Here is a 228,057-nt window from a genome sequence, read left to right as displayed (position 1 = left end):
ATGCGTTCTCTGACCTGACGACGCAGTCCACCGCTCACAGCGCCGCCACGGCCGCCTCGGCGACGGTCTTGTCCTGCTCCCCGGTGCCGCCGCTGACGCCGACAGCGCCCACGACCTGGCCGTTGTGCCGCAGAGGCACACCGCCGGTGAAGATCATGATGCGCCCGGCGTTGGAGGCGTGTATCCCGTAGAACTGCTCGCCCGGGCCCGCGTTGGCCGCGAGGTCCTCGGTCGAGACGTCCAATGCCCGCGCGGTGAACGCCTTGTTGATCGAGATGTCGATGCTGGCGATCCAGGCACCGTCCATCCGCACGTGAGCCACGAGGTTGCCGCCGGCATCGACCACCGCAATGTTCGACGGCGACTCGATCTCGGTGGCTTTGGCCTGTCCTGCGGCGATGACCCGCTGCGCATCGTCGAGGGACACCGAGGTCTGGTTCACGGTCATGACGCACCTGCCCCGAGCTTCGCGAACTGCTCGACGATGGCCTGACGGAACGCAGGAAGGTCGTCGGGCGAGCGGCTCGAGATCAGGTTCCCGTCGATCGCGACCTGTTCGTCTACGACTTCTGCTCCTCCGGCCCCGTCGGCAGTCGATATCGCTATCTGCTTGCCCTGCAGTGGCATTGGCATCGTTGTGCTCCTCTCGGTTCTGGCCGTGTCAGGGATGCAGGACGACTTTGGTCCAGCCGTCGTCGCGAGCGTCGAAGTGCTGGTAGCCGGATTCGGCTTCGGCGAGCGGGAGTTCGTGGGAGATGATCCAGGAGGGCTTTGCCCGGTCCTCGTGGATGAGGTCGCGCAGTTGCCGGTTGTAGTGTTTGACGTTCGCTTGTCCGGTGCCGATCTTCTGGCCCTTGAACCAGAATTTGCCCATGTCGAAGGCGATCTTGCCGTTGCGCTCGAGTTCGTCGGGGCCGTTCTGGTCCTGGGGAAGGAAGATGCCGACCACCCCGATGTGGCCGGTGAAGCGCACCGAATCCACGAGCCGGTTCATCGTCATGGCGGCGTCCTCGTGGCCTTGCGGGTCGTGTGCCTGATAGCCGACGCACTCGCACCCCTTGTCTGCGCCTTTCCCGTTGGTTTGCTCGAGGACCTGCTCGACGGGGTCGCCCTTCGAGTCGTCGATGGGGACGACGCCGATCTCTTCGGCCAGGCGTAGTCGGTCGGGGTGGCGGTCGACGATCATCACCTTGCTCGCTCCCTGGATCATCGCCAAATACGCGGCCATCAAACCGACTGGGCCAGCGCCGTAGACCACCATCGAATCGCCGGGTTGCATGTCGGCCAGGCGGGTGCAATGCCATCCGGTGGGAAAGATGTCCGACAGCATCACGTAGTCGGTTTCCTTGTCCTGGGCATCCTCGGGCAGTCGCAGACAGTTGAAGTCGCCGAACGGCACTCGCAGATATTCCGCCTGTCCGCCCCAGAACGGGCCCATCCCCGCGAAACCGAATGCAGCGCCGGCCATCTTCGGATCGGGGTGCACCGTCAGGCAGAATGCGGTCAACCCTTCCTCGCAGTTTCGGCAGAAGCCGCAGCCGATGTTGAACGGCAAGCACACTCGATCCCCTGGCGATACTTTGACCACTGCATTGCCGACTTCGGCGACGATGCCCAAGTTTTCGTGACCGAGGACCATTCCGGGCTCCAGATCGGTGCGGCCTTCGTACATGTGTAGATCCGACCCGCAGATGTTGGTGCTCGTGATCTTCACCAGCACATCTGTCGGATTCTCGATCCGCGCATCGGGCACGTCCTTGACGTGGACCTCTCGAGGCCCGTCGTATACAAGCGCTTTCATCGCGGCACTCCCTTGTCTTGTAGCTGCGGCTTTCCGGTTGATCTCGCCGGCCGCAGGCGTCCACGCGTGAGCGACCGACCGAATGAATCGTGCTGTTCGGGGAAGGTCCACGGCGCGCGGAAGTGAAGACCGCACCAAAATGTCGGCGCACCAACATTTTTCCTGCCATCGACGCAACTGCGGCTGCATCCAGGCATCGCATTCCCTCACCATGGAGTCTCCTCCTTCGGCTCTACGATCGCTAGGGGTTGGGATCGGTTTCCTCGAACGGTGGGTCTGGGTACCTTCCATTAACCGATGGATGGTGTGATGCTTGACAGTGTTCACCACCTCGAAGAGGAGATCCGATATGGCCACCAAGGCGCTGCTGGTCCGACTTGAAGCGAAGCCCGGCAAGGAAGAAGCGGTCGAGGAATTCCTCCGATCGGCACTGCCGCTCGTCGAGCAGGAGCCCGGCACGAAACCCTGGTTCGCGGTGCGGTTCGGGCCCTCGTCGTTCGGCATCATCGACGCATTCCCGGACCAAGTTGCCCGCGAGACACATCTCAATGGTCCGGTCGGCAAGGCCCTCGGCGAACGCGCCGACGAACTCTTCGCCGCGCCGCCCGAAATCAGCTACCTCGACGTTCTCGCTGAAAAAGTCTGAACAACCGACTGGAAAATGTCTTGTCGATGCCGGTCACATTCGGTTGTGAATACAGTTGTGCCACAGCCATACCCGAATCACGGTAGCTTTGCCGGCGTGCGCGGCTGTGGCGTACTGTCCGTCGCTCGCTTCGGCCCAGGTATCGGTAGATCACGAGCAGGGCACTCAGTCGAGCCAACTCGCTACCCGTGTAGGAAGAGCAGTTCAAACTCGTTTTATTGCAAAGTGTTTCGAGTTTGAAGTGACCTGCCTGGAGTGAAGTAGGACTCCTTGTTCTTGGAGGAGGGCTTAGTGGAGCACCACGGATCATCGAGCAAGGACGATTGGTGCTAGTCCTGTTGGAAAAGATGGTCGTAGACGATGGCAGAGGCCCTCGTTGAGGTCCCGGATGCGGTTGACGGCGAAAATTTCTGCAGTCGCTGCGATGCCGATGGCCCGGAATCGCTTTCTTCCCAGCGTCATTCATAGGTACTGACTGCAAGCCCGATTTCGATCGGGAAGGTGAAGACTCCCCACTACACGGCCGGTCGCCAGTGAACTGTCGATCCACCCGGCGATCGGTCCGGCCAGGATGAGACCACTTGCGATCGAGTACGTCATCATACCCGGCGGCGAAACCGATGAGTTCGACCTGCCGCAGTTCGTTCGTGTTCTTGTTGAGCGCATCGAAACCCTAAGCGAAGGATTGGATTTCGGATGGCTGTTTCAGGTTTGAAAGGCGGTGATGACACGTCCATGCGGGGTTGGCGTCGGAGCGGTGTGAGCTCCGATTTCGGTGGGCTGAATATTGTTGCAGTCGTGATATTTTCGTCGTTCTCTTTGGTTGTTTACGGATTGGTGTGTTGCCGAACACATCATGATGTCGTTGTCGCAAAGCGTCAGTGTTTGTTTCGTTACATCAGCGACAGCTGAGCTTGGATACGACATGGACGATCTTTGCGGGCAAATGTGTTCGGGTGAGTGGTGCCCTCAGGGGTGCTCGGAAGGCTAGGGGAAGTCGCGGTCACATTCGTTGTAGTCGAACCATGGCGATGGTTACCTGTGGGTTCGCTGCCAGGGTTGTCGGAAGGTGCGGCGTAGCTGGCAGCTGTGGTACCCATGGTTTTCGTCCGCTCGCGGTGGAGGATTAAAGTCTGTGCCGATGTCCAGGCCCTCGTCTCTGCCCCGGATCCGGTTGACGGCGAGGATGTGCGCGGTCGTCCGATCCCGGCGGTTTGAAATCGCTTTCCTCCTTGCACCACCCGTGGGTACTACGTGAAAGGCCGATTCCGATGAGTTCGACCTGCCGTGGCACTTTCGTGTTCTTGGCGGACACTCGACACTCTGTGTGAAGGGGTTGGTTTCAGGCCGTTTTTTCGTGTTCGACGCGTCTGCTGGGCCCTGAGTCCCGAGCCGCGTTATCTCTCCTGCATGGTGGGCCGGCGCTCCACGTCGGGTAAATGTGGAGCGCCGGTCCGGGCAGAACCCTCAGAGATGGTTCGTGGGATTGGCGGAACTGCGGGAAGCGACTAAACAGCCGGTGGCAGCGATGGCCAGTAAGACTGCTGTCAGGATCAATGCGGTATGAAACGCGGCCGCCGGATTGGCGCCGCCATTGACCCGGATCGCGAAGACGGCACCGAGAACGGCCGGTCCGAGTGCCCCGCCGTACTGCCTCATGGCGGTATTCGCGGCTGCAGCCATGCCTGCGAGGTGCCAAGGCACAGCGTTGATTGCTGCCGTTGATACCGAGGTCATCATGACAGCAACGGAAAAGCCGTAAATCGCAAGGCGCCACGCGAGGTCGGCAAACCCGGTCGACTCGTCGACTACGGTCAGGAGCAGCATTCCTACCGCAGCCAAAGCCAGTCCGCCCGCAAGGAGTGTCATTGCATTGAACCGATGCATCGTCAAGCCCACAAGAGGGTTGATCAGGGCGCCGATGCCGGTGACAAACAGTAGCCGCCAGCCTATTTCGAGCGGCGAGAGCTGCTGAACGGACCCAAGGAAGAGGCTGAGAAGGAACATGCTGCCGACAATCGAGAACAGTGCGATGAACGCTGAGAAGCCCGCTGCCGAGAACGTGGGCGCACGGAACAGCGCTAAATTCATCAGCGGCGTGGTGGCACGGAGTTCGATGATCACGAATGTAGCGAAGGCAACCGCTGCAACCCCGAGGCCGATTATCGCGTGAGGTGAGGTCCACCCGCTGGCGCCACCCTCGATGATGCCGTAGATCGAGGAAGCGATCGCGATCGTCGCCGAGATCTGTCCGGGCCAGTCCAGGTGACGACCTTTGGGTGACTGGGATTCAGGCAGTTTGGCGATCGCGAACATGCCCGCTCCGGCCGCCAGAACCGCAGTCGGAGCGAAGATCCATCCCCACTCTGCGAACTCCAGGATGCCGCCGGCCACCAGTGGCCCGAGTGCGAGGCCAAGCATCATTCCGGTAGCCCAGAGTCCGATGAACTTGCCACGCTCGCGAGGGTTGGGTACAGCGTGCCCGATGAGCGCGAGCGTGGTGGGCAGCAACATACCTGCGCCCAGCCCGGATACGGCTTGCCCGGCCCACAGGAGGTGAATAGTCGAGACGTCGGCCAAGGTTCCCGCGACTCCCGCGATGGCAGCTCCGAGGATCGTCAGCAGCATACCGATGAGGTAGATGCGTCGCCGTCCGTAGAGGTCGCCGAAGACTCCGGCTGACAGGACTGCGGCGGCCATGGGAATGACGTAGGAGTCGGAGACCCATTGGAGGTCTGAGGTACTGGCACCCGTGGCGTTGCCGATAGTGGTGAGCGCAACGGCGACAGCAGTGATCGGGACGTACGTGACGAACACGCCAAGCACGGCGAGACCGATGGTCATTTCCCGGCTGCGGTGCTCGTCGATAGTCCCAGGCATGTCTTCCGCATGCTCGGTGATGGATGACGACATTGGGGTGTGACTCCTTCTCGAATGTGCACTAAATCGATATAGTAAATCGATATAGTGAAAAGGTAACAGATGGGTCGGCCGCAGACCGATACAGTGAGGGCTGCCGATAGGAGCTGGAAATGCGAAGTACGACGCGGACGACCTTGCGTGACGTCGCTGCGGCCAGTGGAGTATCTGTGACCACTGTGAGTTTCGTGCTCAACAACAATCCGAAGCAGACCATCCCGATCGCCACGCGGGAGCGCGTCCAGCAAGCCGCGCGCGACCTCGGCTACGTGCCACACGGGACCGCTCGCGCTCTCCGCGAGGGGTCGTCGCGCATCGTCGTCCTCAACATCGCAATCGGACGAGAGAGCAACTATTCACGTAGCTACATTCGCGGCCTCGACGACGAACTCGCCGCCCACCAGCACGTTCTGCTTGTCAAATTCGGGCCCTCCTCCGCGGAATCGACCCGGCAGGTTGTCGACGCGATAACACCGCGGGCCGTCCTGACATTCGGGGAGGCATATCTGAACGGCAACGAACGCGACGACGGCAGTTGGACAGGAGGTCTGGCCGCGACTTCTGCGCTACAGATCAACCACCTGGCCAGCCGCGGCCACACCAACATCGCTATGGCACTGCCCAGTCATGGCACCGACCTGCGTGACGTCCGTCTACGGTTCGCACGCGAGTCCGCTGCAGCGCTCGACTTGGCACCGCTCACATCCTTCACGATGCCGTCACCGAGGGACGCCGGAACCGATGCACTGCAGGAGTTTCGCGCGTCCAACCCCACGGTGACAGCGGTCGCGGCTTTCGACGACGACGTCGCGCTGCGAACTCTGGCAGCCATGAGAGATCTGAAACTCACAGCGCCTCGCGACCTGGCTGTCATCGGGTTCGACGCCACCGAATACGGGGCACTCGCGACCCCACCACTGACAACCGTCCACACCGACGCCGAAGCCCACGGGCGTCTCGCAGCACGCGGTGCCCTCGGGATCGATATCTCGGACGTAGATCTCATTCCCGGGCGGGTCATTGTGAGAGCGACAGCGTGAGGTTCCGGAGTCGGGTATCGCTCTGCGGCGAGCATGATCCACTGCCGTGCTCTGGCGGATACCGGCCGTGGTACCGGTGGCGCTGATCGTGGTGGTCGCTCAGGCTGGCATGCGCAAGGTCCTATCACAGCAACTGACGCCGAGCAGAAGTTTGGGTACGTCGCCAAAGTTCGTTTGTGAGCGTCCGATCGGGCTGGGCAATCAGTCACAGCGCAGATCGGCGAGCGGTAGGTCCGGACGAAGGACTGCTCGATGGACACGAGTTAGGCCGTGCGTTTCGGCCTTGACGTGGGCAAATCTGACCACCACGCTGTAGGCCTCGACAACCAAGGGGCGCGTCTGTACGACGAAGCCCTGCCCAACGACGAAACCCGATTACGGGTGTGTTCGACCAACGTGCCAGGGCACGGACCGATCTTGATCGTGGTCGATCAGCCCAACACCATCGGCGCATTGGCCGGTCGCAGTGGCCTGCGGGTGCGTTCATCAGGTGGCCTACCCACCGGGGCTGTCGACGCGCCGGATAGCCGATCTGTATCCCGGCCAGGCCAAAACCGATGCCTGTGACGCGTTCATCAGCGCCGACAGTGCCCGAACGATGCCGCACACCCTGTGCAGAGTCGACACCGGAGATGACACCCGCACCGAACTCGGCGTGCTCGCCGGTTTCGATGACGACCTGGCCGGCGAAGCCACTCGAATCAGCAACCGAATCCGAAGGCTGTTGACAGGCATTCGCCCAGCTCTCGAACGAGTGCTGGGCCCACGGATCACCCATCGGGCGGTGTTGGAGATCCTGTCTCGCTGCGGCGGCCCGGCCGGGCATATGCGCAGCGGGCACCTGCAAACTGGCCGCGATCGCCACCAAACATGCGTCGCGTATGGGCGCTCGAAACTTGCGTGTTCATTGAAAGAGGTTCTTCAGCAACGCAATTCCATCGGCGACGACGTGGAGAGGATGCTCGATGACCACTCTCTTTCCCGGGTCCTGACCTCCGTGCAGGGGGTGGGAGTCAGGACCGGCGTAAGAATCCTGCTCGAAGTAGGCAATGGATCAGCATTCGCCTCCGCTGGCCACCTGGCCGCCTACGCCGGAATCGCACCTGCGACCCACCGGTCTGGGATCTCGATCCGCGGAGAACGCCCGCCCGGTCAGGTAACCGCAAACTCAAGCGCGCGCCGTTCCTCTCGGCTTTCGCTGTACGCCACGACCCGGCCACTGCATCTATTACGACCGAAAACGCGCCGACGGCAAGAACACAATGCAGCCTTGATTTGCCTGATCAGACGCCGCTGTGACGTCGTCTGCGCCATGCTCAAGAACAAGACCCTCTACCCGCACCAGTCCGATACGAAATCGCTGGAACGCGCGCCCTTATCTCGCGAGCAACGACGCTAGGACGTCGGTCGTCGTATTAAGGTTGACGCCGATACTTTCGAGATCGGTCAGCCGCTCGGAACTCGTCTGCGACACGGCATCGGTGACCAGCACCGTCCGAAAGTCTCGTTCGCTCGCGTCGAACAGAGTCGCTCGCGGACAGTTCGGCAAATTGCATCCGGCCACGACAACAGTGTCACAATCCTGTCGGCGCAGGAGCGACTCCAGGTCGGTGCGATGAAATGCACTCCATCGTGGCTTGAACAGCACGATCTCGCACGGGCCGACGGTCTGTGTCTTTCCTGCGAGAAGCAATTCCGTGTCCAATCGGAACCCCTGCGGGAGAACACCTTCCGCGACTTGCGATCCGACCGTTTCCGGCGCGGCCACCTCGGCACCCGCTTCGATCACGTGGCGCCGCAATAGGTCGACATCCGAACTCCCTGGTGCGTACAAGCGAACTACGTGGACTACAGGACGTCCGGCACGCCGGAAGGCCTTCACCAGCGACGCGACGTTCGGCACGACGCCCGTCGTGCCCTGGATCGCTGCTTGCCCGTCGTCGAGAAAGTCGCGTTGCAGGTCGATGACGACCAGTGCAGAACGGTCCCATCTCGGCGTGATGTAGTCCGTCATGTATGCCCCTCCTGCGAGGATCTCAGCCAGGCTCATTCCGTCGATTGATCAGGCAGCCAGCGTAAACGACTGATCGCACGCACTACCGCAGCGACCCTCACCCAGCGGCGCAGCGTCCTCCGATCACCTGATCCACATCAGGATTGACCAGACATAGGGCACCCCCGGTCGGGGCAGAGAAAGGGGCAGGGGTGGCCTATGGGTTGTCGATCGCGTTCGCGTCGAGCACGTGACCCGACGGTCGCTGTCGTTGTCGAGCTGCCAGGGCTACTCGGCACGTGCACCGTAGAACCGTGCCGAGACCGATATCAAGCGGCGCGGGAAAGATCGACCGGACGGCGGCACTACACGGAGGAAATGCATACGGTCACACTACGACGACCAGGAACAAGGCCACGATGGGTGGAGGCGCGATTAATGCGTTGGCCGACTTCGATCTGTCGCTCGTTTCCGCTGAGGACGATGTAGCCGCGATTCGTGCGCGACTGGAAATGGGAGGCATTTTCCATCGTTGAAGTAATGTCGCAGCACGATGTGATGGCCGATTGGAACTGCCCAGTGCCGATAGCGGGAGAGTTGGGGGCGATGTTTGGCGGATCAGTCGGGGTCTGTCTTGCTCGGCGAGAGTGGGTGATCACCCGGGTTCCGCCGTGGGGGTGGTTCGTGATCGCGGCCGCATTTCCGGAGCGTCCGAATGCGTCACGTGCAGAACATATGTCACGACTTGTAGGGCCCTGGCTGCGAGCGAGTGGATTACAACGAGAGGCAGATGATGTTCGTCGTCAGCCTGAAGGCGTTGATGAATTCCGTTGCGACCCTTATGCGATGCCCCGAGTTGGCGATCCGATCCCTTAGGTATCGGCCCTTAGGTGTAAGCCCCGAGAGAATCTAGTGAAATTCAGCCCCGAGGGACGATGTGGGAGCGCATTGTTCTGAGGATCGTTGACGCGATGACATCGAACCAGAACAACAATTGGCAATTCGCGAAAGCCGTTCTCCGGAAGCCGTTTACCATCGGCGCGATCGCACCCAGTTCGGTGCCGGTCGCGGCGGAACTGGCAGCGGTGGTACCGAACGAGGGTGCGCCGGTGGTCGTGGAGTTGGGCCCCGGTACCGGATCGGTCTCCGATGCCATCTCCGCGCGGTTGCCCACAGGTGGTCGTCATATTGCGGTGGAGGTTGACGGCGATTTGGCGGCGCATCTGCGGCGCACGAGGCCGCGCGTCGAGACGATCTGGGGCGACGCTTGCGATCTGACCGGACTGTTGGACGCCGTCGGAGTGGATCGCGTCGACGCGATCGTCTGCGCCCTCCCGTGGTCGCTCATCGATGGAGAAAGACAGTGCGCGATTCTCGGTCAGATCGCGGAGGTCCTGATCCGTGACGGACACGTGAGTGTTCTGGCCTATCCCCACGCCCATTGGCTGCCGAGAGCCCGGGATTTTCGAATTGCGTTGCGCGGGAAGTTCACTGAGGTCGTGCGAAGCCCAGTGGTGTGGCGTAATGCGCCGCCCGCGGTGGTGTACCGATGCGGGCAGTCGATGTCTCGTGCGATTTCCCTCTGACTTTCTGACCGGCCTACCTCCGGTCTGGCTGTTGGTGATCAGTTCAGTCCTGATCACGGCGGAAGTGGGCACTCTGATCGGCGTCGTCCTTCCCGGCGTGACCGCGGTCCTAGCGCTCGGCTATCTCGGCAGTTCGGGCACCGTTCACCCGGTCGCAGCTTGTGTCGTGGCGATTGTCTGCGAGATCGGCGGAGGCCACCTTGCCTACGCCAAAGGTCGATACGCCCGCAGCACTCGAACATCCGGAAACATTCGTCGCAGTCTCAAATCTGTTGTGGACAAACATTTCAGCCGATCCAGCTCCTGGTCACGGTCGATCGAACTACGGGCGCTGGCCCTGGTGAAGCGGAGGGGTGCCTTGGCGATCGTGTTGTGTCAGTGGTTCGCCGGCGTCCGCACCGTGACACCACGATTGGTGGGATCGGCTGGGATGAGCTATCGAAGGTTTGCCCTCGCGCAGGTTCCGTCAGCGGTGCTGTGGGTGTGCACGTGGATGTCGGTCGGGGCGGTGGCCGGAGCGACCTACGAGCGCATAGCGACCAGGGTCAGTGTGGTCGGTCTGGTGGTGTTGGCGGTGGTTCTGCTCGTCGTGTCGGTGTGGGCGACCGTACTCCGGCGCCGGCCCCCAAGGGATGGAGCGGGGACGCCGCCGAAGTTGACAGCGCGGACAGGCCCGACTGACAACGGATGACCCGGTCACCGGCGGCCGATCTCGCGACTTGGAGCTAGGTGGCCCATCAGGTTGGGGTTAGGTGTCCGACCTGATGGGCCGTGCGCGCCCACGTCTGGGGAGACGGGCGAGCAGTATCGGTGGCCCACCGCATTCGACCTCACGCCGAGATGACGCTGCGCTTGGGGCAATCGTAGCGAAAGCGTTGGCCGCGTTCGGCATCCCCCAGGATGCCTCGTCTCCCGCTCGCCGTTGTCCATCCCCTCGCTCATTCGATGGGGAGAGCGCGTGCTCCGCCGCACCACCCGCGAGACAACCCGCGTAAAGGATCCGGCCACGGTCTGTTCGAGACGATAAGTGCCTGTCGTCCGCCCCTGATGCCGGCTTGGCAGCAACATCTATTAGCGCGGTGTGCAGTGCAGTTGGCACCTCATCCGTACAGGTGGGGGTTGGTTTCTCTTGGAAACTGATCTAATTCCGTGCCGCCGCTGTCGCCTACCTGTCGTGGCTCGGACTTGTGTCAGCTGCCGTGCAGTGCGGCACGGAGTGCGTCCACGGCGAGGGTCCGTGCAACATTGGCAGCGCGGGTGTTTCGGAGGCTGTCGAGCAATAGGAAATCGTGAACCATTCCGGCCACGCGCACCGATGTCACGTCGACACCTGCCTCTCGGAGCTTATTCGCGTACTGCTCTCCTTCGTCCCGAAGGACATCGGCTTCGTCGGTGATGACCAACGTGGTCGGGAGTCCGGCGAGGTCCTCGAGGGAAGCCTGTAGCGGCGAGGCGTGCACTTCTGCGCGCTTCGCGGGGTCGGAGGTGTAGGCGTCCCAGAACCATTTCATGCCGTCGCGGGTGAGGTAGTAGCCTTCGGCGAACTGCAGGTAGGACGGAGTATCGAAGTCCGCGTTGGTGACTGGGTAGAGCAACACCTGTGCCTTGAGGTCGATACCTCCACGTTCTTTGTTCATGAGTGCAAAGACCGCAGACATGCATCCGCCGACGGACTCCCCGGTCACCGCGATGCGGGTAGTGTCCAGGCCGTGCTCGGCTCCGTGCTCGAGTATCCACTGCCCAACCGCGTAGTTCTGTTCGACTTGGGTCGGGTACTGGGCTTCGGGCGCGCGGTCGTAGACGGGAAATACTCCGGCAGCGTCGGCGCCTACCGCGAGTTCGCGAAACAGTCGATCGTGTGTCTTGTCGTCTCCGAAAACCCATCCGGCGCCGTGGATGTAGAACACCACCGGCAGTGGTCCGGTAGCGCCTTTCGGTCGAATGATGCGAGTGCGGACCGTTCCCCATTGGCCTGCATCGACGTCCACCCACTCTTCGTCGACGTCGGGTCGTGCGACGCCGTCGCCACTTTGTAGGTCCCGCAGTATCTTTCGTCCTTCTTCGGGTGGCACTTCGTAGATTCGGGGGTGGGGGTCGGTGGCCTCGCACAGCTCCTTCGCTGCCGGTTCGAGGTACGGAGTGAGCGGTGGTGGTAGTTCGGACATGTCAGCTGGCCTCTCGGGTGGGGGAACGATGGGACGAAGCAGGCGATGGTTGGTCTTTCGAAAACTCGGTCAAGAAGTGCCGGTACATTCGAAGGGAGGGTACCTGGCAGAAGTACGCAAACCCGCTGCATAGCAAGTAGTTTCGTGCTCCAGTTGCATCGGGTAGTAGTCGCTACTTCGACCCCGCACTGCCGACGAGCGATCGACGTTCGGTTGAATGTGTGCACCTCTCACATGACCTAAACATATTGCCTGTCGGGTCGTCAATGGATCGATGTTCGCGCGTGTCGGAGGCGACCGTCATGGCTTCTCCCACCAGGCAACGATGCGTGCGACCACCTGTGAACTTGCCCGGACCCATCTGACGTGATCGTTGCTCGCACCGGGCAAGACGTCGTCGTGCTCGTACTGCCATCGTGTCACCGCGCGTGTTTCGAACAGTTTCTCCGCGAAGATGTCCACCGATCGTGGTGGGGCCATGGCGTCCGATGCGAAACTGATGACGAGAGCGGGCGTCGCGATCGGCCGATCGGCTTTGTACGGTGGGTTGCCTGTGATGACCGTGCGGGCCCATTGCCGCATCAACGTGCGAGCGCCGGGGCCGCCGAAAGCCGGTGTCGGTACGTAGCCGAACAGTGTGGTGAGCAGCGGGACGGCTACTGCGCCCATGAGCAAGACGTGTAGCCCGCAGAATCGGTAGGTTCGATGGTGGGGGAGCGCAGCAGCTACGGTGACCATTGCCTCGACCGCCGGGTGGTTCAGTTGGTGTCCGGCGACGAGTTGACCGCCGAGACTGTGCCCGAGCAACAGGATTGGCTGCTCGGGATGATCCCTCCGCGCACAGGTAATTGCGTCCTCGATGTCGTCGATTTCGTCCTGGTAGGACCAATCGTGTCTGCGGTCGGCGCGGGGCTCGCCGCGTTCGGATCCTCGTCGTCGAATAGCATGGGCCTCCCACCCGTGCCGTGCGAACTCTGCGACCAGCGGTTCGTAGAAGTGCGACCCTATTGCCATCGCGGGCGCGATCAGGACAAGGGGAGCGCTCGAGCTGTGCAAGCGGTGACGAATCGGAGTGCACAACGGACGAGGTGGGCCTTCGTCTTGTGCTGCGTGGTGTTCGTTTCTCACAGTTGGCAGATCACCAGTGGTATTTCGCGCTGTGTTCGTCGTTGGTAGTCGGCGTAGCCTTTATAGGCAGCAACGACTTTGGTCCACAGTGCGGCTCGTTCTTCTGCGGACGCGGTGCGTGTGTGTACCGCGAAGCGTTCTCCGTCCATGACGAGTTCGGCGTCGGGGTGGGCCTGGAGGTTTTTATACCAGTCCGGATCGCGGTCGTCGCCGCCTTTCGACGCGACGAGCACGATCCAGTCCTTTTCTCGGACAGGGGTTGTCAGGTAACACGACCGCGGGAGTCCTGACGAGCGTCCGATCGTGTGCAGCTCGACGACCGGCATTCCGAAGGGTTTGGACAGCAGTCGCCCTCCACTGACGGTGAGCACGATTTTGTGCGCACCGTTCATCAGCTTGGCGCCGAGGTCTTTGACGGTGTCGGTGTTCGACATTTCTCATCCCTTCATGAAGGTGGTGAGGGTGATTCTGTGTGCGTGCGCGGTGGGTGCCCTGTGAGGGGTCATTCGCTCCAGTCGGTTGAGATCTGTCACGAACTCTGCGGCAGGAGAAGGACTTTTCCCACCGAGTCTTTCGATTCGAGCAACGCCTGCCCCTCGTCTGCATCGGCCAGGGGTAGCTTTGCCGAAATGATCGGTCGAATAAGCCCTTGTTCGATCAACGGCCACTCGTCAGTGGCGACGGCCGCAACGATCTCCGCCTTCGAGCCGGGGCCAGTCAGCGGGCGGTTGCGCACGTTGAGGCCGATGATTCGCGCACGTTTACCGATGAGTGCACCGACGTTCGCCTCACCGGTGAAGCCTCCCTGCATGCCGATGATCACCAGCCGACCTCCGACAGCGAGGGCGTCGATGTTGCGGCTGAGGTAGCTCCCACCCATGATGTCGAGGATGACGTCTACCTGGCCCGCCAGTTCGGCTGCGAAGTCCTGATCTCGGTAGTTGAGCACGATGTCGGCACCGAGGTCTCGGCAGCGCTGCGCCTTGGCCTCTGATCCGACGGTGACCGCGACGCGCGCCCCCAGCGCCTTGGCCACCTGAATGGCATGGGTTCCGATTCCGCTGCCGCCGCCGTGGACGAGAAGCAGATCGCCGGCTTGCAGGCCTGCGTCGGTGACGATCGTGGACCAGACGGTGCTCGCCACCTCGGGCAGAGCAGCGGAATCGATCAGAGTCACGCCTGCGGGTACAGGTAGTAACTGAGATGCGGGGACTACTGCGTATTCTGCGTACCCGCCTCCGGCGATCAGGGCACACACTTCGTGGCCCAGTGCCGGACCGTCGACGCCGGGACCAAGGGCGACGACGGTGCCGGAGATTTCGAGACCCATGATGTCGCTGATACCCTGCGGTGGCGGATAGAGTCCCTGCCGCTGCATCACGTCACCGCGGTTGATACCGGCGGCGGCAACGCGAATCAGGACCTCGCCAGGTGCGGGCGTTGGGGTCGGTACTTCCTCTACGGCGAGGTTCTTCTTATCGTCGACGACGATCGCTCGCATGGTGGGGGTGACGGTGCTCATCTTGCCTCTCCTGTGGTGGTGGTCGAAATCGGTTGGCAGGCGGTGTTTGTCAGCGTGCGCCGATGGTTTTCCAGATGCGTAGCGCGGCGTTCACCACGGGTGCCCATGCGTTCCAGGGGATTGCCGCTGGTGGGTAGAAACCGAATCGCGACTGGTGGGCGATGGTTTGGGCTTCGGTGTATTTGAGGATGCCGTCGATACCGTGCCGACGCCCGAGGCCGGAATCGCCCATTCCGCCCATCGGCGAGTCGATGCTGCCCCATGCCGCGGCGAAGGCGTCGTTGATGTTCACGGTCCCCGAACGCAATCGGGCAGCGACTGAGCGGGCGCGGGTGGCGTCGCGACCCCACACGCTGCTGTTGAGTCCGTAGACGGTGTCGTTTGCCCGTGCAACTGCCTCGTCGTCATCGGCGACGGCGTAGATCGAGACGACCGGACCGAACGTCTCGTCCGTGTGCAACGTCATCTCTGGTGTGACGTCGGCGAGGATGGTCGGCTCGTAGAACAGCGGCCCCAGGTCCGGACGTGGCTTCCCTCCGGCCAGAAGGCGTGCGCCCTTCGCGACGGCGTCGTCTACATGAGCCGACACTGTCTTCAGTTGTTTGTCGGTGGTGAGGCTCCCGACGTCGACCCCGTAGTCGTAGGAGGCTCCGATGGTCAAGGCAGAGGTTCGCTGAACGAACTTGGCAACGAACTCGTCGTGTACGGACTCGGCGACATACAGGCGCTCCACCGAGACGCACAATTGTCCTGCCGACGGGAACGCAGCGCGCACGGCCCCTTCGGCTGCCCGATCGAGATCTGCGTCGTCGAGGACGAGCATCGCGTTCTTGCCGCCCAGTTCGAGTGACGCCCCGATCAGCCGCTGGCCCGCGCCGCGGGCGATGTCTCGACCGGTCGCCGTGGACCCTGTGAACATGATGTAGTCCGCGTTCGCCAAGAGTGGGTCCCCGATCGAACTGCCTCGGCCGATCACCATCTGCCACACATCGGCCGGTAGGCCCGCTTGGTACATCAGGTCCATGGCCCACAAGGCGGTCAGCGCGGTCTGGGTGTCGGGCTTCTGCACCACAGCATTTCCGGCCATCAGTGCGGCGATGGCGTCCGTCGCCGCCATCGACAGTGGATAGTTCCATGGCGAGATGATCGCCACCACCCCTTTCGGGTGGTGCAGCTCGGACGTGCGGGTGAGGAAGGGCAGAGCCCCCCGGCGACGTTCGGGTTCAAGAACTTTCGGTCCGGTGCGGCCGTAGTAGCGGGCGGCGATGGCAGCGTCGGCGATCTCGAGGTACGCATCGCGACGGGTCTTGCCGTTCTCAGCCTGCATCAGGTCGAGCCCGGTGTTCTGATTCTTCAGGACCAGATCATGGAAACGCAGTAACACGCTGGCACGCTCCGCTACGGAAGTCGCTGCCCATCTCGCCTGGGCGCGGCGGGCACGAACGAATGCTTCGTCGACGTCAGCCGGGGCCGAGACCGGGAAGTCTGCGAGTGGTGAACCGGTGTACGGGGCAGTGGTGATCGAGCGGGGAGCGTCGGGCGAGGCCGTAACTCGTTCTGTCAGCCGTTCGAGTAATCCTGTGGTCAGTGTGGCAGGCAGCGCCGCGCGGGGATCTGTGGAGGTGTCGGTCGTTGTGGTCATGTCGGTGTACTCCTGAGATGTTCGGTCGATACGAGGTGTCAGCGAACCGAGACCGGGACCGGCATGTGCAGAGCGGCCTGAGCCGAGGTGGTGGCATCGAATCTGATCGTGCGGATGGGCCGGAGTGCGCGTAGGTCGTCGGACATCCTGCCCTCGCCGAGAGTCAGATCGAATCCGCGAGGAAAGAACGACGTTCCGCTGGCGAGGACGTTGGTTTGGTTGAGGGTCGAGTGCCAGGATCCGTCTCGCTTCGTGTACGAGGTGAGGGTGGAGACGTTCGTGCCCGTTTCGAACGTCTTCTGCTCCGGGGTGGGGGCGGAGAAGGCGATGTCGGCGCCGCCGTCCGCGTTGGCGATGCGGGCCGTGGTGCGTGCGTGGTCGATGCCGACATCGAGATCGGTGACCCACTTGGGGAACCCGTACCCGTCATGGCCGCGCACCTGGGCGATGTCGGTGTTGACCGGAAGTGAGAGCACATAGGAGTGCAGGTGATCGTCACCGAGGGCGGCAACCAGATCGGCAGCGGCCGTGGTAAGTCCGCCGTGGCGCGCCGGGCGAACCGCCACACCCACAGCCGCCTCGGTGTAGAAATCGATGTCGCACACGTCGTAGCGGAACGCCATCACTGACACCAGCCCGAACCCGGGTGCGATTTCCAGCGGCGCCAGCTCCTCTGGGATCCGCTTACGGATCGCCCTGCTCGGGGCCACCATGGTCAAACGCGCGGAGGACATCGCGTAGTAGAAGTTCGGCGTCCTTGTCGTGCCGATCGGCGATTGGACCTGCGTTTTCGGAAGCGTGCGGAAGAAGTCGACACTCGGGACCCGCGGGTCGGCGGCGACCTTGTCGAGCGGCACATCCATCCGGTAGCGGTCGAACAGGCCGTCCTTCGGAATTTCGACGGTCCGGCCGCCCAGATCGACCTTGACGGTTGTCGCTGTGTTCGTCATTTTCATGCTTCCGTTCGTTCTGTCGACCATTCAATGTTTGCATTGCTTACATCAGGCTAAGGGTGAATGTAAGCACTGTCAACACTGTCTGGGTTCGCCGCCGAAATGACGGGAAACTGTCCGCATTACCCGATCGAGGGGGTGCGGTGCTGTAACCAGCGGCGATACCGCCGGAGCGCGCGGCGCTGCAGCAGCTGCTCTTTCAATAGTGCGACCACAGGGCTGGCCGTCGGCCGCGTGGACTTGCCTCGGCCTAATCGTCGAAGCTGCTGTCGCACGCGAGCCATGCTCGCCGCCGACGCCATGGCCTTGTCCTTGATGGTCACCGGGGCTAATTCGACGGAGGCTGCGGCATCGAGGCGCCACCGATTCGGCAGATCGGGATCGATCGCCAACGCACTGCCCATGCCGACCAAATCCACACCGCTCGCCAGGACCTGCTCGGCAACAGGTCGCCGAACCACACCGCCGGTCAACATCAACGGCACCGGGCTGGCCTCGGCCAGTTCCTCTGCAAGAGTCAGAAAGTAGGCCTCCCGAGCGAGGGTGCGATCGTCCGGGCCTTGGCCGGTCATGGCCGGTGCTTCGTAGCTCCCTCCGGACAGTTCGACGACGTCGACACCGAGTGGTGCGAGCATGGCGATCACTTGCGCTGCGTCGTCGGAGTCGAATCCTCCGCGCTGGAAATCCGCGGAATTGAGTTTGACGGCAACCGTGAACGTCGGGTCGACAACCCTGCGCACTGTGCGGACGATGTCGAGGAGCAATCGCGCTCGGTTCTCTAGGGTGCCGCCCCATTCGTCGGTGCGCTGATTGACCAACGGAGAGAGAAACTGCGAGAGTAGATAGCCGTGTGCGGCATGGATTTCCACGCCGTCGAAACCAGCTTCCTCTGCGCGACGTGCTGTTGTTGCGAAACGGTTGACGGTGTCGTTGATCTGGAGGGCGGTCATGGCCTGGGGATGCGCAAATCGCTTGCTGTTCTTGCCGAGTTCGACGCGAGTGGCGGACGGAGACCATGCGACACCGGGCATGTCGGCTTGAATCTGCCGACCGGGGTGATTGATCTGCATCCACACTTTCGCACCTCCGCCCTTTGCGGCATTCGCCCATTCGCGGAACGGCCCGATTGGGGATTGTGCGTCGAGAACGACGCCGGCCGGCCCGGTCAGCGCCTCCGCGTGAACCATGACGTTGCCGGTGATGATCGTTCCCACCCCTCCTCGGCTCCAGCGGTGGTACAGCTCGACCAGCTCTTTGCCGGGGAGCTGTCCAGCGACGGCCATGTTCTCCTCCATGGCTGCCTTGACCATCCGGTTGGGGAGTGTCGCCCCACTGGGAAGAGTGAATGGGGCGAAGGCCGGAGAGACTGTGCTGTCAGTCTCCAACTTGTCGGGTGCAGGGTCGGTGAATGGCATCGGCGCTCCTGAATGAGGTATGTTTACATTGCTCACATGAGCGTAGAAAGGAAAGTTAACGGTGTCAACATCTGTCAAGGGTGGCTACCATCACGGTGATCTGAAGGCCTCGCTGCTGGCGTCGGCGATGCGCATGCTCGAGGCAGGTGAGCCGTTTTCGATGCGCGCGATCGCGCGCGAGGTCGGTGTGTCGGCGACTGCGCCGTACCGACATTTCGCTGATCGTGAAGCACTCGAATCTGCTCTCGCCGCGCAAGGATTGCGCGATCTGAAGGCGGACCTGACAGACGGCCGCGAGCTACCGTCAACGTCGGCAGATCTTGCCGAATTCGCAGTCGCCTACGTCGAGTTCGCGCTGCGGCGACCGGCGCTCTTCCGGTTGATGTTCGGCAACGAGTGCGACACGGGTAACGACGAGCGCGTGCAAGCGGCTGGAGAGATTCATCTGCTGATGCAGATGGGGATGACGCTTGTCTTTCCTGATGCAGATTCCGAGGCGTTGGCATCGGCGGCATGGGCATTGGCGCACGGTTTGGCTTGTCTGCATCTCGACGGCAAAATGTCGACGGCCACGGCCGGTGAGGCTGCAGATCGGGTGCGAGCAGCTTTTGCTGCGATTCTGGCGGTACAAGGGTGAGATCCACTGACCAAAGCGATCGAGAGAAGAGTTCGATGACCAAGCGAATCTTGAACGTAGTCACCAACGTCGGCCACTACGACGATCCGTCTCATAAGACCGGGTTGTGGCTGTCCGAGCTCAGCCATGCCTGGCAGGTTTTCGACGACCACGGTTTCGAGCAGACTTTAGTCAGCCCCGAGGGCGGAGCGGTGCCCTTGGAACCGCGATCGCTCAAGTTCCCGAACTACGACAAGAGCGCAAAGGCATGGCGGTCCGACCCTGCTCGGATGGCGCTACTCGACTCCACCGCCAGCCCCGAACAGGTCGACTCCGCTGACTACGATGCGATCTTCTTCACCGGCGGGCATGCAGTCATGTACGACTTTCCCGGTAGCGAAGGTCTGCAACGTATCACCCGGGAAATCTTCGAACGCGGCGGGATCGTGTCGTCGGTGTGTCACGGTTACTGCGGACTTCTCGACACCACACTGTCCGACGGCAGCTACCTCATCGCCGGCCGCAAACTCACCGGATTCGCCTGGCGCGAGGAAAAACTCGCCCGCGTCGACAAACTCGTACCCTACAACGCCGAGGAAAAAGCCAAAGCGCGTGGCGCACTGTACGAAAAGGCGAAACTGCCCTTCGTGTCCTACGCAGTCGTCGACGGAAACCTCGTCACCGGCCAGAACCCAGGATCCGCAAAGGAAACCGCAGAGAAAATTGCAGACCTCCTGCTGAAGGCCTAGCGGAGCTCTCGATGGCGACCGTCCTGGACCGAACAGAGGGGCGTCGAGATTGTGTGCTCAACGCAGATGACGACTAGCTGCCCGGCCCGACGTGCACGGTCTCGGTTGCGCCGCTGCCAAATCGCCCTGACTGACAGGGTTGCAGACCTTGTGGGATCTTTGGGACAGTTATAACAACGGTTTCGTCGGTGGTTCGGTGGTAACCCCGACCCACCGCTAGGGAACGGGCCCAGGTACGCGCCCGCGGTCCCTGAGTCCGGACAGTCGATACCGGTCGAGCGGGAGTAAAGGGTTGTTCTTGTTGCGGGGAATCAGGTTTGGCGCCGTTCGAGAGCGAACACAGAAAGATTTCATGCCGCGCATGTCTTGTACACCGATCACGTAGGGTTGTACTCGACGAACCGTTCGAAGGCGCTCTCCGCCTCTTTCCCTGTCAACAGGGTTGTGTTCACAGAAATCTTTTCACTTCCGATGGTCACCGTCGCCTCCCGATTGGCCAACATGTTCTCGGACCACGCTGGGTGGTACTCAGTCGAAGCCAAGAAGTGTCGGCGTGGCGTGGGGAAGCTACTTCGGACCGACGGTGATGTTATGCGCGTGCTGGCCGACTCATACCGAATCTGGATGTGCACAAGAACTATTGGAACTCTGGCAACAGTGCGTTGATCGCAATGGCGCGGGTGACAACAGGGTTGGTAGCACCATGGACACAACATTGAGTAGGTCGTGCTCGGTGCCGATCGAAATCCTTGCGGTTGTCACTCTGATGACCGCAAGCAATTCGGAGTACACCTCCTTTCCTCGTCCTGGCGTCAATGATCGTCGGGATGCACCCGAAACGATCGAGCGGCGATGGCGAGCCGCGAGGCGATCTGGAAGAGCTCCCCGTCACCGCACGACGCATCGAGGACGAGGTATCGGCGGCACGCGGGTCGACGAGCGCAACGGCAGGGGCATTCGCGAAGAACTGGCCGACGGTAGCGCCCAGTGGGTTCGGACGTAGTCAGGCGCTGAGAGGATCCAGGAGGCCGGTAAGCCGTCCGGCAATCAGTGCTTCGGACTCTGCGACAATACGTTCCACCAATTCACCCACTGTGGGGATGTCGTGAATCAATCCTTGCACAGTGCCAGCCGTCCAGATGCCAGCCTCCTGGTCGCCGCTGTCGAACACCGCTCGGCCCCGCGCACCGGCCACAAGATGTCGAACGTCTTCGAATTTGCCACCACTGGAAAGGATTTCGACAACTTCTTGGCTGATGCTGTTGCGTGCTACGCGAGCGGTATTGCGCAACGACCTGAAAATCAATTCGGTGTCGACCTCGGAGGCGGCGACTATCGCATCCTTGATGTTGCGGTGAATCGGAGACTCCTCGGTACACATGAACCGAGTGCCCATGTTGATGCCGTCGGCGCCAAGCGCCAGGGCGGCCACCAATCCTCGCGCGTCGGCAAATCCACCGGACGCGATCATGGGAATGCTGATCCGCTCTGCTGCTGCAGCGATGAGGACGAGACCCGGTACGTCGTCTTCCCCTGGATGCCCGGCACATTCGAACCCGTCGATGCTGATGCCGTCGACACCGAGGGCCTGGGCTTTGACCGCGTGGCGGACGCTGGTGCACTTGTGGAGAACCTTGATGCCTGCGCCGTGAAAGTGCGGCAGATGGGGCGCGGGAGACGATCCAGCTGTCTCGACGACTTTCACTCCGCAGTCGATGATCACGTTGCGATACTCATCGTAGGGCGGAGGTGTGATCGTCGGGAGGATTGTGAGGTTGACCCCGAAAGGTTGATCGGTGAGCTCGCGCGTTCGGGATATTTCTCGGGCAAGATCGTCAGGTGTCGGCTGTGTCAGGGCAGTGAGCATGCCGAGCGCGCCGGCGTTTGCAACTGCCGCTACGAGTTCTGCTCTCCCCACCCATTGCATGCCGCCCTGCACAATTGGCTGGCGAACGCCGAATGTCTCGGTAAATGCGGTGGTCAGCACTGGACATCTCCTCGATGGTGCATGGCTATCTGTTTGTCAGTTACGTTGGTGCAAAGTCAATTTCGACCCGAACGGCGCATTCAGCGCGTCGATGTTGTCCACTCGTTCAAGGCCGGAACCTGTGAAAGTTCAGTTCGTGCCATCGGAGGTTCGGCGCGATAGGGCATGGCAGGCGTCAAATACTGTTCGCCATGTTCGTTGGTGCCGGGGATGAAGGTACGGTTCGCAACCACGTCGTCGGCGCGGATCACCTGGTCGTAGTCACGCACAAGTGCGGCAACCACTCCGGCCGCAGTGAGATGCTCAACCGCTTCCGCGGCGCTACGGTGGCACAGCTGCTTCTCGATCGTGGCGACGAGGTCAACACGGTTTTCCACGCGCAGCGCGGTGGTGGTGAACCTCGGGTCGTCGGCCAACTCGGGTAGGTCGATCGCCTTGCACAGTTCGATCCATGCGCGCGGTTGGTATCCGCTGATCACCAGCTCGCCGTCGGCGGCGCGAAAGACGTCTGCTGCCGGTGCGACGCTTGGTTGTCCGTTCCCTTTGCGACTCATGGGCTTTCCGGATACCTGCCACTCGATCCAGTTGGCGGTCTGCAAGTGGATTGCGACGTCCAGCAGGGAAACTCGGACGGACGATCCTTTGCCGGTGCGTTCGCGCCGCAGTAGCGCTGCCAGTACCGCTTGAGCGACAACGTAGCTCGTTGCATGATCTATGACCGGTGCGCCCACACGTTGTGGCGGGCTATCCGCCTCACCCGTCACCGACATCAGTCCGCTCTCTGCTTGCGCAGCGATGTCGAGCCCCGCGCGGGTAGCGGACGGGCCTTCCGCCCCGTACCCGCTCACCGAGACGGCGATGATTTCCGGTCGCAGGCGTTGGAGTTCGGCAGAGGAGAATCCCAATCGATCGAGGGTTCCCGGGCGAAGATTGTGCAGCAAGATGTCGCTCGATGCGATCAGATCCCGAGCTCGCTGCAGATCGGCGGAGTCTTTGAGGTCGAGGCAGATTGAACGTTTTCCACGGTTGTACCCGTAGAAGATGCCGCGCGCGTAGTCGGCGTCGATTTGTCGGGCCGGTTCACCACCTGGAGGCTCGAGCTTGATGACCTCGGCACCGAGGTCGGACAACTGCTGCCCGGCGCCGGGTATTGCGATCAGTTGACCGATCTCCACTACTCGGACACCTGCCAACGGCAGGTCTATTTCGTCGGTCATCGAATGATCTCCACATGAGGCGAAGTGACATCCTCAGCGGGCTCCAGGCAGCGCGCCAACAGAATGCCTTCGGTGTGGTTGCAGGGGTTCAATCGATTTCTGTCACCTTCTGCTCCCCCGATTCGGATTGTCACGGTTCCATCGTCATTGCGCTCGAAGTGCGCGTCGTTGAGGTTGACGGTGTGGTCGCGGTACTCGAAGGACTCGAACCAGTGGTTGTACAGCATCACTCCGAAGTAGGTGCAGTCGGGGATGGTGAACGTAATGTCTACGGCAGTAGCGTCTTTCAGTGACCACCAGCCGGCAACGTATTGGTTGGAGCTGGTGCCGTAGAAGTCTCCCCACCCTCGCTGCTCCGAGGTCACGCGAATCTCGTTGGGAGACTGACTGAGTGTTTCGATGAGCTGAAGACTGCGTCGAAGGCTCACGTCCATGCCACGAGCAAGTTTCGTGAGGCGCTGGGTCAGCCACGCCGTGTCGAGATCGGGGCGTGCACCAGGCGGCGGACCGAGGCGCTCGATGTGGAGAACAGGATCGATCTCCGCGTTACGCGTCTTGTGATACACACGAACTACTACGTCGAAGCAGCGCTCATCCAGCCGAATGCCGCTGCGCCCCTCCAGCTCTTGTGCGACGAAGATCTCGAAGTTGCCGTCCGCGTCACACACCTTGTCGTCGATGACGATGTTGTCGGCGACCCGGTCGGTCCCAGACGCGCCCACGCGATTGGCGAGGACGGCGACGTACGGCACTGTGCCACGGTTACCGTGAATACGGTATGTCTCGTTGGGGTCGATCATCGCAGTCCAGTAGTCGACGTCGATGCCGTCTCCCCAGAACTTTCGCATCGGTGACATCAGGGTGAAGAGTTCAGGCCGGAGCACGTCTTGGCGCTCGATGTTCATCTCGGCGAGGTATCCGAACAGACGAAGTGCGTGCCGTACACCTTCGGCGCTGTCCAGCGGCGATCCGGTAGCGGCAGCGGTCGAACCGAATGTCGCAAGACTGTCGGTGACTGCAGACCAAGCCTCGGTGAGCTGCCGGCGATCGTGCTGGGACTCGGATTGTGTTGACTGGTCAGCGAGTTGTGTCATCGTTTCTTCTCTTTCGTAGTAGACGAACTGGATTGTGTGTGGGGGCGTTGGTCAGCAGAGGGGGTCGAAGGGGACGTCTGCGTCGGACTTGCCCGAGGTCTGGTTGTTCACCCATGCGACGTTCTGGGTCCATCGGTCGGCTGAAATCTCGACCGGCCAGAGGGTCTTCTGCGAAGCCCACACCTGGTTGGCTTTGTCAGCAGGAACATTCATTCGCTCGGTGAGAAGTTGAGCTCCTGCTTGCTCGTTCGCAGGATCGGCTATCCACCCTGCTGCGGCCTCGAGCGCCGCACACACGGGGGCAGCAGCATCGGATTCAGCGAATGTGGCTGTCGTGACGAGCACCGTGCCCAGGCCGTATGAACTCACGCCGTCAGAGCCCACCGGGTCTACTTCTGTAATCGCCGTCATCGGAATTCCTTGAGCATCGAATACGGCCTGGCTGGCAGCGGTGAGAACGGCGGCATCTATGTCGCCCTTTCGTGCGAGTGGTATCTGACTCGCGGTGGGTGCCGCTGCGATGAATTGCACCGTGGAGCCGTCGATGTTTCTCTCTGCGAGAAGCTGATTGACGAATTGCTCGGCCGCGCCGCCACGTGACGGTATGGCGATCCGCTTGCCGGGCAAATCCTCGATGGTGGTGATGCCGCTGTCTTTCGTCACGGCGATGGCAAGATCGATCGACCCGTAGGGGGACAGTGGCCGCAGACTCTGCCCTTGCTCTATGGCCGGCACGACGGTTCCGGGTGCACCGACCGCGAGATCGGTTGTACCGCCGATGAGACCGCTGATGAGTTCGGGCCCGTTCTTTCCGTCGATGAGCTCGACGTGGAGGCCTTCCTTGTCGAACATTCCTTGTTGGACAGCGACGTAGACAGGCAGGGACAAAGCACTCGCAGGGTAGACCCCGATGGCGACGCTACCGTCGTTCGGCCGCCCTCCCCCTCCACACGCGGAAAGCAGTAGGGCCGCTGCAATGACTGTGCCGACAAAAGGTCGAAGTTTCATGGGATTCCTGTTCCTTGATGGCTGGGCGCATCAGAAATCAAGCTGAGTTGGCTGGGCGCATCAGTAATCAAGCTGAGTTGGCTGGGCACATCAGTGGTCGAGCTGACCACGTAGCCGGTTGAAGATTTCGATGTATCGAGGTTCGGCGGTGAGGGTTTCGAGTTCGCGGGGGCGTTCGATGTCAATGCTGACGTCGTCGATCACTCGGCCGGCCCCGAGCAGCAGAACGCGGTCGGAGAGACAGATGGCTTCACCGAGGTCGTGGGTTACGAAGATGACCGTCCGGCCGACCTCGGACTGCCAAAGCTCGAGGAATTCGCGCTGTACTTCGACGCGGGTTTGCGCATCGAGGGCGGCAAACGGCTCGTCCATCAACAAGATGTCCGGATCCAGTGCCCACGTCCGGGCCAACGCGACACGCTGGCGCATCCCTTGGGACAGCTGCCAAGTCCACAGCTGTGACGCCTCGGACATTTGAACGGCCGCAAGCCAGCGCGCTGATTGAGTTCGTCTCTCCGCCTTGGGTACTCCTCTCAACTCGAGGCCGTACTCGACGTTCTTCCGCGCTGTTCGCCACGGGAACAGGGCATCTCGGGCCATCATGAAGCCCATCCGGGAGCGAGCGTCGAATGGTGTTGTGCCGAGGACCTCGGTTTTGCCTTCCGTCGCGTCCACCAATCCAGCGAGCGCGTTGAGCAGAGTGGTCTTTCCGCAACCGCTCCTGCCGACCAAGCTCACGAACTGTCCGCGAGGGATGGTGAGGTCGAGATTGTCGACCACAGTTTTCGTCGACCCGTCGGGTGAGGGGAAGGATATCGTCAGTCCGTCGAGTTGTACGGCGGGTGTAATCACGTTGGTATCCATGATGATTCCTGTCATCGTCGAGCCGGCGGCTGCCACCGAAGGAGGTAGCGCTCGGCGAAGTTCATTACCTGGTTGAGGACGACTGCGACGATTGCGAGAAGTATGAGGATCGCGTAGACCGCTTCCATCCGGAACTGGGCCGAGTAGATCGACACAAGCTGGCCCAGCCCGTCCCGTGACGAGATCAGTTCCGAACCGACAACGCCAAGTAGCGAATAGATCAGCCCCAACCGAAGGCCGGCAAAAATGCCAGGTGTTGCGACGGGGAGGAGGATGTGCCAGAACACCTGTGTCTTACTGGCATTCAGGACAGTGGAAAGTCGGAGCCATTCGTCGTCCACCGACTTCACACCGGCTCGTGCACTCGAGCAGACGATGAAGAAGACGAGTGTGAACGCGAGAGCGACCTTCGCCGTCATCGTGATCCCGAAGATGACGATAAGCAGAGGCGCCAGCGCAAGACGTGGCATGGCATTCGCCGCATCCAGGAACGGACTCATGATGCGTTCGAGGGTCGGAAGCAGTCCGAGAGAGAGTCCGACCGCCACCCCGACTGCGCTAGCGAGGATCCACGCGATCACGACGGCAGTCATCGTGGCACGCAAGTTCGACGAAATCTCGCCCGACTGCACCGCTGCGGTGAAGTAGGCCCAGGCCTCGCCTGGCGTTTTGGCCAGAACTGGCTCGATCCAACCTTGCGATGCGACGAGCTGCCACGCTCCGAGTAGGACCAGAAGCAGCGCGACCTGGGCCAGTCGTACCCCGATGGTGAGTCGCGTACCGGATCGACGCTGTCGAGCGGGCTTCGGCTCAGAGCGCGCCCGCCTCACGGAACGGAGCGACGTAGCACCGGATGGCGAACTTGCGGTGATGGTTTCGGTCATTTCGGCGCCTCCTCCGTTGTGCTCGCAGGCGGCGATTGGTGCTCGACAAAAGCAGACGGGTGCCTCTGGTCGAAGCTCCCCGGGTTGTTGCTCACTGCGTTCATATGTGAAGCAGATCACGGGATTCTTCTTCCCGTCTACGCCACATTCGAGAGGTATGCCATAGGGTTTCCCTATGCCTGACGGGCGCAAAATCGGGCGCGCGCGATGAGTTCCACGAGAAGGGAACCCCAATGGACCGGCGTCATCTGGAATACTTTCTTGCCCTTGCTGATCGGGGCGGCATTTCCGCTGCTGCTCGCGGACTGGGGGTCAGCCAGCCGACGATCTCGGAGGCTCTGGCCAGGATGGAGAAAGAGTGCGGCCTGACGCTCGTCCGCCGTGGATCGCGGGGAGTCTCCCTGACCGACGCTGGACGCGATCTCACAGGTCCGGCGGCCCAAGTACTTCGGGCATACCGGGATTTGGATCACGCTTTGCATCCATTGAACGTCGTGCAGCGGGGTCGGCTGACGGTCGTGTGTCCGCGAACATTGGCGCGTGATCCAGCGGCCACGGCCCTGGGTGCGTTCAAAAGAAAGTTTCCGAACGTTGCGGTGACGATGCTCAGCAACGACACCGACGGAATCGGAACGGTGGTCGCCTCGGGTCAGGCTGATATTGGGCTCGGGGTGGACGAGGTGTTCGACGAGGGCGTTGAACGTATCCTTCTCGGCCGGCAACAAATCGTTGCGCTGGTGCCGGCCGCACGAAGTGAAGGCGAGGGGGCAGCGGCGTTGACGGATCTGTTGCGAATCGGATTGATCACCAGCCCGCGTGACGATGTCACTCGGCGACTGTTGGCGGAACGCCTGGGCGAAGGCACTGTGGACGAGGCGGTGGTTGCGGAGACTATCTCTGTGGCTTCGATGATCCCACTTGTACGCGCGGGAGTCGGTGTCGCTTTCCTTCCCGAATCTGTCGCCGATACAGTCGGAGAAGGTGTGGTGCTGTGTCGTACTCGGCCCCCGCTCACTCGTGATATCTGGATGTTCCACGGTTCGACGCCATCGCCTGCGGCACAAGCGTTTATCGAGACGACCAGCCGATTACGTGACGAAGGTGGAATGGGGAACGCCGGATGAGCAAGTTCGGAGAGTCCGCCACCCCGCGAATCGATCCGCGGCAGCTACAAGACTTCCTTGCCGTCGTCGAACACGGCAGTATCACGGCGGCAGCGGCAAATCAGTTCACGGGAACATCGAGCGTCTCTCAATCAATTGCGCGGCTCGAAAGACGAGTCGGAGGACGGCTTTTCAATCGAGGCCGGACCGGCGCGACGCTGACTGCGCGCGGACGGAATCTCATCGATCCAGCACGCGAAGCGCTGGCCGCGCTCGACCGATTAGTGGTCGAGCGCGAGTTCTTACTGTCAGCAGTCCCCCACCTCAGTGTTGCCACGACAGCGAGCCTTGCGGACGATCCCGCAGCGGTACTGCTCGGAGCGCTGCGCACGGAGGTGCCGAACCTGAGGATCACCATCTCGGATCCGCCTGGGTCGTCCGTGGCCGATGCGATTCACCCGGTCATGGCAGGCACCGCTGACGTGGCAATAATGGAGTCGCCGCCCACCGGTGTTCCCGGGACGCGCACGGTGCGCCTTCCGGACCACAAGTTGCGGCTCGTCTGCCCGCCCGGTACCCCGCCACCGGTGGACGGGGTATTCATCGGCGAAGATCTCATGCGCATCGGTTTGGTTGTCGCACCACGGTTCGAAACTTCCGATGTCTATCGCCATCTGCGGTCGATCGAACCGCGAATCGACCACGCATTCGTGATGAGGTCACAGCACCGCGATGCCTTCGCGGATTTCGCGTACGAAGGGATCGGTGCTGTCATCCTCGAACTCTCCAGTGCCGAGCGAGCATCCGAACGCGGGTGCACTGTGGGCGAGATATTCGAACTGCCATCACGGAAGATCGCAGCCGTGGCAAGGGACGGCCAGAACACGCAGATCGTCGAACATTTCCTACGGCTGTGTGCCGAGCAATCCGCGCGGAAGCCGTAGGCCGAGGCGAACTGGACCTTGCGCTCTGGGTATTCGCGTCGCCGGGGCATCCACCGAGAACGATGATTTTGTCCACAGACACAACACTTCTGGGATAGTCCGTTTCCTGAAACAAAGCCGACGGGTTGCCTTCCCGTGAATATGTAATACACGTCACTCCGGATCAACTTCGAAAGGTTGACTTTCATGCGAAAGTCTCTGAAACATTTCGTGAATGCTGCAGCGGCGGTTGCGTTGTGCGCGACGCTAGGACTCACGGGCGCAACCGGAACAGCGGCTGCCGATGCGCCCGGCATCCCGAGCGTCGGGCACGATTGGGCGAGTGCAGGGCCGTACACGCCGAACGTCTCGATCGGGCTGGTGCACACTCTGTACTACCCGCGCCAGCTCGGCGCGCGCGGCGAGAAGCACCCTGTTGTGATCTGGGGGAACGGGACCGGTGTGCTCCCCGGTGCGTACACCTCTTTGCTGCGCCACTACGCCAGCCACGGATTCATCGTGGTCGCCGCCAATACCCCGGCAAGCAATTTCGCCATCACCATGCGGTCGGGAATCGACCTCATCGCGGACAAAGCGGCCAGCCCGTCGAGCGTCTTCTTCGGCAAAGTCGACCTGGAACATATTGGTGCGGTGGGGCACTCGCAGGGCGGGTCTGCGGCGATCAACGCGGCGATCGACGACCGCGTCGACACCGCCGTCGCGATCCAACCAGGCCCGCTCAATGATGTCGATCTCATCGACGAGCCCGTTCTCTATCTGGCCGGCCAGGCCGACGCAATCGTTTGGCCGGCGATCGTGCGGGCGATGTACGAGGACGCAGACCACGTGCCTGCCGAGTATCTGGAACTGCGCGGCGCCACGCACTTCGGTACGGCGATCAACGGCGGCGATATGCGCGGGCCGAGCACGGCGTGGCTGCGGTACTGGCTACTCGACGATCCGAACGCTCGCACCGAGTTCTTCGGAGCGAGCTGTGGATACTGCACTGACACCCAGAAGTTCTCCGACTTCGACCGCAACGATCTGGCCCGGCAGATCCCGGGCTGACGGTAAGTCGGGAGTCGAAGACGAACGACCTGTCTGTTCAGATCGGCGGAGTTGCGAAGCTCAAATGACGACGTAGCCGTACATTCGTTCGCCCTGAGCCACAGCTCTGGTCGCTAGTTCGACGAAGGCGGTCAGGAACGGCACTGAGTCCTCCGACGGTTCACTGGTCTCGTCGATCGCCCAGGCGGCCGCAGCGGCCGCGACGCCTTCTGCGTTCAATTCCGCTAGTGCATCACGCAATTCGTCGGTAACCGTGAGCACGAGGGTGTCGCCGTCGTCGCTCATCGCGACGAGTTTCCCGCAGCGTGGACCTTTTGCAACTTCGTCGTAGGGGCGAGCGGTGAGGGCTGCTTCCAGTCGGCCGAGCGCGACAACTGGATCGACGCCTTTCGCCTGCAGAACTGGAGTCCCACTCGCAGCCAACTGGATCCGCGGGCGAGAAGCTGCGTTCGCCTCCATCACCTCTGGTTCCAAGTCGACGAGTCCCTCGAGGGCAGAGGTGGCATGCTCATCCGTGCGCGCGGTGAAGTAGTCGGTGATCGCAGACATGGCGCGATCATCTCACACACGATGCATCTCAATGCCCCGGACTCCTTCCGCGACTTACTGATCGACGTCAGGAGGGACAGGTGTGTGCTTCCTCGATCGCTTTCGCGAAAGCGCGAAGTCGTGGGCTTTCGAGATCGGTACGCCACACGAGACCCAAAGCAGATTCGGGTAATCCGTTGATCGGTACGAATGTGATGTCCGAGCGCTGGCTGTATGCAGCGGTTGCAGCGCAGAGGATGAGGCCGACCTGACTGAATGCGACCTGCGACAGGCCTTCCTGAACGGTGCTCGCCCCACCCTGTGTGGGAATCGTGGCTCCGCCCGGCGTCGTGCTCGGGGAATTCACACGCTGCCAATAGTCGGGGGCGGGGCCGGTGATGGGTACGAGACAGATCTGCGCCAACTGCTCGGCGTCGATCACGCCCAGTTCGCTGAACGGGTGATGGACTGAGACGGCGAGGGTCTGGGGCTGTCGAGAAAAGACGAGCCCGGTTGTCAGTTCCGGCTCATCTACGGGGAGAAGGGCCACTGCCGCATCGATTCGCCCGGCGAGTACATCACTGAACGGATCACCCAGGGGTAATTCTTTGATGGTCACGCATGTTTGCGGATGTTGTATTTCGAAACGAGAGACAGCAGCCGCGATCGAATCGTAAATTGCTCCTTGGAAACCCACCCGAAGCGGCGCCGGCATGTTCCGTGCTCTTGACTGAGCGTCCTCGATTACTCCGACAAGCGCACGATGCGCGGGAGCCAACGACGCAAGAAAATCGGCACCGAATTCAGTCAGGTGCACGCGGCGACTGGTGCGCGCCACCAGGCTGGTGCCGATACGACGCTCCAACGCGCTGATCAGCTGACTCACTCGGCTCTGGGAGATGAACAGCCGCTCGCCGGTGCGACCGAAGTGCAGTTCTTCAGCGAGAACGAGGAAGCACTCGATCTCACGCATCGGGGGCTCCGACATTTTCACTCCGACCCTGGACTCATTCGACCACTCCATCATGGCTCATCGATGAATTGAGCTAATGGTTGGATGAGCGATTCGCCGTTGATCCATCGGCGTGCAGGAGCTTCTCTGGTTACATGCCCCACTCCGCATCTGCACAGAACAGCCCTGCGTCCACGTCCTCAACCCACGCACACACCATTGAGAACCACTGGGCTGCGGTCGCGCTGATCGCAGCGTCCACCTTCATCGTTGTCGCGGCAGAGATGATGCCGGTCGGGCTACTCACCCCGATCGGTGCTGCTCTGGTGGAAAGTGAAGGGACCATCGGGCTCTCACTGGCCATTACCGGATTGGTGGCAGCGGCCACTGCCCCGTTTGTGCCCATCGTGACCCGGCGCTTCGATCGTCGGTCGACGCTTATCGTTCTGATGCTTGTAGTCGCCGCGGCGAACGCCCTCACGGCCCTTGCTCCGAGCTTCGTTTTCCTCGCTGTGGCTCGCGTCCTTCTAGGCGTGAGCATGGGTGGAGTCTGGGCACTCGCAGCTAGTCTGGCACCCAAATTGGTGGGTTCCAGATCCGTCGGGTTGGCGACCACGATCATCTTCAGCGGAATCGCTGTTGCCTCAGTTCTTGGTGTCCCTGCTGGGACGTATATCGGGGCAGTCGCCGGATGGAGCGTGGCGTTCTGGACTCTCAGCTGCGCGGCGACGCTGATCGCGATCGCCATGATCGCTGTCCTACCCACGATGCCAGCTGATCGGGCCTTGTCGCTCGGGAGTCTCGTGGCGGCCTTTCGGAACCCAGGAGTCCGGGTCGGATTCGCGATTACCGCGCTCATCGTCACCGCTCATTTCGCGGCGTACACCTATGTGCGTCCGGGGCTGGAGTTCTTCGCGGGGTTGAACGCTTCGCAGGTCGGCACAATGCTCCTGATCTACGGTGCATTCGGTGTCGTCGGCAACTTCATCGCCGGGCCGTCCGCTGCAAAGTCCCCGAAGGCGGTGGTCGTCAGCCTCAGCGTGGGAATAGCGGTCACACTCGCCCTGTTTCCGATCTCGGCTACCACCTTGATCGCAGCTGCTCTGCTCATGGCGGCTTGGGGCCTCTTCTACGGTGGTGCATCGGTGAGTACTCAAACATGGATTGCACAAGCAGTTCCCGTTCACCGCGAGGCCGCTTCTGCTCTGTGGGTTGCAGTCTTCAATGCAAGCATCGCGCTCGGTGCGTTCGCGGGCGGACGCATTCACGACCACTCTGGTTCCGAAACGGTCTTCTGGACAGCCGCGGGAATCGCAACTCTGGCAATGCTGCTCGCGACATTCCGCAGTCCCGTCGTGGCAAAGCGCGAACTGACAACCTAATCGCCTACACAAACCTTCATAGAGGCAGGACAACAGATATGCACCAGACACCCGCTTCGGCATTCATGGATGTGGCCGAGTTGCTCGAACGCTACCGGGACAAATCGCTGTCTCCGGTGGAAGTGCTCGAGTCCACCATCGAACGTATCGAGGCGCTCAACCCAACCTTGAACGCAGTGGGACACACTTTCTTCGCTACTGCACGAGCACAAGCGAAGTCAGCGGAACGCCACTACGCCCGCGGCTCGGATGTCAGCCTTCCGCTCGCCGGTGTTCCCGTTGTGGTGAAAGAGGATGAACCGGTACAAGGCCAACCGTGGACTCAAGGGTCCAAGGTCTATGAGGACTTGATCGCCACCCACACTTCGACTTTCGTGCAGCGGATCGTCGACGCCGGTGCCATCGTCCACGCGCGATCGACGGCACCCGAATTCTCCTCGGCCGCGTTCACACAGTCCGAGTTGTGGGGCGTCACTCGCAATCCGTGGAACACGAAATACTCCTCCGGAGGGTCTTCCGGTGGATCGGCAGTCGCACTTGCCACCGGTATGACGCACTTGGCTACCGGTTCCGATGTTGCAGGTTCGATCCGAACTCCGTCGTCACTCAACGGAATTGTCGGGTTCAAGCCACCGCACGGCCGTGTCCCCGTTGATCCGCCCTTCAATCTCGATCGCTACTGCCACTGCGGTCCGATGGCGCGCACCGTAAGTGATTGCCTCACAATGCAGTCGGTCATCGCGGGACCGACCTCCACTGACATTGCCTCGCACGTACCGGCATCGCAGTTACCTACCTTCGCAACGCGTTCGTGCGCGGGAATGCGGATTGCCGTGATTCCCGCATTGGGTGACTGGCCGGTTGATTCGGACATCGCCGAGAACACGGCGAAGTTGGTGGACACCCTCACCGCTCTGGGTGCACGCGCGGAGATCATCGAAGTCGACCTGTCCCGCGCTGCAATCATGCGTGCGGCCGCCATTCACTACGACCACGTGTTCGGTGCTTCGATCTCTGCCGAAGCGTCCGCGCACCCCGACAAGGTCACGGAGTACGCGAAGGAATTCGCGCGGTGGGCACGTCGCACTCGTGGTGATGCGACTTTCCTCGACGGGCTCGCGATCGAAGCCGAACTGTATTCATCGGTCGGATCCCTGTTCGATACCTATGACGCGTTGATCACTCCGGCAGTGGCGACGGAGGGCTTTCTTGCCGGCGACGACTACGTGGGGCACGGAATCAATGTGGCTGGAACAGAATTGGAGTTCTACCTCGAGGCTGTACCGGCCATCACCTTCAACATCCTGAGTAGCTGCCCGGTGCTGACAATCCCCACAGGTTTCGCTCGGAACGGAATCCCCACCGGTACACAGATAGTCACGCGACCGTACGACGACCAAACGGCCTTCTCGATTGGTCTCGCCCTCGAGAAGGTCCTGCCCTATCCCGGCAATCACCCGGACTGCCATGCGGCCCCGCAGGAATTGTTCGGCGTTTGAAGCTAGCTCTGGTGGCGGGTTGACCAGAATGTAGTTAGGTGCCATATTAGTTTCATGGCAGTGGACGGAACCGATCACGACTCACCCACTTTGGATCAGGCGCGGCGGCAGTTGGAGCATTACGGCCTCGGGTCCGATCCACAGGCGGTGCTGGTTGCGGTGCGGCTGATCTCGGCGGGCGCGCGGCTCGGTCGAGCGACCGAGGTTCACTTCGCGAGGTATGGACTGTCGACCGGCCGTTACCGACTGCTTGCGGATCTGGAAGATCACGACGGGGAGAAATCTCCCTCACGTCTGGCGGCTGATCTCGGCGTCTCGCGGGCCACGGTCACCGGCTTGGTCGATGGGCTCGAGCAGGAGGGTTTGGTCGCTCGACGTCCGTCCGCGGAGGACGGGCGTGGTGCGGTGGTCGTCCTGACTGCTCGTGGCGCTCAGCGGTTACGTGACATGGCGCCCGAACACTTTGCTCGTCTCGAGGAAATGGTCGACGAGCTCACTGTCGACGAGCGTGCGGTTTTTTTGGATCTGCTCTCGCGGGTCGTTCGCGGTATCGGTGCGCTGACTGCGGAGTAGTCGGCTGGGATTCCAAGTATTCGCGTAGCGATTCGAATCGTCGTCAATTCTCGACAGGGACTTCTCTTTTCATACCCAAATAGTTAGTCACCTAATTATAATCGGAAAGTTGGTCTCCTTCATGTCCGGACTCACCCCACCGATCCGTCGCGAAAACGAAAAGGAGATAACCGATTCCAATCGACTCGACCCGGTTGCCGATCGTCGCGGCGCACGACCTTTCATCCTGTGGAGAGAGGTGCTGGTCGCCTACCTTGCCCCTGCGCTGATGGCGGGTGCGGGCGGAGTCGCATCCGGCCAATCGGGCCTCACGATGGCGGCATTTACGTCCATCGCGGGCACGTCGGCAGTGGTGGCGTTGCTGATCGGCTCCTGGCTGCTGCGTCGCGGGAGGTCACGGCCGTGGACCACGGCCCTGCCTCGCATCATGGTGGCGGCAATTCTTGCCGTCGGAGCCGCTGTGATTGCTGGTCTCGTCGGGTGGTTCGCCTCCCGTTGGCTACCAGCTCACACGAGCGTGGTCGACACTGCTTGGCTTGCTCGCCTGCAACTCGATCTACCGATATCTGCCGCTGTCGCTGCCGTCATCGTGAGCTGGCGATGGCGCCGTCAGAATCCCTGACAGACAACACATGTCAACGATCCCCGGCTTCCCGGGGAAGACCGAAAGGAACACGATGATCGTCATCATGGGAGCGTCCGGAACCACAGGCGGCGCGTTGCTACACAGTCTCGCATCCTCGGGTGTGCCGAGCCGAGCGCTGTCCCGCGACCCGGACAGGCTGAGCGCCCACCTCGGCGACTTGGCCGACGGTTCGGTCGAAGTAGTGCCGGCCGATGCCGCAGACCCAACTTCGCTACGGACGGCTTTCAAAGGGGCCGAACAGCTTTTCCTCGCCATGGCCAACGGACTCGAACAGGTCGAGCTCGAAACGCGTGTGATCGACATAGCCGCCGAGAGCGGCGTCGAACACATCGTCAAGATCTCCGACCCCGCCGCCGCGGCCGACTCCCCCATCGCTCTCTCCCGCGGCCACCATGCCGTCGGCGAACACCTGCGTGCATCCGGGATCCGCCACACTCTGCTCCGCCCTTATGCGTTCATGCAGAATCTGTTGCTCCTGGCTCCGGCGGTGGCTGCGCAAGGGGTGATTCTGGGCGCGATGCGGGACGCGCCGTGCAACTGGATCGACTGCCGAGACATCGGTGACGTCGCCGCGGCCGTGCTCACACGCGCCGACCTCGCCGGCGGCACCTACGTCCTGACGGGCAGCGAGGCAGTCGGCTACGGCGGCATCGCCGATTCTCTGACCCGCATGCTCGATCGCCCCGTCCAATACATCGACCTGCCACCGCACGAACTTCGGCAAAACCTCGTCGATCATGCCCACATGCCTCCGTGGCTGGCCGAGCACATTCTGGAGATCCAGCAACTTGCCGTCTCGCGCTCGGAGTCACCCACCGACACGGTGGCACGTGTCCTGGGGCGTGAGCCACGAAGCCTGGATGCGTTCCTGCGTGAGCATCTGGACCGTTTCCGCTGATTCACGCTGCGAGAGCAGTGCCGCCAGAAGTCACGCGGTTGATCAACGAGCCCACCGAATCCTGATCGGACCTCGTACGGATTCCGGGTCGACGACTTCGCCGCCTTGGGTGATCTGCACTTCGCCGTGGGCCACCATGTGGCGGGCAGCCTCTCGGACGGGTTCCATCAGCGGACGCCAATTGTCGGGTGCTGCTGCGCGGGCCACGTCGGAGGGGCAGATGCTCGACTCGGCCGATCGGGCATTGAGTAGTTCGCGGATCTTCGCCGCCAGTTCTTTCTCTTCCACCATATGACCTCAGTTTCCGGACGTGACCGTAGGCCTTCAACAGAGTATGAACCTTCGGTTCGGCGAGTTGTGGCGAAGGAATGGTGCACATCGATAATCATTGATGGCGTGGAGAATTCGAGTGCAACGCGCCGCGACGTAGTCCGAGATTCGTATTCGGCCAGATCCCAGGAGTACACGGACCTCTTCGGCTCGATGGATTCGACGCACGTATCTGATCGGGCACTGGTGACCAGCTGGGCTGCCACTTTGACCGGCCCCGTGCTCGACGCCGGGTGCGGGCCGGGGCAGTGGACAGACTTCCTGGCCCAGGCCGGGCTGGCTGTGAGCGGGATCGATCTCGTGCCCGAGTTCGTCGAACGAGCACGCAACCAATACCCGGATCTTTCCTTCGAGGTCGGGGGCTTCGAGGCGTTGGACGCGAAAACGAATTCACTGGGCGGCGTGCTGTCCTGGTACTCGCTCATTCACCATCACCCGCAAGATATCGAGGCACCGCTCGCTGAATTCGCGCGCGTGATCCGCCCAGGTGGTGGGTTGCTGGTGGGCTTCTTCGAAGGCACAACGGTAGAGCCTTTTGATCATGCCGCGACGACTGGTTATCGATGGCCGGTGACCGAACTTGCCGAGGTGCTGGTCACAGCGGGTTTCGACGTGATCGAGACCCATACCCGGACGGGGAGCGGCTACAGGCCGCACGGCGCAATCACTGCCAGCCGGCGCGGCGTCGAATAGCGGATCGAGACAGCGGATCGAGACAGGGCGAGCAATTCTCTTTCATTCATTTCGTGTGAGTGGTGTGCTGGATGAGTCACTCCCCGGCTTTTTCAGCACCGGATCATCCACAGTTGAAAGAAGGCGCCATGACCACGATCCATCTTCACAAGACGACCACTGCGACGCCCGAACAGGTCCTTGCCGGCCTGACCGACTTCGGCCCGGGCCGTGAGGAAATCTTCGGCCGCAGTGCGGACAGCTACCTGAAAGTGCACCAACAAGGACCCCACGATGCTGATGTCACCGAGGGCTCCAGTGGTATTTGGGAGCGTCTGCACTACGACTGGACCGACCCGCGCCGCGTCGTGATGACAACCACCGACTCCAACCTGTGGGGCGGGGCGTCGAGCCATACCTACACGCTGACCCGGCAACCGACGGGTCTGACCGATGTCGACGCCGTCGTGGTCCGGGACGGCAAGAACCTCAAGGGAAAGCTCCTGGCGTCGGTACTCGGACTCGTCGGCACCCAAGTGCTGGGAAAGTCGTTCACGAAGTCCATCGATGCCATCGAAGCTCGCAACGGTGGCGCGGGCGGCGGCAACCCATAGTGACAAGAACCTGACGGACGGTCAGAGCGCTTCGAGGGCTTCCGTCATCTTCTTCACCGTCTCCGGTGCCACTTTGGCTTCGAATCCCGCCTTCAGGAGAGGCGACGCAATCTTGGCGGCACCGTTGAACTCGACGTTCGCGTGATACTCGATCTCGGTCGAGTTCGGACCCACCGAAGTCAAGGTGATGTCGTCGGTACTGGTGGCAGTCTTGTTCTTTCCTTCGAGAACAACGTGATTCAGCTCGTCGGTCACCAGCGTGTACGTCAGTTCCGTGGTGACGCCGAACAGCTTCGACACGTTGTGCCATTGGGTTCCGACGCCGACAGGACCGTCGGAGATCTGCGTGCAACTCTCGGTGCCCGGATCCCACGTCGGCGCATTGGCGAAGTCGCGGAGAAAGGCCGCAGCCTTCTCGATCGGTACCTCGGCGGTGAATTTGCGAGTGACGTCAACCATGCGGTAGGCCTTTCGGTTCATTTTTCGGCGGTAGTGCCGCGGTGAGAGTTCGTTCCGACGCCCGGGCTACCCAAACTCGACGAACGGTAACCACCTTCAGAAGACTGCGCGGTCCAGTGGACGCGGAAGCGGATCGAGTGCGCCGGTCTCGCGCAGGCGCTCGTACGCCCGAACGACCCCATCGACGGCCCCGATCTGTAGCAACACGCCGCCCGGTAACGCGGCAACGCCTGCTGCCAGGTCATCCGGGATCGCGTCAGCGCGAGCGGACGAGAGGTAGCCGACTCGGCCGATCACGGGATCACCGACGCGATAGTCGGACTCGTCTTCGAGAGCATCGAGGATGTTGTCGTCGGTGACGTCCCCGAAGTCCGGTTCCCACACCGCGGCGAGCATCCGAAGTAGTTCTGTCTCAGGAACTTCGGCGGCGTCCGGCGCGCTGACAGCGAGAATCATCGACTGTAGGACGATTTCCGGTTCGCCGCCGGCCAACCCTGAGAGTTCGAGCCCCCATTCGGGCCCTCCGCCGGATGCGAGCCTCAACCCGATTCCCAGACGATCCGACCAGTCTTCGGCGGCCTGCGCGATCTCGAGCACGTGTGCCAACTGGTCGACGGTCACGGCAGTAGCAGGTCCAGCGGAATGGATCTGTTGCCACGACCCGCCGACCACCTCGGGCAACAGGAATTCGACTTGCTCCAACGTCCGACGCCACCGGGAGGCCACGGCCTGCACCGATTCCGGCCGTCGTCCCCAGAAAACTCGAATAGCGCGTCGTGTCATCGAGTCCTCCGGTAAGGATCGTCCATGGGTAGCCATCTCCCGTCCTCGTGGATTCCGAGATCAGTGACGCCGCGGGTGAGAGCGTCGACGGCCGCGAGAACGGCAGGGCGCGTTTCGTTCTCACGACACAGGAGTGACCACGTCCAGATTGCCGCCGGGTCGATCATCGGGCGTGCCGTGAGATCGCTCGGCAGCGTGATGGTCTGCCCTTTGGGCGAGTTGACGACCGGACGGCCGACGGCACGGACGTGATCGAAGAATGCCGGGCCGGTGATACCACCGTCGTTGATGCGCATGATCTGTGCGCCGGTATCGCGAGCGAATTCTTCGGCGAAGACGTTCCACGAATACCAGGAGGTGGTGTCGTCGTCGACGAGCACGACGACGTCGCGTGCCCGCACCGGTGTGGTGTCCTCTCCGGTGGAGACGGCGTAGAGCCGATCCGCACCGAGCAGTCTGGCGTTCAAACCGTTTTGGGCGACATCGTATTTACGTACCCAGGCGATCGCCAGATCGAGGCTGCCGTCTGCCACCCGCGCGGCCTGTGCGTGTGATGGCACCACCCAGGCGTCGACGTGCAGTTGCGCGACCCCTGAAGTGCGCGCGATCAGATCCGTGGGGAGCCAATTGACGTAGCCGATCCGGACGGGCTCCGCTCCGGACAGACGCTCCGCGCGGCGTCGCAGATTCTCGGCACTCTCGAGTAGCGCACGGACATCAGGGAGCAAGGCCGCGCCGGCTGGCGTCAGAGCGACGGAACGGCGGTCGCGGACGAACAGCTTGACGCCGAGGTCGCGCTCGAGTGCCATGATCTGCTGCGACAATGACGGCCCGGCTATCAGTAGCCGCACCGCGGCTCGGCCGAAGTGCAATTCCTCGGCGACGACCTCGAAATATCTCAGCTGACGCAGCTCCACGATCCTTCATGCTACGTGCGGTGGGAGGTTGTGCCTATCAGTCAGGAGCAAAGCGGTCGTGGCGGTTCGGCGCGGCCGGGGCACACGATAAGACCATGACCACAATCCACAACGGCGTCTCCCCGCGAGCGCACGCTGTCCAAGCTGCCGCTGCGCTGGCGGCGAGCATGGGAATCGGTCGATTCGTCTACACACCGATTCTGCCGTTGATGCACACGCAGTCCGGTCTGTCCGCCTCGCTCGGCGCCACCCTGGCGACGGCCAACTACGTCGGGTACCTGATCGGCGCGCTCGCGGGAATCCTCATTCCCGGCGTGGTGCGCTCGGCAGCGGTGATGCGTACTTCGTTGGTGGTCCTCATCGCGACTTTGGCGCTCATGCCCACTACCCACGACGGATCCATCTGGTTCGCCCTGCGGCTCGTCGCAGGCATTGCCAGTGCCCTCGTCTTCATGATCGCCGTCAGCGCTTTGCACGCGCACCTTCGGGGGCAGTCCCAATTTCTGGCCGGATGGGGATTCGGCGGAGTTGGGTTGGGTATCGCCCTGTCCGGGGTCCTCGTGTTCGTCGTCCGCTTCATCGGTTCCTGGGGTACTGCCTGGCTGGCGTCTGCGAGCCTTGCAGTGGTGTGTGCGGTCGCCGCCTGGGGATTGACGCCGGAACCGCGTCCGATCATCACGCCGGACGCGCCGGGAACTCCCAGTTCCCATCGCTGGTTCACCGCCCTGGTCATCAGTTATTTCCTGGAAGGCATCGGCTACATCATCGCGGGCACGTTCCTTGTTGCCGCAATCGATCTCGCCGCTCTGCAATGGGTGGGCAGCGGCGCTTGGATAGTGGTCGGTCTGGCCGCATTTCCCTCGTGCGCCCTGTGGGCTTGGCTCAGCCTGCGTTGGTCGAGGCCGACTCTGCTTCTCGTTGCCTTGTTGATTCAGGCGGTGGGCATAGCGCTTCCTGCTGTGATCGGAGGCGTCGGCCCCGCACTGATTTCAGCTTTCCTGTTCGGTGTCACCTTCCTCGGTATCGGGTCAATTGCGTTGGCAATCGGCGCGCACCTGCAGTTCCCACGCGCCGTGGCGTTGCTGACCGCTGGATACAGCGTCGGTCAGATTCTCGGCCCACTCGTTGTCACTCCGTTGCTGCGAGACGGGTATCGCGACGCTCTGCTGTTGGGTGCGGCCGTCGTTCTGGGCGCGGCAGTGGCCGCCGCGGTTTTGCGGTTCCGATTCCCTTCCGATCTCGATGCGGACCCTCGGACAGCCACCTCGACTGAGGAGGTAGTTTTTGATGTCAGATGACGAAACGGCCGGAGCACTATCCGACGTAGGACTGGAGATGTTCGAATGAGCGCACTCACAACCGATCTCGACCTGAAGGTCCCTGTCATCGCAGCGCCCATGGCCGGCGGTGCTTCCACACCGGCACTTGTTGCTGCTGCCTCTCGCGCAGGCGGTCTCGGATTCCTCGCCGCCGGGTACAAGACGCCTCAGGCTCTGTCCGACCAGATCGACGCCGTGCGCGCCGAGGGAGTGTCGTTCGGTGTCAACGTCTTTGCACCCAACCCGGTGCCTGTCGATGTCGATGCCTACCGTGCCTATACCAGGGCGATTCAGGTCGAGGCGGATCGCTACGGCATCACACTGGCTGACGGTGAGCCGGTCGAAGACGACGACTATTTCGCGGACAAGATCGATCTGCTCCTGGCCAGCCCGGTTCCGGTGGTCAGCTTCACCTTCGGCTTTCCCGCACCGGGCGTCATCAAGGCGCTGCGCGCTGCCGGTTCACTTGTCGTCCTCACAGTGACTTCGGAGGCAGAGGCGCTCCTTGCCGTCGACGCCGGTGCCGATCTGCTTGTCGTGCAATCGTCGGCTGCCGGCGGACACTCCGGAACGCTCACTCCCCTGCAGGTTCCGGCAGAAACACCGATCACCGAACTGATCGCACAAATCCGTCATCGCACCTCTGTTCCGCTGTTGGCGGCCGGTGGACTGGCGACCTCCGCCGACGTCGCTGCAGCCTTACGTGCCGGAGCGGACGCTGCAGTGGTCGGTACCGTACTGCTGCGCACCGAGGAGAGTGGTGCCTCGGCTCCGCACAAGGCAGCTCTGGCCGACACGTCCCGCGGGAACACGGTCGTCACAAGAGCTTTCACGGGACGTCCTGCACGAGCACTTCGGAACGAGTTCATCGATCGCTACGACGCACAAGCGCCCATCGGGTACCCGGCCATCCATCACCTGACCAACCCGATGCGCAAAGCCGCTGTTGCGCAGGCAGATCCCGAGCGAATGCACCTGTGGGCCGGTACTGGCTATCGCCACGCGACGGAGGAACCAGCCGGGGTAGTGCTTTCGCGATTGGCTAACCTGTGACGGCGCGGACACCGGACATCACATTGCCCGAGGTAGTGACATACGACGGGCTGCCCAGTGGTGCACACGCGCTTCGAGTCAAGCGCCCCGACGTGGCATTTCAACGCCTGCAGACATTTCTGGAAGCCTGCATCGAACCAGTGTCGTTGCCGTCGTGGACATTAGAGATCCGCCAGGGCGGGCCACCCGCGCCGACCGCGCAATTGACAGAGCTTGCCACTGGGATCTTCGGTGGGCCCCGCTACAAAGCGCAAACCCATACCGAATGGAACGTCCCACCGGGTTCTGTCAACGAAGCGCTCGATGCCCTTGTTGGTTCCGATGCGGTCACAACCCACGGACGTTCTTTGGCGGCACTGACCTGCAGCGCGCCCGTACGCCTGATCGACCCCAACACGCGCGCGCCGTACCCCGACATCACCCCCGACGCGTTCGGCCGTTTTGCCGTGGATGGATACGGCCGAACTCTGGGTGAGTCAGGCATACGCGCAACCCTTGGCAACGCGGCATCCTCACTGTCCCTGTGGCTCAACCTGCCTGCAGACGAACGGTTGTCGTCCGGTGCTCGTCACCTACAAGACCATCTCCCGTTCCGGTTGTCCGCGAAACACTGGCGTCTCTGGCGGCCGAACCGGAGCGCAGACTCTTATCGTTCCAACAAGATTCCGTCGCCGGTTCACGACCACGTTTGAATTACGCAGCAAGCATTCCGAGTTGCGCACCACCCATACCGCGCGTGGCACGTTGTCAGAATGCGTCTTCCTCGAGTTCCATGATCTCGTTGTCGAGGGAACCTAGGATTTCTTTGGTCGACGCCAGGACGGGCAGGATGTTCTTGGCGAAGTATGACGCGATGACCACCTTGCCCCGATAGAACGACCGGTCCTTTGCCGACGCGTCACGGTCCAAGGCTGCCAACGCGACTTCCGCTTGCACCAACAGGCGCCATCCGATGAGCAGGTCGCCTACCGCGTACAGAAAGCGCACCGAGCCGAGGCCTATCTTGTACAACTCGGAGGGTTGGTCCTGGGAAGCCATCAGATACCCGGTGAGCGTCCCGGCCATCTCCTGCACGTCGGTCAAGGCGATCTCGAGTAGGACTCGCTCGGCCTTGAGTCGACCGTTCCCGGCCTCACTGTCGATGAACTCTCGTATGCGACCGGCTACGTGAGCGAGTGCAACGCCGCGGTCGCGTGCGATCTTCCGAAAGAAGAAGTCCTGCGCCTGGATTGCCGTGGTGCCCTCGTACAGGGTGTCGATCTTGGCATCGCGGATGTACTGCTCGATGGGGTAGTCCTGAAGATAACCGGAGCCGCCCAGGGTCTGCAGGCTCTCGGTGAGCAGTTCGTAGGCCTTCTCGGAGCCGACGCCCTTGACGATCGGCAGCAGCAGATCGTTGACCCGCGCCGCCAATTCGGCATCCGCCCCCGAAACCAACTCGGCGACATCGGCATTCTGGTGTGCAGCGGTATAGAGGTAGACCGCTCGGAGGCCTTCGGCGTAGGCCTTCTGCATCGCCAGGCTGCGTCGGACGTCGGGGTGATGCGTAATGGCCACACGGGGTGCGGTCTTGTTTGTCAGTTCGGTGAGGTCTGCGCCTTGAATTCGTTCTTTTGCGTACTGGAGGGCGTTGAGATAGCCGGTGGACAGTGTTCCGGTAGCCTTGGTACCCACCATCATTCGAGCGTTCTCGATGACCTGGAACATCTGGGCGATACCGTTGTGCACGTCACCTACGAGCCAGCCGACGGCAGGAACGTCCGTCGCACCGAAGGTGAGTTCGCAGGTCGGGGACGACTTGAGGCCCATCTTGTGTTCGACGCCGGTGACGTAGACGCCGTTGCGCTCTCCCAGTTCAAGTGTGTCCGAGTTGAAATGGGTCTTCGGAACGTAGAACAGGCTCAATCCTTTGGTTCCTGGACCGGCGCCTTCGGGTCGGGCAAGCACCAAGTGGAAGAGGTTCTCGGCCGTGTCTCCGACGTCACCGCCGGAGATGAACCGCTTGACGCCCTCGATGTGCCAGCTGCCGTCGTCCTGCTCGATCGCCTTCGTTCGGCCTGCGCCCACGTCTGAGCCGGCATCGGGTTCCGTCAGCACCATCGTTCCGGCCCAGCCCCGCTCGAATCCTTCTTTGGCCCAGTGCTTTTGCTGTTCGTTGCCGATGCTGTAGAGCACGCTCGCCATCAGTGGACCCATGTTGAAGAAGCTTGCGGATCCGTTTGCCGCGACCAACATTTCGCCGATCGCCCAGACCAACGGCGCCGGAGCAGGAACACCACCCATGCCTTCTGGTAGGCCGAGTCGCGACCAACCGGCCTCGTTCACCGCCTCGACCGTCTTGCGTAGAGGTTCCGGGACCACAACGGCGTGATTGGGTGCGTCGAATTCGACAGGGTTTCGATCCGCGTCGGCGAAGGACGCGGCGACCGGGCCTTCTGCCAGCCTCGATACTTCCGCAAGAATGTTGCGCACAGTGTCGGTGTCGAGGTCCCCGTAAGCGCCGGCATCCAGCAGTTCGCCGATCCCGAGTACCTCGAACAGATTGAACTCGATATCACGCACGTTGCTTTTGTAGTGACCCATTGTTCTCCGACCTTGGTTCGTCAGCAATACGGTTCGTCAGCAGATACGATTCGTCAGCAGGTACGGCTCGTCAGCAGTACACAAGAAAGCCTGCCCCACAAGGAATTCAGTACGCAACCGTAGGTAGAGACGAGTTTCGTTGCTACAAAGTAGCGCCGAGTCGCTCTCATTGAAACATTCACTCGTACAATCGGTTTCCGCTGGTGGGGGCGCATATCAGTCGCGAAGCATCCTCTTGGGTCAAAGCAGCTGCGCACCAATCGAAGTGCCCGTCCTCACCTTCGGCGTCATACGCATTCGGTGTGATCAGTGAACATGCTGATCGGTAGACCAAGAGCGCCTCTCGTTGGTAGCCGAGACGTTCCTCGACCGGCGTGTAGAGCCCAGTTCTGTCTCGTGAGCCTTTGGTATCGGTCAGAGGGTGAGTAGCACTTTGGTGGCGCGCCGCTCGTCCATCGCCCGGTAGCCTGCGGCGGCGTCCTCCAACGGGAGAGTGAGGTCGAAGACGATGCCTGGGTCGATCTGGTCGGTCATGATGAGCTCGATCAGTTCGGGTAGGAATCGCCTGACCGGCGCGGGACCGCCGAGCAGGCTCACCGTCGCGAAGAACAGGTTCATGCCGTCGAGTTCGACGCCGTGGGATACCCCGACGTAGCCGACATGTCCGCCGGGGCGGGTAGCTCCGATAGCCTGCATCATCGATTCTTGGGTACCTACGGCTTCGACGGTCGAGTGGGCGCCGTAGCCGCCGGTGAGTTCCTTGATCTTCGCGATGCCCGCGTCGCCCCGCTCTTCGACGATGTCGGTGGCGCCGAATTGTGTGGCGAGTGCCTGCCGGTCGGCGTGACGTGACATGGCAATGATCCGCTCGGCGCCGAGTTGTCTGGCAGCGAGGATCGCCAAAAGCCCGACTGCGCCGTCGCCGACGACGGCGACCGTTTTGCCAGGTCCGGCTTCCGCAGCTACGGCGGCGAACCAACCGGTGCCGAGTACGTCGGAGGCTGCAAGGAGGCTGCGGGCCTGCCGCTCGGTCGGCTCTCCGTGGACAGGGACGAGGGTGCCGTCCGCGAGCGGGATGCGAGCGTATTCGGATTGGGTGCCGACCGAGCCCATCATGACCTGGTGGATACAGCGAGACTGAAAGCCGGCCTCGCAGATTTCGCAGGTGTTGTCCGACGCGACGAACGAGCCCACGACGAAGTCCCCAACTTCGATGTCGTTGACGTCGGGGCCGACCTGTTCGACGACGCCCACGTATTCGTGTCCCATCGGCGTCGGGCCATTCAGCTCTTCGATGCCGCGGTACGGCCAGAGGTCGGAACCGCAGACGCAGGTGGCTGTAACGCGAATGATCGCGTCGGTCGGTTCGACGATCACCGGCGCTTCGATCTCTTCGACCCGGACGTCGCCGGGGGCATGCATGACGACAGCGCGCATGACGTGACTCCTCACCATCGGTTTTCTCGTGTCACTTCAACCTGATCATGATTTGGCGGCGTGCGGGAGTCCCACGCGATAGTGGTACTGCGAGGGACTCCCTCGCTACCGGTCACTGACTTAGGCTCGATGGCATGGACGATCGAGCGCAAGTACGCGAATTCCTGACCTCGCGGCGCGCCCGAGTCACGCCCGAACAAGTTGGACTTCCGGCCGGATCGAACCGCCGCGTGGACGGTCTACGTCGAAGTGAAGTGGCAACCCTCGCCGGCGTGAGCGTCGAGTACTACACGAGGCTCGAGCGCGGAGCGATCAGCGGCGCATCGCCGGGTGTACTCGACAGTATCGCGAAGGCCTTACGACTCGACGACGCCGAGCGCGCCCACCTTTTTGATCTCGCGCACGCGGCAAGCCCGGTAGCCAGGCCCCCGCGTCGGCGAAATGCGAAGGGCTGGAAGCCCCATCAGAGCCTGCAGTGGGCGCTTGATGCAGTCACCGCGGGACCCGCTTTCGTGCGGAACGGTCGCATGGATCTTCTTGCTGTCAACCCACTCGCGCGTGCGTTTTACAAGGACCTGTACGACATGCCGGGGCAGCCCCCGAACATCGCGCGCTTCACGTTCCTCGACGAAAGGGCTTTCGAGTTTTATCCGGACTGGAACGCGTTTGCCGAGGTGACCGTCTCGATTCTGCGAACCGAGGCCGGGCGAGATCCTCACAACAAGGAATTGCACGATCTGATCGGTGAACTCAGCACTCGGAGTGAGGAATTCCGGCGTCGGTGGGGCGCGCACGACGTCCGCCATCACGGCACCGGATTCAAGACATTTCACCACTCCGCCGTGGGGGAGCTGACGCTTGCCTTCGAAGGTTTGGAGATGGCCGCCGAGCCGGGGTTGACGCTCACGATCTACACCGCAGAGCCGGGATCGCCGTCCGCGGAACGGATGCAGTTACTCGCCTCGTTGGCAGCCAGTGAGAATGCGGACTCTTCGCCTCACGTGTCGGAGCGGTCGCTGACGGACGGCTGACGAACTGCGCGACGGTTGATCGGGTCGTCAGTTGACGACTTCGACGGCGGTGCGCTTCGTGCGTTCCTTGCGCAACAGGATCATCAGCGGCAGAAAGTAGAGAGCGGCAACGCCGGTGCCTACCAACACCGGCCCAGTGGCACCGAGACTCGAGGCGAACGCAAACCCGGCGATCCAGGAGCCGACCGCCGTGCCCAGATTGAACGACGAGGTGCTGAGAGCAGAAGCCATCGTCGGCGCCTGATCGGCATAACGCACAGCCATCCCGATCAGGATGGGATTGGTCGACATGCCGAATAGTCCCAGCATGACTACGAGAAACACCGTCACGATCACGTTGTGCGAGAAGAGGCAGAGCGCCCCGAGCACGAGAAACGTCATCGCTGCCGAGACGAACAAGACCCCGTACTGATGCTTCGCACCGAGTCGACCGCCGAGATTGGAGCCGACGAACGCACCGAGTCCGTAGCCGACAAGCACTAGCGGCACTGCCGACGCAGCAAGTCCCGTGTTCTCGGTCAACAGCGGAGAGATGAAGCTGTACGCCGCCAGCGACGACCCGCACACGACGGCGCAACCGGACAGAACGAGCCAGATGCGTCCGTCCCGTAGGCTCGCGATCTCCGCTCGCCAGGACGGCACCGCACCGGATTCGGTGTCGGCGGGTACCAATCGGTGGACGACGGCCGCGGCGGCGAGTGCGAGGGCGGCGAGGGCCCAGAAAGGACCACGCCACCCGATGCTCTGACCGGCCAGAGCGCCGAGCGGAACACCGATGACGTTCGCGAGCATGCCTCCGCCCAAGACGATGCCGAGCGCGCGCGAGGAAGACGCCGGGCCTGCCGCTTTTGCTCCGACCACTGCAGCGACTGCCCAGAAGGCGCCCGTCGCCACGGCTGTGAGGAAGCGGGCGCCGAGAATGAGTCCGAAGTTGGACGAGAGCGCGACGATGACGTGTCCGATCGCGAAAACAATCAGGGCCGAGCTCAAGGTCACGCGTCGGGGAACCCTGAGTGTCAAGATCGCCATCGCCGGCGTGCCGACGATCATTCCGATCGCGAAGACGGTGATCATCAGGCCGACGTTCGCGATCGACGTACCGAGGTCACCCGCGATCTCGGGAAGAATGCCGGCGACGACGAATTCGGTTGTACCCATCAAGAAAACTCCGACGGCCAGCACGTAGATCACGAGCGGCAGGCGGCCGGTTTCTTCGACGGTCGGGGCGGAAATCATGAGGTGGTCAGTTCTCTTTCTGTTGACGACGCGCATGCCGTGGCGCACCCGTCCAGGGCATCACGCCTGTCGCCTGCGAGGGAGTCCCGGTTGTTGGGGGTACTCGAAGGGACTCCCGGTGTGGCCGATTGCGCGCTACCGTCGGCGCAAAGACTGCCTGAACCCGGGAGGCGCGCCCATGACACGACGACAGATCCGAGGGCTTGGCGCCGCAGTGCTCCTTTCGGCCTTCCTGACTGCCTGCGGTAGCGAGGATCCTGAAGGGCCCGGTCCGCAGGCAAGCACGACAACACGATCGGCGCCCGCCGCGGCCTTCGGTGAACCCGAGACCGTCGCCGACGGCTTGGACGCGCCCTGGTCGATGGCATTCCACGGCGATACACCACTTGTCAGTGAGCGCGACAGCGCGCGAATCCTCGAACTCGACGCCGGCGGAAACAGCCGCGAGGTGGGAGTCGTCGACGGCGTCAGCCCCAGAGGTGAGGGTGGTTTACTAGGGATCGCAGCACGTGAAAACCGCCTGTACGCGTACTTCACCGCGAACGGGGAGAACAGGATCGAACGCTTCGACATCATCGGTGCTCCGGGGGAATTCGCGCTCGGGCCGGCCGAGACGATTCTCGACGGGCTCGCTTCGGCCAACTACCACAACGGTGGTCGCATCGCGTTCGGCCCGGACGGGATGCTGTACGTGACCGTCGGTGATGCCGGTAGTCGAGACAGAGCTCAGGACCTCGACTCGATGTCCGGGAAAATCCTTCGAATGACTCCGGATGGCGATGTGCCGCTAGATAATCCATTTCCGAACTCGTTTGTCTACAGCTACGGCCACCGCAACTCCCAGGGCATTGCCTGGACCGAGGACGGCACGATGTACGCCAGCGAGTTCGGGCAGGACACCTGGGACGAACTCAACCGGATCGAAGCAGGCGGAAACTACGGGTGGCCCGAGGTCGAAGGGATTGTGGGTGAAGACGGATTCATCGACCCGCTCCAACAATGGTCACCTGACGACGCCAGCCCCAGCGGAATCGCCATCCACGACGGCACGATCTACATCGCCAATCTTCGTGGTGAGCGACTCCGCACGGTGCCGTTGGCTGACCCCGCGACCGCCGACGAGCAGTTCGTCGACGAATACGGGCGCCTCCGTGACGTTGTAGTCGCACCGGACGGGTCGCTGTGGATACTGACGAACAACACCGACGGACGCGGCGACCCCAACCGCGGTGATGACCGCATCCTTCGCGTGCCGTTGCGCTGATGTCGATTTCCGGCGAACGCAGTACTTCCAGCCCGAGGGTCCTGGCCGAAGCCTGTGATTCACTAATATCTTTACGACAGGTGCGCCGGGTACGGATCGGAGAGACAGCATGGGGACTTGGGGTTCAGGACCTTTCGACAACGACGTAGCGGGCGACCTGCTCAGCGCAGTACAGGCGGGTGACTACGACATCGACGATTACGCTAGCCACCCCGATGGCGGTTATCTCGATGCCGATGATGCTCAAACAGCAATCGCCGTCGCCGAGATTCTTGCGGTTGCGCACGGCGTTGCGCCGAAGCCTGTGCAGCTGGATGGAATTGACGCCGCCGGGTACGTCAGCACCTTGAGCCCGGAGCAGAAGAGTTGGGTCCTCGCCGCACTCGAGCGTGCCGTTTCCGACAGTGACACTTCGGAGTTGTACGAGTTGTGGGAAGAGAACGGTCCGGAAGACCTCGCAGCTTGGCGGGCGCCGATCCTGAGCAGATTGGCCAGCCTCAAAACGGTGGGGTAAGCGTCACTCGTCTGCAGTCCCTTGCTTACTCGGAGTTCGACGAGGACAGACTCCCCTTGACGTACCGGGTGGTGTCGTCAGCGAGGATCTCGGCGAGCCCGCTTTCGATACCGTCCAGTGCTTGCGCGGCGACGTCGGCAGGATCGATCTTCTGTTCGGCGGGTACGCCAGCGGCCATGTCGGTATCCATGTATGCGACATGCAGTGCCGATACGGAGATTTTGCGCGGCGCAAGTTCTTCTCGAACGGCGTCGGTCATCGCCCAGGCCGCTGCTTTCGACGACGCGTAAGACCCGAGCGCGGCTGGATGGAACCAGGACAGCACCGACAGAACGTTGAGTATTGTTCCGCCGTCGTTGTTTTCGATGACGGGAGCAAACGCCCGGGTCACGGCGAGCGGGCCGTAGAAGTTGACGTCCATCTCTCGTCGAATGTCATCGATGTCGCCCCCGATCAAGGGCGCCGAGGTAGAGATACCTGCGTTGTTGACCAGCAAGGTCACATCCGATGCGATTTGCGCGGCGGCGGTTATCGATTCGGCGTCCGTCACGTCCAACCTCAGGGGGATGACGCCGGGTAGATCGACAGTTTCCGGATTGCGCGCAGCCGCGTACACCTTTGCGCCGCGCTCGACGAGTCCCGCAGCCAGATGGCGTCCGAGCCCGCGATTGGCTCCTGTGACGACCGCAACCGTCTTGTTCAGGTCCATGATTCTCCCAGTGTTGTGATTGCTCGTGACATTTAGATTATGAATCAAATCTAAGTGTCGGCTAGGATAGATGTCAAGTGAAATCCAAACTGGAAGGCGTTGTGATGGGCCGCGTATCGCAGCAACAAGCGGAAGAGAACCGTCGGCGCGTCGTGGAAACCGCAGCCCGACTGTTCCGAGAGAAGGGCACTCACCTCAGCGTCGCCGACCTGATGAAGGCGTCGGGGCTGACCCACGGTGGCTTCTACAAGCAGTTCGCGTCCAAGGACGCTCTCATCGACGAAGCGACCACCCACGCCTTCAAGGAACTGGCTCAGCTGCACTCTGCGGGACTCGAAGAGCATGCAGGGCAACGTGACTCCGCCCGAAAAGCTTTGATCGATACCTATCTCTCGGTGGCGCATCGCGACAACCCGGCAGACGGATGCCCCGCTGCTGCGCTCGCCGCCGACATGGCGCGCGAGCCTGCAGACAGCGAGGCCCGTCGGGTTTACACGGAGGGAGTGGGGGATTTTGCCGCAGCTCTTGCCGACGACGAAGCTGTCGGTCTCCTCCGGCTCTCCACCATGCTCGGTGCACTGGTTCTTTCGCGAGCTACCAAGGGTTCCCCGCTCTCCGAGGAAATTCTCGATTCCGCGCGCGTCGAACTGATCAGAGGGCTTCGAGAGCCGCTGTCATCTTCTTGACGGTCTCGGGTGCCCCTGGCCGCGAATCCCGTTTTCACGAGGTCCAGTGCTCGCGGTTCCGAGAGTCGGACTCTCGATATGTCGATTGAACGCTCTAGTTGATTCCGACGACTTCCTGGGCGATCGCTGCGAGTCTTGCCTGGGCAGCGGATACGACGCCGTGTCGGTTCTTGTGCGCTTCCTCGTACGCAACGATGTCCCGCACCTGTGCGGCGTCGGTCAGTTCCTTCACGGCGGAGACGGCTTGGGTGACGTTGAGTTCGTCGAAGTCTTCGATGGGAAGTTCAGTGGGGTCGAGTAGCCCACTCGACTTCCGTACCGAACGGAAGACGTCGGCGGCACCGTCAGCACCTTCTCGGCGAGTGACCTTCTCAGCCGTGGCGATGGCCGCATCCCTACTGGCCGAGAGTGTTTTCACAGTCACGTCACCGGCATATGCGCCCCAGCTGATCAGCTCACCCAGTACCGGCGGTGAGGTGCGAACAGCGTCGATGGCACGGTCGAGACTGCGGGTCGACCAGGAGACCGGAACGTTGACCAGCCGTATCGCCGCGCCGGTGGCAGCTTGCATCGGTGTGCGGCGCAAAGCTGCCGGTCCACCGAGTGCCTCTTCGGCCAAGACAGTCGTGAGCCAGTCCACGGTCGCGGAGTGTGCAGTGATGAGGCGGTCGGCCAACGCCGCGACGGTCTGATCGCCGCCGGCAGTGGCCAGGGCCTTGAGGTAGCGGGAGCGGTCGAGGAGTTGATGTTCGAGCGCAAGGTCTCCCAATACCGCTTCGTCGAAGGGCTGAGCCTGTTCGACCATCGCTTTCACTCCGGCTGTCGCGCGTCCGAGGAACGGACCGACCAATTCCGGCACGCCCCCCAGATCGCGAACAGTGGACTCTATGGAACTCGCCCTTTCACGGCCGTTCTCTGCGTTTTCCGTCAATTCGCGTCGAACAGCCTCGGTTCTGGCCTGTGCGACGCGCGTTTCGGCGACCTGGATCTCGGTGTGCGTCAGACCGAGGAGGATGCGTAACTGGGTGATCAAGGCGGACGTGGTTTCGGAGTTGCTCATATCGGGGTCGTCCCTTCGTCGGTGCGTGCTTTACGTGATGTTCAGCTTCTGCTCGACGAGTGCTCCGCGGGTCGCGGAGCCACCGCCGCTACGCGGGCTACCCCGACCTACCGCGTAGTAACCACAACGAACAAGTGGGGTCGACGCACCGAGATCGTCGGCGCCAGGACGAGTGAGATCCCGGCCACCCCGAGGTTTCGATTTCTATTCGGTGGGAAGGAGGCATGTGCAGTGCATCCATCCAGAAGCCCACGAGAAACTGCGTCACCTGAGGAGTATCGATATGCCGGACCAGTACGCAATGCAGGACCCGACCACGCGGTTCCCCGCTCCTGTGCGTGAGCGGCAGGCGGAGATCGCACACCCCGGTCTCACCGCAGACATGATTTCTCCTCCCGACCACGGTGAAAACACCTATCGAGGAAGCGGTCGACTCGAAGGAAGGCGTGCGATTGTCACCGGAGCAGATTCGGGCATCGGACGTGCGGTCGCGATTGCATTTGCCAGAGAAGGCGCGGACGTTGTCCTGAGTTATCTCGACGAGGAAGAACAGGACGCTCGGGAAACCGCTCGCTGGGTCGAGGAGGCAGGTCGCAAAGCCGTCTCGGTGCCGGGAGATCTCCGAAGCGAGGAACACTGTTCTGCTTTGGTCGAAACCGCGGTGCGTGAACTCGGCGGACTGGACATCTTGGTGAACAACGCCGCGTTTCAGATGGTGCAGATGGGCGGCATCGCCGATATCACCACCGAACAATTCGACCGTGTGATGAAAACCAACCTCTACGCACTATTCTGGCTCTCCAAAGCAGCGATCGCGCAGATGGAGCCCGGATCGACGATCGTGAATACCTCGTCCATCCAAGGTGCGTCCCCGTCGCCCGAGCTGCTCGATTACGCCACGACAAAGGCGGGCATCATCGACTTCACCAAGGGGCTGGCCGCCGATGTCGCACGGAAGGGAATCAGGGTCAATGCCGTTGCACCTGGACCGATTTGGACGCCACTGATTCCGGCGACGATGCCCAAGGAGAAGTTCGAGACGTTCGGGGACGACGTTCCGCTCGGGCGCGCAGGTCAGCCGGCCGAGCTTGCTCCCGCCTATGTATTTCTCGCCTCTGGCGAATCCAGTTACACCACTGGGGAAGTCATCGGCGTGACGGGTGGAAAACCGCTCACCTGAATGTGCGACTAGACAAGGCGTACGACGACGGCGTAACGGTCAACCGTTGTCGAGGCCGGCGGCGACCATCGCTGCGGCGGTCTCTCGTTCGGAGAATGAGCCCTTCTCCAGACCCCGGATGACGCCGGAGCGATCAGCGGGGGAACGGTTTTGGTTCAACTTCGCTTTTCCGTAGACACGGGCCACGTGCAGTTCGATCCCCACAATCCCTCGCAGCTGCGCATCGACGAACTGCGGCGGCGCGTCGGTGACCTTCCATTCGTTCTCACGGCCGGATTCATGTCGAGCTGTCAGTGCGGTGACATGAGCACGCAGCCACTGCTCGTCGTCGTGCGCAACCAGTTGGCCGTAGACGTAGAGAACTTCGTAGTTCCACGTCGGGACAACCTTCCCGTGGACGCTCTTGCTCGGGTAGAACTCGGGGCTCACGTAGGCGTCGGCGCCGGGGAGGATCACCAGAGACTCCGATGTCCCGGTGTATCGCCAATGCGGATTCGTCCGGGCGAGATGCCCCTCCAACACGTTTCCTTCGGCGTTGTACAGCAGTGGCATCGACGTGACTTCGAGGGTCTCGGGGCCCGGTGTGACCAGGTGTCCGAATCCACCGGCGCGGAGAGAGTCGGCGACCGCGTCGTCCGAGAGGCGGAATTGTCCGGGCAGTATCATGTGTCTCCTCGCAGATTTTTTGTCATGTGACAATGTGTCACAGCGTGGAGGTTTTGTCATGTGCTAATAGAGTGAGCCTGTGACCAGCACTGTGGCGGACCAGGTGAGGCTCTATGTCGTCCGCGGGACAGCGGGCGAGATTTCCGAGGGCATCCGCAATCTCATCAGTGCTGGGGTACTGGCTCCAGGGGATGCGTTGCCGCCCATACGGGCCTTGGCCGACGATCTCGAGGTTCACCGGAACACAGTTGCCGGAGCCTATCGCTTGCTCGTGGCGGCGGGAGTTGTGGAGACACAGGGCCGGCGCGGCAGCTTCGTGCGAGCTATACCGTCCCTGGAAGGAGAAGGCGGTATCGCTCTTCCTGGCAGCGTGGATCTCGCCAGCGGAAATCCTGATCCGGCATTGCTGCCTGATCTCAGAGCCTCGTTGGACCGGACCACTTACACGCCCCGGTTGTACGGCGCCGCAGCCACCGAGCCTCTACTCGATTCCTGGGCACGTTCCTCGATCGAGGACGAGGTTCCAAGGCCGTGTTCGATCACCATCACCAACGGTGCCGTTGACGCGGTCGAGCGACTGTTGACCGCTCATTTGACCCGAGGTGACGCCGTCGCGATCGAGGATCCGTGCTTCCTGGCGAGCATCGGAACGCTCAAAGCCAACAGCTTCCGAGCGGTACCGATGGACATCGACACTTCGGGTATTACCCCGCAAGGGCTGCTGCGTGCTCTCGAAAGTGGTGTGCGCGCGATTATTTGCACCCCTCGTGCGCACAACCCCACCGGGGTCAGCATGAGCGCCGACCGAGCGGCGATTCTCGGAAGCATCCTGGCCGAGTTCCCTCACGTTCTGGTAATCGAGGACGATCACTTCTCTGCCGTGTCCAGCAATCGGTACTGTCGGCTCGCTCCGATGAGCACGACGCGGTGGGCGCTTGTTCGTTCCGTGTCGAAATTTCTCGGGCCCGACCTGCGCGTGGCAGTGGTCGCCTCGGACCTCGACACCGGCATTCGGCTGAGCACTCATCTCCGGTCGGGCGCCAACTGGGTCAGTCACCTGCAGCAGCGCTTGAGTGCTGAACTGCTGAGTGATCCGACGGTGATCGACGGCCTCGCCAATGCTCGCGCTGTCTACGAGCGCCGCCGAACCCTTCTGAAATCTGCACTGTCAGAACATGATATCGAGGTTCCTGACACTTTCGACGGACTCAATGTCTGGGTTCCGCTGGATCGGGATTCCGAACCGATTGTCGAGCGACTCGCCGAGTCTGGCTGGCTCGTGCGGGACGGAAGTCAGTTCTCGGCGACGCCGGGTCAGTGCCACCGGGCACTTCGTGTGACCGCCTCCACCATCACCTCTGACCAAGCACGCGAGTTCGCCAGTGCCCTGGCTGAAATATTGGCGAGCCCGTAGTTGTCCAGCTGCACTACGGTGCGAATCTGAGTCTCTCGCTTCTCGACGAAACTACCGGCGACGGCTGGATCGATAGGATCGGTTCGAGCGACGACGAAGGGTGTAATTGTGGCGAGGGCGGTTGTTGTCGGTGCGAGCCGAGGTCTTGGTCGTGCTTTGATCGAGGGTCTGAGGAGCGATGGCGACGAAGTTCTCGGCATATCGCGTCGGCGTCCTGACGGGTTCGACGTCTCCGAGTGGATCGAAGCCGACCTGACCGACCCTGTTACGGCAGCGAATTCGATCGATCAGGAGCTTGTCGGTGGTGTAGATACCCTGATTTGCAACGTCGGGATTTGGGAAGGGGACGCCTTCACCACTGACTATGCATTCGCAGAACAATCGGACATGGAAATGCTCGAAATGATCAACGCCAACATCACGGCCACAATTCTCCTGCTCAAGCGCCTGATCCCGAGAATGATCGGCCGTCCTCGACCTCGGATCATCTTGACCGGGTCCACCTCGGGACTCCCGCGAAGCGGTAGGCCGGAGGTTGCGTTCGGTGCATCGAAGTTCGCGATCAACGGCATTGCCGACGCGTTGAGAGAGGGCTACCGGAAGGACAGACTCGCTGTGACTGTCCTTCATCTCGGATATCTCAATACAGAAGACGGACTCGACGTGCCCCGAGACGTCGCTGCCGCCAGGGGAGAGGGATCTCTGGTCCCGGTACATGACGTTGTGGATACGGTGCGCTCGATCTCGAGTTTGTCGTCTTCGACGTCAGTGCGGGAAGTAGTCCTCACTGCGATCGACGATCCGCGATTCTGATTTGCGGCTGTCGACTCAATCTGGTTGCTGAACAGACGTATTCAGAGAATCTAGACCCCGATCAAGAAGTAAGCTCCGGTCAGATACGTCAGGGTGAGGCCCGCCAAGCCCCACGCCATGTACGGCCGGATGTAGAGGCGCCGCAGGCGGTGCAATCGCAGGGAGGCTCGCAAGAACGCACCCACGGTCCCGAGCAGCAACATCAGGCTCGGGACGAAGACCGCCAGTCGGCGATCCTTCTGTGAGCACAGCAAGGTGTCGGTACCGAAGCATTCGCCCCGCCGGGAGCCCAACCACACGATCGCGATAACCAAAACCGCGGTAGCCAGAACGACTGACAAGCCGTACGTCAGGGTTCGCCTGTTGATCTTTCGCTCTCGACGCTGAATTACATCTGACGCGTCAGAACTGTCGGTCATCACACCGGCTCCTGTACATCGCACCTCACTTCGTGGATCGGCGGTGGGAGAGGGCGTACAGCACTACTCCGACGGCCAAGAGTAATGATGCGCGTAACCACGTCGCAGCGCTCTGCTGGGTGAGCAACGCAACGCACGTACCGAGAGCGAGGATCGGGAAGATGATCGGCGTTCGGAAGTGTTTGTGTTGCACTGCGTCACGGCGCAGAACCAGGACGGCGATGTTGGTGCTGATGAATACGAAAAGCAGCAGGAGTACCACCGTCTCCGCCAGGGCTGACAGTGATCCGGTGACGCAGAGAGCCATGGCAACTGCTGTGGTCGCGATAATCGCCACCCAGGGGGTCCGTCGCTGCGGCAGTACCCGAGCGAAGACGCTCGGGAGCAAGCCTTCCGATGCCATCCCGTATGTCAGCCTGCTCGCCATGATCATTGTCAGCAGTGCGCCGTTGGCGACGGCGACCAACGCGATCAGGCTGAACAGGCGAGGCGGAACGCCGACGTCGGCAGCTGACACAACTTCCAGCAGTGGCCCGGAGGATGCGGCAAGTTCGTCGGCGGGCAGGACCACCGAGACAGCCAGGCCGACAAGGACATAGGCGGCGCCGGCTGTCAGTAATGCTCCGAACAGTGCGCGTGGGTAGACCTTGCTCACGTTCTTCACTTCTTCGGCGACGTTCGCGGACGTTTCGAAGCCGACAAAAGAGTAGTACGCGAGGAGTGCCGCAGCCAGCACCGCGAGTGCAGGCGATCGGCTGTCGTCGAACTCCACGACGCGGCTCAGGGTTCCGTCGCCGCGCCCGAGAACTATGCAAGCGAGGACGACAACGAGGACGAGTCCGGTGACCTCCACGACTGTCATGACGACGTTGGCGCGCATCGACTCCTTGATGCCTCTGGCATTGAGAAGTCCCACCAGGAGCAGGAAGACGAGCGCCGCTGGAACGGTTGGGACGTCGATGAAGGCTTTGAGATAGTCGCCCGAGAAGGCGAGGGCGAGTCCCGCCGCACTGGTTACGCCGGCCGCCAGCATCGAGAAGCCGACAAGGAACGAGATCAGTGGTTTCCGATACGCCCGTTGGGCGAAGACGGCTGCGCCGCCCGCTCGCGGATATTTGGTGACCAGTTCGGCATACGACGTTGCTGTCAGCAATGCCATGACGAGCGCTACGAGCAGTGGTACCCAGACGGCTCCACCAACTTCACCGGCGATGACGCCCACCAATGCGTAGATGCCGGCACCCAGAACGTCTCCGAGGATGAACACGAAAAGGAGTGGGCCGGTTATGGCCCGAGTGAGAACGCTCTTACCGCCGTCTTCTGTCAAGGGACAGTAGGAACTGCCCAGGGGCGGTCGTGAGACCTGCCCGCTGACGGTCACGAGAACTGCCCGGTGGTGGCCATGGGATCTGCCCAGTGGGCTTGCGGCCACCACCGACCAGAGCACTCAGCTCAAGGGACTCACCCCTCGGCCGGCGAGTGCCTGGGTAAGTCGCACGGAGTCTCCGCTGGTCTGGCACACGTGGGCGTGGTGCAGTAGCCGGTCGACGGTGGCGGTCGCCAGCGTCTTGGGCATCAGCTCGTCGAACCCGGACGGGTGCAGGTTCGAGCTGATCGCGACCGACCGCTTCTCGTAGGCGGCGTCGACGAGCCGGTAGAGCCCCTCGGCGGCATCCTGGGCGACCGGCAACAGGCCGATGTCGTCGACGACAACGAGATCGGCGCGCAGCACACGGGCGATGGCCTTGGACACCGTGTCGTCGGCACGATGGCGGCGCAGCAGGACCCCGAGGTCTTCCAGGGTGAACCAGGCGACCTTCAACCCGGCCTCGACGGCTTGGTGACCGAGTGCCTCCAGTAGGAACGTCTTCCCGGTCCCCGACGGCCCGCACACGACGAGGTTTTCCCGACGGTGGACCCATTCCAGGGTGCGGAGTGCCTGCTGGGTCGGTGCCGGGATCGAGGATGCCTCGGGCTGCCACGCATCGAACGTCTTCCCGGTCGGGAACCCCGCAGCCGCCCTGCGGGTGGCCAGTGCGGAGCGTTCCCTTCCGGCGACCTCCTCGGCGAACAGAGCCTTGAGCACCTCGGCGGGCTCCCAGCGTTGGGCCTTCGCGGTCGCGACGACCTCCGGTGCGTGGCGACGGATGTGGGGCAGCCGAAGCCGCCGCAAGAGGTCCTCCAACTCGGCCGGCAACGGCGGCGCGGACGCCATCGATGGTGTGGTGGTCTTGGTCGTCATCGGGTCACCTCGTTCCCCTCGCGGCTGTCGTGCTGGCTGTCGTGCTGGCCGAGACGTGCCCATCCGGCGGTGCCCTGGGTCAGCGACCGTTCTTCGCCGGCACGGTGCTCGCCAACAGCGGGTTGCCGGGCGTGGTGGTCGAGGATCGAGGACAGATCGGCCTCGGCGAACCGGCCGTGGACGGCGGCGTGGCCGAGTGCCCAGTCGACCTCGACGGGGTCGAACAGCTTGGCCAGGCTGAGGGCTTCGGCCATCTTGACCCTCATCCGCGGCGTGCCCGCCGCAGCGGCCTCGACCAGCCACAGGCGGGCGCCCTCGCCCAGGTCGAGGAACTCGGCTTCCGCTGGGTTCTTCGCTCGCGGCTGCCGGTTCAACGGACCTTCCGGCTGCGGTGGGAAGTGCTCGTCGTTGATCCTCGGCGTGCCCGGCGTCGCGCGCGCGTGGCGGGCGACCTCGGCGGGTCCGTCCTCGCCGACGTGAACGATGACGACCTCCTCGCCGTCGCCGAGTCCTTGGGCACGAACCCACACCGTGGCGCCGAGCAGGGTGTGTGGCACCGAGTACTGGCCGGACTCGAACATCACCATCGGCGTGTTGCCCGGCACTACCCGGGTGGTGCCGAACGCGACTGTGTGCGGCTGTGTCGGGACCGGGTGTAGCCGTGTCCGCTCTTCGGCCAACATCTCGACCGGTGGCCGCTTCGTGGTCCGGTGAGCCCGGGTGTTGACCTTCTGACAGAACGCCTCACACGCCTCCTCGAGCTCGCTAAACGACGCGTACTCCTCACGCAGGTTGGTGTCCTTGGGCACCAGGTCGGCCTTGCTGATCTTCACCGACGACTCGGTGCCGCCCTTGGACGCCGGATCCGCCGGCACACAGGTGTGGACCACGACCGAGTAGTGCTCGGCGAAGGTGACGAGCTGTCCGTTGCGGACCGGGATCCCGGCGATGTGCTCGGTCGTGACGGTCTTCTCGTTGTCGGTCAGCACGTAGGTCGGCACCCCACCCAACCGGCGGAAGGTCTGGTCCAGCGCGGCGAACACGGACGGCATGGTCTTATCGCGCAGCGCGATCACGACCCGGAACCGCGACCACGCCAGCCACGCCACGAACAGAACCGTCTTGACGCCGTCGACGACAGGTCCGTCGCCGTAGTCGTACTGCAGCCACATCCCCGGCTCGGTGACCCAGGGCCGGTGGACCCGCACATGTCCTGACCGGTATGACTTCTTCACCGATGCGACCGCACGACGGGTGGTGCGCTCCGAACCCTTGTAGCCCATCGCGAGCAGCTTCTCGTGCGCTCTGTCGGCACGGACCTTGCCCTTGGACCGCTCGACCCACTCCTCGACCTTGGGCAGGTACTCATCGATCAACTGCGGCCGAGTCACGGCCTTGTCCAGCTCACCCCCGGCAGCACGGCGGTCCACGTAGTGCTTGACCGTGTGGTGCGAGCATCCGGCCAGCTCGCCGGCATCACGCAACGACCCTGTCAGGTCGTAGGCATCCAGGATTTCCATGATCTCCTCGGCAGACTTCAAGTTGTCCCTCCTCAGGGCGACGGGCGCTTCAGCACCGCCGATCGCACCTGAGGAGGGGCCTCAACCGTCGGAGCCGGTGAGGCAGACGACGTCGTGTCGGGCAGATCCCATGACCGCCACCGGGCAGGTTTCATGTCCGCCAGCGGGCAGTTTCGTGGCCGTCTCCGGGCAGAATTTCATGGCCGCCGACAGTCTTCATCTCCGCGTGCGGTTTCGTCCACGTTCTCAGCACCCGCGGCGCGTCGCATATGCAAGGTTCGTCCTGTCTTCATGGTGGCGTGCCGCCACCTCAGGAGCAGACATGTACCCAGTGGTCGAAGTTTCAAACGTGGGTCGCTCGCCTTCTCGTGCTTTGCTTGTAGGTGAATCGCAGAAGTAGTGACTGGAGGACGACGTGGCTGAAACGACGGTTGCCGCGGTGATGGACGAGCTGGCTGCGCTCGAGGATCCGAAGGCGCGCGCGGTGAACGAGAAACACGGTGACGATCACGGTGTGAACCTCACAAAACTGCGCGCTGTTGCGAAGCGATTGAAGACTCAGCAGGAACTCGCACAACAGCTTTGGGCGACGGGCGATACCGCGGCGCGATTGTTGGCCCTTTTGATCTGCCGCCCGAAGGCGTTCGAGCGTGACGAGTTGGATGTCATGTTGCGAGAGGCCCGCACTCCCAAGGTGCAGGACTGGCTCGTCAATTACGTGGTGAAGAAGAACCCGCATGCCGAGGAGTTGCGGGTGGCCTGGACCGCTGACCCTGATCCTGTGGTCGCTAGCGCCGGGTGGGCTCTGACTACCGAGCGCGTAGCGAAGAAGCCTGAGGGACTTGATCTTTCAGGATCGCTCGACGTCATTGAGGCGGAGATGAAGGATGCTCCTGACCGCCTGCAATGGGCGATGAATCACTGCCTGGCTCAGATCGGGATCGAACATGCCGAGTACCGCGCCCGGGCAATCGAGATCGGTGAGCGACTGCGGGTGCTCGAGGATTACCCGACTCCACCGAACTGCACCTCGCCGTTTGCGCCCATCTGGATCGCGGAGATGGTGCGACGACAGAGGGCAAAGTAGAGCGCACGACAACTGAGGATAGGGTTACCTTCGTGCTACGTTAGGCGCCGTCACCCGCTCGGGATGTCTGAGCAGGTAGATCGACCGGGAGGTCCTGGCGTGGCGAGAATTTTGGGACGAGGGCTGTCAGAGCGACGAAGTGGTGGCAGCCGTGTCCGCCGGATGGTAGCCGTCGTGGCGGCGTGCGGGCTGGCGGCCGGAATGGCGGCCTGCAGCAGCAACGGCGACAAAGACAGCACCGACGACAAAGACAGCACCCGGACTTCATCCGCAGTCGACGCCGCGTTCCCGGTGACGATCACGTCGGCCCTCGGCACGGCCGAGATCAAGGAGGAGCCCAGGCGGGTCGCAACCTGGGGATGGTCCAATCAGGACGCCCTCCTGGCGCTCGGTGTCGTCCCGGTCGCGATGCCCACTTTCTCCGGACCTCAGTACGGGGCCGACGCGCAGGGCATTCTGAAGTGGGACGCCGAGGCACTCGACAAGCTCGGTGGCGAGCAGCCGATCTTGTTGTCGGGTGACGGAACGGGCGAAGCACCTGTCGAGCAGTTCGCCAAGGCTGAACCAGATCTCATCTTCGCCCCGTACTCCGGGCTCACTCAGCAGGAATTCGACGCACTGTCGAAGATCGCGCCGGTGGTTTCCTTCCAGGACGAGCCGTGGACCGCGTCGTGGCAAGACCAGGTGACCATCGCCGGTCAGGCGCTGGGTAAGCAGGCCGAGGCCGGCGCACTCATCGACAAGACCAACGCCGCGATCAGCGCGACGGCTGCGAAGAACCCTGCGTTGCAAGGTAAGACCGTCACCATCGCACTCCCGAACAGCCCGAGCACGTTCGCGGTGAGTAAGAACGCCGACGTGCGTGTCGAGTTCCTCGAGCAGCTGGGTCTGAAGAACGAGCCGACGATCCAGCAGGCCGATCCCGCCAAGGATCCCGAGACCGTGTACTTCGAGCTGAGCACCGAGCAGGCGCCTCTGATTGCGTCTGACGTGCTGTTCGTGGTGGCCTACGACAAGGACTCTCTGAGCGCGTTCCTCGCCGAGCCACTGGTGGCAGCTCAGCCGGTGATCGTCGATGGGCGTACGGCATCCACCAAGGACTTCAGCGTCGACAAGAACTTCGCGTTCGGCGGACTGACGGTCCTGACCATCCCGTACATCCTCGACGACGTCGCCACAGTTCTGAACACCGCTGCCGGCAACGTCAAGGGCTGACCGGCCCGCTAGCGGGAAGTTCGAAACTGCGTCCGGTATCGCTGTGGACTGGTACCGACCAGGTCTCGGAAGCGTTCGCGGAATGTCGTGACGGCATTGAATCCGACTTGTCCCGCAACACGTTCGATCGAGTGGTCGGTAGTCTCGAGCAGAAATTGCGCTTGGCGGAGCCGCGCGTGATGGAGCCACTGCAACGGCGTCGTACCGATTTGTTCCTGGAAGCGGCGGTTGAGCGTGCGAGTGCTCATCGTTGCCTTGGCCGCGATTGTCGTGATGTCGAGTTGCTCCCCGAGGTTCTCTTCCATCCAGTTCAGTAGCGGCCTGAGGGTTGTCCCGCTGGGTACGGGAGGCTCGTGAACGATGAATTGTGCTTGCCCTCCGGCACGTTCGAGCGGCATCACACTCAGCCGCGCCGTGTCGGCGGCGACCGCGGACCCGTAGTCCTGACGAACCATGTACAGACACAGGTCGAGTGCGGCCGCGGCGCCGGCGGAAGTCAGGACGTGCCCGTTGTCTACGTAGAGAACGGCAGCGTCGACGTCGATAGCCGGGTGCCGGCGGGCCAACTCCGACGCAGCCGCCCAGTGCGTCGTCGCGCGAAGTCCGTCGAGCAGGCCTGTGTCGGCGAGGGTGAATGCGCCGACGCACAGTGAGGCGATGCGCGTGCCGCGATCCGCGGCAGTTCTGAGGGCTTCGATGATCTCGGGGTCGATCGGCACATCGAGATCGGCGGTGCCCGGGATGATGATCGTGCTGGCCTGGGCGAGACGTGACAGTCCGTGCGGTACGCGCATCGTGAACGTTCCGGTCTCCACCTCCTCGGTGAGCGCGCACACGGCGGTCCGGTAGGCCGGTGCGCCTGAGGGAAGCCTGCATCGTCCGAAGACTTCGAGGGGTGCTGCCAGGTCCATCGGCACCACTCCGGGCAACGCGAGAACTGCAACGTCATGCATGTCTGAAACGTAGCGTACGTGGCGCGAGATTCTGTGATCTCGTGTCGTGAAATATCCTCTCAACTGGTATTTCACAGAATATGTGAGGTTGGCTGAAAGCCGTCGAAGGTTGGCTTTCAGCCGTCGCCGCAGGGGTCAACTTCCTCCTACTGTCGTAGGAACAGCGACGCGCACAGGAGCGCGTCGCACAAAATCGGAGGTTGCAGTGCACGCGCAGATCGTGTTGTTCGACGGATTCGATCCCATGGATGTCGTGGGTCCGTACGAGGTGCTCTACGCCGGGGGTCTCGCCAGCGGTGGGGCGTTGAGTGTCGAACTCGTCAGTGCGGAGGGGCCTGGGACCGTCCTGAGCGGAAGTGGTGAACTCGCTATGACCGCCACTGCAACCCTCGATGTCGAACACGCGGATCTGATTATCGTTCCCGGAGCATCGGGTCTCTTCGAACCCGATGCGGACCAGCCGGGCACCAGTTTGCCGGAAAGACTCGCGGCCACAACGGAAACCGAACTGCCTGTCATGATGCGGCGTGCACTCGACGATCCTGGTGTTCTTGTTGCGACCGTCTGTGGAGGATCTTTGGCGCTGGCGATGGCGGGGCTTCTCGAAGGGCGCCGCGCCGTAACACACCATCTTGCCGTGGACGCACTGGCGGCCGGCGGCGTTATTCCGATCCAGGCGCGAATCGTCGACGACGGTGACCTGATCACCGCCGGCGGTGTGACATCCGGTCTCGACCTTGGCCTGTACCTGTTGGAACGATGCCTCGGGCCCCGGATAAGTCTCGAGGTCGAAGCGCTCTTCGACTACGAGCGTCGTGGAACGGTGTGGTCGGCCAATGGCGCCGAGCCTGTAATCACCTTCGCCCCGGACGCTGCGTGAATACGCTTGTGCGTACCGAAACGCGAGAAATCCCATGACCGGAATCCTGCTGTCCCTCCACGTGATTGCGGCCATTCTTGCCATCGGCCCCGTCGCTGTGGCGGCGAGTATGTTCCCGGTGGCGAGTCGCGCCGCGCTCGCCGATCCGGACAGCGCCAGTGTTGCGACGACGGGCATGCTGCATCGCATCGTTCGGGTGTATGCCACGATCGGCGTTGTCGTTCCGATGCTCGGTGTCGCCACCGCCGTCAATCTCGGAGTGCTCGGTGACCTGTGGATCCTCACCTCGATCGCACTCACCGTCGTTGCCGCCGTGATACTCACCGCGGTCGTGCTTCCCGCCCAACGGCTGACAATGGCGGCGATCGAAGGAACCGGGTCCGTTGTGGATGTCGCAACGCGGCTCACCCGTCGACTGGGCACAGCGACGGGGATCTTCAATCTGCTCTGGGTCGTTGTCGTCGTGTTGATGATCTTTCGGCCAGGATCGACAACCGGCGTGTGATCCGAGGCGATATTTCCCGTGTCGGAGACAGCGACGCTTGACCTTGACACAGTGACAAGGACTCCAATGGTCGACGAAGGAGGTGGTTGTCGTGAACACAACCAACCATGGTGGACAGAATGCTCACCTCGTCGACGCATTGGCCGCGGCTGATCCCTCGGTTCGGCTGCGCGCCGCGCTCGCTGTCGGCACGCGCCCGGACCCTGAGCTGACGGATGCCCTGATCGATCGGTGCGCCGTCGAGCCGGACTTCTTCGTCCGCGACATGCTGACCTGGGCATTGTGCCGCTTGCCGGCCGAAATTACGGTGCCGAGGCTGATCCGTGAGCTCGGGTCCGATGGTTCGCAAGCCCGCAGTCAGGCGCTCCACACCTTGTCCAAGATCGGCGATCCGATCGCGTGGCCCGAGGTCTCTGCGCTGGTGCACGACCAGGACGACGAGGTCGCGCGCAGTGCGTGGCGCGCCGCAGTGGCACTCGTGCCGGCAGGAGTCGAGGGTGCACTCGCAGCGGATCTGGCGACCGAACTCGGGCGGGGTGAACTGCAGATGCAGCTCAGTCTGAGCCGTGCTTTGACCGGGCTCGGCGAGGCTGTACTCCCGGTGCTCGACGCGGCCGGTATGAGCCCGAATCCGCGTGTCCGGGCGCATGCTGATGCTACAAAGCAACTCTGGCACGACCCCGACGGTGGGTTCGCACTCTCTCACGAGTTGGCGAAGCGCGTCGCGGCAATCGGCCCGGACGCGTAGGAAGGGGAGACGGATGTTGATCGGCGAGGTCTCGCGGCGTTGTGGTGTCAGCACACGGATGCTGCGTCACTACGACACCTTGGGACTGGTGAAGCCGACGGGCCGCACGTCCAGCGGTTACCGGGAGTACTCCGCCGACGACATCCGTCGACTCTTCCACGTCGAGAGCTTGAGGACGTTGGGGCTCTCGTTGAACGAGGCCAAGCGTGCACTGGACGAACCCGACTTCGCGCCGGCCGATTTGGTGGGTGAACTCATGCAACACACTCGGCAACGGATCGCGGCGGAGGAGGAATTGCTGACCAAACTCGAAAGGGTCGATGCCAGCGCCCCTTCGGAGTGGGACGACGTCCTACGCATGGTCTCACTGTTGCGTGCACTCGAATCCGAGTTCGCTGCCCATCGTCAGCAAGCGATCCTGTCGCAGGAGCTGAATGCGGCGTTGCCCGTCGACGCACTCGTCGAGGCCATCCTGTCGGAGAAGGATGCCAACGTGGCCGGAGCGTTGCAGTGGGCGTTGGCGAGGACCGAAGGTGCGGGCCTTGCAGGTCTCACGAAGGGCCTCGAATCGGAGGACGTCGAGGTTCGACGCCGCGCGACGTCGGCCATCTCCGGGATCCACACCGAGGAAGCAACTCGGGCGCTGAAGCGAGCTCTCGATGATTCGGACGCGATAGTCCGCGCTGATGCCGCTCTCACCCTCGGATCTCGCGGAGAGGCCGTCTCGATGCCCGCTCTCCTCGAGATGGTCGCCGACGGGCGACGCGACGTCGAGGCCGGAGAGGTGCTCGGTCTTCTCGCGGAGCACTCACCGACAAGCGGTGAGGTCGTCGATGCCGTGCAGGCAAGGCTCGACGGCACTGACAACGCCCCGACGAGGTTGCGAATCACGCAGGCACTCGCTGAGATTCCCGGCGCGGCGGCCCGGGAAGCGCTCGCCCGGCTGACACGCGACGACGACAAGACGGTCGCGTCCACGGCAGCGGCGATCCTCGCGATGCGGGACCGTGGACCACGCCGACGCGAACGACCGCGTATCGGGAACTGAAATCGGAGAACTAGGGCACCTCTGAAAAATGCGGGCCCGGGTGGTCAGCGCCGCAACGATTTTGCCGCGGCGTTGCCCTTCAACGCTGCACAGAGCAGGACAAGGAGCACCGCTAGAAACACGACTGTTGAGGCGACAGCCGACACCACAGATCCGAAACCTGTCACGACACCGATGGCGACCTGCATGCACAGTCCCACTACGGCTGTCCACACCGTCCGGCGTAGAAGGGGCCACGCAATCCGATGGGCCAATTGCCACGCCTCGGGGCTCGAGATCGTTGCCTTCGTTCGTATGCCGACAACGGGATTCGGTTCATCACCGACCAGTCGCGGCATGAGCCCAGCAACGAAGGCGAGGATAAGCGTCGACGACGACAGCGAGGCCGTCAGACCCAGTAAGTCAGGCGATCCCACCCGTCCAGCCCCCCTGTCGGCAGATTTGACACAGCGGACATTCCAGTCTGGGTTGCCGCTGGGACACACCCGACCGTATGCGAACGAATGCATGTACGGCTGTGCGGGTGACGCACTTTCAAGCTTTGCCGAATGAGCAGTGGACTCGATCTCGGACTGGTTGTCGGACAGACCCTAATGCGGATCACCCACGCAGAAAAGGTTTCCCGCCGGATCCGCCAACACGTCCCAAATTGATCCGCCCGACTCATGGCGCTCGATGTGGGCTGCTCCTGCCGCGACAAACGTCGCGACGACCTCGTCCCGCGGAGGATCCTGCGGTTCGAGGTCGAAGTCGAGGTGAACCGTATTCCTTTGGCTGCGAGCCTGATCGATCCGTTGGAAACCGAGAGTGAGTGGGAGGTCCGGGGCCGTCACCGTCAGGAAATCTTCGTCACCTTCGGTACTCGCCTCGCCGAATCGCTCCGACCACCAGGTGGCAAGTGATCGGGCATCCGTTGCATCGAACGTAACCATGGCCAATCGCACCATCACACACCAACCTCTTTACACGTGACTGCCTTTCGATCGATCTTAGGCAAAGCCCTGCAGCTGCTGCGCACCCGCTGCGGAGTGATCGGCGGATAGGGTTTCTTGCGTGGTAGATCAACGGCGAAAGAGTTTGCGACGCAGGTACCTGAGCCTCGGCCTCGGCGAACTGGCGGCCGCGGCCGTATTTGCCGCTGTGGCTGTCGGCGTCGTGATGCCTCGGCTCGAAGGTCCGAAAGACTCCGCTGCGTTGTGGTCGGCGCTGGCCCCACTGCTTGTGATACTCGTGCAAGCAGGTGTCTACTGGCTGCTTGCCCGAGGCTGGGTCGAGCAGGCACCGATGCCGGTCCGCCTCGCAGCGCTCTACCGCGTGTTTCGGGTCCTCGATGTTCTCTTGTTGGCGATAGCTCTTCTCGGCGTTGTCATCTGGCTACCAGATCACTCCGGCGCGGCCGTGGGCGTCGTGGCGGTGTGGGCTTTCGGCGTCGCCGAGTACGCCAACTACTTCGTGGCTCGTCTCGCCTACCCGCTGCGGCGGTGGCCTTTCGAGGTCGGCAAGTTGCGGAGGCCCCAACTTGTGCACGACCTGCATTCGGCGCGGTGATACCGGCGATGAAGCCTGCCTTTGCCGCAACGGCAAAATTTGATGCGGGATCGGAGTGCATTCGGAAGGATCGGTTCTGCCCACCCAGGAATGAAGCCTCTATGTCGTTCTTCACCGAGTAAGGAGAACCACTATGGCAACGTCGCGTCGCCGCCGCCGTGATGCCCCACCGCCCCGGTCCGGAAATAGCGAGGTCGATACGCCACGCGCGTTTCTCGACTACTTGCGTGATTCGATCGCTGCCAAGGTCGAGGGTGCTCCGGAACCTCAGGTGCGCACCACAATTGTTCCGTCTGGGACAACCTTGCTCGGGCTGGTCACTCACTTGACCTTTGTCGAAGGATCGATGTTTCTCGCAGAAAACGTGACGGATTGGAAAGCGACGTTTCAGCCGTCATCGGAAGACAGCGTGGACGGTGTCGTCAGTCGCTATCGCGAGACGGTCGAGCGTGCCAACGCAGTTCTCGACGGATGCACAGATCTTGCCGCGCCCATCCCGCGACCGGGGGCGAAACGACCCGCTCCCAGTGTCCGCTGGGCGCTCGTGCACATGATCGAAGAGACCGGACGCCATGCTGGCCACGCTGACATCCTCCGCGAACTGATCGACGGTTCGACCGGCCGGTGACGCTGTAACAAGGAATAGAGTTCCCGGTGAAGACGATAGGTCTCGCCGAAGTTGAATCTGTCTGAAGCGGAGGGTAATTGGTTTCACATCGAGAGTGACCAGCCTCTCTGGTCGCACGCGTCGACGTTGCCGCTGGGACTCAAGGCTATGGACGCCAATCCTGGAAACGAAGCACCGACCGACTACTCGCCGCAGCGGTAGAGTTTGACGACGACCACGTGGCATTCCTCGGCAGATGGGACGGTTGCTTCGATCAGCGAGGCCGGCTGCGACAGGAACTGGGTGACGACGAGGTAGCCGGGCGCGGCATGGATCTTTACTCCGTCGAACTCGGCGGTTTCGGCCACCGCCGACGCGGTAACGAACCGACCGATGATTTCGAGGATCTCCAGTTCGGTCAGGGCACGGGGCGCGACATTGCCGGAGACCCTCGCCCGCAATCGCGCTGGCCGCGACGGGCTTCGTCCAGCTGAGCCGATGAGATTGCCGAACAGGGTGATTGATCTGCATCCACGGCGCGGTGTCGGCTCAGTGTCATAGCCCGTCGAGGTTCTTGATTCGTCTCAGCAACATCCACGCACTGCGCCTCGAACAGGTGTCGAGTTGCCGTCACCGCCGACGGGTTGAGCGTTTCGGATCAGATCACTATCGACAGTGTGCAGCGCGTCTACAACGTCTCTCAGGACGAGGGTCATTTGCCGAAGTGAGGCCGGAGGGATCCGGTCGATCGTGTCTTCGATCGTGTGATACCGCGAATGCGCTGTCGTTATGTCAAAGCTCGGGACGAAATCGGGGACTCGCGCCAGAGATGACTTGATCGGGAGCGGAATGGGCGGGACGACTCCATTCTGAACGCACTCCTGAAGTACGAGGTTCAGCAACACAGGATTGAAAGAGCCGAGTACGCCCCTGATCTCGTCCAGCCCCGTGGGGATATCGACCGAGGACTGGGTCACACGAATGGTGCCCGCGGCGGCGAGGTGGTCAAGCCATGCGAACGTGATCACGCGCGGCAGCATGTCCTCTAGATGGGTTTGCATAAAGTGCGTGAGGTCGAAGTCCCCGCAGTCGTGACCTCCTGCCGCGAGAAACACCAATGTTCTCGGACGCTCGCTCCTGGCTTTCGCTGCGTAATGACGCATCAGCGCCAACATGCCCGCAACACCGGTGCCGTTATCCATTGCGCCGCCGTAGGTGCTGTCGTAATGCGCGCCAATGAGAACAATTTCGTCACTGACCCCGGGAAGTACACCCACGACGTCTTCCATGACTGCGCGCAGCTCGTGAGTTCCAGGGCCCAACGATCCCCCGGTAACGGAGCGGGTTCCACCGAAGGGGGGATTCTCGGTCCGAATCTCGAGCGACATGGTCACCGGTCCGCCACCGAGAGCGGTGCGGATTGCGTTGAAGTCATCCGATCCCAGGACAAGCCCTGGGATCGACGCTTCCTTTCTCTGTCGAAAGGTGTTCTTGTCGATACCTTTTCCGTGCGTCAGCCGCGTCAGATTGTTCGGAGCATCGGCAGTTCTGATGTAGCCGACGGCGCCGTGGGCGACGGCTGACTCGTATGCATCGAGCATTCCATCGGTGTTCATCACATTGATCAGATATACGGATTCGACCATTGCGATCTTGCCTCTGACGTCGACACGGTCGAAGTCGCGCGCAGTTCCGGCACCGACGTGGACAACCTCGGCCTCGACCTGTCCTGCACTGGTGTACCAGATCGGGTACGAGTTCGTTTCCCACGGCAACGCCGGGGCAGGGGACGCCGGGGCAGGGGACGCCGCATTGGTTACCTTCGCGTGCCACACGCTCGGGTAGTACACATCGAAATCCCATTCCTCGGTGTGGGTCTGGAGCCCGGATTGCTCGAATGACTCGCGCACCCATCGCGCCGCGTCGCGAACTGCGGGAGATCCCGGACGACGCCAGCCAAAGGACGTCATCGTCTCTACGTCACTCATCAGGGCGTTCTCAGAGAACACGTCGCCGGGCGAGGTGCCTGGAGTTGATGCTTTGGGAATCAGATCGGCCGCAGCCGAATTATGCGTGGCCAATGGTAGTCCGATACCGGCGGCTGCCGCCCCAGCCATCTGCATCATGCGGCGGCGACTGAGTGCTTTGCTATGTGTTTCGTCGTTCATCTTGGGGTCCTTACTATCTCGGGTTGACGATCGCTACTGAGTCCGCGTGACGGTCAAGGCTGGTCCCCTGCATCTCCAGCGCTGGGAGTCCTGCGAGCTCGAGCTGTCACGAGAGTCGGTATCGCACGGTCAAGGATCATGGGGTCTCCGGCTTTCGAGCTATAAAAGTTACGTGCGATTCTTTTATACAGTGTCGGGGTGGCCTGTGTCACTATCGGATGGCAGTGGAGTCGACGGCGAACAGGCGGCGAGGTGGAAATCCGATATCAAAGTTCGTTCGACTTCACGAGGAGTAAACCTCGATCAAGGGTGCTGCATCGGACCCAACGCAGAATGCCCCCTTCGGGATCGTCGAGAATATCCGAGGCCACCAGCTAATGGCGCATACGTCACGCACGTGGCGGTGCAACACAAACGTAGGCAGCACTCAGGATGCGTCAATTCTATCCTGAATTTGTTGCGCCATAATGTGTTCCGAACTCCTGGCGGCTAGGTAACCCAGCGTGATCGACGTAACTGTGTGGCCGGACTCCATCGCCACACTCAGCATGAGTTCACAGATGCGCGTGACAAAATTCCGGCACTAAGCCTGACATCATCAACTCGATCAGGGTGATGTCGTCAACCTAGGAACCTTCCCCTCAAAGATCTGAACTGGCTGTTTCACCAATCGTTGCGCTGACGTGAACGAGCACGTCAGTACGCACGGTGTGCCTGGCATCCGGTCATCCCTCATCGTTTTCCCTCATCCTTCATTGGCTACTCTCACTGGATCGGTTCGTGTCTGCGGCAGGGGAAGGTGTGGTCTTGACTTCGAGAATCACGGAGGGTGTCTTCTTCAGTGCTCCGGCGGACCTGCCGCGAGGCAGGCACGAGTTGAGTAGGGACAAGGTCCTTTCCGCTCAGCGTGAGCGGCTCATGATCGCGACAACTGAGTTGATGGCGGAGTCCGGATATCAGGGCGTGGCAGTCCGTCGGATAGCCAAGCGCGCGAAGGTCTCACCCGCGGCCTTCTACGAATGTTTCCCCGACAAAGATGCGTGCGTGTTCGCTGCCTACGGTCGGTTCATCGAAGTATTGCTCAACCGCATTCGTGATGTCCTGCCGACCGCATCCTTCGCCTGGGATCATCGAACCATCGCAGTGGTGGTCGACGGTTACTTGAGTGCTTTGAATGCAGATCCTGTGGTGGCGAGGGCATTCCAGGTGGAGATGGACACTGTTGGGCGACGCGCACGTGTACAACGCCGAGCGGCGCTGGTGGGCATGGCGCAGGCATTGAAGTCAGAGCGCGAGCGCTCTCCCGGTAACCCGCGCGCACCCCTCAGTGCATATGTGGGCGCGGTATACGCAATCCGACAGCTCGCGTCCGATGCACTGGACGAACCTGAAGAAGGATCGGTTACCGATCTGTCAGCGGAGGCCGGCGTGTGGATCGCTGCAATGCTCTCCTCTGCGCAGGATGGAACGTGACCTGGGCGTTGGGCGCGGAGTAATCGATTAGGCGGTTGATCGCCTGAGCAAGCTCTGTCTGGTCGACAGATTGCGGCAGCTGCAAGTCGAGTGCCGCAATCGGGCGTCGTATCTGGTGACATAACGGCCCACTGCGAGCCGCGCCGCATTCACCGCATGTACCCAACGTCGCTGCATGTTGACCAAATCGGAGGAATTCAAAGCCTTCTGGCCCGGTGGCACGAGAACCGCGACAGTCGACGCGATCATCCGAATCGCCGGGTACGCCCCTGTCTGAACTAACTCACAGAAGGCGGAGCACTTGCCGGTAGCGTCCATCCTCAACCCTGGAAGTACTTGTCCACCACACACCGCGCACTTGGGTATGTGGACCGGAATGCCGACGAAGCCTACCGTCCGCGTCCCAACGAGCAGTGGGGCGCGATGAACGTTGAGCGGACCTCCCCGTGCTCGGAAACTGAATCCGTACCGAATTCCTCGCGGTAGACGGATCTTACTCGGATGACGAGTCTCTCTGAATTCGACTGCAGCGGAAAAGGTTCAGTTCCGGCAGTCGGAGGCGCGGTGGGAAGGGCCCGATCAACTGTTCGAGTACTCTGCCGGCGGGTTCAGGCTGATCGCGCGTATGACAGCGAGGCGAAATGTTCTCAGCGGAACTGAGAAGTCCCGCCCCCGTCCGGAGACGGGAGCGGGACTCGGGTGTCAGCGAACTCGGCAGCGCGTCAGACTGCTTCCTTTGTCGCCTGCGCTGCGAGGGTGAGCGCGATGTCGACGATCATGTCCTCCTGACCACCCACCAGACGGCGGCGTCCAGCTTCGAGCAGCAGTGTGCGAACGTCGATTCCGTAGCGCTCCGACGCAGCTTCGGCGTGGCGCAGGAAGCTCGAGTACACGCCGGCGTAGCCGAGAGTGAGGGTTTCGCGATCGACGCGGACCGGCCGGTCCTGCAGCGGTCGGACGATGTCGTCGGCGGCATCCTGCAGGGCGAACAGGTCGCAGCCGTGCTCCCACTCTTCGATGTTGGCGACGGCGATGAAGGCCTCGAGGGGGCAGTTGCCGGCACCGGCGCCGTGACCGGCAAGCGAAGCATCGACGCGGGTGACGCCGTTCTGCACTGCGACAACGGAATTGGCAACCGAGAGCGAGAGATTCTCATGGGCGTGGATACCGATTTCGGTGCCCTCGTCGAGGATGTCGCGGTATGCACGAACACGATCCGCGACGTCGTTCATCACCAGACGTCCACCCGAGTCGGTGACGTAGACGCAGTGCGCGCCATACGATTCCATCAACTTGGCCTGCTTGGCCAGTTCCTCGGCAGGCGCCATGTGGCTCATCATCAGGAAGCCCGAGACGTCCATGCCGATCTCGCGGGCGGTTTCGATGTGCTGCGCGGAGACGTCGGCCTCGGTGCAGTGCGTGGCAACGCGAACCGAGCGCACACCGAGGTCGTAGGCATGCTTGAGTTCACTGATCGTGCCGACACCCGGAAGTAGCAGCGTGGTGAGACGAGCGTGCTCGAGTACCTCGGCCGCTGCTTCGATCCATTCCCAGTCGGTGTTCGAGCCGGGGCCGTAGTTGAGCGAGCCGCCGGCGAGGCCGTCACCGTGTGCTACTTCGATCGCGTCGACGCCGGCAGCGTCGAGAGCTGTGACGATCCGCTTGACGTCGGTGGGCGAAATGCGGTGGCGGACAGCGTGCATGCCGTCACGAAGGGTGACGTCCTGGACGAAGATCTTGCGGTTGCTCACTTGGTTGCTTCCTTCTGCTGGGCGATGCGCTCCGCGATCTGCATTCCGGCGGACGTCATGATGTCGAGATTGCCGGCGTACGCAGGCAGGTAGTGTGCCGCGCCCTCGACCTCGAGGAACACCGACACCTGGTGGGTGGGGCGATTGCCGTCGACGAGCAACGTCTCGACGGGCTGGTCGGCCGGGATCTCGGTGATCTGGACTTCCTGCTTGAGCCGGTAGCCGGGGACATACGCGGAGACGTCGCCGACCATCTTCTCGATCGACTGACGGATCTCGTCGTGAACAGCCGGGTCCGGTGCGTCGACGAGGCAGAAGACCGTGTCGCGCATGATGAGCGGCGGCTCAGCGGGGTTGAGGATGATGATGGCCTTGCCGCGACGAGCGCCGCCGACTGCCACGATCGCCTCGGACGTGGTCTCGGTGAACTCGTCGATGTTGGCGCGCGTTCCGGGACCGGCCGACTTGGAGGCGATGGACGCGACGATCTCCGCATACGCCACCGGGACGACCCGAGAAACAGCGGCAACCATCGGGATGGTGGCCTGGCCGCCACACGTCACCATGTTGACGTTGGGTGCGTCCAAGTGCTCGTCCGCGTTGACAGCCGGTACGACGTACGGTCCGATCGCGGCAGGCGTCAGGTCGATCATGCGCTTGCCGAGGGGAGCCAGCCGCGCGTTGTTGGCCACGTGAGCTTTTGCCGAGGTGGCGTCGAAGACGATCTCGATCTCGTCGAAGTTCGGCAGACCGACAAGGCCTTCGACGCCTTCTGCCGTGATTGGCACGTTCAGACGCGCGGCGCGAGCGAGGCCGTCGGACGCGGGGTCGATACCGACCATCGCGCCCATCTCCAGATGGTCGGAGTTGCGCAGCACCTTGATCATCAGATCCGTGCCGATGTTGCCCGATCCGATGATCGCGACCTTGACCTTGCTCATGCGTTGTCCTCTTCGCTGGAGAAACTGGTGGTGACGGAACCGAGCCCGGAGACGGTCACGGTGACTACGTTGCCTGCGGTGACCGGTGCCATGGGGCCAAGAGCGCCGGACAGGATCACCTGCCCTGCGGTCAGCGGCTGCCCCAACTCACGTGCAGTGCGGGCGAGCCAGACGACGGCTTCGATCGGATCGCCCAGGCAGGCGGTTCCGACGCCGGTGGACACCTCGGTGCCGTCGACGGACATCGACATGACGACGCCGGCGGGTTCCACCTCGTCGAGGGTGCGTCGTTCGGTTCCCAGGACGTACACGCCCGAGGACGCATTGTCGGCGACGGTGTCACCGAACTTGATGTCCCACGACTCGATGCGGCTGTCGCAGATCTCGATCGCGGCGACGGCGTAGTCGATCGCACCGCGCACCTGCGCACTGTCCAGCGGTCCGTCCACGAGGTCGGCACCGAGCACGAAGGCAACTTCCGCTTCGACCTTGGGCTGGATCAAACGGCTCATGGGGATGGCGCCGTCGGCGGGGAACTCCATGTCGGCGTACAGCACGCCGAGGTCGGGCTGGTCGACACCGAGCTGCTGCTGGACTGCCACCGAGGTCAGGCCGATCTTGCGGCCTACGACCACGGCCCCTGCCTGCCGACGGATTTCGTCGACGCGGCGCTGGACGGCGTAGGCGGCGACGAGGTCGTCGGCGCCGATCAGATCGCGCACGGGCGCGCAGGGAGTGCCGCTCGCGATGGCGGCTGCGAGGCGGTCCGCAGCAGCTGCGATGTCGGTCTCGCTAGCTGTACTGGTATTCGTGGGCTGGCTCATGGCCACTACTTTCGCCGCGGCACCGAGATTGCGCCAGGGAACTGTCTCACTCAGCGATACGCTGGGGAGGTGACTGGCAGCGCAAACCTCGACACCGTGCTCGGCAAGGCGGTGACGATCCTGCGCGCCTTCCGGGCCGACGACCACGTGTTGCCTCTGGCCACCCTGGTCCAGCGGACGGGCCTGCACAAGGCGACGGTGCACCGCCTGGCCAACGAACTGGTCGCGAACCGGCTACTCGACCGTATCGACGGTGGCTACCGGCTCAGCGGCGGCCTCTTCGAACTCGGCATGCTCGCCTCTCTCGAACGTAGCCTCCTGGAGATGGCGATGCCGTTCCTCCAGGACCTGTACGAGCGGACCCACGAGACAGTCCACCTGGGGGTCCGTGACGGCCACGACGTCGTATACGTCGCGAAGATCGGCGGACACCGGCAAGCCAACTCGCCGTCCCGGACCGGTGGCCGGATACCGCTGTATTGCACCGCAATCGGCAAGGCGCTCCTGGCATTCTCCGACAACGAGTTTCGCCGCGAGGTGCTGTCGGAGCCGATGACGCGCCGAACCCCGCACACAATTGTTGCGCCCGGCATTCTCAACACCCAACTGAACCGAGTGGTCGAGACCGGTATTGCGTTCGAGCGCGAGGAATCAGCGCCGGGTCTCGCATGCGTTGCGGCGCCGGTATTCGGAACCAATGACAAACCCGTCGCGGCCATCAGTGTCACCGGTCCCACCAGTCGCTTCGTCCCCGAGAGCCAGGTGTCCTACGTGCGCGCTGCTGCCGAAGGCCTACACAGCACGATCGCTCGCCGCGAACGATTGCGGTGATCTGGCCGTCCCGACCCGGACGAGCCCGGTCAATGCGTGCGGCAATGGCCTCTCGTGTAAGACGCCGAGACGTTGGGTCGCGCGGGTGAGGGCGACATAGAGTTCAGACGCACCGCGTGGGCCGTCGGCGATGATTCGCTCCGGTTCCACGACGAGCACGGCATCGAACTCCAGGCCCTTCGTTTCCGAAACCGGCACAGCGCCGGGCACACCCGCAGGTCCGATGACGACGCTCGTACCCTCGCGTCCGGCCTCGTCCTGATTGAATTCGTCGATGGCGGAGGCTAGTTCGTCGGCGGATATTTGTCTGGACCACGGTTGGACCCCGCAGGCGCGGACGGACTCGGGTGGCTGGACGTCTGGCGCGAACTCGGCGAGCAAGGCGGCGGCGACGCTCATGATCTCGGCGGGGGTGCGATAGTTCACCGTCAGGGATCGGTAGATCCAGCGGCCGGGAACGTACGGCTCCATCATCGTCGCCCACGATCGGGCACCTGCGGGTGAACGTCGTTGCGCGAGATCACCTACCACCGTGAAAGACCGGTCCGGGCAACGGCGCATCAGGACTCGCCAGTCCATCTCGGACAGCTCTTGTGCCTCGTCGACCACGATATGCCTGTACGTCCAGTCTCGGTCAGCAGCAGCGCGTTCGGCGAGCTCACGGGTATCGCGTTCGACGAAACGATCCGCCAGGTCCTCGGCGTACAGCATGTCCTGGGCGAGGAGATGATCCTCGTCGTCCATCAAGTCTTCGCGACTGATCATCATGTCCAGCACGCCCGCTGCATACGCAGCCTCGTCGCGGCGTTCACGTTCGGCACTCTGGTCGACGGGCTTGTCCCGGCCGAGCATGTCCACCAATTCGTCGAGAAGCGGAACGTCGGACACCGTCCAGGCATCGCCCTCTCGGCGCAACAGTGTCTCGTCTGCGCCTGCCTTGCGTAGGCGTTCCGGCGAAGTAAACAGCTGTGTCAGTAGCTCTTTCGGTGTCAAGATCGGCCAGAGTGCGTCGAGTGCGGCGGCAAACGCGTCATTCTCCGCCAACTCTGCGGTCAGATCTGCGCGCACTTGTTCCCAGGCTTCACGGTCACTGCGTGTCAACCATCCCTTGCCGATCCGCGCTATCGCCCGCTCGGTCAGTGCCCAGGTGACGATTTCGGTGAACACAGTGCGAGCGTCGTTGTGGGGGAGTCCGCTCGAACGAGCTTCTTCTCGGGCCCACTCCGCAGTTTCGGCGTCGATTCGCACTGTGACGTCCGCCAATTCGATCAACAACGGGTTCTCGGGCAATCGCTGATGATCGGCAATCGCTGCGCCGAGAACGTCCAGGATCTTCAGCGAGCCTTTGAGCCCAGCGGCCTCAGGAGCGTCCTCGGCGGTGACGCGTAAACCCGGAACGAGATCACCGGTGGTCATGAACACCACGTCGGACTCGCCCAGCGAGGGCAGTACGCGGCCGATGTGGTTCAGGAACGCCGGGTTCGGCCCGACCACGAGGACGCCGTGACGTTCCATTCGCTCTCGCTGCGTGTAGAGCAGGTAGGCGACGCGATGCAAGGCGACGACGGTTTTCCCGGTACCGGGGCCACCTTCGATCACCAGCACCCCGGGGTGTTCGAGTCGGACGATGTCGTCCTGTTCGGCCTGGATGGTCGCCACGATGTCCCGCATTCCCTCACCGCGGGGTGCATTGACTGCTGCGAGCAAGGCGGAATCGCTGTGGGTGTCGTGTTCTGCGCCGTCAGGGCGCCCGAGTACCTCGTCGGTGAAATCGACCACGTGTCGACTGCGTGTGTGGAACTGACGGCGTCGACGCATGTTCTCCGGGTTGGCAGCGGTGGCAACGTAGAACGGGCGAGATGCCGGCGCCCGCCAATCGAGCAGCACCGGTTCGTAGTCGTTGTCCGCATCGAGAAGGCCGATTCGGCCGATGTACGAAGTCTCACCAGTCAGCGAGTCCAACCGGCCGAAGCACAGGCCGTTGTCGGCTACGTCCAGCCTCTTCACCTCTTTGGCAAGCGCGCGCACCTCTGCATCGCGTTCCATGAGTGCTTCGCCGTTTCCGCGCAGAGCGGTGCTGTACCTGCCCTTGACTCGGGCGCGCTCCGCATCGAGGCGTGCGTAGAGCCCCTCCACATAGTTCCGCTCGGATCGCAGTTCTTCTTCGTATCCCTGGGTTGGCACGTGCCCTCACTTCCGCTGGCTGTTCCGATCCCGTAGTGGGTCGTGCGGGATCGGAAGAGCCATTTTGCGGCACTACCCGGGCCTTGCCGCAAGGCCCCCGGTGCGATATACATTGGTAGTGGAAGGGAGTGTCGATCCTCCCTCGGCTTTTTCCCACAGATCCTCTCGCGACCCCCCAGCCTGATGCACGGCTCCCAGCCTGGTCGATGTTTGGACCCCGAGTGCCACGGGTACAAATCCAGTGACCGGTGTTCCAAAATCGGTTCCCCTCATGAACTTACGTGGATCGAGGGATTGTGAAGGCGATACTGGCAACGGCCGCGAGCATCCTTCTGGTGGTTGCCTTGGCCGTCGCCGTCTTGCTTCTCCTTTCCGGATCACCGCGCGAAGGTACTTCGCACGAGCTCGCCGATACGGTTCACACGATCGGTGGGAAGCCGACAACCTGCACCGAGTTGTTCGGTGAAACATGCAGCTTTGCTTTGCAGTCGGACTACAACCAGTGGGGACAAAACCTCGAGGGTTTTGTCAATGCCGGGACCCTCGGACCTTTCGCCCGCAGTATCGGCTTCGTGGCGGAGGCGAAACTGAGCTTGCAGGCATGCGAGGTCAGCGCAACCGCCGGGCGGACGATTCTCGATTTCTACACTCTCGCCGAGATCGACCACCCCACGGCCACCACCACCGACCTCTTCCCCTTCTGGAACGAGTCTCGCCAATTCCTTTGCCCGGTAAACAGTTTCTGAGAATGCTGTTTGCTATTTGAGATGTTCGAGACGCATCGCTCGATCGGAGCCAGGTTGGGCGCAAGCGCGCGAATCGTGGACAGCGGTCCGCCCACGGGGGGATCGGTCTGTAACTGGCTCATGAGCACTGAATAACACACGAGAGTGAACGGCACTCCCCTCGGTGGCCGCTTCTTGTACGCGTTGCGGCGTGTCGGTGCACGGATGTTTATGCGAATTTCGACGGGGTAGGGCCTTCTGTGGGGGATTCCTACCTGTGTGGGATCCCGGAGCAACAATCCGAAACGTATTGGAGGGTCAACGTGCCAGATGACAAGAGCGGTCCCAGCGAGGGAATCAAAGGCGTCGTAGAGGACGTCAAGGGTAAGGCCAAGGAAGCCGTGGGTGCGGTTTCCGGAAACGACAGTTTGACCCGAGAGGGCCGCGCCCAGCAGGACAAGGCCGAAAGCCAGCGAGAAGTCGCGAAGAAAGAGGCAGAAGCCGAGAAGGCTCGCGCAGAAGCGGCCGCGGACGAAGCGCGACAGAAGTCCGAGCAATAGCCCTGACGCACTCGTCACCCTCGGCCTGGGATTGATCCCAGCCGGGGGTGAGTCGTGGCTCCGCGTTCAGTTTGAAATCTCTACTTACATAAGGCGCAACAAGATTCTTGCGCCCAGCATGACGATCAAGAGGAGCTGTTCGATGCCTTCATCTCAGTCCGTCCCAGGTGCACCGGCCCCGAAAGCGCCGGACCTGAAAGAGCCGGTCAAGCCTCGACAGCCGTTGCCGCCCAAGGATGACCAGCGGCAGCCGGAGGTGCGTACCGTCGCGGGTGCCGAGGAGAAGGTGAAGGGAAATGGTCGCGGCCAGCGGGGGGAGTACCTCACCACCGCAACCGGTACACGTCTCTACGAGACCGACCACTCACTCACTGCCGGCGAGCGTGGCCCGACTCTTCTTCAAGACCACCACCTGCGTGAGAAGATCACACACTTCGATCACGAGCGAATTCCGGAGCGCGTCGTCCACGCCCGCGGGGCGGCTGCACACGGAACGTTCCTGGCGAATGGCGCGGCCGAAAACATCTGTAAAGCATCGGTGTTCGCTTCCGGTGCTCGAACCCCGGTGTTCGTGCGGTTCTCGACGGTGCTGGGTTCACGAGGTTCGGCGGACACCGTACGCGACACACGCGGTTTCGCCACCAAGTTCTACACCGACGAAGGTGTCTTCGACCTGGTGGGCAACAACATCCCGGTGTTCTTCATCCAGGACGGCATCAAATTCCCGGACATCATCCATGCCGCGAAGCCCCACCCGGACCGCGAGATCCCGCAGGCGCAGAGCGCGCACGACACATTCTGGGATTTCGTGTCGCTGCACACCGAGGCCACGGCGCACACATTGTGGAACATGTCCGATCGCGGCATCCCGCGCTCCTATCGCATGATGGAGGGCTTCGGTATTCACACGTTCAGGCTCGTGAATGCCGACGGCGAGACGAATCTGGTGAAATTCCACTGGAAGCCGGCCGCCGGAGTGCATTCACTCGTGTGGGAGGAAGCGCAGATCGCCGGCGGTGTGGATCCGGATTTCCATCGACGCGATCTTGCCGACGCCATCGAGGCGGGTGCGTATCCGTCCTGGGATCTGGGCGTGCAGGTGTTCCCTGATACCGAAGACGAAATGTTCGAAGGCATAGATCTATTGGATCCCACCAAGATCGTGCCCGAAGAACTCGCGCCGGTTCAGGTCATCGGAACGATGACACTCGACGCCAATCCGACGAACTTCTTCGCCGAGACCGAGCAGGTTGCATTCCATCCGGGCCACTTGGTTCCGGGTGTCGACATCACCAACGATCGTCTCCTGCAGGCACGTTTGTTCTCGTACCTCGACACCCAGATCACGCGACTCGGTGGCCCCAATTTCGATCAGATCCCGATCAACCGTCCTCACGCGCCTGTCAACGACATGCTTCGCGACGGCTTTCATCAGGACGGTGTACATACCGGAGTTGCGCCGTACCATCCCAATTCGTTGGACGGTGGGTGCCCGTTCTTGGCCTCGGCGGAGAGCGCGGCCTATATCGAGGTGCCCGAAGAAGTTTCAGGGCGAAAGGTGAGGCAGGCGCCGGCATCGTTCGACGATCACTTCTCGCAAGCTCGACTCTTCTATCGCAGTCTCTCCCCTGTCGAGCAGGAGCACGTCGCGCAGGCGTATACCTTCGAATTGGGTAAGTGCTACGAGGAGAACATCAAGACCCGGAATCTGGGCATCTTGGCAAATATCGACGCGGGTCTCGTGTCGATCGTCGCAGGGGGGCTTGGCCTTCCGGTTCCCGAACCGACCGAGCCGTTGAGTGATCCGGAGCTCAGCCCTGCACTGTCCCAGGTTGGTGCGGAATGGCCGGTAGACGGAAGGATCATCGCACTACTGGTCGATGAGAACTCCGATCTCGAAACGGTTGTCGCCGTTCGAGACAAGATCTTCGACGCCGGCATGGTGCCGCTGATCCTCGGCCCGCACGGCGGAACCATCGGGGACGGTGACGACGCGGTGACGGTGCAGCGAACGTACCTCACAGCTCGTTCGATCGAATTCGATGCAATCCTGCTGAGCGGCGACGTTTCTCGGATCGGCGAGGGCAAGTTGGATCCACGGGTGGAGACTCTGCTGAACGAAATGTATCGTCACAGCAAGGCAATTGGTGGTTGGGGAGAGAGCATGAGTGCGCTGGCTGCGGCCGGTATCGACGAGTCTGCATTGGGAGTCGTCGTCGATGCAGACGCGGAAGGAGCGCTCGCCTCGCTGGCTCAGCTACTGAAGACGCACCGCGTGTGGGGGCGTTTCGAGGTGCCGCCTACATCCTGAGTGCCGACGTACGTTCGAACCTGCGGTGTGGCCGAATTGCCAGTTCGGCCACACCGTCGGAGTGAAGACGAGTGAAGGGACGAAACAGTGGCTCGCAAGGACTCACAACCTCAACTCAAGGATCAAGAACTCTACGAAGAGCTACGTGAGAAGGGCGATTCCAAGGAGAAGGCGGCTCGAATCTCCAATGCGGCCGCCAATCGAGGGCGGTCGACTGTCGCCAAGTCCGGCGGACAATCTTCGCCGTACGAGGAGTGGACGGTCGACGATCTGAAGAAACGCGCCAAGGAACTCGATCTGCACGGGTACTCGAAACTGAACAAGGGTGAGCTGATCGAGAAACTCCGCACTCACTGAGCCGGATTCTGCTCGAGTTGTATTCTGCTTGAGCAGAATACAACTCGAGCGGTCGGTTCAGTGCCCTTCTTGATCGAAGAGTTCCTGACCTTCCAGTCGTTTGACCCGTCGGTGTTCCATCAAGATGGCCAGTGTTCCGACGATGAAGGACACCACGCACACGACGCCGGCAATGGCTGCCCAACCACGAAATCCGTAACCTGCTGCCACCAAGGTCAATCCGAGTGTTGCCAGACCCAGCCCGATCAGCAGGTATCCGGGATAGTTGCGACCGTCGCTGATTGCCTCCCCTACGTGCGATCGATTTGTGTGTTCGTCATCTACCGGTGAACTTTCGCTCGCGTTTGTCACGGCACACTCCATCCTGAGCTCATGAAGACTTGCGATTCTTCGCTCGTCGTCGGTCCACAGGGCAACTACCCGATCGGTGACTGGATGAAACGGTTGGAGTAGTGCCGAAAGGGGTAGAAGGTCGTACGCTCGAAGTATCGGAAGTGGATGAAAACCGGTGCGAGGAAGGCCTATGAACGCGAAGCCGACTCCCGACATATTCTCGGTAGGTACACCGACTCTCGGTGTCGAAGAGGAGTTCTTGCTCTGCGATCCGCAGACTGGGCATCCCACTCTGCGCAACTCCGAGGTTGCTGCCGCCGGGCGGGAACTCGGTATCTCGCTGCAACTCGAACTCACGCGCTGTCAGGTGGAGACGTCCACGTCTATCGGAAACCATATTCGTGATCTTCGTGATCAACTCTGTGAGTCGCGTGCCGTCACCGCCGACGCCGCTGCCCGTGTGGGTTGTCAACTCATCGCAGTCGGGACGCCGTTCTACGATCCGCCGGTAGACGAGATCACTCAAACGTCGCGATACCAGCGAATGGCCGGTCAATTCGGAGCGATCACCGAAGGTGTGATGTGTGGTTGCCACATTCATGTCGGTGTGGAAGATCGAGAACGATCGGTCCAGATCATCAACCATCTGCGCCCTTGGTTACCGACCTTGTTGGCACTGACGGCGAACTCTCCGATCAGCGCCGGTCGCGATACCGGTTATGCGAGTTGGCGTTACGTTCTGTTCGGCCGATGGCCCAGTTCGGGTCCGCCGCCCTACTTCGAGTCCGTGGCGCACTACGAAGATGCTGTTGCAGCAATGCTGGAGACAGGGGTCATTCTCGATCCACACATGGTCTATTGGGATGTGCGCATGTCGGATCACCTTCCCACCGTGGAGATTCGGATCAGCGACGTGCCCGCCACCGTGGAGGAGACGATGACTCTGGCCACACTGGTGCAGGCACTCGTCGGTACCGCATCCGCCGCGATCACGAAAGGTGAAGCAGCGCCTGCCGTCGATCACGAGCTACTCCGCGCGGCTTGCTGGCGGGCGGCGCGTGACGGACTCGACGGGAGGTCGCTGGACGTGGAATCCGTGCGCTTGCTGACTGCACACCAGGCGGTTCGGCAATTGGTGGATCACGTCGAACCTGCGTTGACTGCATTCGGAGAATTCGAGCAGGTCACGGCCTCCTTGGACAAGGTGTTCAGCAACGGAAACGGGGCGATCGTGCAGCGTCGTCAACTCACGCGTCGGTCACGTGTAGCTGATGTGATCGACGAGTGCGCTCGACGCACTTTCGAAGGGTGCAGTTCGCAAGGGGGCAGTGAACTGTAAGGCACGGTTGGAATGGGCATTCAAGAACTTTCAATGTCTTGTCGAAGTCACCGATCGGACTGCAGGAGGAGGAACATATGAATGGCGATCCACGACCCGAGCTTCCGTCGGGCAAGGATCTCGACGATATGTGCAGGCAATTGGCTGCGGCAGTAGAGGAACACGGTCTGTCGGTGGCGACGGCGGAATCGTTGACTGCCGGGAACATCGCCGCACATCTGGGAAAGGCGCCGGACGCCGGATCGTGGTTTTGTGGTGGGATCGTCGCGTACACCCGCGAGGTGAAACATTCCGTACTTCATGTTCCGGACGGGCCAGTGGTCTGCGAAGAGGCAGCCAGGGTCATGGCGCACAGCACCGCCACACTGATGGGTGCGTCGCTAACGCTGGCCGTCACCGGTGAAGCCGGTCCTGATACCCAGGAGAACGTTCGACCCGGAACTGTGTGGTTCGGAGTCGTCGACCATGGGACCGCCGAAACGGAGAAGCAGGTTTTCTCGGGCGACCCCGAAGCTGTCCTCGGTGCAACTGTCGAGCACGCGATCCAACTACTTCTGCGTCACGCATCCGGTCGCCACACACCGAGTTCGAGAGTTGTGAACTAGTCGAGTTTTCAACTCTTCGAACGGTTCTTCTTGTGACGACCTGTGTGTTTCGCAGGCGCCTGCGCGGTTGGAACCAGATGACCGTCGGCCGTGTATTTTTCGACTACGAGGTTCTTGCTGACTCCTCGGTTCGCATCCACTGCGCAGGTGATTGCTTCCTTGTCGGAATTGAAAGGTTCCTCGGTCGAAGAGCCGTCGGGCATCGTGATTTTGTACCGATCCATACATCGACTATTGCGGGTTGATCCGTCTCCGACAACCCGAGTTCACGGAAATATCGGTCTGGGAATCAGGCGGATCAGCGGGTCCAATACTCTTCGGGACGTTGACCCGGACGGAATCCGTAGTGCGCGAGCATCGCGGTCGCTTCCGGAAAATTGGCTGCCAGAGCTTCGGGCACATGTGCATCGCTGCCGAATGTCACCGCTTTACCTCCCTCTTCGCTCCACCATTGGGGTATCCAGGGCAACAGCCGACGGGTGTTCATCTCGAGGATCCGGTCGCTGTCGGCGATGGCGCGCATCGCATTTCGGAATCCCTCTTCGAATCGACGGGGATCGAAAGGTCCGGCACTTTCGATCGGCCATGCACGCACCGCGTAGTCGATATGGGTGAACACCTCGAAGGTCCGAGAGCCAGCCACCATACGCGGGATCTCATCGAGGTATGCCCACATGACTTCGTCGGCACTCCACTTTCGAAACAGAGTGTTCGGTTCACTCCGATCGTCGCCGACCTCGAGCGTGTGCAAGGAACCCAATACCCGGTCGATGACACCGAGATCAAGGAGGTGCGACGCCTGCGCGTCGTGCAGGTGCGGTTGTCCGAACTCGACGCCGGTGAGTATCCGCAATTCAGGAAAACGGTGTCGGCATCGTTCGATGCTGTCGAGATAGCCGTCGACGTCGAGGATCGGTGCGCGGACATAGCCGTCGGTGCTCAGCAGGTGATGTTGATGGGGCATCAGATCTGCGGCGGTTGTGCGCCACCGAGCATCGAAGTCGAGATGCTCGGTGAACACCAACGCCGGCAATCCGATTGCTTCGGCACGCGCGCAAGTCTGTTGCATTCGTCCGGATGCGTGCGACAGCGGTCCACCGGTGTCCCACGACCACTCGCTGTGAACATGACTGTCCGCGGGTAGTTGCATGTTCAGTTCGTACCAGAGCCGGGAGTTTCGGGGGGGGGGGGGGCGGTTAAAGCTCGGACTGTCGCGCGAATTCGCTCTGTGCAGTGGTTCCCCAGATCTCGGAGGACTGAGTCTCGGGCTCGCTGTCCAGCTTTCGGACGTCGTGAATGAACTCCACACCGTGCAGTTCGTCGGACGGAACCGACAGAAGCTTGCACGTGGTGCTGACGAAGAATCGCTGGACATCTTCCAACTCGAGACGCCCACCGGGCCGGTACCAATGCGCGACCCCGGTACACATCTCGAGTATCGCGAGTCGGCTCAATGCCAGATCTTCGATGTCGAAGGCGCCCACGCGTTGTCCGCGTTCGAGGATCTGTCCGAAAAGTTGCTCGTACTCGTCGCGCAGGGTCTGCAACTCGATGCGGTTGTCTCCGGTCAACCCGCGCATCTCGTACTCGGCGACGCGGGCAGTCAGTTGGTTGACGGCGGTAATGCCGACGTGTGACGACACCAGGCCGGCGAGCTGGACTACGGGATCGGCGCTTCGGCGCATTGCCCGCTCTCCCGACTGCGTCAGCTCGTCGAGGCAGGACCGAATGATCGAGGCCAACAGTGACTCTTTGCTGCCGACGTAGTGGTAGAGCGTTGCCGAGTTGATGCCGGCTTCGGCTCCGAGCTCACGAATGCCGGTGGCGGCGAATCCTTTCGTCGCGAACAGCGTGACTGCCGCCCGTTGAACGCGCCCCAGGTCCATGATCCTCATTTCGGTTGGTTGCCCAATCATGCTAGCATCGCCGCCGAAATCGACCGGCTGTCAATCAGTCGATTGATAGCTGTTTGTGTACTGGCAAATTGCATCTCAACTAATCAATCGATCGATTGAAATACGCTTGACTGTGCCCTGGGTCACTGCATAGTCTCCTTGTCGAGCCTCCCTCTCGGTGCGAGAGCTAACAGGGCACTCCATACAAGGAGCAATGACATGAACGACGCGAATCCCCCATCTCCCGCAACTGTCGACAGGCCTGCCCTGCGGCGTGTGGCCGGATCGGTTCTGGTCGGCACCACGATCGAGTGGTACGACTTTCAGATCTACGGCGCCTCCGCCGCGTTGGTCTTTGCGCCGCTGTTCTTTTCGGGCGCAGACCCCGCGCTGGCGACAATTCTTTCCTTCGCCACCTTCGCTGTCGGCTTCCTGGCGCGGCCACTCGGCGGTGTTGTGATGGGCCACTTCGGCGACCGCATCGGACGCAAGAAGGTCTTGGTGCTCGCACTTCTCTTGATGGGAGCAGCGACGTTCCTGGTCGGCGTCCTTCCGACCTCCGCCCAGATCGGTGTGTGGGCCCCGATTCTTCTCGTATTGCTGAGACTGATTCAGGGCTTCGGCGTCGGGGGTGAGTGGGGCGGTGCAGTTCTGACTGCTGTGGAATACGCACCCAAGAACCGCCGCGGTTTCTACGGCAGTATGCCGCAGGTCGGTGTGCCTGCTGGCCTTCTGCTGGCGACGGCCGTCATGTTCGGCACCAAGGCGCTCACCGGGGACCAATTCCTGGTGTGGGGGTGGAGAATTCCCTTCCTGCTGAGTATCGCGTTGGTCGCCGTCGGGCTTTACATTCGCACCGCGTTGGAAGAGACTCCCGCATTCGCTCGCGTGAAGCAGCAGAACACTGCGGTCAAGATTCCGATGGTCGACGCGTTCAAGAACTACCCTCGTCAAATCATTCTTGCCGCAGGTTCGATGATCAGCACGGGCGCTTACTTCTACATCCTCAACACCTACAGCCTGACCTACGCCGATCAGTTCGATCTGCTGTCCGGAAACCTCATGCTCGGAGCGGTCATGGTGTCCGCGCTCGTTGCAGTCATCTTCATTCCGATCTTCGGTCAACTGTCCGAAAAATTCGGCCGACGCCGGATCCTGATGGTCGGCATCACCGGCATGGGAGTGTGGGTCTTCGTTGCATTCGCCGCGATAGATACCGGCAACTTCTGGATCACCACCGGCGCATTGGCAGTCGGCGCATTCATGCTCAGCATCTCGTACGGGCCGCAGGCGACGTTCATCGCGGAACTGTTCGACGCACGGGTGCGGTACAGCGCAGCGTCCATCGCTTTTCAGATCGGGGTGCTCTTGGGTGGTGCAATCGCGCCGATGGTTGCCGCCATGTTGGTTCGCGCAACCGGTGGATCGCTTGCGGTCGCTGTGTATATCGCTGCCCTGTCTGTTATTTCGCTGATCAGCGTCTACTTCGTCCGTGACACCGACCTCGACGAAGGAAGTCGCGACATGTACATCGATGACAACGGGGCGTATCTGCCGCCGGTCGATCAACGCTCCACGGTTGTCAACTAATAGAGGAAACTTCAATGATCACAAAGAGTTTCGAAGAGATCTCTGTCGGAGACATTGCGGTGACGGACCCGCGGGTCGTCACCGAAGACTATGTGCGAAGTTTCGCCGACCTCACCTGGGACCGCCATCCCCTTCACCTCGACCCCGACTACGCGCAGCAGACGCGCTTCGGTCGCCAGATCGCCCACGGTGCCCTCATGTTGTCCACCTTGCTCGGTCTGGTGGAGTTGGACCCCCGTTACCTGCAGTGCTTCTACGGGCTCGATCAGGTCAGATTCCACCGGCCGACTTACCTCGGCGACTCGGTGCATGCGGTGTCGGAAGTGCTGTCGGTGCGCCCTCGCTCGGACGGTGAGACCGCGATCGTGACGTCGAAAGGCTCACTCGTCAACCAAGACGGAGACCTTGTCTTCTCCGGCGAATTCTCATTCCTGGTAGGCGAGACCCATTCCCTCGACCTCGAAGTGGGTGCTCGGTGAGTTCTCGGCGGCATATGTCATGGTGGCAGGACCTCGAAGCAGAACACTTCGAATGGGCTGTGCCAGAGCACTTCAACATTGCGCACGCATGTGTCGATGTACAGAATCCCGATGATCTGGCCCTCGTCGTAGACACCGGTGGGCACTGGGCGCGGTACACATTCGGTGAAGTCGCCACGATGAGCCGAAAGTTCGCGACCGTGCTCGCGGATCTCGGCTTGGTCTCAGGCGATCGCGTCGGTGTGATGGTCCCACAGGGAATCGAGGTTCTGGCGACACATCTGGGCGCCTTCCGATCCGGAATGGTGACCGTTCCACTTTCGGTCAAGTTCGGATCGGATGCGTTAGTACATCGGATGCGTGACTCCGGCGCGAAAGTTCTTGTGGTCGAGAAGGACTGCTATGAGAGAGTTGCCGACGGAATCGGTGAGATACCGGGTCTCGAAGCCGTAATCGTGGTCGGAAGGCTCGATCGGCTCTCCGATTCGACGCCCGTGCAAATCCTCGATTTCCACAGCCTCGTCGACGATGCCGCAGAAAGTAGTGAACTGGTAGCCACGGGCCCCGATTCACATGCCATCATCATCTACACCTCAGGGACGACCGGGAATCCGAAAGGCGCGCTCCACGGGCACCGAATTCTCCTGGCGCACATGCCCGGTATGCGGACGGCGTTCGACAATGCTCCGCAGCTGGGAGACGTCTTCTGGACGCCGGCAGACTGGGCCTGGATCGGTGGTTTGTTCGACGTACTGTTCCCCGCACTTGCGTTGGGGTGCCCCGTAGTTGCGACGCCCGACAAATTCACGCCTTCGCGTGCGGTCGAGATTCTGAGCCGTCACAAGGTGACGGGCGCCTTCATTCCTCCCACTGCCCTCAAGCAGATGCGAAGCATCGGCATCGACAAGACTGCTGCGCGTGGTATTCAGCTGCGGGCATTGGGAACCGGTGGTGAGGCACTCGGTGACGCGCTGCAAGCCTGGGTTGCGAGCACTCTCGGCGTAGCTGTCAACGAGTTCTACGGGCAGACGGAAATGAATCTGACCATCGGGACTTCGCGGTCGAAGTGGAACCCCGCCAGCGGTTCGATGGGTCGGGCCTTTCCCGGCTTCGAAATCGCCCTACTCGATCCGCTCGGCGAGCCGGTCGAGATTGGTGAGGTAGGCGAGATCTGTGTAAAGGCAGGCAATCCCGGACAGTTCCTCGGATATTGGAACCAGCCGTCGAAGACCGATGAAAAGGTGTACGACGGTTGGATTCACACCGGTGATCTGGGTCGGACTGATGACGCCGGGAACTTCTGGTACCAGGGACGTGCCGATGACGTCATTTCGTCCGCGGGGTACCGAATCGGCCCCGGAGAGATCGAAGAGTGCCTGCTCTCGCACGACGAGGTAGCCATGGCAGGTGTCATCGGTGTTCCGGATCCGTTGCGCGGCGAAGCGGTTCACGCTTTTGTCGTACTGTCCGAGGGGTCGAACTCCTCGGAGGAGCTCCGTCAGGAGTTGCAGACCCACGTGAAAAGTCGCCTTGCTTTCTACCAGTACCCCAGGGAGATCACGTTCATCGACAGCTTGCCGCTCACCACTACCGGCAAGATCCTCCGACGTGAACTCCGAGTGCTGGCCACCTCCGCGAACGGACTCGGCTAGCAGAGGGCTACATGTTGGGTAGGACCACCACGAAGAACCAGCCGCTCAGTGCCAGACCGATGAATCCGGTGAAGAGGCCGACTATTGCATCCCATGGCAGCTGGCGGGCATTCGAGAGCAGATGCCCGCCAGACTTCTTCGGGTGACGTCGGAGCGCGAAGATTCCTGTTGTGATCGCGCCGACGCCCAGCAGGATGCCGAAGCCGAAAGCCCAGAACAGGAGTACCGACAGCGCGCCGAGCATCTCAGACCGCTCACTCCAGCGTGCGATGCGCTGTGTTTCGGTGGGCGGAGGCCACTTGTGTGAAGGCGACAGAGCTGCTCCGAAACGGCGGGTGTGGTGACGAATTGACTGGTCGCTGAGAAACATTGTCCACCACGCCTGGAGTTGAGTCGATGTGCCGCTGGTATGTACTCGTCTACCCCGTCTTCGCGGATGTATTCCGCTGATTTCGAGGCTAGGTGGTTGCCGCTTCTTCCCAGGAGTTTCCATTCCACACGATGGAGATGGGGTATTCGTTGTTGACCCCGTTTTCCCAGTAGTCGATGACGCCGTGGCGCTCCGATTCGAGTTCGATCCAGCCGATGCTGAATCCCCCTCGAAGTACGCGTTGAGCCCGGCGGTCGATCTTGTCCAGGGAACTGCAGAGTCCTCGCACGCGGGAGTCGATCCAGCCCGCAGAGGCATCAAGAACGGTGATCTCGACGATGCTCGCGTCGCTCAGCGGAATCTCGATGAGAAGCTCGCCGGAATCTCGTACCTCTCGAGTCGATCGATTCTCGTAGGCGTGCAACAGCTCTCGCGGTTCGAACACCGAAGGGTCGCCGTCGGACCGTCGAGACCAACCGAAACGCTGCACGGACACATTGTCTCCCACGAATTGCAGGAATGTCATTCGATGTGAATGAGGCCGTCCAGGGCGTCCAGTACCCGGTCCAGCCCGAACTCCCAGGCCGCCTCGGGGCTGTACGGGGAGTTCTTGGCCTCGCCGGCCGCCCCTCCGACTCGCTGCGCCAGCGGGAAGTCGTCGCCGAGATAAGCAGCCAGACGCTGGTTCCAGGACGACCACACCTCGGCCATGTCGGCTGCTCGGGGGTCAGGGCGCCGCGCTTGCGCCGAGGATCGGGCGAAGTCGGCGACAAATGTCAGGGCGGAGTCCCGGTCGATGTCGCTCAGTCCCGTGCCGTCGAAGGCGTGAAGTTCGTGGTCGTACTTCGCGATAGTTCCCGGACCCAACGCGGAGCGCTGATCGGAGATGTCCAGGAGCCACCAATGCTCCGTATAGAGGACAAGTTCTTCCTCGGCGACCCGACGCACACGTTGGCGCCAGGTCATGTTCCCGTACGGCAGGAGTGGGCTGTGTCCGTGTACGGCGTCGACCATGAGCACCAGCAGATCGTCGCGGGATCCGACGTGGGTGTACACCGCCATGCCCGAGATTCCGAGTTCGGCGGCCAATCGGCGGACCGTCACGGCGTCGAGGCCGTCGGTATTCGCGACGGAGATCGCGACGCCGACCGCCTGTGAGGTGGTGACCTTCGCCCGCGGGCCGCGGGTGCCACCCTTCGGTGCGAGGGGGTGATCGCGCCAGAGCAGGTCGATCAGTTCGCGGGCCATCAGTCGTCTCCAGAAATCGGGAATACCTCAACGGTGGTATACCTTATACGGTGCATACTGTATGCACTGCATAAGGTTTATCGATCATGGGAGGCCCACGATGAAAATCACCAGCACTGCTCTGTCCTTGAACGTCGCCGACACCGACGCATCGGCAGACTTCGCGAAAACCCATTTCGGTTTCACCGAGGCCATGGCCGATGACGGCTTCGTTTCCCTGAATCATCCGGATGCCGGGGTCAACGTGGTCTTCCTGCGCACCGGGCTCGGGACGTTCAAGCCCGACTTCGTCGCAGGTCCGGCCGGTCAAGGCTTGCTCATTGCATTCGTGGTCGACGATGTCGACGCCGAGTTCGCCCGCATCGCTGCTGAAGGTGCCTCCGTCGTCACCGAACCGGAGACGGAACCGTGGGGTGAGCGTTACTGCCAGTTCGTCGACGCCAACGGAATCGTGTGGCAACTCGTTCAGTGGGTGTGAAGAACCCGAGCGCTCGGCTCCGCGGCGCGCGGCACAGAACGTAACCAGAGGGCGCGTTCGACGGACTGGGCTTGGAAGCGCTGCGGTGAGATCCCGTGCGCAGTGCGAAACGCTCGGCTGAATGCGGGCAGGTGCGCGTAACCCAGGTTCCTCGACACCGTGCCGGGTGCAACCCCGAGTTGGAGTTGGGTGCGTGCCTGGGTCATCCGTGAAAGCGATCGCCACTGCGGATACGTGGTGCCGGTTTCGATACGGAACTCCCGGCGCAGCCTGGCCGCGTCAGTACCGAACTCTTGCGCCCACTCGTCCAGAGTGCGAGGGTCGGCCGGGCGGGCGGCGGTCGTCGCTGCCAGTCGTGTGGCAATCGAAGCGGTGGGCGAGGTGTTCGAAACCGGTTGTGCAAGAGGGCCGGTGGCGATGATGTCGAATGCCATGGCGCTGTCGTGGCCGCGCGGGCGCAAGGGCGTGTAGGCGGCGACGAAAGTGTGCAGCAATGCCAACTCGTCAGTGGGGGAGAACTGCACGGTCTCGAGGGCGTCGGCAGATACGGTCGACCCGTTCGAGGAACGGAAGCCGAGCGGCAGAAGCAGTGAACCAGTCGGAACCGTGACGGTATTGAGGACGCCTGCAGGAAGAATCATGGCCTTTCCGGTGCGCAGTTCCCAACTGCGGTCCGCGACGTCCACCCGGGCTTGGCCTCGGTAGACCCACACGGCGACGTGGGCGCCGTTGACGCGCGGCCACGTCGCATTGGCCGGTATCGGCGGCGTTGTTTCCCCGGGCTGCCTGGGCTCTGCGAGCATGCGGACCAATGCTTGATCGTTGTCGGTGTCCACGCTGCGATCGGTTGGACCGGAGAGGGCCCGGCGGCGATAGTCGCTCGGGCTCTCTCCCATCTGGGACCGGAACGCACGCGTGAATCCGCTGCCCGTTTCGAAGCCGACTTCGTTTGCAATCCAACCGATCTCGCGGTCCTGCTTCAGGTACTCCAACGACGCGGCGATCCGAGCTCGAAGCCGCCAGCGCGTGAAGGTGAGGCCGGTTTCTTCCACGAAGTATCGCTGGAGCGTTCGAATGCTGATCCCGGCACGCTTCGCGAATTGTGCCTCGGTGTCGTCGGTGCCAGGTGTTCGCAACAGGGCGTGCGCGATCTCGAACGCTTCCCGTGATTGCGGCAATTGCGGCAGCGAGGTGGCCCCGTCGTCGGCCCGGGTAATCATTTCGAACAAGGACGACGGGTGTGCAGCGTCGCCGCGCAGATAGCCCAGGTTGTGAACGAACTCGTGGATCAGTCTGTCTTCCCATCCGGGCGGAACGCGCAGACGCGTCACGGTAGCCGGCCCGGCGCTGACGCCGTTCGAGGGCGGAAGCAGGATGGGAAACGCGACGGAATCCGAGTCAGTCTCCATCGAATATCGCACGCCCGCCGGGATCCACAACAACTCGCCCGCCGGCACCTCGTAGACGGTCGATCCGGTCCTGACGCGTCCACTACCTGCGAGAACCCAGAACAACAGCGGTGAGCGGCCGATGCTTGGCTCGGTGCGGCAGGCGCGGATCGGCCCCAAGTCGATTGCGTCCGACCTTCCCGATAGTGGTAACACATTGGCGCTCCTGGACAACCCTTTCGACTTAAGTATGGCTAACTTTACCTCTGCCGACTGTGTTCGCAGCGGCGCACTCTCGTATCTTCAGAAAGCCACATACTCATGCGCAGATCTCTACGCCCGGCGGCGGCAGTACTCGCCGCGGTCGTCGCCCTCGCTCTTGCCGGCTGCTCGAATTCGTCAGGTAGTGACACCGGAACCGAGGGCACCCAGGAAACCTCCGGGGCCACCGAGGGCTGGCCGCGCACCGTCGATCACGGCGGCCGTAGTACCGAGATCACTGCAAAGCCGACTCGGATCGTGTCCACCTCGCCGTCGTTGACCGGCACGCTGCTTGCGATCGGAGCGCCGGTGGTCGCGAGTGCGGCGACAACGCCGTCGGGAATGACCGATGACCAGGGGTTTTTCTCCCAGTGGTCGGGCGTGGCGGCTGATCGTGGCGTCGCGGTGCTCTACCGAAATCTCGAGCTGGACCTCGACGCGATCGAGACCTTCGAGCCCGATCTGATCATCGGCTCCGCCAACGGCGGCGACTCGACACTCGATGCCTACTCACAGCTGAGCGACATCGCACCCACTGTTCTTCTCGACTACGGCGCCAGCTCCTGGGAGGAGCTCGCTGATCAGCTCGGGACTGTCACCGGACTCGAGAGCGAGGCCGCCAAAACCGTCGACGAATACGACAGCTGGGTCACCACCCAAGCCGCGAAGATCAAACTTCCCGAGCAGCCGGTGACGGCACTGGTCTACATGGGTGCCGACGGTGTCTGGACGTTCCGAGCCGACAGCCCGCAGGGCAATCTGCTGGCCTCGCTCGGCTTCACCTATGCCGAGCCCGCCGAGCAGTTTGTCGCTCCGGACAAGCGGGGTGCCTCCGGCGTCGCGATCGTCAGCTCCGAAAACATGTCTGCCGCACTAGACGGGGCGCAGACGCTGTTTGCCGTCTCGATGGGGCCCAAGGACGTGGAGAAGCAACTCGCGGCCGACCCGCTCCTTGCGAATCAACCTGCGGTCAAGGGTGATCGGGTATACGCGATGGGAACGGCAGCCTTCCGTCTCGACTACTTCAGTGCAAAGCAGACGGTCGAGTCGCTGGTGTCCACGTTCGGTGGATGACCGCGTGGGCGTTTCTGCGCAGTCCCGGACCGAAGCGCCACCGCGGTCCGGGACGGCCGCGCGTGCGGGGTTGTTGGTCCTCGTCTCCATCGTTGTAATCGTGCTGGCATCCGTCGGCGGACTCGTCATCGGCTCACGCAACATCCCCGTCTCCACTGTCCTCGATGCAGTTCTTTCCTACGACGCCGGTAACAACGAGCACCTGATTGTGATCGAATCACGTTTGCCTCGAACAATTCTCGGGCTTGTGGTCGGGGCCGCGCTCGGACTGGCCGGCGCGCTGATGCAGTCGATCACCCGCAACCCTCTGGCCGATCCGGGACTACTCGGTGTGAACGCCGGAGCATCAGCAGCAGTCGTGATTGCGATTGCCTATCTGGGGGTGACTTCGGCCGGCGGCTATCTGTGGTTCGCGCTTGCCGGCGCGGCCGTTGCCTCGGTAGGTGTGTACATGTTGGGGTCGGCGCATCGCAGCGCCGCGACCCCAGCGCGCATGGCGCTTGCCGGTGCCGCTGTTGCGACGGCGATCACGGCTCTCACCAGCATGGTTCTCATCAGTAACGAGGCCGCATTCAATCAGTTCCGATTTTGGGCAGTGGGTTCGTTGCAAGGCCGCGGCGGAGACGTGATCGTCACTGTTCTGCCCTTCGTCATCGTCGGTATCATGTTGTCGTTGTTGCTGATTCGTCCACTCAACGCAATCGCGCTCGGCGAGGATGTCGCCAAAGGGCTCGGTGCCAGCACCGGACCCGCACGGGTCGGATCCGCTGTCGCAGTCATCCTGCTGGCAGGGGCCGCCACTGCGGCGGCTGGACCGCTCGGATTCGTGGGCCTGGCTGCGCCGCACATCGTGCGCGGTGTCGTCGGGCCGGATCTGCGATTTCTTCTGCCGTGCGTGCTCGTTGTCGCCCCGGCATTTCTGCTCTTGGCCGACGTTCTCGGTCGCGTTGCCACAGCGCCGGGAGATCTGCAGACGGGGATCGCCGTGGCGGTGCTCGGTGGCCCCTTGTTTGTTGCGCTCGTGCGCTCGCGGCGGGTGGCGTCGCTGTGAACGCGATTGCAGCACAGCCGGTTCCACCGCTGTTCCGCGGTTGGGTGGTTCGAATCGGGTCGTACTCGTGGCGGATAGTTCCGCGAGTGCTGTTCGTAACCGTGACAATCAGTGCGGCATTGGCGGCGCTCTCGTTTGCCACGCTGATGTATGGAACCCTGGATCTGTCCTTGGGCGAAGTATGGCGTGCCCTGCACGGCGAAGGCGCCCCAGCGGCGGTTCGGTCCGTCCAGAATCGCAGGCTGCCGCGGCTGATCACGGCGATCGGCGTGGGCGGAAGCCTCGGTGTGGCCGGCGCGGTTTTCCAGACGCTTTCGCGCAACGTTCTCGGATCGCCGGACATCATCGGTTTCACCACCGGCGCTGCGACTGCAGCCGTGGTTCAGATCGTCTTCTTCGGAGGCGGGGTACTGCAGACCGCGGGCGCCGCTGTTCTCGGCGGCATGCTGACGGCGCTTCTGGTGTACGCGCTGGCACGCAAAGACGGCGTCAGCGGCGGTCTTCGACTTGTCCTGGTCGGTATCGGCGTGGGCGCGATGCTGAGCGCCGTGATGTCGTTCCTGGTGGTGCGTGCGGATATCGACGACGCCACCGTTGTGCAGCAGTGGACGGCCGGCTCGCTGACCGGGCGCGGTTGGCCACACGCGGTCAGTGTTGCGATCGCCGTCGGTGTTCTCGTTCCTGCTCTCGTCGTGGTGTCCCGGCGCGTCACCATGATGGAGATGGGCGACGACGCAGCGTCCTCGCTCGGGATCTCCGTGGAGCGATACCGATTTGCCGGCATTCTGCTTGCGGTCGCGCTCACCGGCGCGGCGACCGCGGCCACCGGCCCCATCGCATTTGTGGCGCTCGCCGCTCCCCAGATCGCACGACGGTTGGCACGGCGCAGCGGTGTTCTTGTCGCGACTTCCTTCCTGCTAGGCGCAGTTCTGCTGGCGGGCGCCGACTTGATCGCGCAAGCGGTCGAGGTCGGTCTCCGCACTCCGGTCGGTCTTGTCACCAGTCTGCTCGGTGGTGCCTATCTGATCTGGCTGCTCGCTCGTCAGGCCTGAAAAAAACTCGCTACGAAAGAGATTCATGACTACTGCCACCCCAACATCGCGGCTGCGCGCCGAGAAGATCGAACTACGGTACGCCGATCGAACCATCGTGGACGAGTTGAGTCTCGAGATCCCCGATGGAGGGTTCACCGTCGTCGTCGGACCGAACGGGTGCGGCAAGTCGACATTGTTGCGTGCGCTCGGCAGAATGCTGACACCTCGATCGGGTCGTGTTGTGCTCGACGGTAACGATATTCGGTCCTATCGAACCAAAGAAGTCGCCCGGCGAATCGCCCTGTTGCCACAGTCCCCGCTCTCGCCTGGAGCGATCAGTGTCGCAGACCTCGTATCCCGCGGCCGATATCCGTATCAGAGCATGCTGCGCCAGTGGTCACCCGAAGACGAGCATGTTGTCTCCGAGGCCCTGAATGAAGTCGGAATGCGATATGCAGCAGACCAATTGGTGGACGAGCTGAGTGGGGGACAACGTCAGCGGGTATGGATCGCCATGACGCTTGCGCAGCGCACCCCGGTGTTGTTGCTCGACGAACCGACCACCTTTCTCGACATCGCCCACCAGATCGAGGTTCTCGACCTCTGTTCCCAACTCCACCAGTCCGGTCGAACATTGGTCGCGGTCCTGCACGACCTGAACCTCGCGGCCAGATATGCCACGCACGTAGTTGCCATGCGGTCCGGAAAAATTGTCATGCAGGGCAGTGCCTCGGACGTCTTCACCCCTGAGTTACTGCGCGAAGTCTTCGACCTCGAGGCGCTGGTTCTCGAAGACCCGGAAACCGGACGGCCACTTGTTGTTCCGCGTGATCGAAGACCTGTCAGTCAACTACCCGTCCACAACTGAACCACCGATCAGGAGATATCAATGACTACCGCATCTCGACCTGAAGAAACTGAAACGTCTGCGTCGGCAAAGGCGCCACGCGGAGAAGACCACGACCGCGGTCTCAACGACGTGGTTGCCGTCGTCGAACGCGTCGAACGGCCGACCGAGAGCATCTTGCGCATCGCCGTCCAGTTGACTTCGTCGGCGGACGACCCGAATTGGTTGCGGCCCAACGTCGCATTTCGCATCCAGCTCGGTCCGCAGTACGGCGACGTCTCTCGCGTCTACACGGTGCGCACCTGCAACGCGCCGAGCAGTTCGATGACCTTCGACGTAGTGCTGCACGGCCACACCAGCCCTATGATGCGCTGGGCCGACGACCGTCGTGTGGGTGACACGTTCTCACTCACCGGTCCTCGCCCGCACTTCCTCGTTCCCGAGATCGCTGATCGCCGCGTCGCACTGTTCGCCGACGACACCGCGATACCTGCCCTCTATTCGATTCTGCTTCAGTGGCCCGAGGGACTGACCGGCGTCGGCTGGGTCGCCACCGGTGACGCCGAGGCTTTCGCGGAACTGCCCGTGATCCCCGGCCTCGAGCTGCACCATGTCGAAGATGGCCTCGCCGAGTACGCCGTCGAACTCGATAACCCAGGAGACTACGCGGTGTGGGGTGCCGGGGAACGGGACGAGATGCGAGCCATTCGAGCGCATTTCCGCAAGACAGTCGGCCTGGCGAAGGACGATGTAGTTGTCTTCGGGTACTGGAAGCGAGGGGTCAGCACTACCGAGATAGATCAGAACCGACTTCGGAACTACACGAGCATCCTCGAAAACGGCGGCACGCTCGCAGACATCGACGATCTGGCAATCGGTATCTGATGCGACTGTTGGATTTGTCAGCCCGCCGCGTGTTCTTCCGGCGCCAGGGAATTGCCCGGTGCGATGTTCGAGCAGTTGTTCGGCAACTGACTTCCGTTGAAACGGTCGTTGAGCCAGGTGATGGCGCCGGGGAGCCACAGCGCGCCACCCGGAACGTGACTGATGGTGTCGTACTGGTCGTACTGGATGGACAAACCTGCGTCGCAATAGCGAGTGGCGAGTGAGCGGACGTCCCCGGCAACCATGACTCCGTCGCCAGGGCCGACGCCCGGTCCACCTGGCTGGGTGCCCTCGAGGGCTCCGTTTGCGGCTTGAGCGATGAACATCGGGATGGTGGGTATCGGCGCGTTGCCCATGTTGATCTTGTTGGCCACGTCGACGTACTCGGGCACCGAGTTGGGGTTCGCATACTCTGGTTTGGCAAGGTCCTGCCAGGTCACCCCCGGGTACTGCAGGATGACGTTCCCGATCGAGGCATCCTCGATCCGAGGTAGGAGTTCGCGTCCGCGATCGCCCAGATACGGGTCGAAATCTATGTCGTAGGCACGGGCAAGTCCGACGACCGCCATCCCGACAACGCCTGCCCAACCGATGCTTCCGTTTGCGTACCGGAGGTTGTTTGCCGGGTTGACCAACAGACCACCCTGGGCGGCGCCGATCAGGTCCTCGTTGATGTCCGGGGCGTAGTCCGGCGCGAGGATGGACGCCCAGTTGGTGGCGATTGCTCCGCCCGAGTATCCCATCAGACCGATCTCGGCTGAGTCGGAAATACCTGTCTCGGATGTGTTGCGAGCGGCACGGAGGGAGTCGAGAGTCATCATTCCGTATTCGGGTCCTGCCGCGAAGTCCGCGTTCGGGCCCTCGGTGTCGGGAATGACGACGGTGTAGCCCAGCGCCAGTAGAGGACCGAACATGACGGCTTCGCCGGAAGCGAGAGTCCCGCCGAAGGCGACATTGCGCCCGCTGACGGTAAGGCTGCCGATCGGGGTGTCCCCCGCGATTGCTCGTGACGGTCCGTCTTCCGGGTTCAGCGAATCGTAGGCAGACTGGAACGAGACAACTTTGTCCGGCTGGGCATTGGGTGGTCGAAGAATCGATGTGACATTCGCAGACGGCCGGCCGAGAGCGTCGGTCGACCGGTACAACACCTGTACGGCTTGCAACGGGGTAGGAATGTTGACGACGTGATAGGGCAAGGTTCTCGTTTTGAGCACGGCCCCAGGCTGATACGACGACAGCGGTGCCGAACCGTCGTACTGATAGAAGGAATCCGCCGACGGTTGCGCGGCGACAGTAGGTGCTGTGATGCCTGTGAGTGCAATGGCTGTCAGCGCCACCGCTCCCTGAAAGAGAATCTTTGATGCCACGATCGACCCTTCGGTTTCGTATGTCTCTCGGTACTTGACGGGCTGGTGTGATGACGACCACACGTTATCTTACTTTTGAGTAATAAACGAGAGGCTTGCGCCGGTTGTTTGAATCATGCATGGACGCAATGTGATTGAGATCTTTGAAGTGGCCTTGCTAATTCTGCTCAGGGTGCCATGTGTACGATACGACTAGTAGCTGTCGCGACGAGCTGCTGCCTTGGGCTGTTCCGGGTTGTCCGATTCCGGGAAATGTTCTGTGCTGCACGGTATTGAAGGACGAAGGAGTGGACATGGGTAAGCGCGCTCCCGATGACGGCGTGTTTCGAGACTCGGCCGGCGCCCAGGCTGGACTGCTCACTCCTCCGAGCGGTGCACGTAGCGAGGCGGCCCACGAGAAGGCCCTTCGGTCAGCGGAAGCGCTTCTGAAATCCGGGGGAATGAAGGCGGCGACCATCGATGCGATCTCCGAGCAATCGGGCGTCAGCAAAGTCACGCTGTATCGGCACTGGCCGTCGCGGCAGGCGATCGCCGCTGAAGCGTTCGGTGTGCTCATGGCCCGGCACTTGACGTTTCCGGAGACCGACAGTGCGCAAGACGATTTGAACGATTACCTCGAGGACATCGGAAGGTTCTACCGAGGTCCACTCGGGTCGATCTTTGCCGAACTTGTCGGCGCGTGTGCCAACGACCCGACGACGGCTGCATACTTCCGTACCTTCTTCCTCGACGAACGTCGTCGCGGCTTCGCCGAACTGATTCGACGATGTGTTGAGTCCGGATACTTCCGCGACGACATCGAGATCGAGGAAGCGATCGATCTCTTCTTCGGTCCCTTGATCTACCGGATGTTGGTGGGGCACGCGAGTATCGACGACAACACGGTGCGCTCGATCATCGATCATGCAGTTCGTGGACTCCGGAACGGTGTCTAAAGTGGATATTCGCTGAAATCCTTTGTGCTGGAGAGGGTACTGCCCTCTCCAGCGTTGCGCGATGTGTGTCAACTCGGCACTGTCAGCTGAGCATTTTCAGCACGTTCTGGTACTCACCGTTGATCTCGGCATGACGAAGTGGCTTGGCCGCTTCGACCACAATCTCTGTGGCGTTGTCGTCAGCTTTCAGTAGAGCAATGGTTTCTTCGATGTAATCATCAAGGGGTAGAGCCGATTCCGAGTTCTCCTGGTTCATCAGTGTGGTGCGGACGCCCGGTGGGATGAGTTCGATGCACTGGATCGAAGTATCGGCGAGTTGAACGCGCATGCTCTCGGTGAAGAGATGAACGGCAGCTTTCGTGGCGTTGTACGTGGGCGTGATGGGAAGTGGGACGAAGCCGACGGCGGATGACACAGTGGCGATGGTGGCGGTCGGCTTCGTCAACAGATGCGGAATGAACTGGCCGACCAGTCGAATAGTGCCGAGTAGGTTCGTCGTGATCGTTCGTTCGGCGACGTCGAGGAAGTCCGGGTTCTTCAGGTCCTCCGGGTACATGATTCCCGACATCGTCACAAGGACGTTCAGATCGGGAAAGTCCTCCGTTACGGATTCATACGCCGTTCGAATGGATTTCGGGTCGTCTACGTCGATGACGACGGTACTGATCTTCGGATGCTTGCTCGAGATCTCTTGCAGCAGAGTGGATCGCCGTCCACCGATGATTACCTTGTTCCCCTCGTTCTGCAATGCCACTGCAAGTGCGAGCCCGATACCGGAGGTTCCGCCGGCAATGAAGATGGTATTTCCCGAGATATTCAATGTGTGTTTCCTTGGTTTGTCGTGGGCGTCGACGTGGCGACAGTGATGGATTTGAGTTGGGTGTATTCGTTGAGCGTCTCGAGGCAGAACTCTCGCCCGAGACCGCTTTCCTTGAATCCGCCGAAGGGGACGCCGCCTCCCAGATTGAAGTACTGATTGATCCAGACGCAGCCCGCATCGAGACGGTCCGCGGTTTCCATGGCGTTCTTCAGGTTCGAGGTATAGATCCCAGCAGCGAGTCCGTATGGAGTGTCGTTGGCTTCTGTGATCACTTGCTCGTAATTGTTCCACTTGAGGACGCACAAAACAGGCCCGAAGATTTCGTCTTGCGCAATTCGCATCGAGTTCGTGACCTCCAGAATTGTCGGTTCGACGAAGTTTCCGGCTTCGAATCCCGGCACTACTGTTCGGTTGCCGCCGGTAAGTACTTGTGCGCCTTCTTCGATTCCGGAATTGATCATCGAGATCACACGATCGGCATGTTCCTTGTGGATTAATCCACTCAGTTCGGTGTCCTCCTCGAGTGGTGGCCCGACTCGCAATGATCGGAATCCTGCAACGAGTTTTTCCACGAAGGCGTCGTAGATATCCTCGTGGATGAACAGACGTGTTCCGGCTAAGCAGGATTGACCGTTGCACATCAGGACGCCGGAGGTCGCGTCTGCGACTACCGCATCGACGTCGTCGATGTCAGGAAAGACGATGCTCGGACTCTTGCCGCCGAGTTCGAGAGTGGTCGAGATCAGTCGGGATGCTGCGGCGTGTGCCACCAGCCGGCCGACTTCGGTGCTCCCGGTGAAAGCGAGTTTGCTGACTTTCGGATGACCGATCAGGGCTGCGCCGGCCTCTTCGCCGAGGCCGGGTACAACATTGAGAACGCCTTTCGGGAACACTTCGGCGGCGATCCTCGCCAGTTCCATGACTGAAACACAGGCATTTTCATCAGGTTTGAGTACGACGGTGTTTCCGGCAGCGAGAGCGGGAGCAATCTTGAATGCCGTCATCACAACGGGATCGTTCCAGGGAATGATCTGTCCGCACACGCCCAATGGTACCCGTTTCGCAACCAGATACCCCGAGGCCAATTCGCGGCCGAAACCGTGGTGCGCCAACGAAACTGACGCAAAGTATCGTAGGTGCGACACTGCGGCCCGATAGTCTTCTCGCATCTCCCTGATGTGTCGCCCGGTGTCCATGCACTCGAGTTGGGCAAGCTCTTCAGTTCGTTCCTCCACCAGTGCGGCAAACTGCAAGATTTGTGCGGACCGTTCTTCGGTCGTCAGGCCTGCCCACGCCGGAAATGCCCGTCCGGCGGCTTCGACCGCATCATTGATTTCTTCTGCCCCGCATCGGGACAGTGTGGCGAGCAGAGCGCCGGAAGCGGCGTCACGCGCCTCGAAGGTGGATGTGCCGATGGCTCGGAACGCTCCATCGATGTACGCACCGTATTCACGAACTGCTTGACCTTCCATGGATCCTCCTAGATCGGTCAATCGGTGAAGTTCGAAGTGTACTGTACGTTTCGTACACTTGTCGATGGTTGCCGTGCCGCGCATGGATGGCGTTAGCAGAAAGACCAGCTAGAACAGCGTTCTGGTCACATCGTCAAGGCGTGGCTCCAGCAATTTCAGCCGCCTGCTTCATAGCCTGTGAGACGTACCCCGTGCCGATTCTGACGCCGCCCAGCCACTCGGTGAGGCGCGCCGCCTCGGCATCGAGAGAACGTCGCGCAGACGCTGACACGGTCTCGAGCAATCGGACGTGAACCACACCGGTTTCATCTTGGATCCAGCACCCCACGACGCGACCGTCGACCCAAGCGGTGGTGCCGGCATTACCGCGGGTGTCGAAGAGTTGGTTGCGGTGCGGGCCGAGGTAGAAGTCACGGTTCTTCCACCCCATGATCGTCGGGTCGAGCACCGGTAGGAGTGCCACCCAAGGACCTGGATCAGGCACCGTGGCGACGTCATCCGGTAGCAACCAGCCGGTGTCGCCTCCGTCGAGTGAGACTGCAACGGCGTCGAGTTCGGCGAGGGCGGCCCGGACGACCGTCTTCGTCGAGCCCAGCCACCAGACGATGTCGTCTTCCGTGCCCGGTCCGAAGGTGTAGAGCCAACGGCGGACTATTTCTCGATAGCCGTCTGCAGATTCGAGATCGACGGGGGCGTCGTCGAGCCAGTGTCGAGTGAGAGTCCACAGTGGGCGTGAGACGGGGAAGCGGGCGGTGTTGGTGCCGCGCATGATGTCTGCGGTCGCCCCGAGATGCGTGAGAACCCTGGGTGCCGACCAGATTTCACCTGCCGAACCCTCGACCTTGACGTCTGTCATCGGCACGGCCTGACGAATCTCTACCGCTGAAAGCCCTTCAGGCCTATCGGTGAGCAACTTCAGCACTTCCGTCCGTGCGCGATCGAGCCAGTCGTTGCCGTCGACGGCGAGTCCGGCCTTGACGACATCCTTGGCCATTCGTGCCCGCTCGGTGTTCGCGACGCGGGCGGACGCACTCGACCACGCGGCCGGCAGCAAGTCGCGGGGAAAGGTGAAGAGTGTGCGGCGCATTGCCAATTGCTTCACGAGACTGCGTTGGTCGTACAGGGCGCGGTCGACATCGGCGGCGTCCACGGACCGAACCCTCGCCCAGCAAGACAGATAGACCGTCGCTGACTCGGTGGCGTGCAGTACCGTCATCGCCCGCGTGGCAGCTTCCGGCGAATCGACGTGAAACATTGGCTCCAGCGCATGACGTACTCCTATGCGAGCACGGCGTTCGTCGTCGGAGACATGGCGCATCAGGCCATCGTGCCACAGTCCAGGTGCGTCGTATCAGCTAGTTGCACGAGGGTTCGGTTGCGCCAGTAGTCGTCGTGTCGGAGATGTGTGATTGCACCCGGGGTGGTCGCGAAGGTCGCAAATCCTGCGGCTTCGACGGGAATCTGTAGCCAGGCGGAGACGACGAATGTGTGTGCAAAGCCGTGGGTTACGACGATGTGATCGTGATCGAGGCGGTTGTTGTCAGGGGCCGGGACCTGCCGCTGGGCCAGCCACGAGTTCGGGCGTCCTTCGGCTTCTCCGAAGCTGATTTCGCGCAATCGAGTGTCTGTTGTCGCCGGAGCATCGAGTGTCCGGGCGATGATCGTGGATGTCTCGGTGCACCGTTCGAGGTCGGACGAGGTGATGCGGACCGGGCGCGAAGTTCCGGTGCGTCGTCGTTTCAGTGCTTCGGCGATCAAACCTGCATCGCGCCGACCAGCGGGGGTGAGAACCGAATTGTGCCAACCGCCGACTACGTCCTGCGCTGTGTGTTCGGCATGAGGATGAGTGACGACGTAAAGATCCTGCATGAGACCCCTTTTGCTTACCCGACTTTTTCCGGCAACAGTATTCCAGGGTTGAGGATTCCACGGGGATCCCAGGACGATTTGATCAACTGCATTGCGGCGATGTCGGTTTCAGTGCGCCCCAGCGATATCCACGGCGACTTCGCGCGGCCTATCCCGTGCTCGGCGCTGATGCTTCCATGGTGGGCGGCGACGAGTCGGAACACCATATCGGTCAGTTCGTGTGCGACCCTCGGCTCGGCATCCAGAAGGTTCACATGAATGTTTCCGTCGGCGAAGTGCCCGAACAGGATTGGCCGCACGAGGGGGAATCGTTGTGCCAGGCTTTCTCGGAGGTTGTCGATGAACATTCCCATCACGGACAAGGGGACGGAGATGTCGAGCTTGACTACCGGCGTCGTCGACGACGCGCTGATGCTTTCGGTATGGCTTTCCCGCAGAGTCCACAGTTTTCGAGCCGGCCCAGGCTCGACCGTCGCGTCCTCGATGAGGTCGGCAGAGTCGGAGAGTACTTCGAGGAGCGACTCTTCCGTTTCGCGCGGTGATGACACCTCGATGAGTGTGTACATCGGTGAAGGGGTGCCGAACGGGCGACGGGCATCGGTGTGTGCGCAGACGAGGGAGATGCCGTCGTCGGTCATGATCTCGGCGGCTTCGACGGTCAATCCGCTCTGACGCACGCGATTACACAAAAGTAGCGCTTGATCGACGTCGCGTACACCCGCGAGCACGACCTGGGTGTCGGTCGCCGGGGTGACCAGCTTCATCAGGACCTTGGTGATGACTGCGAGCGTTCCCTCACTTCCGGCGAGAAGTCCTGGAATGTCGTATCCGACATTGTCTTTGACGAGTGGAGTCCATCTACTCAGTACCGAACCGTCCGCGAGCACGGCTTCGATACCGAGTATCTGTGCGCGTGTATTTCCGTATCGGACCATGCGCGTCCCACCGGCGTTGGTTGCGACGATGCCGCCGAGTGTCGCGGATTCCTTTGATGCCAAATCGATTCCGAAGCGGAGACCGTGTGCCGATGCCGCCAGGTCGGCGCGAGCAACGGTCACGCCGGCGCCGGCTGCGATTGTCCGACCGATGGGGTCGACGGCTTCGATCGTCTCCAGACGTCTGGTACTCAGCACCACGGACCCAGTCGAGGCGATTCCACCACCGACCAGTCCGGTGTTGCCGCCTTGCGGTGTGACGGGAACCCCCGCGTCGAAGCATGCTCGAAGAACCGCAGACACTTCGGAGGTGTTGCCGGGGCGGATGACCGCGATCGCGTCGCCGATCCAACGTCCCGTCCAGTCACGTGTGTAGCCCTCGATCAGTTCGGGATCGGTAAGCACATGCGTGTGGCCGACGATCTCTGCGAGGGCGTCGATAAGCCTCGCGTCTGTTGCAGGTTCAGTGAGTGCTCGGGGATTCATGTGCAACCTTGTGATCGTTCGGGTGACAATTTTCGGGAGACAGACGGTGGATCAACGTGAACTCGATCCTCCGACCTCAGGTGACGCCGTGTCCAAGACCAAGTAGTGACACCACCATCTGTTTTTCTTATAATCGCCGTATGAACCTGCAGCGTGCCCGTTATCTGATCGCTCTGTCGGATCATGGGAGCTTCACTCGAGCCGCTGCGAACGTCCACGTCGCGCAATCGGCCCTCAGTCAACAGATCAAGGTTCTCGAGCGCGAACTCGGAGTTCCGCTGGTGGATCGTCGGGGTCCGCAGTTCACCTTCACGGAAGCCGGCAAGGTGGCGGTACGAGAGGCGCGCTTTTTGATCGGGTGTGCGGACCGGGCTGTCGAACGAATTCGGTTGGCCGCGCGCGGTGTGGACGGAGAACTGCGCATCGCGTACACCCGTTCGTGGGCGGGCGGAGCAGTCGCGGATCTGGTCAGCACCTATCGAAGGCTCTACCCGGGCGTCGAAGTTGTCGTTCATCGTGGCACTTCGGCGCAGACTGTCGACCTCGTCCGAACCGGAGCCGTCGACATCGCGGTTGTTCGCCCGCCGCTCGATGAAGACGATCGAGAACTTCCCCTGATCGTCCTCGACACCGAACCTATCCTGGTCGCTGTGCCCGTCGATCATCCGTTCGGAGATCGAGCGACGCTCGAACTCGGAGATCTGGTGGACGTCCCCGTTGTGTTCTGGCCGGAGGCCAACGCCCCGGGGATGTATTTGCGTACGCTCGAACAACTTTGGCCAAACGGGGCGCCCAGCATCGTTCGATTCGAGGCCGACGACGAGCAGGTGCTGCATGCCGTCTCGGACGGGGTGGGTATTGCGCCGATCCCCCAGGGCAGAGCGCGGATGCTCCGCATCCCGGGTGTCCATCTATGTGAGATCGCCGGTGAGCAACCAACCCTCGACGTGGCAGTGACCTACCGGCCGGATAATCCGAATCCGGCGCTTGCGCCGTTTGTTGCGCTCGCTGAACGCGAAAGATCGTCAACCACTGCGTAGTACCTGTGATGCGCGGTGGGTCCTATCCGCCATCGAGGACCAGCATCATGGCCGTTGCGCGTGCTCGGTTCTCGATGGAATCGACGTGGAATCCGACGTGCTGGGACAGTTTCGCCAATCGGTGCGCGACGCTGCTGTGGTGAAGATGCATGGAATCTGCTGCGGCCCTCAAGGTTCCGGACTGCAGGTATGACCTCAAGGTTTCGAGTAGTTCCAACCCCTGTTTGGTGTCGCCGATCTCTTCGGCACGAACCAGATCCGGTATTCGCGAGTGATCGATGTGTGGTCCCGGCGCCAAGAGGTTGAGGGCGCCGAGATCGTCGGCGTTCACGATCGGTGTTGTTGCCGACGCCTGTGCGCGAGCGAATCGTGCAGTGCCGAGTATTGTATTCACTTCGGAAGCGGAAGCAGTCAAAGATATTCCGGCGCGTACGGATGACGACAGTGCGGCCTCGGTCAGCTCGGGTGTCGGTGCGAACGAACCCGCCACGAGATTCAGATACTCGCCGTCAGCGTCTATCCCAACGGCTTTGCCAGGTTTGTAATCTGGCGAAATGACAAGGTGTGCAGCACCTTCGGTCGTGCCTGAGACTGCCTTGGTTGCCATTACACGGACTGGGGTATGGGGTTCGATACCGAGACCGGCGCAGGAGGTGAGCACCGCGAGTTCATCCATCGGGAACAACAGATTTCGAGTGTGCTCGGCTTCGGTAGGCAGGCGTCGCGGTTGCAGAATTATCGCTGCGGTCAGGGCCATCCGGTCGACGAGCATTTCGTCGAGTGGCAAGCTGGCCCCGGGTCGTTCGATCCATACCGTTCCGAGAACCTCGTCGTCTACGGCAATGTTTCTGGTCATGCTCGGTGGGAGCTGAGGATCGGGTGACCATCGGCCGCGCGGATCGCAACGGCGCAAATTCTTCTTGCTTCTGCCGCGCTCGACGATCTCGATACCCACGACGCAGTCCGCCAACTGCGCGCTCGCACGAAGCAAAGACGCGGTGTCGGAGCCGTGCCGCACGAGGGCGTCGAAGTAATCGATGACACGTACCAGGCCTGCCGAGTCTGCATCGAGCTCGGCAAGCCGGTACATCAGTCCTTGCATCTCGCAACGCTACGAGACCGGCGAGAGCGAACGCAACCCTCTCCTGAGCGCAGTGAGGGCTTCGGCGGCACCTCTTTCGCTGACCGCGGCGGTCGCGACCAGTGCCGACCCGTGAAAGGTTCCGGGGAAGGAGTGCAATTCGACGCTGACTCCCGCTTGCAGCAGCCGAAGGGCGTATTCGATTCCTTCGTCGCGGAGCGGGTCGAGTTCCATGGTGGACAGGTAGGTCGGCGGCAGGCCGGTGAGGTCGGTAGCCCGGGACGGCGCAGCGTAAATGGACACGTCAGGATCTTCGGGACCGGAATACGACTCGCCGAGATAGTACTTCCACGACAGGATGGCGTTAGGGCGGTGCCACAAGGGGGTGTCGACGAAGTTCGTCATCGAGACCGTCGCCAGGCGGTCGTCGAGTTCAGGGATTTCGAGGAATTGGAAGGCCACGGGCACAACGCCCTCGTCACGGGCTTTGAGGACAGTGCCTGCGGCCAGTCCACCGCCTGCGCTCTGCCCTCCCACTGCGATGCGGCGTGGATCGACCCCCAGCTCCTCGGCATGGGCGTGGATGTAGAGGAGTGCGGCGTAGCAGTCGTCGACGGGGCCGGGGAAGGGGGTTTCGGGGGCGAGGCGGTACTCCACGTTCGCAACGGCGAATCCGAGTTCCCGCGCCACCTCGACGCAAAATGGATCGCTGGATTCTGCGGTGCCGATTGCGAATCCGCCGCCATGGATCCAGAGCAGAACGGGGACAGGGCCGGCAGTGTTGTCCGGGGTGAAGAAACGAATCGTGACCTCCGGATCGCCGTCCAGGCCGGGTGCCGACAGTTCACGAAGCGAGACTCCGTCGAATGACAGGTCGGCCAACATGGTGCCGACCAGAGCGTCGTAGGTGGCCCGTGCGTTGCGGAGGTCAGCGAAGTCCACCTTCGGGAGCATGGTGAGTGCCGCGGCGAGTTCGGGGTCGAGAGTCGGGAATGTTGTCATGCACCCATCATCGAGCCTGATTGTGTCCTACGTCACCAGCGGCTTGTAGGAAATCGGAGAGTCTCCCTCCGACACCCGTCGGATCTCCCTAGGATGACGCCGGTGGACAGGGTACATCTCGGGGTGGGTTCGAGCGATTCGAATAGTGGGGCACGGATTGGTGGACGACCTCCGCAGGTTTTCGCTGGTCAGGCGATTCTGCGGTCGCACGAGTACCTTCTGACGCTCGAGGCACACACGGCGCCGTGGCTCGGCGTGCGAGAGCTTTCGATCTTCATCCGTCGAGGTTTCTCCATCGGCGATGACGACCTCGAATACCCGGACATCGGGGTTAGGGCAGTCCTGCACTTGCCGTCGTCACGAAGTGCGGAATCGGCGGGCAGCCATGCGGGCCTTGGCAGCGCGGCGTTGATCAGGATTCCATCGGACGACGAGGTGATGCCGTTGGTGTTGATAGCTCCGCAACCGGTGCTCATTCAGAACGAACCGTCCTACGCCGATGCCGTTGAGGCGGATGGACACAGCTTCCTGTTCCAGATCAACGAAGAGGGGTGGCCGGTGGTTGCCGAGTCCCACCCCGATTTCGTAGAGGAGTACCTATTCGGTTACGGGTCGGTGTATTTCTACGGGAGCTCTGACGCGACCGGGCTCGTTCGCGAAGTTGTACCGGGATTTCTCGACTTCTGACCGGCCCGACGGCTCGTCCGCCGATACCGTGGGCAGCGTATCGCGACCGGCGGTTATGTACTCGGAAAAATTGTTGCGGAAGTTTGTCGATCGGTGAGTGCGCCGTTCGACGTGTAAGCAGAGGGATCGAACAGAGCGGTCCACGAACGAAGGAGATTCTCATGAAGTACATGCTGATCATGCGTTCCACCGATGAGGCCATCGAAGCATCCAAAGACATGGACTTCGACGAGATCATCGCCGCGATGGGGCAGTACAACGAGTCCCTGATCAAGGCAGGTGTCTTGCTGGCCGGTGAGGGACTGGCGATGGAGGAGGGATTCATCGTCGATTTCGAGTCCGATCCTCCGCTGGTCTCCGACGGCCCGTACGGGGAGACGAAGGAGTTGTTCTCGGGATTCTGGATCATTCAGACGTCGACCAAAGACGAAGCCTTGGAATGGGCGAAGCGCTGCCCGCTCGGGCCGGGAAGCAAGCTCGAGGTACGCCGCGTGAGCGAGATGTCGGACTTCGATCAGGACAACGAGTACATCCAGAAAGAGGCCGGCTGGCGTGAAGAGCTCGGTACCGATCGTCCGGTCGCAGGCTGAACCATGACCGACGAGGCGGTGCGAGAAGAAACGAGAAAGGCTGTCGACGCGGTCTGGCGTATCGAATCCGCGAAGATTGTCGCCACGTTGACTCGCACCGTCGGAGATCTTGATCTCGCCGAGGATCTGGCCGCGCAGGCTCTGCTCGAAGCCGTCGAGCAGTGGCCCGCGACGGGGGTTCCGAGAAACCCCGCTGCCTGGCTGACATCTGTGGCGACACGACGAGCGATCGACGGGTGGCGACGACGTGAGAGGTTGGACGAGCGCTACGCCCACTTTGCGCGTGAACTCGAGAACGACGCTTCACATTTCGACGACGTCAGCTGGGATCCGGACCGCATCGACGACGATGTCCTTCGCCTGATGTTCATCGCCTGCCATCCCGTGTTGAATCGAAAAGCGCAGGTGGCGTTGACGCTTCGGGTGGTGGGCGGTTTGACCACGGAAGAGATTGCGAAAGCGTTCCTCACACCGACGGCGACGGTGCAGCAGCGGATAGTCCGCGCGAAGAAGGCGCTGACCGCCTCGAAAGCGGTTTTCGAAGTTCCAGGGCGAGAAGAGTTTTCGAGCAGATTGAGCGCGGTCCTCGGAGTGCTGTACCTGGTGTTCAACGAAGGCTATGCAGCCAGTTCCGGGGACGAGTGGATGCGGGCGGAGCTCAGTGCTGAGGCTCTGCGGCTCGCGCGAATACTCGCCGAATTGGTCCCCAGGGAGTCCGAGGTACACGGCCTTGTCGCTTTGATGGAGCTGACAGCCTCGAGATTCGGCGCTCGGACAACCTCGACCGGTGAACCCATCCTGCTGGCTGACCAGGATCGGACGAGGTGGGATCGCCTACAGATCTCGCGTGGGCTTGCCGCGCTGGAACGAGCTGACGCCGTCGGGCGTGGACGAGGCCCGTACGGCCTGCAGGCGGCGATTGCCGAATGTCATGCGCGAGCAGCAACTTTCGAAGACACTGATTGGAAGAAGATAGTCATCCTCTACGAGGCTCTGGCGCAACTGACGCCATCGCCTGTGGTCGACCTCAATCATGCGGCGGCGGTATCCATGGCATACGGTCCTGGCCCTGCGCTCGAATTCGTCGACAAGCTTGTCGCTTCAGGTGAACTGGCCGACTACCACCTGCTTCCCAGCGTTCGGGGGGAGTTGCTCAGTCAGCTCGGCCGATCCGAGGAGGCTAGAACCGAACTCCTCGAAGCGGCTCGGCTGGCCGGGAACGAGCGTGAGCGCGCTGTGCTGGTCGCGAAAGCCGATGCGCTGCTGCCGGATCGGTAGTCACGCGATTGTTAGTCAGGGCTGAGTCGGATCATCATTCGGCACCATGGGCGGCATCCCGACTCCGTAGGGATCGAGCATGTCCGATACACGTCGACCCCACCGTTCATGCGCGGACTGACGGGTAATTCCCGCTGCGCGGCCGATGGTTGACCATGTTGCGCCGAATCTACGCAGGCTCATGACGCTTGCCGTCGAATCGATACCCGCGGCGAGCTGAATCCGGAAACAGGCCAACTGCCACGCCATCTGACGCTGCGCCGGGATGTCGGTGTCCTGTTCTGCCTCCCACTCAGGGCTACCAGGTAAAGGATCTGTTCCGACAATCTTGTCTGCCTGAGTGCCGGCCTCGGTGATCGCGGCGTTGACCGTGGTGATCGCGGCGGTCTCGATCTTCGCAGTCAGGGCGCGTTCGATCAGGTCTTCCATGAAAAGTTCTCCTTTCGTCAGGACTAGCCTGACAGGCGCTGTTGAATTCTGTCAAGAATCCCCTGACAGACTTTGAGTTTAATTAATGCACGATTTATTTGTGTACTATCTAAATAGTCTCCGGTTCTGTTGACCGTCGTCGAAGGGGTTGCTGGTGAAAATCGTGGTTTTGTCGTTCCTGGTGGCATTGACTTTGATGACGGTCGGGATCATCGCCGCGCGCAACCGCAGCACTCGACCTGCCGTGACCGGGGCAGTTACTGCGGCGTCAACGGTTCTCGCTGCCGCCTGGACACTTTTTGCCGTGGCCTTCGTATTGGCCTGATCGTGCTGCAGTGCCGATGCGCCGGTAGTGGTGGTGAAGGAACTTCGCAGCAGGTCAGATGCGTTTTGTGTGCGGCGCGATGCCGCATACTCTGGCAGACGTGGCAATCGCTGAAACGGACAGAAATTACGGCGGAAGGTCGGTCGCGGCTCGCAAGGCCGAACGCCGTTCCCTCTTTTTGAATGCTGCTCTCAGCGTGTTTGCAGACCAGGGGTATGCCGGAAGTTCGGTGGCGGATATCTGCGCGTCCGCGAGTCTGGCCAGAAGGCAGTTCTACGACGAGTTCGGTAGTCGCGAGGATCTACTCCTCGCGCTGTACGACCAGATCCAACTCGACGCCAGAATTGCAATGGTCGACGCACTCGATGCAGAGCCTTCGGTCAATCTCCGTGACAAGGCAGCGACGGCCATGGCCGCCTTCGTCGAGTCGGTCGGAAGTGACCCACGACGCGCACACGTTGCCTTCATCGACGTCGTAGGTGTCAGTCCCCGGGTGGAAAAGCATCGTGTGGACCAACGTTCGGTCTGGGCAACATTTTTCGAGTCGATCATCAAAGGGATCGTGGGCGAAGATTACGAACCGCCGGGTGGTTACCGGTGGGCGTCCACCGCCTTCATCGGCGCGCTTACCGCGCTGGTGCACCAGTGGAGCACTGCGGAGCCTCGTCCTCCCGTGTCGGTACTGGTCGATCTGATGACGGTGCTCTTGAATGCGTTGATCGACGACGCGCCCCTTCACGCCGACGAATAGGTCACGAACACCAGGGGATTGTAATCCGGCCCACAACGCTCTACTCTCGTCCTCAATGTGTTAGACACTCGCATCTAACTTGTGTGCTCGTGATGAGAACTGCGGCAACACAAGGCAATCTGTGCTTTTCCGGGGAGGAATTGGTATGGGACGACGCTGGACAACTGACCGACAACGCGGGGGCCTCGCAATTGCCGTGATTGCAGTAATCGGGCAGATCGGACTTTCGGCACCTGCCTCAGCGGCACCGGACGAAGGTGTTCCCGCCCAAATTCAGGTCCAGCCTGCCCTGCCGCCTGCGGTTGCACCGCCTTTGCCTGAACTGGACCAGGCCTTCTATGAACCGCCTGTCGAGGTCGTCGAATCCAAGCAACCGGGTGAGATCATCGCCGCTCGTGCGGTGAATCTCGGTACTCTCAACCTGATTCCGACCAACGTGGATGCGTGGCAGATCTCGTATCGATCCAATAATGCTGCGGGCGAGGCAATTCCTGCTGTCACCACAGTGATCAAGCCGCGTGGCGACACTCGCGATGGGGGCCCGCGCCCGCTGCTGTCCTTTCAGATGGCAGAGGATTCACTCGGAAACTACTGCGCACCTTCGTATGTCATGCAGCAAGGCGCGTTGCCGTGGCTGGTGACGGGCGCTGCGACCGGTGGGGCTCAATTCCTCGAAGTGCAGGCGGCACTGGCGCAGGGTTGGGCATTGTCGGTGCCCGATCATCAGGGACCCAATTCTTCCTTCGCCTCCGGCCCCGTCGCGGCCCGGATCACGCTCGACGGTATCCGTGCTGCTGAGAACTTCGAACCCATGGAGCTACAAGGGCGGTCAACTCGCGTAGGGCTGCTCGGCTACTCGGGTGGATCGATTCCTACCGGTCACGCAGCTGAAATACGGCAGGCGTACGCGCCGGAACTGAATATCGTCGGAGTCGCCGAAGGTGGTGTTGCCGCGGATCTCGGCGCTTTGCTCGACAATGCCAACAACGCTCTAGGGGCCGGGATCGTCGCTGCCGGTGTAATCGGAGTGAGCCGAGAAGATCCTGAACTTGCAGGCTTCATCGATCAGCACATAAACCCTGCCGGCCGAGCGCTTTTCGCTGCCAAGGACAACCTGTGCATGCTCTGGACGTCGGCTGCAGTGCCCTTCCTCAATATCAAGGGCTTCCTCGATGTCCCGGGAGATCCCGTCCAACACCCCACGGTGAGAGCTGCGCTCTCCCGAGCTGCCATGGGTAAGTCTGTTCCTGACGTGCCGATGTACATTTATCAGTCGAATCCCGACTGGTTGGTGCCTGTTGGCCCGGTGAACAAACTTGTCGATACCTATTGCCAAGATCCTTCTGCGAGTGTCGTTTACACCAGAGACCACTTCAGTGAGCACGTCAGCATGGAAGTCGTCGCATTGCCGAGTGCTCTACTGTGGCTTCGTGATCGGTTCGCTGGTGTGCCTGCTCAGCAGGGATGCAGCACCTTCGACGCTGGATCCATGGCGCTTGATCAGAGGACCTGGCCAGTCTGGGTGGATGCGGTTGGTGAACTCGTCGCAGGACTGTTCGGCAAGCCGATCGGGACCTGACGGGTGACGTGATTCTGCGGTGGTGAGGAATTCTCACAAGGGCAGCGTGTTGCACTGACTGGACGTTATTTCATTGATCGGGCCTTGAAGATGGTGTCTTGTCACCAATGGGTTCCTTTACCGACGAAAGGTTGCGCGATGACAAAGCTGTTGTTTGCGGTCACTTCTGCAGATCACTGGACGCTGAAGGACGGAACACCCCACCCGACCGGGTACTGGGCGGAAGAACTGGTCGAGGCGCATCGCGTTTTCGTCGACGCCGGCTACGAGATCGTGATCGCGACGCCTGGCGGTAAAGCTCCCGTTGTGGACGAGGGAAGCCTGGCGCCCGAGGTGAACGGCGGGCAAGAAGGCGCCGACCGTATGCGCAAGTACATCGCCGATCTGCAGCCGGTGCTCGATTCGCCGGAGATTCTGGAGAACGCCGATGCTGCCGATTACGACGTGGTCTTTGTACCGGGTGGGCACGGACCGATGGAGGATCTTGCGGTGTCGGCATCCTTCGGTGAGCTTCTCGTGAACTTCTTGGACGCGGACAAGGTGGTCTCGGCGGTGTGTCACGCGCCGGCGGCACTCCTGCCGGCCCAGAGACCCGATGGAAGCTGGCTGTTCGACGGCTATCAGCTGACCGCGTTCACCAACGAGGAGGAGACGCAGGCTGGTCTGGCGGACAAGGCTCCGTGGCTGCTCGAAACTCGCCTACGCGAATTGGGCGGCAAATTCTCGAAGGCTGAGGCGTGGTCGCCTTATGTCGTGGTGGACCGCAAGCTCTACACCGGTCAGAATCCGGCGTCGTCACGGCCTCTCGCCGAGCGGATTGTCGCCGACTTGGGCTGAGCATGTCTTTTGGCGCCGCATCGAGGTCTCCTCGATGCGGCGCTGGTCCGTGTTCTGTTGTCGCCGAGGAGGTTTGACCTCTCAGGTTTTGAAGGTGGTGTTCGCCGGTCGCGGGTGCTGCCCGGGGTCGATCGAGGGTGGCGGGACGAACCAGGGTTTGTTGTCGGCGCCGATTCGGATCACCCATTTCCCGACGAACCCTGATTTCCGGTGCATCAACCGATGATGTGAACGGCACAGCAGGACCAGGTTGTTCATCACCGTCGGGCCACCGTTCGCCCAGTGCTTAATATGGTGCGCATCCGTCCAGGCAGGCACACATGAACACCCCGGGAACGCGCAGCCCCTGTCTCGGGCGATCAACGCCACTCGCTGTTCGGCGGTGACCAACCTCTTTCCTGGTTTCGCATCCAAGGGCGCGCCGTGACTGTCGAGCAGGACGGTGGAGAGGAAACAATCACATCCGAGGAGTCGGGTCTGCGACACCGAGAGTGGTCCGAGCCAGGGCATGTGCCCGACATCAAGATCCGACACAGCCATTCCACCACCATCGGGCGAGGGTGTGGCGGCGCAGTCTCGGTGCTCAGCGAGATCACGGGCGTTGATGTGCACGTTCACGTGCGGGCGCTGACCACCGTCGGTGCCGGTTTTGGCGCAGTCGAGGTACCGGCGGATCAGTTCGGTGAACCCGTCGGCCATCCGCTTGGCCGCCGACCGAGAATCCGGGGTTCCGTCCGGTGCCGGGGTCGGCATCGTCAAATTCGACAACGCCGACAACAACATTTCACCGGTGAGGGCATCGAAATCACCACGCACCACCACCCGACCGTTCAACGTCGACGCGATCCGCAACTCATTGAGATCGACATCCTCGGCGGGCGGGATCTCATCGGATTCGAACAACCGCTCCAAGGTCGCGATCACGTTCCGCACCTTCGTGGTCGTCGCCTCCACACCCGACGCAGCAGCCAACAACAGGTCGATGCACTTCGGGAGTGCTTCCTCCGGCATGCCTTTAGGTGGTGATTCACAGAACGCCACGATCAACACGGCGTGCTCGAAGGAGCAATCCCCGCAATCGAACCGAGCCGCCACCGCAGGAAACGGCCGCAAAGCTGCACCCAACGCGGCGATCTTCTTCCCGTCCCGAACCTGCAGCATCGTGTTGGCCGCCAACCAGGACCCCACACCGCGGCTGGCAATCACCTGATCATCCGGGCGCAACGACAACTCGTCCACCACCGCCACACGAACCGCCTCGAGGCGCAGAATCTCCGCACTCGCCGACACCGCAGCAGCGCGCAACTCAGCAGCAGACAACTGCCACAACCGTCCGCGTAACCCCACCGCAGAACCAGACACCACATCCGACAACAAGACACTCATTGAATCCCCCGATCCCCTCCCCAAAGGGTACTCGAACACGCGTTCGAGTCAAGAGGGAATTAGGCGAGGGCGCGAAGGAGTGGAGTGGGGTCGGCGACGACGAACAGATGGCCGCCTCCGTTGATCTCTTCGAAGCGAGAGTCGGGAATCAACGAGTGTGCCCAGCGGGCTACTTCGATGGGTACGTTTCCGTCGTCGGTTCCGTGTAGGAAAACCGTTGGTACCGAGATCGATTGGAAGAGTCCAGGCATCTCGTGGCGATACCGAGCCAAGTCGACAACCCCTGCGGATCCGCCCTGTGCGATCCCTTCGGATGAATCCAACTGGAGAGCGGGGCGATGTACCTCGTCGGTCATGACGGCCTGATCGGCGGCCGGCCAGATCGAGACTGAGTCGCTGCGTAGCTTGGAGAACACTCCGGTTCCTGCGAGCATTGCGCCGGCCACACGGGGAGCCCAGTTGGCGGCAAAGTACAACGCAGATACCAGTTTTATTCTGCGTCGCAAAGTATTTCGCGGTGCCCCGGGGATCATGGCGCACGCCAGCACCAGTTTCGAGACTCGTTCGGGAACGGCTGCAGCGACTGCGAGCGCGTAACCGCCGCCTCCGGAGAAACCCATCAGTGTGGCCGAGCCCAACTCGAGGTGATCGACCAGGGTGACGAAGTCGTCGTCCCAGGAATGAAATCCCTTGTCCGTGTACGGATCCGTGCGTCCGAAGCCGGGTCGATCGGGGACTATCAGCCGTATGCCAGCCGTCGAAGACGCGTTGTGGAGTGAGAGCCCTTCGTATCGGCTGCCAGGTGATCCGTGGGCCACGACTACCGGGTGGCCAGTCGGATCGCCGTACTCGCAGAATGCGATACGACGCCCCGACGCGTCGCGAATTTCGGTTGTGGTCACGCTGCTCGTCATGGTGTGGTTCCTTGCTGCGCGATCGACGCCACACCGTCCAGGATGAGGGCGACTCCGAACTCGAACCTTCGGGTGGGATCGTGATGAAGTGCGAACACCGATGCCTCGCGTCGATCGGCAGGTGCGCTGTCGAAAGCGCCGCGTCCCAATTGAATTGCGACGTGTCCGGTGACGAAATCATGCAGCGCGCCGTATGCGTACGTGGCCTGCTCGTCCTCGAGGCCGGCCAAGGAAAGGGCGCTCACGACTCGGTGGGCGGTATCGTCGGCCCCGGGTGCTTCCAGTGATGCCTGCCGATGGGCTTCCAGGACCAGGGGATGGCGCATCAGGAGGTCGTGGAGGCCGTAGGCGAATGTGCGGGCAACCCCGCGCCAGTCGGTCGGCCAGTCGATCGACGAGACGGCTTCGCCTACGAGAGTCGAGATCAGATCTCGCCTCAAGGCGTCGATGCCGCCGGTTGTGCGGTGGACGGACATCGGCGATATGCCGAGTCGTTCGGCGAGCACTCGAAATGACACCGCATCCAGGCCGTCCGTATCGGCGATCTCTGCCGCGGCATCAAGAATCTGTCTGTGACTCAATGCTTTTGGTCGACCAGCCCTTGCAGAGCTGGTGGATTCGGATACCATGCTGACAACAATAGCGATACGCGTATCGAAATTACAAGTGTCCATCGACCTCCAAGGAGCGCTGCCCGATGACCGATCTCCATCAACTGTCCGCCGTCGAACTTGCCGGTGTGATCGCCGCCAAGCAGGTCTCGATTCCCGAAGTCACCAGGTACTTCGTCGACCGTGCGACCACTGCCGATGACGTCGGCGCCTTCACGACGATCGCCGGGGAGCACGCTGTCGCCCTCGCCGAACAAGCGCAGCGCAGGTTGGACGAGCGGGACGCCGGGCCCCTTCCGCGTCTGTTCGGCGTTCCGACGGCAATCAAAGACCTCGACGCAACGCGCGGCATTCGCACGACCTTCGGATCGGCGCTCTTTCGCGACTTCGTGCCGGACGCTGACGACGAGATCGTCGAGGCGATCCGAGAAGGTGGGTTGATCGACATCGGTAAGACGACGGTGCCCGAGTTCGGGGCAGCCTGTTACACCGAGCCGGAAGTCGCTCCGCCTGCTCGCAGTCCGTTCGATCGCACACGGAGTGCCGCCGGTAGCAGTGGCGGCGCTGCTGCCGCCGTCGGCGCTGGTCTGGTGCCGTTTGCGCAGGGAAGTGACACCGCCGGTTCGTTGCGTTCGCCGGCAAGTACGTGCGGAGTGGTGGGCCTCAAGCCGAGCCGCGGTTTGATCACGATGGGCGTGGCGGGGCATGACAACTTCGGATTTGCGAGCAAGGGGCCGATCGCCCGGACAGTTCGCGATACCGCTGCGCTGCTGGACGTTCTGGCGACGCGACCTGGCGCCGGAACTATCCACCCGTCTCGGCCGAAGTCGTTCGAAGAGTTCGTCGTACAGGCTGGGGGAGTTCGGGCTCGCCCCTTGACCGTCGCTCTTGCTCACGGATCGGTCTCCGGCGGAGCCGTGGATGCGCAGCTCTCGGCTGCTGTATCGAAGGTTGGGTCTGTGCTGGAGGGTCTGGGCCACAACGTGTTCGAGCGACCGCAGGCTCGCGATGACATTTTCATCGATGCTTTCGTCAAGATGTTCTCGTCTTTGGCGGGAACCAAGCCGATCCCGGAGGAGTACGAACACCTTCTGCGTCCGATAGTGCAGCACTTGCGAGTTCAAGCAAACCAGGTGTCTTCGGGTGAGCTGGCCGCGGCAATCGGTATTGTTCAGGCCTGGGCGCGGCGATGGAGTCTCGACTACGCCGACGCCGACCTTGTTGTCACTCCGACTGTGACGAAGCCGCCGCTTGCGATCGGGGAGTTGCGCAACGACGAAGACCCCGCGACCGAACTGATCGACATGGTCGCTTTCACCGGAAACACCGTCGTCGCCAATGCAACCGGTTTCCCGTCGATCAGTCTGCCACTCGGTTGGACGGAAGACGGCGTTCCACTCGGCGTGATGATCTCGGCGAAATGGGGTTGCGACGCGGAATTACTCTCTGCCGCTGCAATGCTCGAGGCCGAGATGCCGTGGAAGGATCGGTACCGATTCGACCGCGCAACCGTGCTCTAGTTCGGGAGCGGTACCCGGTCGCTCGCCGATGCGAACCCCAACCACGTGTGGCGGTTACCCCACCAGCACCACCCGACTTTCGGGGCGTTGCGGTTGTCTTTGCCGTCGCGACCGGTTCCGTTGCTGATCCACACGGCGGGAGTTCTGGTGTCGAAGGATCCGTCAGGTTTGCGCAGTCGGGAGCCGATGGTCATGAAACACTTTCCGCGTTCGAGAATGTCGGGGCGCTGCAACAGCCAGTGGATGCCTTCGGTAAGCGTCAGCGGCGTACGGTGTGCGTCGACGATTGCGGGCAATGCTTCGTCCGGGCTCCAGTTGGCCAGGTGATCCCCGCGGTCGACTCCACTGAGCAGATGTAATGAGCTTTCGGGCAGCGTTGCCTGCTCGGTGGGGGCGAACAAATCGACGTCCGCCATGTCGACGACTATGAATCCGCGCTTGTTCTCGAGCTCGAGCAGCGGAGTCAGAACTGAAGCCGGAGCCAGTTTTTCGTGCACGGTGAGTAGTCCGACATCACCGTGCCCGGTTGCGGCCTCCCTGACATCGCCGGCAGAAAGTCCGGCCATCTCGTGAACACCGAGTTCGATCAATCGCTCGGCCTGCTGATCGATGGGCGGGAGGTCGAAATGCATACCTGCGATCCTACCGATCGTGAGCAGAGCGATCGGAGGGTTCGGCCGCGGGGGAAGCCGGCCACGCAACGCCCAACGCGCGCATGATGAACGGGACGGTGGTCGCTACGACGGCGTCCACTCGGTCGCCGGCCATGAGCATCGGGCGTCGGCTTTCCACGCAGGCGAGGATGAGTTGCGCGGATGCGGCAGCATCGGAATCGACAAAGACACCGGCGTCGACACCTTCCTGGACGACCTGTTCGACCAGAACCGACAGCGGGACAATATGTTCGAGGAAACTTTCGCGATCCTGCGCTGACAACAATTCGACCAACGCGATTCCTGTGAATCGTTGCAGTGAGAACTCGACGAGTGTCAGTTTGACGAGGATTTCGAGTCGGTCCACAGGATTCTCGCGGTCCGCGAGTTCACGCTCGGCCAGGAGTAGGAATCTGTCCATCTCGCGTGTGGACCAGGCGAGCAGCAACGCGGATTTGTCGGGGAAGTAGTTGTACACCGCTGTCCGCGAGACGCCGGCCGCCTGGGCCACCGTCTGCAGCTTCACGTTTTGCCAGCCTTGCTCGTGAAGTTCGCGAATGAATGCGTCCAACATGGCTTCTCGGGTGGCGATTTTGTGCTCTGCGGTTGTCGCACCACCGGTCAACTTCGGCATGGTCGATCCTCCTGGGTCTGATTCACGGTCACGGGGAGGTCGAACAGGTCCGCAACAAGGCGCGGATCACCTTGCCACATCGAGACGGGTGCGAGCATCATCTGCTGCGCGATCGAGCGTACGGATCGGCAGACCTCTTGTTCTTCGGCGAGTGTGAGCGTCGTGCGTTTGCGCAATCGCTCCATCTCCGCGGTAGTGAGATCAGTGATCCATTCCTCAGCTGCAAGCGAGAGGGGTGAATCCGGTGTCACGACCGATCCAACTCGGCACTGGAGAACCGCGAAGTCATCACGGACAGCGTGATGACGGCGACGACCGAGACGGCGTGTGCCGCCGCCAGCCAGAGCGACTCGGGTGCATGTTTGTGAAGGGTGGGCGCCATCAGCATGGCCATGAGGAGGGCGAGACTCGACAACATCGCGGGACCGTTGGGGCGGCCGACAAGCAGGCCGACCAGAAGAACGAGCGCGACGACGCTGCACGCCACATCTACAGGCGGGTACGTGGCCGGAACGGTTCCGCTGACAGTGTCGGTGAAGTTCAGCCCGATCGACACCAACTGTGCGAGACCTGTCGCGCCGGCCAACCAGGCCGTCCAACGCAGTCCGTGGAGTCCGGCTTTCCGAATGCCGGGCAGGGTTCCTTCGGCGGATTCCCACGCTTCGGACGTCGGTGTTGTCACGGCTACTCCTTTTTATGACGAGGTGTCGTCATAAAGTAGCAGTGCGCGATCGCGAGATTCTTGCCGGTAGGTGACTGGCCTGCTTCGAAGGGATAGCGTCGAAGTACCGGCCGAAATGACAATCGCGGGGAGGTGGCTCGATGACGACCTCTGCCCACACGGATCGGCCCTCGTCGAAACAGAGTTGGTTGGCGCGCGCAGCCTTCGCGGCCCTGGTTCTTGCAGTCGCGGTGCTCCTGATCTTCGCCGGACTGAAAACCTTGACCATGCTGATCCTGGGAATCGGTGGGGTGGTCGTGTGCGTCGTAGCCGTGTACTGGTTTCTGACCACCCGCGGATTCCTCCGCTGGCTCTCGTTGGCCGTGGCGGTTCTGACGCCGATCGTGGTGCTCACCTTCCTGGTCCGAGAACGCCTCCTGTGGGTGGTGCTCCTTGCGATCGGGTTGTTCGTCGTAGCCGGTATCTTCGCTCGCACCGCCTTGGAGGGGGAGGAGAAGGAATTGCCGGTTGTCGAGCGAACTGCACCGCCGCCCGTCAAACCGTTCTTCGTGATGAACCCGAACTCCGGCGGTGGCAAGGTCGAGAAGTTCGACTTGAAACGCAAGGCCGAGGAACGGGGGGCCACGGTCGCACTGCTCGAGGGGCCCGAGAAGATCGACGTGACGGCCTTGGCCAGGCAGGCGGTCGCGGACGGCGCCGACCTACTCGGTGTTGCCGGTGGCGACGGAACGCAGGCACTGGTTGCTGCTGTCGCGGCCGAACACGACCTGCCCTTCCTCGTCGTCAGCGCGGGAACGCGCAACCACTTCGCCGCGGATCTGGGGCTCGATCTCGAGGATCCATCTCGGTGCCTCGACGCGCTCGTCGACGGCGTCGAGGTCACGGTGGATCTGGGAAATGTCGGCGGTCGAACTTTCGTCAACAACGCATCGTTCGGGGCGTACGCCGAGGTAGTCCAGAGTCCGGAGTACCGCGACGCCAAGACCAGCACCTTCTTGCAGATGCTCCCGGATCTCCTCGCCGGACGTGCCGGAGCGGTGCTGACCGCGCGCTCCCCGAGCGTGTCCGCGGTGGGTCCACAGGCTGTGCTGGTCAGCAACGGCCCGTACGAGATGAACGACCTGGCGGGGCTCGGTCATCGGCCGCGATTGGACCGGGGCACTCTCGGAATCGTCGCGATCTCCGTCAGCAGTGCACGTCAGGCCATCGGGTTGCTCCATCGGGCGCATCAACACGGTCTGGCTCAGGGCACCGGATTCGAGGTGATCGTCGACGCCGACACCGACGAGATTCCGGTCGGCGTCGACGGCGAGGCGCTGGTGATGCCAACTCCGGTCAGATGCACGGTCAGTCCGCAGGCGCTGAGGGTCAGAGTCCCCCGAGATCGACCGGGTATCCGTCGCCCCCGGCACGCCTGGGATCTGGTCCGGTTGCGAGAGTTGGCGAAGTTCAGGAGATCCGGCGCATGACCTGACCGACGGCCAGAACTCCCTGTGGATCATGCGTGTCCGCCAAAGCGCTCAGCCAGTGAGCGGTGTCCTCGTCGTAGGTGCGGGCGATCTTCTCCGGGTCGACGCTCGGCGCGAAGTTGGGCAGTGCATGCCCGTTCGTCCATGGCGCCATCGTTCGTCCGAGAGTCTCGGCGTGCGGGACTACCGCGTCGACCATCGGTGGGGCAAGAACTCCGACGGTGAACAGCGAGAAGGCAGCGTCACGATGGCAGAAGGCGCTGCGGTGCTCAGGTTCCCGTGCGAGGGCGCCCCCGAGGAGACGTAATTCGACGACGGTTTGGGGTGAACCGGATCCGGGGCCGGCAGCGGCGAGCAGTGCGTCGACGGCCTCGTGTGACAGCTCGTTGGTCAATGCCGTGGATTCGTGCGTCGGCATCGGGTCGACGGGATCGGCGTGCACTGCCCCGAGGGCGGCATAAGGCAGCACACCGACTGCGTCGATCAAGGGTGTTGCGATTGAACGGATTCGGTCGATCAGTGACTTGGCATCGGATTCCTCGGCAAGACTTGCGAATCTGACCGCGACGGTGAGCCTGCCGGCCAGCGGCGGCGGAACCTGTGGAAGGGGTGGAAGTTGCAGAAAGGCAAGAGAGGTCGAGCTGTGCTCAGGCAGGTCGGCGCCCCAGTCCAGCCAGGCGTGCGCGACCGCGCTTGCATCTGCGCCGTCGAAATAGAGTGCACCGCCGTAGAAGTGGGTGACAGGTAGTAGGTCGATCTCGATGGCTGTGACAATGCCCAGTGTGGCCTTGCCGCCGCGTAGCCCCCAGAACAATTCGGCATGTTCGTCGGGGGTGACATGAATGAGTTCGCCACTGCCGGTGACGATGTCGAACGAACGAACGTGATCCGACGACAGCCCGTACGTGCGCACCAACGGGCCGATGCCGGCGCCGGTGAGGAAGCCGGCGACTCCGACAGTGGGTGAAGAACCGGCCAGTGGCGCCAAGCCGTGGGGTGCGGCAGCGTCGATGACGTCCTGCCAGATCAAGCCCGCGCCGATTCGGGCAGTGCGGTTTTCGGGGTCGACGACGCACTCCGTGAGCCTGCCGGTGTGGACGAGGAGAACGTCACTGCCGAGAGGGACCGCGCCGTGGCCGGTGCGCTGAACACCGACGCGCAGACCCAACTTCGCCGCGAATCGCACCGTTGCGGCAATGTCTTGCGCGCTCTCGACTGCCACCACAGCGCCAGGCGCGACGGGAACCGCTGCATTCCACGGAATCGCCAACTCGTATCCCGTTTCGCCAGGCAGGGAAACGGAGCCGGTCACCTCTGCGCGCAGTGATTCGACCGCGGCGTCGAGCGTGGGGGTTTGAAGGTTCATGGTCTTCCTTTCCTCATCCGTCTTTCGGTCAAGGGAAGGATGTCCGAACAGGCTTGGGTGGTTCTTGACGTATGTATCCCGAGCGGATCCAAGTTTTATCCAAGCGCATTCTCGCAGTTCAGGGCCATGTCGATCGCGCTCGTTCAGCTACGCCCCGCATGCCGAGTGTCTCCGATTCGGCCGCCACTTCCGTCAGCTCCCGTTCACGTTCGGCGGACGGCTCTCGAAGCAGCGCCCGAAGCAGTCGACAGCGCAGCAATGTTGGTGCTCCACCGGAGCCAGTTGCGATCTTCTCGGCCTGATCCAGGAGAGTCGATGCCTGCTCGACGTGACCGAGAAGCGCGTGCAGCCGAGCGGAGGCTTCGGCGACCGAGCCCAGTTCACCGACATGGCCCACCGTTGCGATGCAGCCGGTGTGTGGCGAGAGAAGTTCGATGAAGGTGTCGGCGTATTCGACCAGTTCCAGATCTGCCACGACGCGTGCAAGTAGTGTCTGGTGTCCCAATGTCGTCCACGTCTGTGGCCCGCGATTGATCAGCCACTTCTTGATGCCGTCGGAAGTGGCCTCGCGCTCGCCTCGGGCGGCGTCGATGGCGATGGTCCACGAATCAGGTTCCACGACACCGGGATCAGATTCGGCCAACGCACCTCGCTCCCATTCCAGAGTGTTGAACGCCAGATCTGCGCTGCCAGCCGTGTACAACTCCGTTTGCAGATGGATCTGCCTGGCCGTCTCGTACTGCCGGCGGGCTTGCGCGAAGTCTCCGTACCATTCGGCGAGAGTTGCTTCCATCCAGCGTAATTGGACCCGAACCACCGGGAGTCTCAGTAGCTCGCAGCCGATGATCCCCTGCCTGACGTGTTTGACGGCAGCATCGACATTGGCCAGATTCATCTCCGTCATGCTCGCGACGGCGTGTGCGACGACGCTGTCGACACGCGATTGTTGGTGCGGCAGTTCGAAAAGCTCGCGCAGTAGGCGCATGGACTCCGCGCTGTGCACCGCGACTCCGGAGAAAAGCAGAATCCGTCCGAGCAGCGCGTCCGCGATCACATCCGGATCGTCGAGTTCGCGGGCGATGTCGAGAGCACGGGCGCTCCATCGATTCGGGATCTCGGCTTCGGGGTGGTAGCAACTTCCCACCGCCAGCGCAGCAAGAACCCGTGCGTGAGCTGACCTGTCGTTCTCGACCAAGGGCTCGACCGCCGCGAGCCGTTCGAGCAGTGGTCCCGGATCGGTACCGTAGGAAACCCACGGCCACGCACCGGCGGCCCGAAGTAATGCGCCTGCCAGTCGTCCGACGGCGGAGGTTCGCCCCTCCCGAACAGCCTCGAGGAGACCGGCATTGACGACGTCGAGAACTGTCTGCCCTCGACCTGCGCGGGCGAGGGCCTCGACTCTGGCCACCAGCAGGTCGTCCCGATCGTCAGCGGATTGCTGGGACACCGGAAGTAAGTCGAACGCGCGGACAGCTGCCTCCCACCACTCGGCCGCGGTCTCCGAACTCCACCGATCGGTCGCATCCTGAGCTGCAGCCGTGCATGCCTCCAGAACGACGAGTGGATCGACCAGGGGAAGTGCTGACATCAGATGTTGCGCGCGGCGGCTCAGCCGGTCCGGATCGGAGGAATTTTCGAGCACTTCGGCAACTCGGGCATGTATCCGCTGGCGACGAAGCGTGGGTATCGCTTCGAGGACTTCGTCTCGGAGAAGGCCGTGAGCAAAGACGTAACCGCCGTTTGTCGAGTCCGCGACGATGATTCGTTCATCAGCAGCCGCGTCGAGATGGTCGGCGAGAGTGTCGACATCGAGACGGGTGGCTGCGGCGAGTGTGTACACCTCGATGGCGTCGCCGATAACTGCGGCAACCCGAAGAGCGTGCAACACTGCCGGTTCCACTGCGGCAAGGCGTCGACCGAGGACAGATCGAACGGCGACGGGGATGCCGTCGCCCAGTCGCTCGTTCCGGGGAAGCCTGGCGTACTCCGAGACGAACAGCGGGTTGCCGCCGGTTCGTTCCGCCAGGGTTCGCGCCTCCGCGTCGTCGAGCGTGTCCCCGGAGACGCACCTTGCGAGTGTTGCAACCTCGCCCTGCGCGAGCGCCGGCACAATCATGGTTCGGTTTCCTTCGCCGTGGAGTACGGCTTCCTCGAACTTGCGCACTGCCGGCCCGACTTCCGAGTCTCGGAGCGTCGACACGAACCAGACTCTGGCACTGGTCATTGCGCCGACCAGGTAGGTCAGGCAACGAAGGGACGTGGGATCGGCCCATTGAATGTCGTCGATGACGACGGTCAACAGTGCATCTTTCGCCGCAGCTTCGATGGTGGTGCGAACCCGTTCGTAGACGGCAAATCTCGCTTCGTCCGGATCGATGTCCGTCGGCGGCGTCAGTACGAAATCGGCGTCGGCTCCGAGTTCCCGAACCAGTCGGCGGATCGGCCACCACGGCGGCGTTCCGTCGTCCTCCGGGCAACGTGCCCAGACGGTGGCTCCTCGAATGGACGTTGTTCTCGACGAACACTCCTCGGCGAATCGTGTCTTGCCGATGCCGGCGGGGCCGGTCAAGATCAACCAGCGAGGTGAGCCACGGCGAACGTCGTCGAGCATCTTGTCGGCGACAATCGTCTGAGCGTCGCGCCCGACGAACAAGCGTGAGGAATCCGTCTCGGGCATCGCTGCTACGGCTGGGGGAGAAGCCGGGACCGACACTTGTTCGGCCCCCGTCCATCCCGGAGTGCGCGGCCAGGCGGCCAGGCCGGGTTCGTGGCGCAGGATCGCGCCTTGCAATGCTGTCAGCTCCCCGCCGGGCTCCAGTCCCAGCTCGGCGTCGAGCCGAGACGCGTGTAATCGAAACTGTTCCAAGGCTTCCGGTGACCTGCCCGCCCGATGCAGGGCAACCATTCGCAGCCAGCAGGTCCGGTCGCGGAACGGGTACTCGCCACAGAGTTGAGCAGCTTCGACCAGCGCGGGTGCCAGGCGCCCGAGAGCCAGAAGCGCCGTTATCCGGGTCTCCCGGCACTCGGTCCGCACTTCCTCGAAGGCTGCGGCTTCCACCTCCACCCAGTGCGCGTCGTTCAGGTCGTCGAGAAGCTGCCCCCGGACCGAGGCGAGGGCACGGTCAGCGGTCGTCAAAGCCTCCTGCCACCGTTCGTTCTCAGCGTGTTGTCGCGCCGTTTCGGCGTCGTCGAGAAACACCGACAGATCGACGTCTTCCGGAGCGACCTCGAGGACATAGCCAGGCGATTGACGCACTATCGGTGACGCCGTACCGGTTTCGACGCGTAGCGCTCGGCGCAGGTTGGAGATGTACGCCTGGATGCTTGCCATCGCACTCGCCGGTGCGTCGTCGTGCCAGAGAGCATCGATCAGCCGGTCGGTGGAGACGACGCGACCACGGTTGAGCAGTAGAACGGCAAGGACCGTTCGTTGTTTTCGAGGGCCCAGATCGATCACGTCGCTCGTCGCCGGACCCCGTGCGACCTCCAACGGCCCGAGCAGTCGATAGATCATCCGTTTCCCCTCGTACCTGCGGACGCAGGACGGTTCGATTCTAAGGAGCGAAATTCATACATGCAGAACAAAACGGTCAACTAGTTCTCGTCAACATCTGCTCGGATTCCTCGGAAAGAGTCTGGTTGACGCCGGTAGTGCGCAGCGTCGCCGCACAGACCAACGCACCGAGAGCTGCGATGAAGGCTGCGACAAACAGTGCCAACCGAAGTCCACCGACAAACTCGTCCGGTGATCCGCCGGGCAGCATCGACTGCGCCGGAAGGAAGGCGCCGAGCACGGCAACCCCGACTGCGATGCCGGTCTGCCGGAACGCGTCGTTGATCCCTGCGGCCAATCCGGAATGGTTCGAAGTGCTTTCGCCCAGAACCAACCCACTCATGACGGGGTTGAACACCCCGGCCCCCACGCACGCGACAACAAATCCGGGAAGTATCGCGTACGGCGAACTGGTCACGTCGACGACGGTCATCACGACCAGCCCCACCGAGACGAGTAGAAGCGAGCACGTCAACGAGACCGAGACGGGGATGCGCCCGTCCAATTTCGCGGTGGCGCCCGCGACGACGAACATCGCTATCGTCGCCGGTAGATACACCAGGCCGGCGTCCACGGGAGACAGATGCAGCACGTTCTGCAGGTAGATGGTCGTGTAGACGAACACCGCGAACAGGGAGGCGGAGATCGAGAACGCTGCGATCTGCGCTCCGGCGAAGGCCCGATTGGCGAGCAGATGCGGGGGCAGCATGGGCTCGGTGGTACGAAGCTCGTGCAGGGAGAAACCGATCATGGCGGCCGCGGCGATCACCGCGGCGATCATCGGCTGCGGCTCGAACCACCCATCCTCGTTACCGCGTAACAAACCGAACACCAGAGCTGCCAGGCCGGTGGACACCAGAATCTGCCCGGGCACGTCCGCGCCGCGAGGCCGAGGATCGCGTGACTCGGGAACCCACCGCACCGTCATCGCCAGTGTGATCAACCCGATCGGAACGTTGATCAAAAAGATTGCGCGCCAATCCAACAACTCGGTGAGCAACCCGCCCACCAGTGGGCCGACGGCAAACGCGCCCCCGATCGTGGCGCCGTATGCAGCCAGAGCAGTCGCGCGCTGGGGACCCTTCTCGAACACGTCCGCCAGCAAGGCAAGTGAGCAGGCGAAGAGTACGGCACCGCCGATACCCTGAGCGGCCCGCGCGAGGTCGAGCACCCAGATGTTCGGCGCCAGAGCGCAGAACAGAGATGCCGTGGTGAACCACAGAATGCCGATGATGAAAACATGGCGTCGACCCCGTCGGTCTGCCCACGATCCGGCGCTGAGAACCACCGTCGCCAATGCCAGCGTGTACGCGTCGATCACCCATTGCAGGGCGCTGACTCCGGTATCGAGATCGGATGCGATCGACGGCAGGGCGGTGTTGACGACGGCGATGTCGAGCATGAGCATTGCGGTGCTCACGCATACTGCCAGCAAAGTGGCTCGTCGTACTGCGGTGTTCTTCGGGGTGATCGGTGCGGTCATGGCCCGTCCTGATGGTCGAAGGGGTGTGGACTCGGAACACCCTGCGCCCCGACGCTTGGGACATATCGGGCGAAATGCTTGGAACCCGCATGGTTGATAACTGCCGTGTTACTCGGAATCCGTCACCACCTGCTCGGTCGAATACGCACTCTCCCAACGGTTAATCTCTGGTCATGGAGACCAGCCAGTGGGTGCGACGGGTGTTGGTGGTGGAAGACCAACCACTGATGCGTGCGCTCGTCGGTGACACGCTCACACACGCCGGGTTCGTGGTCCATACGGCCGGATCGGCGGTCGAAGCGCTCACGGAGTTCGACGGATTCGATCCTGACCTCTTGGTCACGGACATCGACCTTGGCGTGCGGCCGAACGGCGTCGATCTCGCGAACATCGTCACCGTGAAGGCTCCGCATTGCGCGATCGTGTTCCTGACGAACTACCCCAACGCATCGACAGCGCCAGGTTCTGCGGGTGTGCCGCCGAAATCGCTGTTCGTGGACAAGGCGGCTGTCCAGTCGGCGGATCAGTTGATCGGCGTAGTGGAGGCCGCGTTGACGGAAACCGAGCCACCGACGCTCGGGAGTGATCCGGACTCCGCCTTGTCGAGCCTCACCAGATCACAGCTCGATCTTCTGCGTTACATCTCGCTCGGGTGGTCGAACAGCGCAATCGCAGCGCATCGTGGGTCCTCGATCCGAGGTGTGGAGAAGCTCATCGCGCGCACTCTCGAGAGCCTGGGATTGACGCACGATTCGTCCACCAATCCGCGAGTGCTTGCTGCGAGTATCTTCATCCGCCATTTCGGTGTGCCCGAAGTGACCGACTCGGTGTGAACCCGCGCGAGTGGTGGCTTCGTCTCGGTGATCGGAACATCGTCACCAAGTGGTCCTGGATTCTGACGCTGCCGTTCGCGGTGACCGTGATGGCCAACTACTACCTGTGTACCGGGGTGCGCGAAGTAGGCGTGATGGCAGTCGGCGCCTTCGCGACCCACTGCGTTGTCGGGGTGATGCTGCTGATGGCGAGGGCTGTTCTTGCAGCACACCGATCGCAGCTCGCAGCCCTGGCCCTGTTCGCAATGATCGGCGCGATCCGCCCGTTCGTCCTCGACGCGATCACCCGCTCGCTCGAACTCCCCGTCGACCCCAGACCGATGCTCGTCCGGGTGGGACTCAACGTCGTGTGCAGCGTTGTCTTCTTGTCGTTGACCGCCGTACTGGTAGGCGCTCTCCGTGACCGCCTCGCGCTGCAACGGAGTTTGAAGGTTGCCGGGGCCGCCGTCCAACTCCAGCAGACCCGGGATCGATTCCGCCTCGACCAAACCCGTGCGCAGTGTCGGCGAGAGCTCGAGCGCAGTATCGAGACAGTCATGCACGCGGTTGCTGAAACGGAACTCGAGGGAGTACGAGGAGCAGCGCTCTTGAAGCGAATCTCCGACGACGTGGTTCGCCCGATGAGTCATCGACTGTTCCGGGAGATTCCCCCGATCGAATCACCGACGCCGACTGTGCGGCTGACGGCGAGAGATCGACTGATCGGCGTCGTACGCAGCGTTGAACCGGCGCCACTGTACGTACCGGTGTTCGCGTACACGGCACTGGTGACCGTCTACCTGCTCACGACTTACGGCGTGACGTTCACGGCGGTCCAGCTCGGCGTCGGTTTCTGGCTCTTCGTCGGTGGCAATGCGTGCGCTCGCCGAGTTGTCAGCAGCGGAGACGGCCCTCTGAGACGGATCGCGACTCTTTCTGCGGTGTACTGCTCGAGTGCGCTGATCAGCAGTACCGCGACGTGGCTGCTCCTGACGGTGTTCGGCCGTACCCCGACTTTCTATCTCTCGTCGATGGCCGTCTACCCGTTGGTTGCGCTGTCCGTCTGCCTGATCAGGGCTGCGGATACGCAGCGTCAGGACGAGGAGCGTCAACTCCGCAGTGCCCTGAGCCGGCAAGCGCTCGATGCAGCTCGTATCCATGCCGAGCTCATGCACACCCGACGTGGACTGGCCAGGTTGTTGCACTCGTCGGTGCAGGGCGAACTCGTAGCGGCCGCATGGTCTTCGGACGCCGTTGCCGGTCGCCCAGTCGATGTTGCGGCAACCATTGCCCACATTCTCGACGGCTTGGAAAGCGACCTGTCTGCGTCATCCGATCAGTCGGCTGACTCCGATGCCCGAAAGCGTATCGATGATCTTGTCACGGTGTGGCGCTACGCAATTCCGGTCGTCAGTCACGTCGACGACGAAGTCTGGGCGGTGATCGGTTCCGGCTCCGCTCGGCTCGACAGCGTGGTGGAGATCCTGTCGGAGGGACTGACCAACGCCGTGAAACACGGTGCAGGAGGGCCCGTCTTCCTCGAGGTGACACTCGCCGATGCTCGGGCGGTAGTAGTGCGGATCAGTTCGCCGGGTCGGCTGCCGGTGGCACGGGACTCAGGGATCGGGCTTGAATCGCTCGCCGGTACGGTAACGTCCCTCGAACTTGTCGAAGAGGAAGACCGGGTGGTCCTCACAGCCGTGCTTCTGTGACACCGTGAGTGGCGATGTCGTGGAGGCCGAACGTTTCGCCAATGGCCGGATTGGCCGCTTGTACGGTCGCAGAAATGGAATCGATTACTGCGCAGCTCATCCCACTCGCCACCGGCGTCGTCATCAGCCCGATTCCTCTGGTTGCGATCATCGCGATCCTGCTGTCCACTCGGGCGAAGGCAAATGCATTCGCGTACACCGCGAGCATCGTGCTGGCCGCGACAGCGATCACAGCAGCGACGGCACTTTCGACCACCGGAGTGGAATCGAAGTCCAGCGGCAGCGCGCATACCGTCCAGACGGTGTTCGCCGTCGTGTTCACTGTCGGTTTTCTGGCGCTCGCATACTCGAGTTGGCGTAGCCGTCCGAAAGACGATGCCGAGCCGGCGATGCCGTCGTGGCTGGCGCAGATCGACTCGATGCAACCGGGCAAAGCTGCGGTCCTGGGACTGTTGTTGACCGTACCCAACGCGAAGAACCTGCCGCTCGAACTCAAGGCAGGTTCGATCATCGGTGGCGGGCACCTCGGCTGGGTATCAGTGGTCGCGTACTCCGTCCTGTTCGCGGTAGGGGCGTCCATCGCTTTGATCGTGCTGTCAGCATTGGCTACCGTGCCCTCGGCGAAGGTGACCGATGCACTGAGCGCCACCAAAAGCACTCTGATCCGCCACAATGCAGCAATCATGACCGTTTTGTTCCTGATGCTGGCAGCATTGGAACTCTCGCACGTTGTCGAAGCCCTGTCGAAGTAGCAACTTGTTTTCGAGGAGAAATCGAATGACGATCACACCCAGCGAAGCGCCGGTAGTCGAGACAACGTGCGGGCCGGTTCGAGGATCGACGGAAGGCTCGGTGTCGAGTTGGAAGGGGATTCGTTACGCGGCACCTCCGGTCGGTCCGCTGCGATTTCGCGCGCCGGTTCCGCCGAAGCCCTGGACCGAGGTCCAGGACGCAACAGAATTCGGGCCGTGTGAGCCGCAAAGTCGACTCGCGATGATCCCGCTCGGTGAGAACGTTCCGATGGACGAAGACTGCCTGTTCCTCAACGTGTGGGCACCGGGCGCCGTCGGTTCTGATGCGCCGGGTAAACCGGTGATGGTCTGGATTCACGGCGGAGCGTATTTCCGCGGAGCGTCCAGCCAACCACTTTTCGACGCAACCACATTGGCTGAGAACGGCGACGTTGTCGTCGTCTCGATCAACTACCGCATCGGTGTGTTCGGCTTCGTCGATTTCTCGTCCTTCAATTCGAGTGAACATACCTTCGAGCCCAATGTCGCTCTCCGCGACATGATTGCAGCGCTGCAATGGGTTCAAGGCAACATCGCGGCTTTCGGTGGCGATCCCGACAAAGTGACGTTGTTCGGCGAGTCGGCAGGTGGCGGCGCGGTGACGACGCTGATGACCGTCCCGTCCGCTCGCGGCCTGTTTCATCGCGCTATTGCCGAAAGTTCGCCCGCCACTTCGGTGTACGGTAGTGAACGTGGTGAGATCGTCGCGAAGCTGTTTCTCGAGATCTTCAGCGGCGGAAGCGATCTGGGTCTGTTGCGGTCCACGTCTGCCGAAGACTTGATCGGGCCGTCGGACGAACTGTTTGCTCGCGTCCCCCAGGAGACGCCTGGCACTTTGGCGTTCGCGCCGATCGTCGACGGTGATCTGCTCCCTGACTACCCGGTGCGCGCGTTCCGTCACGGCAATGCACACCCGATTCCGCTGATCATCGGAACCAACAAGGACGAATCTTCGCTCTTCCGGATGATGAAGTCGCCGTTGATGCCGATCGATCCCGTCGTGATCACGTCGATGTTCGCGGAGATCGCCGACGAGCATCCAGGACTCGAGCTACCGGATCATTCTCAAATCGAAGGCGCGTATTCGGGACTGTCCAAGGTGGGCGCCGGTCTCGGTTTGACCCGTGATTTCGGATTCCGGCTGCCTACGTTGTGGATCGCCGAGGCGCACAGCAAGGTTGCGCCGACGTGGTTGTATCGCTTCGACTACGCGCCGCCGATGCTCAAGGCGCTGAAGATCGGTGCGACCCACGGCACCGAACTTGCCTACGTCTTCGGCAACATCAACCACGGGGCACGAGACATCACCTACAAGTTGGGTGGCTTGAGCGCGGCGCGTCATGTCTCTGAGCGCATGCAGGCGAGGTGGTTGGACTTTGCCAGAGCTGCAGGCGATTACGACGCCGGGGACCATCGCGAACTGGGTGCGGACCCGGGGTGGCCCACTTACGACACCGACACACGCTCGACACTGTTGATCGACAAACGCGATGCCGTCGTCGCTGATCTCGACCGCGAGATCCGGGAGGCGTGGGGTGAGACGGTGATTGCATTCACCTGACGGTTCAGCCCTGCTCCAATTCGGCCAGGTAGTGCGAGACGGGTCCCACGGTGAGCATTCCGCTTCCGGCGCCGGCTATTTCGGCGGCGGCAGGTAGGAGCGCCGCTCGCGCACGCTCCTTGGCTCGACGGTCGCCGACTGCAGTGGCAGCTGCGGCAGCCATGCACCACAGTGCCTCGGAGAGTAGGTCTTCGGGCGGGTCCGGCAATGCCTCGACGGCCTTCGCTGCTTCGTTCGTCTGCCCCTGTGCGATGAGCAGGTGTGGCCGGGCCCAGGGTTCGTACGGGCCCCACTGCGTGGTCGGGTCGAAAATCGCCGGCAGTCCCCGCCATACGCGGAGGGCGAGAATCGCGAGAGGGAGTATGCCGTCCGCGAGACCCGGCATGCCGGCATCGGAAAGATTGACCGCCGCAGCCTCGTACAGCTTCTCGCAGTGCGCGGCCTCCGCGCCGGTAGCGGCAGTACGCACAGCGCGAAACCAGGTGGTGAACACCGCTGCCAACGGGCGTTCGTGACGTCCGGCCAATCGATCAACCGTCTCGGCATGTAGCTCGGCTGCATCGAATTGCCCAAGGGCGCTGAGGGCTTGCATGCGGATCAGATGGCCGAGGATCTCGAAGGTAGCCAGGCCGTGTCGAATGGCGAGGTCGACCAGTTCACGGCCGATGTCGTCGCGCTCGGAGGCCAGACCGGTAGTCCAGAACGTCTGCATGAACAATCCGTTCAGAGCGAAGGCCAAGAGCCCTGGATCGTCGAGAGCGCGACCGATCTGTACTGCGGCACGGGCACATTCGAGACCGTGATGACCGGGCAGTCCGCGCGATTCGAGTGCGATTGTCGCCAACAGTCTCGCCCGAGCGGGTTCGTTGCCGGCCGGAAGTCGATCGAGAGTGCGCTGAGCGGCCTCGACGATCTGCGTAGCCTGCCGAGGATCGTCGGATCGCGTCCAGATCCCGGGCACGTCGTAATTGCCGATGATCCGCGCGGTGAGTTCGACGTCGTCCAATTGTTCAGCGGCGCCGATGATTGTCAGTCGTTGGTTTCGGGCAGTCTCGAGTCCGCTTCCGCCCGCAACTGCCAAACTTCGGAGGAGGCCGACGGTTGACTCCAGTCTCGATTTCGATCCTGCCGCTACGGTCCGGTCGTACGCTGCCGAAACCTGACTGAAGATCTGTTCTGCCCCTGCAGGATCCAGGTGGGTTTCCCGGCGGAGAATGTCGGACTCGAGGTCGTTCAGTCGTGGGCCAGGGTCGATGCCCAACTCTTCGGCGAGTAACTTCCGTGCGCGACGTAGGACTGCCAGAGCATCGCCTTGACGATCGGACCGGTACAGCGCGAGAGCGAGTAGTCGCCAACCATCCTCGCGCCAAGGGTGTTCCGTCACGTGGGCATCCAGATCGGGAATCGCTTCGGCAGCTCGCCCGAGATCGAGTTGCGCGGATGCCAAGCGTTCGACGGCAGTCAGACGCAGTTCCTCCAAGCGCGATCGCTCCGTTCGGGCCCAAGGCTCGTCGGCGAACTCCGCGTAGGCCGGCCCTCTCCACAGTTGCAGCGCGGTTCGGAGCAGTTCGAGTGATTGCGCCGGCGTCGAATCTGCGGCTTCTCGCACCAGTCTTTCGAATTCCCAAGCGTCGACCGCGTCGGGTGCTGCATGAAAGGCGTAACCGGGCCCTTCGGTGACAATGACTTTGGGCTTCTTTCGCGGCGCGCGATCCGGTTCGAGCGCACGCCTCAATGCGGAAACGAACGTACGTATTGCGCTGGTAGCGCCGGACGGAGGATCGACCCAGAGGTCGTCGACAATCACGTCCACGGGAACAACACGTCCGCGGGCGACGACGAGACGAGCGAGGACCGCTCGGTGTCGTGGACCCTTCAGATCGATCTGGTGTGAAGACTCGTTCCACGCGACCACGGGTCCGAGCACTCCGAAAGCCGGGGCTTCAAATGTGTGGTCTCGCATTTCCCCACGCTATCGCGCTCATCGAACGCTCATCGACTGCGGCGAAGCTGATTGCCATCACCCCGACCTGCCATCACCCCGACTAACGAGAGCGATCGATGACTATCACCATTCCAGGCTTCGACTACCAGCAGATTTCCACAGCAGACGGAGTGCGGCTCAACGTCGCGGTCGGCGGAAGCGGAACACCACTCGTCCTTCTGCACGGCTTCCCTCAGACTCACCTCATGTGGCGTCACGTAGCCACTGCCTTGGCGTCGGATCACACCGTCATCTGCCCGGATCTCCGCGGATACGGAGCCAGCGACAAACCGGTCGAGGAAAACCCGGACACCTACTCCAAACGAACAATGGCTGCCGACATCGTCGAGGTGGCCAGGAAATTGGGACACGAGAAGTTTGCCCTCGTCGGCCACGATCGTGGCGCACTGGTTGCCGTCAGAGCGGGGATGGATCATCCGAATGTGATCACGCAACTCGGCTCGCTGGACGTGCTCCCCACCCTGGATATGTGGGACATCCTGCATGGATCGAATGCTGCTGTGGCGTTCCATCTCTATCTCATGGCTCAGCCACCTGGTCTTCCCGAGCAGATGATCAGCGCCAGCGCCGACGCGTTCTTCGAGTACTTTCTCGACGTGTGGACGCAGAACCGCGAAGCGATTCCGGTAGACGTGCGGGCGGAATACCTGCGCGCCTCACGGGAGGCGGTGCCGTCGATCGTTGCCGATTACCGGGCGTCGGCAGGCATCGACATCGAACACGATCAGTCCGATCGGGAGGCGGGCAACCAGCTGCACATGCCGGTCACGGTCATTCAGCAGGACTGGGGCTCGATGCTCGGCTACGACGCCGAGGCCCTGTGGAAAGCGTGGGCGCCCGATCTCGAGCACCGCACGCTGTCCGCAGGTCACTTCATGGCAGAAGAGGCGCCTGCCGAAGTGGTCGAGGCGATCCGGACCCTACTCGAGAGGTAGTTTTGACGCTTCTCGGCTGTCGAGGTACTGGCGAGCGCATCACGTGCGTCGCGAATGGACGAGGGGGATCGATGGGTTTCTCGCTGCACTTCATGCGAATGACGAAGGACGTGCAACTCGATGTTGATCGGGCGGCGGTCGCCGCTTTCCTCGATCAGCACGGGCTGCGCGTGGTCGAGAGCCCGTACGGAGGCGAGATCGTCGACCGTGACGACAGGGCATTGACGATCGACGGGGCCTTCTCCGACCTTCATCTCGACTCGCTCGAGCAGAGCGATCCACTCAGTGGTGGAATCTTCCACGCGACGCTGTCGCCTGCCGAGTGCGCGTTCGTCTACGACCTCTGCGCGGCGGCTGGGTTCCTGATCGTCAACCCCCAGGGTGACCCGACGTTTCTCGTTCCCCAGCGCAATCACGAGCCCGACGACGTTTCCGAGTTGGAGGACGTCGTCTGGGTCGACAGCGCCGAGGAACTGGCGCGGGCGCTCACCGGTGGTTTCCAAGCGTTCCGCGAGTTTCGGGACCGTGTGACAGGACGAGCCGCCGGTGCCGAATGATCGGGGCCCCGTCGGGTTGACGAAGGTCGGGTTCTACCGCTTGACCCCGGCCGCCAAGTCGTCGACGAGAACCTTGGCGGTCAAGGCGTATCCCGCGGCCTTGTAGTAGTCGAAGGGAATCACTCGACCAGCCTGCGCGGCGGGCAGACGCTGCCACGTCGGCGAGGTGTACACGCTGCCGGAGGCGCTGCGATCCAAGGCGAAGATGACGTCGGCTTCTTCGAGACGGTTGAACTGCTCCGATCCGAGCATCACGCGAAGGTCGGGGCCTTCACGGAGCACCTCGAATCCCAGGTCCTCGGCGACGGCGGTGCGGAAATCGTTCTGGAACCACGCGATCTGATCCTCCGCGGCGGCGACGAAGGCAACCTTCTTGCCGGCCATCAGCGGTTCGACGGTCGGGCGGACCTGAGCTACATGGGCGTCGTACTCGGCGAGTACTTCTTCGGCGCGATCGCTGCGCCCGATGCCGGTGAGGAAGTCCGACATGACCTTCCGCCACTCCGGGGTGAAGTCCTTGCCGACGGGCAGGACCGGTGCGATCTGCTGCATCCGGTCGTTGCCGTACGACCCGGTGTCCCACCAGCCGGCGCTGAGGACGAGAAGGTCGGCGCCGAGAGTCGAGATGTATTCGAAGTTGGGATCCGAAGCACCTTCGGCGAAGATCTCGACACCCGTGGCATCCGGGACCTCACGGCGTAGGTGTTCGGCTGCGCCGGTCGGGTAGGCGGTCACCGGGTATCCGGCGAGGATCGACAATTCGAGGCCGTCCCGCGGGTCGAGGGCAACGACGTTCTGCGGGTCCGTCGGAATGATCAGCTTCTCGTCGCCGCGCGTGAACTCGAAGGTCTCCGCGTACTCGGGCGTCGAACTTTCCGTGCTGCCGCAGGCGGCGAGAAACGCGGCCGCAGCGACGCCCGCGCCGACGCCGAAGAAACCGCGTCGCGTCAGGTTGTCCACGATCGCCCAGTAGTCGCGATCGGTCGTGGAGGGAGAAAGGAGTCGAGTCATGCTTGTTAGGTTAGCCTTAGGGGCTGTCTTCGGGAATGCTGAAACAGCTCCCGCGAACGCCAAGAAATACGGCGAACACGCCAGCACAGAGAGTGTTGTCCGCGTCACCGGCAGGTCTGATTCACAACCCACTTTCGACCTCTGACGTGCATGACGTCACAACCGGCCGCCTCCTCGATCGCGATTTGGCCCTGATCGCGCCGACTATGCTGAGTTGACCAGCAGTACGATTTCGGAGGTTGCAATGCAGATCACCAGCGTCGGCCACGCAGGATTTCACATCCAGACCGAGGCCGGATCCATCCTGTGTGATCCATGGGTGACCCCGACGTATTTTGCGTCCTGGGTGCCGTTCCCCGACAACACAGAGTTGGACTGGGACGCGCTGGGCAACTGCGACTACCTCTACGTCTCGCACCTGCACAAGGACCACTTCGATCCGAAGAATCTGATCGCGCACGTCAACAAGGACGCCACAGTCCTGCTCCCCGATTACCCGGTGCCGGACCTCAAGCGTGAACTCGAGAAGCTCGGCTTCCACAAGTTCTTCGAGACGGAAGACTCCGTCAAACACACCGTCAGCGGTCCCAAGGGCGATCTCGACATCATGATCATCGCTCTGCGCGCTCCCGCGGACGGTCCGATCGGTGACTCGGGCCTCGTCGTCTCGGACGGGGAAACCACCTGTTTCAACATGAACGACGCCAGGCCCGTCGACCTGGACCCGCTGACCGACGCCTTCGGGAAGGTCGACATCCATCTGCTGCAGTACTCGGGCGCGATCTGGTACCCGATGGTCTACGACATCCCGAAGGGCACCAAGCGCAACTTCGGCAAGCAGAAGCGTCAGCGCGGCATGGACCGCTGCCGCAACTACATCTCCCAGGTCGACGCTGCCTGGGTTGTCCCGTCGGCCGGCCCGCCGGTCTTCCTCGACGACGACCTGCGTTACCTCAACGACGATCACGGCGACGAGGGAAACATCTTCCCCGACCAGATCACGTTCCTCGAGCAGATGCGCATCAACGGCAACGATCGTGGTCTGCTGATGATCCCCGGCTCGGCCGTCGAACTTCGCGGAAGCGAGAAGGTCGCGCTGACGCATCCCATCCCGGACGCAGACGTCGACAAGATCTTCTCCAACAAGGCCGAGTACATCGAGAAGATGGCGCAGAAGATGGCACCGGTCATCGCCGCGCAGAAGGCCACGTGGGCTCCGGCCGAAGGCGAGCCGCTGCTCGACGGTCTCAAGGCCAAGTTCGAGCCGATCATGGCTCAGTCCGATCTGATCTGCGACGGAATCGGCTACCCCGTCGGACTCGTGATGGGAGAGGAGACGGTCGTCCTCGACTTCCCGAAGCGGATCGTTCGTGAGCCCATCGACGGAGAAGGTAAGTACCGCTACGGCTTCCGCATCGCTCCCGAACTGGTTCGCACCGTTCTGCGCGACGACGAGCCCGACTGGGTCAACACCATCTTCCTGTCGACACGCTTCACGGCGTGGCGCATCGGTGGGTACAACGAATTCCTCTACACGTTCTTCAAGTGCCTCACCGACGAGCGCATCGCGTACGCCGACGGCTGGTTCGCCGAGGCCCACGACGACAGCGCGTCTATCGAGTTGGGCGGGTACGAGATTCAGCGTCGTTGCCCCCACCTCAAGGCGGACCTGTCGAAGTTCGGTGTTGTCGACGGCACCAACCTCACCTGCGATCTGCACGGCTGGCAGTGGGATCTCGAGACCGGCCGCTGCAAGACGTCCAAGGGCCACGAGCTGCGCACCAGCAAGCTGAGCTGAACCGAGCTCGTCGGGTGACGGGATACAGCAGGTCGCTGATCGGCCTGGCGACAGCGCTCGCCGGGTTGGCCGGTTACGTCGACGCGCTCGGATTCATCACGCTCGGTGGGCCTTTCGTTTCGTTCATGAGCGGCAACATGACGCAGGCGAGCGTCGCATTTGCCGACGGGGTGTGGTCGACCGCGAGAGTTGCCGGCGGAATCATCGTGCTCTTCCTCCTGGGAATCGCGCTGGGAACCGTCGTCACCCACTTCACGGAGCGCTATTCGGTCCGGGCTCGCAAGGTCACGGTGCTCGCGGTTGTAGCCGGGCTGCTGTCCATCGGTTCGGTGATGAGCAGCCTCGACGTCACCCCCGGCGCGATCTCGGCGATGGCCTTGGCGATGGGAGCCGTCAACTCGGTGTTCCAGCGCGACGGCGAGGTGACGATCGGTGTCACGTACATGACCGGTGCGCTGGTCAAGATGGGCCAGCGTCTGACCGGAGCCTTTCTGGGTGGCCCGAAGTGGGCGTGGCTGCAGCACTTCGGGATGTGCGCGGGGTTGATCGCGGGCGCGGTGGTCGGTGCGCTCGTTCATCGGTGGATCGGTCTTCACGCTCTGTGGCCCGCATCGGCGTTCACGGTTGTTCTGATCGCCGTTGCCTGGCAGGTCTCGCCCCCGTCTCCGGCAAAGGTGTAGAAAGAGCCAGACACAAATCCGGGGGTACAGGGGGAAGCAGTGGACGCTCTGATCATCGTGGTGCTCGGTCTGCTCGGAATCGTCGCGGCCTCGACGCTCGGAGCGCGGATCGGAGTCGCAGCACCGTTGATTCTGGTGATGGCCGGGATCGTTGTCAGCCTCTTACCATTTGTCCCAGCAGTGGACATCGACCCGGAATGGATTCTGGCAGGCGTGCTTCCACCACTGCTGTACTCCGCCTCGGTCTCGATGCCGTCGATGGAGTTTCGGCGTGAGTTCGGTGCCATCGGTGGGCTTTCCGTTCTGCTCGTGGTCGTGAGTGCGCTTGTTCTCGGTGTGTTCTTCTCCTGGGTGATACCAGGACTCGGTATCTGGTGGGGCATTGCACTCGGTGCGATCGTGAGCCCGACGGATGCCGTCGCGACGTCCATCGTCAAGAAACTCCCGGTCTCGCCGCGGGTGGTGTCGATCCTCGAAGGCGAAAGCCTGCTCAACGACGCCACCGCTCTGGTCCTGTTGCGTACTGCCATCGCCGGGGCCGCCGTATCGGTGTCGCTGTGGAGTGTGTTGGGCAAGTTCGCTTTTGCCGTCGTCGTGGCCGCGGTCATCGGAGTTGTCGTCGGCAAGGTCAACCTGATGGTTCGCGCCCGTGTCACCGATTCGACGGTCAACACGGTCATCTCGTTCACGGTGCCGTTTCTGGCGGCGATCCCCGCCGAAGAGTTGGGTGCGTCAGGGTTGGTTGCTGCCGTCGTGGCCGGGCTCGTCACCGGCTACGACGCTCCTCGGAAGCTGTCACCGCGACACCGGTTGTCCGACTCCCAGAACTGGCGCACAGTCGAATTGGTCCTCGAAGGTGCGATCTTCCTGGTGATGGGCCTCGAACTCTCGTCGATAGTCGACGATGTCCGGGTCGACCACGAGGGCATATCCACGGCGGTCTTCGTGGCGGCGGGTGCACTGTTCCTCACGATCTTGGTGCGGGCTCTGTACGTGGCCCCGCTCCTGCGAGCGCTCCAAGCGCGGGCGAATTTTCGTGAACGCATGAAACCCAGACTCTCCGACATCGCGAATCGCCTCGACAATCCCGAGGATTACCCGCCAGACGAACGACGCAGCAGGCGCCGGGCACCTTCGGCGAATCAGATGGAAAGGTTCAAGGTTCGGGTTCGGCGGACGGTTGCCGATATCGACTACTACCTTGCTGCGCCGTTGGGATGGCGTGAAGGCACGATCGTCATCTGGGCCGGCATGCGCGGGGCGGTCACTCTGGCTGCAGCGCAGACTCTGCCGGAAGACACCCCGAGTCGATCGCTCCTGATCTTGGTTGCGTTCCTGGTGGCAGCAGGCTCGTTGATCCTTCAGGGAGGAACGTTGAAGCGCGTCGTAGTGGCGACCGGTCCGGCAGCGCAGGACCTCACCGAATCCGAACTAGACGAGCATCGCAGGTTGCTCGACCTCCTCGAAGATGCTGCTGCGAGTGTCGTTCCGCCAGAGGGTCGGTCGAAGAAGAGGATCCGCCTCGACGTGATCGACGCGCAGCGTCAGGCACTGCTCGACGCACGTGACGATGGCGTGTTCGACGCACGGATGCTCGGATCGGCACTTGCCGCGCTGGATGCCGATCAGATCAGCCTCGAACTCAAGGGCGGTCCGGATGGTTGATCACGTGCACAGTCGCTTTCGAGCGGACGTCATCATTGCCCGCGTGATCACGCCGTGCAGTACCTGAACGGGTGCGAAGTAGATTCGGCCCGCGCGGTTCTTCAGCTCCACGGCGGTGACGACGTGCAGGAGGCCGGCGTCGTTGTCGGCCTGAACCGAGGCGACGAATCGTAGGTGTTTCTCGTCCGCTTCGATGAGGGCCTCGCCGTCGGCGATCTTGTCGACGGCAAAGGTGTCGGGGCGTCCCTTGGCGATGCCGAGCAGTCCGACTATCCGCTCCCTGAGCCAGAACATCGCGAGGACGGGTGCGGGGACATTCCTGACGTCGAAGACTGCCTGCGCCCACTCCTCGGATGTATGGGTCGGAACAGACGGGATGGTGATCGTGGTGGCTTCTGCCCAGTCCGGTGCAGGCATTGCCTTGAAAGCGAGTGTCATTTCGTCCTCCGTACGGTGCCGTATGGAACTTACCCATACGGTACCGTACGGAGGTGACGAATGCCCGCGCCCGACTCTCTCGTGACCAGTGGATCGATGCAGCTTTCCAGGCTCTGACAAGCCATGGGCCTGATGCAGTTGCAGTGGAAAAGGTGGCGCGCACGCTCGGATCGACCAAGGGTTCCTTTTATTGGCACTTCGCCAACCGCGACGAATTGCTGCAAGCTGCGCTCGGCCGGTGGGAAGTTTTGGCAACCGAGAGACTGATCTCCTCCGTCGAGTCCTCTGGTGAACCGGCGGAGGTGAGGTTGCGTCGTCTGGTGGATTCGGTCACGACCGGATTGGCCGGTCGCCGTGCGGAGTTGGAACTGCTTGCCGGGATCGACCATCCTTTGGTTTCGGCGGCGGTTCGACGTGTCACCGAGCGTCGAGTTACCTACATCGTGACGTTGTTGGTCGATCTGGGGATGGACAGGCAGAAAGCGGAACATCGTGGCGTACTTGCGTATTCGATGTACCTGGGGCAGATGCAACTGGTGCACAGTGCGCCCGATGCGGTTCCTCGCGGCGATGTGGACGCTCACGCGCTCGCCGACGAGTTCGTGAACATGGTTCTGGCCAGGTAAGTCCGCCGTCGAACGCAGCGTGATCTGCGCATCACCCTGCGCTTTCAGGTGAGGGACCACACATTGCGCGTAACCCATAGTTACAGATACTTTGAGGTCAGCTGAAGTGGGGTGCCGGATATGTCGACATTTCTCGGAGGCGCAAAACCGTTTCACGACAGGAAGAAAGGTGACTCACCATGAGCGTTGTGCTTATTTCGTTGCTGGTCGCCGCTGGACTCACCGTGCTGGCCACCAGTGACGGTGCCGGTCTGGACTTCGGGAGTCGGCAGCTGAACCGCCAGTTGAAGACCCGCACGCACCGGTAACCCCGGAAATCGGCCGGCTCCACGCGATACTTCGCGGAGCCGGCCGTTTGCGTTGTTCCGGTCAGTTCACTCCGAGATCTACCAGCCAGGCCCGGGTGCTGCGGGCGACGATGCCCAAGGCAACGGCAGAACCCGTCGCGGAGTCGAACGCGACGCTGTCGGCAGATTCGAGTCCCGTGTAGAGCTGGGAAACCCCGGCTGCTGCGCCCCCTCCGATGATCGGCGCAATCGACGCACCGAAGGCATCGGGCGTCACGGCTTCGAAAGTTACCGCGCGCGAGAAGTGTTCGGCGAATGCCTCGGCGAGTTCGACGCCGGTGATCGCCGGAATCTGTCCGATGTCGACCGCGTCCGGTGCTACGTCGAGAGTCAGGGCCGCAACGGCTGCATCAGCGACGTCGAGATGTGAACTCCATGCGACCGCGAGATCGGCACGCAGTGGGTAACGCAGGACCCCTTCGTCTTTCACCCCCGACAGCACGGTGGGCAGAAGAAGATTCTCGAGGAACAAACGCGGGGTCAGGACGGTCACCGCGATACCTTCGGCGCGGAGTCCGTCGACGAGCTCGGAGAGAACGGGTGTGTTGGGACCGGCAAGCGGCGAAGTAGCGTCGCGGGTCACCGTGCCGCTGGTAGAGATCACGAACCGCGAAGGACGTGTCACTCTTGCTGCTGCCAGAACGTTGTGGGCGTAACCAGCTAGCGTCTCGGTGTCACCGGCGAGTGGCAGGTGGAAGAACACCCCGTCTACCCCGCGATAAGCATCGGCGAGAGAGTCGGCTGACGCATTGTCCGCGACGACGGTGTTCGCACCCTCGAACGTCTGGTCGGGGTTGCGGGTGATTGCTCGGACTTCGGCACCTGTAGATCCGGCGAGAGCCGCGACCAATCCCGCGAGAACGGGAGAACCCTGTGCGCCGGTGGCGCCATGCACTGTGTAAGTCATGACGCCTATAGTTCAGATTGGGAACCAGTTACTTCAAGTGAACTAATGGGGAATCGATGAGTGAATCAGGTCACGTGCTTCCGGAGTGCGGCGTCGCGCGCTTTCTGCTGGTTCTGGACGGACCGTGGGCAACGCTGATCGTTCGTGAGCTCACGCACGGCCCGATGCGCTTCACGGAACTACGACGCGCATTGCCCGGCATCAGTCCCAGGACACTTTCCGCCAGACTCAAGCGATTCGAGGAGTTCGATCTGGTGACCCGGACTGCCTACGCCGAGGTGCCGCCGCGAGTGGAGTACGAACTCACCGCGACGGGGATGGAACTGCGCTCCGTGCTCGAAGCGATGGTCGAGTGGGCGGATCTGGCACTCCCCGTTTCGTGACCCTGCCCTCAGTGCGGGCCCGAAAGTCCAACCCGCAGAGCGCCGCAGGCCTCGAACATCGCATCTTGACCGGTATGGCCGACACCGGTGGTGTTGACGAAGGCATGGATCAATCCACTGTGACGCCTGAGTGCAACCGGGACTCCGGCCTCTCGCAGCCGGTTCGCGTATTCCTCACCCTCGTCGCGTAGTGGGTCGAAACCGGCGACGGCAACGTACGCGGGCGGTAGGCCGGCCAGGTCCGGAGTGAGCAGCGGTGAGACTCGCGGGTCGAGAGCCGAAGCGCCGCCCGACAGGTAATGGGCTGCATACCAGTCGAGTTGGGCGTCGGTGAGAAAGAAGTCGGTGCCGAACATCTTGTGCGAAGGGCGCTTCGACGAAAGGTCCACCCAGGGGAAGAAGAGCAGTTGGAATACTGGTTTGACGTCGTCTTCGGTCGTGGACTGCGCGACGACGGCAGCCAGGTTCCCGCCCGCGCTGTCTCCGCCTACCGCAATGGATTTCGGATCTGCACCCAGATCTGTGGCATGCTCGACGCAGTACCGGAATGCGGCGACGGCGTCATCGACCCCGGCGGGGAACGGGAACTCCGGTGCTAACCGGTAGTCCACCGACAACATACTGACCTCGCCGTGGCGGGCCAGGAAGCGGCACACACTGTCGCCGCTCTCGAGGCTGCCGAGGACGAACCCGCCGCCGTGGAAGTACACCAAAAGTGGAGCGGGCGTTGAGACTCCGGCCGGGCGATACAGCCGAGCCGGAATCGCGTGATCCCCGGCCGGGATCTCGAGGTCACGTACCGTCTCGATGTCGATGGGCGTACCGCCGAACAGTCGCGATTCGGCGTCGATCTGAGCCCGTCCCTCTTCGACCGGAAGATGCTCGAAGCTCGTACCTTCGACCGCTGAGAGCAATCTCAGCGCAAGCTGGATCTCGGGGTGCAGAGTCTGCCCGTCGATCTCCTTCGGCTTGCCACCGAGAATGCGCTGCGCGCCGGTCGGTAAGGCGCCGACGACATCGAGCACCACCCGCGCAACACGATCTTGGACAGACATCTTCTCCGTGGACATACTCGCCTTCCGTCGGCCGATCACCCGTCGCTTGTACGTTACGAAAGAACCGGACAAATATCCAGGAATCTCGGCGCTCGCGGTCAGCTTGCCGGCGTCACCGTGACTGTGACGGGGCCCGCGTCGTCCGCGGTTTCCACTGTGAGAAGCCGGCTTTGGGGGTTCCAGTTCACGATGTCGGCGCCCGCGACGTCGACGCCGCCGGGAAAGCCGCTCTCGGGTAGATAGATCTCGGTCGGTGCCGTTACCGCGGGGTTCGGGGTGAACGTCAGCTGAAGGCGGTCAACGGTCGAGGACCATTCGGTGGGTGTGCCCGCGACGGCACGCGGATACGGCTTGTTCAGGGTGTCGACGAGGAGTGTCTGCGATCCGTCCGGCAGGTACGGGCCCCAAGGACCTGGATCACTGGACCAGTAGGAGACACCCGCGCCGAGGTCTCGGGCGGTCGTGTAGACGCGGTCGATGTAGTCGGTTGCGCCGGGCAGTGTTGTGTCGAGCCCGAATTCGCCGAGAATGATCGGAACGCCGCCGAGTACGTTGCCTGCGATGTGTTCGACGCTGTCGCGCCAGGTGTCGATGGTCGCGTCGGTGAGTGTGCGTGAGAGGCCGGAGTATCCGTCACCGAGGTCGAGGGGCAGCGGGTACAGGTGTGGGCAGTAGGCGATTCGCTGTTCGCCGGCTCGTGGGTCGTTGATCTTCGTGAGCCCGCTGGGGACACCTTGGTTGACGCCGACGGCCTGCGGGGCCACACACACCCAGCTGTCCTGATCAACTTCCCTGATGGCGTTGGTGGTTCGCTGATACAAGGCAGCGAGGGGCCCACCTTCGAAGGCGGGGCCTTGGAGGGAACCGCCCCACGGCTCGTTCATCAGGTCGTATGCCACGACGGTGTCATTGCCTGCAAAACGTTCGGCCACCGCCTGCCAGGCGTTCGCGTAGTGCTCGACCAGTTCGGGATGTTGGCCGGTGGTGTTCCAGAAGTTGTCGAATGCACGCATCACACCGGGTTGGACGTAGTACAGCTCCCACCGGTCTTGAGGGCTGACCGGAAGGCCGTCCATGTAGGTCGCCCAGGCCGGCGCGCCGTTGCCGATGTTGCCGGCGCCGTTGCCACTGTTGCCCTCTGGTGTGATCGCGCCGGAGTAGACGTCTTGATGCATGTCGAGCATGACCTTGTAGCCGCGCTCGGCGTACCAGCTGACTCGGTCCTCGACGCGGTCCAGATATTCCTGGTCGTACTGTCCCGGCTCTGGCTCCACCGAACGCCAGGAGATCAGGAAACGCACGAAATTTGTTCCCATGTCGGCATGTTCGCGCTCGAGATCGGCTTCGGTGAACTTCGGCATGCCGTCGGGTGCGCTCTTTGCGCTCGACGCCGTGTTGAACCCTCGCAGGATCAAGGAGCGCCCGGCGTCGTCGGTCAGGTACGACGGTGGCACCGACGTGCCATCGGCGCTCCCCGACGTGGGCAGGCTGCCCTGAGCCGCGGCAATTCCGCCGCCCAGTATCAGTGAGCCCGCGACTATCAGTGCTGAGAGCGGGATACGACGCACGGAAACTCCTTCTGGGTGTGTGGATGGATTGACTTGTCCGAATGGGGATTCGGCCCTGGGCTTGAACGCTCGGTGTCGATTCACGTCGGTTGGCTTACGCTGGTCCGCCCGTTTTCGATGTGTCCGACGAGCACGCGCTTGAATTCAGGATCTTCGTCGACCGTCACGGCGGCCTGATACCAGCCGTCCACCGAACGCACCGTCCACTGAGAGTGTGCACCGGCAGCGAGTTTGCGTCGGTTTCCGTCCACATTGACCGTCAGTGCACGACTTCCGGAATTGGTCGCCGTCAGTACAAGCGTGCGCGTCCCTGCGTCGACAGTTGTCGAGACGTCGAGCGAAGCTGCCGCACTGTCTGTAGCTCCACTGAACTCGCGCCTGAAACCGTTGGGACCCAACAGATTCAGGCTGTAGACGCGATCCCTGAGCGCAACGGTGTCGTCGACCTCGCCGACGACGTCGTAATGCCGTGGCTCGTCGAACTCACCTGCGTACGGGTACATGGCCAGGTGCGTTGATGCGGCACCGGTATTGACCAGATGGACCGCCAACGAGCCGGTTTCCGGGTTCACCGTCGTGTAGGCGTCGGGTTGATAGGGAAGTGCCCGTGCTGGTCTAGTGCCGTTCTCCTGCAGAGGCATTCTCTGTTCGGTGGGCGGGGTCGGTGTCCACCGCGGTTCCAGCGCCGGAGTGGGTTGCGGGCGCGCCAAAGTCGGTCGACTACGCGGGTTGGCGAAGTCGAACGCCGACGTCAGGTCGCCACTCACCGTGCGTCGCCACGGGTCGATTTCCGGTTGCGTGATTCCGAACCGCGTCTCCAGGAACTGCGTGACGGACGTGTGGTCGAACACTTGTGAACAAACGAAACCGCCAACAGTCCACGGCGAGATGATCGTCATAGGCACCCGCGGGCCGAGACCGAGCGGCTGATTACCGACCCATTCGGCTTCGACCGAGCGCGGCGGTCGAGGTGGCGGTACATGGTCGAAGTACCCGTCGTTCTCGTCGAAGTTGACGATCACGGCCGTCTTCGTCCACAGATCCGGATCGGACGCGATGGCGTCGAGTACTTGATAGAGCAGTGTTGCGCTCGCTGCCGGTGACGAACCCGATGGGTGCTCCGAATCCACCTCGGACGGAACGAGATAGCTGACTTGCGGCAGTCGACCGGACTCGACGTCTTTCCTGAACTCGGCAGCCAGTGTGCCGGGCCGGGATCGGTACAGCGCGCGATCGTAGAGTTGGCGATCAGCAGGCGACAGTTGGTCTGCGGCATTCGCGAGGGCCAGTACCGCTGCGTCCTGGACCGGCGCCGGCATCGACGGCAGGGCGAGATAGAACCCGGCCAAGGTCTGGATTTCGTAGGGGAGCAGGCTCGGCCGGCCAAGCAGCCCTGCCGCCACTTTCTTGAAGGCGGTGAAGTATTCGAGGTTGTTGTCTCCGAAGTTGTCCCACTCCTGGTAGGTCTTCCAGGAAATGCCGGCGGACTGCAACCGCTCGGGGACCGTCGTCCATCCGTAACCGGCGTGCCAGGGGTTGTAGGCCGCGTTGGTTACAGCTCGTCCCCCGGGACCGGGTGGATCCGAAGGCAGGACCGACTCGGTTGGATTCGGCGAAAGTGGCTCGTATCCCGTGTATCCAGAGACCCAATAGTTCCGGTTGGGGCTCGTGGACGTCGGAACGGAGCAGTGGTAGGCGTCGCAGATCGTGAACGCGTCCGCCAGTTCGTAGTGAAAGGGAATGTCTTGCCGGTCGTAGTAGGCCATCGTCGTGCCGGTTTTTGCCGCGATCCAACCGTCGTGCCAGCCGTCGGCGAGTGCGGCATGTCCGCCCGCCCAGCTGTGGTCGAGTCCGGTCACGTTCTGGGTGTCCATGCGTTGCGCCGCAGCCGAATCGCGGATAGGGAAGGGGAGCACAGGACCGGTAGGCCCGGGTTGTTCGAAGACGCTGTTGCCGCCGCGCAGACGCAGCGCATTCGGATCCCCGAATCCGCGAACACCCCTCAGTGCGCCGTAGTAGTGATCGAAAGATCGGTTCTCCTGCATGACGAGGACTACATGCTCGATCGAATCGAGCCCGCCGGAGTTGACGGGTGTCGCCAGTACACGCTGAAGCGACGGCGGGAGAAGGGAAGTAGCGGCGACTGCAGTTGCACCGACCCCGGCGGCGAGAAACGACCGTCGAGAAAGAGAATTCCTGGACACTTGTGCTCCATCGATAAATCAATCAGTTCTATGACCACGGCCGCAACAGGCTGCTGCCGCTGCTCCGAATCGGTGCAGCGGCAACAGCGTCGAGAAGAATTCGATCAGGAACCGAAGAGACCGCCCAGTGAACCGAGGCTGCCCGAACCGCCGTTCCCGCCGTCGTCAGGCGCAGCAGAAACCTTGACGACGGATTCGTCCGACGCGGACTGTGTGAATCCACTTCGCCCGGCGTATGACGCCTTGATCCGATGATCGCCCGTCGATGCGAAAGTGTGCGTCAGTCGCGCCACTCCATCGACTCCGACGACAACGGGCTGTCCGATGGGTTGGTCGCCGTCGTAGAACTGAACCGAGCCCCCGCCGGGGTTGGGGGTGACCGTCGCGGACAGTTCTGCCGCGACATTCTGCTTGGTCGTCGCGGGAGCTGCCAGTGAGGTCGAGGTGGTGACATCGGACGGTGCGGGATCAGACACGGTGACCGTTTGAGCGGATGCCATCGACGGCATGAATCCTGTTGCGCCGGAGTAGTAGGCCGAGACGGCATGAGATCCAGCCGAGGTGAAGGCATGTTCCAGAGTGGCTTTGCCGTCAGCGCCCACCGGGATCGGAGCGCCGATATCTGCAGCGCCGTCCTTGAACTGGAGAGTGCCACCGGCGGGTGTCGGCGTGACCTGCGCCCTCAGCGACACCGATACGCCCGTCTTTGCATCGGTGGGAACGTTCACGGCCGTGTCGGTCTGCTTGACGACAGGTGCGGCAGTCACCGTCACCATCGCCTCGGTCGAGTTGGAACTCTGGAATCCGTTGACTCCCTGGAACGTTGCGGAGACCCGCGCGGTTCCGGCGGTGAAGAAGGTATGCGGTAGCCGGGCAGTGCCGTCGGCGCCCGGAGTGACCGGTGTACCGACGTCGGCGCCGTCCACCCTGAACTGCACGTTTCCGTTGACCGGAGCCGGATCCACCTTTGCGACAAGCTCGGTCGGTGTGCTGGCTTGGATCGAGCCGGGCATCTGGATTGTGGTGGTTGTCGGTTGGCTGACGTAGATGGTGGTCAGGGCCTGCCCACCGGCGTTGAGGCCGGAGTTCCTGTTGTCCCGCGGGGAGCAGTTGTAGCGCTCCCAGTAGTTGACTGTGAAGACATCCTTTTCGCGCTGGACGAATGTGAGCGCATTTCGGTCGTCGTCGTAGTTGGCGGAACCGGGATCGGAAACCCTCAGCGAAGGCTTGATCTCGGTACCGGCCGCACCAGCTTTGACCGTGACGTCGACTGCGGGGAGTCGGAACTTGGTGTTGGCACCGACGATGATGCCGTCACTCGATCGAACTGCGGAGGACGGACCGTTTCCGGTGGTTCGATTCGATCCGGAGATACGCAGGTGCGTACCGGATGCCGATGGATTACCGCCGTCGTCGATCCGTGTGACTGTCGGAGTGGCACTGTCGGATCCGAGGCCGTACGCACTGTCCGCCACAAGCTGGGAACTCACGAATTCGACGCCGGACGGGATGTCGAAGTCGTACTTGATCCGGGCCCAATGCACGACTCCACGGCTGGCATGGCCGCCGCTGTTTGTCTTCATCTCGTTCGGCTGCACGCGGTAGGTGACGGTCTCACCTGGTGCCGCGGTGGTCGGCGCGGTGATGGTGACTCCCGAGCCGAGTGTCTCGTTGAACGTGATCGGGCTTGCCACACCGTCCATCTCGCGCACATGGCATGCAGTTGTGGAGGCCACGCTCTTGGTCTCGGGGGCAGCCGAGGCGATCCCGCCGCCGACGATGGAGAACAAGCCGCCGGCCAGTACCGAGACGGTTGCAATCGCAGAGCCGCGTAGGAGTTTCGAGTTCATCGTCGAATCCTGGTTTCTGTTCACAGTTTTCACGACCCGAATCCGGGGGTACCAAGGCTGCCGAGGCTACCGGTGCCAGGCTCGGGCTCGGACGGTTCGACGACGTTGATCGTCACGGCGCCCGACATCGACTCCATGAAACCGGCCGATCCCGTGTAGTACGCCGTGATGTTGTGGTCGCCCGCTGTTGTCATCGTGCGGTTGGCCTTCGCGACGCCGTTGACGACGGCCACCGGAGCGCCGAGGTCAACCCCTCCGTCGCGGAACTGCACTGTTCCTCCCGACGGCCACGGAGTGACCGTTGCCGTCAACTCCACGGAGTCACCGACGACAGCTTTACCGGGTGCGTCGATTCGCGTCTGTGTCTGAGCGAGGCTGGAGTCGACGTTGATCACGGCGAGCGGCCGGCCGCCGGCGTTCAATCCGGCCGAACGATTGTCGCGTGGTGAGCAATTGGTGGTCAGCCAGTATTTGACGCCGCCGAGCAGGGTTTCCTGTTGCAGGAAGGTCAGGTAGTTGGCGGCACTGTCGTAGGAACCGGAGTTGGTGTCGGACACGCGGAGCATGGGCTTGATCTGGGTTCCCACAGCCCCTGACGTGACGGTGACGTCGACTGCCGGGAGCTGGAACGTCTTTCCTCCACCGACCTCGATTCCGCCGCCGCCGTTGTCGTCGGTGTTGGGTCCGTTGCCCGCCGTGATGTTGTTGCCGGAGATACGAAGATGCGCCCCATTCGGATCGGGTGAACCGGCATCGTTCACCCGCGTGATCGTCGGGGCGACCCCACCCAGATTCGAGCTGGTGCCGGCCACGATCTGCGCCCCCACGTAGGAGGTGCCTGCAGGGATGTCGAAATCGAACTTGAGACGCGTCCAGTTCACGACGGACCTGAGGTCGTAACCGTCCTTGGGGACCGTCATCGGCTTGGGCGCGAGGCGGTATGTGAAGGTGGAGTTCGGCGGGACCACGGCCGGCGCACTGATCGTGACGCCGGAATCACGCGTCTCGTTGTGCGTGATCGGTCCGGGGAACTGCCACCCGTGGCACGATGCCGTGAACGGAAGGTCCACATCAGCGGCGGACGAGGCTCCGGCTCCGCCGATCACGAGGGCAACGCATCCGGTCAACGACGCGGCCACCCCCACTCCTCGGCGCATCAACGTCGACACCATTCACATTCTCCTTGAGTAGCGCTCGACAAGATCGAGCTCTCGGCTTGAAGCCGGGTCCGGGAACCAGCCTCGAGCTGACAGAGAATCGAATACGTCTCGTCGTTTGCTCACCACCAGCTCAAACCCTGGAGAGGAGTAGAACACAGAGCGAGCCGCGAAATATGCGATTCGGACAAATTGTTGGACAAACGTCCAACCGGTGAAATTTCTCCACTTCTCCGACCGCTCTGCACTGCTTTAACGTGGGGTGATGTTAGCGCCGCGGAAGTCGTATGCAGGTTCTCGGTACGCCCCGCGGGCGAGCAATCGGGCGATGTTGGCCCGGTATATCTTGTCGGCGTCGGCATGGAGAACGGGATTACTCTCGAGCCACAGGTTTGCAGGATGAATCGGTTCGTCGTACATCCGACGGAAGAGTTCGGTACGGAGGTCTTTGAGCCAATTGGAGTTCAAGTTCATGACGCGGAACTGGCGCAATGCTTCGATGTCGATCACGCCCGACACGAATGAATTGTGTCCGGAGACGGTGTGGCCGAGTACCGCTCCGTGGTAGTCCACGACGTGTGAATTTCCGCCGGCGATGTCGAATGACTGTAACGCCGACTGAGTCGGATAGACCGGTCCGGTGTTCGGGCAGATCATGTACAGACTGTTGAAATGCGCATGCGCACGGTTCTGGAGGAGCCATGTTCCCCCTGGGTCCGGTCCTGCATGCGTCATCGGAACCGCCTCGCTCGGGCGGTACACGACCTCGGCTCCTTGAAAAGCCAAGGCGCGTACTGCTTCCGGATACTCTCCGTCGCTGCAGCAGATTGTGCCGATCGAACCGATGTCCGAAGTGTGCAGAACGGGATAAAATGCGTCGATGCTGTCGCCGAACAGTTCGGTCCAGCGGTCATAGACATCGTGAGGCGTGCAGGAACGTTCTCGACACCAGACGTGATTCTTCGTGGCGCGATGTATCACCTCGCCTGCCGGGGAGATCACCACCATGGAGTTGAAGAATCGATCAGCCATGACCTCGGGCCACCGCGCCTTGCTTTGAGCGATGATGTAGACCCCGTACTGCTTGGCAAGTCCGCCGAGTCGATCTGTCTCGGGGCCGGGGATGTCGATGAACATCTCCCGTGCTGCCTTCACGTGAGGTATGTCGAAGGCTTCGTCCCCGAACCCGGTCAACGCGCCTTCTGCCAACGCAATCAGTTTGACAGGCATGTTGATCGAAACTGTCGACACCGCAGCGTGAATCGCTTCCTCGATGGTGTCGAGGTTTGCCTTGATCTGCGATCGGTGTTCGATGTTGCGCACCACGGTCGACAGACCAATCGCCGTGTAGGGGGCGATGGGAGCTGCGGCCGAGTCAGCATTCACCGGCATTTACCTTCGGTATGCGATGCGCCCACGGCACGACCTTCTCCAATTGGGATGCAACCGCTATCAGGGTGCCCTCCTCACACATGGGCGCGGCCAGTTGAACGCCGATAGGCAACCCCGAGCGCGTGGAACCCAGCGGCAGGCTGATTGCCGGTCCGCCCGTCGCATTGAAAAGTGGAGTGAACGAACAGATGCCGAACAACTTGCGAGTCCATTCGCTAGGGGAGAGTGATGCGTCATTGGAATCGAGTTCGCCCAACAGTTGGGGTGGCTCACCGAGCGTCGGGGTGAGCAATAGATCGTAATTCGTGAAAAACATTCCGACTGAGCGGGACACCTGGTTGAAGACGGCGAGCGCTCGAGCGAGTTGAATGGCCGTGACTCGGCGTCCGTACTCCACGCAGGCCAAGGTTGTCGCCTCGAGGTTCTCGGGTCCCGGGGTCACACCGAAAGCTCCGGCAAGTGCATCGACGCCTTCGGCAAGAGAGACACTCCACACCGGAAGGTTGGCCTCGACGAACTGATCCCAGTCGAAGACCGGCGTGTCGGGAATGACGTGATGCCCGAGCCCCTCGAGAACCGTGCCGACAGAGGACACGGCATTCGCGACCTCGATGTTCACTGGATCTCCGGACCACGACTGAGTGTGGATCGCAATGCGTAAACGCCCCGGGGAGCGGTTGATCTCGTCGGAGTATGGTCGCGAGGGATCACGGATCACGTACTTGTCTCCCGGGGCCGGCCCGCTCACGGCATCGAGTAACGCTGCGCAGTCACGCACCGATCGGGCGAGCCCCAACTCGGCCCCCAGCCCTGAGAGTGGTTCGCTCGAGTCAGGGCCCACTGGTACACGCCCCCGGCTCGGTTTCAGACCCACCAACCCGTTGGCGGACGCCGGAATTCGGATCGACCCTCCACCGTCGGTAGCGTGAGCGATGGGAAGGGCTCGCGCTGCGACCAATGCCGCTGATCCGCCACTCGATCCGCCGGCACTGCGTTCGGTGTCCCACGGATTGCGCGTCGAGCCTTGAGCAACAGGTTCGGTGTTTCCGTTGAACGCGAATTCCGGTGTGGTGGTCACCGCCACAGCAGCCAATCCTGCCGCCCGGAATCGTGTCATCAGTTCGGTGTCGTGAGGAAAGATTGCACCTTCGCCCGCCAGCCGACTTCCGAACCTGGTCGGTACTCCGGCCGCGTGTACGGCAAAATCCTTGAGTGCAAAGGGAACCCCCGCAAATAGTCCCTGTTCGTTGCAATCGAGGGCTCGATCCCACGGGCCCTCGACGACGGCGTTCAGCGTCGGATTGACGGTCTCGATCGCGGTGCGTGCTGCCTGGTGAACTTCGTCAACGGACACCTGCTTGTCGCGAATCAGTTCGGCGAGGCCCGTGGCGTCATGCTCGATGTACTCATTCGGCTTCATCGAAGATCCCCTCGGTGGCGGCAGGGAGGACGGCGTCGTCGTGAACTATGTTTCCGCCCAACATGGTTCGATGCACTCGAATGTCCTTCAATTCGTCGAGATCGCAGGTCGAAGGGTCGCGGTCGACGAAGATGATGTCCGCGTGATTTCCGGGTCGGATGGATCCGATTTCGTCCCATCCGAGGATCTTCGCTGCGCTTGTGGTCCACATAGCGAGAGATTCCTGGCGATTGATGACCTGGTCCGGACCGTCGTTTCTCAGGTCTGTGCCGGCAATCTCGTGCGTCTGTGCAAGTGCAATCTGTTCCCATGGACTCTTCGGTCCCCAGTCAGACCCGCCGGAGACGTCGAGGCCTGCGTCGAGTAGGCGCCTCAAGGGGACCATGTCACGCCATATGTGCCGGCCGATCCGTTCGTCGTACATTGCGCCCTTGCCCCATGCGAATCCGACAGAAGTGGTGATCTGGAAACCGAGTGCCTTGTACCGGCGAACGTGATCCGGGCTTATGGTGATCGCGTGCTGCAGAATCCACGCCTTGTCTCGAAAATCGTGTTCGATGACGACACGCTCGGCGATCTCGAGAAAGTCGTCGTGCTCACGGTAGGAACCGATACAAATGTTGGCCCGAACGTCATTCTCCGCGCAGAATCGAACGTACGATTCTTCTTTCTCTAGTGAGACGAAGCGATTTCCCTTGGTAGGCCTGCCGAAAGGATCGGTATAGGTTTCGTGCATGGCGAAATGCCCTGCAAAACAGGGTCCCCCAGGGCTGATGGTCATACCGACGATTCGCAACATGTCGTCGGCGCTATCGGCCGATTGCGGCGCAAGTGATTTCAATCGATCGTCGAACTCGTGCAGCGACAACGGTTCGAAGGGATAGAAGATGACCGACTCCACGTCGTGAGTGGCCTGGACTCGCATGGTGAGCATGTCGGATGTACGGAGATGTTGATACATCTGTATGTGGATCGGTTCCATGGCGTGTCCCTCGTACAAAGTGGTGACACCGTGGGCGGAGAAGCGAGCCATTTCGTCGAGTACACCGGGTACTGCGTGATCGGGATCGAGTGGTGGGAGCTTGAGAAGGATCTGTCCCCAGAACGGGTCGTAGGTGTAGTAGTTGTTCACCGGTCCGCGAAGTATTCCTGTCAAACGTCCGGCTTCGTCCTTCTCGATCTCCACATCACACACTTGATCAGGGATGAAGTCCGACAGACCGACAGCACGCAAGCCGGCGCTGTTGAACGCCAAGATGTTCGGAGTACGCGGCGCCCACGCTTGAATGAGCACAGGGTGGTCGGAGGTCGCCCGGTCGAGGACATGACGGTCGGGCAATCGTCGCTCGGCAAGGTCGCGCCACGATCGGCGAATGAAGTAGTGGGCTTCACCGACCGGCGTGCAGATGATCCACTCGCCGGGTGCGGTGACGGCGGCCCGAGCACTGATGCGCTCGACGATATCGGCGTGATCGAGTGCATCACTCAAGTCGACGAGGCCGCCGCGAAGTGCACCGAAGTGCATGACGTGCGGGTGGGTGTCTATGAGTCCTGGCATGACGACCGCGTCGCCGGCTTCCATGACCCGGGTGTTCGGGCCAGCGGACTCGACCAGGTCGGAGAACCTGCCCGTCTCGAGGATCACGCCGTTGTCCACGAGTACCGCTTCCACGACCGGGTTCGCATCGTCGAAGGTCAGGACCTTCGACGATCGGATGAGTGTTCTGCTCACGTGGACCTACCTCCGTGCATCTCGACGAGTCCACCGCGTGTGGCTCGCCAGGTAGTAGCACTCTATGAGCGGCCGGGCTGGGGGAGAATCATCCGAAAGGATGAAGTCCGATCGGTCTTGACCAGTGATTATGGCCGCAGGTAGCGTCGTACTGGTTCGTTGTGGAGGAGCGCGATATGTCGGTGGTTCGGTCGGATCTCGTTGCACCGAATCTCCAACCGATCCGACGCAACAACGAGTTCGCTCGCAACATCGAATTCAAACGCAACGCGATGGAGTTTCTTGCCAGGTTCGTTCGCGTGTCCGGGATGGTTTTCTATTCCGTTGATCGCAGCATGAATGCCGACATGCACGTATTCGATCGGGTGTGTCCTGAGGAAAATGGTCGCTACACCAGGCACTTTCACGAGTTGGACCCTTTTCATCCGCGTAGGTTCGCCGAATCGGGCGCCGACCTCGCATCGTCGAACGACATTGGCCAGCGTTTCGACAAGACCGACTATTACGACGGCTTCTTTCGCCCGATGGGTTATCGATACGAGGCTGAACTGTATCTGCGTCATGCCGGGCGCATCGTGGCGGGCGTTTCCCTGCTCCGAAGTGCCCGCGACGGTGACTTCTCGAGGGAAGAGATGCAATTTCTGCAGAAGTCTCATGGATTCGTCGAACAGTCCTATTGCATGCTCGGTCAAATGCCCAGTGCCCCGAGTTCTTCTGCAGTGCCGGAACATTGGAGATTATCTGCTCGGGAGCGCGACGTCGTCGAACTGCTGGCACAGGGTGCGAGCAACATCGACATCTCCCGTGCGCTGTTCATCAGCGTCCCAACCGTGAAGAGTCACCTGCAACACGTGTATCGAAAGTCGAGCGTGCATACACGCACCGAGTTGGTGTCACGCCTGGTGCACGGCTGAGGGAGTTGACTGTCCCGTCCGAAGGTCAGTCGATGGCGCGGCGCATCAAGTCTGCCGTTTCCTTGTTGAACGCGACCAGTGTGACCGTCTCGACCTCGGTCTTCGCCGCGCGAATCGCTGAAACGGCCTGTCGGACGGCATCTTCCTTCGGCCAGCCGTAGACCCCTGCCGAGATCAACGGAAAGGCGACGGTTCGGGCGCCGATCGAGTCGGCCACGGCGAGGCTGCGGGTGTATGCCGACCGAAGCAGACCGGAACGATCCTCGGAGCGCGAATACCTCGGGCCGACGGTGTGAATCACGGCCTTGGCGTGCAGCTTTCCGGCGGTGGTGGCTACGGCCGCACCCACCGGCAGGCCGTCGGGAAGGCTGGTGTTGCGCAATACCTCGCAAGCCTTCAGGATCTCCGGTCCCCCGGCACGGTGGATCGCGCCGTCGACACCGCCGCCGCCGAGGAGCCTGGAGTTGGCCGCATTGACGATGGCGTCGACGGTCAGCGTCGTGATGTCACCTTCGACGACTGTAATAGCGGGCATGGATCCTCCTGTGTATCCGACGGCTGTATGTCCGACGGACGCGTTTCCGACTGCCGTGTTCCAGAGTTCACGCTTCGGGCGAGCCCACGGCATAGCCGAGCGTACGTCGTAGGGATCACGTCCGATCAACATCGAGTATCGCGCTGCAACCGACGGCGTGCGACTGTGCGCCTGAACGCAATGGAGGAGTACGCGCTTTCCCTCGGCCCGCAACGCCTGGACGGTGCGCGCTGCGTCGTCGAGAACGAACTCGAGGTTGGCGTTGGAATCGAGACCGTCGTCGACCAACCAGAACTCGACGTGATCAGGAGCGACCTGTCGTGTTCCCATGCGGCACAGGCTGACCACGGCGTCGTAGTCTGCAGTGGACACCGCATCGACGCCGCCGAGCATGACGCCGTCGTCGTGCGGGTGCGTCGTCAGGTGGTGGGTTCCGCGAAACCTCGAGTAGTCGAGTTCTGCCGTCGACGGCCATCCGTTCTTGTCGTCGGTACCGCCGCGAGCGGTCTTTATTGCCAGGCGAATCAGATCGGAGGAACGGTATCCCGGCCAGCCATGCATGATTCGGCGCCAACGGGCGGGAACCGCCGACGCTCCCCAGCGGGCGCCGAGGAGGCCACCCGCGATGGCCGCCGTCGTGTCGGTGTCCCCGCCGGCTCTTACTGCCGCTTCCAATGCGTACTGGAGGTGGCGAGCATCGCCATTGTCCGTGGAAGTGATTGCCCACCAAGCAGTCTGAAGTGCATGCACCACCCAACCGTTCTTGGAGAAGTCCTGCGGGTTCCCGGTTTCGGCCTGATCGAGCAGCGGGCCCCAGTATTCGGCGACGTCCTGATCGGCAACGGAGAGGAAGCCGCGAACACCGTCGAAGTTGCCGGAGGCAACGGCATGGCGGATGGCATGGGTCCACAACTCGCACGCCTGTCCGGCACGCGGGTCGTCGTGCGTGAGTGAACTGATCCGGTGCGCTGCCGACCTGGCACCTTCTGCATCGTCCAAGTAGGAGAGGGCGACGGGAGCAGTCCGCATGAGCGAGCCGTTGCCGGCCTTGCGGCCGCTGATCGCTCGCGCACAATCCGCCATCGCCGCTGCGCTTTCGGAGCGGACGGACAACACTGCTCGCGTCTGGTTGCCGATGTCCGCGGGCTTCGAGTCGTACCACCGGATGAACTGTGCTGCAATGGCATCGAGACCGTCAGCGCTTCCGATGTCGATTCCGGTAGCGGCCACCTCGGCGATCGCAACTGCCATCGAGGTGTCGTCGGTCCATTCTCCCGGCGCCCAGTCGAACGGGCCGCCACCGATCATGTCGATCGTGACCTCGGCCTTCGGGTAGGTGAATTCGTAGCCGGCGCCGAGCGCGTCTCCTGCTGCGGTGCCGAGCAGAACGCCGGCCGCTCGATCGGACTGCTGTGCGGTGAGTTTCATGGCCACCTCTTCGGTTCGCGATGATCGTTTGATCAACTTTGCGCTAACCATAGATCATGTTTGAGATAACATGCAAGGGTGAATAAATGGACAGGCACGAGCGGTAAGGGATTGACGGACTATCCGCGTCCGTCTGTGGCAGTGGACGTCGCGGTGCTGACGTACAGCGGTGGATCTCTGAAAGTTCTGGTGGTTCGGCACCGTCTCGGTGCGCTGGCGCTACCGGGAACATTTCTGCACGAACGCGAATTGCTCACGGCCGCAGCCGATCGTGCCCTGTCGGTCAAGGCAGAGTTGGCCCAGACGAGCTTCCACCAGTTGGCGATCTTCGACCGACCGGACCGCGACGACCGTGGATGGGTTTTGTCGGTCGCACACACGGCTTGCCTACCGGAATCGGCACTGCCCGATTCGGCGCTTCTCGTCGATGTGTACGACGACGAGGCAGTGAGCGGACTCGCATTCGATCACGCCGACATGGTGCGACTCGCGGTCACGGACCTACGCACGAGGTATGCGTCGTACGTGGATCCGGACGGATTGTCGGGCGGGACGTTCACCGTCGCCGAACTTCGGGGACTCTACGAGGTGATCTTCGATCGTCCGTTCCAGAAGGACAGCTTCCGCCGGCAGGTGTTCGACGCGCTCGAAAGTACCGGCGAGATGAGCAGACCAGGTAACGGCCGACCCGCCGAGACGTACCGGAGGCGGGGTGACGGCGCACTGACTGCGCAGGCAATGGCATTTTTGACCGGATGAAGTGAAACGAATTCTTGCAGTTCTGCTGACCTGACGCGCTGAGCTGGGTAATGTCCGATTGATGGGTGCAGTTTCGAATGAAGCCGAGTCCAAGATTCCGACTGTCGTGTGGGGTACCGGCAACGTCGGGCGTGCATCGATTCGCGCTGTGACAGCCAATCCGGCCCTCGAACTTGTCGGCGTCATCGTTGCGAACCCCGAGAAGGTCGGGCGAGACGCCGGTGACCTCGCCGATCTGGGAGTGCACCTGGGCGTCGCGGCTACCGACGACGCCGATGCCGTGCTCGCAGCGTCTCCCGGCGCGGTGGTCTACGCGGCGTCCGGCGACATTCGGCCCGACGACGCGGTTGCCGACATCACGCGGGCACTGGCCGCCGGAGCTGTGGTGGTCACGCCGTCGGTATATGCGCTGTACGACCCGAAATCTGCGCCTCCCGAACTTCGTGATCCCGTCGAAGCTGCTGCCAAGGCGGGCGGCGGCGCTCTGTTCGTCTCCGGTATCGACCCAGGCTGGGGCAACGACATCCTGCCGATTCTCGTCAGCGGGCTCGCGGGGACAATCGACCAGATCCGGTGTCAGGAAATCTTCGACTACACGACCTACGAACAGCCGGATTCTGTCCGCTACCTGATCGGGATGGGTCAGCCGATGGACTACGAACCTCCCATGGTCGCGCCGACCGTACCCACCATGGTCTGGGGCGGGCAGATTCGGCTCATCGCGCGGGCACTCGGGGTGGAACTCGACGAGATCCGCGAGACCTTGCTGCGCCGCCCGCTCGAGGAAACCGTGTCGACCGAACATATGGGGGAGTTCGCGGCCGGCACCCAAGGCGCACTGCGATTCGAGGTTCAGGGAATCGTCGGCGGGGAACCCCTGATCGTGATCGAACACGTCACGCGTATTCATCCGTCTTGTGCCCGCGACTGGCCGCTCCCGCCCGACGGCGGCGACGGCGCGCACAAGGTGATCGTCGAAGGACGACCACGAATCGAGATCAACGTCGAAGCCACCGATGAAGGTGGAAATCGCGCGGCCGGTGGAAATGCCACGGCCGTAGGACGTCTCGTCAACGCAATTCCCTGGCTACGTCAGGCTGAACCCGGTCTCTACGACGCGCTGGACGTTCCGCTCACACCCGGCGTCGGCAAGCTCGGTGCCCGAAACTCGGAGGTACTCACATGAATATCGACATACCCGAAGGCAAGAATCCGATCGGCTACGTGTGGGGAGAGATGGTCCCCGGCATCGGACCCGCGGCCGCCGGGTTCTCCCAAAAGGTCTACACGGACGGCACTCTCGGACTCCGCGAGTTCGAGGCGGCCAGGCTTCGGATCGCTCAGATCAACGGGTGCATCTTCTGTCAGGACTGGCGCACCGAGCGTGACGGCGAGACTGTGGAGTCGACGTTCGATCAGTCTGTCACCGACTGGCGCACCACCGATGCCTTCGACGACAGGACGCGCCTCGCTGCCGAATACGCCGAGAGATACGCCCTCGACCACCACGGGCTCGACGACGAGTTCTGGGAACGCATGACAGCTCACTACTCCCAGCGAGAAATCGTCGAGTTGAGCATGTGCCTCGGATCGTGGTTGGCCTTCGGCAGGCTCAACCACGTCCTCGGCCTCGATACTCAATGTGTGTTGCCCGGCAACTGAACTAGTTGCCCAGCGTCGTCAGATCCGGGTAGTTCGAGACCTCCCAGCCGCCGTCGACGACCAGACTGGTTCCGGTGATGTACGAGGCGTCGTCGCTGGCGAGATAGAGGCAGGGGCCCGCGATCTCGTCGGGAGTTGCTGCTCGGGACATGGGGATTCGGCTGAGAAACATGTCGCGGGCGGGTTCGTAGTTCATGACCGGCGCGACCAGTGGCGTGTCGACCAGGCCGGGTAGAACGGCATTGACCCGGATCCCCGACGCAGCCAGTTCGATCGCGGCATTCTTGCTGAACATCTCGACTCCGGCTTTGCCTGTCGCGTATGCGCTCCCGTAGGGGCTCGGCACGTGCGCGTTCAATGAGGACACGTTGACTATCGCACCACCGCGACCATGCTCTCGGATATGCCGCGCTTCATGTTTGGTGCAGAGGAAGACGCCCTTCTGCACCAGGTCGATGGTGAAGTCCCAGTCGGCCTCGTCGAGGTCGACGATCTGCCCCACCCTCGACGCACCGGCAACGTTGAAAGCCAGATCGATACCGCCGAATTCCGCCGCCGCCGCGGCAAGGGCCTCGGCAACATCGGATTCCTTGGTGACGTCAGTGGGAACGGCGAGGAAGGCCCCGCCGTGCTGGGAGGCTATCTCTTTCAAACCCTCTGCAGCGATGTCGATTCCAGCTACCTGTGCGCCTTCGTCGATAAGCCTTAGTGCGATGGCTGCACCGATACCTGATGCTGCTCCAGTGACGACTGCTGTTTTCCCGGCAAATCTGGACGTGTTAATGGGCACCTGCTTTCAAGAACTTTCCGGTTCGGCGGTTGCCGAGAACGGGTGCTGCTTCTCCGTCGCCGAAGACGTACTCGCCGCCGACGAACACTGCGGTGACGGTCTGGTCGTTGCGATTGACCATGCGGGAGAGGTTGTCGTACTCCACAACCGGGCTTTCCGCGTACGCGTCGAGCGAATCGTCGAGATGAGCGGGATCGATCACAACCAGGTCGGCGCGATCACCTAATCGAAGGTGCCCGGCATCGACGTCGTACCACTCGGCGAGTTCACCGGTGAGACGATGCACCGCTGCCTCGACGGTCATGAACGGACGGCCGACCTTTTGGGCATCGTAGACACGTCGTAGTAGGCGTAAGCCGAAGTTGTAGAACGCCATGTTGCGCAAATGCGCTCCGGCGTCGGAGAACCCGAGTTGGACGCCATTGTCCTGGGCGAACTTGTCCAGAGCCTCCGGCCGGTGGTTCGAGATGGTTGTGCGCCAACGCACTTTCGTGCCGTGTTCGAGGACCAGATCCAGGAATGCATCGACAGGGTGGAGGCCGCCACGTTCGACGCCGACCTGCCCGAAGCTCTTGCCGACCAGGGATTCGTCGGGGCAGGACACGATCTCGGCGTCGAAGAAATCGCGATGCCAAACTTTGACACCGAACTTCTGGTCGTAGTCCTTGCGGAATTGTCGACGGTAATCCTCGCTCTGCATGAGGACGTTGCGTTCCATCTCGTCGGTCAGATGCAGTGCTGCAGCGCCGGATCCGAACTCCTCGAAGACAACCAGGTCGATGCCGTCGGCATATACCTCGAAGGGAACTGGTAGGTGCTGCCAGCGCAGGTCGCCGCCGAGTCGATTGACCAAGTGTGCCAGTGGGCCGAGTATCACCACGGCCAACTTGTTGGACTTGATGTCGGCCGCCGAAAGCATGCTCGTCTTGAGTCGCTTACGCCAGATACCCGCGCTGGAGAACGCCATCGCTCCGGTACTCATCGGGTTGGAGAGGTCAGGTCCGGCCTGAAATACCCGTCCCCGACGGCGCAGGATCGCATTGAGTCGGCGTCGTTCTTTCGTGGTTGCATACGTCGACGGCAGCGTGCGTGAGCGGCAGGTCTCGCCGTCGAGTTTGTCGAACAACAATTGCTGACTGGACATCCCGACGAATCCTGCGTCGAGAGCTTCGGTCAACTGTGCTTCCATCGACGCGAGTTCGGCGTCTGTGGGATGGACGTCCTTCCTGGTAGCACGATCCAGTCCCATCTCGGCGGCCCGCATATCGGAGTGTCCGATGAAGGCTGCAACGTTGGGACCTAGCGGAAGCGCCTCTAGTGCAGCAACATACTCGCTCGCAGAGTTCCAGGTCTTGGCACGGTTGAGTGCGTCGACGACGTGCTTACGCGGAATTGCCTCTACTCTGCCGAAGAGATCACCCGCGTCGGAGGGGCTGGCGTGAATGGTGGACAGGGAACACGATCCGACAAAGATCGACGTGACCCCGTGTCTGAGAGATTCGCTCAGCGCCGGGCCTTCGAGGATCTCGACGTCGTAGTGAGTGTGGATGTCCACGATGCCCGGGATCACCCACTTGCGCCTCGCGTCGATGACACGGGGACAGTCGGTTTCGTCGAGTGGATCGAGGGAGATGGCAGTAACCAACCCATCGCGGATACCCAGATTGCGGACAGCTGGTTTGGCCCCGGTGCCGTCGAACCACAGACCGTTGTTGATCACGGCGTCGTAGGTCATGAGAGAACCACCTTTGCACGTATCGTTTTTCCGGTTGCATTGCGGGGCAGAGGAGTTGTGCTCAGTTTCCACTTCACCGGCACCTTGAAGTAAGCCAGTCGTTCGGCGACGTAGTCGCGTAGTTCTTCTTCGCCGGCGGCTCCCTCACTCCGCAAAACGACGACGGCTGCAACTTCTTGGCCGAGGTCTGCCGAATCAATGCCGATCACAGCGCATTCGAGTACGGCGGGATGCTCGTCGATGGTCTGCTCGATTTCGAGAGGGTAGACGTTCTCGCCGCCGCGCAGGATCAGGTCGGATCGGCGACCCGTCAGGCGGAGTCGGCCGTCCTCGAACACTCCGAAGTCGCCGGTTCGGAGCCATCGATCAGGACCGATAGCGGCTGCAGTCGCGGTCTCGTCGTTCCAGTACCCTAACATCACATAGGCGCTGCGCGCACAGATCTCACCTTCCTCGCCGTCGGGGACTGCAACACCGAAGGGGTCGCGCACCTCCACGCTCACCCCGATGATCGGCCGGCCGAGAGTTCCGGGGAACGCGGCAAGTTCCGGTGGTGTGGCAACTGAAATGCCGGTGGAGGATTCGGTGAGCCCGTAGCTGTCGACCAAGGTGTGCTGCGCAAAAGGCAGGCGTGCGCGCAGGCGGTCCTGCAAGGCCGGAGATGACGGTGCAGACGCGAGTGCAAAAGCCCTCAGTGAGGTCAGGTCGTACTTCTCGAGACTGCCGTACTCGAGGAGACGGGTTGCCATGGTGGGTACGACCGCCCAGTTGGTGACCTTCTCGCGTTCGACGAGGGAAAGGACTTCGTCGACGTCGAAGGCGCCCTGATGGATGACCACCGCTCCGCCCGTCGCGAGTCGTGGGATCGCCAGGTTATGCAGGCTTGCAATGTGAAACAGCGGCGCGGTCAGCAGATACCGCAAGTCACTCGGTCGGCCGTCGCTGGGTTTGCCGGTGAACGCCGCAGCGAGGCGATCGCTGTAGCGGTGGTAGTCGATGACGGCCAACACGTTTCGGTGACTGTGAACAGCCCCCTTGGGGCGGCCGCTGGTTCCGCTCGTGTACAGGATGACGGCCGGATCGTCCTCGTCGACGGACGTGCGGGGCAGTGCAGAACCCGAATACTTCTCCAACAAGGTAGGTAGATCTTCTTCCATCGTGAGCACGGGAACATCGGTGTTCAGTTCGGAAAGAATCTGCGCGCGTTTGGCGTCGGCGATCACCACTGTAGGGGTGGTGTGATCGATGCCGTACGCCACCTCGCGGGCCACCCACCACGAGTTGAATCCGACGGCGATGGCACCGAGGGACTGAGCCGCCCAGAAGGTCATCACCCATTCCGGCGTATTGGCAGCAAGTATGCCGACCCGATCACCCTTGCGGACGCCGTACCGCTCGCGCAGCGCCGTCGCCAATGCTGCTACGGCCTCGCCGTGCTCGAGGTAGCTGAAGCGTCGGTCCTTGGTCACCAGATAGTCGCGTGATCCGTAGTCGAAGGATGCAGCGAGCACGTCGCCGAGTGCCTTGTCGCGGTTCTTCATGACGGGCATCGAACTGCCCAGTACATCCTCGACTTGCATCTCGAAAGGACCACCGGGGCCGGTCAGCCCGGCCATGACGGACGCGATGAATGCTTGTGTATCAGCGGAAGTAGTCACGTGAAGTGCCTTTCGAAGATTAGGGTACGAGCACTGCGCGTCCGGTGACCTTGCCGTGTTCGAGACGGTCGAGTGCGTCGCGGGCATCAGCGAGGTCGAAGCGGGCTACTTCTACCGTTACCAGACCGGCCTGTGCCAGGGCGATGGAATCGACGAGGTCGTTTCTGGTGCCGCCGTACGACTTCCGGATCGATGCGCCCCACGGCCAGCCTGGTCCGCCGGCAGCTTCGGCAGTGATTCCGGGGTTTCCGCCTCCGAGACCTACCATGCGATACGCGCCGTTCGGCGCAACCGCTTGAACGGACATCTGTGCAGTTGCGTCGATACCGACGAAGTCGAAGATGACTTCTGCGCCTCTGGCCGATGTGAGGTCGAGGATGTGCTGCGCGGTGTCCGGTCCCGATTCGAGCGTGATGTCGGCGCCGCAACGTTTGGCGAGATCGAGTTGATCCTGTCCGACATCGACGGCGATGATGCGCACGGCACTGATCGCGCGAAGTATCTGTACTGCAACGTGACCGAGTCCGCCGACGCCGATCACGACGGCGGTGGCACCGGGCTGGAGATGTTCGCGGGCACCGCGAATGGCGTGGTAGCTCGTCAGCGCTGCATCGGCGAGTGGTGCGGCCTGCAGGAAGTCGAGGTCGCCGATGGGTACGAAGGAGCGAGCCGGGATCTTGACGTACTCGGCCATCCCGCCCTCAGGGCCGAGTCCGGGGCAGGGCGGCATCGCGGTGCGTCCAGCGGCGAGGCACATATTCTCGTTGCCGCTCATGCATTCTCGGCACTGTCCACATGACCAACAGAGGTAGACGACGCCACGCTCTCCGACGGAACGGCCGTCGACGCCACTCCCGACGGCTTCGATCGTTCCGGCAATTTCGTGGCCGATCGTCAGCGGTTCTTCGCGCATCTTGTACGGAAAGTGCAGGAGATGGAGATCGGAGTGGCAGATTCCCGCTGCGCCCACCCGAATCAGTAGTTCCGACGGGCCGATCTCCGGGACCGGCACGTCGTTGATTTCCAGGAGCCCGGGCCCCATGAGCTGGGCTGCCTTCATGAGCTGACCTCGCTGACCTCGGAGTTGTATGCGGCGCTCAGGTACGCGTTGCTGCGGTCGGATCCGATCAGACCCGGTGCCATCTTGTTCATGACGTAGGCGAAGGTCATCCGTCGGTCCAGATCGTTGACCAGCATCGAGCCGCCGATACCTGCCCACCAGCAGGTGCGCCCGTCGGGAATCAGTGGCGCGGTAACCGGATGTGGCAGTCCGTAGCCGATGCCGAACTTGAGTGGTGTCATGATCCCGAGATCGATACCGTCGGCTTGGATCTCGAAGATCAGGTCGATGGTGCTCTGCGAGAGCAGCTTCCGGCCGTCGAGCACACCACCGTTCGAGATCAGGGATTGGACCCGAGCGATAGAACGTGCGTTGCCGTGGCCGTTGACTGCGCCGATCTCGGCTTCCCGCCAGGGTGCGGTGTTGACCTCGGGGTAGTCGAGCAGTGGGCAGGTCAGGGTCTTGATGAAGATGCTGTCCTGGTCGAGCGTGGACAGGTCGAACTCCAACGCGGGCGGCGGAACCATGGTGGCGATTCGACCGAAATGCTCTGCGGACGTGCCGATATGGAAGTCGGCTCCCAGTGGACCGGAAAGCTCTTCGGCAAAGAACCTGCCGAGAGTTCGCCCGTCGATGCGACGAATGACCTCACCGACGAGATGGCCGTAGTTGATCGCGTGATAGCCCGACGCCGTACCCGGGGTCCACCAAGGCTTCTGGGTAGCGAGGCGAGCGGTGGACGCCTCGAGGTCGTAGATGTCCGTCAGTTCGATCGGGCGCTCCCAACCGGAGACGCCAGACGTATGCGACAGGAGGTGGCGAACTTCGATGTCTTCCTTACCGTTTGCCGCAAATTCGGGCCAGTAGTGAGCAACTTTCTGGTACACGTCCAATTGGCCGCGTTCGACCAGCAGGAGCGCACACAGGGCCGTCATGGTCTTGGTGATGGAGAACGTGTTGACGATGGTGTCGCTGCCCCATGGAGTGGTACGGGATTCGTCGGCGTACCCGCCCCAGAGATCGACCACGGATTCTCCGTCGACGGTGATGGCAACGGAGCCGCCGAGTTCTTCACCGGATTCGAGTTGAGCCTCGAAAGCCGCTCGGACGGCGTCGAACTCGGTGTCGCAGTGACCGTTCACCACACTCATGCGCGATCCGCCTTCTCGAGTTCATGTGCTGCTGCACGCGCGGCAACAGGTAGCTTGTTTCCGGAGGCCGCAGCACGCTTGGTGCCCTTGGCGATTTCCTTGTTCATGTTGCGGACGTAGGGATCGAACTCGAGCTGAATCGTGTGGCGTGGTGACTTGTAATAGGGGGCGAGGAAGTACGCCTCGTCGGCTTTGGTGATCTCCTGCATCTCGTTCGCGGACGGCAGTTGGTATTTACCGGTGAGGTAGGCCGCGACGAGCTTGCTCTGCTGCTCGGCGAAGTTGACGAGCGTCGGCATGGGCTGCGCGAGTCCCATGAAGAAGAGGTTGTCGATTCCGGGCTTCATCATTCGTTTGAACAGTGGGAATCGGTTGTCTTTGTCCGGCAGCAGATTCGGATCACTGAAGAAGGGGAAGCTGATGTTGTAGCCGGTGGCGCAGATGACCACGTCGACGTCCTCGGCGGTGCCGTCCGCGAAGTGAACCTGCTTTCCGTCGAGTTTGGTGATGGCAGGCTTGAAGGTTATGTCGCCTGAGCCGGCGCGTCCGAGGAACTCGCCGCTGGCCGAGGGGTGGGCCTCGAAGGGGCGGTGGTCCGGCTTCGGCAGACCGTAGCCTTCCATCGTTCCCAGATTCTTGCCGAGGAATCGACGACTCAGGAACAGTCGTAGACCACGCGGCATCCAGGGCGGGGTGATCAGTTTGTCGCCGGGTACACCGCCGAGATATTTCGGCAGTACCCAGACTCCACGGCGAGCCGACACGATGAGCTTGTCGGCGAGGTATCTCTGGCCCAGTTCGGAGGCAATATCCAAGCCGGAGTTGCCCATTCCGACCACGACTACCTTTTTGCCGCGCATGTCGACCGGGTCGAACGGGTCGTTGTAGCTGTGGCTGTGCATGAGGACCCCGTCGAACTCACCTGGGTAGTCCGGGATGTTGGGATCCCAATGATGTCCGTTGCAGACCATCAGGACGTCGTAGGTGCGAACTTCGCCGTCCGAGCGCGTGATGGTCCACAGCCCGTCTGTATCACGTTCTGCTGCAACAACACTGGTGTTGAAGATGATCGACTCACGCAGTCCGAAGTGCTCGACGTAGTCCTTGAAGTACTGGAAGAGTTCGGAGTGGTGCGGGAAGTCGGGAAGGTCAGCGGAGACCGGGAAGTCCTCGAATGCCAAGCGCCACTTCGACGTGTCGATGTGCAGGCTCTGGTAGCAGGCCGACATCCCGTTGGGATTCTTGTAGTACCAGTTTCCGCCGACCTCGTCGGACGCTTCGTAGCAGTCGAAGGGTATTCCGAATTCCTTCATTCGCTTGGCCGTCGTGATTCCGGTAGGCCCGGCGCCGATGATGCACACGCTCGGCAAGGGGGAGGGGCTCATTCGCCATCGCTTTCTGTTCTGTCTCGGGCGTGCGAGAAGAAGAATCGAAGCCCGAGAAGTGACTTGAGTCATAGTGCGCCATTCGCTGACGTTGTGTCAATGAATGACGCAATGTTTTTTGGTGACGGCGAGTCGGTGATTTGCCAGGAGGTTGAAATGCGAGCAAGGTGGGCGACGTGAGCACGACTACGGACGGCCCGAAGAACAGGCGGGGAACACTTCGCGACGAGCAGAAACGCGCGACGCGGGCCAAACTCGTGGACGCCGCACGCACTCTGTTCGAGGAACGGGGATACGCGGCTGTCACGGTCGACGACATCGCCTCGGTCGTCGGATGCAGTCGAGCCACGTTCTACGTGCATTTCGCCAGCAAGGTGGAGATGCTCAAGACGATCGGCGCGGCCGGGATGGCGGCGAGTGCGTTCGCTTTCTACATCGATCTCGATCGGGTTCTCGACACGAACTCTCGCGTGGAATTCACGGCTTGGCTGGAGCGTGCCTTCGACTGGTTCGACGAGAACAAACGCCTGCTGCCGGCCTGGGACGAGGCCGTGGCACTCGAACCGGAGTTCCGCGAGACAGCGCGAGACGGTATGACCCAACTACCGAATGCCATGCCCAAGTACCTGGGCCGTTGGCCGGCGGAACAGCACGACGAGGCACGGTTGCGCGTCGAACTGCTCGTGAGTCAGTTGGAGCGATTCTTCACACGCTGGGCCGTGCAGGGGACGATCGACGTGACACGGGTTCAGGCTGCCGAGGTTCTGACCGACATCTGGTTCCCGGCTCTGTCGCCGGAATCGAAGGGCGTCGACGAGCGGTAGAGGCTAGCTCGGATCGATCTCCACGCCGATCGCACCGGTGAGCAGTTCTCTGGCTCGTTCGATGGGGATCGAGCCGCTCAGCCAGCGTTCACTCAGACCCTCGACCAGGGCGGTGAGTCGCTCGGCGGCGTCGGCCGGGCTTGCCTTCGGGTCAGCGAGCCCGGCATCCTGCGCTTGGCGGATCAAAGATTCGACGTCGTCGGCCCACTCTTGCGTCGTGGTGCGTAGCGGTTCGCGCAGTTCGTCGGCGAAGACTGCGCTTGCTCGGAGTTCACCCCAGGCGATGCTGTTCTCTCGAATCTTCGGGGCATTCTGAAACTCCAGCAGGAGCATCTGCTCGAGTTGCGCACGAGGGTCTGTCTCCGTGAAGGCGCTTTCGGTGTACAGCGCGGCGCGATCGTTGATGTGATCGAGGGCCCGGCGCAGCACACCTGCACGGTTCTGGAAGTGGTAGTAGATGAGTGCCGTCGACACTCCGGCCTCGGCAGCGAGCGTCTCCACCCTCAGCCCGCGTACGCCGTGTTGGGCAATGACGCGGACTGCTGCTTCCAAGATTTGCGTTTGGCGGTTCGACACGAGTCCGAATTCTACGAGGGTGGTCGGGACAGGTTTCTAGTCCGCGGGTTCCTGCTGGGTGGTGCAGTGAATGCCGCCACCACCCGCGGCGATGGCGTCGATGTTGATCTGCACGACACGGCGGTCGGGGAAGAGGCGCTCCAATTCACTTCTGGCGGCCTGGTCGGCCTCGGGGTCACCGAACTCGGGTGCGATGACCGCCCCATTGCATACGTAGAAGTTGATATATCCGGCTGCGAAATCGTCCGATTCGAAGTCGGGCCTGATCGCGACCGGCGCCTCGAGGACCACCACTTCCAGCTTCCGTCCCTGTGCGTCGGTCGCGTTCTGGAGAATCTCGAGGTGACGTGCGGTCACGTCGTGGTCGAACGACTCCGGGTCTGTGTCGAGGCCTGCGACCACGACACCTGGGCGTGCGAAACGGGCGTAGAAGTCCGTGTGGCCGTCCGTGATGTCCTTGCCGGCGATTCCCGGTAGCCAGATGATCTTGTCGAGACCGAGCAGGGGGCCGAGTTCGGCCTCGACGTCCGACTTCGACCATCCCGGGTTGCGGTTGTTGTTGAGTACACAGCTTTCGGTGATGATGGCTGTGCCTTCGCCGTCGACCTCGATGCCGCCGCCTTCGAGGATCAGGTCGGTAGGCAATGATTCGACTCCCGCACGGGCGGCAACGAAAGCTGCGACCTGGCCGTCCTTATCAAAATCCTGCTTCTCGCCCCAACCGTTGAAGTTGAAATCGATACCCGCTTTGGTCCCGTTGCCTTTCACGAATACAGGGCCGGTGTCGCGCATCCAGAGGTCGTCGAGAGGCGCGGCGATCAGTTCGACCGATGGGCCGACGAGGGAGCGAGCCAAGCCCAGTTCCTCGGAACGAACAAGCATCGAGACGGGCTCGAACTGCGCGATGGTCTGCGCGATAGTCGCGAGGTTGCGCTGGACTTCGGGCAGGAGGGCTGCTCCCCAGATCGCTTCGCTGGCACCGAACGCCATCCAGGTGCGCTTGTGCGGATCCCCCTCTTCCGGCATCACCCACTCGCGAAGATCGTCGTCTCCATTGCTCCCGCCCGAGGCTGAGTCGGAATCGCCGCAGCCTGCCAAAAAGAGGCCACTGAGCGCAGCGGCGCCTGCCTGAATGAACCGACGTCTTTGCATTGCGGTGACTCCTTGTGCTGTGTGCGTGCGCGCCCGGTCCGCGTCCTGCTTGCATGGAGCGTAAACCTTGACTGAAAATTTAGTCAAGGAAGTAGTGCCAGTTCGAGACCGTTTCGGCGGGCGACACGACGGATCGAAGGACTCATCCGTCGGAAGGTCACGAGTCGATGAGTCCTTCGACCGTTCCCCGCCATCCACGGCGCTGGTAGTCCCGGGGCGACATGCCGTGGGCACCGATGAAGACCTTGGTGAATCCGGACGCGTGCGCGTAGCCGAGTCGACGGGCGGTCTCTCCGGCCGAGAAGCCCTCCTCGAGATAAGCGCGGGCGAGGGTCATCCGCAACTGACCGCGCCAGCGCGGGAAGCTCTGGCCGGTGGCCGCTACGAAGCGTCTGTGGAGCAGGCCCTCGTCGACGCCGAGTCGAGCGCTCCACTCCGGCAGCGTGCGCGAATCGGTGGGGTCCGCGCGGAGTGCGGTAAGGATCGCTTCGACAGGATCGGTTCGGCCGCCGGGTGTCCGCGTCGCCGCGCTGTTTCGGATCAGCCTCGAGATCCTCGCTGGGTCATGGATTTCGGGGCGCAGAAGGGTGTAATTCGCAACGACCGTGTGCAACAGATACGCCTCCGCTTCGCGCGCGAAGTGCAGCACTCGTGGCGGCGGTGCAGTGACGGGAGAGTCGCCAGGCTGGGATCCGAGCGGAAGTAGAAGCGAACCCTCCGCGATCTCGACGCTGTTGCGTACTCCCGCGGGAAGCCACATCGCGTCGCCCCGCCTCAGATTCCAGGTTCGGTCGCCGAAAGCGACCCGGGCGGAGCCTCGGTAGATCCAGACGATGACGTGAAAGTTGTTGACCCTGGCCCACGTTCCGCTTGCGGGAATCGTCGGCGGTATCGGCGCCGAGCCTGAGTGGGCGCCTTCCTCGGACAAGAGTGCGACGCTCTGTGCCAAGGTCTCGTTCTCATGGATCGGCGCTGAGCCTTGGTTTGCACGTGTGTAGTCACTGGGTGTCACACCGGTGTGTTCACGGAAGGCACGGGTGAATCCCGCGGGCGTCGCGAATCCGACCTGCCCACCCGTCCATCCGATTTCGCGGCCGGAGTTCAGGTATGCGATTGCTGCCGCGATCCGGGCCGAGGTGCGCCAACGCGCGAAAGGCAACCCCGTCTCCTCCGTGAATCGGCGCTGCAGGGTGCGGACGCCGATCTTGAGTTGCCGGGCGAACTGGGAAAGCTCCGTGTCGTCGGCTGGCGTCCGTAGAAGCGTGCGAGCGATCTCGAGGGTCTCGGCCGAGCGTGGCAAATTCGGTGGGGCGTACGACACCGAAGCGTCGGCGTCGTTGGAATGGGCCCCCGCGACAAGCTCGAGTAGTCCGGCTCCCACAGTCGCCCCACCGCGCAGAAATCCCAAGTTGTGCGCGAACTGGTGGACGAGCCAGTCCTGCCAGGCTGCCGGGATCTCGAAATCGATGATCCGGTTCAACGTGGGCGGCAGGTCGGCAGCGGGCATCGGAATGGGAAACGCGACCGCTCCCGGGTCGACTCGGATGCTGTAGGCGATTCCCGCGGGCACCCAGGTTGCCGCCCCAGCGGTCACGCTGCGGGTGCGGTCGCCGATCTGTAGTTCCGCGTGTCCGGTGTGTACCCAGAAGAGCAGTGGCTCACGTGCATTCGCGATCGAGGAGAGTCGGGACGCGGGGATCTCGGGGACTTCGCCCGCGGAGAACACCAACCGTGGTCCCACGTATGCCCTCCCGATTCAGATGCTTTCTCACGCAGCCACCGATGAGTGTAAGAAGTCGGCACGCACGGATAACCGTAGCCGATTAGGGGAGGCTAGCTTTATTCAATGGCCCTTCCGCCGTGATCGAGCGTGGGTCGAACCCCCCCGTCTGTGCGCTTCCGAGGAGTCTTTCCGTGCCCCGAAACACCCGTCCGACAACAGCGTACTCAGTCACCTTGCGTGAACTCGAGGTACGTCGGGTGACAGACGTGACGCCGGGCATGCGGAGAGTGACGCTCACCGGAGCGCAGCTCGACACCTTCACAAACCCCGACGGCTTTGCCGAGCCCGCCTTCGTCAGCACCGGCTTCGACGACGACCTCCGATTGTTGTTCGCCTATCCTGGCGAAACCGATCCGGTCTTGCCGGTGATAGTCGACGGCACTGTGACTTTCGCAGCGGGACGCCGTCCACTTGCCCGCGCGTACACCGTGCGCCGTTACGATCCGCGAACAAGGGAACTCGACGTCGATTTCGTCGTTCACGGCGGTGGAGTTGCTACCACCTGGGCGCGCGACGCCGGCCCGGGCGACCGAATGCACATCGCGGGTCCCTCTGTATCGCAGGGACTCCCGGAAGATTGCGAGTATCTGCTCGTCGTCGGTGACGAGACGGCGCTACCTGCGATCGCACGTCTGCTCGAGGAATTGCCTGCCGATGCCAGGGGGCATGTGTTCGTCGAAATTGCGGACTCGGCTCACATTCAATCGGTGCGCGAGTTGCCCGGGGTGAGTGTCACGTGGTTGCCACGCGAGGGGGCGGAGCCCGGCACTACTTCTTTGTTGCTCGACGCGGTCAGTGCAGTCGAATGGCCTGACGGACGCGTATTCGCTTGGCTTGCAGGCGAACAGGCGACGATTCGCTCGCTTCGGCGTCATTTGATTCGTGATCGAGGAATTGCGAAGACCGACATCGATTTCACCGGCTACTGGAAACGCAGCGACACAGTGCGCACAGATTCCTGACCCGGCTCCATCGCTCGGTAAGACCGAAGCGCTCGATAACACCGAAAGGCAGAAATGACAGTCCTGCGCACCAGACGATCACGGATCATCGGACTGATCGGGGCCGCGCTCGCCGCAGCGCTCCTTGTGTCCGGGTGCTCGGCCTCGGCCGAAAACTCGAAAACGGCGTCCACTCCCGGTTCGGAGGGGAACGCCCTTCCCGCTGCGGAAGGAACGACTACTTACCCGCTGACCCTGGAATCGCCATATGGTACAAGTATTCTCGAGAAGCGCCCGGAGCGGGTTGCCGCAATCGTCCCCAATGCCGTCGACACGGAAATGCTCCTCGCGCTCGGCGTCAAACCCGTTCTCTCCTCGTCGATGGTCAAGGAGTCGGCTTCCCAGTCGTACTTGCTGCCTTACGGCGCAGAGGATCTCGACACCTTCGAGTTCGCGATGGGCGGCACACTTCCCGTCGAAGCGATCGCCGCGAGCGAACCTGACCTCATCGTCGCCGTCGGCTGGGCCGACGGCCTGGGTGGTTTGTCGATGGGCGATTACTACGAACGTTTGTCCTCCATCGCACCGGTGGTGACGAGCCCCGACACGAAGTCGCGGATGCTCGTGCCGTGGAAGGAATCGATCCGCGTACTCGGCGAGACACTCGACCTCTCGAAGGCAGCCGAAAAGATCGTGACCGACCATGATCAATACTTTGCGAAGGTGCGTCAGGAGAACCCTGAACTCACTGGCTTGACTGCAACCTGGGCGATCTTCTACGGAACCGGCAACGGGTTGCAGTACCTTTCAGCGCCCGGCTCGGCGCCGGCAACTTTCTTGGGCGAGCTCGGTTTTGCCGAGAACCCGCGTGCACAGGAGTTCGTCACCCAAAGCACTGTCGGCGAGGAACTTCTCGAGAACATCGATGCGGACTTCCTGCTGATCGGCCGCAGTGCCGCCGGCAGCGAGGAGGATTTCGACAAGCTGACCGGCGGGAAGCTCTTCCAAGCGCTGGGAGCGGTGTCCTCCGGTCGTTGGGTCGCCCTGCCTCCTCGCACCGCCGACGGCGGCGACGTTCTGTGGGCAATCACGAGCGGTGGCCCGATCGGAACGATGTGGGCGGCTGAACATATCGTGCCGCTCATCAGCGCGAAGCTGTAGAAGGCAATGCTGTAGAACTGGGGAAAGAACAACCGCCGCCACATATTTGCGTGGTGGCGGTTGCTCGTTCCCCAGTATTCGCCCGATGAGGTTCTGCCGTCGGGAAGTTGATCCCGGTCTTTGATCTCACGACCAATTACCGAGAGGACAGCACAAGGTAGGGCCGACCACGAGTTGTCCGGCCGGTCTCCAACTTTCACGATGGGGGAGAACACCCCACCTGGACCTGACTAGTTCGCGACACCTACGCCGCGGTTGATCACCAAGTAAAGCGGCGGACACAGCACCGTCGCGTGCTGGCCGCTCTTTGCAGCCTTTGATCCACCATGCACGGTCGCGGTCCAGTACGGCCACGTCGTCATTTTGCAGTTCGCCCATGCCCAATAGCGGCCGGAGCCGCCCGAGCAATACGCTGTGGAGTAGGCGTTGCCGCCGCCCGTGGTGCACCCAGTCGGTGCTGCACTTGCAGTGGACGCGGACACCGGGATGAGGACCGCCAAACTCGCAGTTACAACCAGGACGGCTCTCGAGATTCGAGTTTTCATTTCGCTCCGTTCATTGAATGCTCGACATCATTGTTCCGTTCAATAGGGGCGATGTATGTCGTATGAACGCATGACTGCTCTAGCAGCTCGAATGTTCCGAAGCCATTGTCCGACAGAGAAATGATCGGTCGAACAGTAGCTTCAGCTAGGCGCGCGTCACGAGCGAAGACGGGACATTCCCCGCCGATTCGAGGCAACTCCGAATCCGCGCCGTGCTGTCGACGTGGGAGTGCGCGATCTTGGTCGAAGGTGCATCGAGCACGGCGATGTCTCGAGTAGAACTGTCTCGCCGGACGCGCCGCGATCCCACTCGGCTCGGACGACATCTGGACGAGTTGGTTTCGCGGGGACTCGTCAGTCGAGAACGGTCGCGCGATCAGCGGCAGCGCACTGTCGGGATAACTTCCAGCGGTCAAATCCTGCTTGATGCGGTCCGCGGCAGAATCCGGGCGGCAGAGGACGGGTTACTCCACATCACCCTGACGGGAATCGAATCTACAGTGTTCCGACAGTTACTTGCTCGGCTCGCAACTGCCTGTGAATGATTCGAGATGTACAGCCGGCCGCGGGGCAACCAATATCACAGCGTGATCGTGCGGGTGGGCTCCCAGATGGCGGGGTCACGGTGGGTGACGACGAAGACGGTGGCCGCCAATTCCCGCACGGCGCCGGCGATACGGCGCTCGGTGGCCTCGTCGAGGGCCGAGGTGGCTTCGTCGAGAACCAGGACGGGAGCGTCTTTGAGGAAGGCGCGAGCGATCGCCACCCGCTGACGTTCGCCACCGGAGAGAGCGGCACCCTGGTGTCCGATGTCCTGATGAATGCCGAGCGTCGAGCGGTCGAGAACGGCGCCGAGGGCAGCGCGCCTGGCGGCGTCCTCGATCTCGGTTTCGGTAGCGCCCGGTCTTCCAAGTCCGATGTTCTCCCCGAGGGTGCCCGAGAACACGAGTGGGTCCTGCGGCACGTAGCCGATGTGTGCCGCCAGGTCGTCGTAGGGCAAGTCGCGCAGTGAAACTCCGCCCAGAGTGACGCTGCCTTGGTCAGGATCATCGAAGCGCATGAGCAGCCCGAGAAGTGTGCTTTTCCCCGTACCCGAGCGTCCTGCGACGAGAACTCGCCCACCCGCGGGGATCTTCGCGGTGATGCCGCGCAGAACCGGAGCGTGGTCTACCCCGGCGACCTCGATGTCAGTTCCAACAGGGCGCGCGGCGTCCCGGGGTGCGGGCTCGGCCAGTGCGGGAGCCGAAGTCGCTGTGCGGTAGTCGCGAACCGTTGCGCGCAGCTCGTTGACTCCGATTCCGGCCAGGGCGAGTTCGTCGAGCGGCGCAGCGGCGCGGGCGGTGAGGATGACGAGGGCGAGAGCGGCTGCGGGATCGTCGAATCCGGTGGCAGCGAGGAAAATCACTGCACCTGCCAACGGCACAATGGTGGCGATCGCCGAGATGAATGTCGCTGGTGCCGCGGCGAGATTTGTCCGTGCAAGCGCGGCTTCCTGATTCCGCCAGCTTCGCTCGATTCGTTCGATGGAACGTGTGGGACCGGCTGCCGTACGCAGTAATTCGAGATGATCGGTGAGTTCGAGTGTCGACTGAGTTGCTGCGAGCTCGGCTTCGTGTCGGCGCTCGTCCGCTCGGCTGAGCGCACGCTGGGCCAGCGTCTGAGCGGCGAGCGACACGGCGAGCAGTCCACCGACGAGCAGCATGACACCTGGCCCCGCGACGACCGCGATCCCAGGAAGCAGGAGCAGCGGGATCAGCGGTGCAACCAGGAAGGTCTGAAGTTGGTGCGCGGGAACACTCATCAGCGACGGGATCCCGCGCCCGGCGACGGTGGCGAGCAGTGCCCGGTTGTCGTCGGTGAACCAGGACAGTTTCGCACGGGCGAAGGCATCGCCGAGAGCGTCGTAGAGATCGCCGACGAGTCGAGCCCCGGTGAAGTAACCGCCCCGCGAGACCAGGACGGTCACGAATAGAGCGATGGTGGCCGTGGCCAGGACGAGAACCGGCGACCGGTGATCAGCGATCGAGAGCGCGAGGGTGGTGTACGCGATCGCCTCGAGGACAGCGACGGACACCCAACCGAGTCCGATGGTGATCAAGCGTCGTCGGGCTACATTGGCGCTGTTCATTATTCGGCTCCAGTCAGGGCTGCACTGTGCGAGGCAGCGTCGTTCACGTTTCGACCGCCGAGGTCGAGTCGATCGTCGGCATCGTCTGCAAGAGCGGGGTCGTGGGTGACGATCACAATCGTCTTTCCTTCGTCATGTGCGAGGTGTCGCAATTCCTTCAGCAGTTCGGCGGCCGTGCGATCGTCGAGTGCACTGGTCGGCTCGTCGAGCAGCAGTACTGCTGCGGGCGAGAGGAACACCCGAGCAAGCCCGACGCGCTGACGTTCTCCTCCGGAGAGTGAAGTGGCGTCGGCATCGAGGCTGACGTCGATCTGTGCCCGGCGTAGTGCGGCGGTGTATTCCGCGTCCGTTGCATCGGGGGCGGCCAGCGCGATGTTCTCGCGCACCGTGGCAGGTAACACGTCTGCGCCCTGGGGTGTGAGCAGAACGGACGGTGGCCGCAGGTTCTCGTCGATCGCGGTGATGCTACGACCTGCGTAGCGGACGGTACCCAGTTCCGGGATCTCGAAGCCGGCCAATGCTTTCAGGAGCGTCGACTTGCCCGCTCCACTCGGTCCCGTGATCGCAGTGATCGCGGCTGGGCGGAATGCATGCGTGACGCCGTCGACGACTCTGCGGTCCGTGATCGTGACAGTCAGGTCGACGATCTCCAGGTGGTCGGAGGGACTCGCCGCCGGAACGGTGAGTGCTTCACCGGCAGGGAGAGTGGGTTCGTTCAGGGCAGTGGCGAGCCGGACCGCAGCAGAGCGTCCAGCCGCGACGTAGTCGAGGCCGTGCCCGAGTCGCAGGGCCGGTGTCACGATTGCGAGGCTGAAGAGAATGGTGGCGGCCAACGTCGTTGCATCCCAGTGAAATCCGACGGCATAGGCGATCGCGAACGTCGCTGTCGCCTGCATGAGGGCAACGGCGACGGCCGCAGGGGTAGCCACGAGTCGAACGCGCTCCTGCATTCCCCGGGTGAACCGTGCTGTCGATTCTGCATAGTCGGCGGCAGCGCCGGTCTGCGCGCCGTAGATCCGGCAGACGCGGATGCCGCGGGCATAGTCGTCCACGGCAGTCACGATGTCGCCCATGACATCTGCACTTTCGGCGCTGTGCCGAGCGGCCATTCGGGGGATCACGACCAGGTAGAACAGAGCTGCCACGATGCCGGGAGCCAGAGCGAGAAGCGCCACGGGGCCGGCTGAGGCAACCAACGCCGCGATCGTGACCGCGGGGACCACGATGAGTGTGGCGAACTCGGCCGGTAGGTGCGCAGTCATATGGTGCAGCGCCGAGATGTCGTCCGAAACGAGCCTCCTCAGCGCGTCTCCGCTGTAGCGGGACAGCGTGCTTGCCGGTAGGCGAACGAGGTGGGCTGCGAGTTGGCGGCGAAGCCTGGCCTCGAAAAGCGATTCCGCGTGGTGCGAGAGCCACGACGATGTGGCAGCGAGCGCGACGCCCACGAGCCATAGCGCACATGCCCACCCGGCCCAAGTCATCGACGGTTCACCGATGAGTTGCACGACGCACCAGAGCGCCCCGAGCATCGCGACCCCCGACGCTGCGGCCGCGACGACCCCGGCAGCCAATGCAGGCAGCGCCGGGCGCAAGGCCGGGACCAGCGACGGTTCGACGAGAGGGCGGGGCATGGATAACTCCTTGAATCAGCTTCAGGGTGCAGGCACGACAAATGACCGAGACCTAAGGTTAGGGGTCGATGGCTCCATGTGGTTATCGCCGTACGCCGATTTCTTACACTTGCCCAGCATCCGTCGGTGTCAGGATGCGGCCGAGATGGAATTCATGACGTCTTCCCACACGCCCATGACTGCGGGTTCGGTTGGACCGTTTGGGTGAAGACTGCCACGCATTTGCGGCGGAAGTCGTACATCTCGATCGAGCTGGTCAGGCCGTGAACGCCGTGGGTGCGGGTCAGCCAGCACTCCGAGACACCATTCAGGTCGATCATCGTCCGGCAGGTGTCCGAGGCTAGAGTCAATGTCCCGCCGAACATGGCTGCGGCGTCGAGGTCACCACGGTGGATCTGCAGGCATCCGTTCCCGGCGACGACGGTCGTGACGGGCAGTTGGTGGTAGGACAGGTGCTCCATCCCGGCAGCCATGAGGTGAGGATCGACTCGCCGGTAACCGAGGGCGCCCAGAGCGACCAGGCCGCTACGACGTTCGCTGCCGCCGTCCGCGAGGATGAAGTCGAGCTGTGTCAGCTGATCGGCCTGGGCCCAGAATGCGGGCGTATTCGACGTCTGGATGGGACGGCTTGTTTCCCTCGCAGTGCTCGGCGCAGTTCGCATCGCTTCGAAGGCGAGACGATCCGAGGCCGGGGTCAAATACGTGGTGTGTGAACTTGATCCGTGGATGTCGAACATGCGGAGCGTCGGCGGTATGTGCTGCTCTGCTTCCGTGGTCACCACCGAGCCGAGGGAGGCAACGTTCAAACGCAGAGAGACGAGCCCGGGCGCGCAGACCAACGGATCGCCGGGAACTGTCGGAACGGAGTACTTGCCCGAGTCGTTGACAGCCACCGGGCCTGCGACGGTGATTGCTACCGTGTCGTCCAAGAGCGGCAACATTTTGCCGACTACCTCAGGTGCGGTGTCGATCAGTCCGCCGCGGAATCCTGGACGCGCAAGCAGTGCGTCCAGGTCCGACATGCGTGCCAAAGCTGCGCAACGACATTCGCCACGGTGCGGGCACATCTCAGTAGACATCCCTTAGGTACCGCTTCGATCGTTTGAGGTTGTTGACGTAATCCTCGGCGGCGTCCGCATCCAACCCACCGTGCTCGGCGACGACCTCGTGCAATGCGTCGTCGACGTCCTTTGCCATCCGAGTGGCGTCGCCGCAGACGTACATGTGCGCACCGTTTTCGAGCCAGTCGAACAAGTCTCGGCCCTGCTCGCGCATACGAGTCTGGACGTAGATCTTCTCGGACTGATCGCGCGAGAAGGCCAGATCGAGGCGAGTCAGGACACCGTCACGGGTCAGCCCGTTCAACTCGTCCTCGTAGATGAAGTCGCTCGACTGATGCTGATCGCCGAAGAAGAGCCAATTCTGCCCCGACGCGTTGCGCGCGCGACGCTCGTGCAGGAAAGCGCGGAAGGGTGCGATGCCGGTTCCGGGGCCGATCATCACGACGGGAACAGCGTCATCGGCTGGTAGGCGGAACGAATTATTCTTGGAGACAAAAACTCCGACCCGATCGCCCTCGCCTACGCGGTCCGCCAGGTACGTCGAGCAGACGCCGCCGCGGTCCCGCTCGCCCGAGCGGTAGCGCACACTCGCTACCGTCAGATGGACGGTGCCGTCGTGGGCCAGCGGGCTGGAGGAGATCGAATAGACCCGATGTTGCAGCGGGCGAAGAAGTGTAAGCAGATCCTCGGGATTCAGGCGAATGCTGTTGTCCAACTGGAGGAGATCGAGAACGTCCTTGCCCCACAGCCACGCATCGAGCGCTTCCCGATCTTCCGTGTCGAGAATATGCTGCAGTTCGGCGTCGCCGCTGCGTCGGGCGATGTCTTCGATCAAATCGCGCGAGGGAATGGAGATCTCGTAGTCGCTGGTCAACACCTGGTCCAACGGTGCGGACGAGCCGTCTTTCGCGGTAACCACATAATCGCCGCTGACACCGAGCTGATGGATGATCGCCTCGACGAGGGCGGGGTCGTTGATCGGGCGGATGCCCAATCCATCTCCGGCCTCGTAGTCCAGACCGTCCTCGCCGAGCGCAAAGGTGAAGTGGCGGACTTCCTTGGCTGAGTCCTCGCCGGACAACAGCCGGTTGGCGAGGACGGTTGCAGGATAGGGGTTCTTGCGAGTCCACTGGGACTTGGTCTTCGTCTGAGCGGGCGCAACCGGCGAGGCAGCGGCCCCCGCATCACCGTCGACACCGGCCACCGCAGCGACGGCCCGAACGATCCACTCGGCCGCCGGATCCTCGTAGTCGACGTCGCAATCGGTGCGGTCGACAACCCGGGTCCCGCCGAGCGCTTCGAAGCGGGCGTCGATGTTCTTTCCCGACTGGCAGTACCCGTCGTAGCTGGTGTCACCGAGTGCGAGTACTCCGAAGTAGAGACCCTCCAGCCGGGGCGCACTCTCGGATTCGACTGCATCCCAGAACAGCTGCGCGTTGTCGGGCATCTCGCCCTCGCCGTAGGTGGAGGTGATGACGAGCACCCGGCGCATGGCGGAAAGTGCATTGATATCCACGGTGTCCAGACCCGCGACAAGTGGTTCGAGACCGTGGGCACGAGCAGCTGCGGCTGCGTCTTCAGTCAAGGACTCCGCGTTGCCGGTCTGACTTCCGTAAAGGATGTGCACGGCTGCGCCGGCAGCTCTCTCCACTGTCGCTGTTGCAGTACCGGTTTGACCGGACATGACAGTTCGCGAGTGTAGACCGGCCAGGAATCCGGAAAGCCACGCGCGCTGGTCGCCGGTGAACGGTGCGTATTCGGGGATGTACGGGATTTCCATGATTTGAAGCTCACCTACTTTCGGGGGAGGAGGTCAGGACACCAGGTCGGGGATCGTGCGCGAAGCGAACAGTTCGTCGAAGTTCGGCAGTGATCCGAGCTTGTCCCGATTCTTGTTGTCTTGAAACAGAATCCACCCGTACGTCGCCGGGCTGTCCATGGCCAACACGTTGCGTAGGCTCAGCGCCTGCTTGTAGTCGTCGACCCGCTTGGCTGCAATCAGCGCAGCCAACTGTTCGTCGTCGTAGTCGGCCAGAATCTCTTTCGAGTACTTGACCAAGTGCTGGACGAGGGCGAAGTCCTCGGTCAGCACCAGGTTTCGGGCCGCCTTCTGCACTGCTGGATCGTCGGGTCCGGACGCACCCGGCGTGCGGGCGGCGGCGAGTTGTTGTGCGAAGTGAAGCACGGTGTACGCACTGAGCAGCGCATACATCGTCGCGGTATCGGTCTCGCCATAGGCGGGGACTGCTCCGTTCAGTGCGGGGCGCCCATCGCGCACTGCGAGTTTGAACGTGCGGACCTGACGTGCTGCGATGGCGGACGCCAATTCTTCGAGAAGCTCTTTGTGCGACTTCGCAGCCAGGATTGCATCGCTGTCCTGGTAAAGCATCAATGCCTTGGGCATGGCGTAGACGAACGAGTGCTGTTCGACTTCCCAGTTCTCGAGTAGTCGGGTTCCGAGCGCGGATCCCGTTGCTTCCACATGCAGTTCGAGCAGGAGTTGTACCGCGTGGTTGTGGACGGCGGCCAGAGGATCGGTCGCAGCGGTGATCGAACCCAGCAGTACGGAATCGGTACTTGCTCGCAGTGCCAGTTCGCCGCGAGGGTCGTACTGGTAGAAGAACCCGCCGCTCATGCCGTTGCCGACACCCTTGCCGAACTCGCCGAGATTCACGACAGCACCGTTGGTCATGTACTCGCCGGCGAAGTCTCCGACACCTTCTACGACAGCACTGGCGCCGGAGTTACGAACTGCGAAGCGATCGCCTGCTTCACCTTCGACGAACACTCGTCCACCGGTGGCGCCGAAGAGTGCGAAGTTGCCGATCAACACGTTTCCACCGGCGTCACTGGAGCCGCCGCCTGGGCTGCGCACGGCAATCACGCCGCCGCTCATGCTCTTTCCTACGCCGTCGTTACATGTCCCGGTGTGTTCCAGGTGCATGCCGTCGTTGCAGAATGCGCCGAACGACAGGCCCGCAGATCCGGTCGTCAGGACGCGCACGCTGCCCGGCGCCAGGTAGCGTCGCCCACGCTCGTCGGTGAGTACTCCCGGAGCGAGAAGGCCGGGCGCTCCGTAGTTGAGTTCGCGTTCGAGGTCGATCGCCAACTGACCACCGACGCTCTTGTTCCGGTTACCCAGGTGCAGTGCACCTTCGGCGAATTCAGGTCCGGACACGGCGACCGAGGCCTCGCCACGGTTGAAGAACACCGTACGAACCTCGTCCATGATCTTCTCGTCGAGCGCGTACTCACGTTCGAGGTACACAGGATTGTCGATGGTGATGTCCGGGGCGGACTCGAACATCGCGTCCAGCTTCAGATTGCCGACAATAGACGGGTGATCGAGCAGATGCAGGAGATCCGTTCGACCCCGCGCTTCCTGAAGGGACCGCATTCCCAGATTCGCGAGCAGTTCCCGAGTTTCGTGAGCGATGTTGAGAAGGTACTGCGCCATCGCGCGGGGATCGCCGTCGAACAGTTCCGGGTTGGTGGTCAGACCGGCGGGGCACTTGATGTTGCAGTTCTTGGCCATGACGCAGCCCATCATCATCAGCGCCGACGTACCGAACTCGAAGCTGTCTGCGCCGAGTAGGGCGGAAGTGATGATGTCGCTGCCGGTCTGATGCGCGCCCGAGCATCGCAGAACGACTTTCTGGCGAAGGCCGTTGGCACACAGAGCTTGATGGACCTCCGCGATACCGACCTCGGCCGCACGACCCGCGTATTTGAGGCTGGTCACCGAAGCTGCGCCGGTGCCACCGGTATTTCCGGCGACGTTGATGACGTCGGCGCCGGCCTTGGCGACACCGACGGCGATGGTGCCGATTCCTTCCGAGGACACCAACTTCACGATCACCCGAATGCGAGCTGCCTTGCAGTCGTGGATGAGCTGAGCGAGGTCCTCGATGGAGTACGTGTCGTGGTGAGGCGGCGGCGAAACCAGTTCGACCCCGGGCGTTCCGCCGCGGGCGGCAGCGATGTCGACGGTGACCTTGGCGGCCGGAAGCTGCCCGCCCTCACCGGGTTTTGCGCCTTGGCCGAGTTTGATCTCGATCTCTTCGAGCATCGGATCGGCGAGGTAGCCCGCCCAGATTCCGAAGCGTCCGGATGCAAACTGCTTGATGCGCGATGCACGAATCGTGTCGTAGCGCGAAAGGTGTTCGCCGCCTTCGCCGCTGTTGGACATCGCACCGACCATGTTCGTGCCGTGCGCGACGGCTTCGTGCGCCGGAGCGTTCAGTGCGCCATGGCTCATGGCACCCGACGCCAACTTCGGGGTGATGTCGCTTGCACTCTGTACCTCGGAGAGAGGTACACCTGCCGGTGCGACCCTCAGCTTGGACAGGAACTCTGCCGCAATACCGGTTGCATTCAGCACCAGATCCGGGTCGGTGGCCTCGATGGTGACGTCGTCGGCAAAGGCGACGGAAAGAGCATCGCCGAGTGCTACCACCCGAGCGGTGTCGTCGGCCAGTGGACCGTCCAGGCTAAGTGTGTACCGGCCGTCCGCGGCAGATTCACACCGGATTCCACGCATCACGATCGTCTTATTGCCGCGCACCGAGAATCGGCTGATCTGGTCGGTGAACTCGGCTGTCGTCACCGCAAATGTGACATCACCGGGCACGGAGATGACATCGCGCAACGCGGCGGGACGACGCGATCGTTCCGCAGCCATGACAGTGGAAAAGTCCCGGTACCCGGCGGTGATGTCGAAGTCGTCGATCTGCTCGGTGGTCAACCGGTCGAAGCTCGTCGCCCGGTATGCCCCGGCGTCGAGGCGGAAGGCGTCGTCGAGCCGTCCGAGCGGCAGTAGACGTAGAGCCTCGAATTGTTCTGTTCCGGAGGGACTGTCGAACGCGATCTTCTCTTCGGTGAGTTCGACGTACTTACGGACCGCGGTGGTACCGAACGAATGCCCTGCGCCGTCTGCACGCTCCTTGAACAGGCCGAGCAGTGGCAGATCCTTCTCGCCCCCGACTGCGCTCGCACGCTCGTGCCACTGCTTCGAGGTCACCGCGACGGTGTCGAAACCGACGCCACCCACCGGTGACTTCATGTTGGGGAACCACTGGCGCAGAACAGGGTCGGACGTATCGAGGAAGTTGGGTTCGAAAAATTCTCCGCCGATGTAGCTTTCGACGGTGCACAGACCGACGCGTCCCATCGTCTTCATCAGGGACTTCTCGGCGGCCTTCGCGAAGCGTCGGAACGCGGCATCCGGGTCAGCGGCGAACTTCTCCTCGGCTCGCAACTGAACGGACAGCGGGTAGACGGCGGAAGCGCCGAAACCGAGTGCGGCCGCAACGTGGTGGGAGGACTCGATCTGGCCGCTCTCCACGATGAGAGAGACGCGCAATCGCAGGCCCGCGTCGATGAGGCGTTGGTTCAATGCTCCGACGACCATGATCGCGGGAAGTGTTGCGCGCTCGTGAGATACGTGGCGGTCGGTCAGGACTGCGATTCCGCCCTGTTCGGCCGCGAAGGCTACAACAGCGTCGCCGAGCGCGGTCATCGCGTCGACCATTGCCTGCGCGTCACCCTCGGCGGGGTAGAGCATTTCGAAGCGGCGGTGCGGAGTGTGGTTCTGTTCGCGGATCTTGAGCATGTCCAGGTGCCCGAGGATCGGCGAGGCGATGACGATCTGCTTGCCCTGTCCGGGAGACATCTTCGCACCCAATGCGACCCTGAGAGTCATACCGTCCGCTTCACGGATGCTGTCGAGGGGAGGGTTGGTTACCTGGGCGAATCGCTGCGAAAAGTAACGAGCCACGCCGCCTTCGCGGTCGCTGAATGCGTTGATGGCGTTGCCGTAACCCATGGCGGAGACCTTTTCGGCTCCGTGCGTGAGCATCGGATCCATCAGGAATTTGAAACTTTCCTGATCCAGGGAGTACGCCATGTAGCGCTGATGAACCTCGAAGGTGCCGTTGTAGCGGGTCGGGGAGCTGACCTTCTCCGCTGGCACGGCGGGAATGTCTTCGATCAGGATTCGCGATTGCTCCAGCAACGACCGGTAGTCGCGCTGAGCGGCAATCTTTTCCAGAGCTTCGCGGGCAGTGTAGGTATGGCGATCGCGATGATCGAAGTACAACATTCCGCCGGCCTCGACGCGGCCACGGTGAATCACCGTCTCGGGTGCGAACGCGATCTGTCCGGCTTCGGAGAATGCGCACACGTAGTCGTGTGTCTCGATCGTGCGTAGTGGACGCAGACCGAGGCGATCCAGGCGCGCACCGATGATGGTGCCGTCGCCGAACACCAGCGCTGCCGGTCCGTCGTTCTTCTCCTCGTACAGCGAGAAGTACTCGAACATCGCACGCACTGCGGGGGAGAGGGTGGTGTCGTTTTCCCAGGCAGGCGGCGTCATCGAGACCACAGCCGTCACCAGGTCGACACTGTCCTCGATGACGCGTGCTTCCAGGGTCTGATCGAGTCGGCAACTGTCGGACTGGCCGGGCGGACGGACGATCGCACGTCGTTTTGCACTGGCGACAGCAGCTTCGGAGAGCCGATTCTTCTTGTCCGTGTTCAGTTCTCCGTTGTGAGCCATGAACCGGAACGGCTGCGCCATCGTGGGATGCGGGTCCGTGTTGGTCGAGAACCGCGTATGGAAGTACATCGTGTGCACGGCGTGATCGGGGTCGACCAGGTCGCGGAAGTACGGGATCACTTCGTCGGAGTTCAAGCGACCCTTGAGAACCTGAGTTCGCGCGCTGAGCGAGAGTGGGTACAACCCGCGTAGTGCAGGGGTGTTGTACGCGATGGCTTCGATGGCGAGCAGAGCTTCGTGCACGAGGCGATCGACAACCGCAGGCTCGGGACGCGGAGTGGGGACCTCGAAAATCCACTGCCTGATCGGAAGCTGATGCGCGATGGCTGCCGGCCGAATCGCCGAGTCGTCGACCGGCACGTTGCGCACAGCGAGGGTGGTGAAGCCTCGGTCCAGAAGTTCGCGTTCCACCAGAGCGGCTGCACGAGCATGCTGAGCATCGTTGTCCGGAAGGAAGAAGTTGCCGACGCAGAAGTGGCCGGCGCGGAGATCTGAGCGCCCGGTGACCTTGCGGAAGAACCGGAGGGAGAGGTCAACCGAGACACCGCCGCCGTCGCCGACGCCCTCGGAGGACATACCGCCGCGGTGCGGAACCGAGCAGAGCGCTTCGCGGCCCTTGATCAGGACATCGTGGGTCTGCACGCCGTCCTTGCGCGTGATGAACCCGACCCCGCAACTGCTCTTGTCATCTGCGGGGTCGTACAAACCGACGATGGACGTGCTCACTGCAGCAACCTTCTCCCTGTCCTGGTTGCCCGGAGATTGTTCGACCGGGCAGATACGACGGCATGTATTCCGTCAGGGCAGGGCGTCGCTGCTTCGATGAAGCGGCACCCGAATGGGTTCAGACTACTGAGTAGAGGCTTACCTTAGTCAAGTCTGCTTGGTGTGACTTGGATCTGAGCAGGTCAGAGGGTTGCTTTGTAGGCAAGTGCGTAGGCGATCTTGCCCGGCTTGTCGTCTGTGTACGGCTTGGACAGCTTTGCGAACTCGCCCTTGGACTCGGCTTTGCCGTCGTTCCAGGCCGACAGGACGCCAAGATCGGTGGCAGTGAATCCGCTGTCGACGACGGCATCGCCTGTCAACGCTGTCTGTGCTTTGGTCACCGACTTCACGGTGCCCAGGTAGCTGGAGAGATCATCGCGATTCCAGTTGGTGAGGTCGACGGGCGCGGTGTCGCGGACCCAGGCGCCCCAGTAGAACTCCTGGAACGGAATCGTGCCTGCGGCGAATCCGATGTCGCGGGAGAAGTACATCAAGCTGCGGTACTTGTCGTCGGCGAAGTTGGCCAGGCCGACGCTCTTCGGCAGAGCCTGGACTGGTACCTGGTTTCCGTCGACGTCACGCGACCAGACCCACTTGTTCTTCTCCATCTCGGTCCAGAAGGCACCTTCACTCAAGCCGCTGAGGTTGCCGAGAACCCGCAGTCTCACGTGAAGGTCGGGACCGCCGTCGGCCGTCTCGATGAAGGACGTGAGGGTGTGGTGACCGTCGGTCAGGTAGAGATCGCCGCGGGGTCCGACGACCACGGTCTTCATGGGCGCGATGCTCTCGGCGGTTTCCTGACCCACTGGAATCTGGCAGGTGAAGGACGACGGGTCCTTCAGCGTCGACGCCGCAGTAGCGGTCGCGGCCTGGATCTGGCCGTTCGCCTCACACCAGTCGTCGAACTTCTTGTTGATCGTGTCTTTTCCGAGCGTGTATCGCCCGAGCTTGTAGTACACCTCGTCGTAGCCGAGTGACGGTTGTGTCGCGTGAACGTCGCCGATGCGCACGTCCAGGAGATCACCTTCCTTGGCGCACAGGTACTCCGATCCGCCGGCGGAGCCTGAGAACGAACCGGTGGAGATTCCGCCACACGCGAGGGGAGCGGCGACAGCGGGAGTGCTGACCGATGTTCCGGCGCCGAGCAGTGCCAGTGTTGTGAGTGCCGAGATGGCGGAACGACGCATGTGGGGATCTCTCCTGATGATGGGTTCGCACGTGAAGAAGCTTGCGTCACAATCGCTCAGGGTGGTTTCGGACTTACTGACAACAGACGTCCGCGCGGTGGCTACCACGTGAATTCACGTCGTAACCACCGCGCGGTGAGCCGGTTGGTTGATCAGCCTTGCAGTTGATCAGCCCTGCAGTTGATCAGCCTTGCAATTGATCAGCCCTTGTAGTTGTAGAAGCCCTCGCCGACAGCAACGCCGAGCTTGCCCTCGTCGATGTAGTTCTTCTTGATGTAGTCGGCGAATTCGCGCTGCTTCTCGCCGCCCTGGGAGGAGATGTTGTAGACGGTGGTCAACCCGACGACGTCCATGATCTGGAAGGGGCCGAACGGGGCTCCGGTGCCGATACGCCACGTCTTGTCGACCATGTCGGGATCGGCGATGCCGTCGATCAGCAGGTCGGAGGCCGCGTTGAGGAGCGGGACCAGGAGCGAGTTGAGTACGTAGCCCGCCTTCTCCTTCTTGAGTTCGATCGGCACCATGCCGATGTTCTTCGCGAACTCGACGACCTCGCGGTACACGGCGGGGTCGGTGGACTCGGTGCCCATGACCTCGGCAGTGTTGTTGACCCACACGTGATTTGCGAAGTGCAGTGCGAGGAACTTCTCGGGGCGGCCGGTGAACTCCTTGAGATCGCTCGGCAGCAGCGTCGAGGAGTTGGTAGCGAACACCGTGTGCTCAGGAGCAACCGTGGCAAGCTTCTCGTAGGTGTCGCGCTTGATGGCGATGTCCTCGGGAATTGCCTCGATGACCAGGTCGGCCTTGGCGACGGCTTCGCCTAGATCGTACGAGTACGTAATACGTTGCAGCGCTTCGTCAGCCTTGCCTTCCTTGGCACCCTCGACGTTCTCGGCCTTGTAGGCCGCGGCCAACGAGTCGAACCGAGCCTTGGCCTTTTCGATGACCTCGGCGTTGATGTCGTACGCGACGACGTCGAAGCCGTGATAGGCGGTCTGATAGGCGATCTGTGAGCCGAGAACTCCGGTACCCAGAACGGTGATCTGCTTCAGTTCAGTCATTTTCGATCCTCAATCCTATTCGGTGGGTAGTCCGGCAAGCGTCAATCGGACCTGTGCGGCAACGATGTTCGTGAGTTCGTCAGCCGTGATCCGGTCCAATGCCGCGCGGGCTATTTCGAAGTGCAGCACGTTGGAAATCGTTCGCGCTGCAGTGGTGGTTCGGGTGGTGTGGTTGGGGTGTGCCTCGTGCAAGATTTGCGCAATCCGCGTTTGCAGGCGCTGCGAGAGTTCCAGGCCTTCGGCCCGGAAACACTCGCTGGGCTCACCGAACAACACCTCGCGTTGGTAGATGCCGGTGTTCTCGTCGTTTCGGCGACTTGCGATCAGCAGGGGTGAAACCAGCTCGAGCACACGATCTTCTGTGCCGGTCGACTTGGCTTCACGCTCTTCTCCCAATTCGATCTGCTTGCGGTATTCCGCGTTGTACACCATGAGCAGCAACTCGGCTTTGCTTGCGGCGTAACGAAAGAGAGTGCCGCCGGCTACATCGGCGCGGTCGGCAATTTCTTGAGTTGTGACTGCGCTGTAGCCCTTTTCCGCGAACAGTTCGGCAGCGGCGTCGAAGATGCGTGTCTGCTTCTCGAGTTTGTTGCGTTCGCGACGGCCCAGCTCTTGGTCCGGCTTCGTCATCCCGCTCACCTCGTTCCATTTCGGATCACGCTCATAAATGAGTCTACTCCGAAATATCGGGAGGGTGGAGTCTCCTCCGTCACATCACCGCAGTCCGCTGACCCAACCGGCGAACACGTCTGAGAACACGTCCGCTTCGCACGCATGCGCCGATTCGGGATAGGCGCACTCTGGGTATCCGGCGACGACGGCGGCAAGTTCGACGTTGCAACACTGCGCCAAGAGGCCACGCAGGAGATCCGCAACCGACCAACCCGCGACGGATACCGCAGGGATTCCCTCTTCCTCGTACACCTTCACCAGATCGGCGTGCCTCCAGGACAATTCCTCGGCCACCAGTGCATCAGGGTTGAAAGACATGGCGCGGTCGAGTGATCCGCGCAGAAGTGAGTGCGGATCGTCCTCGCCGCGAAGCCTGGTCGCGAGGTCCGCCGGCGCCTTCTGCATGACGAACATCCAAGGTTTGCCGTCGGGAAAGACTCCACCGAAGCCTGCCACGTTGAACGGTAGGTGGCTACTGAGAAAATCGGTCTCCACGTCGACGTGTTGATCGTCGCCCAGATGAATGAAGTGGCCGGAGGCAATCTCCTCGCCCATTGCCGGCTCAGCCCATGTGTTGTTCCACAGATCGGTCATCCGACTGCCTTCGGGAAGATCGAGAACCTCGAAGAGAAAACCCATGTCTCTACAACTCCCCGTCGAAGTGGGTGGTTACTCCACCGGTCAGTCGAGAAACCGTCTGCGCCGAGGTCGCGAGGACGACTCGGCTTGTCTCGAAGGTCATCTCGTCGCGTTCGGTGTCCTCCGATTCGGGATCTTCGGCGAGTGAGAAGTCGAGTTCCACCTCTCGATCGGTGCTGGAACAGACCGAGATCATCAGCCCGAGTCGTTCGTCGGTGAACGCCGGAAGCGATTTCTCGGGATGGAAGTCTGCGGCCGCGTGAAAGAAGAACGCCGCCAGCCGTTCGACGAATCCGTCGTCCGTATGTCGGCTGAGATACTGATTGAAGCGGTCGGGGCTGAGCAGCCCGACGTCGAAAACGAGTGTGGGTACGTCGGATTCGAAGACAGTGGCGGGAACCGCATGACTGCGAAGGAAGACTGCGGCGCCGCCGTATCCCGGCAACCTGAACCCATCACGCATCTGGTGTACTCCCGTCGCAGTGGTGTCCTGTCCACGCTAGGCCATTGCTCGGCCGCGTGCTGCCTACTCGAGTAGGCAGCTTGATGGAAGAATCACCGCCTATGACTGCTGTCCTGTACCCGCCCGTCGAACCGTACGAGTCCGGTCTGTTGGAAGTGGCGGATGGTCAGAGTCTGTACTGGGAGACAGTCGGCAATCCGGCGGGCATTCCGGTTCTCTACCTCCACGGCGGTCCCGGTTCGGGATGCACTGTCGGCGCCAGGCGTTTCTTCGATCCCGAAGTCTTTCGCGCAGTTCTGTTCGATCAGCGAGGCTGTGGGCGCAGTCTTCCGCTAGCGAGCAGTCCGGACGTCGATCTGACCGTGAACACCACGGCGCACATTGTGGAAGACATCGAGCGTCTTCGTGGGCATCTCGGTATCGAGCGATGGATCGTGACGGGACTTTCCTGGGGCGTGAGTTTGGGTCTGGTGTACGCGCAGGCGTTTCCCGCGCGGGTGCAAGCGATGGCCCTGGGCGCGATCACCGGCGGGACGAGGGTCGAAATCGAGTGGATCACCCGTGCCATGGGCCGGGTATTTCCGCGTGAATGGGAAGAGTTCGTGGCGCCGTTGCCGGTGGACGAGCGTGACGGAAACCTCCCCGCGGCGTACGCGCGACTGCTTGCCGATCCGGATCCTGTTGTGCGCGAGAATGCCGCGTTGCAGTGGTGCCGTTGGGAAGACGTGCACGTGTCGCTGATGCCGGGGTGGACTCCGAGTGTTCGATACCAGAATCCGGACTTCCGTCGCGTGATGACCAGGCTGGTCACGCATTACTGGGGTAACGACTGCTTCCTGGCGCCGAATCAGATATTGGACGGAATGGACCGTCTCGCTGAGATTCCCGCGATTCTCGTGCACGGACGGTATGACATTTCCGGTCCACTGGATACTGCCTGGACGATCCACCAGCGGTGGCCGGGTAGTCAGTTGGTGGTGCTCGACGACGCCGGGCATGGCGGTGGCGGATTCAACGAGGCAATCGTGGAAGCTCTGAATTCACTGGCTCATTCGATCTGATCGAGTGCCCCGGCGCGGGCCGCGGCGAGCGCGCCGGCAGCAGCACGATCGGCAACCGACTGGTCGACGGGTAGATCGGCGACCAGCAGGCGATAGTAGATGGGTGCGGCGACGGCCGCCAGAAGATCAGCGGCCGAGACCTTCTCGGAGATCTCCCCGCGCTCGACTGCTCGGCGAACGACGATGTCTGCCAGTTCGTAACGTGCGGAATAGAACTCGCGCTTGAGTCTCGCGACCTCGGGCGTGCGGACCGCATCGGAGAACAGCGCAGCCACCAACGCGCCGCCTGACTCGCTGTTCACCAGTGCGACTATCGATCTGGCCATCTCGCGCAGATCGGATTCGATGGAACCGGTATCCGGGATGGGAACGGTGGTTGCCGATACCTCGACGGCCGCGTCGGCCACCAGTTGGGACAGCGTGCTCCATCGCCGGTAGATCGTGGTCTTGTGGACTCCGGAGCGGGTGGCTATGTCCTCGATGGTCATCGCGGCGAATCCGCGTTCGGACAATTCGGCCGCCGTGGCTGCCAGGACGGCCTCGCGCACCCTGGCACTACGCCCTCCGGGCCGTTGTGGTGTCGAAGTCATGAGTCAACCTTATCGCAACAAGGTGTTGTGTTAGCTGGAGGCGCGTGGTTCACTGAGATAATGCAACTGATCGTTGCATTAGAGATGAATTGAGGGGTGTTTTCCCATGTCATACGAATTTCCTGTCGATCACCGAGGCCTCTTCGAAGAGCGCACAGGACAGTTTCTGAGCTTCGGGCTCCCCGTCTCGGATCTCGAGGAACTGCGCGCGTCCATCCACTCGACCTGGGCCGACGCGCCGGGTGGTTGGTCGTACGAGTGGTCGGCGTTGGCAGCAAAGTACTCCGCCGACGGCAATCATTCACTCGCGGCGATGATTTACGGAATCGCCAAGTTCCCCGTCCTGGCCAACGATTCGCGGCGCCGGGCCCTGCAGAATCAGGTGGACGAATACGTCAAGGCAGCACCGGGATTCGGGCTCGAGTTCGAGCGTCGAATCCTGTCCCTGCCCTACCGATCCGGCGAGATCGAGCTACCGGTGCACATTCTCTCCGTGGACGGGAGGTACGAGGATGCACCCGTCCTGTTGCTCAGCGGCGGCGTCGACGGCTGGAAGATGGACATGCATCCGTTGGTCAGTGCGTTCGCGAAGAACGCCGGAGTGACTGTTGTTGCCTTCGACCAGCCGGGAACTGGTGAATCACCGGTTCCTCTCGACGCTTTCGGTGACGAGGTGATCGACGGACTGGTGGCGACGGCTCGCGCCCTCGGCAATGGCCAGGTGGCACACCTGGGAGTCTCCTTCGGTGGCAACTTCGCCGTGCGGTCGGGGTTGACCGGCGCCGTCGATGCGGTGATCAACATCGGCGCCCCGGTCAAGGGCGCGTTCGAGACCGCGAACGCGGAGCGCCTGGTCTACGGCATGGGTGACATCGTCGGAAACGCACTGGGTTTCGATGCACCGGCAACCAAAGAGGCGCTGGTACAGGGTCTGCGTGCTTTCGATCGCAGTGTCTTGATGACCGCCGACGACGGCCGGACCCCGATGCTTGTGGTCAACGGGGCCGACGACGTTCACATTCCGCTCTCGGACACCACTCTCTTCGAGGAGCGCCCGAACACGCAGGTACACGTCATCCCGGATGCGGGGCACTGCGCAGTGACCAAGCTGCCCGAGTTGACGCCGATGATGATCGACTGGCTACGAGATGCCCTGTCAGGAACCGCTCCACGAACCGGTCGATGATCCGCCGCCGAAGCTGGCAAAACGATACGTCGCAAGAACGGCTTTGTGATCGGTCGGCCACGGCGTCGGCGAAGCGATGAAGTTGTCCTGGGAGTTCTCTTCCACTCTTTGGTTGTGCACGATCGTCTTTCGCGGGCCGATGATCCCGACGGATCCCAGCTTCAGGTCCGAAGCGCGATCGGCGAAGATGTAGTCGATCCGATCGCGTTCGTCTGCCTCGGGTGCCCAGGTGAGCTGTGAGGTGTCGACGTCGGGATTGTCGGACGGCCAGGTGAAGCCCGGGTGTGTGGCCGGGTTCGGGTACTTACTGCGGTAAGCGTCGACGAATCCGGCTTGGTCGAGCAGGCGGGTGGATTCCCAAGGAACGACTACACCGTTGTGGTCGAACAGATTTCGCGTGCCGTCGGTCCAATCCAGGGCCGACGGTTCGTTGAAATCGCCACCGAGGATGACGGATCTGCCCTTGGCCCGTTCTTTTGCCGCATCGTCGACGAACGTCGAAATTGCCTTGGGTCGTCCCGAATTGATGTTCACGCGCTGAACCGTCTCGGGGTCCGTGACCGGACCGGACGGCATCTTGTTCCAGCCGAACTCGGAGAACTCTCCGGGCTTGGGAACACCCGCGCCGTATCCGCGCGGTAGATACGTCGCGTAGGACGTGTAGGCCAGATGTGCCGAGTAGGCGGCGATTTGTTTGCCGTCGACCGTCACGACTGCCTTGATCATCGAGTTCAGGTCGGCTGTTTCCTCGATCGGAAACTTGGAGAGAATCCCCACGTCGGAGGACGCTGCTCCGTAGAAGGTGGTTCCTGATTTGGTCAGCATGTCCGCCAATGCAGTTGTCGCAGTGCCGGCTTCCGACAGGAGAACTATCGACGCCTGTGTCGAGATGATCATGTCGGCGATCAGCTGCAGGCCACCGTTGATCTTGGTTCCGCCGTGCCAGGTGTTGAGGGAGAGCACTTTGATCTCCTGCGCGGGGCTCGCCCCCGCGACGGAGGTATTGGCACCCAATGTAAATGCGCTCGCGGTGACTGTGCCCGCGGCTACCGCCATCGCCTTGACCATCTGGCGGCGCGTCAATCCATTCATCAAATCCCGGCTCTCGTTGTCGTGTGCTCGAACCTCCGGAAGATGATTACCATCGCTACCTAAACGGACAGTTAACCAATTGTAAAATGGCAGATTTCCACAGAACGCCGTGCGGGCAATAGTCTTCTGATCGTGGTACTCAGTGAGCGTTTCCCCGGTAACAAGACCTTCGCGAAGGTTCGTGTCCTGCCGCCGGTGGTGAAGCTGCTCCTCCTCTCGATGGTGCTGTTCAACATCGGGTTCTATCTGGTTGTCCCCTTTCTGGCGGTGCACCTTTCGGAGGACCTCGGATTTGCGGCCTGGATTGTCGGCCTCGTCCTCGGATTGCGGATGTTCAGTCAGCAGGGCATGTTCTTCATCGGTGGAAGCCTCGCCGACAGGTTCGGCAAGCGTCCGATCATCCTGCTGGGCATAGCCGTTCGTGTAGTCGGTTTTCTGATGCTCGGTCTGGCAGAAAGCATGAGCGCCGTGATCGTCGGCGTGCTCCTGGTCGGCTTTGCTGCCGCGCTCTTCGCGCCCGCAGTGGAGTCGGCCAACGCGGAGTACGGACGCGAACTCGAGTCCGCCGGAGTTATGCGTCGTACCGATTTGTTTGCAGTGGAACAGATGTGCAGCCGCCTGGGAACAGTGATCGGTCCGGCGCTGGGAGCTGCTCTGTTGATGTTTCCGTTCTCGTGGACGGCGTCGAGCGCCGCGTTGCTCTTTGCGATCATGTGGGTCGGGTTCTTCATCTGGTTCCCCCGACCGGGCGATGCCCACGACGGCCCGGTGTCGACCTATACGCTGCGCGACGTCTGGCGAAGCGTCCTGACCAACAACAACTTTCTGCTCTTCGCGACGCTCTGCAGTTTTCAGCTGGTTGCGTACAGCCAGCTGTACCTGATGCTTCCGCAACAGCTCGAGCGCGGAATCGGTTCGCAGTCGGCGCTGGGATGGTTCTACGTGGGCGCGGCGGTGTTGGTGATCGTCGGGCAGGGACCGACGGTCGCGGTTGCCCACCGCATCGGGCATCGGCGCGCGATCACCTTCGGGCTTGTGCTCATTTCGGTGTCGTTCCTGGTTCCGCTGGTCACCGGCGTCGACTCCGCAGCTTCGGCGTCGACGCAGATAGTCGGTCTGGCGGTGTGGATCGGGCTGCTGCACCTGGGACAGATGTTGATGGTGCCGCCGATGCGAGACACCATCGCGATCCTCGGTCGTGAAAGCAACCTCGGAGCGCACTTCGGCATGCTCAACACGATCGGCGGTCTGCTCGCGCTCCTGGGAACCGTGGGAGTCGGATTCGTGTACGACCTCGTCGACAACGGCCACGCAGCGCCGGAGTCACCATGGGTGATCGTTGCGCTCTGCGTGGCCGTGTCGGCTGTGGTGTTGTGGGTGTGGTCAGGCCGAACGAAAGTTATCGACCCGCGATCGTCTGATTGATCTTTGCGACGAAATCTTCCAGCACAAACGGAATGGTGAGTGGGTTCGGCATGGACACCGCGTCACTGACGATGGGGTCCAAGCTGATCAGGCCTCCGGTCTCGACCACGTTCAGATTGGTGAACGCCGGCTGCGACTCCATCTCGGCGCGAGCCTTCTCGTAGTTGTCGAAGAGCAGGTAGTCGCACTCGAGGAGGTCGTAGTTCTCGGCGGAGATCTCGTAGTTCAGCTTGCCCGCGAACCGATCCTTCAGTGCGGCAGGCGCCGTGAATCCCAATTGCGTGAGCAGCTGAGCCCGCGCTGCCTCGGGGCTGAACGCTCGCAGATTTCCGTCGCTCCAGCGAATGACGAGAGCTGCTGTCTTGCCTTCGAACTGGGGGTTCTCCGCGCGGGTGCGAACGATGAGGTCTTCGACTTCCTGGACCTCCTTCTTTGCCTGCGCGGGAACGCCCACAGCCGTACCGATGCGGGTCGTGACTTCCTGCCAGGGCAGAACCCAATCCGTCTGATCGGCGGCGTGCAGCACCGTCGGCGCGATGGCGCTGAGCTGCTTGTACAGATCCTCGTCGATCGCGTTGTTGACGGCGATGATCAGGTCAGGCGCTGCAGCCACGATCGTTTCGATGTCGAAATCGGTGGTGGCGTTGGCCAATGGCGTCGGCTCGGCGCCCTGGACTGCGGAGTCGGCCCAGACGCCGATTCCGTCGTCGGTCGATCCCTTCCACACCGGGACCAGGACGGGCGTCAGCCCGAGGGAAAGCAAAACGTCCGCGTCGCCGATACCGACCGCTGCGATGCGGCTGGGTGCCTGCTCGATGGTGGTGGAGCCGAACTTGTGGTCGATCGTCACCGGGAAGGCGTTGGCCTCGGCGTGAGCACCTTCGGTGCCGGGAGTGGATTCGTCCTTCGCGCTGTCGCCACAGGCAGCAAGGGCGAAACCGGCTGCTGTTGCGAAGGTGACGGACAGCATGGCACGGCGGCTCAACATAGGGTTCACGGCAACCTCGGGTTTCATGGTTATGGGACCCTAACCATAGTGGAGTTGCTGTGTCGGCAGTGTTTGTTAACCTCCGCCCATGACGGCGGTTCTCGACTACACATCAGCAGGACCGTTCACCCGCATCGATGGAGTGGACCCGCTCGCCCTCGAGTCGCTCTCCACCGACCCCGTGAAAATATGCCGGGTAGTGCCGTACCTGGTGGTCCAACCCACCGATGCTCAGTCGCTGAATCTGCCTGCCGACCGATTCGACGAAAACCAGATCCGGCCGGCAAGCGTTCTGCTCCAACGCCTGCTTGCGCTCGATCCGGCACCGGTGACCTCCGCCCGTGAACCCGACAATCGGGTCGTCGGAACCTGTCGGCACTTTGCAGTTTTGAGTTGTGCGTTTCTGCGCTACCGCGGTTTTGCCGCCCGGGTCCGTTGTGGTTTCGCCACCTACTTTCAACCGGGACAGGGCGTGGACCACTGGATCACCGAGTACTGGGACGACGCAGGCAAGCGGTGGATCCGCATCGATTCCGAGATCCTCGGACAGAACGTCCTTCCTCACGCCCATGATCTGCAGCCGGGAGAATTCCTCAGTGGTGGTGAGGCGTGGCTGGCATATCGACGCGGCGAGATCGACGCGTCCCAGTTCGGGGTGTACGGCACCGAGAACTGGGGGCCTGCCGAGATCCGCGGCAACGCAGTGAAGGATCTCGCCGCGATGAACAAGGTCGAAACCCTGCCGTGGGACGAGTGGGGTCGTATGACGGACGCCTACGACGGAAAGACCGGCGCCGACTACGACCTACTGTTGGACGATGTCGCCGCGGTGTGCGCCGCCGACGATCCCGTTGCCGTGCGAGCACTGTACGAGCACGATGACTTGCGCGTGCCGGACAAGCTGATTCGTTTCTGAGATGCTGGTGCGATGAATCCGGAGCATCGCCAACTCGATTACGGACTTCGATTCGACTGGGGGTTGCGCGGCGCCGAAGCGATTGCTGCCGGCGTCGATGTGGCAGTGGTGGTAGACGTTCTCTCGTTCACGACGACGCTGAGCGTTGCCGCCGACGCGGGAATCGACGTACTTCCCTTTTCCTGGAATGACGAGAGTGCGGTCGACTACGCGCGTGATGCCGATGCGGTTCTGGCTGTACGGCGAAGTGTGGCCAGAGAGGGTCAGATCAGTCTGTCTCCCAAGACGATTCGCGAGACCGAGGCGCCAAGTCGGCTGGTGCTGCCGTCTCCGAACGGGTCGACTATCGCGTTTGCATTGGCGTCCGAGGTTGCGGTGTGTGTCGGCGCTTCCTTGAGGAACGCTTATGCCGTCGCGGATTGGATTGTGCACGAACATGGTCCGGGATCGCGGGTTGCGATAGTCGCATCCGGGGAGAAGTGGCCCGGTGGAGAGTTGCGCCCGGCGGTGGAGGATCTGTGGGGTGCCGGTGCGGTTGTCACGGCGCTGACCGCTGCTGGTTGGGACGGCCACGTATCGCCCGAGGCTCGGATGGCGGCGGATGCGTGGGCGGCGGTGGCGGATTCGTACGAGGACCGCCTGCGGGACTGTGCCTCAGGACGTGAGTTGATCGCCATGGGGTTTCCACACGACGTCGCCATCGCCTCGGAACTCGACGACAGCGACACCGTACCTGTTCTCGAAGATCGTGTGTTTCGAGGTCAGCGCACCGGGCGTCGGTTGAACAAACTCCGTGCCCAGAGGTAGGAGAGGAAGGTGATTGCGACGCACCATCCGATCGCGAGTATCGCGTTGTTTCCGATGGCTTCGCCGAGAAGAAGTCCTCGAAGAGTCTCGATGATCGGAGTGAACGGCTGATACTCGGCGAACCATCGCAACACGGTCGGCATCGAGTCGGTGGGGACAAAGCCGCTTCCCAGGAACGGCAAGAGGATCAACACCATTGGAAGGTTGCTGGCCGTCTCGACACTCTTGCTGACGAGGCCGAAGGCGACCGACAACCAGATCATGGCGATGGAGACCAGGACGAGGAGTGCAAACGTCGCGGCCCACTCCACGAAGCCTGCAGTGGGCCGGAAGCCGACGGCTATCGCTACGGCGATGACGACAACGAGGCTCACGATCGTCTGAAGGAGGCTGCCGAGAACGTGACCGGTCAGGACGGACGTGCGCGTGATCGCCATCGTTCGGAATCGTGCAATGATCCCGGCGGTCATATCGGTTGCGACGGAGATGGCAGTACCTTGTGCCGCTGATGCCACGGTCATCAGAATAATCGCCGGTGCAACGTAATTGACATACTCGGCTCGGCCGCCACCGCCGGGGCCGAGGCCGTTCCCGAGCGTTCCGCCGAGCACGTAGACGAACAGCAGTAGGAAAACGACTGGCATTCCGACGAGCATCACCGTCATCGACGGATATCGAAGGATGTGTCGAATGCTGCGACGCAGCATGGTTTTCGAGTCCTGATAGGCAAGCGTCATGGTGGTCATCGCGCGTCGGTCCTTTCGGTGGCGGTCAGAGTCAGGAACACGTCGTCCAGGTCGGGTGTGTGCACGGAGAGTTCCTTGACGTCGATCGAGTGAGCGTCGAGTTGGTCGAGAAGAGAGCGCAGCGAGCGGACACCCCCGTCGCTGGGGACCTGGAGGACGTAGGCGGCATCATCACGTGATGATTCGTCGAAAACAGCTGCAGCAGAATCGAGCTGATCTCGGTCGAAGAAGTGAAGACGAATGTGGCCGCCGGGGATGTGCCGTTTGAGTTCCGCTGCCGTACCTTGGGCGACGATCCGTCCCTGATCGAGGACGGCGATGTGGTCGGCCAGTTGATCAGCTTCCTCGAGGTACTGGGTCGTGAGGAAGATGGTGACACCGCCCTCGACCAACTCCCGGATGATCTGCCACATGGTGCGTCGGCTTCGGGGGTCGAGGCCGGTGGTGGGCTCGTCCAGGAAGATGATCTCCGGTCGTCCGATCAACGTCATTGCCAGGTCGAGCCGTCGACGCATGCCGCCCGAGTAGGTCGACGCCAGCTTGTCCGCGGAGTCGATCAGATCGAACTTCTTCAGGAGTTCTTCAGTGCGCGTTCGACGTTCGTCCTTGCCGAGATGGTGCAGGTCGGCCATGAGGAGAAGGTTTTCCTCACCGGACAGATAGTCGTCGACCGCTGAGAACTGCCCGGTGACGCCGATGCGCGAACGCACCGCGTCGGGATCGTCGGAAGGGTTGTACCCGGCGATGCGGATGTTGCCGCCGTCTGCCGGAACGAGGGTCGAGAGAATTTCCACGATGGTGGTCTTGCCGGCGCCGTTGGGGCCGAGGAGCGCAAAGACGGTTCCGCGGTCGACGGAGATGTCGATTCCGTCCAGTACCGTCTTGTCGTCGTAGGCCTTCTTCAGGCCCGTCGCGGTGATGGCTGGTTTACGGGACATCAGCGTTCCTTTCGCTAGATCTTCTTGTTGGATTCTTCTCGGGGCTCCGAACGTCGAATGACGATGTCGCCGTAACTGGTGTGTGCCCGGACGTCTACCCGGCGTTCAGTGGAAGCCGGACCGTGCGTGGCATTCATCTGGTTGTCGACGCGGCCGAAGGACGTATGAGCGTCGAATCGTGCGGCGGTTCCGGATCGAACGCCGATATGGATTCGCCCGGCGGCCGTCTTGGCGGATACGACTCCACTCTCGATGGTCTCGAAACGGATGTCGCCGTTGGCGGTTGCGGCGCTCGCGTCGGATTCGGCGTGCTCGACGGCGACACTGCCGTTGGCGGTCTTCGCCTTCAGTGCGCCGGTGATCGTGCCGATGTTGATGTCGCCGTTGGAGTTCTTGACCTCCGCGTTGCCGTCGACGCGGCCGATGCGGATGCTTCCGGACCCGGTGCTCGTGTCGATGTCACCGGCCACGTGCTCGACGATGATCGCGCCGGCCCCGGTGCTGACGTTGAGCGGCCCGGTGGTTTCCAGTGTGCAATCGCCCGCGGAAACCTTCACCCGTGATCGTCCGAGAGTGCCTTCGCTACGGAGGCTGGCAACTGCAGCAGTGCCTTCGAGTTCCGAGCCGGAGGGAAGCTGAACGGAGATGTCCACAGATCCTGCCTTCCCGAAGATGCCGAGGCCGCGCTGTTTCGGAGTCTTGATCTGCAGCCGGCCACCTGCGAATTCGACGCGCGTTTGTTCGGCGACTCGAACGTCGACCTCGCGAGACGAGTTGCTGGGCAACACTTCCACGACAGTGTCGTTGCGGCTGCTCGCCGTGATCCGGATGTGTGCGACTGCCACGTCGAAGTTCAAGGTGATGGGGTCAGGTGTGCTGAATGTAGGCATGGTGATACTCCCGATGAGGTTGTCTCGGTTGATGAAAGAGGGTGGCGCGAAAGATGAAGCCGGTGTCAGTGCACCCAGCCGCTGAAGCTTTCGGAACCTTGGGACGTGCGCTGTCTCGGAGTGCTTCTGTTCGCGCCGCCTTCCAGAGCCGTTGCAGCCGAGCGAACCAGCCACGCGTTGACGGAGATACCGGCTTCCCGGGCCGCCGCCTCGATCCGGTCTTTGAGGTCTTGCCCCAGCCGCAGGTTGATTCGAGTCATCGAGGCGTCGTCGGACTCCGTGACGGGGCGCGGTGCCGGAGTCGGGTCCTCTTCGACGGGGGCTGGAACCGGTTCACTGATGGCTGGTGCCACCACGAATTCGGGTTCGCGTCCCCGCAGGCGCAGGTCCACCGAACCCGGGGCGAGGTCACGCGTGATCTCGGCGGCTGCCGCAGACAATGCGTCGAGAAGGGTGAGTCGCACTGCTGATTCCAGCGGTGCGGTCAAACGATCGGCGAGTGCCTTTGCGTCTTCTCCGCCTGCTTCGGCCGCCACCGCGAGTTCGTGGCGAAGGTTGTCTACGTACGGTGTCAAGTCCATGGCATCACTATGGCACCACTTTGGTGCCACCGCAATAGTTTGGTGGCACATTCGTGTGAATTTGGTGAGAATTGCCAGGTCATCGGGGTGGCCGGCGATTCGGTTCGCGGCAGGCTGGCACACTCGTAAGGGTGAGTCCTGCCGAATCGAACCGCCGACGCCGCATCGTGCTCTGGATTGCCGGGGTGCTCGGCGTCGTGATCGTGGTTGGGGTGGTGGTCGTCGCGGTCGCACCATCGCGGTACCTGCCCTGGGACACGGCTGAGTTCCCGGCGGTGGACGCGAGTGCGCTCACGTCGGATCAAGGTCGGGTGCTCGAGCTACTGCAATCCGAGCATGAGCAGGACCGTCCGGGCACCTTCTATTCCGACGGCATCGACGAAGAGTGGTGCGCCGACTTTGTCAGCTGGATCATGAGGGAAGCGGGTCGACCGTTGTCCAACCCGAACTCCGGAAGTTGGCGCATCCCGGGGGTGTACACCTTGCAGGAGTATTACCAAGGGATCGGCGCGTACGCCGAGAACGGCAGCGGGTACACCCCGAATGTGGGTGATGTGGTGATCTACGACAGTTCGAGATGGGTCGGTCAGCACACCAACATCGTTGTGGCAGTGGACGGCAACTCTGCGGTCACGGTTGGCGGCAACGAGTTCGGCAAGGTGCGGGTTCATGATCTGGACTGGCAATCCGACTCTGCCGTCGTGGGATTCGGAAAACTTCACCCCTGATCGCTGTTCTTCGGAGTCAAGGCGAACCACCGCGCCGACGCACGTGCCTCGTCGCCTGCGTCGATGTGCAGCGTGTTCGTGCCGGTTCGCACGCTCACCTGCTCACCTCTCTTGATGGGCTGGGTGTACTCGAGGATCGCGCGAAAGGGCCCGCCTCGTAATCTGTCGGGCAGCGCATCTTCCACGGGCTGCCAGTAGATTGCGTTGTTCACGTGATCGAAGGGGTCGAAATCGCTCGAGCGCAACGGGAACGGCGTATCCGCTGACGGCGTCGTGTCCGGGGTCGGGTCGATCCACCGACGCCAGTGAAGATGCTGGTCCACGGCCGTTGATGCCAGGGCAGCGGTGAACTTCTCACTGATGGATGCCGGCATTCCCGTCTTCGGGTCGATGTTGATCCAGAACGCCTCGGTTTCGATCAACCCGCCGCCATCGGATCTGATGCGAACTCGCATCGAACACCACTTGTTCGACAGGCCTGAACACCAGCGCTGTAGGTGAACTCGATCCGGCCAGACGACCGGTTCGAGTACATCGATCACCGTTCTTCGTACCATCCACAGCGGGTGTGTATCCATGGCGCCGCGGTCGACGAGATTGTCGAAGCCCGCGTCTTGGAGGTAGCGCGCGATCGCGTCGAGGCGCAGTTGTTTGTCGGTGTGGATGTCACCCGTACGCACCGGCCACGAGGCCTGGAAGATGCTTCCGGTTGTCGGTAGTTCGGCCATCGCTACGTGGTCGTCGACTTTTGTACGGTTCATCGGATGTGGGCTCCCGGTGTTCGCCTGGTTGGGTGGCTTCACGCTTGCGTTACCCGATGGTGGGATCTTGAACCATCGGAGTTCATCGTTTTCTGAATCCAGTTTTCGATGTACTGTCGCACGTATGGATATCGAGGGCGTAGATGTGGTGACCAACGTGGCGGTGCTTGCGAGGTTCGGGCATGCACTGTCCGACGAGACTCGGACACGGATACTGCTCGAACTGAAGACCGCACCGCGGTATCCGTCCGACCTCGCTGAAACGCTGGCTGTGACCAGGCAGAAGCTGTCCAACCATCTGGCGTGCCTGCGCGGTTGTGGCTTGGTGGTGGCCGTCCCGGAAGGGCGCCGGACCAGATACGAACTCGCCGATGTACATATCGGTCGGGCCCTCGACGACCTGCTCGGGGTCGTACTCGCGGTGGATCCGTCGTACTGCCCGGACAGCGAATCAGAGGGGTGCTGCTGATGGTTGCGCCCGTTGACGGTGTCGGGCTCTCGACTGACCGGCGTGCGCTCTTGTCGAGAAGAATTCGCATCTTCGTGGCGATCACGATCAGCTACAACGTCGTCGAAGCGATCATCGCGCTGGCGGAGGGCACACGGGTGTCGTCCGCAGCACTGTTCGGTTTCGGCCTTGATTCGGTGATCGAAGTGTCCTCGGCGGCAGCTGTTGCCTGGCAGTTCTCGGCGCCGGATCCGACGAGCCGTGAGAAGACGGCACTGCGAGTGATCGCATTCTCGTTCTTCGGGCTCGCTGCGTACGTCTCGTTCGACGCGATTCGGTCGCTGTTCGGTCTGGGGGAAGCTCAGCACACGAGCGTCGGAATACTCTTGGCTGCGGTGAGTTTGGCGATCATGCCGGCCCTGTCCTATGCGCAACGCCGAGCCGGTCGGGAGTTGGGTTCGCTGTCGGCGGTCGCGGATTCGAAGCAGACGCTGCTCTGCACTTACCTCTCTGCTGTCTTGTTGGTCGGTTTGCTGCTCAACTCGCTGCTCGGCTGGTCGTGGGCGGATCCGATTGCGGCACTGGTCATCGCCGTCATCGCGGTGAAAGAAGGCATCAACGCGTGGAAGGGTGATCCGTGCTGCCCGGTTGTGGCTGTGCCCGAGAGCGGTGACGAGTGCGACTGCTGCTGAGTGAACACAGGTTTTGTCGAGTGAGCACTCCCTGCGGTGCGTCAGAGCGGGTGTTCACTCGATGAAAGGCGTGCCGACTTCTGCGCGGCCCTTGATGTGCGCGGCGCGTTGCTCGAGAAGGCGCCGCCGATACGGGCCGACAGCCAACCTCAGTGCCAGGTGTCCGAGCGCCCCGAAGGGGGCCGTAACCGTGAAGCGGTCATGCATCCGCGTCCACCCACCCGGCTGAACGTCGAAGACGTGCTCGTGCCGCATTGCGGCAAACGGGCCGCGGACCTGCTCGTCTGTGAACGAGTACGGACGGTTGTACTGCGTGATCCGGCTTGTCATCGAGAATCTCCACCCGAGATGCCGAGCAGTGAACGACACCTCGTCGCCCTCTCCCAGCGTCGATCTACCCGTACTCGTGACTGCCACCTCATCTGTTGCGCGGAGCGAGGCCGAGTGTTCGTCCATGTCGAGTTCGAGATCGAAGATCACCGCCGGTGGAGCATAGATATCGGTGATCACGACTACGGTGTGTTGCACAGTGCCAGTCTGCCAACATTGGTTTGCGATCCCGGCAAACGGGTACGGGTCGGTGACCTGCGGTTCATCCGCGACGGGTGATGTTTTCGCCTTCCAGCCCCTCGAGACTGAGTAAGGGAAGTGCATTCTGTCGAAAGGAACGCTGATGACTGCTCCACCGCGGGAACCCGCGAATCACCCTGTCCGGCAGGGTTTCGCGGTAGGTACGACGTTTGCAGCAGCAATTCTGCTGCTCACCGCAGGCATTGTCGCTCTGCTTCAGGGCATCGCGGCCGTTGCCGACAACAATCTGTTTGTCGTGGGTATCAACTACACGTACAAGTTCGACATCACGACGTGGGGTTGGATCCACATCATCTTGGGCATCATCGGGATCGTGGTGGCCCTCGGCCTCTTCACCGGTGCAGTGTGGGCCAGGGCGGCGGCAATCGTCATTGCGTCGCTCTCGATCATCGCCAACTTCTTGTGGATGCCGTATTACCCACTGTGGTCGATCCTGGTCATCGCGCTCGATGTCGTTGTGATCTGGGCGGTCGCGACCTGGGACAGGGACAGAGTCTAGGCACCGAACAACCCGAGAGCAGTTGGTCCCGACCGAGTCGACTCGGTCGGGACCATCGCTCGTGCGTGGGACATTTCGACAGGGTGTGGCTCGGATCAGTCTGGGAGTCGACGCATTTCGGCGACGGTCAGGCCGAGGGAATCGAGACGGGCCATGATGCTCCGCATAGCCGTGTGGTCCGCGACGGGTCCGTACAAACTGGTGAACCCGCCGGCGGCACTGGCGACACTGAGTTCAGGAAATGCGGCCTTGACGCGGTCCGACACTTCGCCGTCGATGAGGAATTGATACCGAGTGGGAGCATTCATCAGTATCCGCTCCATTTCGTAGGGCCATGAGGTTCGAGAAGGCAGCGCTCCGAGCCTCGAAATCGCATGTCGTCAAGTGCAATCGGCGTCGCTGCCCGATCCAGGACTCCGCATCCGTGGGATCCAGTCTTACTCCCGTACGCGCTCGGGGCGTCATCCCCTACGGGTGAATGTCGTCGCGGGTCCGTTCATCCCTTTTGTGTGAGGCTCCGTAGAGTCGCCACCCCTAGTGTCGACCGGGAGAGAGAAGAGGTCGGCATGGGATCTGTCATCGGGGATCTGTTACCCCTCGCGGTCGGCGTTGCGGTATCGCCGATCCCGATCATCGCGGCAATCTTGATGTTGTTGTCCAAGCGTGCCGGCAGCACGAGCGTCGGGTTCGCGCTGGGCTGGATACTGGGAATCGTCGTCGCCACCGTGATCTTCGTGCTTCTGTCCAGCAAGCTCGGTGACTCCGAAGGTGATCCGTCAGCGACAGTGTCGTGGATCAAGCTGGCGTTGGGTGTATTGCTTCTTGCGTTCGGAGTCAAGCAATGGCGCGGACGCGGAGGCGAGCACGAAACCCCGAAGTGGATGCACGCCATCGATGACATGACCGCTGTCAAAGGCCTCGGCTTGGGCTTCGCTCTGGCTGCGATCAATCCGAAGAATCTGATGATGTGTATCGCGGCCGGAATCTCGATCGGATCCGCGTCATTGGGCTCCGGAGAAGTTGTTGTCGCCATTCTGGTTTTCACGATCATCGCGGCCTGCACAGTGTGCGTGCCCGTGATCGGCTACCTCGTTGCCGCGGAGCGACTGCGTGGTCCGCTGGCCAAGCTGAAGGTGTGGTTGCAGGAAAACAACGCCACGGTGATGAGTGTGTTGATCCTGGTTATTGGTGTTGTTCTCATCGGCAAGGGCATCGGCGGTCTCTGACAACTGGAGGTAGTTATGGGATCGCTGCTACTGCAACAGATCCCGCTGGCGCTCGGGATCATCATGAGCCCGCTGGCGGTTGTCGCCGTTGTGGCCGTACTGTTTTCCGAACGAGCGCGTATCAACAGCATTGCGTACCTGATCGGGTGGTATCTCGGAATAGTTGTCGCGCTGGCCGGTTCGTACGTCATCTTGACCGCACTCCAGGTTCATCAGCGCACACACCCTCCGCTGTGGGTGCCCATCATCCATCTCGTTCTCGGGGCAACTCTGCTGGCGGGTGCCTGGTTCGTCTACTCACGCAGTCGTCGCGGGGTTCAGGCGATGGCGGCTGCAGTTGCCCCTGGCGACGTTGTGGCTGCGGCCCCTCAGCTGCCGAAGATGCTGCAATCGGTTGAGCACTTCCAACCAATGCGATCCGGTGTGCTCGGTTTCGCGCTGTTCGTTCTCAACCCCATCGACATGTCGTGTGCCATCGCAGCAGCGATGAACCTTCGTCTCAGCACCGTGGCACCGACGTCGCAGATCGTCTCGGCCGTGATCTTCTCGTTGGTGTCCGTGACCTCGGTCGCGGTACCTGTTGCCCTCCTGCTGATCAAGAAGGACGAGGCAACCGAACCGCTGCTGAAGATCCGCACCTGGATAGCCACCAACACGCACTTGCTGAACGTCGGGCTCCTCGTCCTGATCGCGGCGATGCAGATCAGTAAAGGGGTGCAAGGACTATGAGTGCTCCGCACACGCGGACCTGGTGGGTCTTCGGATCGTTGTCCGACTATCAACGCGCTTGGCTTCGCCCCGACATCATTGCGGGCCTTACGGTGTGGGCTGTCCTTGTTCCGGAAGCGCTCGCGTACGCCACCATCGCCGGAGTTCCGCCGGTGGTCGGGCTTTATGCTGCGGTTCCGTCATTGATTCTGTATGCAGCAGCCGGCAGTTCGCGCCATCTGATCGTCGGGCCGATGTCGGCGACCGCAGCGTTGTCCGCGGCGATGATTGCGCCATTGGCTTCAGGAAACGACGGCCGGTTCATCGCGCTGTCGGCGGCATTGGCGATCGTGACCGGGCTCGTCGGACTGCTCGCAGGATTCATGCGCCTCGGATTCATCGCGTCCTTCATCTCCGAGCCGGTTCTCAAGGGATTCATCGTCGGTCTGGCGCTCACGATCATCATCGGTCAAGTACCCAAACTCCTGGGCGTGGACAAGGGGGAGGGAAACTTCTTCGTCCAGACGTGGACAGTGGTGAAGGAACTGGGTGAGGTCGACCTACCGACCGTGATCATCGGATTGCTCAGCCTGGCAATGGTCCTGGGCGTCAAGCGATGGCTTCCGCTCGTACCGGGTTCGCTCCTCGTCGTGCTGCTGGGCATTACCGCAGTAGCGTTGTTCGGCCTCGACGATCGTGGCATCGACATTGTCGGACACATCGACTCGGGCCTGCCGTCGATGGGTCTGCCGAGTGGTGTGGGAGCCGAGGACTACCTCGACCTGGTCGGACCGGCGGTCGGCGTTCTGCTCATCGGTTTCGCCGAAGGTCTTGGCGCTGCAAAGACATACGCGGCCAAGGCCGGCTACACCATCGACGCGAATCGTGAACTGGCAGGACTGGGTGCGGCCAATCTCGGATCGGGTCTCTGCTCGGGGATGGTGGTCAACGGCAGCCTGTCGAAGACCGCCGTCAACGGAGGAGCGGGCGCCAAATCTCAGGTCAGCGGACTGGTGGTCGCGGCACTGACGCTGGTGACACTGCTGTTTCTCACCGGCCTGTTCGAGAAGTTGCCAGAGGCGACGCTCTCAGCTGTGGTCATCGCAGCAGTGATCGAACTGGTCGATTTCTCCTCTCTCGCAGCGCTGTACCGGGTGTGGACGAAGAGGTTGGGCAGTATCTACGGGCACGCTGCCCGGGCCGATTTCGCCGCGGCGATCGCGGCGATGTTCGGGGTTCTCCTCTTCGACACGTTGCCCGGTCTGATCATCGGAATCGCCGTCTCGATGTTGCTGCTCCTGTATCGAGTCTCCAAACCGCACGTGGCTGCTCTGGCCAAGGACGGCACGCGCTGGGTCGACATCAGTGAGCATCCTGATCTGAAGACACTCGACGGCGTCGTAGTGGTCAGGGTCGAAGCGGGGATGTTCTTCGCCAATGCCGATCACGTGCGTGATCAGATCACCGGTCTGGTGACCGCCGGCACCACCATGGTCGTTCTCGACGCCGAGACGTCACCGTTCATCGACGTCAGCGCTGCGCAGATGTTGGCTCAGCTTCGAGATTCGTTGGCACGCAAAAATGTGAGCTTCCGAGTGGCACGCGACATCGGGCAGTTCCGCGACGTTCTGTCCGGTGCCGACCAGGGCGCGCTGAAGGTCGACGTCTATCCGACCGTCTCGCAAGCGCTTGCAGATCGAGACAACACCTCAGCGTGATGTCCGTAGCCAGATTCCCAGGGGACCGGAATCTTTGGCCACTGATCCGACGATCGACGACGCGACAACCACGATGGCCGAGAAGATGAACAGCCAGCCGATGACGGTGAACATCACGCCCAGAAGACCGAACTCGTCCTGCGACGTCTTTGTCATTCGGGGGAGGAAAAGAGTGCCGGCCACGTGCAGTCCGGTCAGGCCCGTCGCGGTGAGCAATCCTGACCCGACGCACATTCGAGTGGTCATGCGATTGGCCGTCAGCAGCATAGGCACGGCTGTCCACACGAGTGCCCACACGACGTAGACCGCTGTGAACTCCAGGACTCTGCCTACTCCCGGAACACCATTCAGTTCACGGCACAGGGCCGCACCGACCACCGACGCGGCCACGACGCACACTACCGCGAACCACCGCCACGCCTGACGGAGTGTCGCCGTCGGCACGCTCCAGATCCGTCCGTACATCCGGCCGAGAGCGCGAGCGTAGGACGTGGAACTGATCAGCAGCATGAGCAAGCCGACAATCCCGAACGCTGCCGCGGTAGAGGTACTGGTCAATACGGTGTCGGGGAGTTGGACGCCGAGGTCGTCTTTGGCGGCATCAGCCAACGGCTTCAGCTTCTCCAAGGTCGACGCTGCAATCATGACCGGGAGCAATGACGTAAAGGCCTGGGCCGCCAAAGTCATGGCGCTGTCCACGAGCCCGACTTCGAAGACCCCGATGGTTGCATCAGTCGCCAACCGTCGACTGGGTGTACGTCTCGCCCACACGGTCAATCGATCGCGCGTATCGGAATACAGCTTCGGGGGCATGGAAGCAGTCTTGCTCAGATGAGTCCGCCGCGTCGCGCAGCCTTGAGCGCGTCGCGTCGGTTGCTCACTTCCAACTTGCGATAGATCCCGCGAAGATGCGTCTTGATGGTGTTGACGGAAAGGAACAGCGTGTCGGCAATGGACTCGGTGGTGTCTCCGGAAGCCAGTTCACGGAGCACGGTGTATTCGCCTGGCGTGAGGATCGGTGCACTCACCAATTCTTGTGGGCGAATGCGGCTACGTACCTGTTCGGCAAATGCTTCCTGATCGCCGAAATGTCCACTGAACTCGTCGAACACCGGCCGCAGGGATGCGCCGTAGTCGAGGAAGGGGCGTAGCAGGCTACCGGCTTCCGCGGCGCGCAGCGCTTTGTGGAGGGAGCGAAACGACTTGCGCTCGTGACCTGTTGCAGCGTGGATCCCGGCTTCGAGTGTCCAGGCGTAGACGTGATGTGCGAGCAACGGGATTTCGGAGGACCCGAGAGCTTCGGAAACTTCGACGAGTGCTTCCGCGAACTTGTTGGACGAGAAGGCGACGGCACCCCGTGCGAGATGTATCTCCGACGTTTCTCCGAATTGATCGGCTGCGTCACGCACGAGTCTCGCTGCCCATTCCACCTCACCGACGGAAAGGCATGCGTGGACGACGGGTGGTAGAAGAGCCAAGGTCGCGAACGCGAAGGTACGTAATTCGATCGCGCTGAGCATCGCGTCGCGGACATCGGCGGCGGTCGAGCGTCGGTCGGTCGAGCCGTCGAGACTGTGAAGGCCGAAGGTTACGACGGAGTGCCACCCGAACACCGGCGCGCTGGCGCCGAGAACGTCTGTGCTCCGGTAGTTTCCGATTGTCGGGATGCGGTACGGGAGTTCGCTCGAAGCGCAGAGGTATGTGGCAAAGGCGGCCACCGACGCGGACAACTCGTACTCCGCAGTCGTCGTGATGCGATGTTCGACCGCGTAGTCGAGAGCGTAGACGGAGTGAGCCCTCATCGCCCCGATGTCTCCGCTGAGAGAAGCTACGTAGCCCAGTCCGGTCAGCGACTTCAAGACGAATCGCGCCCTGCCCCGTATTGTCCCGAGTGCGACGGCTTGAGTGTATTCGACAGTCGCCCTGTCGAACTCACGTCGCAGTAAGTGTGCCGTCGCCAATTCCATGTGTGCGTAGGCTTCGATGTCGGAGTGGGTGCTCTTCTGACGCCGCTCCAGACGTGCCGCCAGCGGCTCGTTGTCGGAAGTCGCCGTAACGCAGGAGATTTCCAGGCTCATCGCCAGGAACAATGGATCTTCTGCAATCGGTGGATGAGTTGCCTCGAGAAGATCGAGGCACGTGGTCGCCGAGGTCACGTCACCGGAGTGGAGGGCGGCCGCCGCCAGCACCAGTCGGGTGATCGGGGATTCCGAAACCTGCGTCGACACCGATTCCAGGACTCGCACGACGTCCCCGCAGTGCCCGTCGAGTACGAGGCCCAGCCCGCAGCGTTCGAGAAACGCGAGAATGCGGTGTGGGTCTCCGATCGACACCTCGAGTTCGAGCGCCTCGAGTTCGAAGTGATTGCTTTCGAACCAGCTTGCTGCTCGCAGGTGTACGCGGTTTCTCTCGACGTGATCGACGCGACGGAACTCTGCCCGAAGGTGCTCGCGCAAGAGAGGGTGATAGCTGAACCACGTTGTGTGGTCGGCGGAATCGGTACGGGTCACGGGGAAGTTGAACTGAATCAGCGAGTCGATCTCGGATAGAGCGTTCGAGTCCGTCAGAGTTTCCGCCAGTTGGGCGGAGAAAGAATCGACCACCGATGTTCGCAACATGAACGAGGTGACATGTTCGGGCAAGGACGTCAGTACCTCGTCGACGAGAAAGTCGGCGATCGGGCGGGGTGTGTGCGTGAACTCGTCCAGTGCATCGCCGATGTCACTGCGGCCGGCCAGAAACGCGGCGGTCAGGCGAACGACGGCGCCCCACCCCTTGGTGAAGTTCTCGACGATTGCGAGTTCGTCGTCGCGCAGCGTGATGTCGTACTCGCCGAATATCGCGGTGATCTCGGAGCGATCGAAAGCGAGATCGGTGGATGCAAAGCGGGTGAGTCGGCCGTCGAGAGCCAGACGATGCCACGTGAGCGGTGGTTCGTAGCGGGCGGCAACGATAATCGACAGGTTGCCCGGGGTCTGTGTGAGTATCCGATCGAGGAGACCGATCGACATCGGATCGTGGAGGGTGTGAACGTCGTCGAGGATCAACGTTGTTCGGCGCTCGTGCGTTTCGAGGGTTTCCGCAAAGTGCGCGAGCCACTGCTCGACGGGCGGCCTGGATCCGGTCTGCACGGGGAGCCTCTGGCCGGCCGCATCGACGGAGGTCGCGATCGCCTCGGCGAGGGATTCACACAGTATCGACACGTTGTTGTCGCGCTCGGCCAACGTCAGCCAGGCCAGCGCAACATCAGGGGAGGCTCGAGAATATTCGCGAGCCCAATCGGCCAGAAGTAGGGTCTTCCCCGCACCGGCCGGAGCCGAGAGCAACCCGACAGGCCCGGGGCCTGAGCCTTTGGTGGCAGTGGATGCGGTGAGTTTGCGGTGCAGGCGCGGACGCGCGACCAGTCCTTTCACGGCAGTTGGCGGGTGAAAACGACCGTTGAGTGCGGCGCCTGGCACGTGCGCTTGCCCGACGCGGTGAGCCGCGGCGAGCGTTACTGCAGCGGCATCACGAAATGGGCTGCTCATCCGACTCCTGTTCGACTGGCTGCACTGGACGTGACCGCTGGATCGAAATTTTGAACGAGTTAGATGATGTGAAACTACCCAATTCGGACACCAAATAAGCGTCCAAGTCGAAAATTCGGACCAAAGTCCCTGATTTAGTGAAGTGAATTTCGAACAATGAATGGTGTCGCCAGTTCTACCGCCCGAACGGCGGGGTGCGAGCAAACCTCGAATAGCGGTCGAATACCTTTTCCAGGCCCACGAGATCCGGATCTGACAACAAGGCTGCCAGAAGTACACGTGCCTGCCCGGCTCGAAGATCGGTGGAAAATACAGCGCCTGCGGCGATCAAGTCGTGCCCGCCACCACCGCCACCGTAAACCGGGGAGATTGGCCCCGAGGGCACCCGAGTTGTCACGGCTACCGGAATGTGAGCGCCTACGCAGTCTCGTACGGCCTCGACTATCGTCGGATTGGCATTTCCCGAACCGAGTCCGTCGAGAACAAGTCCCTGCGCCCCGGCGTGCACGCAGGCGTCGATTTGTACGCGGTCTGCCCCGGGATACACGGCGATGATGTCGACGCGGGTGTCCGAAATCGGATGCCACGGCAATGGTTCGGGAGTACGCAGCAGGAGCGGATCGATGTGCACGCGGCGGAAGGCTTCGAGTGCCGTCGTATCGGACTTTCGCGTACCTGCGGCTGGATGGACCGAACCGCCGAAGGCGATGAGGACACCACGCCCGTGTGACGAGATGTCCAGTCCGGCTGAGATCGCCGCGGCGAGATTCGAACGAGCGTCGGATTCGGGATGGTCGAAAGTGCGCTGCGCGCCGGTGAAGACCACCGGGCGTTGGTCGTCGTGGTGCAGGTCCAACAAGAACGCAGTTTCCTCCATCGTGTCGGTGCCGTGAAGCACGACCACCGAGTCGAGTCCGGGATCTTTCAATTGATCGGCTACGGCGTCGCGAACACGATCCATGTCCGCGAAGGTCATGCTCGAGCTGTCCTTCGACATCACGTCGACGACTCGAAGCTCGATGTCGGCCTGCTCGTTGCCGACCAGATCTGCACCGGTGATTGCGGGCCGGCTGATTCCATGCGCATCCCGGGTGCTGGCGATGGTGCCACCGGTAGTGACAACTGCGACTTTCGACACTGTGGTCCTTTCACGTCAAGCTGCGGGGTGGTGGATGGCCAACTCGCGAATACGATTCCTGGCGGCGTACCAACCAATCATCAAGAGCGGTGCGATGATCGCGATGGATCCGACGGTCCACGTTCCAACAGGGTTGTCGAATGCCATCAACACGATAACGACCGCAAGAAAGACCAGTGTCGCGATCCCGGTGTACGGTGCGCCGAATATGCGGAAGGAAGGGCGAGTGACTTTGCCTTGTTTCGCAAGTTGCCAGAGCCTCAACTGGCACAGCACAATTACCGCCCATGCACTGATGATGCCCAGTGCCGCAAGATTGAGGACTATTTCGAAGGCCTGCGCTGGGACAACAGCATTGAGCCCGACGCCGAACAGGATGACCACGCCGGTGAGTGCGATTCCCCCGTACGGCACTCCGGCTTTGTTCATTCTGGCAGCGAAGGCAGGCGCCGAACCGGCCGTCGCCATCGAATGGAGTATTCGTCCGGTCGAATACAATCCGGCATTGAGGGAAGACAACGCCGCCGTGAGAACGACCAGATTCATGATCGCATCTGCGCCTTGGATGTTGATCGAACCGAAGAATGTGACGAATGGACTTTCACCGGCGTGGTATTCGGTGTACGGGAGCAACAGCGAGAGCAGCAGGACCGACCCCACGTAGAAGACGAGGATCCGAATGATCACTGTGTTGATCGCCTTGGGTATCACCTTCCGGGGATTTTCGGTCTCTCCAGCCGTGGTCCCCACGAGTTCAATTGAAGCGTAAGCGAACACGACGCCCTGAATCACCACGACTGCCGGCAGTATTCCGTTGGGGAACAGCCCACCGTTGTCGGCGATCAGGCTGAATCCGGAGGAATGCCCTTCGATGGGCGTGCCGAAGAGTACGAAATAGACACCGAACCCGAGGAATGCGGTCAAGGCCACGACCTTGATCAACGCGAACCAGAACTCCAACTCTCCGAAGACTTTCACGGACACGAGATTCAGTCCGAGAACCAGCAACACCGCGATCAGAGCGAACATCCACTGATCGATGTGTCCCAGTGGCGCCCAGTACTTTTTGAAGAAGTTCATGTACAACGCCACAGCCGTGACGTCGACCACGGCAGTCATTGCCCAGTTCATCCAGTACAACCAGCCCGCAGCGAAAGCCATCTTTTCGCCGAAGAATTCGCGTGCGTAGGAAACGAAGGATCCGGAAGTCGGTCGGTGCATCACCAGTTCGCCGAGCGCCCTCAGGATCAGGAACGCGAAGAATCCGCACAGCGCGTACACGAGAACCAAGGCCGGGCCCGCCTGTTGTAGTCGCCCTCCCGCCCCCATGAAAAGGCCGGTTCCGATCGCGCCACCGATCGCGATCATCTGAATTTGTCTGGGGCCGAGCGCCTTCTGATATCCGAGATCCTCCTCAGTGGCAACTTCGGCGCGGCCTGTCTCTTCCCGTTCGACGGTCATCAAACCTCCTCCGCAACAGCGGTGGCATGAGGCTTCTCGCCCGAAACGCGGAGATTGGCGAGATGTTCGGGGCTGAGCAACCGATCGAGTTCCTCGCGGTCGAGCAGGCCGGCTTCGATTACGAGATCGGCGACGCGACGCCCGGAAATCAACGCCTCCTGGGCGATCCGAGTGGACGCGGTATATCCGATGTAGGGGTTGAGCGCGGTGACGAGGCCGATGGAGTCTTCGACTCGGGCGCGCAGCAGTTCAGTGTTAGCCGTGATGCCGAGTACGCACCGGTCCGCCAAAATGCGGCAAGCCGCACCGAGGTGTCGCATTCCTTCGGACAGTGAGTGCACGATGATCGGCTCGAAAGCGTTGAGTTGGAGCTGACCGGATTCCGCAGCCATCGTGATCGTCACGTCGTTGCCGATGACTTCGTACGCGACCTGATTGAGGACTTCGGGAATGACAGGATTGACCTTGCCCGGCATGATCGACGAACCTGCCTGCACCGGTGGAAGATTGATCTCGTTCAATCCGGCTCGCGGGCCCGAAGAGAGCAGCCGGAGATCGTTGCACACCTTGGACAACTTCACAGCGACCCGCTTGAGGACGCCGGAGAGGTGGACGAACTGGCCCACGTCTTGGGTCGCTTCGACAAGATCCGTTGCCAACACCAGCGGCAGTCCGGTCAGTGCGCCCAGGTCGGAACAGGCCACCTCGGCGTAGCCGGCGGGTGCGTTGAGGCCAGTGCCGATAGCAGTCGCACCGAGGTTGATCTCGTGAACGAGAAGAGCGGCCTCAGCCAGACGCGCCCGATCCTCCTCGATCATGACCGCGTAGGTCCCGAACTCCTGACCCAGGGTCATCGGCACGGCGTCCTGCAGTTGGGTGCGTCCCATCTTCACTGTGTCGGCGAACTGAAGAGATTTGGTCGTGAATGCGTTCTGGAGTGTAAGAAGTGCATCCAGCAGGTCATCGATCGCGAAGATCGTCGAGATATTCACGGCCGTGGGGTAGACGTCGTTGGTCGATTGGCTCAGGTTCACGTGTTCATTGGGGTGAAGCCGTTCGTAGTCGCCGCGCTGGTGGCCGAGGATTTCCAACGCGCGATTGGCGATGACCTCGTTCGCATTCATGTTCGTCGACGTGCCGGCGCCACCCTGGATGACGTCCACCACGAACTGTTCGTGCCACCGCCCGTCCACGATCTCCTTGCATGCCTGTGAGATGGCCTCCGCGCGCGGGCGGTCGAGGATGCCCAGCTTTTCGTTTGCGCTGGCTGCGGCCCACTTGACGTAAGCGATGCCGCGGATCAGATGCGGGTTCGTGGCGATTGTTCGACCAGTGATCGGGAAGTTCTCCATTGCGCGCAAGGTGTGGATACCCCAGTACGAATCGGCTGGAACCTCGCGATCGCCGAGCAGATCGTGTTCTGTTCGCGTTTCGAGCACTTGATCAATTCCTCGTGTCTCTTCGCGCAAGCATCACTCTGCGCGGTGGGTGTATTTCGGGATCGCAGCGCTGACGGTCGAGTAGTAGTCCCGCCCAGCTATCGGGCTATCAGGCTGTCTGACAGGTGTAATTGTTACCTCGCTCACTCCGGCACGTCAACCCTTCATCGGGTGCGATGTTTGACGCGGGACTTCGGCAGTCGCAACAATGACGGCATGAACCTGTCAGACAGCTGGGCCACCAGGCGACCAGTCGCCGCGCGGGTGAGTGCTGCCGAGGCAGTCCTCGCAGACCTTCGTGCCGCAATAGCCTCCGGCGATCTGGCAGTCGGAGAGCGTCTCCCGTCCGAAGCGTCCCTGGCCGAAAGGCACGGGGTCAGTCGATCGGTCATCCGTGAAGCCCTGCGCTCGTGCCATGCCCTCGGGCTCACCGAGACGAAATCCGGGCTCGGCACCTTCGTCGTCAGCGATTCGATAGCGCGAGACCTCGACTTCGGCAGCTACGCGGCCAACGAGTTGGTCGAAGCGCGGCCGCATGTCGAAATTCCGGCCGCAGGGTGGGCTGCCCAACGGCACACAGCGGAGGAGTTGACGGCCCTCCGCGGACTGGTCCAGCAGATGCGTGACGAGGATGATCCGCTCGTATGGGTCGCACTCGATGCGCAGTTCCACGGACTGATCGCGAAAGCCAGTAGGAATCGGGTCTTCGAGTCGGTAATCGTCGATATTCGTGAAGCGTTGACAAGGCAGTCCGAGACACTCAATCTTGTTGCCGGTCGCCAGGAAAGGTCGAACGAGGAACACGAACGAATAGTCGAAGGAATCGCATCCGGCAGTTACGACCACGCCTCCAGAGCGATGGCCGAACATCTGGACGCCGTCAGGATGACGCTTGAAACTCCTGTCCAAGAAAGTAATCCGCTGTGACGGCGCTTCCGGATAGGTCTGTCCTCGTCTACGTCATCCTCGCGGTATCAGTGACCGGGGTGTTGGCCGGCTGCAGTTCGTCCGACACCCCGGTGACGTCGACGATCGCCGCGTCAGCGACGACAACGGCAGCTGTATCGATTACGGGCGTAAAGCCGCCATCGACGCCGGAATCCGAACGGGCACTCTTCGATGCGGTGGACCGCAATGATCCGGCAGCGATCACCGCGGCCCTGGCTTCGGGCGCGAACATCGAAGCTCGCGGCGAGGGCGAACGGACTCCACTCGTCGAGGCCACCAAGAACGACGCTGTCGCTGCGGCTTCTACGTTGATTCTTGCCGGAGCAGACGTGAACGCGAAGGATTCCATGCAGGATTCGGCCTTCCTGTATTCCGGAGCCGAGGGTTTGAACGAGATTCTGGCGCTCACGCTCGCCCACGGCGCGGACGTCGACAGCGTGAACCGTTACGGCGGTACGGCGCTGATTCCCGCGAGTGAACACGCGCATGTCGAGAGCGTCCGGATGCTGATCGCTGCCGGGGTTCCGGTCAATCACGTCAACGATCCCGGGTGGACGGCGCTACTCGAAGCCGTTGTGTACGGCGATGGTTCGGCGCGCTATATCGACGTGATCACTCAGCTTCTCGACGCGGGGGCAGATCCCTCGATCCGGGATGCATCGGGGAAGACCGCGTTGGACAATGCCGAAAGTCGTGGTCAGTCAGACGTTGTGGCGCTGCTTCAATCGCGGAGCTGACGCCAACGAGTCGGGCTCAGCCCGTAGGCCTGTCGAAAGCGTCGGCTGAAGTGTCCGGCGTCGACAAACCCCGCCCGGTGCGCAACGGTCGCGATCGGCAGATCGACGGTAGCGGGTCGAGCCAGTTCGTCCCGAGCCTTCTGCAGGCGCTGGGTGATGATCCACTGTTCGAGCCGGAATTCGTTGTCCGAGCAGATCTTGTACAGCTGTCGCAGTGAGATGTTGTGGGCGTGAGCAATTCGTGCGGGATTCAGTGTCGGATCGTGAAGGTGTTCACGGATGTATCGACGGATCGAAGTCATGGCAAGGGCCGATCTCGGAGCGGATGCGTCAGGATTCGCATGTGCGATCGAAGCGACCAAAGCGCGCGCGAGTTCGATTGAGGCCTCGCCCAATTGTTCGGCGGCAGGATCGGTCTCCAACAGAGCGGCGCTGCGGAACAATTCACGAACGTGCGCGATCATCACGGGGTACAGATTGCTGTGATGAGGCCGGGTAGCTGCGTCCCGCACGGTGTCGATCGGCAGTCCCAGCCGATCCATCGGAACGTAGAGGCACTGGGAAGCGCCCGTTCCCGGCCAGGAGAAATCGTAGGTCGACGTCAGGTCCGTCATCAACAGCTCACCGGCGGGCACTCTGCGTTGTTCGTCGTGCTGATCTAGATGGCCGATCCCGATCTCCTGCAGGGCAATCGCAAGGACGGGCATCGACGCGGACCGGACGTGACGTGGTGTTCGGGTCAACCGCATACCGGTCGACTCGGAGCGGAACAGTGATGCTGCACCGAGGTTCCACACGTTCATTCTCGCGCTCACCCGTTCCGGGTTCTCCAAGTGGATTGCACACGGGACCGAGGCACGACCCATCGCGTCGACAAAGGCGTCCGCGCGTTGGTCAGGCTCCAACACGGAAGTATCCAGGAGCAAAGCCATGCAGCCCTGATACCCCGCGATGCGGACGCTCAACCAGAAGTTGTGCAGTGTGAGCTCAAAAGTCTGCACGGACAGTCACGTCCGTCGCAGCAGGTATTTCTAGGATCGAAACGGGCGTGTCCCGGCCTACCGCAGTTTCTCGCTTTTCGACGAGAGTGAAGGAAACGCATGAAGATCTCACGTGTATTCACCGCAGTTCTGGCGTTACTCATGACAGTCGCGGCTGGAGTGATCTTCGGCTCCGGCGCTGCGGTGGCGAGCCCCAAGCCAACCGTCGTTCTCGTCCACGGCGCTTTTGCCGACGCGACCAGTTGGGACGGCGTTGCCGCCGACCTACGCTCGCGTGGCTATCGCGTCGTGGCGCCGGACAATCCTCTACGCGGGCCCGCTTACGACGCGTCCGTGATCGAGAAGACGGTTGCGGACATCGACGGACCTGTCGTGCTCGTCGGACACTCGTACGGCGGCGCGGTGATCACCAATGTTCACGACCCGAAGGTGCAGTCGTTGGTGTACATCGCGGCGTTTGCTCCGGTTCAGGGTGAGCCGGTGCAGATCACGATCGATCCCATCAGGTTTCCTGGCAGCCAATTGCTTCCTCCGGCTCTGGGATTGAAGATCGTCGACGATCCTCACGCGATCGGCGGGAAGAACGTCGACGGCTACGTCACGGACGAGTATTTCCATTCCGTCTTCGCTCAGGATGTTTCCGACGAGACAGCGGCAACGATGTTGGCGCATCAGAAGTCTGCGGCTTTGTGGGCGAACCTCGAGCTCGGCGGGCCACCGTCGTGGGCGAACACACCGAGCTGGTATCTGGTTGCCGGTGAGGATCGCGTGATCCCCGCATCGGCGCAGCGGTTCATGGCAAACCGGATGGGCGCGAACACCAGCGAACTCCCGACCTCGCACGCATCGCTGGTTTCCCGGCCAGGGGCAGTGGCAGACGTGATCGTGGCGGCCGCTCACGGGTGAGTGTGCGACCGCCACGAAAGTAGAACAGGGTCAGGCGGAAACGATTACCGAGGAGCCGTGTCCGAACAGACCTTGGTTGGCGGTGATACCGATGCGGGCGCCTTCGACCTGACGGCCTTCGGCCTGTCCACGAAGCTGCCAAGTGAGCTCGCACACCTGCGCAAGTGCCTGTGCGGGAACGGCTTCGCCGAAGCACGCGAGACCGCCGGACGGATTGACCGGGATGCGGCCTCCAATACTGGTGTCACCCGCACGCAGGAGGTGCTCGGCCTCGCCCCGCTTGCAGAGGGCAAGGTCTTCGATCCAGTCCAGTTCCACGGAGGTAGCGAGGTCGTAGACTTCGGCGACGTCGACGTCCTCGGGAGAGATCCCGGCCTCTTCGTATGCGGCGTAGCCGATGGATTCCTTGAACGTGCGCTCCGGAGCGGGAACGGCGGAGCTGGAATCGGTGGAGAAGTTCGGCATGTCCATGATCGTCTGGGGGAACGTCGGCGTGACCGTCGAAATAGCCTTGATGCGAACAGGTTCCGCGATGCCCATCTTGCGGGCGTATTCCATCGACGTCAGCAAGATTGCGGCGCCGCCGTCGGACGTCGCGCAGATGTCGAGCAGGTGAAGGGGATTGGACACCACGGGGGAGGCCAACACGTTCTCGACGGTGACTTCCTTGCGGTAGCGCGCATTCGGATTATTGAGTCCGTGCTTGGCGTTCTTGACCTTCACGTTGGCGAAGTCCTCCGCGGTGGCGCCGTAGAGGTCG

Annotated in this window: 215 protein-coding genes and 2 pseudogenes (1 of these 217 running past the window's edge); 98 read left to right on the top strand and 119 right to left on the bottom strand. The window is 62.1% G+C overall.

All coding sequences use genetic code 11. From position 1 onward, the window contains the following. Window positions 1–34: 34 nt before the first annotated feature. From M0639_RS28455 to M0639_RS28445, 3 genes and pseudogenes are all read right to left on the bottom strand, one after another. Window positions 35–448 carry a GlcG/HbpS family heme-binding protein gene (locus M0639_RS28455; RefSeq protein ID WP_064074379.1) on the bottom strand — a complete coding sequence of 138 codons (414 nt, stop codon included), beginning with the start codon at window positions 446–448 and terminating at the stop codon, window positions 35–37. After that, a pseudogene (locus M0639_RS28450) lies at window positions 445–576 on the bottom strand (DJ-1/PfpI family protein); the annotation flags it as partial. The pseudogene M0639_RS28450 and the gene M0639_RS28455, both read right to left, overlap by 4 nt. A gap of 85 nt (window positions 577–661) precedes the next feature. Then, a complete protein-coding gene (locus M0639_RS28445; RefSeq protein WP_064074413.1) occupies window positions 662–1,801 on the bottom strand; it encodes a glutathione-independent formaldehyde dehydrogenase in 1,140 nt (379 codons plus the stop codon). A gap of 349 nt (window positions 1,802–2,150) precedes the next feature. On the opposite strand from M0639_RS28445, the gene M0639_RS28440 reads away from it, so the two are divergent. Next, the gene (locus M0639_RS28440) at window positions 2,151–2,447 is read left to right on the top strand and encodes a putative quinol monooxygenase (RefSeq protein ID WP_007735559.1); all 297 of its coding nucleotides are present in this window, start codon (window positions 2,151–2,153) and stop codon (window positions 2,445–2,447) included. A 1,467-nt stretch (window positions 2,448–3,914) separates the two neighbouring features. Here the strand turns inward: M0639_RS28440 and M0639_RS28435 are convergent. Next, window positions 3,915–5,360: an MFS transporter gene (locus tag M0639_RS28435; RefSeq protein WP_197486166.1), complete on the bottom strand. Its 1,446-nt coding sequence runs from the start codon at window positions 5,358–5,360 to the stop codon at window positions 3,915–3,917. A 119-nt stretch (window positions 5,361–5,479) separates the two neighbouring features. Between M0639_RS28435 and M0639_RS28430 the strand changes: the two genes are divergently transcribed. Together M0639_RS28430 and M0639_RS28425 are read left to right on the top strand one after the other, a co-directional pair. Then, entirely contained in the window at window positions 5,480–6,406 is a 927-nt protein-coding gene (locus M0639_RS28430; protein ID WP_064074381.1) for a LacI family DNA-binding transcriptional regulator, read from the top strand. A gap of 270 nt (window positions 6,407–6,676) precedes the next feature. Continuing rightward, window positions 6,677–7,805: pseudogene (locus M0639_RS28425) on the top strand (IS110 family RNA-guided transposase). Here M0639_RS28425 and M0639_RS28420 read toward each other — a convergent pair. Next, window positions 7,782–8,420, bottom strand: coding sequence for a cysteine hydrolase family protein (locus tag M0639_RS28420; RefSeq protein WP_064074415.1), 639 nt, complete (start codon window positions 8,418–8,420; stop codon window positions 7,782–7,784). The pseudogene M0639_RS28425 and the gene M0639_RS28420 sit on opposite strands and share 24 nt — an antisense overlap. A 950-nt stretch (window positions 8,421–9,370) precedes the next feature. Between M0639_RS28420 and M0639_RS28415 the strand changes: the two genes are divergently transcribed. Next, entirely contained in the window at window positions 9,371–9,985 is a 615-nt protein-coding gene (locus M0639_RS28415) for a class I SAM-dependent methyltransferase (RefSeq protein WP_064074416.1), read from the top strand. Further along, the gene (locus M0639_RS28410; RefSeq protein ID WP_064074382.1) at window positions 9,969–10,676 is read left to right on the top strand and encodes a DedA family protein; all 708 of its coding nucleotides are present in this window, start codon (window positions 9,969–9,971) and stop codon (window positions 10,674–10,676) included. Before M0639_RS28415 ends, M0639_RS28410 begins: the two co-directional genes overlap by 17 nt. Before the next feature lie 499 nt (window positions 10,677–11,175). Here M0639_RS28410 and M0639_RS28405 read toward each other — a convergent pair whose 3' ends face one another. From M0639_RS28405 to M0639_RS28375, 7 genes are all read right to left on the bottom strand, one after another. Next, window positions 11,176–12,150 carry an alpha/beta hydrolase gene (locus M0639_RS28405; RefSeq protein ID WP_063316911.1) on the bottom strand — a complete coding sequence of 325 codons (975 nt, stop codon included), beginning with the start codon at window positions 12,148–12,150 and terminating at the stop codon, window positions 11,176–11,178. 300 nt (window positions 12,151–12,450) lie between these two features. After that, window positions 12,451–13,206, bottom strand: a complete 756-nt coding sequence (locus M0639_RS28400) for an alpha/beta fold hydrolase (RefSeq protein WP_257217673.1) — start codon at window positions 13,204–13,206, stop codon at window positions 12,451–12,453. A 68-nt stretch (window positions 13,207–13,274) separates the two neighbouring features. Next, window positions 13,275–13,712, bottom strand: a complete 438-nt coding sequence (locus M0639_RS28395) for a nitroreductase/quinone reductase family protein (RefSeq protein WP_054800725.1) — start codon at window positions 13,710–13,712, stop codon at window positions 13,275–13,277. Window positions 13,713–13,807: 95 nt separating this feature from the next. Next, window positions 13,808–14,779 (bottom strand): NAD(P)H-quinone oxidoreductase, encoded by a 972-nt coding sequence (locus tag M0639_RS28390; protein WP_064074417.1) that lies wholly within the window; start codon window positions 14,777–14,779, stop codon window positions 13,808–13,810. Between the two features lie 70 nt (window positions 14,780–14,849). Beyond that, window positions 14,850–16,442 (bottom strand): succinic semialdehyde dehydrogenase, encoded by a 1,593-nt coding sequence (locus tag M0639_RS28385; protein ID WP_064074384.1) that lies wholly within the window; start codon window positions 16,440–16,442, stop codon window positions 14,850–14,852. A 38-nt stretch (window positions 16,443–16,480) separates the two neighbouring features. Then, on the bottom strand, window positions 16,481–17,392 hold the full coding sequence (locus tag M0639_RS28380) for an acetoacetate decarboxylase family protein (RefSeq protein WP_064074418.1): 912 nt from the start codon (window positions 17,390–17,392) through the stop codon (window positions 16,481–16,483). Between the two features lie 125 nt (window positions 17,393–17,517). Next, window positions 17,518–18,810 (bottom strand): NADH:flavin oxidoreductase/NADH oxidase family protein, encoded by a 1,293-nt coding sequence (locus M0639_RS28375; protein WP_064074385.1) that lies wholly within the window; start codon window positions 18,808–18,810, stop codon window positions 17,518–17,520. 61 nt (window positions 18,811–18,871) lie between these two features. On the opposite strand from M0639_RS28375, the gene M0639_RS28370 reads away from it, so the two are divergent. The 3 genes from M0639_RS28370 (at window position 18,872) to M0639_RS28360 (ending at window position 21,178) form a co-directional block, all read left to right on the top strand. Further along, entirely contained in the window at window positions 18,872–19,447 is a 576-nt protein-coding gene (locus M0639_RS28370) for a TetR/AcrR family transcriptional regulator (RefSeq protein WP_058039359.1), read from the top strand. A gap of 35 nt (window positions 19,448–19,482) precedes the next feature. Then, complete coding sequence (locus tag M0639_RS28365) at window positions 19,483–20,175, top strand: type 1 glutamine amidotransferase domain-containing protein (RefSeq protein WP_054827898.1); 693 nt, start codon at window positions 19,483–19,485, stop codon at window positions 20,173–20,175. Window positions 20,176–20,878: 703 nt separating this feature from the next. Next, a complete protein-coding gene (locus tag M0639_RS28360) occupies window positions 20,879–21,178 on the top strand; it encodes a hypothetical protein (protein WP_156667373.1) in 300 nt (99 codons plus the stop codon). Here M0639_RS28360 and M0639_RS28355 read toward each other — a convergent pair whose 3' ends face one another. The 6 genes from M0639_RS28355 to M0639_RS28330 form a co-directional block, all read right to left on the bottom strand. Beyond that, window positions 21,179–22,162 carry an NAD(P)H-dependent flavin oxidoreductase gene (locus M0639_RS28355; protein WP_064074386.1) on the bottom strand — a complete coding sequence of 328 codons (984 nt, stop codon included), beginning with the start codon at window positions 22,160–22,162 and terminating at the stop codon, window positions 21,179–21,181. Window positions 22,163–22,242: 80 nt separating this feature from the next. Continuing rightward, on the bottom strand, window positions 22,243–23,379 hold the full coding sequence (locus M0639_RS28350) for a CaiB/BaiF CoA transferase family protein (protein WP_064074387.1): 1,137 nt from the start codon (window positions 23,377–23,379) through the stop codon (window positions 22,243–22,245). After that, window positions 23,376–24,473 (bottom strand): hypothetical protein, encoded by a 1,098-nt coding sequence (locus tag M0639_RS28345; protein ID WP_064074388.1) that lies wholly within the window; start codon window positions 24,471–24,473, stop codon window positions 23,376–23,378. The genes M0639_RS28350 and M0639_RS28345 overlap by 4 nt, the downstream gene beginning before the upstream one ends. A 51-nt stretch (window positions 24,474–24,524) precedes the next feature. Continuing rightward, window positions 24,525–25,481 (bottom strand): ABC transporter substrate-binding protein, encoded by a 957-nt coding sequence (locus tag M0639_RS28340; RefSeq protein ID WP_007735582.1) that lies wholly within the window; start codon window positions 25,479–25,481, stop codon window positions 24,525–24,527. A gap of 90 nt (window positions 25,482–25,571) precedes the next feature. Further along, window positions 25,572–26,345, bottom strand: a complete 774-nt coding sequence (locus M0639_RS28335) for an ABC transporter ATP-binding protein (protein WP_037120648.1) — start codon at window positions 26,343–26,345, stop codon at window positions 25,572–25,574. An 11-nt stretch (window positions 26,346–26,356) separates the two neighbouring features. Beyond that, window positions 26,357–27,229 (bottom strand): ABC transporter permease, encoded by an 873-nt coding sequence (locus tag M0639_RS28330; RefSeq protein WP_007735586.1) that lies wholly within the window; start codon window positions 27,227–27,229, stop codon window positions 26,357–26,359. A gap of 233 nt (window positions 27,230–27,462) precedes the next feature. Here M0639_RS28330 and M0639_RS28325 point away from each other — a divergent pair, with 233 nt between their 5' ends. The 3 genes from M0639_RS28325 to M0639_RS28315 all read left to right on the top strand — a co-directional run bounded on the left by M0639_RS28325 (window position 27,463) and on the right by M0639_RS28315 (window position 30,323). Further along, the gene (locus M0639_RS28325; RefSeq protein WP_064074389.1) at window positions 27,463–28,353 is read left to right on the top strand and encodes a LysR family transcriptional regulator; all 891 of its coding nucleotides are present in this window, start codon (window positions 27,463–27,465) and stop codon (window positions 28,351–28,353) included. Then, window positions 28,350–29,276, top strand: coding sequence for a LysR family transcriptional regulator (locus tag M0639_RS28320; RefSeq protein ID WP_064074390.1), 927 nt, complete (start codon window positions 28,350–28,352; stop codon window positions 29,274–29,276). The genes M0639_RS28325 and M0639_RS28320 overlap by 4 nt, the downstream gene beginning before the upstream one ends. 186 nt (window positions 29,277–29,462) lie before the next feature. Continuing rightward, a complete protein-coding gene (locus M0639_RS28315; RefSeq protein ID WP_064074391.1) occupies window positions 29,463–30,323 on the top strand; it encodes an alpha/beta hydrolase family protein in 861 nt (286 codons plus the stop codon). Window positions 30,324–30,383: 60 nt separating this feature from the next. On the opposite strand, the gene M0639_RS28310 is transcribed toward M0639_RS28315, so the two are convergent. After that, on the bottom strand, window positions 30,384–30,872 hold the full coding sequence (locus M0639_RS28310; protein ID WP_030537159.1) for a hypothetical protein: 489 nt from the start codon (window positions 30,870–30,872) through the stop codon (window positions 30,384–30,386). A 67-nt stretch (window positions 30,873–30,939) separates the two neighbouring features. Continuing rightward, the gene (locus M0639_RS28305) at window positions 30,940–31,839 is read right to left on the bottom strand and encodes a LysR family transcriptional regulator (protein WP_007735591.1); all 900 of its coding nucleotides are present in this window, start codon (window positions 31,837–31,839) and stop codon (window positions 30,940–30,942) included. Window positions 31,840–31,958: 119 nt separating this feature from the next. Between M0639_RS28305 and M0639_RS28300 the strand changes: the two genes are divergently transcribed. The 5 genes from M0639_RS28300 (at window position 31,959) to M0639_RS28280 (ending at window position 36,801) form a co-directional block, all read left to right on the top strand. Then, window positions 31,959–33,185 (top strand): MFS transporter, encoded by a 1,227-nt coding sequence (locus M0639_RS28300; protein ID WP_064074392.1) that lies wholly within the window; start codon window positions 31,959–31,961, stop codon window positions 33,183–33,185. Window positions 33,186–33,223: 38 nt separating this feature from the next. After that, on the top strand, window positions 33,224–34,684 hold the full coding sequence (locus tag M0639_RS28295) for an amidase (protein ID WP_064074393.1): 1,461 nt from the start codon (window positions 33,224–33,226) through the stop codon (window positions 34,682–34,684). Window positions 34,685–34,738: 54 nt separating this feature from the next. Beyond that, window positions 34,739–35,257: a MarR family winged helix-turn-helix transcriptional regulator gene (locus M0639_RS28290; protein ID WP_003943230.1), complete on the top strand. Its 519-nt coding sequence runs from the start codon at window positions 34,739–34,741 to the stop codon at window positions 35,255–35,257. A gap of 121 nt (window positions 35,258–35,378) precedes the next feature. Continuing rightward, window positions 35,379–35,879 (top strand): hypothetical protein, encoded by a 501-nt coding sequence (locus M0639_RS28285; protein WP_064074394.1) that lies wholly within the window; start codon window positions 35,379–35,381, stop codon window positions 35,877–35,879. 10 nt (window positions 35,880–35,889) lie between these two features. Beyond that, entirely contained in the window at window positions 35,890–36,801 is a 912-nt protein-coding gene (locus M0639_RS28280; RefSeq protein WP_231915168.1) for an NmrA family NAD(P)-binding protein, read from the top strand. A gap of 42 nt (window positions 36,802–36,843) precedes the next feature. Here the strand turns inward: M0639_RS28280 and M0639_RS28275 are convergent, their stop codons facing one another. Further along, window positions 36,844–37,092: a DUF3253 domain-containing protein gene (locus tag M0639_RS28275; RefSeq protein ID WP_030537164.1), complete on the bottom strand. Its 249-nt coding sequence runs from the start codon at window positions 37,090–37,092 to the stop codon at window positions 36,844–36,846. Between the two features lie 105 nt (window positions 37,093–37,197). Here M0639_RS28275 and M0639_RS28270 point away from each other — a divergent pair, with 105 nt between their 5' ends. Beyond that, window positions 37,198–37,824, top strand: a complete 627-nt coding sequence (locus M0639_RS28270) for a class I SAM-dependent methyltransferase (RefSeq protein ID WP_196305175.1) — start codon at window positions 37,198–37,200, stop codon at window positions 37,822–37,824. Between the two features lie 128 nt (window positions 37,825–37,952). Continuing rightward, window positions 37,953–38,417, top strand: a complete 465-nt coding sequence (locus M0639_RS28265) for a hypothetical protein (protein ID WP_064074396.1) — start codon at window positions 37,953–37,955, stop codon at window positions 38,415–38,417. 21 nt (window positions 38,418–38,438) lie between these two features. Here M0639_RS28265 and M0639_RS28260 read toward each other — a convergent pair whose 3' ends face one another. From M0639_RS28260 to M0639_RS28250, 3 genes are all read right to left on the bottom strand, one after another. Further along, complete coding sequence (locus tag M0639_RS28260; protein ID WP_007735601.1) at window positions 38,439–38,876, bottom strand: SRPBCC family protein; 438 nt, start codon at window positions 38,874–38,876, stop codon at window positions 38,439–38,441. A gap of 96 nt (window positions 38,877–38,972) precedes the next feature. Continuing rightward, the gene (locus tag M0639_RS28255; protein ID WP_054188336.1) at window positions 38,973–39,659 is read right to left on the bottom strand and encodes a hypothetical protein; all 687 of its coding nucleotides are present in this window, start codon (window positions 39,657–39,659) and stop codon (window positions 38,973–38,975) included. Continuing rightward, window positions 39,656–40,576, bottom strand: a complete 921-nt coding sequence (locus M0639_RS28250) for a LysR family transcriptional regulator (protein WP_064074397.1) — start codon at window positions 40,574–40,576, stop codon at window positions 39,656–39,658. The genes M0639_RS28255 and M0639_RS28250 overlap by 4 nt, the downstream gene beginning before the upstream one ends. A gap of 95 nt (window positions 40,577–40,671) precedes the next feature. Between M0639_RS28250 and M0639_RS28245 the strand changes: the two genes are divergently transcribed. The 3 genes from M0639_RS28245 to M0639_RS28235 are packed head-to-tail and all read left to right on the top strand — an operon-like array spanning window position 40,672 to window position 43,640. Next, window positions 40,672–41,874 (top strand): YbfB/YjiJ family MFS transporter, encoded by a 1,203-nt coding sequence (locus tag M0639_RS28245; protein WP_064074398.1) that lies wholly within the window; start codon window positions 40,672–40,674, stop codon window positions 41,872–41,874. A 45-nt stretch (window positions 41,875–41,919) separates the two neighbouring features. Beyond that, window positions 41,920–42,948, top strand: a complete 1,029-nt coding sequence (locus M0639_RS28240; RefSeq protein WP_054801709.1) for an NAD(P)H-dependent flavin oxidoreductase — start codon at window positions 41,920–41,922, stop codon at window positions 42,946–42,948. Continuing rightward, entirely contained in the window at window positions 42,945–43,640 is a 696-nt protein-coding gene (locus M0639_RS28235) for a hypothetical protein (protein ID WP_064074399.1), read from the top strand. The genes M0639_RS28240 and M0639_RS28235 overlap by 4 nt, the downstream gene beginning before the upstream one ends. Before the next feature lie 55 nt (window positions 43,641–43,695). On the opposite strand, the gene M0639_RS28230 is transcribed toward M0639_RS28235, so the two are convergent. Further along, entirely contained in the window at window positions 43,696–45,531 is a 1,836-nt protein-coding gene (locus M0639_RS28230) for an acyl-CoA dehydrogenase (RefSeq protein ID WP_064074400.1), read from the bottom strand. Between the two features lie 414 nt (window positions 45,532–45,945). After that, entirely contained in the window at window positions 45,946–46,968 is a 1,023-nt protein-coding gene (locus tag M0639_RS28225) for a zinc-dependent alcohol dehydrogenase family protein (RefSeq protein ID WP_030537173.1), read from the bottom strand. A gap of 134 nt (window positions 46,969–47,102) precedes the next feature. Here M0639_RS28225 and M0639_RS28220 point away from each other — a divergent pair, with 134 nt between their 5' ends. Further along, window positions 47,103–47,999 (top strand): helix-turn-helix transcriptional regulator, encoded by an 897-nt coding sequence (locus tag M0639_RS28220; RefSeq protein WP_063315446.1) that lies wholly within the window; start codon window positions 47,103–47,105, stop codon window positions 47,997–47,999. A 27-nt stretch (window positions 48,000–48,026) separates the two neighbouring features. Here the strand turns inward: M0639_RS28220 and M0639_RS28215 are convergent, their stop codons facing one another. Continuing rightward, the gene (locus M0639_RS28215) at window positions 48,027–49,235 is read right to left on the bottom strand and encodes an MFS transporter (protein WP_064074401.1); all 1,209 of its coding nucleotides are present in this window, start codon (window positions 49,233–49,235) and stop codon (window positions 48,027–48,029) included. 178 nt (window positions 49,236–49,413) lie between these two features. Between M0639_RS28215 and M0639_RS28210 the strand changes: the two genes are divergently transcribed. Next, entirely contained in the window at window positions 49,414–50,499 is a 1,086-nt protein-coding gene (locus M0639_RS28210; protein WP_064074402.1) for a PQQ-dependent sugar dehydrogenase, read from the top strand. Between the two features lie 109 nt (window positions 50,500–50,608). Further along, window positions 50,609–51,013 (top strand): DUF4259 domain-containing protein, encoded by a 405-nt coding sequence (locus tag M0639_RS28205; protein WP_042448139.1) that lies wholly within the window; start codon window positions 50,609–50,611, stop codon window positions 51,011–51,013. 25 nt (window positions 51,014–51,038) lie between these two features. Here the strand turns inward: M0639_RS28205 and M0639_RS28200 are convergent, their stop codons facing one another. Further along, entirely contained in the window at window positions 51,039–51,722 is a 684-nt protein-coding gene (locus M0639_RS28200) for an SDR family oxidoreductase (RefSeq protein WP_007735616.1), read from the bottom strand. A 77-nt stretch (window positions 51,723–51,799) separates the two neighbouring features. On the opposite strand from M0639_RS28200, the gene M0639_RS28195 reads away from it, so the two are divergent. Next, the gene (locus M0639_RS28195; RefSeq protein ID WP_007735618.1) at window positions 51,800–52,408 is read left to right on the top strand and encodes a TetR/AcrR family transcriptional regulator; all 609 of its coding nucleotides are present in this window, start codon (window positions 51,800–51,802) and stop codon (window positions 52,406–52,408) included. Window positions 52,409–52,502: 94 nt separating this feature from the next. Here the strand turns inward: M0639_RS28195 and M0639_RS28190 are convergent, their stop codons facing one another. Further along, the gene (locus tag M0639_RS28190; protein WP_064074403.1) at window positions 52,503–53,468 is read right to left on the bottom strand and encodes a DUF8129 domain-containing protein; all 966 of its coding nucleotides are present in this window, start codon (window positions 53,466–53,468) and stop codon (window positions 52,503–52,505) included. Window positions 53,469–53,751: 283 nt separating this feature from the next. Between M0639_RS28190 and M0639_RS28185 the strand changes: the two genes are divergently transcribed. Beyond that, window positions 53,752–54,648 (top strand): SDR family oxidoreductase, encoded by an 897-nt coding sequence (locus M0639_RS28185; RefSeq protein WP_007735622.1) that lies wholly within the window; start codon window positions 53,752–53,754, stop codon window positions 54,646–54,648. A gap of 39 nt (window positions 54,649–54,687) precedes the next feature. On the opposite strand, the gene M0639_RS28180 is transcribed toward M0639_RS28185, so the two are convergent. Beyond that, window positions 54,688–55,314, bottom strand: coding sequence for an FMN-binding negative transcriptional regulator (locus tag M0639_RS28180; RefSeq protein ID WP_047889521.1), 627 nt, complete (start codon window positions 55,312–55,314; stop codon window positions 54,688–54,690). 79 nt (window positions 55,315–55,393) lie between these two features. Between M0639_RS28180 and M0639_RS28175 the strand changes: the two genes are divergently transcribed. Next, window positions 55,394–56,728 carry an aminotransferase class I/II-fold pyridoxal phosphate-dependent enzyme gene (locus M0639_RS28175; protein ID WP_231915169.1) on the top strand — a complete coding sequence of 445 codons (1,335 nt, stop codon included), beginning with the start codon at window positions 55,394–55,396 and terminating at the stop codon, window positions 56,726–56,728. Between the two features lie 108 nt (window positions 56,729–56,836). After that, window positions 56,837–57,541 carry an SDR family NAD(P)-dependent oxidoreductase gene (locus M0639_RS28170; protein WP_064074404.1) on the top strand — a complete coding sequence of 235 codons (705 nt, stop codon included), beginning with the start codon at window positions 56,837–56,839 and terminating at the stop codon, window positions 57,539–57,541. A gap of 50 nt (window positions 57,542–57,591) precedes the next feature. Here M0639_RS28170 and M0639_RS28165 read toward each other — a convergent pair whose 3' ends face one another. From M0639_RS28165 to istA, 4 genes are all read right to left on the bottom strand, one after another. Then, window positions 57,592–57,960, bottom strand: coding sequence for a hypothetical protein (locus tag M0639_RS28165; protein WP_054188379.1), 369 nt, complete (start codon window positions 57,958–57,960; stop codon window positions 57,592–57,594). A gap of 25 nt (window positions 57,961–57,985) precedes the next feature. Further along, on the bottom strand, window positions 57,986–59,287 hold the full coding sequence (locus tag M0639_RS28160; protein ID WP_064074405.1) for an APC family permease: 1,302 nt from the start codon (window positions 59,285–59,287) through the stop codon (window positions 57,986–57,988). Between the two features lie 120 nt (window positions 59,288–59,407). Next, a complete protein-coding gene (gene istB, locus M0639_RS28155; RefSeq protein ID WP_183591811.1) occupies window positions 59,408–60,202 on the bottom strand; it encodes an IS21-like element helper ATPase IstB in 795 nt (264 codons plus the stop codon). Then, a complete protein-coding gene (gene istA / locus M0639_RS28150; protein ID WP_064075337.1) occupies window positions 60,199–61,743 on the bottom strand; it encodes an IS21 family transposase in 1,545 nt (514 codons plus the stop codon). The genes istB and istA overlap by 4 nt, the downstream gene beginning before the upstream one ends. Window positions 61,744–62,137: 394 nt before the next feature. Here istA and M0639_RS28145 point away from each other — a divergent pair, with 394 nt between their 5' ends. After that, window positions 62,138–62,809 (top strand): DNA alkylation repair protein, encoded by a 672-nt coding sequence (locus M0639_RS28145; protein ID WP_231915223.1) that lies wholly within the window; start codon window positions 62,138–62,140, stop codon window positions 62,807–62,809. Window positions 62,810–62,908: 99 nt separating this feature from the next. Beyond that, window positions 62,909–64,024: an ABC transporter substrate-binding protein gene (locus M0639_RS28140; RefSeq protein ID WP_248671216.1), complete on the top strand. Its 1,116-nt coding sequence runs from the start codon at window positions 62,909–62,911 to the stop codon at window positions 64,022–64,024. Window positions 64,025–64,032: 8 nt separating this feature from the next. Here M0639_RS28140 and M0639_RS28135 read toward each other — a convergent pair whose 3' ends face one another. Then, on the bottom strand, window positions 64,033–64,977 hold the full coding sequence (locus tag M0639_RS28135) for a GlxA family transcriptional regulator (protein WP_003942841.1): 945 nt from the start codon (window positions 64,975–64,977) through the stop codon (window positions 64,033–64,035). Between the two features lie 205 nt (window positions 64,978–65,182). Between M0639_RS28135 and M0639_RS28130 the strand changes: the two genes are divergently transcribed. The 4 genes from M0639_RS28130 to M0639_RS28115 all read left to right on the top strand — a co-directional run bounded on the left by M0639_RS28130 (window position 65,183) and on the right by M0639_RS28115 (window position 68,158). After that, window positions 65,183–65,857 (top strand): DJ-1/PfpI family protein, encoded by a 675-nt coding sequence (locus M0639_RS28130; RefSeq protein ID WP_058038449.1) that lies wholly within the window; start codon window positions 65,183–65,185, stop codon window positions 65,855–65,857. 34 nt (window positions 65,858–65,891) lie between these two features. Next, window positions 65,892–66,362 (top strand): DUF2269 family protein, encoded by a 471-nt coding sequence (locus M0639_RS28125; protein WP_003943264.1) that lies wholly within the window; start codon window positions 65,892–65,894, stop codon window positions 66,360–66,362. A gap of 82 nt (window positions 66,363–66,444) precedes the next feature. After that, window positions 66,445–67,110 (top strand): HEAT repeat domain-containing protein, encoded by a 666-nt coding sequence (locus tag M0639_RS28120; RefSeq protein ID WP_172827070.1) that lies wholly within the window; start codon window positions 66,445–66,447, stop codon window positions 67,108–67,110. A gap of 13 nt (window positions 67,111–67,123) precedes the next feature. Next, window positions 67,124–68,158, top strand: coding sequence for a HEAT repeat domain-containing protein (locus M0639_RS28115; RefSeq protein ID WP_054826755.1), 1,035 nt, complete (start codon window positions 67,124–67,126; stop codon window positions 68,156–68,158). 44 nt (window positions 68,159–68,202) lie between these two features. Here M0639_RS28115 and M0639_RS28110 read toward each other — a convergent pair whose 3' ends face one another. Next, window positions 68,203–68,574 carry an SdpI family protein gene (locus M0639_RS28110; RefSeq protein ID WP_172827069.1) on the bottom strand — a complete coding sequence of 124 codons (372 nt, stop codon included), beginning with the start codon at window positions 68,572–68,574 and terminating at the stop codon, window positions 68,203–68,205. A gap of 174 nt (window positions 68,575–68,748) precedes the next feature. Further along, complete coding sequence (locus M0639_RS28105; RefSeq protein ID WP_197486134.1) at window positions 68,749–69,090, bottom strand: VOC family protein; 342 nt, start codon at window positions 69,088–69,090, stop codon at window positions 68,749–68,751. A 121-nt stretch (window positions 69,091–69,211) separates the two neighbouring features. Here M0639_RS28105 and M0639_RS28100 point away from each other — a divergent pair, with 121 nt between their 5' ends. Then, on the top strand, window positions 69,212–69,706 hold the full coding sequence (locus M0639_RS28100) for a hypothetical protein (protein WP_058038446.1): 495 nt from the start codon (window positions 69,212–69,214) through the stop codon (window positions 69,704–69,706). A gap of 133 nt (window positions 69,707–69,839) precedes the next feature. After that, a complete protein-coding gene (locus M0639_RS28095; RefSeq protein ID WP_064073388.1) occupies window positions 69,840–70,334 on the top strand; it encodes a DinB family protein in 495 nt (164 codons plus the stop codon). Window positions 70,335–70,516: 182 nt separating this feature from the next. Here M0639_RS28095 and M0639_RS28090 read toward each other — a convergent pair whose 3' ends face one another. Then, complete coding sequence (locus tag M0639_RS28090) at window positions 70,517–70,774, bottom strand: oxidoreductase (RefSeq protein WP_064073389.1); 258 nt, start codon at window positions 70,772–70,774, stop codon at window positions 70,517–70,519. A 123-nt stretch (window positions 70,775–70,897) separates the two neighbouring features. Next, the gene (locus tag M0639_RS28085; RefSeq protein WP_064073390.1) at window positions 70,898–72,481 is read right to left on the bottom strand and encodes a M28 family peptidase; all 1,584 of its coding nucleotides are present in this window, start codon (window positions 72,479–72,481) and stop codon (window positions 70,898–70,900) included. Window positions 72,482–73,288: 807 nt separating this feature from the next. Between M0639_RS28085 and M0639_RS28080 the strand changes: the two genes are divergently transcribed. Next, window positions 73,289–73,954, top strand: a complete 666-nt coding sequence (locus tag M0639_RS28080) for a TetR/AcrR family transcriptional regulator (protein WP_054782007.1) — start codon at window positions 73,289–73,291, stop codon at window positions 73,952–73,954. Between the two features lie 722 nt (window positions 73,955–74,676). Here M0639_RS28080 and dmpG read toward each other — a convergent pair. From dmpG to M0639_RS28065, 3 genes are read right to left on the bottom strand one after another with little or no spacing between them, the layout of a single operon-like run. Further along, window positions 74,677–75,705, bottom strand: coding sequence for a 4-hydroxy-2-oxovalerate aldolase (dmpG, locus tag M0639_RS28075; RefSeq protein ID WP_020909650.1), 1,029 nt, complete (start codon window positions 75,703–75,705; stop codon window positions 74,677–74,679). Beyond that, window positions 75,702–76,646 carry an acetaldehyde dehydrogenase (acetylating) gene (locus M0639_RS28070; protein ID WP_054825055.1) on the bottom strand — a complete coding sequence of 315 codons (945 nt, stop codon included), beginning with the start codon at window positions 76,644–76,646 and terminating at the stop codon, window positions 75,702–75,704. The genes dmpG and M0639_RS28070 overlap by 4 nt, the downstream gene beginning before the upstream one ends. Next, the gene (locus M0639_RS28065; protein ID WP_058038442.1) at window positions 76,643–77,470 is read right to left on the bottom strand and encodes a 2-keto-4-pentenoate hydratase; all 828 of its coding nucleotides are present in this window, start codon (window positions 77,468–77,470) and stop codon (window positions 76,643–76,645) included. The genes M0639_RS28070 and M0639_RS28065 overlap by 4 nt, the downstream gene beginning before the upstream one ends. Before the next feature lie 69 nt (window positions 77,471–77,539). Here M0639_RS28065 and M0639_RS28060 point away from each other — a divergent pair, with 69 nt between their 5' ends. Continuing rightward, window positions 77,540–78,301, top strand: coding sequence for an IclR family transcriptional regulator (locus M0639_RS28060; protein WP_003942865.1), 762 nt, complete (start codon window positions 77,540–77,542; stop codon window positions 78,299–78,301). Here M0639_RS28060 and helR read toward each other — a convergent pair. Further along, window positions 78,263–80,485, bottom strand: a complete 2,223-nt coding sequence (gene helR, locus M0639_RS28055) for an RNA polymerase recycling motor ATPase HelR (protein WP_082893087.1) — start codon at window positions 80,483–80,485, stop codon at window positions 78,263–78,265. The two genes, M0639_RS28060 and helR, sit on opposite strands and share 39 nt — an antisense overlap. Window positions 80,486–80,766: 281 nt before the next feature. On the opposite strand from helR, the gene M0639_RS28050 reads away from it, so the two are divergent. The 4 genes from M0639_RS28050 to M0639_RS28035 all read left to right on the top strand — a co-directional run bounded on the left by M0639_RS28050 (window position 80,767) and on the right by M0639_RS28035 (window position 84,438). After that, window positions 80,767–81,231 (top strand): hypothetical protein, encoded by a 465-nt coding sequence (locus M0639_RS28050; RefSeq protein WP_225320190.1) that lies wholly within the window; start codon window positions 80,767–80,769, stop codon window positions 81,229–81,231. Between the two features lie 302 nt (window positions 81,232–81,533). After that, window positions 81,534–81,770 carry a microaggregate-binding protein 1 gene (mbp1, locus tag M0639_RS28045; RefSeq protein WP_003943084.1) on the top strand — a complete coding sequence of 79 codons (237 nt, stop codon included), beginning with the start codon at window positions 81,534–81,536 and terminating at the stop codon, window positions 81,768–81,770. A 142-nt stretch (window positions 81,771–81,912) separates the two neighbouring features. Further along, window positions 81,913–84,081 (top strand): catalase, encoded by a 2,169-nt coding sequence (locus M0639_RS28040; RefSeq protein WP_003943216.1) that lies wholly within the window; start codon window positions 81,913–81,915, stop codon window positions 84,079–84,081. Between the two features lie 87 nt (window positions 84,082–84,168). After that, window positions 84,169–84,438: a DUF7218 family protein gene (locus tag M0639_RS28035; protein ID WP_054800585.1), complete on the top strand. Its 270-nt coding sequence runs from the start codon at window positions 84,169–84,171 to the stop codon at window positions 84,436–84,438. A 57-nt stretch (window positions 84,439–84,495) separates the two neighbouring features. On the opposite strand, the gene M0639_RS28030 is transcribed toward M0639_RS28035, so the two are convergent. After that, window positions 84,496–84,801, bottom strand: coding sequence for a hypothetical protein (locus tag M0639_RS28030; protein ID WP_054800586.1), 306 nt, complete (start codon window positions 84,799–84,801; stop codon window positions 84,496–84,498). Between the two features lie 160 nt (window positions 84,802–84,961). Here M0639_RS28030 and M0639_RS28025 point away from each other — a divergent pair, with 160 nt between their 5' ends. Then, complete coding sequence (locus tag M0639_RS28025) at window positions 84,962–86,110, top strand: glutamate--cysteine ligase 2 (RefSeq protein WP_064073391.1); 1,149 nt, start codon at window positions 84,962–84,964, stop codon at window positions 86,108–86,110. A 77-nt stretch (window positions 86,111–86,187) separates the two neighbouring features. Further along, complete coding sequence (locus tag M0639_RS28020; protein ID WP_050654955.1) at window positions 86,188–86,715, top strand: CinA family protein; 528 nt, start codon at window positions 86,188–86,190, stop codon at window positions 86,713–86,715. Window positions 86,716–87,013: 298 nt separating this feature from the next. On the opposite strand, the gene M0639_RS28015 is transcribed toward M0639_RS28020, so the two are convergent. Continuing rightward, window positions 87,014–87,865, bottom strand: a complete 852-nt coding sequence (locus M0639_RS28015) for a PHP domain-containing protein (protein ID WP_064073392.1) — start codon at window positions 87,863–87,865, stop codon at window positions 87,014–87,016. A 46-nt stretch (window positions 87,866–87,911) separates the two neighbouring features. Beyond that, complete coding sequence (locus tag M0639_RS28010; RefSeq protein ID WP_225320187.1) at window positions 87,912–88,610, bottom strand: TetR/AcrR family transcriptional regulator; 699 nt, start codon at window positions 88,608–88,610, stop codon at window positions 87,912–87,914. 219 nt (window positions 88,611–88,829) lie between these two features. Between M0639_RS28010 and M0639_RS28005 the strand changes: the two genes are divergently transcribed. From M0639_RS28005 to M0639_RS27995, 3 genes are read left to right on the top strand one after another with little or no spacing between them, the layout of a single operon-like run. Continuing rightward, on the top strand, window positions 88,830–90,200 hold the full coding sequence (locus M0639_RS28005) for an MFS transporter (protein ID WP_007735697.1): 1,371 nt from the start codon (window positions 88,830–88,832) through the stop codon (window positions 90,198–90,200). 14 nt (window positions 90,201–90,214) lie between these two features. Further along, window positions 90,215–90,679: a MaoC family dehydratase gene (locus tag M0639_RS28000; protein WP_003943225.1), complete on the top strand. Its 465-nt coding sequence runs from the start codon at window positions 90,215–90,217 to the stop codon at window positions 90,677–90,679. Next, window positions 90,676–92,331 (top strand): AMP-binding protein, encoded by a 1,656-nt coding sequence (locus M0639_RS27995; protein ID WP_231915209.1) that lies wholly within the window; start codon window positions 90,676–90,678, stop codon window positions 92,329–92,331. Before M0639_RS28000 ends, M0639_RS27995 begins: the two co-directional genes overlap by 4 nt. 7 nt (window positions 92,332–92,338) lie before the next feature. Here M0639_RS27995 and M0639_RS27990 read toward each other — a convergent pair whose 3' ends face one another. From M0639_RS27990 to M0639_RS27980, 3 genes are all read right to left on the bottom strand, one after another. Beyond that, a complete protein-coding gene (locus M0639_RS27990) occupies window positions 92,339–92,701 on the bottom strand; it encodes a hypothetical protein (protein ID WP_225320185.1) in 363 nt (120 codons plus the stop codon). Between the two features lie 88 nt (window positions 92,702–92,789). After that, entirely contained in the window at window positions 92,790–93,227 is a 438-nt protein-coding gene (locus tag M0639_RS27985) for a hypothetical protein (protein ID WP_007735701.1), read from the bottom strand. Then, entirely contained in the window at window positions 93,224–93,949 is a 726-nt protein-coding gene (locus M0639_RS27980; RefSeq protein ID WP_054826724.1) for a TetR/AcrR family transcriptional regulator, read from the bottom strand. Before M0639_RS27980 ends, M0639_RS27985 begins: the two co-directional genes overlap by 4 nt. Before the next feature lie 100 nt (window positions 93,950–94,049). Between M0639_RS27980 and M0639_RS27975 the strand changes: the two genes are divergently transcribed. Next, entirely contained in the window at window positions 94,050–94,427 is a 378-nt protein-coding gene (locus M0639_RS27975; RefSeq protein ID WP_030537422.1) for a VOC family protein, read from the top strand. Here the strand turns inward: M0639_RS27975 and M0639_RS27970 are convergent. Next, on the bottom strand, window positions 94,415–95,995 hold the full coding sequence (locus M0639_RS27970; protein WP_231915208.1) for an AraC family transcriptional regulator: 1,581 nt from the start codon (window positions 95,993–95,995) through the stop codon (window positions 94,415–94,417). The genes M0639_RS27975 and M0639_RS27970 overlap by 13 nt on opposite strands. 141 nt (window positions 95,996–96,136) lie before the next feature. Here M0639_RS27970 and fepB point away from each other — a divergent pair, with 141 nt between their 5' ends. From fepB to M0639_RS27945, 5 genes are read left to right on the top strand one after another with little or no spacing between them, the layout of a single operon-like run. Beyond that, window positions 96,137–97,150 (top strand): Fe2+-enterobactin ABC transporter substrate-binding protein, encoded by a 1,014-nt coding sequence (fepB, locus tag M0639_RS27965; RefSeq protein ID WP_030537421.1) that lies wholly within the window; start codon window positions 96,137–96,139, stop codon window positions 97,148–97,150. Then, complete coding sequence (locus M0639_RS27960; protein ID WP_064073395.1) at window positions 97,143–98,201, top strand: FecCD family ABC transporter permease; 1,059 nt, start codon at window positions 97,143–97,145, stop codon at window positions 98,199–98,201. Before fepB ends, M0639_RS27960 begins: the two co-directional genes overlap by 8 nt. After that, complete coding sequence (locus tag M0639_RS27955; protein WP_082893088.1) at window positions 98,198–99,253, top strand: FecCD family ABC transporter permease; 1,056 nt, start codon at window positions 98,198–98,200, stop codon at window positions 99,251–99,253. Before M0639_RS27960 ends, M0639_RS27955 begins: the two co-directional genes overlap by 4 nt. A 25-nt stretch (window positions 99,254–99,278) precedes the next feature. Then, a complete protein-coding gene (locus tag M0639_RS27950; protein ID WP_003943123.1) occupies window positions 99,279–100,103 on the top strand; it encodes an ABC transporter ATP-binding protein in 825 nt (274 codons plus the stop codon). A 21-nt stretch (window positions 100,104–100,124) separates the two neighbouring features. Further along, window positions 100,125–100,967, top strand: a complete 843-nt coding sequence (locus M0639_RS27945) for a siderophore-interacting protein (protein WP_064073396.1) — start codon at window positions 100,125–100,127, stop codon at window positions 100,965–100,967. Window positions 100,968–100,984: 17 nt separating this feature from the next. On the opposite strand, the gene M0639_RS27940 is transcribed toward M0639_RS27945, so the two are convergent. Beyond that, window positions 100,985–102,334 (bottom strand): lipase family protein, encoded by a 1,350-nt coding sequence (locus tag M0639_RS27940; protein WP_064073403.1) that lies wholly within the window; start codon window positions 102,332–102,334, stop codon window positions 100,985–100,987. Window positions 102,335–102,627: 293 nt separating this feature from the next. On the opposite strand from M0639_RS27940, the gene M0639_RS27935 reads away from it, so the two are divergent. Further along, the gene (locus tag M0639_RS27935; protein WP_058038428.1) at window positions 102,628–103,269 is read left to right on the top strand and encodes a TetR/AcrR family transcriptional regulator; all 642 of its coding nucleotides are present in this window, start codon (window positions 102,628–102,630) and stop codon (window positions 103,267–103,269) included. 82 nt (window positions 103,270–103,351) lie between these two features. On the opposite strand, the gene M0639_RS27930 is transcribed toward M0639_RS27935, so the two are convergent. The 5 genes from M0639_RS27930 to M0639_RS27910 form a co-directional block, all read right to left on the bottom strand. Beyond that, complete coding sequence (locus M0639_RS27930; protein ID WP_064073397.1) at window positions 103,352–104,089, bottom strand: SDR family oxidoreductase; 738 nt, start codon at window positions 104,087–104,089, stop codon at window positions 103,352–103,354. Beyond that, complete coding sequence (locus M0639_RS27925) at window positions 104,086–105,561, bottom strand: aldehyde dehydrogenase family protein (RefSeq protein WP_064073404.1); 1,476 nt, start codon at window positions 105,559–105,561, stop codon at window positions 104,086–104,088. Before M0639_RS27925 ends, M0639_RS27930 begins: the two co-directional genes overlap by 4 nt. Before the next feature lie 133 nt (window positions 105,562–105,694). Continuing rightward, window positions 105,695–106,879 carry a winged helix DNA-binding domain-containing protein gene (locus M0639_RS27920; RefSeq protein WP_064073398.1) on the bottom strand — a complete coding sequence of 395 codons (1,185 nt, stop codon included), beginning with the start codon at window positions 106,877–106,879 and terminating at the stop codon, window positions 105,695–105,697. After that, complete coding sequence (locus tag M0639_RS27915) at window positions 106,879–107,430, bottom strand: histidine phosphatase family protein (RefSeq protein ID WP_064073399.1); 552 nt, start codon at window positions 107,428–107,430, stop codon at window positions 106,879–106,881. Before M0639_RS27915 ends, M0639_RS27920 begins: the two co-directional genes overlap by 1 nt. Before the next feature lie 14 nt (window positions 107,431–107,444). After that, a complete protein-coding gene (locus tag M0639_RS27910; protein WP_064073400.1) occupies window positions 107,445–108,851 on the bottom strand; it encodes an FAD-binding oxidoreductase in 1,407 nt (468 codons plus the stop codon). A 140-nt stretch (window positions 108,852–108,991) separates the two neighbouring features. On the opposite strand from M0639_RS27910, the gene M0639_RS27905 reads away from it, so the two are divergent. Next, a complete protein-coding gene (locus M0639_RS27905) occupies window positions 108,992–109,891 on the top strand; it encodes a LysR family transcriptional regulator (RefSeq protein ID WP_003943243.1) in 900 nt (299 codons plus the stop codon). 22 nt (window positions 109,892–109,913) lie between these two features. Here the strand turns inward: M0639_RS27905 and M0639_RS27900 are convergent, their stop codons facing one another. Both M0639_RS27900 and M0639_RS27895 read right to left on the bottom strand, forming a co-directional pair. Then, window positions 109,914–110,993: a PucR family transcriptional regulator gene (locus M0639_RS27900; RefSeq protein WP_231915206.1), complete on the bottom strand. Its 1,080-nt coding sequence runs from the start codon at window positions 110,991–110,993 to the stop codon at window positions 109,914–109,916. 9 nt (window positions 110,994–111,002) lie between these two features. Next, complete coding sequence (locus M0639_RS27895; RefSeq protein ID WP_208721994.1) at window positions 111,003–111,974, bottom strand: alpha/beta hydrolase; 972 nt, start codon at window positions 111,972–111,974, stop codon at window positions 111,003–111,005. 93 nt (window positions 111,975–112,067) lie between these two features. On the opposite strand from M0639_RS27895, the gene M0639_RS27890 reads away from it, so the two are divergent. From M0639_RS27890 to M0639_RS27880, 3 genes are all read left to right on the top strand, one after another. Then, window positions 112,068–112,661, top strand: a complete 594-nt coding sequence (locus tag M0639_RS27890) for a hypothetical protein (protein ID WP_030537406.1) — start codon at window positions 112,068–112,070, stop codon at window positions 112,659–112,661. 161 nt (window positions 112,662–112,822) lie between these two features. Further along, the gene (locus tag M0639_RS27885; RefSeq protein WP_007735729.1) at window positions 112,823–113,251 is read left to right on the top strand and encodes a YciI family protein; all 429 of its coding nucleotides are present in this window, start codon (window positions 112,823–112,825) and stop codon (window positions 113,249–113,251) included. A gap of 3 nt (window positions 113,252–113,254) precedes the next feature. Further along, window positions 113,255–114,529 carry an RNA polymerase sigma factor gene (locus tag M0639_RS27880; protein ID WP_058038423.1) on the top strand — a complete coding sequence of 425 codons (1,275 nt, stop codon included), beginning with the start codon at window positions 113,255–113,257 and terminating at the stop codon, window positions 114,527–114,529. A gap of 15 nt (window positions 114,530–114,544) precedes the next feature. On the opposite strand, the gene M0639_RS27875 is transcribed toward M0639_RS27880, so the two are convergent. After that, window positions 114,545–114,958, bottom strand: a complete 414-nt coding sequence (locus tag M0639_RS27875) for a hypothetical protein (protein WP_063315471.1) — start codon at window positions 114,956–114,958, stop codon at window positions 114,545–114,547. A 154-nt stretch (window positions 114,959–115,112) separates the two neighbouring features. Between M0639_RS27875 and M0639_RS27870 the strand changes: the two genes are divergently transcribed. The 4 genes from M0639_RS27870 to M0639_RS27855 all read left to right on the top strand — a co-directional run bounded on the left by M0639_RS27870 (window position 115,113) and on the right by M0639_RS27855 (window position 118,450). Further along, window positions 115,113–115,283 carry a hypothetical protein gene (locus M0639_RS27870; protein WP_007735738.1) on the top strand — a complete coding sequence of 57 codons (171 nt, stop codon included), beginning with the start codon at window positions 115,113–115,115 and terminating at the stop codon, window positions 115,281–115,283. Between the two features lie 58 nt (window positions 115,284–115,341). Then, entirely contained in the window at window positions 115,342–116,034 is a 693-nt protein-coding gene (locus M0639_RS27865) for a TetR/AcrR family transcriptional regulator (RefSeq protein WP_007735740.1), read from the top strand. A gap of 145 nt (window positions 116,035–116,179) precedes the next feature. After that, complete coding sequence (locus tag M0639_RS27860) at window positions 116,180–117,613, top strand: lipase family protein (RefSeq protein ID WP_116057683.1); 1,434 nt, start codon at window positions 116,180–116,182, stop codon at window positions 117,611–117,613. A 138-nt stretch (window positions 117,614–117,751) separates the two neighbouring features. Continuing rightward, a complete protein-coding gene (locus tag M0639_RS27855) occupies window positions 117,752–118,450 on the top strand; it encodes a type 1 glutamine amidotransferase domain-containing protein (RefSeq protein WP_030537402.1) in 699 nt (232 codons plus the stop codon). Between the two features lie 81 nt (window positions 118,451–118,531). Here M0639_RS27855 and M0639_RS27850 read toward each other — a convergent pair whose 3' ends face one another. Genes M0639_RS27850 through M0639_RS27840 form a run of 3 tightly spaced genes read right to left on the bottom strand, consistent with a single transcriptional unit; the run spans window position 118,532 to window position 121,331 of the window. Continuing rightward, a complete protein-coding gene (locus tag M0639_RS27850; RefSeq protein WP_064075092.1) occupies window positions 118,532–119,836 on the bottom strand; it encodes an HNH endonuclease signature motif containing protein in 1,305 nt (434 codons plus the stop codon). Window positions 119,837–119,895: 59 nt separating this feature from the next. After that, window positions 119,896–120,750 carry an alpha/beta fold hydrolase gene (locus tag M0639_RS27845; RefSeq protein ID WP_064075091.1) on the bottom strand — a complete coding sequence of 285 codons (855 nt, stop codon included), beginning with the start codon at window positions 120,748–120,750 and terminating at the stop codon, window positions 119,896–119,898. Further along, window positions 120,747–121,331, bottom strand: coding sequence for a TetR/AcrR family transcriptional regulator (locus M0639_RS27840; RefSeq protein ID WP_230587537.1), 585 nt, complete (start codon window positions 121,329–121,331; stop codon window positions 120,747–120,749). The genes M0639_RS27845 and M0639_RS27840 overlap by 4 nt, the downstream gene beginning before the upstream one ends. Before the next feature lie 116 nt (window positions 121,332–121,447). Here M0639_RS27840 and M0639_RS27835 point away from each other — a divergent pair, with 116 nt between their 5' ends. Next, entirely contained in the window at window positions 121,448–122,881 is a 1,434-nt protein-coding gene (locus M0639_RS27835) for an amidase (RefSeq protein WP_064075090.1), read from the top strand. Here M0639_RS27835 and M0639_RS27830 read toward each other — a convergent pair. From M0639_RS27830 to M0639_RS27815, 4 genes are read right to left on the bottom strand one after another with little or no spacing between them, the layout of a single operon-like run. After that, on the bottom strand, window positions 122,878–123,513 hold the full coding sequence (locus M0639_RS27830; RefSeq protein ID WP_047272329.1) for a DUF5701 family protein: 636 nt from the start codon (window positions 123,511–123,513) through the stop codon (window positions 122,878–122,880). The genes M0639_RS27835 and M0639_RS27830 overlap by 4 nt on opposite strands. Window positions 123,514–123,523: 10 nt before the next feature. Next, window positions 123,524–124,168, bottom strand: coding sequence for a TetR/AcrR family transcriptional regulator (locus M0639_RS27825; protein ID WP_064075089.1), 645 nt, complete (start codon window positions 124,166–124,168; stop codon window positions 123,524–123,526). After that, window positions 124,156–124,419, bottom strand: coding sequence for a hypothetical protein (locus M0639_RS27820; protein ID WP_007730221.1), 264 nt, complete (start codon window positions 124,417–124,419; stop codon window positions 124,156–124,158). The genes M0639_RS27825 and M0639_RS27820 overlap by 13 nt, the downstream gene beginning before the upstream one ends. Then, window positions 124,416–124,850 carry a hypothetical protein gene (locus tag M0639_RS27815; protein WP_054800596.1) on the bottom strand — a complete coding sequence of 145 codons (435 nt, stop codon included), beginning with the start codon at window positions 124,848–124,850 and terminating at the stop codon, window positions 124,416–124,418. The genes M0639_RS27820 and M0639_RS27815 overlap by 4 nt, the downstream gene beginning before the upstream one ends. A gap of 140 nt (window positions 124,851–124,990) precedes the next feature. Here M0639_RS27815 and M0639_RS27810 point away from each other — a divergent pair, with 140 nt between their 5' ends. After that, a complete protein-coding gene (locus tag M0639_RS27810; RefSeq protein ID WP_064075088.1) occupies window positions 124,991–126,319 on the top strand; it encodes a diacylglycerol/lipid kinase family protein in 1,329 nt (442 codons plus the stop codon). Here M0639_RS27810 and M0639_RS27805 read toward each other — a convergent pair. The 3 genes from M0639_RS27805 to M0639_RS27795 all read right to left on the bottom strand — a co-directional run bounded on the left by M0639_RS27805 (window position 126,300) and on the right by M0639_RS27795 (window position 132,721). Further along, the gene (locus tag M0639_RS27805; RefSeq protein WP_064075087.1) at window positions 126,300–127,685 is read right to left on the bottom strand and encodes an FAD-binding oxidoreductase; all 1,386 of its coding nucleotides are present in this window, start codon (window positions 127,683–127,685) and stop codon (window positions 126,300–126,302) included. The two genes, M0639_RS27810 and M0639_RS27805, sit on opposite strands and share 20 nt — an antisense overlap. A gap of 118 nt (window positions 127,686–127,803) precedes the next feature. Next, window positions 127,804–131,199, bottom strand: a complete 3,396-nt coding sequence (locus M0639_RS27800; protein WP_082893260.1) for an ATP-binding protein — start codon at window positions 131,197–131,199, stop codon at window positions 127,804–127,806. A 76-nt stretch (window positions 131,200–131,275) separates the two neighbouring features. Further along, window positions 131,276–132,721: an MFS transporter gene (locus M0639_RS27795; protein WP_064075086.1), complete on the bottom strand. Its 1,446-nt coding sequence runs from the start codon at window positions 132,719–132,721 to the stop codon at window positions 131,276–131,278. 173 nt (window positions 132,722–132,894) lie between these two features. On the opposite strand from M0639_RS27795, the gene M0639_RS27790 reads away from it, so the two are divergent. The 4 genes from M0639_RS27790 (at window position 132,895) to M0639_RS27775 (ending at window position 137,597) form a co-directional block, all read left to right on the top strand. Beyond that, window positions 132,895–133,554: a response regulator gene (locus M0639_RS27790; protein ID WP_050654977.1), complete on the top strand. Its 660-nt coding sequence runs from the start codon at window positions 132,895–132,897 to the stop codon at window positions 133,552–133,554. After that, the gene (locus M0639_RS27785) at window positions 133,551–135,245 is read left to right on the top strand and encodes a sensor histidine kinase (protein WP_064075085.1); all 1,695 of its coding nucleotides are present in this window, start codon (window positions 133,551–133,553) and stop codon (window positions 135,243–135,245) included. Before M0639_RS27790 ends, M0639_RS27785 begins: the two co-directional genes overlap by 4 nt. A 74-nt stretch (window positions 135,246–135,319) precedes the next feature. Beyond that, entirely contained in the window at window positions 135,320–135,997 is a 678-nt protein-coding gene (locus M0639_RS27780; protein WP_064075104.1) for a GAP family protein, read from the top strand. A 25-nt stretch (window positions 135,998–136,022) separates the two neighbouring features. Further along, window positions 136,023–137,597, top strand: a complete 1,575-nt coding sequence (locus tag M0639_RS27775; RefSeq protein ID WP_064075084.1) for a carboxylesterase/lipase family protein — start codon at window positions 136,023–136,025, stop codon at window positions 137,595–137,597. Window positions 137,598–137,601: 4 nt separating this feature from the next. On the opposite strand, the gene M0639_RS27770 is transcribed toward M0639_RS27775, so the two are convergent. Next, complete coding sequence (locus tag M0639_RS27770; RefSeq protein ID WP_064075083.1) at window positions 137,602–139,560, bottom strand: AfsR/SARP family transcriptional regulator; 1,959 nt, start codon at window positions 139,558–139,560, stop codon at window positions 137,602–137,604. Between the two features lie 98 nt (window positions 139,561–139,658). Here M0639_RS27770 and M0639_RS27765 point away from each other — a divergent pair, with 98 nt between their 5' ends. Beyond that, window positions 139,659–140,537 carry an alpha/beta fold hydrolase gene (locus tag M0639_RS27765; protein ID WP_064075082.1) on the top strand — a complete coding sequence of 293 codons (879 nt, stop codon included), beginning with the start codon at window positions 139,659–139,661 and terminating at the stop codon, window positions 140,535–140,537. Window positions 140,538–140,608: 71 nt separating this feature from the next. Continuing rightward, a complete protein-coding gene (locus M0639_RS27760; RefSeq protein WP_064075081.1) occupies window positions 140,609–141,094 on the top strand; it encodes a hypothetical protein in 486 nt (161 codons plus the stop codon). Window positions 141,095–141,127: 33 nt separating this feature from the next. Here M0639_RS27760 and M0639_RS27755 read toward each other — a convergent pair whose 3' ends face one another. Then, window positions 141,128–142,105: an ABC transporter substrate-binding protein gene (locus M0639_RS27755; RefSeq protein ID WP_064075080.1), complete on the bottom strand. Its 978-nt coding sequence runs from the start codon at window positions 142,103–142,105 to the stop codon at window positions 141,128–141,130. A 244-nt stretch (window positions 142,106–142,349) separates the two neighbouring features. On the opposite strand from M0639_RS27755, the gene M0639_RS27750 reads away from it, so the two are divergent. From M0639_RS27750 to M0639_RS27740, 3 genes are read left to right on the top strand one after another with little or no spacing between them, the layout of a single operon-like run. Continuing rightward, window positions 142,350–143,903 (top strand): MBL fold metallo-hydrolase, encoded by a 1,554-nt coding sequence (locus M0639_RS27750; RefSeq protein WP_003942885.1) that lies wholly within the window; start codon window positions 142,350–142,352, stop codon window positions 143,901–143,903. 14 nt (window positions 143,904–143,917) lie between these two features. After that, entirely contained in the window at window positions 143,918–144,583 is a 666-nt protein-coding gene (locus M0639_RS27745) for a YoaK family protein (RefSeq protein WP_003943143.1), read from the top strand. 39 nt (window positions 144,584–144,622) lie between these two features. Then, window positions 144,623–146,248 carry a cation:proton antiporter gene (locus M0639_RS27740; RefSeq protein ID WP_064075079.1) on the top strand — a complete coding sequence of 542 codons (1,626 nt, stop codon included), beginning with the start codon at window positions 144,623–144,625 and terminating at the stop codon, window positions 146,246–146,248. Here the strand turns inward: M0639_RS27740 and M0639_RS27735 are convergent, their stop codons facing one another. Then, window positions 146,249–146,686, bottom strand: a complete 438-nt coding sequence (locus M0639_RS27735) for a DUF2867 domain-containing protein (protein WP_007730272.1) — start codon at window positions 146,684–146,686, stop codon at window positions 146,249–146,251. It abuts the gene before it with no gap. A 53-nt stretch (window positions 146,687–146,739) separates the two neighbouring features. On the opposite strand from M0639_RS27735, the gene M0639_RS27730 reads away from it, so the two are divergent. Beyond that, the gene (locus tag M0639_RS27730) at window positions 146,740–147,312 is read left to right on the top strand and encodes a TetR/AcrR family transcriptional regulator (RefSeq protein ID WP_054188282.1); all 573 of its coding nucleotides are present in this window, start codon (window positions 146,740–146,742) and stop codon (window positions 147,310–147,312) included. A gap of 179 nt (window positions 147,313–147,491) precedes the next feature. Next, a complete protein-coding gene (locus tag M0639_RS34985; protein ID WP_003943237.1) occupies window positions 147,492–147,620 on the top strand; it encodes a hypothetical protein in 129 nt (42 codons plus the stop codon). 61 nt (window positions 147,621–147,681) lie between these two features. Here the strand turns inward: M0639_RS34985 and M0639_RS27725 are convergent, their stop codons facing one another. Continuing rightward, the gene (locus tag M0639_RS27725) at window positions 147,682–148,566 is read right to left on the bottom strand and encodes an SDR family oxidoreductase (RefSeq protein ID WP_064075078.1); all 885 of its coding nucleotides are present in this window, start codon (window positions 148,564–148,566) and stop codon (window positions 147,682–147,684) included. A gap of 56 nt (window positions 148,567–148,622) precedes the next feature. Between M0639_RS27725 and M0639_RS27720 the strand changes: the two genes are divergently transcribed. Beyond that, a complete protein-coding gene (locus M0639_RS27720) occupies window positions 148,623–148,949 on the top strand; it encodes a winged helix-turn-helix transcriptional regulator (protein ID WP_019745900.1) in 327 nt (108 codons plus the stop codon). Window positions 148,950–148,957: 8 nt separating this feature from the next. On the opposite strand, the gene M0639_RS27715 is transcribed toward M0639_RS27720, so the two are convergent. From M0639_RS27715 to M0639_RS27680, 8 genes are all read right to left on the bottom strand, one after another. Beyond that, window positions 148,958–150,019 (bottom strand): alpha/beta hydrolase, encoded by a 1,062-nt coding sequence (locus M0639_RS27715; protein WP_082893263.1) that lies wholly within the window; start codon window positions 150,017–150,019, stop codon window positions 148,958–148,960. Window positions 150,020–150,102: 83 nt separating this feature from the next. After that, window positions 150,103–151,572: a cellulase family glycosylhydrolase gene (locus M0639_RS27710; protein ID WP_007730277.1), complete on the bottom strand. Its 1,470-nt coding sequence runs from the start codon at window positions 151,570–151,572 to the stop codon at window positions 150,103–150,105. 80 nt (window positions 151,573–151,652) lie between these two features. Next, a complete protein-coding gene (locus M0639_RS27705; RefSeq protein WP_064075077.1) occupies window positions 151,653–153,776 on the bottom strand; it encodes a phosphocholine-specific phospholipase C in 2,124 nt (707 codons plus the stop codon). 104 nt (window positions 153,777–153,880) lie between these two features. Next, window positions 153,881–155,626, bottom strand: coding sequence for an Ig-like domain-containing protein (locus M0639_RS27700; RefSeq protein ID WP_231915118.1), 1,746 nt, complete (start codon window positions 155,624–155,626; stop codon window positions 153,881–153,883). Between the two features lie 29 nt (window positions 155,627–155,655). Further along, window positions 155,656–156,798, bottom strand: coding sequence for an Ig-like domain-containing protein (locus tag M0639_RS27695; protein WP_063315478.1), 1,143 nt, complete (start codon window positions 156,796–156,798; stop codon window positions 155,656–155,658). Window positions 156,799–157,035: 237 nt separating this feature from the next. Continuing rightward, window positions 157,036–158,169, bottom strand: a complete 1,134-nt coding sequence (locus M0639_RS27690; protein ID WP_197486202.1) for a nitrilase-related carbon-nitrogen hydrolase — start codon at window positions 158,167–158,169, stop codon at window positions 157,036–157,038. Beyond that, the gene (locus tag M0639_RS27685; protein WP_064075074.1) at window positions 158,159–159,595 is read right to left on the bottom strand and encodes an amidase; all 1,437 of its coding nucleotides are present in this window, start codon (window positions 159,593–159,595) and stop codon (window positions 158,159–158,161) included. The genes M0639_RS27690 and M0639_RS27685 overlap by 11 nt, the downstream gene beginning before the upstream one ends. Next, the gene (locus M0639_RS27680; protein ID WP_064075073.1) at window positions 159,582–161,327 is read right to left on the bottom strand and encodes an amidohydrolase; all 1,746 of its coding nucleotides are present in this window, start codon (window positions 161,325–161,327) and stop codon (window positions 159,582–159,584) included. Before M0639_RS27680 ends, M0639_RS27685 begins: the two co-directional genes overlap by 14 nt. A gap of 176 nt (window positions 161,328–161,503) precedes the next feature. Here M0639_RS27680 and M0639_RS27675 point away from each other — a divergent pair, with 176 nt between their 5' ends. Further along, a complete protein-coding gene (locus tag M0639_RS27675) occupies window positions 161,504–162,241 on the top strand; it encodes a helix-turn-helix transcriptional regulator (protein WP_054781200.1) in 738 nt (245 codons plus the stop codon). Window positions 162,242–162,266: 25 nt separating this feature from the next. Here the strand turns inward: M0639_RS27675 and M0639_RS27670 are convergent, their stop codons facing one another. After that, window positions 162,267–164,204, bottom strand: a complete 1,938-nt coding sequence (locus M0639_RS27670; RefSeq protein ID WP_063315482.1) for an O-acetyl-ADP-ribose deacetylase — start codon at window positions 164,202–164,204, stop codon at window positions 162,267–162,269. A gap of 78 nt (window positions 164,205–164,282) precedes the next feature. Here M0639_RS27670 and M0639_RS27665 point away from each other — a divergent pair, with 78 nt between their 5' ends. From M0639_RS27665 to M0639_RS27655, 3 genes are all read left to right on the top strand, one after another. Beyond that, on the top strand, window positions 164,283–164,963 hold the full coding sequence (locus M0639_RS27665; RefSeq protein WP_058038404.1) for an NUDIX hydrolase: 681 nt from the start codon (window positions 164,283–164,285) through the stop codon (window positions 164,961–164,963). Window positions 164,964–165,024: 61 nt separating this feature from the next. Continuing rightward, on the top strand, window positions 165,025–166,149 hold the full coding sequence (locus tag M0639_RS27660) for an NAD(P)H-dependent amine dehydrogenase family protein (RefSeq protein WP_030536189.1): 1,125 nt from the start codon (window positions 165,025–165,027) through the stop codon (window positions 166,147–166,149). Beyond that, window positions 166,146–166,625, top strand: coding sequence for a carboxymuconolactone decarboxylase family protein (locus M0639_RS27655; protein ID WP_003943220.1), 480 nt, complete (start codon window positions 166,146–166,148; stop codon window positions 166,623–166,625). Before M0639_RS27660 ends, M0639_RS27655 begins: the two co-directional genes overlap by 4 nt. A gap of 1 nt (window position 166,626) precedes the next feature. On the opposite strand, the gene M0639_RS27650 is transcribed toward M0639_RS27655, so the two are convergent. The 6 genes from M0639_RS27650 to M0639_RS27625 are packed head-to-tail and all read right to left on the bottom strand — an operon-like array spanning window position 166,627 to window position 174,404. Next, complete coding sequence (locus M0639_RS27650) at window positions 166,627–167,415, bottom strand: SDR family NAD(P)-dependent oxidoreductase (RefSeq protein ID WP_030536188.1); 789 nt, start codon at window positions 167,413–167,415, stop codon at window positions 166,627–166,629. After that, complete coding sequence (locus M0639_RS27645) at window positions 167,405–169,150, bottom strand: N-acyl-D-amino-acid deacylase family protein (protein ID WP_064075072.1); 1,746 nt, start codon at window positions 169,148–169,150, stop codon at window positions 167,405–167,407. The genes M0639_RS27650 and M0639_RS27645 overlap by 11 nt, the downstream gene beginning before the upstream one ends. After that, window positions 169,147–170,808 (bottom strand): steroid-24-oyl-CoA synthetase, encoded by a 1,662-nt coding sequence (casG, locus tag M0639_RS27640; RefSeq protein ID WP_058038402.1) that lies wholly within the window; start codon window positions 170,806–170,808, stop codon window positions 169,147–169,149. Before casG ends, M0639_RS27645 begins: the two co-directional genes overlap by 4 nt. Window positions 170,809–170,827: 19 nt before the next feature. Then, window positions 170,828–171,868, bottom strand: a complete 1,041-nt coding sequence (locus M0639_RS27635; protein ID WP_030536186.1) for an NAD(P)-dependent alcohol dehydrogenase — start codon at window positions 171,866–171,868, stop codon at window positions 170,828–170,830. Then, complete coding sequence (locus M0639_RS27630) at window positions 171,865–173,019, bottom strand: serine hydrolase domain-containing protein (protein ID WP_064075071.1); 1,155 nt, start codon at window positions 173,017–173,019, stop codon at window positions 171,865–171,867. Before M0639_RS27630 ends, M0639_RS27635 begins: the two co-directional genes overlap by 4 nt. Then, window positions 173,016–174,404, bottom strand: coding sequence for a flavin-containing monooxygenase (locus M0639_RS27625; protein WP_007730290.1), 1,389 nt, complete (start codon window positions 174,402–174,404; stop codon window positions 173,016–173,018). The genes M0639_RS27630 and M0639_RS27625 overlap by 4 nt, the downstream gene beginning before the upstream one ends. A 167-nt stretch (window positions 174,405–174,571) precedes the next feature. Here M0639_RS27625 and M0639_RS27620 point away from each other — a divergent pair, with 167 nt between their 5' ends. Beyond that, entirely contained in the window at window positions 174,572–175,228 is a 657-nt protein-coding gene (locus M0639_RS27620; RefSeq protein WP_064075070.1) for a TetR/AcrR family transcriptional regulator, read from the top strand. 3 nt (window positions 175,229–175,231) lie between these two features. On the opposite strand, the gene M0639_RS27615 is transcribed toward M0639_RS27620, so the two are convergent. The 3 genes from M0639_RS27615 to M0639_RS27605 form a co-directional block, all read right to left on the bottom strand. Continuing rightward, window positions 175,232–175,804 carry a TetR/AcrR family transcriptional regulator gene (locus M0639_RS27615; RefSeq protein WP_050654996.1) on the bottom strand — a complete coding sequence of 191 codons (573 nt, stop codon included), beginning with the start codon at window positions 175,802–175,804 and terminating at the stop codon, window positions 175,232–175,234. 36 nt (window positions 175,805–175,840) lie between these two features. Next, window positions 175,841–176,956: an agmatine deiminase family protein gene (locus M0639_RS27610; protein ID WP_064075069.1), complete on the bottom strand. Its 1,116-nt coding sequence runs from the start codon at window positions 176,954–176,956 to the stop codon at window positions 175,841–175,843. Window positions 176,957–177,113: 157 nt separating this feature from the next. Next, on the bottom strand, window positions 177,114–178,697 hold the full coding sequence (locus M0639_RS27605; protein ID WP_064075068.1) for a helix-turn-helix transcriptional regulator: 1,584 nt from the start codon (window positions 178,695–178,697) through the stop codon (window positions 177,114–177,116). Between the two features lie 173 nt (window positions 178,698–178,870). Here M0639_RS27605 and M0639_RS27600 point away from each other — a divergent pair, with 173 nt between their 5' ends. Together M0639_RS27600 and M0639_RS27595 are read left to right on the top strand one after the other, a co-directional pair. Then, a complete protein-coding gene (locus M0639_RS27600) occupies window positions 178,871–179,701 on the top strand; it encodes a siderophore-interacting protein (protein WP_054826748.1) in 831 nt (276 codons plus the stop codon). Between the two features lie 54 nt (window positions 179,702–179,755). Continuing rightward, window positions 179,756–180,841, top strand: a complete 1,086-nt coding sequence (locus tag M0639_RS27595; protein WP_064075067.1) for an ABC transporter substrate-binding protein — start codon at window positions 179,756–179,758, stop codon at window positions 180,839–180,841. A gap of 230 nt (window positions 180,842–181,071) precedes the next feature. Here the strand turns inward: M0639_RS27595 and M0639_RS27590 are convergent, their stop codons facing one another. The 11 genes from M0639_RS27590 to M0639_RS27540 all read right to left on the bottom strand — a co-directional run bounded on the left by M0639_RS27590 (window position 181,072) and on the right by M0639_RS27540 (window position 197,549). Beyond that, window positions 181,072–181,386: a hypothetical protein gene (locus tag M0639_RS27590; protein ID WP_064075066.1), complete on the bottom strand. Its 315-nt coding sequence runs from the start codon at window positions 181,384–181,386 to the stop codon at window positions 181,072–181,074. 580 nt (window positions 181,387–181,966) lie between these two features. After that, the gene (locus M0639_RS27585) at window positions 181,967–183,514 is read right to left on the bottom strand and encodes an ATP-binding cassette domain-containing protein (protein WP_064075064.1); all 1,548 of its coding nucleotides are present in this window, start codon (window positions 183,512–183,514) and stop codon (window positions 181,967–181,969) included. Further along, window positions 183,514–185,145: an ATP-binding cassette domain-containing protein gene (locus M0639_RS27580; protein WP_064075063.1), complete on the bottom strand. Its 1,632-nt coding sequence runs from the start codon at window positions 185,143–185,145 to the stop codon at window positions 183,514–183,516. The genes M0639_RS27585 and M0639_RS27580 overlap by 1 nt, the downstream gene beginning before the upstream one ends. A gap of 152 nt (window positions 185,146–185,297) precedes the next feature. Further along, window positions 185,298–186,167 (bottom strand): ChuX/HutX family heme-like substrate-binding protein, encoded by an 870-nt coding sequence (locus M0639_RS27575; RefSeq protein WP_231915119.1) that lies wholly within the window; start codon window positions 186,165–186,167, stop codon window positions 185,298–185,300. 46 nt (window positions 186,168–186,213) lie between these two features. Then, the gene (locus M0639_RS27570) at window positions 186,214–187,986 is read right to left on the bottom strand and encodes a sulfite reductase subunit alpha (protein ID WP_064075062.1); all 1,773 of its coding nucleotides are present in this window, start codon (window positions 187,984–187,986) and stop codon (window positions 186,214–186,216) included. Between the two features lie 33 nt (window positions 187,987–188,019). Continuing rightward, entirely contained in the window at window positions 188,020–193,488 is a 5,469-nt protein-coding gene (locus M0639_RS27565) for a glutamate synthase-related protein (RefSeq protein ID WP_064075061.1), read from the bottom strand. A 182-nt stretch (window positions 193,489–193,670) separates the two neighbouring features. Further along, entirely contained in the window at window positions 193,671–194,714 is a 1,044-nt protein-coding gene (locus tag M0639_RS27560; protein ID WP_064075060.1) for a ParB/Srx family N-terminal domain-containing protein, read from the bottom strand. A 200-nt stretch (window positions 194,715–194,914) separates the two neighbouring features. Continuing rightward, on the bottom strand, window positions 194,915–195,775 hold the full coding sequence (locus M0639_RS27555) for a 3-hydroxyacyl-CoA dehydrogenase (protein WP_030536170.1): 861 nt from the start codon (window positions 195,773–195,775) through the stop codon (window positions 194,915–194,917). A 15-nt stretch (window positions 195,776–195,790) separates the two neighbouring features. Further along, on the bottom strand, window positions 195,791–196,405 hold the full coding sequence (locus M0639_RS27550) for a TetR/AcrR family transcriptional regulator (RefSeq protein ID WP_030536169.1): 615 nt from the start codon (window positions 196,403–196,405) through the stop codon (window positions 195,791–195,793). An 84-nt stretch (window positions 196,406–196,489) separates the two neighbouring features. Continuing rightward, window positions 196,490–197,086: a hypothetical protein gene (locus M0639_RS27545; protein ID WP_064075059.1), complete on the bottom strand. Its 597-nt coding sequence runs from the start codon at window positions 197,084–197,086 to the stop codon at window positions 196,490–196,492. 4 nt (window positions 197,087–197,090) lie between these two features. Next, window positions 197,091–197,549 carry a hypothetical protein gene (locus M0639_RS27540; protein ID WP_003942982.1) on the bottom strand — a complete coding sequence of 153 codons (459 nt, stop codon included), beginning with the start codon at window positions 197,547–197,549 and terminating at the stop codon, window positions 197,091–197,093. Between the two features lie 101 nt (window positions 197,550–197,650). Between M0639_RS27540 and pip the strand changes: the two genes are divergently transcribed. After that, window positions 197,651–198,610, top strand: coding sequence for a prolyl aminopeptidase (pip, locus tag M0639_RS27535; RefSeq protein WP_064075058.1), 960 nt, complete (start codon window positions 197,651–197,653; stop codon window positions 198,608–198,610). Here the strand turns inward: pip and M0639_RS27530 are convergent. Further along, window positions 198,598–199,200 carry a TetR/AcrR family transcriptional regulator gene (locus M0639_RS27530; RefSeq protein ID WP_231915120.1) on the bottom strand — a complete coding sequence of 201 codons (603 nt, stop codon included), beginning with the start codon at window positions 199,198–199,200 and terminating at the stop codon, window positions 198,598–198,600. The genes pip and M0639_RS27530 overlap by 13 nt on opposite strands. A 106-nt stretch (window positions 199,201–199,306) precedes the next feature. Between M0639_RS27530 and M0639_RS27525 the strand changes: the two genes are divergently transcribed. Continuing rightward, window positions 199,307–200,386 (top strand): alpha/beta fold hydrolase, encoded by a 1,080-nt coding sequence (locus M0639_RS27525; RefSeq protein WP_064075056.1) that lies wholly within the window; start codon window positions 199,307–199,309, stop codon window positions 200,384–200,386. Here M0639_RS27525 and M0639_RS27520 read toward each other — a convergent pair. Next, window positions 200,357–201,478: an endonuclease/exonuclease/phosphatase family protein gene (locus M0639_RS27520; protein WP_064075055.1), complete on the bottom strand. Its 1,122-nt coding sequence runs from the start codon at window positions 201,476–201,478 to the stop codon at window positions 200,357–200,359. The two genes, M0639_RS27525 and M0639_RS27520, sit on opposite strands and share 30 nt — an antisense overlap. 132 nt (window positions 201,479–201,610) lie before the next feature. Between M0639_RS27520 and M0639_RS27515 the strand changes: the two genes are divergently transcribed. After that, window positions 201,611–202,903 carry an MFS transporter gene (locus M0639_RS27515; RefSeq protein ID WP_064075054.1) on the top strand — a complete coding sequence of 431 codons (1,293 nt, stop codon included), beginning with the start codon at window positions 201,611–201,613 and terminating at the stop codon, window positions 202,901–202,903. On the opposite strand, the gene M0639_RS27510 is transcribed toward M0639_RS27515, so the two are convergent. Next, window positions 202,878–203,891, bottom strand: a complete 1,014-nt coding sequence (locus tag M0639_RS27510; protein ID WP_007730352.1) for an ABC transporter substrate-binding protein — start codon at window positions 203,889–203,891, stop codon at window positions 202,878–202,880. The genes M0639_RS27515 and M0639_RS27510 overlap by 26 nt on opposite strands. 88 nt (window positions 203,892–203,979) lie before the next feature. Here M0639_RS27510 and M0639_RS27505 point away from each other — a divergent pair, with 88 nt between their 5' ends. Further along, on the top strand, window positions 203,980–204,807 hold the full coding sequence (locus M0639_RS27505; protein WP_054801121.1) for a transglutaminase domain-containing protein: 828 nt from the start codon (window positions 203,980–203,982) through the stop codon (window positions 204,805–204,807). A gap of 12 nt (window positions 204,808–204,819) precedes the next feature. Further along, a complete protein-coding gene (locus tag M0639_RS27500; protein WP_054780763.1) occupies window positions 204,820–205,614 on the top strand; it encodes a 2-phosphosulfolactate phosphatase in 795 nt (264 codons plus the stop codon). On the opposite strand, the gene M0639_RS27495 is transcribed toward M0639_RS27500, so the two are convergent. The 4 genes from M0639_RS27495 to M0639_RS27480 form a co-directional block, all read right to left on the bottom strand. After that, the gene (locus M0639_RS27495; protein ID WP_054780764.1) at window positions 205,569–206,360 is read right to left on the bottom strand and encodes an ABC transporter permease; all 792 of its coding nucleotides are present in this window, start codon (window positions 206,358–206,360) and stop codon (window positions 205,569–205,571) included. The genes M0639_RS27500 and M0639_RS27495 overlap by 46 nt on opposite strands. Further along, the gene (locus tag M0639_RS27490; RefSeq protein WP_007730361.1) at window positions 206,357–207,298 is read right to left on the bottom strand and encodes a daunorubicin resistance protein DrrA family ABC transporter ATP-binding protein; all 942 of its coding nucleotides are present in this window, start codon (window positions 207,296–207,298) and stop codon (window positions 206,357–206,359) included. The genes M0639_RS27495 and M0639_RS27490 overlap by 4 nt, the downstream gene beginning before the upstream one ends. Window positions 207,299–207,312: 14 nt before the next feature. Further along, a complete protein-coding gene (locus M0639_RS27485) occupies window positions 207,313–208,188 on the bottom strand; it encodes a DUF4097 family beta strand repeat-containing protein (protein WP_064075053.1) in 876 nt (291 codons plus the stop codon). A 65-nt stretch (window positions 208,189–208,253) separates the two neighbouring features. Beyond that, window positions 208,254–208,769 carry a toxin-antitoxin system HicB family antitoxin gene (locus tag M0639_RS27480; RefSeq protein ID WP_007730367.1) on the bottom strand — a complete coding sequence of 172 codons (516 nt, stop codon included), beginning with the start codon at window positions 208,767–208,769 and terminating at the stop codon, window positions 208,254–208,256. A 131-nt stretch (window positions 208,770–208,900) separates the two neighbouring features. On the opposite strand from M0639_RS27480, the gene M0639_RS27475 reads away from it, so the two are divergent. Further along, window positions 208,901–209,497, top strand: a complete 597-nt coding sequence (locus M0639_RS27475; protein ID WP_064075052.1) for a CHAP domain-containing protein — start codon at window positions 208,901–208,903, stop codon at window positions 209,495–209,497. Here M0639_RS27475 and M0639_RS27470 read toward each other — a convergent pair. Continuing rightward, window positions 209,488–210,258 (bottom strand): acyl-[acyl-carrier-protein] thioesterase, encoded by a 771-nt coding sequence (locus tag M0639_RS27470; protein WP_064075102.1) that lies wholly within the window; start codon window positions 210,256–210,258, stop codon window positions 209,488–209,490. The genes M0639_RS27475 and M0639_RS27470 overlap by 10 nt on opposite strands. A gap of 124 nt (window positions 210,259–210,382) precedes the next feature. Here M0639_RS27470 and M0639_RS27465 point away from each other — a divergent pair, with 124 nt between their 5' ends. Next, window positions 210,383–210,727: an ArsR/SmtB family transcription factor gene (locus tag M0639_RS27465; protein WP_007730375.1), complete on the top strand. Its 345-nt coding sequence runs from the start codon at window positions 210,383–210,385 to the stop codon at window positions 210,725–210,727. Beyond that, on the top strand, window positions 210,727–211,398 hold the full coding sequence (locus M0639_RS27460; protein ID WP_230587528.1) for a cation efflux transmembrane domain-containing protein: 672 nt from the start codon (window positions 210,727–210,729) through the stop codon (window positions 211,396–211,398). The genes M0639_RS27465 and M0639_RS27460 overlap by 1 nt, the downstream gene beginning before the upstream one ends. A 54-nt stretch (window positions 211,399–211,452) precedes the next feature. Here the strand turns inward: M0639_RS27460 and M0639_RS27455 are convergent, their stop codons facing one another. Beyond that, a complete protein-coding gene (locus M0639_RS27455; protein WP_054801118.1) occupies window positions 211,453–211,926 on the bottom strand; it encodes an SRPBCC family protein in 474 nt (157 codons plus the stop codon). A 145-nt stretch (window positions 211,927–212,071) separates the two neighbouring features. Here M0639_RS27455 and M0639_RS27450 point away from each other — a divergent pair, with 145 nt between their 5' ends. Next, a complete protein-coding gene (locus M0639_RS27450; protein WP_003943077.1) occupies window positions 212,072–212,488 on the top strand; it encodes a DUF7144 family membrane protein in 417 nt (138 codons plus the stop codon). Window positions 212,489–212,583: 95 nt separating this feature from the next. On the opposite strand, the gene M0639_RS27445 is transcribed toward M0639_RS27450, so the two are convergent. Further along, complete coding sequence (locus M0639_RS27445; RefSeq protein WP_003943015.1) at window positions 212,584–212,796, bottom strand: hypothetical protein; 213 nt, start codon at window positions 212,794–212,796, stop codon at window positions 212,584–212,586. 258 nt (window positions 212,797–213,054) lie between these two features. Here M0639_RS27445 and M0639_RS27440 point away from each other — a divergent pair, with 258 nt between their 5' ends. The 3 genes from M0639_RS27440 to M0639_RS27430 are packed head-to-tail and all read left to right on the top strand — an operon-like array spanning window position 213,055 to window position 216,140. After that, window positions 213,055–213,714 (top strand): GAP family protein, encoded by a 660-nt coding sequence (locus tag M0639_RS27440; protein WP_007730384.1) that lies wholly within the window; start codon window positions 213,055–213,057, stop codon window positions 213,712–213,714. 15 nt (window positions 213,715–213,729) lie between these two features. Continuing rightward, entirely contained in the window at window positions 213,730–214,443 is a 714-nt protein-coding gene (locus M0639_RS27435) for a GAP family protein (protein ID WP_042451601.1), read from the top strand. Beyond that, complete coding sequence (locus M0639_RS27430) at window positions 214,440–216,140, top strand: SulP family inorganic anion transporter (RefSeq protein WP_064075051.1); 1,701 nt, start codon at window positions 214,440–214,442, stop codon at window positions 216,138–216,140. The genes M0639_RS27435 and M0639_RS27430 overlap by 4 nt, the downstream gene beginning before the upstream one ends. Here M0639_RS27430 and M0639_RS27425 read toward each other — a convergent pair. The 5 genes from M0639_RS27425 to M0639_RS27405 all read right to left on the bottom strand — a co-directional run bounded on the left by M0639_RS27425 (window position 216,132) and on the right by M0639_RS27405 (window position 223,705). Continuing rightward, on the bottom strand, window positions 216,132–216,953 hold the full coding sequence (locus tag M0639_RS27425; protein WP_003942972.1) for a hypothetical protein: 822 nt from the start codon (window positions 216,951–216,953) through the stop codon (window positions 216,132–216,134). The two genes, M0639_RS27430 and M0639_RS27425, sit on opposite strands and share 9 nt — an antisense overlap. 14 nt (window positions 216,954–216,967) lie before the next feature. Further along, window positions 216,968–219,667, bottom strand: a complete 2,700-nt coding sequence (locus M0639_RS27420) for a helix-turn-helix transcriptional regulator (protein ID WP_064075050.1) — start codon at window positions 219,665–219,667, stop codon at window positions 216,968–216,970. Between the two features lie 175 nt (window positions 219,668–219,842). Then, complete coding sequence (locus tag M0639_RS27415) at window positions 219,843–220,805, bottom strand: asparaginase (protein ID WP_064075049.1); 963 nt, start codon at window positions 220,803–220,805, stop codon at window positions 219,843–219,845. A gap of 15 nt (window positions 220,806–220,820) precedes the next feature. After that, a complete protein-coding gene (locus tag M0639_RS27410) occupies window positions 220,821–222,266 on the bottom strand; it encodes an amino acid permease (protein WP_007730398.1) in 1,446 nt (481 codons plus the stop codon). After that, window positions 222,266–223,705 carry an aspartate ammonia-lyase gene (locus tag M0639_RS27405; RefSeq protein ID WP_050655022.1) on the bottom strand — a complete coding sequence of 480 codons (1,440 nt, stop codon included), beginning with the start codon at window positions 223,703–223,705 and terminating at the stop codon, window positions 222,266–222,268. Before M0639_RS27405 ends, M0639_RS27410 begins: the two co-directional genes overlap by 1 nt. A gap of 216 nt (window positions 223,706–223,921) precedes the next feature. Here M0639_RS27405 and M0639_RS27400 point away from each other — a divergent pair, with 216 nt between their 5' ends. Together M0639_RS27400 and M0639_RS27395 are read left to right on the top strand one after the other, a co-directional pair. After that, window positions 223,922–224,632: a FadR/GntR family transcriptional regulator gene (locus tag M0639_RS27400; protein WP_064075048.1), complete on the top strand. Its 711-nt coding sequence runs from the start codon at window positions 223,922–223,924 to the stop codon at window positions 224,630–224,632. Next, the gene (locus M0639_RS27395) at window positions 224,629–225,390 is read left to right on the top strand and encodes an ankyrin repeat domain-containing protein (protein ID WP_064075047.1); all 762 of its coding nucleotides are present in this window, start codon (window positions 224,629–224,631) and stop codon (window positions 225,388–225,390) included. The genes M0639_RS27400 and M0639_RS27395 overlap by 4 nt, the downstream gene beginning before the upstream one ends. Here M0639_RS27395 and M0639_RS27390 read toward each other — a convergent pair. After that, complete coding sequence (locus tag M0639_RS27390) at window positions 225,375–226,391, bottom strand: helix-turn-helix domain-containing protein (RefSeq protein ID WP_231915121.1); 1,017 nt, start codon at window positions 226,389–226,391, stop codon at window positions 225,375–225,377. The two genes, M0639_RS27395 and M0639_RS27390, sit on opposite strands and share 16 nt — an antisense overlap. A gap of 99 nt (window positions 226,392–226,490) precedes the next feature. On the opposite strand from M0639_RS27390, the gene M0639_RS27385 reads away from it, so the two are divergent. Continuing rightward, complete coding sequence (locus M0639_RS27385; RefSeq protein WP_064075045.1) at window positions 226,491–227,297, top strand: alpha/beta fold hydrolase; 807 nt, start codon at window positions 226,491–226,493, stop codon at window positions 227,295–227,297. Between the two features lie 30 nt (window positions 227,298–227,327). On the opposite strand, the gene M0639_RS27380 is transcribed toward M0639_RS27385, so the two are convergent. Next, window positions 227,328–228,057 carry the 3' portion of a lipid-transfer protein gene (locus M0639_RS27380; protein ID WP_020909545.1) on the bottom strand. It continues 461 nt past the right edge of the window, so only the last 730 of its 1,191 coding nucleotides appear in the window; its start codon lies beyond the right edge, outside the window — the gene reads right to left on this strand; its stop codon occupies window positions 227,328–227,330.

This window comes from Rhodococcus qingshengii JCM 15477, assembly GCF_023221595.1.
In the GTDB taxonomy this organism is placed as follows: domain Bacteria; phylum Actinomycetota; class Actinomycetes; order Mycobacteriales; family Mycobacteriaceae; genus Rhodococcus_F; species Rhodococcus_F qingshengii.
Note: the sequence above shows the minus strand (reverse complement) of the source record. Positions and strands in the feature narration are given on the sequence as shown.

What these genes read in the sequence shown, in the direction of transcription:
- M0639_RS28455 (WP_064074379.1), bottom strand. Translation starts at nt 448, where the DNA reads ATGACCGTGAACCAGACCTCGGTGTCCCTCGACGATGCGCAGCGGGTC.
- M0639_RS28445 (WP_064074413.1), bottom strand. Translation starts at nt 1,801, where the DNA reads ATGAAAGCGCTTGTATACGACGGGCCTCGAGAGGTCCACGTCAAGGAC.
- M0639_RS28440 (WP_007735559.1), top strand. Translation starts at nt 2,151, where the DNA reads ATGGCCACCAAGGCGCTGCTGGTCCGACTTGAAGCGAAGCCCGGCAAG.
- M0639_RS28435 (WP_197486166.1), bottom strand. Translation starts at nt 5,360, where the DNA reads ATGTCGTCATCCATCACCGAGCATGCGGAAGACATGCCTGGGACTATC.
- M0639_RS28430 (WP_064074381.1), top strand. Translation starts at nt 5,480, where the DNA reads ATGCGAAGTACGACGCGGACGACCTTGCGTGACGTCGCTGCGGCCAGT.
- M0639_RS28420 (WP_064074415.1), bottom strand. Translation starts at nt 8,420, where the DNA reads ATGACGGACTACATCACGCCGAGATGGGACCGTTCTGCACTGGTCGTC.
- M0639_RS28415 (WP_064074416.1), top strand. Translation starts at nt 9,371, where the DNA reads ATGACATCGAACCAGAACAACAATTGGCAATTCGCGAAAGCCGTTCTC.
- M0639_RS28405 (WP_063316911.1), bottom strand. Translation starts at nt 12,150, where the DNA reads ATGTCCGAACTACCACCACCGCTCACTCCGTACCTCGAACCGGCAGCG.
- M0639_RS28395 (WP_054800725.1), bottom strand. Translation starts at nt 13,712, where the DNA reads ATGTCGAACACCGACACCGTCAAAGACCTCGGCGCCAAGCTGATGAAC.
- M0639_RS28390 (WP_064074417.1), bottom strand. Translation starts at nt 14,779, where the DNA reads ATGCGAGCGATCGTCGTCGACGATAAGAAGAACCTCGCCGTAGAGGAA.
- M0639_RS28385 (WP_064074384.1), bottom strand. Translation starts at nt 16,442, where the DNA reads ATGACCACAACGACCGACACCTCCACAGATCCCCGCGCGGCGCTGCCT.
- M0639_RS28380 (WP_064074418.1), bottom strand. Translation starts at nt 17,392, where the DNA reads ATGACGAACACAGCGACAACCGTCAAGGTCGATCTGGGCGGCCGGACC.
- M0639_RS28375 (WP_064074385.1), bottom strand. Translation starts at nt 18,810, where the DNA reads ATGCCATTCACCGACCCTGCACCCGACAAGTTGGAGACTGACAGCACA.
- M0639_RS28365 (WP_054827898.1), top strand. Translation starts at nt 19,483, where the DNA reads ATGACCAAGCGAATCTTGAACGTAGTCACCAACGTCGGCCACTACGAC.
- M0639_RS28360 (WP_156667373.1), top strand. Translation starts at nt 20,879, where the DNA reads ATGGACACAACATTGAGTAGGTCGTGCTCGGTGCCGATCGAAATCCTT.
- M0639_RS28350 (WP_064074387.1), bottom strand. Translation starts at nt 23,379, where the DNA reads ATGACCGACGAAATAGACCTGCCGTTGGCAGGTGTCCGAGTAGTGGAG.
- M0639_RS28345 (WP_064074388.1), bottom strand. Translation starts at nt 24,473, where the DNA reads ATGACACAACTCGCTGACCAGTCAACACAATCCGAGTCCCAGCACGAT.
- M0639_RS28340 (WP_007735582.1), bottom strand. Translation starts at nt 25,481, where the DNA reads ATGAAACTTCGACCTTTTGTCGGCACAGTCATTGCAGCGGCCCTACTG.
- M0639_RS28335 (WP_037120648.1), bottom strand. Translation starts at nt 26,345, where the DNA reads ATGGATACCAACGTGATTACACCCGCCGTACAACTCGACGGACTGACG.
- M0639_RS28330 (WP_007735586.1), bottom strand. Translation starts at nt 27,229, where the DNA reads ATGACCGAAACCATCACCGCAAGTTCGCCATCCGGTGCTACGTCGCTC.
- M0639_RS28325 (WP_064074389.1), top strand. Translation starts at nt 27,463, where the DNA reads ATGGACCGGCGTCATCTGGAATACTTTCTTGCCCTTGCTGATCGGGGC.
- M0639_RS28320 (WP_064074390.1), top strand. Translation starts at nt 28,350, where the DNA reads ATGAGCAAGTTCGGAGAGTCCGCCACCCCGCGAATCGATCCGCGGCAG.
- M0639_RS28315 (WP_064074391.1), top strand. Translation starts at nt 29,463, where the DNA reads ATGCGAAAGTCTCTGAAACATTTCGTGAATGCTGCAGCGGCGGTTGCG.
- M0639_RS28310 (WP_030537159.1), bottom strand. Translation starts at nt 30,872, where the DNA reads ATGTCTGCGATCACCGACTACTTCACCGCGCGCACGGATGAGCATGCC.
- M0639_RS28305 (WP_007735591.1), bottom strand. Translation starts at nt 31,839, where the DNA reads ATGTCGGAGCCCCCGATGCGTGAGATCGAGTGCTTCCTCGTTCTCGCT.
- M0639_RS28300 (WP_064074392.1), top strand. Translation starts at nt 31,959, where the DNA reads ATGCCCCACTCCGCATCTGCACAGAACAGCCCTGCGTCCACGTCCTCA.
- M0639_RS28295 (WP_064074393.1), top strand. Translation starts at nt 33,224, where the DNA reads ATGCACCAGACACCCGCTTCGGCATTCATGGATGTGGCCGAGTTGCTC.
- M0639_RS28290 (WP_003943230.1), top strand. Translation starts at nt 34,739, where the DNA reads ATGGCAGTGGACGGAACCGATCACGACTCACCCACTTTGGATCAGGCG.
- M0639_RS28285 (WP_064074394.1), top strand. Translation starts at nt 35,379, where the DNA reads ATGTCCGGACTCACCCCACCGATCCGTCGCGAAAACGAAAAGGAGATA.
- M0639_RS28280 (WP_231915168.1), top strand. Translation starts at nt 35,890, where the DNA reads ATGTCAACGATCCCCGGCTTCCCGGGGAAGACCGAAAGGAACACGATG.
- M0639_RS28275 (WP_030537164.1), bottom strand. Translation starts at nt 37,092, where the DNA reads ATGGTGGAAGAGAAAGAACTGGCGGCGAAGATCCGCGAACTACTCAAT.
- M0639_RS28265 (WP_064074396.1), top strand. Translation starts at nt 37,953, where the DNA reads ATGACCACGATCCATCTTCACAAGACGACCACTGCGACGCCCGAACAG.
- M0639_RS28260 (WP_007735601.1), bottom strand. Translation starts at nt 38,876, where the DNA reads ATGGTTGACGTCACTCGCAAATTCACCGCCGAGGTACCGATCGAGAAG.
- M0639_RS28255 (WP_054188336.1), bottom strand. Translation starts at nt 39,659, where the DNA reads ATGACACGACGCGCTATTCGAGTTTTCTGGGGACGACGGCCGGAATCG.
- M0639_RS28245 (WP_064074398.1), top strand. Translation starts at nt 40,672, where the DNA reads ATGACCACAATCCACAACGGCGTCTCCCCGCGAGCGCACGCTGTCCAA.
- M0639_RS28240 (WP_054801709.1), top strand. Translation starts at nt 41,920, where the DNA reads ATGAGCGCACTCACAACCGATCTCGACCTGAAGGTCCCTGTCATCGCA.
- M0639_RS28230 (WP_064074400.1), bottom strand. Translation starts at nt 45,531, where the DNA reads ATGGGTCACTACAAAAGCAACGTGCGTGATATCGAGTTCAATCTGTTC.
- M0639_RS28225 (WP_030537173.1), bottom strand. Translation starts at nt 46,968, where the DNA reads ATGCGCGCTGTCGTCATGCATGCCCCCGGCGACGTCCGGGTCGAAGAG.
- M0639_RS28220 (WP_063315446.1), top strand. Translation starts at nt 47,103, where the DNA reads ATGGACGATCGAGCGCAAGTACGCGAATTCCTGACCTCGCGGCGCGCC.
- M0639_RS28215 (WP_064074401.1), bottom strand. Translation starts at nt 49,235, where the DNA reads ATGATTTCCGCCCCGACCGTCGAAGAAACCGGCCGCCTGCCGCTCGTG.
- M0639_RS28210 (WP_064074402.1), top strand. Translation starts at nt 49,414, where the DNA reads ATGACACGACGACAGATCCGAGGGCTTGGCGCCGCAGTGCTCCTTTCG.
- M0639_RS28205 (WP_042448139.1), top strand. Translation starts at nt 50,609, where the DNA reads ATGGGGACTTGGGGTTCAGGACCTTTCGACAACGACGTAGCGGGCGAC.
- M0639_RS28200 (WP_007735616.1), bottom strand. Translation starts at nt 51,722, where the DNA reads ATGGACCTGAACAAGACGGTTGCGGTCGTCACAGGAGCCAATCGCGGG.
- M0639_RS28190 (WP_064074403.1), bottom strand. Translation starts at nt 53,468, where the DNA reads ATGAGCAACTCCGAAACCACGTCCGCCTTGATCACCCAGTTACGCATC.
- M0639_RS28185 (WP_007735622.1), top strand. Translation starts at nt 53,752, where the DNA reads ATGCCGGACCAGTACGCAATGCAGGACCCGACCACGCGGTTCCCCGCT.
- M0639_RS28180 (WP_047889521.1), bottom strand. Translation starts at nt 55,314, where the DNA reads ATGATACTGCCCGGACAATTCCGCCTCTCGGACGACGCGGTCGCCGAC.
- M0639_RS28165 (WP_054188379.1), bottom strand. Translation starts at nt 57,960, where the DNA reads ATGACCGACAGTTCTGACGCGTCAGATGTAATTCAGCGTCGAGAGCGA.
- istB (WP_183591811.1), bottom strand. Translation starts at nt 60,202, where the DNA reads ATGACGACCAAGACCACCACACCATCGATGGCGTCCGCGCCGCCGTTG.
- M0639_RS28135 (WP_003942841.1), bottom strand. Translation starts at nt 64,977, where the DNA reads ATGCATGACGTTGCAGTTCTCGCGTTGCCCGGAGTGGTGCCGATGGAC.
- M0639_RS28125 (WP_003943264.1), top strand. Translation starts at nt 65,892, where the DNA reads ATGACCGGAATCCTGCTGTCCCTCCACGTGATTGCGGCCATTCTTGCC.
- M0639_RS28115 (WP_054826755.1), top strand. Translation starts at nt 67,124, where the DNA reads ATGTTGATCGGCGAGGTCTCGCGGCGTTGTGGTGTCAGCACACGGATG.
- M0639_RS28105 (WP_197486134.1), bottom strand. Translation starts at nt 69,090, where the DNA reads ATGGTTACGTTCGATGCAACGGATGCCCGATCACTTGCCACCTGGTGG.
- M0639_RS28095 (WP_064073388.1), top strand. Translation starts at nt 69,840, where the DNA reads ATGGCAACGTCGCGTCGCCGCCGCCGTGATGCCCCACCGCCCCGGTCC.
- M0639_RS28085 (WP_064073390.1), bottom strand. Translation starts at nt 72,481, where the DNA reads ATGAACGACGAAACACATAGCAAAGCACTCAGTCGCCGCCGCATGATG.
- M0639_RS28070 (WP_054825055.1), bottom strand. Translation starts at nt 76,646, where the DNA reads ATGAGCAAGGTCAAGGTCGCGATCATCGGATCGGGCAACATCGGCACG.
- M0639_RS28065 (WP_058038442.1), bottom strand. Translation starts at nt 77,470, where the DNA reads ATGAGCCAGCCCACGAATACCAGTACAGCTAGCGAGACCGACATCGCA.
- M0639_RS28040 (WP_003943216.1), top strand. Translation starts at nt 81,913, where the DNA reads ATGCCTTCATCTCAGTCCGTCCCAGGTGCACCGGCCCCGAAAGCGCCG.
- M0639_RS28030 (WP_054800586.1), bottom strand. Translation starts at nt 84,801, where the DNA reads ATGGAGTGTGCCGTGACAAACGCGAGCGAAAGTTCACCGGTAGATGAC.
- M0639_RS28025 (WP_064073391.1), top strand. Translation starts at nt 84,962, where the DNA reads ATGAACGCGAAGCCGACTCCCGACATATTCTCGGTAGGTACACCGACT.
- M0639_RS28020 (WP_050654955.1), top strand. Translation starts at nt 86,188, where the DNA reads ATGAATGGCGATCCACGACCCGAGCTTCCGTCGGGCAAGGATCTCGAC.
- M0639_RS28015 (WP_064073392.1), bottom strand. Translation starts at nt 87,865, where the DNA reads ATGCAACTACCCGCGGACAGTCATGTTCACAGCGAGTGGTCGTGGGAC.
- M0639_RS28010 (WP_225320187.1), bottom strand. Translation starts at nt 88,610, where the DNA reads ATGAGGATCATGGACCTGGGGCGCGTTCAACGGGCGGCAGTCACGCTG.
- M0639_RS28005 (WP_007735697.1), top strand. Translation starts at nt 88,830, where the DNA reads ATGAACGACGCGAATCCCCCATCTCCCGCAACTGTCGACAGGCCTGCC.
- M0639_RS28000 (WP_003943225.1), top strand. Translation starts at nt 90,215, where the DNA reads ATGATCACAAAGAGTTTCGAAGAGATCTCTGTCGGAGACATTGCGGTG.
- M0639_RS27990 (WP_225320185.1), bottom strand. Translation starts at nt 92,701, where the DNA reads ATGTTTCTCAGCGACCAGTCAATTCGTCACCACACCCGCCGTTTCGGA.
- M0639_RS27985 (WP_007735701.1), bottom strand. Translation starts at nt 93,227, where the DNA reads ATGACATTCCTGCAATTCGTGGGAGACAATGTGTCCGTGCAGCGTTTC.
- M0639_RS27980 (WP_054826724.1), bottom strand. Translation starts at nt 93,949, where the DNA reads ATGGCCCGCGAACTGATCGACCTGCTCTGGCGCGATCACCCCCTCGCA.
- M0639_RS27975 (WP_030537422.1), top strand. Translation starts at nt 94,050, where the DNA reads ATGAAAATCACCAGCACTGCTCTGTCCTTGAACGTCGCCGACACCGAC.
- fepB (WP_030537421.1), top strand. Translation starts at nt 96,137, where the DNA reads ATGCGCAGATCTCTACGCCCGGCGGCGGCAGTACTCGCCGCGGTCGTC.
- M0639_RS27950 (WP_003943123.1), top strand. Translation starts at nt 99,279, where the DNA reads ATGACTACTGCCACCCCAACATCGCGGCTGCGCGCCGAGAAGATCGAA.
- M0639_RS27945 (WP_064073396.1), top strand. Translation starts at nt 100,125, where the DNA reads ATGACTACCGCATCTCGACCTGAAGAAACTGAAACGTCTGCGTCGGCA.
- M0639_RS27935 (WP_058038428.1), top strand. Translation starts at nt 102,628, where the DNA reads ATGGGTAAGCGCGCTCCCGATGACGGCGTGTTTCGAGACTCGGCCGGC.
- M0639_RS27925 (WP_064073404.1), bottom strand. Translation starts at nt 105,561, where the DNA reads ATGGAAGGTCAAGCAGTTCGTGAATACGGTGCGTACATCGATGGAGCG.
- M0639_RS27920 (WP_064073398.1), bottom strand. Translation starts at nt 106,879, where the DNA reads ATGCGCCATGTCTCCGACGACGAACGCCGTGCTCGCATAGGAGTACGT.
- M0639_RS27915 (WP_064073399.1), bottom strand. Translation starts at nt 107,430, where the DNA reads ATGCAGGATCTTTACGTCGTCACTCATCCTCATGCCGAACACACAGCG.
- M0639_RS27910 (WP_064073400.1), bottom strand. Translation starts at nt 108,851, where the DNA reads ATGAATCCCCGAGCACTCACTGAACCTGCAACAGACGCGAGGCTTATC.
- M0639_RS27905 (WP_003943243.1), top strand. Translation starts at nt 108,992, where the DNA reads ATGAACCTGCAGCGTGCCCGTTATCTGATCGCTCTGTCGGATCATGGG.
- M0639_RS27900 (WP_231915206.1), bottom strand. Translation starts at nt 110,993, where the DNA reads ATGCAAGGACTGATGTACCGGCTTGCCGAGCTCGATGCAGACTCGGCA.
- M0639_RS27895 (WP_208721994.1), bottom strand. Translation starts at nt 111,974, where the DNA reads ATGACAACATTCCCGACTCTCGACCCCGAACTCGCCGCGGCACTCACC.
- M0639_RS27890 (WP_030537406.1), top strand. Translation starts at nt 112,068, where the DNA reads ATGACGCCGGTGGACAGGGTACATCTCGGGGTGGGTTCGAGCGATTCG.
- M0639_RS27885 (WP_007735729.1), top strand. Translation starts at nt 112,823, where the DNA reads ATGAAGTACATGCTGATCATGCGTTCCACCGATGAGGCCATCGAAGCA.
- M0639_RS27880 (WP_058038423.1), top strand. Translation starts at nt 113,255, where the DNA reads ATGACCGACGAGGCGGTGCGAGAAGAAACGAGAAAGGCTGTCGACGCG.
- M0639_RS27875 (WP_063315471.1), bottom strand. Translation starts at nt 114,958, where the DNA reads ATGGAAGACCTGATCGAACGCGCCCTGACTGCGAAGATCGAGACCGCC.
- M0639_RS27865 (WP_007735740.1), top strand. Translation starts at nt 115,342, where the DNA reads ATGCGTTTTGTGTGCGGCGCGATGCCGCATACTCTGGCAGACGTGGCA.
- M0639_RS27860 (WP_116057683.1), top strand. Translation starts at nt 116,180, where the DNA reads ATGGGACGACGCTGGACAACTGACCGACAACGCGGGGGCCTCGCAATT.
- M0639_RS27855 (WP_030537402.1), top strand. Translation starts at nt 117,752, where the DNA reads ATGACAAAGCTGTTGTTTGCGGTCACTTCTGCAGATCACTGGACGCTG.
- M0639_RS27850 (WP_064075092.1), bottom strand. Translation starts at nt 119,836, where the DNA reads ATGAGTGTCTTGTTGTCGGATGTGGTGTCTGGTTCTGCGGTGGGGTTA.
- M0639_RS27845 (WP_064075091.1), bottom strand. Translation starts at nt 120,750, where the DNA reads ATGACGAGCAGCGTGACCACAACCGAAATTCGCGACGCGTCGGGGCGT.
- M0639_RS27835 (WP_064075090.1), top strand. Translation starts at nt 121,448, where the DNA reads ATGACCGATCTCCATCAACTGTCCGCCGTCGAACTTGCCGGTGTGATC.
- M0639_RS27830 (WP_047272329.1), bottom strand. Translation starts at nt 123,513, where the DNA reads ATGCATTTCGACCTCCCGCCCATCGATCAGCAGGCCGAGCGATTGATC.
- M0639_RS27825 (WP_064075089.1), bottom strand. Translation starts at nt 124,168, where the DNA reads ATGCCGAAGTTGACCGGTGGTGCGACAACCGCAGAGCACAAAATCGCC.
- M0639_RS27810 (WP_064075088.1), top strand. Translation starts at nt 124,991, where the DNA reads ATGACGACCTCTGCCCACACGGATCGGCCCTCGTCGAAACAGAGTTGG.
- M0639_RS27805 (WP_064075087.1), bottom strand. Translation starts at nt 127,685, where the DNA reads ATGAACCTTCAAACCCCCACGCTCGACGCCGCGGTCGAATCACTGCGC.
- M0639_RS27800 (WP_082893260.1), bottom strand. Translation starts at nt 131,199, where the DNA reads ATGATCTATCGACTGCTCGGGCCGTTGGAGGTCGCACGGGGTCCGGCG.
- M0639_RS27795 (WP_064075086.1), bottom strand. Translation starts at nt 132,721, where the DNA reads ATGACCGCACCGATCACCCCGAAGAACACCGCAGTACGACGAGCCACT.
- M0639_RS27790 (WP_050654977.1), top strand. Translation starts at nt 132,895, where the DNA reads ATGGAGACCAGCCAGTGGGTGCGACGGGTGTTGGTGGTGGAAGACCAA.
- M0639_RS27780 (WP_064075104.1), top strand. Translation starts at nt 135,320, where the DNA reads ATGGAATCGATTACTGCGCAGCTCATCCCACTCGCCACCGGCGTCGTC.
- M0639_RS27775 (WP_064075084.1), top strand. Translation starts at nt 136,023, where the DNA reads ATGACGATCACACCCAGCGAAGCGCCGGTAGTCGAGACAACGTGCGGG.
- M0639_RS27770 (WP_064075083.1), bottom strand. Translation starts at nt 139,560, where the DNA reads ATGCGAGACCACACATTTGAAGCCCCGGCTTTCGGAGTGCTCGGACCC.
- M0639_RS27765 (WP_064075082.1), top strand. Translation starts at nt 139,659, where the DNA reads ATGACTATCACCATTCCAGGCTTCGACTACCAGCAGATTTCCACAGCA.
- M0639_RS27760 (WP_064075081.1), top strand. Translation starts at nt 140,609, where the DNA reads ATGGGTTTCTCGCTGCACTTCATGCGAATGACGAAGGACGTGCAACTC.
- M0639_RS27755 (WP_064075080.1), bottom strand. Translation starts at nt 142,105, where the DNA reads ATGACTCGACTCCTTTCTCCCTCCACGACCGATCGCGACTACTGGGCG.
- M0639_RS27750 (WP_003942885.1), top strand. Translation starts at nt 142,350, where the DNA reads ATGCAGATCACCAGCGTCGGCCACGCAGGATTTCACATCCAGACCGAG.
- M0639_RS27735 (WP_007730272.1), bottom strand. Translation starts at nt 146,686, where the DNA reads ATGACACTCGCTTTCAAGGCAATGCCTGCACCGGACTGGGCAGAAGCC.
- M0639_RS34985 (WP_003943237.1), top strand. Translation starts at nt 147,492, where the DNA reads ATGAGCGTTGTGCTTATTTCGTTGCTGGTCGCCGCTGGACTCACCGTG.
- M0639_RS27725 (WP_064075078.1), bottom strand. Translation starts at nt 148,566, where the DNA reads ATGACTTACACAGTGCATGGCGCCACCGGCGCACAGGGTTCTCCCGTT.
- M0639_RS27720 (WP_019745900.1), top strand. Translation starts at nt 148,623, where the DNA reads ATGAGTGAATCAGGTCACGTGCTTCCGGAGTGCGGCGTCGCGCGCTTT.
- M0639_RS27715 (WP_082893263.1), bottom strand. Translation starts at nt 150,019, where the DNA reads ATGTCCACGGAGAAGATGTCTGTCCAAGATCGTGTTGCGCGGGTGGTG.
- M0639_RS27700 (WP_231915118.1), bottom strand. Translation starts at nt 155,626, where the DNA reads ATGAACTCGAAACTCCTACGCGGCTCTGCGATTGCAACCGTCTCGGTA.
- M0639_RS27695 (WP_063315478.1), bottom strand. Translation starts at nt 156,798, where the DNA reads ATGGTGTCGACGTTGATGCGCCGAGGAGTGGGGGTGGCCGCGTCGTTG.
- M0639_RS27685 (WP_064075074.1), bottom strand. Translation starts at nt 159,595, where the DNA reads ATGAAGCCGAATGAGTACATCGAGCATGACGCCACGGGCCTCGCCGAA.
- M0639_RS27675 (WP_054781200.1), top strand. Translation starts at nt 161,504, where the DNA reads ATGTCGGTGGTTCGGTCGGATCTCGTTGCACCGAATCTCCAACCGATC.
- M0639_RS27670 (WP_063315482.1), bottom strand. Translation starts at nt 164,204, where the DNA reads ATGAAACTCACCGCACAGCAGTCCGATCGAGCGGCCGGCGTTCTGCTC.
- M0639_RS27660 (WP_030536189.1), top strand. Translation starts at nt 165,025, where the DNA reads ATGGGTGCAGTTTCGAATGAAGCCGAGTCCAAGATTCCGACTGTCGTG.
- M0639_RS27655 (WP_003943220.1), top strand. Translation starts at nt 166,146, where the DNA reads ATGAATATCGACATACCCGAAGGCAAGAATCCGATCGGCTACGTGTGG.
- M0639_RS27645 (WP_064075072.1), bottom strand. Translation starts at nt 169,150, where the DNA reads ATGACCTACGACGCCGTGATCAACAACGGTCTGTGGTTCGACGGCACC.
- M0639_RS27635 (WP_030536186.1), bottom strand. Translation starts at nt 171,868, where the DNA reads ATGAAGGCAGCCCAGCTCATGGGGCCCGGGCTCCTGGAAATCAACGAC.
- M0639_RS27630 (WP_064075071.1), bottom strand. Translation starts at nt 173,019, where the DNA reads ATGAGTGTGGTGAACGGTCACTGCGACACCGAGTTCGACGCCGTCCGA.
- M0639_RS27625 (WP_007730290.1), bottom strand. Translation starts at nt 174,404, where the DNA reads ATGAGCCCCTCCCCCTTGCCGAGCGTGTGCATCATCGGCGCCGGGCCT.
- M0639_RS27610 (WP_064075069.1), bottom strand. Translation starts at nt 176,956, where the DNA reads ATGCAAAGACGTCGGTTCATTCAGGCAGGCGCCGCTGCGCTCAGTGGC.
- M0639_RS27595 (WP_064075067.1), top strand. Translation starts at nt 179,756, where the DNA reads ATGACAGTCCTGCGCACCAGACGATCACGGATCATCGGACTGATCGGG.
- M0639_RS27590 (WP_064075066.1), bottom strand. Translation starts at nt 181,386, where the DNA reads ATGAAAACTCGAATCTCGAGAGCCGTCCTGGTTGTAACTGCGAGTTTG.
- M0639_RS27585 (WP_064075064.1), bottom strand. Translation starts at nt 183,514, where the DNA reads ATGAACAGCGCCAATGTAGCCCGACGACGCTTGATCACCATCGGACTC.
- M0639_RS27580 (WP_064075063.1), bottom strand. Translation starts at nt 185,145, where the DNA reads ATGCCCCGCCCTCTCGTCGAACCGTCGCTGGTCCCGGCCTTGCGCCCG.
- M0639_RS27575 (WP_231915119.1), bottom strand. Translation starts at nt 186,167, where the DNA reads ATGTCGGACCTGGACGCACTGCTTGCGCGTCCAGGATTCCGCGGCGGA.
- M0639_RS27570 (WP_064075062.1), bottom strand. Translation starts at nt 187,986, where the DNA reads ATGGAAATCCCGTACATCCCCGAATACGCACCGTTCACCGGCGACCAG.
- M0639_RS27560 (WP_064075060.1), bottom strand. Translation starts at nt 194,714, where the DNA reads ATGCGTCGTTCCGCCATCTCGGCACTCACAACACTGGCACTGCTCGGC.
- M0639_RS27555 (WP_030536170.1), bottom strand. Translation starts at nt 195,775, where the DNA reads ATGACTGAACTGAAGCAGATCACCGTTCTGGGTACCGGAGTTCTCGGC.
- M0639_RS27550 (WP_030536169.1), bottom strand. Translation starts at nt 196,405, where the DNA reads ATGACGAAGCCGGACCAAGAGCTGGGCCGTCGCGAACGCAACAAACTC.
- M0639_RS27545 (WP_064075059.1), bottom strand. Translation starts at nt 197,086, where the DNA reads ATGGGTTTTCTCTTCGAGGTTCTCGATCTTCCCGAAGGCAGTCGGATG.
- M0639_RS27540 (WP_003942982.1), bottom strand. Translation starts at nt 197,549, where the DNA reads ATGCGTGATGGGTTCAGGTTGCCGGGATACGGCGGCGCCGCAGTCTTC.
- pip (WP_064075058.1), top strand. Translation starts at nt 197,651, where the DNA reads ATGACTGCTGTCCTGTACCCGCCCGTCGAACCGTACGAGTCCGGTCTG.
- M0639_RS27530 (WP_231915120.1), bottom strand. Translation starts at nt 199,200, where the DNA reads ATGACTTCGACACCACAACGGCCCGGAGGGCGTAGTGCCAGGGTGCGC.
- M0639_RS27525 (WP_064075056.1), top strand. Translation starts at nt 199,307, where the DNA reads ATGTCATACGAATTTCCTGTCGATCACCGAGGCCTCTTCGAAGAGCGC.
- M0639_RS27520 (WP_064075055.1), bottom strand. Translation starts at nt 201,478, where the DNA reads ATGAATGGATTGACGCGCCGCCAGATGGTCAAGGCGATGGCGGTAGCC.
- M0639_RS27510 (WP_007730352.1), bottom strand. Translation starts at nt 203,891, where the DNA reads ATGTTGAGCCGCCGTGCCATGCTGTCCGTCACCTTCGCAACAGCAGCC.
- M0639_RS27505 (WP_054801121.1), top strand. Translation starts at nt 203,980, where the DNA reads ATGACGGCGGTTCTCGACTACACATCAGCAGGACCGTTCACCCGCATC.
- M0639_RS27500 (WP_054780763.1), top strand. Translation starts at nt 204,820, where the DNA reads ATGAATCCGGAGCATCGCCAACTCGATTACGGACTTCGATTCGACTGG.
- M0639_RS27495 (WP_054780764.1), bottom strand. Translation starts at nt 206,360, where the DNA reads ATGACCACCATGACGCTTGCCTATCAGGACTCGAAAACCATGCTGCGT.
- M0639_RS27490 (WP_007730361.1), bottom strand. Translation starts at nt 207,298, where the DNA reads ATGTCCCGTAAACCAGCCATCACCGCGACGGGCCTGAAGAAGGCCTAC.
- M0639_RS27485 (WP_064075053.1), bottom strand. Translation starts at nt 208,188, where the DNA reads ATGCCTACATTCAGCACACCTGACCCCATCACCTTGAACTTCGACGTG.
- M0639_RS27480 (WP_007730367.1), bottom strand. Translation starts at nt 208,769, where the DNA reads ATGGACTTGACACCGTACGTAGACAACCTTCGCCACGAACTCGCGGTG.
- M0639_RS27470 (WP_064075102.1), bottom strand. Translation starts at nt 210,258, where the DNA reads ATGAACCGTACAAAAGTCGACGACCACGTAGCGATGGCCGAACTACCG.
- M0639_RS27465 (WP_007730375.1), top strand. Translation starts at nt 210,383, where the DNA reads ATGGATATCGAGGGCGTAGATGTGGTGACCAACGTGGCGGTGCTTGCG.
- M0639_RS27460 (WP_230587528.1), top strand. Translation starts at nt 210,727, where the DNA reads ATGGTTGCGCCCGTTGACGGTGTCGGGCTCTCGACTGACCGGCGTGCG.
- M0639_RS27450 (WP_003943077.1), top strand. Translation starts at nt 212,072, where the DNA reads ATGACTGCTCCACCGCGGGAACCCGCGAATCACCCTGTCCGGCAGGGT.
- M0639_RS27445 (WP_003943015.1), bottom strand. Translation starts at nt 212,796, where the DNA reads ATGAATGCTCCCACTCGGTATCAATTCCTCATCGACGGCGAAGTGTCG.
- M0639_RS27440 (WP_007730384.1), top strand. Translation starts at nt 213,055, where the DNA reads ATGGGATCTGTCATCGGGGATCTGTTACCCCTCGCGGTCGGCGTTGCG.
- M0639_RS27435 (WP_042451601.1), top strand. Translation starts at nt 213,730, where the DNA reads ATGGGATCGCTGCTACTGCAACAGATCCCGCTGGCGCTCGGGATCATC.
- M0639_RS27430 (WP_064075051.1), top strand. Translation starts at nt 214,440, where the DNA reads ATGAGTGCTCCGCACACGCGGACCTGGTGGGTCTTCGGATCGTTGTCC.
- M0639_RS27425 (WP_003942972.1), bottom strand. Translation starts at nt 216,953, where the DNA reads ATGCCCCCGAAGCTGTATTCCGATACGCGCGATCGATTGACCGTGTGG.
- M0639_RS27420 (WP_064075050.1), bottom strand. Translation starts at nt 219,667, where the DNA reads ATGAGCAGCCCATTTCGTGATGCCGCTGCAGTAACGCTCGCCGCGGCT.
- M0639_RS27410 (WP_007730398.1), bottom strand. Translation starts at nt 222,266, where the DNA reads ATGACCGTCGAACGGGAAGAGACAGGCCGCGCCGAAGTTGCCACTGAG.
- M0639_RS27400 (WP_064075048.1), top strand. Translation starts at nt 223,922, where the DNA reads ATGAACCTGTCAGACAGCTGGGCCACCAGGCGACCAGTCGCCGCGCGG.
- M0639_RS27385 (WP_064075045.1), top strand. Translation starts at nt 226,491, where the DNA reads ATGAAGATCTCACGTGTATTCACCGCAGTTCTGGCGTTACTCATGACA.